Source organism: Streptomyces sp. NPDC018029, assembly GCF_044327655.1.
Lineage (GTDB): Bacteria > Actinomycetota > Actinomycetes > Streptomycetales > Streptomycetaceae > Streptomyces.
In genome coordinates, this window is sequence record NZ_JBIRFV010000010.1 from 114825 (window position 1) to 338665 (window position 223841).

Sequence of the window (223841 nt, forward strand, 5' to 3'; positions counted from 1 at the left end):
GCGGCGTCCCGGTGATCTACGTCAACGACAACTTCGGCCAGTGGCGCTCCCACCAGGGAGAGCTGATCGACGCCGCCATGGCCGGGCCGCACGCGGACCTGGTCGAGCCGATCCGGCCGGACGACGACTCGCTGTTCGTCGTGAAGGCCCGCCATTCGATCTTCTACGAGACCCCGCTCGCCTATCTCCTGTGGCAACTGGGCGTCCAGGACGTGACGCTGTGCGGTCAGGTGACCGAGCAGTGCGTGCTGTACTCCGCGCTTGACGCCCACATCCGGCATCTCGACGTGACGGTGGTGGTCGACGCGGTCGCCCACATCCACCCGCATCTCGCCGAGGCCGCCCTGGAGATGATGCGGATCAACCTCGGAGCCCGCCTCGCCCACGGCAGCGAGGTCACGTTCACCGAACGGCCCACGTAAGCAAAGGATCATGACGCGTTTCGTAACGGTGGGCCTTCTGACGGCCTGCGCGGCGGGCGGTGTGCTGCTCGCCCTCCTGATGTCCCCGTGGTGGTGGTTGGCCGCCGCGCCGCTGGCGGCCGTGGCGCTGACCGGTGTGTACGACCTCGTGCAGAGGCGGCACTCCGTGCTGCGGAACTACCCCGTCCTCGGCCATCTGCGGTTCCTCATGGAGGCAGTGCGCCCGGAGCTCCAGCAGTACTTCGTGGAGCGCAACTACGACGGCAGGCCCTACGACCGCGACACCCGCAGCATCGTCTACGAACGGGCCAAGGGCGTCGCCGCCGAGGAGCCCTTCGGCAGCGAGCGCGACATGGACGACCGCGGCTACGAGTTCCTCGTGCCGTCGATGGCGCCGGTGGACGTCCGGGACGAGCCGCCCCGGGTCCGGATCGGCGGCCCCGACTGCGCCGCGCCGTACGACATGGCTCTCCTCAACGTCTCGGCGATGAGTTTCGGCTCGCTGTCCGCCAACGCCATCGTGGCTCTGAACACCGGTGCCGCGCGGGGCGGGTTCGCGCACGACACCGGCGAGGGCGGCCTGTCCGGCTACCACCTGCGGCCCGGCGGCGACCTGATCTGGGAGATCGGGACCGGCTACTTCGGCTGCCGCACCCGCGACGGCGGCTTCGACGCGCAGCAGTTCGCCGAGAAGGCGGCCCACCCCGCCGTGCGATGTGTGTCGCTCAAGCTGTCGCAGGGGGCGAAACCGGGGATCGGCGGCGTCCTGCCCGGCGGCAAGGTCAACACGGAGATCGCCTCGGTCCGCGGCGTACCGCAGGGTGAGACCGTCATCTCACCGCCGTACCACCGCGTCTTCTCGACCCCGCGCGAACTCGTCCGTTTCCTGGCCCGGATGCGGGAGTTGACCCACGGCAAACCGGTCGGCTTCAAGCTGTGCCCCGGTTCCCGCGCGCAGTTCCTCGCCGTGTGCAAGGCCATGAAGGCGGAGGGGATCACTCCCGACTTCATCGTGGTGGACGGCGCCGAGGGCGGCACGGGCGCGGCGCCGCTGGAGTTCGCCGACCACCTCGGCATGCCCCTCACCGACGGGTTGATCACCGTGCACAACGCGCTCGTCGGCACCGGTCTGCGGGACCGGATCCGGGTCGGCGCCAGCGGCAAGGTGGCGACCGGCACCGACATCGTCAAGCGCCTCGCCATGGGCGCCGACTACACCAACGCGGCCCGCGCGATGATGTTCGCCGTCGGGTGCATCCAGGCCCAGCGCTGTCACACCAACCGCTGCCCGACCGGCGTCACCACCACCGATCCGCACCGCGCCCGCGCCCTCGACGTCGTGGACAAGGCCGCCCGTGTCACGCGGTTCCAGCAGGCCACGGTCCACAGCGCGCTGCAGATCATGGCCGCGATGGGCGTCCGCGACCCGTCGGAGCTGGGCCCGCACCACTTGCGGCGCCGCGAGGACCGCGGCAGATTCCGCTCCTACGCCGAGCTGTACGACTGGCTCTCCCCCGGCGAACTGCTCGCGGCGCCGCCGGAGAGCTGGGCCGCCGACTGGCACGCGGCGGATCCGGACAGCTTCACCTCCTGACCGTCCGGGTCCCTGGCAGCCGGGTGGCCCCCGCGGCGGCGAGCAGGCAGAAGCCGAGCACCCACCAGAAGGTGTCGCCGAACGCCGAGGAGATGTCCGGGCCCCGGGCGGACAGCCGGTTCTCCAGGACCACCGCGAGGGCGGCCGTGCCGACCGAACCGCCCACCGTGTTGAGGAGGTTGAGCGCGCCGGACGCGCGGGGCAGGTGTTCGGGCTCGATGCGGCTGTAGACGATGTTCATCACGGGTGCGCCGATCATCGCCATGCCGATGCCGCGGACCGCGAGCGCGGCGATGATCAGTGCGTCCGGGGGTTCGTGGCCGAGCTGGGTGAACGGGATGGTGCCCGCGAGGATCAGCACGATGCCGGTGACCACCAGGGTGCGTGGCGCGACCTTGTCGATGGTGCGGTTGACCAGGACGGAGCCGGCGGCCGCGCCGAGGCCTTGGGGTGCGAGCAGCAGCCCGGCCTCCCACGCCGAGAGGCCCCGGCCGGTCTGGAAGTACAGCGGCAGCAGGAACGTCGTGCCGAACACCGAGGCGCCGAGGACGAGCAGCGCGAGGGCGGCGGCCCCGAAGGGCGGCCGGGTGAACAGGCGCGGGTCGACCAGCGGAGTGCCGTGCGTGCGCAGTCCGTGCACCGTGAAGCCCACCAGCATCGCGACGCCCGCCGTCACACCGAGCACGGCCGGGACGGTGCGGCCGTGGGCGACCTCGGTCAGCCCGTACACCAGCACGGCGAGGCCGGGTGAGAGCAGCGCGGCCCCCCGCAGGTCGAACGCCGTCCGCCGGGTCGACGGCGGTACGTCGGGGACGTACCGGCGTGCGAGCAGGGCGGCGACCGCACCGATCGGCAGGTTGACCAGGAACAGCCACTGCCAGGACGCCACGCCGAGCAGCGAGCCGCCGACGAGCGGTCCGAACACCGGCGACAGGAGCGGGACGACCGCGACGACGCTGATCACACGGCCGGTGCGGCCGCGTCCCGCGATGCGGGCGAGCAGCGCCTGTCCTGTCGCGGGCAGGAGCCCGCCGCCGAGCCCCTGGACCACCCGGAACACGATGAGGCTGGTCGCCGACCAGGCCAGCGCGCACAGCACCGAGCCGAGCAGGAACACGCCCACGGCGGCGAGCCAGGTCCGCCGGCCGCCGAACCGGTCGGCGAGCCAGCCCGATGCGGGCACGGCGGCGACGACGGCGAGGAGGTAGGCGGTGCTGACCCACTGGATGTCGGCGACGGAGGCGTCGAACTCGTCGGTCAGCCGGTCGATGCCGACGCTGACGATGGTGGCGTCCAGCGTGGCCATGAAGGTGCCGAGCACCAGGATGAACGCGATGCGCAGCAGCTGCCCGTCCACCCGGTCGCGCTCGGCGGGTGGGGCGACGTCCTTGGTCATCGGCCCTCCAGGAGGTCGTGGACGTCGTGGTCGAGGTGCTTGTCCAGGGAGCGGAGCACGTCGAGGAGTTCGTCGGCGAGGCCGTCGACGGCCACGCCTGCCCGGTGAGCGAGGACGCCGGTCCAGCCGTCGCCGTCCGGCATGACGGTCAGGGTCACCGGGTGGTGCGTGGACTCGCGGAAGCGGGTGCCGACGAGGGTGAGCCCCGGGGCGGGTTCGCGCAGGCGGTCCGGGTCGACCGGATAGTTCTCGAACACCACCAGGCTGTCGAAGAGCCTGCGCCGCCCGGTCAGCCGTTCCAGGTCGGAGAGGGCGACATGGTGGTGCTCGACCAGAGCCCGCTGGCGGGCCTGCAGATCGGCGAGCGTGTCGGCGAGCGTGCCGGTGAGCCGGGCGCGCACCGGCACCGTGTTGGCGAGCAGGCCGACGATCTCCTCGACGCCCGCCAGCTCCGGCGGACGGCAGGCGACCATGGCGCCGAAGCAGACGTCGGCGCGGCCGGAGCGCCGGGCGAGCAGCACCGACCAGGCGCCCTGGACCAGGGTGTTGCGGGTCAGGCCGCGCCGCGCGGCGAGCTGGGTCAGCTCGGCCACCAGCGCCGCGTCGAAGGCGATGAGCGTGGGCTCCTGCCAGGCCGGGCCGGGCTCGCCGCCGCTGAGGTGGTCGCCCTCGGGCAGGCCGGCCAGCTCGGCGGCCCAAGTGTCGAGGTCGGGCTCGTGGTCGGCGCGCCAGCGCAGGTAGTCGCCGAACGGGACGGGGGCGGGCAGGTCCGCGGCGACACCGCGGACGCGGGCCGTGTAGAGGTCGAACAGTTCGGTGAGGATGCGCGGGGCCGACCAGCCGTCGGAGAGGACGTGGTGGCTGGTCATCACCAGGTGGGCGAGGTCCGCGCCGTCCCGGATCACGGTCAGGCGGAGCAGCGGGCCGCGGGCGAGGTCGAACGGTTCGGCCAGATCGGCCGCGAGGACGTCCTCGGCGGGCCCGTCGACCACGCGGAAGTCCGGCGCGGGCGACGCGGGGAGCACCGCCAGGTCGGCGGGGAACACGGCGGCCAGGTTCGGGTGCCGGGCCAGCAGGTCGCCGCCCGCGGCGCGCAGGGCGTCGGCGTCGAGCGGTCCCGCGAGGGAGAACGTCGACTGCACGGTGTACGGGTCGGGGCGTTCGGTGCGCGAGTGCCGCAGCATCACTTCCTGGAGCGGGGTGAGGGGCTGGACCCCGGCGATCGGCCACTCGTGGTCGAGTGCCCTGATCTCCGGTGCGGCGGCGAGCTCCTGGAGCGCGCTCCGCAGGCACTCGGCGAGGTCCGCCACCTCGGCGGCCGTGAACAGCGCGCCCGGCCAGGTGATCCGGACCCCGAGCGCGTCGTCGCGCACCAGGGCGTTGACCATGAGGCTGTGCGGCAGGGGCAGTGCGTCGGTGCCGCCCGAGCCGAGCGGGTCGGCGTCCGGCGGCGCCTGCCACGGCGTCTCGTCGGCCGGGGCGCCGGGGAACTGGCCGAGGTAGTTCCAGGCGATCTCCGGCGCCACGGGGTCGAGGAGCCCCGCCGTGGTCAGGATGCCGTGTCCGAGGCCGTCGCCCTGGGCGCGCAGCCGTTCCCTGACCGCCTTCACGTCGTCGTCGGCGTCGAGGCGCACGGGGTGGACGGCGGTGAACCAGCCGACGGTCTGGGACAGGTCGACGTGCTGCGGGCGGCCGTGGCTCTCCAGCGCGACCAGGACCTCCCGCGTGCCGCGCCAGGCCCGTACCGCCTTCGCGAGCGCCGTGAGGAGCACGGCGTCCGGGGTGCTGCGGTAGGCGGCGGGCAGGGTCGTGATCAGGGCGCGGGTGGCCGCGGCGTCGAGCCGGATCTCGTGGTGCCTGGCGGTGGCCACGGTGTCCCTTGCGGGGTCGAGCGGGCGGGTGAGCGCCGGGGTGGCGGTCATCCCCTGCCAGTGGGGCAGTTCGGACCGCCGGTCGGCGGCGCGCAGCGACTGCGCCCAGCCGACGAACGACTGGCCGTGCCGGGTCAGTTCGCCGCCGGAGTGGGCGTGCTCGACGTCGTCGAGGAGGACGCGCCAGGAGACTCCGTCGACGACCAAGTGGTGGGCGATCAGGACGAGCCTGCCGGGCCGATCGGGTCCTGCGTCCACCCACAGGGCGCGCAGCAGCGGGCCGGTGCGCGGATCCATCGCGTCGCGGACCCCGGCGATGTGGGCGTCGACGTATGCGCGCAGGTCGTCGTCGGTCGCGTGTACGCAGGTCAGGACGTCGGCGCCGGTCACCGCGCCGACCGGTGGGATGTGCAGGGCGTCGTCGGTCAGGCGGGCCCGCAGCACGTCGTGCCGGGCGAGGAGCGCGTCGAGCACGGCCTGCCAGGTCGCCGGGTCGCCGCCCGGCGGGACGCAGATCTCCACCCACTGGCAGAACCCGTCGGCCGCGGTGCCCGCGCGGCGCAGCAGGTCCCGCATGACCGGGGTCAGCGGCGCGTCGCCGGTCGCGGGTGCCGTGCCGCCGTCGAGAGCGCGGGCACGTGCCGCGATCCCCGCGACCGTCGCGCCTTCGAAGACGTCCCGAGCGGTCAGCCCGAGCCCTTGGCGGCGGGCGCGGGAGACCACTTGCAGGGACACGATGCTGTCGCCGCCGATGGCGAAGAAGTCGTCGTCGGGGCCGATGGCGTCGGTGCCGAGGACGTCCCGGAAGACGCCGAGCAGCACGGCTTCGGCCTCGGTGGCGGGTGCGCGCCGGGCCGCGGCGGCGGTCTCTGGGGCGGGCAGCGCGGTGGGGTCGAGCTTGCCGCTGGGGCTGAGCGGCAGCCGGTCGATGGGGACGAGCGCCGTCGGCACCATGTGGTCGGGCAGCTCCGCGGCCAGGAACTCGCGTACGCGGGCGGTGTCCAGGTCGGCGCCGTCCGTCGGGATGACGTAGCCGACGAGGCGTCCTTCGCGGACGATGACGGCGCAGGCGCGGACGTCGGGGTGGCTGGTGAGCGTGGACTCGATCTCGCCCAGCTCGACGCGGAAGCCGCGCACCTTGACCTGGTGGTCGACGCGGCCGAGGAACACCAGCTGCCCGTCGGGCCGCCAGCGGACCAGGTCGCCGGTGCGGTACATCCGCTCGCCGGGCATTCCGAACGGATCGGCGACGAACCGCTCCGCCGTCAGGCCGGGGCGGCCCAGGTAGCCGCGGGCCAGGCTCGGCCCGCCGAGGTACAGCTCGCCGGTGACGCCGACGCCGGCCGGCTGGAGCCCGCCGTCGAGGACGTAGGCGCGGACGTTGGGGTCGGGGCGGCCGATCGGCAGCGGTCCGGCGTCGTCCGGGTCGTAGTGACAGGTCACGGAGTTGATGGTGACCTCGGTCGGGCCGTAGGCGTTGAAGAGCGCCCGGCGGCCACTCCCCCAGCGCCGCGCCAGTTCGGGGTCGAGGCGCTCGGCGCCGACGACGAAGAACACGTCGGGGTCGACGGTGCGGTCGTCGGGCATCGCGGCCAGGAACGACGGCAGCAGGTTCACGCCCGTCACCCGGTGCTCGACGATGTAGTCGAGGAGTTCGTCGCCGGGGACGCGCACCTCCTCGGGGGCGATCACGGACGTGCCGCCGGACAGGAGCGGCACCATGGTCTGCCAGAACGCGACGTCGAAGCTGGTCGACGCGAAGTGCAGGTACCGGTCGTGCTCGGTGACGCCGACGACCTCCTCCTGCAGCGCGATCAGGTCGGGCACGCCCCGGTGGGTCACACCGACGCCCTTGGGCCGCCCGGTGGTGCCGGAGGTGTAGATGACGTACGCGAGCGCGTCCTCGGTCAGCCTGGCGCGGGCCTCGGCCGGGTCGGTGTCCGGCGCGGCGGCGAGGGTGGCAGGGTCGTCGAGGCGCAGGACCGGGAGGTCGCGGTCGACGGGGAGTTCCGCGCCGGTGGAGACGACGGCGGCCGGGGCGATGTCGTCGAACATGAACGCGAGCCGCTCGCGGGGGTAGCTCGCGTCCATCGGCACGTAGACCGCGCCCGCCTTGACCACGCCGAACAGCGCGACGGTCATCTCGATGTCGCGTCCGAGCAGCACCGCGACCGGGTCCTCGGGCCGTACGCCGCGCGCGATCAGCGCGTGGGCGAGCCGGTTGGCCTGCCGGTCCAACTCGGCGTAGGTGAGGCTGCGTTCGCGGCAGACGAGGGCCTCGGCGTCGGGCTTGCGCTCGACCCAGGCGGCGAACTCGTCGAGCCAGTGGCCGCGCTTCTTGGCGGGGACGATCTCGGTGCCGGTGCGCAGGATGCGCTCGCGCTCGTCGGGGTCGAGCGCGGGCAGCCGGAGCGCGGGGCGTGCCGGGTCGTCGACGATCTCGCGGAGGATGTTGTGCAGCCAGCGGCCGTAGTCGCGCACGGTGCCCGCGTCGAAGGCGCGCGGCTGGTAGCCGAGGCCGACGGTGATCTCGTCGTCGGGGATCACGATGACGGTCAGGGCGTAGTGCGTGGCGTCGGTGATGTCGACGCCGGCCAGGTCGAGCCCGGGTGCGAGCGGGGTGCGCTTCCGGCTGGACAGCGGGAAGTTCTCCATCACGAGCATCGTGTCGAAGAGTTCGCCGACGCCGACCGCCCGCTGGATCTCGGGCAGACCGACGTGGTGGTGCTCGGCGAGGGCGACGCTCTCGGCGTGCACGTGGGCCATGAGGTCGCTCGCGGTCTGGTCCTGGGTGTGCCGGACGCGGACCGGGATCGTGGTGCCGAGCTGGCCGATCATCGACTCGACGCCGTCGACCTCGGCGGGCCGCCCGGAGACGGGGCAGCCGAAGACGACGTCGCGGCGGCCGGTGAGCTTGCCGAGGAGCAGGCCCCAGGCGGTCTGGAGGACCGTGGTGAGGGTGACGCCCTGCTCGCGGGCGAAGGCGCGCAGCCGGTCGCTGAACTCGCGGCCCAGGGCGACGGTTTCGCGGCCCGGCCGCTCGACGCCGGTCGTGGTGCTCGCGGGCGCGAGGCGCGTCGCGTCGTCGACGCCGGCGAGCGCGTCGCGCCACGCGGCGAGCGAAGCCTCGCGGTCCCGTCCCGCGAGCCACCGGAAGTACTCCGAGAGCGGCGGGGCTGAGGGGGCGGCGGGGCCGCCGCTCAGCTCGGCGTAGAGGGCGAGGAGGGTGCGGCCGACGAGCGGCATCGACCAGCCGTCGAGCAGCGCGTGGTGGTTGGTGATGACCAGCTTGTGCTCGGCGGGGCCGACGCGGGACAGCAGGAAGCGGATCAGCGGCGGCCTGGCCGGGTCGAACGGACGCTCCAGGTCTTCCTTGGCGGCCTCGGGGAACCGGTCGTCCTCCCGCCAGTCGAGGGTCACGTCGGCGGGGATCACCTGCACGACGTCGTCCCCGGCGGTGCCGAGGTACACGCGCAGCGCCGGGTGGCGGCGAAGCAGTTCGCGGGCGGCCTCGGCCATCCGGTCGGGCCGCACCTCGCCGACCAGGGTCGTCACGGCCTGCACGACATAGACGTCGGCGTCGTGGTCGTCGCGTACCAGGGTATGGAAGGAGAGCCCGACCTGCAGCGGTGTGGCGGGCAGGACGTCGGTGATGCGGCCGGTGCGTTCGAGGGCGTCGATGGCCGACTGGTCGAGGGCGACGAGCGGCAGGTCCGAGGGGGTGAGTCCGCCCTCGGTGTGGCGCGCGTGCTCGGCGAGCGCGTCGAGCGCGGCGGCCCAGGCGTTCCGCAGCGCCAGGACGGCGTCGGCGCCGAGCACCTCGGTCGCGGCGGTCCACTCGACGGCGAGCCGTGGCGCGCCCTCCTCGTGGACGAAGCAGTTGAGGGCGAGGACCTGCTCAAGTGCCTTGGCGGCGGGCTCGGTCACCGAGAAGGCGTCGTGTTCCGGCAGCCGCCAGCCGGTGTCGGGCAGCGAGGCGAACCGGCCGAGGTAGTTGAGGAGGACGTCCGGCGGCGGCGTGGCCGCGAGCTCGGGGCCGGTCTCCGGGTCGAGGTGGCGCAGGACGCCGTAGCCGATCCCGTTGTCGGGGACGCCGCGTCTGGCCTCCTTGGCCGCGCGCAGCACCTCCCCCACGCCGTCGGCGAGGGGGACGCGGACCGGGTACTCGCTGGTGAACCAGCCGACCGTACGGGACAGGTCGAGGTGTTCGCGGCCGTGGCCCTCCATCGACACGGTCACCGCGTCGCCCGACAGGCCCCACTCGCGCAGGGCGAGCACGAGCGCGGCGAGCAGCACCTCGTCGACACCGGCGCGGTAGGCCGCGGGCAGCGTCGTCAGGACCGCCTCGGTGACCTCGGGCGAGGCCACGGTGACCGACCGGTGGGCGGTGGCCACGGTGTCCCGGGCGGGGTCGAGGGGCCGGACGCCGAGCCGGGAGGCGGCGGCGAGCGCGGCGCGCCAGTGGTCGAGTTCGTCGCGTCGCGCGCCGGACGCGCCCTGCTCGGCGAGGAGCGTGGCGTGCCTGCGCCATGACGCGCCGGCCGGTTCGAGGGTGCCGCCCGTGCAGGCCGCGTGGAGGTCGGGCAGCAGGATGCGCCAGGACACGCCGTCCATGGCGAGGTGGTGGACGACTAGGACGAGGCGGTCGGAGGTGCCGTCGCCGGTGCGGCCGTTGGCGATGTCGTCGCCGGTACGGAGCAGGGCCGCCCGCATCAAGTCGCCCGAGCGCGGGTCGAGTTGTCCGGCGAGGCGCTCGGCCAGGGCGGTCACGTCCTCGCCGTGGACCTCGTCGACGACGGCCCGTACGGCGCCGCGCGGCAGCACTTCGAGGCCGTCGCCCGCCCGGAGCCGCAGCGCGTCGTGGTGGTCGAGCACCGCCTGTACGCCCGCCGTCAGGTCGGCGAGACCGAGTCCGTCGACGTGCAGGGCCGTCCACTGCGCGTAGGAGGCGACGACGTCCACGTCCGGGTGCGGGTCGAGGAGGCCGCGCACGATCGGGGGCGCGGGCACGGGCCCTGTCGGGTCGTCCACCGGCTCGGCCACGTCCTCCGCCAGTCCCGCCGACGCGGCGAGGGCGGCGAAGGTGCGGCGCGCGAGAAGGTCCCGGGGCCGGAGTTCGAGGCCTCTGGCCCGCAGTCGGCTGCTGATGGTGATCGCGGTGATGCTGTCGCCGCCGAGGGAGAAGAAGTCGTCGTCCACGCTGACCCGGTCGACCTCGAACACCTCGGCGAGGACCGCGCAGAGCAAGCGTTCCCGCTCGGTCTGCGGTTCGCGGCCGCCGCCGGCGGAGACGGGTGCGGGCAGGGCGGCGCGGTCGAGCTTTCCGTTGGTCGTGACGGGCAGCTCGTCGAGTACGACCACGGCGGCAGGCACCATGTGCTCGGGCAGCGTCGAGGCCAGTCGGGCTCGTACGGCGTCCCCGGTGACCGTGGTCGACACGACGTAGCCGATCAGCCGGGACGACCGGACGGTGGCGGCCGCCGCAGTCACGCCCGGCACGGCGCCGAGCGCGGCCTCGACCTCGCCGGTCTCCACCCGGTGGCCGCGGATCTTGACCTGACCGTCGCCGCGGCCCAGGTAGTCCAGGCCCCGGCCCGGCACCCACCGGGCCAGGTCGCCGGTGCGGTACATGCGGGCGCCGGGCGGGCCGAAGGGGTCGGCGACGAACCGGTCGGCGGTCGCCCCCGGCCTGCCGAGGTAGCCGCGGGCCAGGTGCGGGCCTGCCAGATACAGCTCACCCGTGCGGCCGTGCGGGACGGGCTGCAGCGCGCTGTCGAGCACGTGGACGCGGGTGCCCGCGAGCGGGTGACCGATCGTCGGTTCGCCGCCGTCGATGCGGGCGGTGGTGGCGTCCACGGTGGCCTCGGTCGGCCCGTACATGTTGCGGGCGGTGACGCCGGAGTCGGCGATCCGCCGCCAGAGCGCGGGCGGGGTGGCCTCACCGCCGAGGACGAGCAGTGTCGGCCGGCGGTCGAGGAGGCCGCCGTCGATCAGCGGCGCGGCCATCGAGGGCGTGGTGTCGACGACGTCGATGCCGTCGCGGGCGTACGCGTCGAGCAGCGCGTCGGCGTCGCGGGCTGTCTCGGCGTCGTAGACATGCAGTTCGTGCCCGCACAGCAGCCACATCAGGTGGTCGAACGCGGAGTCGAAGGCGAAGGAGTAGGTGTGCGAGACGCGCAGTGTGCGCTTCGCGGCGCCCTCGGCCTCGGCGATGACCGTCGACCGCTGGTGGTGCAGGAGTGCGGCCAGGCCGCCGACGCGGCCGAGCACGCCCTTGGGGCGGCCGGTCGAGCCGGAGGTGTGGATCACGTAGGCGAGGTGGTCGGGGTGCCGGGGCGCGGCCAGTTCACCGGCTGTCAGAGGGGTGCCGGGCAGGGTGGCGGCCTCATCGACGAGGGTCTTCCAGGGCAGCCCCTCGACCGTGCCGACGGCGGTGAGGACCAGGGCGGGGCGGGTGTCGTCGATCAGTCCGCGCAGCCGCTCGGGCGGGTAGGCGGTGTCCAGGGGCAGGAAGGCGGCGCCCGCGTCGAGGACGGCGAGGAGGGCGGTCACCGAGTCGGCGGAGCGCGGCAGCGCCAGCGCCACGACGCCGTCCGTCCCGATGCCGCGGGCCCGCAGCGCGCGGGCGAGCCGGTGCACGCGCTCGGCGAGGTCCTGCGCGGACAGCCGCTCGTCGCCGCACACGAGGGCGGTGTGCCCGGGGTCGGCGGCGGCCATGGCGTCGAACGCGGTCGGTACGTCCACGGGGGTGCCGGGCAGCGCGGGCGGGCACCAGTCCGCGAGGACCCGGTCCACGTCACCGGCCAGGGCGATCCGGCCGACGGTCCGTCCGTCGATCAGCCCGGCGAGCAGGGCCCGCAGCCCGGCCAGCGAACTGTCCACGGACACCTGGTCGTTGGTCCTCGCGTCGACCTCGAAGCCGAGCAGCAGTCCGCCGTCGCGGGCGGGCAGGACGCTCAGGCCCATGTCCTCCGGCGGGCCGCCCGCGACGTTGCGCATGACGCCACTGGCCCCGGCGAAGTCGAGCGCCAGGTCGAACGCCTTGAGGTTGATGCCGCGTCCGTGGAGCAGCGCGCCCGCGCCGGGTACACCGAGGTCACGGGGCAGGTCCTCGCCCCGGTAGCGCTGGTGGTCGCGCATCTCCTTCATCGCGGCGGCGACGCGGCGGCTCAGCTCGCCGAACCCGTCGCCGGGCCGGACCGTCACCCGCAGCGGCAGGACGTTGACCGCCATGGCGGGGGTGCGCAGTTCGACGGATCCCGTCCGGCACATCAGCGGCAGCGCGAACACCACGTCGGTGCGGCCGAGCACGCGGTGCAGGAAGGCGGCGTAGCAGGCGATCAGCGCCTCGCCCCAGGTGACGCCCTCGGTGTCGGCGAAGGCGCGGAGGCGGGCCGTCTCCTCGGGCGAGAGGGCGGCGCGGGCGGTCAGGGTGCGGTCGGGCGCGCCGGTCGCGGCGTCGGCGTCGCCCAGGTCGGGCAGGGGGGTGAAGCGCTCGACCCAGTACGCGCGGTCCTCGGTGAACCGGTCGCTGTCCCGGTAGGCGCGGTCGGCGGCGACGAGGTCGGCGAAGGCGCCGAAGGTCGACTTGCGCGGCTCGGCGCCCTGGACCAGGGCGGTGTAGCGGGCGGCGGTGCGGCGGGCGAGCATCGCGGCGGTGTAGCCGTCGAAGACGAGGTGGTGGCCGAGCTGGGTGTACCAGACCTCGCGGTCGGAGAGCCTGATGACGGTGCGTGCGTACAGCGGCCGGTCCACCATGCCTCGGCAGGCCTCCCCCACCCGGGCCCGCTCGGCGTCGACAAGCGCGTGGGCGGCGGCGACGGGGTCGGCCTCGCCGCTGACGTCGACGAATCCAGGCGCCGCGACCGGTTCCTGACTGATCGTCTGGCGCGGCCCTTCGGGGGTGTCGTACACCCGCAGCCGCAGGGTCTCGGCTTCCTCGGTGGTCGCCCGGACCGCCTCGGTGAGTGCGGCGACGTCGACCGGCTCGCCGCCGGATATCTCCACGACGTCGCCGACCACGTAATACGGCGAGTCCGGTTCGAGGCGCTGCGCGTTCCAGATGCCCGTCTGGGCGCCGGTCAGGGGGAGCAGGCCGTCCGAGGAGACGCTTGCGGTGCTCAACTTACTCTCCTTGCAGTGTGGGGACGACCATCGGCGTATCGGTCACCGGGTCGGGGACGATGACGCTCGGCAGGTCGAACACGTCCTTGATCAGCGCGGCGTCCACGATGTCCCCGGGGTCGCCCTCGGCGACCACCCGGCCGTCCTTCATGGCGACCAGGTGGTCGGTGAAGCGGCACGCCTGGTTGATGTCGTGCAGGACGGCGATCACCGTGCGGCCCTCGTCGCGCAGCCTGGCGAGCAGGCCGAGCAGTTGGTACTGGTGCGTGATGTCCAGGAACGACGTCGGTTCGTCGAGCAGCAGGTAGGGCGTCCGCTGGGCGAGGACCATGGCCATCCACACGCGCTGGCGCTGTCCGCCGGACAGCTCCTGCACCGGCCGGTCGGCCAGGTCCGCGACGCCGGCGGCGGCCATCGCCTCGGTGACGGCCGCCTCGTCGTCGGGCGACCGGAGCGCGAGCAGTGACTGGTGCGCGAACCGGCCGCGGCCCACCAGGTGGCGGACCTTGATGTCGTCGGGGGCCAGCGGGTCCTGCGGCAGGAAGCCGAGTTGCCTGGCCAGTGCCTTGGCCGGGTAGCCGCCGACGTCGCGGTCGTCGAACCGCACGTGTCCGTCGGCGGGGCGCAGCAGGCGCACGAGCGCGCGCAACAGGGTGGACTTTCCACAGGCGTTGGGGCCCACGATGGCGGTGAACGCGCCGTCGGGGACGTCGAGGCTCAGCCGTGTGGACACCACCCGGTCTCCGTAGCGCAGGGTGATGTCCCGCGCGGTCAGGCGTGCGGTCACGCGCGCCCCACCTCCTTGGTCAGCAGCCAGATCAGGTAGCAGCCGCCGATCGCGGTGCTCACCACGCCGACCGGCAGGGCGACCGGCGCGAGGAGCATCTGGGCGATCAGGTCGGCGCCTTGGAGCAGTACCGCTCCGGTCAGCGCGGCCGGGAGCAGCGGCACTCCGGCGGCGCCCGCGAGCCTGCGCCCGATCTGCGGGGCGGCGAGGGCGATGAACGCGATGGGCCCCGCGACCGCGGTGACGGTGGCCGTGCAGCCGACGCCGACGAGGACCATCAGCAGGCGCAGCCGGTTGAGTGCGACGCCGGTGGTGACCGCGATCGCGTCGCCGAGCGACGCCTGGTGCATGGCGTGGGCCCGCGACGCCATGAGGGCGAGGAGTACGGCGATCACCGCGAAGGGGATGCCGAGGTCGTCCCAGCCCACGCCGGCGAGTGAGCCCGCGCTCCAGCCGACGGCGGCGATCGCCACCTCCAGGTCGGCGCGGAGCACGATCCACGAGTTGATCGCGGTCACCATCGCGTTGACGGCGATACCGATCACCACGAGGCGCAGTCCGGAGAAGCCCCGGTCGAACGAGAGCAGGTAGATCACGGCCGCGACGAGCAGTCCGCCGAGCACGGATCCTGTGGCCAGTTGGGCGGATGTGCCCGACAGGACGGTGAGGGCGACCAGGGCGCCGGTGTAGGCGCCGGCGTCGAGGCCGATCACGTCCGGGCTGCCGAGCGGGTTGCGCGTGAGGTTCTGGAAGATCGCCCCGGCCACGCCGAGCGCGGCGCCGAAGACCAGTCCGGCGAGGACGCGCGGCAGCCGCCAGTCGGAGATCACCACGGAGCGGTCGGTGCCGGTCAGCGAGGCGAACACCTCGCCGGGCGTGGACCATGACGCGCCGTAGCACAGCCCGAGCAGGCCGAGGCCGAGCATGAGGGCGACCAGAGCCGCGACGAGCAGCACGGTGCGGCGTTCGGCTTTCAGTACGAGTGTGCTCACAGTGCCCCCGCCCCGTAGCGGCGGACGGCCCAGATCAGCATGGGTCCGCCGAGGAACGCGGTCACGACGGCCACCGGCACCTCGCCGGTGGGGAGCAGCACCCGCGAGCCGATGTCGGCGACGAGGAGCAGGATCGGGCCGAGCACCATCGAGTGGAGGATGAGCCACGGCACCGAGCCTCCGGCGGGTCTGCGTACCAGGTGCGGCACAATCAGGCCGACGAAGAGGATCGGTCCCGCGACCGCTGTCGCCGCGCCGCTGAGCACGGTGATCAGCACGAGCGCGGCGACCCGCACCCGGCTGACGTTCGCGCCCAGGGTGTGCGCGACGGTCTCGCCGAGCGACAGGGCGTTGAGCGCCCGGCTCAGCAGCAGGGCGCCGATCAGGGCGGCCCCGATGACGGTCAACGGCAGGGCCAGCGGCGCCTGTTCGCGTGCCGCGAGGGAGCCGACCGACCAGAACCGGTACGCGTCGAAGGTGTCGGGGAGCATCAGCCGCAGACCCAGTGCGACGCCGCTCAGGACGGCGGTCAGGGCCACGCCGGCGAGCACCAGACGCAGCGGCGAGTGCCGTCCGACGGCGGCGACGAGGAGCGCCGCGCCGACGGAGCCGAGGACCGCGAAGCCCAGTTCGCCGGCCTGACCGGCCGTCAGGCCGAGTGCCGAGCCGATGGTGATGGAGAATCCGGCGCCCGCGGTGACCCCGAGGATGCCGGGCTCGGCCAGCGGGTTGCGGGCCAAGGTCTGGATGAGCGCGCCCGCCACCGCGAGGGCGGCGCCCACCGCGACGGCGAGCAGCGCCCGTGGTGCCCGGACGTCGCGCACGACCACGTGGTCGTCGGTGCCCCGGTAGTCGAAGAGGGCCCGCAGGACCTCGCCGGGTGCGACGGAGCGGGCTCCGACGCCGATGCTGAGCACGGCGACGACGGCCAGCAGCACGAGGCCGCCGATGAGCAGGCCGGTCTGCGGGACGGCCCGTCTGGTCACGGCCGCCTCGGAGGCGCGGCCCGCGACGGTCACCGCTTCAGGAGGGGCGCGAACGACGTGTCGATCGCGTCCAGGGTCTTCATGGCCTGCCCGTAGGTCGCGGCCTCGGTGTAGCGGATCGGGAAGGTCTTGCCGGCCTTGACGGCGGGCAGGTTCTTCCAGAGCTTCGAGTCCATGACGTACTTCACCGGCTTGGGGATGCTGCCGTCGGCGTTGACCGAGTAGGTGATGGCGTCGGCCTTGCCGAGCGCGGCCGGGAGCTCCTCGATGGACGGGTACTCACTGACCGCCTTCGAACCGGGTCCCGGCTTCTTGACCTTGCCGTAGTACTTGGCGCCGACGTCCTCGGCGATGTTGGTGCCCCACGAACCGCCGAACTCCCGCTGGAAGGTGCCCTTCGCGGTCTCGCCGTACGCGCCGACGTGCCCGAGCTTGAGCTTCGGGAGCACGTCCTTGTACTTCTTGGCCAGCTCGCCGGCCTTGGCCTCGTACGTGGCCTTTGCGACGTCGAACTTCTTGAGCGCGCCCGCCGCGTCGGACTGCTTGTGCGTCAGTTTGCGCCACGCGGACGGCACGGTCGGGCCGATCGCCACGACCGGGGCGATGCCCTCGAGCCGCTTGACGTCGATGTCACCGAGCACCGGGGCGGGGACGCCGATGACGATCAGGTCGGGCTCGGCCTCGGCGATGGCCTCGTAGTTGGTCTCGGTCGCCAGCTCGCCCGCCACCTTGGGCGTCTTCTTGTACGTGGCGAGGTCCTGCTTGCTCATCATCGGCTCGCCGCGCTTCCACGACGAGATGCCGACGAGCGGGGCGCCGCCCTCGATCATGGCCGGGACGGCGTAGCCGGTGGCCACCACACGCTTCGGGTCGGCCGGGATGGTGATCTTGCCGTTGTCGGCGGCGAAGACCCGGGTCTTCCCCTTGCCCGAGTCGTCCGAGCCACCGTCCGACGACCCGCATCCGGTCACCACCAGGGCCAGCGCCACGGCGCCGACCAGGGCCGACGATCTGCGTATGGACATGTTTTTACGCTCCTTGTTGCTTGGATGAGGCATCAGTGACAGTGGGTCAGTGGTCGTCTTCGTCGAAGTCGGCGACGCCGCGCTTCCAGTAGCCGGTGATGTCGTGATCGGCCTTGTCCAGCCCGAGCACGTCGCGGACCCAGCGGCGCAGCGGCTTGATCTGCCCGGCCTCGCCGGCGACCCACACGTAGACCCGCTCGCCCTCGGGCACGGTCACGGCGGTCACGGCCCGTTCCAGCGCGCCACCCGTGCCCGCCGGGACGCCGCCCCGGTGCAGCCAGCGCACCTCGACGCCCTCGGGCGCGGACAGCTCGATCTCCTCGCCGGCGTCGGCGACTTCGACGAACGCCCAGCCCCGCGCCGTCCGGGGCAGTTCCTCCAGCCAGCGCGCGATCGCGGGCAGCGCCGTGATGTCGCCCGCGAGGAGATAGCGGTCGTAGGTGTGCGGCACGATCAGCCCGCCGGGCGGTCCGGCGACGTGCACGACGGCTCCCGGCTCGACCGCGTGCGCCCAGTCCGACGCGAGCCCGCCGTCGTGCGGCACGATGTCGATGTCGAGCTCACCGGTCACCGGGTCGTACCGGCGCACGGTGTACTCCCGCGAGGTGGGGGCAGGTCGCGGCCAGCGCAGCATCGCCCCGTTCCGCTCGGGCAGCCGCAGCGAGCCGTCCGGCTCCGGGAACACGAGCTTCACGTGCTCATCCGGGGCGTGCGCCTCGAACCCCTCGGTGCCGGGCCCGCCCAGGGTCAGCCTCAGCAGACCGGTGCCGACCATGGCGGTGCGGACGACCTCGACCTCCCGGATGCCGATCGGGTAGCCCACCTTCTCGGCGTGCAGGCCCGCGCGGACCTCGGCGATCCGGTCCAGGTGCCGGTGCCGGTGGTCGACGCGGCTCACGCGGCACGCCCCGTCAGGAGCTCCGTCCAGTGGCCGAGTTCGGGCTGCTCGGCGAGGTCGGGGAACTCCAGCGTGGTCGCCCCCGCCGCACGCCAGCGCTGGACCAGCGTCATGATCCGCACCGAGTCGAGACCGAGGTCGAAGAGGTCGTCGCCGGGAGCGATCTCGGTGGGCTCGCAGTCGAGCAGCTCCGCGATGTCGGCGCGGACGCGCTCGGGCGACAGGGTCTGGCTCATCGGATGGCTCTCCTTCGAAAACGGGTGCCGACAGCACGGCAGGCCCGTCGACCCCTGCGTACTGAGGCAAGGCTAACCTAACTTAATCTTGGTCATGGCATGCAAACGGGAGGCCCTCCAAAGGGCCTCCCGTGGATCTGCCTCAGCTGTCGCCGCGTCACATGGACGGTGGTCGCCGCCGGTTGTCGGGCGCCACATCGAGGAGAGCGTTCTCGACGACCTCGGCGAGGGCCGGATGGATCCACAGCGGACGGGCGGCGACGTCCCGGGCCGAAAGACCGAAGGTCATGGCGAGGACCAGCGGCTGGATGAGCGTGGCGGCCTGCGGGCCGAGCACGTGCGCGCCGAGCAGACGGCCCGATCCCCGGTCGGCCAGCACCTTGCAGAAGCCCTGGCCGTCCTCGAGCGCCCAGCCGTACGCCACATCCTCGTACCGGCACGAACCGACCACGTAGTCCCGGCCCTGTTCACGGGCCTCCTGCTCGGTGAGCCCCACCTGGGCGATCTCGGGGCGCGCGAACACGGCGGCGGGCACGACGTCGTAGGACATCGTGCGCGGCTCGTCGGGGTGCAGCAGATTGTGGGCCACCACCTCGCCCTCGCGGTTGGCCACGTGCTTCAAGGGCGGCCCGGCGGCGATGTCGCCGAGCGCCCAGACCCCGGCGGCGCTGGTGCGCAGCTGCGCGTCGACCTCGATCAGGCCCTTGTCGTCGCAGGTGATGCCGGCCCGGTCCAGGTCGAGCCGGTCGCTGTTCGGCTTGCGGCCAGCGGCGACGAGCAACGTGTCCGCTTCGAGGACGGAACCGTCGTCGAGAGTCAGCCGCAGCTGTCCGGGGCTTCCCTCCACGCGCGTCAGCTCCCGGCCGAGACGCAGGTCGAAGCTGTCGCGCACGATGTCGGTGAAGGCCGCCGCGATCGACTCGTCCTGCTCGGAGAGCAGCCGGTCCTGCTGCTCGACGACGGTGACCGCGGTGCCCGCGGCGTGGAAGACGTGTGCCAGTTCGGCGGCGATGTAGCCGCCGCCGAGCACCACCATGCGCTCGGGAACCTCGTCGAGCCGCATCACGGTGTCGGACGTCTCGTAGGGCAGCCCGGACTCCGCGACCACCGGCGGGACCGCGGGGCGGCCGCCCGCGACGACGACGATCCGGTCCGCGCCGACCTGTTCCGTCCCGTCCGCCGTCTCCACCAGGAGCTCGCGCTCCCCGGTGAACCGGGCGCGCCCGCGGTACACGGTCACGAAGTCCGACGCACGGCGGCCTTCCTCGCCTTCGCGCGCGACGGCGTCGAGCCGCCCGAAGACGCGTTCCTGGACGCCCGCCCAAGAGACTCCGTCGGGTTTCGCCCGTACGTTGTGCCGTTCGGCCTCGCGGACGGTGTCGGCCACTTCCGCCGTCACGGCGAGCATCTTGCTGGGGATGCAGCCCACGTTCAGGCAGGTGCCGCCGAAGGGGCCCTCCGCGACGAGAGCCACGTCCAGATGCGAGAAGCGGTCGTCGATCAGCGCGTTGCCGGTGCCCGCGCCGAGGACAAGGAGATCATGATGTCTCATATGTGGAGCGTATCCGCGTATGCCCGTTACACACCTGGGGAGCGGCGCGGCCGTCCGTCATGGGTGCCGCCGCGGCCGCCCGTCACAGGTGCCCGGCCGTCCGTCACAGATGCCGCGGCGGGCTGTTGCGGACGGCCGAGCGGCGCGCCCACAGCGCGCACGCCAGCAGCACGAGTCCGGCGAAGCTGTACGCCCACGCGTTGGACGCGCCCGTCGCCGCGCCGACCCCCCAGGCCAGCGACCACACGGCGAACAGAACGCACAGGGCGCTCCACGCGAGCGTCCACATCCGGTGGCGTGCCTCGAGACGCTGCGCGGTACCGCGCTCCATCTCCCCCATGCCGGGCTCGCCGCCCGGCTCTTCACGTATCGTCATAAGCCCCCGGGTGCCCCGGAGTTGATGGGTGAATCACCCCCGGAACCCCCGGCACTCACAAGTGGCGCGTGACGGCCTGCTGGGCGCTCGCGGACGCCGAGCGGACCGCCCCGGCCGCGTTCCCCGCCACGCCGCTCAGCGTGTGCGCGGCCTCGCGCCGGGTGCGGCGGGCCGCCCGTCGGCCGCTGACCGCCGCGCTCCGGGTGCGGTACGCGACCGACGGCTTGCCGTGGGTGTCGGCCGCCGCCAGCAGCAGCCCTCCGAGCAGCGAGACGTTCTTGATGAACTGGGTGCGCTGGGCGGCCCGCTGCTCGGGGTCCTTCTCCTTCCACCAGGCGTGCCCGGCCAGGGTGGTCGGCACGAGGGTGCCCGCCAGCGCGAGGGCGGCCACGCGCGGCAGCCGCCCGGTGGCGAGCATCAGGCCGGCGCCCAGCTGTACGGCACCGTTGATGCGGACGAGGCGCTCCGGATCCTCCGTGAGCCAGGGGATGCGGGAGCTCACCGGAGCCGTGACGGGCTCGGCGGCCGGGGCCACGCGCTGCGGGTCCCTGAGCGTGTGCAGCCCGCCGGTGACGAAGACGGAGGCGAGCATCGGGCGTGCGCATTTCCTGAGAACAGCCATGCCTTCCGGCTGCCCCCAATGCACACACTCAGACACGGTTTCGAGGATCCGCTCGGGGTACGGGGAACAGGAATCCCGAGACAACCCGACGACACCCACCGCCTCGGCGGTGAGAGCCCCAGGAGGACCTCATGGCCGGACTGCTCGCACGCATCAGGGCGTACAGCCGCACCCCGCAGGGCCGACGGACCGTCAGTTCCGTGCGCCGGGCCGCCGCCGACCCGCGCAAGCGCGCGCAGGCCCGTTCGCTCCTCTCCCGGCTGCGCGGACGCCGCTGACCCGGCGCGCGCCCGACGAGGCGGGCGAAGATCGATGAGTTTCTCCACGTCCCGCGGTCATCAGTGATAATCGACGGCCCAGACCTTCAGGAGAACTCAGATGCGCACGCTGATCAGCACCGCCTTCGTCTCGCTCGACGGCGTCGTGGAGGCCCCCGGCGGCGAGCCCGGTTACCGGAACTCCGGGTGGACGTTCAAGGACATCGAGTTCGTCCCGGAGGCGTTCGAGATCAAGGGCCGGGAGCAGCAGGAGGCCACCGCGATGCTGCTGGGCCGGGTCAGCTACGAGGCGTTCAGCCAGGTCTGGCCCGACATGGCGGACTTCGCCGACTACAAGTCGATGCCCAAGTACGTCGTCTCCACCACCCTCGGCGAGGGCGACCTGGTGGCGGACTGGGGCGAGACGACGATCCTGCGCTCGCTCGACGAGGTCGCCGCGCTGAAGGAGACGGAGGGCGGCCCGATCATCGTGCACGGCAGCGCCGCCCTCAACCGGAGCCTCTCGGACGCCGGCCTCATCGACCGCTACCACCTGCTCGTGTTCCCCCTGCTGCTCGGCGCGGGGAAGCGGCTGTTCAGCGACACGGACAAGGACACCCAGAAGTTGAAGCTCGTCGAGCACGAGGCCTACGCCAACGGCCTGCAGAAGAACGTCTTCGACGTGATCCGCTGAGCCGACTGTGACTGTGCGGACTTTGATCTACGCCCCGGCGGCGCTGCTCTTCCTCGCCTTCTGCTGGCGCATGGTGCGCGAGCGCCGCCGGTTCGGCAACGCGGTGCTGCTCGGGCTCGCCGCGCTCTGCGGGCTTGCGGCCTGGATGTACGAACTGGTCTCGTCCGGCTCCACATCGGGGCTGGTCGTCGCCGTCTCGCTGCTCGCCCTGGGTGGCGTGGGCATCCTCGTGCTCGTGTGGCTGCTCTTCCTCAACGGCCTGCGGATGGTGCGCAAGGAGGGCAGAAGCCCCACCAACATGCTTTCCCTGATGGGTGCCCTGTGCATCGTCGCCGTCGTGGCCCTGGTGGTCACGGCCGCCGTCCTGCGGACGCCGGTGATGATCGGCGTGGGCGTGGCGGCACTCGGCCTCACCTGTTACATCTCGTTCCTGTTCCTGAGTTTCGTCGTGTACGCGTTCCTCTACGGCCGGCTGCGCATCCGCCGCAAGGCCGACTTCGTGGTCGTGCTGGGCTCCGGCCTCATCGGCGGGTCCACGGTGCCGCCGCTGCTGGCGAGCCGGCTCCTGCGGGCGCAGGAGGTGCACGCGCTGCTCAGCAAGCGCGGTGGCGCGCCCGTTCTCATCACGTCCGGAGGGCAGGGGCCGGACGAGGACGTGCCGGAGTCCCACGCGATGGCCGACTTCCTGACGGAGCGCGGCTTCCCCGCCGACCTGATCGAACGCGAGGACCGGTCGACGACGACCGAGGAGAACCTGCGGTTCAGCAAGGCGATCATGGAGAAGTCCGATCCGGGCTACCGGTGCGTCGTCGTGACGAACAACTACCACGCGTTCAGGGCCGCGCTCACGGCCCGGCGGCTCGGCGTCAGGGGCCAGGTCGTCGGCTCGACCACGGCGGCGTACTTCTGGCCCAACGCGACGATCCGCGAGTTCGCCGCCGTCCTCGTCGCCTACAAGCGGACCAACATCGCCATGTGCCTGCTGTTCGTCCTCGGTGGCGTGCTGGCCTGGGCCGCGCGCTGAGCCGAGCATGTGAGCGGCCGCGTCTCTGTCCCACCAAGGCGCGGCCGCTCTCGCGCGCCACCCGTTTCTCCGCATGTCATTTCAGTAGAAAAGCCCTTTTTCTCCCTACGGTGGGCGGGTCGTACACCGAACCCACCCTGGAGTGCTCATGCGTCCCGCCCTGTCCCGTACCGTCGCCCTCTCCGCCGGCCTGCTGCTCTGCGCCGCCCCGGTGACCGCGTCCCTGGCCGTCGCCGACCCGGCAGCCCCCGCCCACGGTCAGCACGCGGCACCCAAGAAAGCGACCCTGACGGCGAAGGCCACGGTCAGATCGATCAAGGCGTGGGAGCAGTTCCGGGTCTACGGCTCCAGCACCGGGATGCGGGCGGGGACGCAGGTGACGCTGCAGCAACTGCAGAAGAAGCGCTGGGTGTCGCTGCCGATCCGGATGAAGACCAACAGGGCCGGGGCCTACAACCTGCGGGTCAAGCTCGGCATCAAGGGCCTCAACAAGATCCGCATCGTCGGCGGGGGCGCCGTCTCGAACGTCGTGCAGGTCACCGTCCGCTGACGCGGGCCGCACGCGTCGAGGGCGGGCCGTTGCGGATGGCGTCGATCGTCTCGTCCAGAGACATCTCCGAGCTGTCGAACCACTCGCCCTCGCCCGCGAGTTCGTTCCGCATCGCCCGGTCCAGGAAGGACCAGTCGTCCGCGAGGACCTTGTCCCGTGCGGTGAGCCGCCGGGACACGACCTTCACCGAGGGCGCGAGCACGATCAGCCGCAGCGGCAGGCCCTTCAGGTGCTCCCGGTAGAACTCCAGGTGCGCGCGCCGGACGACGACGTCGTCGATGACGGGCACGACACCGGCCGCGTGGAAGCTGCGCGCCAAGGCCGCCGCGTTGCGTGCCCGCAGCAGCAGTTGGCGGTCCGCCTCCACGTCCTCCTCCGGCGTGGGCAGGCGGCCGCCCGAGACGATGAGGTCCTGGAGGTGGTCACCCTCGATGTGCGCTCCGAGGGGAAACCGCCGGGCCAGGCCGTCCGACACCGAACTCTTCCCGGATCCCGGAATGCCGACGACGAGAAACACGTGCGGAGCCGGTTCGGTGTCGACGGCCTGACCCTGGAACGAGGTTTCCGGCATGCCTTGTGCAACTCTCCTCTACGTGCCCGGCGGCGGTCCGTCGCAGCGGTGCGACTGCAATGCCGGGCGAACGGAATCGCTTCACATACCGCACACAACCTCCCCCACGATCTTTACCCAACGGTTGATTACTGGATCAATTCCCAGTTGAGGGGCGCTTATTACTCAACCTTTGGCAGGATTTTGCTCTGTCATCTCACCGTAATGCGATGGCAAAGTGGGTGACACGACAGCCGTACAGGCTGACCGGGGCGACAGCGACCCGCCGTCACGGCGGGCCCGTGCCGCCCCACCGTCACCATCGACCCGACCACACCGCGTCCCGGCACCGCCGAAGCGACGCAGGAGGCAGGCCACCTTGAAGTCACTGATAGCCAACGCCCGTTCGTTCGCCACGACGCACGTGGCAGACCCCCGGAACGCAGCGGCATTCCAGGCCCTCGGCGCCGGGCAGTCACCGGAAGCCCTGTTCGTCACGTGCTCGGACTCACGCGTCGTACCGGCCCTGATCACCGGAGCACGCCCGGGCGAACTCTTCGAGCTCCGCACGGCGGGCAACATCGTCCCGCCCTACCCCGCCGGCGGCACGCACCCCGACAGCGGCCCCATGAGCGAGGCAGCCACCATCGAGTACGCGGTGTGCGTCCTCGGCGTCCGCGACATCGTCGTCTGCGGACACTCCCACTGCGGCGCGGTGGGCGCGCTGGTGCGGCGCGAGGACCTGTCGGCCGTGCCGGCGGTGCGCGACTGGCTGGAGCACTCCGTCGCCCCCGACGACGCCCTGCGCTCCCTCACCCCCACCTCGGCGGACGTGGCGGAAGCCGTGCAGACACACGTGCTCGCCCAGGTGGAGCGGCTGCGGGCGTACCCCTGCGTCCAGGAGCGCCTCGCCGAAGGCTCACTCACGCTGCACGCCTGGTACTACGAAGTCCACACGGGCACCGTCACCGCCCACCGGCCGTCGGACACCGGCCGGCCGTCGTTCAGTCCTCTGTGAGTGCCGCCGCTCTCCCCTGACCGGCCCACCCACACGACAGGACCCCCACCCTCATGTCCTCGCTTCCTTCCCCTTCCTCCCCCCTCCGCTCGCCCTTCAGCGCCCTGCGCGAACCGGGCGTGCTGCGTCGGGACATACTCGCCTCACTCGTCGTCTTCCTGGTCGCCCTGCCGCTGTGCGTCGGCGTGGCGGTCGCCTCCGGTGTGCCGGCCGAGCTCGGCCTCGTCACCGGCATCGTCGGCGGAATCGTCGTCGGCTGCCTGCCGGGCAGCGCCCTGCAGGTGAGCGGACCCGCCGCCGGACTGACCGTGCTGGTCTTCGAAGCCGTACGCGAGTTCGGGCTCAGCATGCTGGGCGCCATCGTGCTCCTCACCGGAGCGCTCCAGATCGTCCTCGGCCTGCTCCGCTGCGGGCGCTGGTTCCGCGCGATATCCGTCTCCGTCGTCCAGGGCATGCTGGCGGGCATCGGCCTCGTGCTGATCTTCGGCCAGCTGTACACCATGGCCGGGGCCGAGCAGCCGCGCTCCGGTGTCGACAAGATCACCGGAGTGCCCGGGCTGCTCGCCGACACCGTGCAGGACACCACGGCACTGACCGCCGCCGCCCTCGGCATCGGCACCATCGCCGTCCTCGTCCTCTGGCCGAAACTGCCCGCCGCGGCGCGCGTGGTGCCCGCCCCGCTGGCCGCCGTCGCGCTCGCCACCGCCGTCACCGCCGGATTCGGCCTCGACGTGGCCAACGTGTCGGTGCGCGGCATGGTCGACGCCATCCAGCCGCCCGGCCTCGGCGACCTGGCGGACCTGGGCACCGTGGCCGTGCTCGGCACCGTCCTCGCGTTCACCCTGATCGCGTCGGCCGAGTCGCTGTTCAGCGCGGCGGCCGTGGACCGCATGCACGACGGGCCGCGCACGCAGTACGACAAGGAGCTCGTCGCCCAGGGCGTCGGCAACACGGTGTGCGGGGTGCTCGGCGCCCTGCCGATGACCGCGGTCATCGTCCGCAGCTCCGCCAACGTCCAGGCGGGCGCCCGCACCCCTCTCTCCCGGATCCTGCACGGCGTGTGGCTCCTGCTGTTCGCGGTGCTCCTGCCTGCCGCGCTCGGCATCATCCCGCTGGCGGCGCTCGCCGGCGTCCTGGTGCACGCGGGCTGCAAGCTGATCCCCTTCAAGGAGATCGTCCCGCTCGCCCGCGCCCACCGCGGCGAGGCCGTGGTCCTCTCCGTCACGGCGATCGCCATCGTGGTGACCAACATGTTCGAGGGCGTCGTGCTCGGCCTGGTCCTCGCCGTGGTCAAGGCCGCCTGGGAGACCTCCCACATCCACCTGGACGTACGGGAGTTGACCGACGGGCGGATGGTGGTGACCCTCACCGGGAACGCCACGTTCCTGCGGCTCCCCCGCATCCTGGAGACGCTGGAAGCCATGCCGCAGGACCGGCCCATCGAGCTGGACCTCACAGAGGTCCGGCACCTGGACCACGCCTGCCGCACGACGCTGGAGAACTGGGCCCTGCGGCACAACGACAGCGGTACGGAAGCCGTCCGGATGAAGACACGTCCGGTGGCCGAGGCCGGGGCCTGACGCCCCCCTCACACCACCTGCCGCTCTACGAATTCCCCCTGCTCCGGGTGGCGAGCGCGACATGCTCGCCACCCGGTGTCCCACCCCTCGGCACAGCGTGCCGGTCAACCATGGAGGTTTCACCGTGGAACAGCTCATCAAGCGCATGACGGAGGAGTCCGTGTGGCAGAAGTGGGTCGCCGCCAACTCCGCCCAGGGCGTGAAGGAAGGCTGCATCAGCGCGACGCCGAAGAGCGGCTGCATCAGCGCCACCGGCAAGACCGGCTGTATCTCCTGACGCAGTGACCCGGCGGGGGGGGGGGGGGCCCCGGCCCCCCCCCCCCCCCCCCCCCCCCGCCCGCCCCCTACGCGCGGCGCCACCCCCCCCCCGGCAAAGCCGGGTTGTACCGCGTCCCGCGTGCCCCGGGGGGGGGGGGGCCCCCGCCGCCCCCCCCCCCGCCCCTCACTCCCCACCCCCCCCCCGTACCCCCGGAGCCCCCTTGAACCGCCTGCCGAGCGCCGACGTCCTGGAGAAGGTCCGGGACATCCCCCTCTACCGCGCGTCCGTCGAGCGCCGCGACTTCCCGATCCTGGAGAAGCCGGAGATCGCCCGGGACTTCCCGGCCAACTGGATGACCCCCGGGCTCGAACGCGCCCTGGAATCCGGCGAGGCGGAGTTCGTGCTGTCCACCGGCACCAACCACGCCCGCATGCAGCTCATCCGGCCGCCGTACTTCCTGCTCCGCTCCTACTACCGGCTGTGGAGCGAACACCCCGACCTCGGTCCCCTCTGGCACGAGGGCGCCCGGCGGATCTCACTGACCACCGTCCTCGCCACCGAGCACGTGGCGCGCGTCAACGCCCGTAAGCCGGGGGCCACCCCGGGCGAACGCTGGCTCGACGACCGGACGTTGTACCTCAACCGCCGTCTGGACCCGGCGGACTGGGACCGTGCCGAGGTCGAGCGCATGCTCGCCGAGATCCGCGAGGTGAGCGCCGCGCACCCGCGGGGTTCGTACCTCCTGGACTGCTCCGGCTATCACCTCGCGCATCTGGTCCGGAAGGTCGACGAGTGGGACCTGTGGGACCGGTTCCCCCGGCCGGGCGGCATCGTCCACGCCTACGAGTACACGCCGCTGAACGTCCGCGCGTATCTGCGCGCCCACTTCGACTGTCCGATCGTCGACCTCTTCGGCAGCACGGAACTGGGCTACCTCTTCTACAGCGCCGAGGACGGCCGCTACCGCCCTTATCTGCACGACATGAGTGTGGAGCTGATCCCGGTGGAGCCGGGCAGCGGAATCCACAGCCTCATCGTCACCAGCATCCGCAATCCGTACATGCCGCTGGTCCGCTACCGGTCCGGCGACTGTGTCCGCACCCACGACGGAAGCACGGACCCCGAGCGGATCGTCTCCTTCTGCGGCCGCGAGAAGGAACTGCTGCCGACGCCCGGCGGCCCCGTCGCACAGGCCGACCTCGACACGCGGGTCACGGCCGCGTCGCCCCGGATCTTCCTGCACCAACTGCACCTGACGGGCGAGGACCGGTGCGTGCTGCGGTGCACGACCTTCGACGAGAAGCCTCTCTCCCCCGCCGAGGACACCGAACTCGGCTCGACCGTCAGCGAGTTGACGGGCCGCACCTGCCGTGTGGAGCACGTCACCCACGTCCCGATCGGGCGTTCCGGCAAGTACGCCTGGCTGACCACGTCCTAGCGCCGAACCGACAGGAAACCCCCATGCACGCACCCGCGCCGAACGCGCCCGCGCCCACCGCCGAGGAGCTGCTCGGCACCGCCCTGTACGACGAGGTGGTCCGGCACTTCGCGACGAAGCCCGACGCCCCGGACGCCTCGTACATCAGGCACCAGGTCCGCGAATGCCTCCGCTACCTCTACCTGGTCTCTCGCCACCCCGACCGGCTCGGCGGTCTCTTCCTCCCCGTCGAGCAGGACATCGACGAGATCTGGCACTACCTCATCCTGCAGACCCGTGAGTACCGGGAGCTGTGCGAGCAGCGCCTGCCCGGCGGCCACTTCATCCACCACCGGAGCGTGTCCTACGACGCCTACCAGCAGGCGCCGGGCCGCGAGACGGCCGCCGAGGAGGCGCTGCGGTGGATCCCCCTCTACACCGCCGCGTTCGGCCCGTACGACGAGGACGCCCTGCCGCACTGGACGGTCGTGCGCTTCCTCCACGACGAGCTGGGGCTCTCCCTCGCGGAGATCGCGTCGTCGGCGGAGGGCTCGGAGAGCTAGGGCGTGGGCGGCGCGATCTGCGAGTGTGGGGTGAACGGCCGAAGACCACGCTTCGAGAGGATCACCTGGTGCAGATCAACGCCCTCATCATCGACGCCGCCGACCCCGAGCGGCTCGCCGCGTTCTGGTCCGAGCTGCTGGACAGGCCGGTCGTGGGCCGCACGGGACCGTACGTATGGCTGCGCCGGGAGAACGGCCTGGGCGTGGGGATCCAGCGCAGCGACGACCCGAAGCCCGGCAAGAACCGTCTGCACTTCGACCTCTCCTCGCCCGACCCGGCCGCCGAACAGCGGCGGGTCGAGGCGCTCGGCGGACGCAGGCTGGAGGAGTACGCCGACGGCGGCTTCCTGGTGATGGCCGACCCCGAGGGCAATGAGTTCTGCATCATCCCCGACGGCCCCTTCGAGCTCGACGACGAAGGCCGCACGAACTATCTCGGCTGACCGGGTTCCAGTCCGGCCGTCCGGGTGCGCAGCCACGACGTCAGCAGGTGTACGCGGCGGTCCTGCTCGGGCGGTCGGAGGCTGAGCAGGTGGTAGCCGGTCCCGTCGGCCACGAAGCCGAAGGGGGCGGCGAGTTGACCCCGCTCCAGGTCGTCGCGGACGACGGCGTACGGCGCGATGGCGACGCCGACACCGGCCACGGCGGCCTGGACGGTCAGATAGAAGTGCTCCAGGGTCTGCGTCTGCTGCGCGGCCTCGGCCGCCGTCCTGCCGGTGAGGCGCCGCCAGTCGTCCCAGGCCCCCGGCCTCGTGGCGGCGTGCAGGAGAACGGTGTCCGTCATGCCGGTGCCGTCGGCGAGACGGGCCGCGAGGTCGGGCCGGCACACCGGGCCGATCCGCTCGCCGAACAGGCGGGTGCGGTGCACGTCGTCGGGGAACGGGAAGTCGTCGCGGCGGATCGCGAGGTCGACGCCGTCCCGTTCGAAGAAGACCGGGCCGCCCCCTGCGGACAGGTGGACGGTGACATCCGGCGCGCTCGCCGTCAGGTCGGGCAGGCGCGGGATGAGCCAGCGCATCAGGAGCGTCGGCTCGCACGACAGGGTGAGCGGTCCGGCCGGGGCGCGCCGTGAGATCTGCCGGGCGGTGGCGTCGATCTGGTCGAGCGCGTCCCTGACGACGGCGGCCAGTTGGCGTGCCTGCGGTGTCGGGCGCAGGACGCGCGTCCCGCGCTCGAAGAGGGAGACGCCGAGGGCCCGCTCCAGGTTCTGGATCTGCCGGCTCACCGCGCCGTGCGTCACGTGCAGTTCCTGTGCGGCCGCGGTCATGCTCGCGTGCCGGACGGTGGCCTCGAAAGGCAGCAGGGTGTTCGGGGGCGGCAGGTCCGGCCAGCGCATGCGTGAACTCTAGTCACAGCTCCCGTGACAAGGAATCGTTTGTCCTGGCCTTTCCGGCTGCACGACCATTGATTCCGTCACAGCGAGCCGACCGACGGAGAGGCATGGCATGACATCGCTCGACGGACCCGGGCCACGCGTCACCGTCCTTGCGGACGACCTCACCAGTGCCGGGGACGGCGCGGCGCCCTTCCGCCGCACGGGCCACGCCGCACGGATCCTGTTTTCCGCTCCCGCGGCGCCCGTCCCGGAACCCGGGGTGACCGCGATCGATCTCGGCAGCCGTCTCCTGGACGAGGCGGCCGCCGCCGCGCGCACCCGGTGGGCGGCACACCTGTGCGCCGGTTCTCAACTCCTCTTCAAGACAGTGGATTCCACGCTGCGCGGGCATGTCGGGGCGGAGGTCAGGGCCGCGTGGGAGGGGTCGCGGCGACGGGCCGTGGTGATCGCGCCCGCCTTTCCCGCGGAGGGCAGGGTGACGGTGGGCGGCGTGCAGTACGTGCGGGGTGTGCCGGTCCATGAGAGCGCGTACGCCCGCGACCCGGTGCACCCGGTGCGGTGCGCGGACCTGACGACGCTCTTCCCCGAGGCCGCTCCGGTCGGGGTGGACGAGGCGGACGCGCTGCCCGGGCTGATCCGGGACGGCCGGCTGATCGTCTGTTCCGCCCGGCAGGACAGTGACCTGGACCGGATCGTGGCGGCGGTGCCGCGCCTCGACGACGTGCTGTGGGTCGGCTCGCCCGGCCTCGCGGCGGCGCTGGCCCGACGGTGCGCGACCACCGGTGGCGCGAGCGCCGCACCGCCCCCTCCGGCGCGGCGCCCGCTCGTCGCCGTCGGCAGCGTCAGCCCCGCGACGCGGCGGCAGTTGGCGGTGTTGCGCGGCCGGGAGGAGGTGCGGGGCGTCACCGTGGGCGGTGACGCGGCCGCCGCGGCGGAGGCCCTGCGGAAGCTGACGGCGCCCGTCCTCACCCTCCAGACGCCCGACGTGCGGCACACTCCGGTGGCGGCACGGGCACTGGCCCGCTCGCTGGCCGCGGCCGTCCGCATCCTGACCGAGCAGGGTTTGGTGGACGCCCTCGTCGTCACCGGCGGGGAGACCGCCGTGACCGTACTCGAAGCTCTCGATGTCACCGGGCTCGACCTGACCGACGAGCCCGAACCCGGCGTCGCCCGCGGCACCCCGTTCGGCAGACCGTCCCTGCCCGTGCTCGTCAAGGCGGGCGGCTTCGGCGACGACGACCTGCTCGTGCGCCTGTGCCACCTCGTGCAGCACCCCTCGACCGAGGAGACCCCCGCATGATCCCGCTCGCGCTCAGCATGGGTGACCCCTGCGGCATCGGCCCCGAGATCACCCTGAAGGCGTGCGCCGACCCCCGGCGCACCGTGCCCGTCGTCGTCATCGGCGACCCGGGCGTCCTCACCCGCGCCGACCGGTTCGCCGGCACGGGGCTCGCGGTCCGCCCGGTCGCCTCGATCGCCCAGGCCGAGTACGCGTCCGGCACGGTGGACGTGCTCGCCGAGACCGACCTTCCCGACGGTCTGCCGTGGGGCGCGCTCGACGCACGCGCGGGCAGCGCGTCCTACCAGTACGTGCGCCGCGGAGCACGGCTCGCCATGGACGGTCATGTACGCGCCCTGGTGACCGCTCCGATCAACAAGGAGGCGCTGCGCCTGGGCGGTGTGCCCCATCCCGGGCACACCGAGATCCTGGCCGACCTGTCCGGCACCACCGACTACGCGATGATGATGGCCAACGAGGAGCTGCGGGTGGTCCTTGTGACCGTTCACGAGCCCCTGCGCACCGCGATCGACGCGATCGACACCGAGCGCGAACTCGCCGTCATCCGGCTCACCCACCGCGCGCTGGAGGGGAGCGGTCCGGCCGCTCCGCGCATCGCGGTCGCGGGCCTCAATCCGCACGCGGGCGAGAACGGGCTGTTCGGCCGCGAGGACACGGACATCATCGCCCCGGCGGTCCGGGCCGCCCGGAGCGAGGGCATCCGGGCCAGCGGTCCGTGGCCCGCCGACACCGTCTTCATGCGGGCCCGCGCCGGGGAGTTCGACGCGGTGGTCGCGCAGTACCACGACCAGGGCCTCATCCCCGTCAAATACCTCGGGCTCGAACACGGCGTGAACATCACGCTCGGCCTGCCGTTCGTCCGCACCAGCGTGGACCACGGCACGGCCTTCGACATCGCCGGCCGCGGCCGGGCCGACCACACCAGCCTGCTCACCGCGCTGCACCACGCCGACCGGCTCTCCGCGCGCTGATTCCCGGGCCCCACATCCGCCCTCAAGACCGCAGGAGCACCGTGAACTTCATCTTCATGCTCACTCGCGACGACCGCACCGTCACCGACTGCCTCGACGTCGTCGACGCCGTCAGGGGCCTCGGCATCACCCACATCGGGTTCAAGGACATCGGCGTCGACCGCGGCACACTCACCCGACTGCACGCCGCGCTCAGGGAGTTCGGGGCCACCACCTGCCTGGAGGTCGTCAGCACCGACCGGGACCAGGCCCTCGCCTCGGCACGAACGGCCGTCGAACTCGGCGTCGACCTCCTCATGGGCGGCACCTGGATCGAGGAGACCCTCGCTCTCCTGCGCGGCACGTCCACCGCCTACCTGCCCTTCGCCGGTGCGCCCTTCGGCCACCCCACCCGTCTCGCCGGAACCCCGGCCCGCATCGCCGAGGACTGCCGACGGGCCGAGGCCGCGGGCTGCGCGGGCGTCGACCTCCTCGCGTACCGCGCCACCGAAGCCGATCCCCTTGACCTCGTCCGTGCCGCCCGCGCCGCGACCACCGGACGGCTGGTCGTCGCCGGTTCCATCACCGGCGCCGACCGGATCCGGAAGCTCGCCGCGGCGGGGGCCGACGCGTTCACGATCGGTTCGGCCGCCTTCGACGGTTCCCTGCGGCCCCGCGCGGGCACCCTCGCGGCGCAGCTCGGTGCGGTGCTCGACGTCGTACGGGAGCCGGGCCTCTCCTGATGCCGAGCTGCCCGTCCTCGTACTCGTGCGGTGACAGGCGGCGTCGCTACCGGGCGCCGTCGAACGTCCACACGGCTTCGGCACCCGGTCCGACCGTGAGCGTCGACCGGCCGATCCGCTCCTCGTGGCGCTGTGTGGCGGGGTGGTTGAGCGAGAAGCGGACCTCCCGCAGGCCCGCCTCCGCGCGGCTCGTCGCGTCGAGCCGGATCGTGGTGCCGCCCCGCAGGGCGACGGCGCCGCCACCGGGCAGCGGACGGACGACGAACCCGCCGGACCGCAGCAACGGCACCGTGCTCGCGATGTCGCGCGGGGTGGCCGCGAGGCGCAGGGACGTCACGTCCCGCATGCGGTGCTTGCGGTAGTCGTCGTTCAGATAGCGCTCGCGGCCGACGTCGCCCGGGTGGTCCGGCGGCTCGGTCTTGCTGCGCGGGTCGGCGAAGTACTCCGGCCGGTACTCCATCGCCCAGGTGCCGAAGGAGTCGTACTGGTCGGCCTCGATGACGAAGAAGCCGTCGAACCACGGCACGGGGACGCCGTCCCCGAAGTCACGCGTCTGCAGGAAGTCGGCGGGGGTGATGCCCTGCTTCCGCACCCGTTCCCGCACCGTCGCCAGGTCGCCCGCGCGCTCGACCGAGACGGCCATGCCGGCCGCGCCGAACTCGCCGTCCTTGCCGGGCAGGTCACCGACCCCGAACAGTTCGAGGTAGGTTTCGCGGCCCAGGAGGTAGCGGCCGGTCCAGGTCTGTCCGCCGGAGCCGGTCGTGGTGCGGACCTGGAAGTTCGCGAACTCCCGCAGATAGGCGGAGTGCTCGATGGCGTCGGCGGTCTCCCGGTCCACGACTCCGTAGGCGTGGTTGTAGAAGAGCAGTTGCCGGCCGTGGGAGGGCTTGTCCTCGCCGGGCGGCGCCGCCCACGCGCTCCCCTCGGCCAACCAGACGAGAACGGCGGCGAGCGCCACGACGAGGGCCATGAACATCCGCGACTTCCGGCGCAGCAGCATGCGGACGATCGTAGGGGGAGCGGGACGAGTCGGACAGCGGTAGCGCGCCGCGATTTCACTCGCGCCCCTCCCGTGGGGTACAGTCGATCATGTGCTCGCCGCCGAACAGACGGTGCCGGGCCCGGCGTTGGTGGTCCAAGGAAAGGCGCCCCACTTCCTGTGGGGAGATGCAGGTGCAAGGCCTGCCCAGCGCTCGCGAGAGAAGGCCCCGGCCTCCGGTGACGGAGACCGGGGCCTTCTGCCGTTCCGCTCTGCTGTCGGTCGCAGGCGACACTGATGGCATGTTCTCCGACCGGCTTACGCCCCCGACCGGCTACGGACGTCTCCGCGTCGAGCGGCACGACCTCGCACCCGCCCGCTGGCTGGAGCGACGCCCTCTCGGCTCCTCCGCGTTCGGCACGGTCGCGGCGGTGTGCGCCCCCGGCTTCGAGGCGTACGCGCGGATCCTGCATCCGGCGCGGCTCGGCGCGGCGCCCGTGCGGTGGGACCGGGTCGCCGCCGCGTACGGCGCGACGGTCGACGCGGCGACGCGCTGGCACGAGCTGATCGGCGCCGACGACCGTCTCCTGTACCGCAATGACGACACCCCGGCCGTCCCTGGCGTCTGGGACGAGCACCCGCACGAGGGCCCGCCCCCCGCCGACGTGGCCCGCGCCCTGATCCCCGTCCTGGCCCGGCACACCCGCACCCCCGACCGCTGCTGGTACGGGCTGTGGGCCGGGTACGGGCACGTCGAGTGGGGTGACGTGCCCGTCTTTCACACGCCCGGCCGTGAGGAGGTCCTGCTCGCCGGCCCCCTCGACGACGCCGACTCCCCCGCGCCCGGCACCCACGAAGGCGTGCCGGACCTGCCCGACCTGTGGTGGCCCGAGGACCGGGCCTGGTGCGTGGGCGGGGACGTCGGTCTGGTGAGCACGTACGTCGGCGGCTCGGCGGAGTGCGTCGCGGACATCCTCGCGACCGCGGGCCTGGAGGCGTACGCGGTCGGCGAGACGTCAGCGGTGGACTGAGCGGCGCGGCGCTCAGCGCAGCAGGCCCGCGCGGGCGGACCGTGCCGTGGCGACGAGTTCGGCGACCGTGGCCAGCTTGACCCGGGGGCGGCCGGCGGTGCGGCCGCGCGTGATCTCGGCCCGTTCGATGGCGGCCAGACCCCGCGCGTCGACCACCTGACGGTTGCGGCGGCGGGCCAGCCGGTGGAAGGCCCTGGGGGTGTGCCGCGGGGTGGGCAGGGTGCCCGCGACCGCGTCGGCCAGGAGCGTGGAGACCGTCTCGGCGGCGCAGGTGCGGTTGGCGCCGATGCCGCCGGTGGGGCCGCGTTTGATCCAGCCCACGACGTAGGTGCCCGGCCGTCCGTCGACCCGGCCGCCCTCGTGGGGCACCGTGCCGTCGGTCTCGTCGAAGGGGAGCCCGGCGACGGGCACACCGCGGTAGCCGATCGCCCGCAGGAGCAGGCCCGCCGGAATCGTGCGCTCCCCCGCTGCGGCGGCGACGCGCACGGCGTCGACCCGGTCCGTGCCCAGCACTTCGACGGGTTCGCAGTGGAAGCGCAGCACGATCCTGCGGCCGGGCGCCGGGGGCCGCTCCCAGTCCTGCCGGGCGCGCGTGACGTCCCGCAGGACCGCCGCCTTGTCCTTCTCGCCCGCGGTGTCGACGGCGGCCGCGATGCGCGGGTCGTGGTCGTCGACGACCAGGGCCACGCCCGGCAGGTGCTTGAGGGCGAGCAGTTCGGACCTGGTGTACGCGGCGTCCTCGGGGCCGCGCCGGGCGAGCAGGACCACTTCGCGCACCTTGCTGTCGCGCAGGGCCCGCAGCGCGTGGTCGGCGATGTCGGTGCGGGCGAGGGTGTCGGGGTCGGCGAGCAGGATCCGCGCCACGTCCAGGGCCACGTTGCCGTTGCCGACGACGATCACGCGCTCCGCCGACAGGTCGATGCCGTCCGGCGCGGCGTCCGGGTAGGCGTTGTACCAGGCGACGAACGCCCTCGCGGAGAGGCTGCCGGGCAGTTCCTCGCCGGGGATCGCGAGGCGCCGGTCGGCCGAGGCGCCCACGGCGTAGATGACCGCGTCGTGGTGGTCGGCGATCTCCTCCGGAGTGACGTCGGTGCCGACGTCGAGGCCCAGGTGCATCCGGACCCTCGGGTGCGTGTGAAAGCGCGCGAAGGTGTCGCCGACCTTCTTGGTGGCGGGGTGGTCCGGTGCCACGCCGTGGCGCACGAGACCGCCGGCCACCGGCAGGCGGTCGATCAGGGTGATCTCGGCGCTGGTGTGGAGCAGCAGGTCCTGCACGGCGTACATTCCGGCGGGGCCGGTGCCGACGACGGCGACCTTCAGCGGTGCGAAGTCCGCGGGCAGGACGCGCGGGAAAGACGGCTCGCCCCAGGTGTGGAAGTTGGGCCCGTCGGGAGCGGGTTCAGTCCTTCCGCTCTCCCGGTCGTCCTCGTAGTAGGCCGCGTTGATCGCGGCGTACTCCTGCTGTGCGGCGGGCAGGCTGTCCACCGGGAAGATCGCGTCGACGGGGCACGCGTCGGCGCAGGCGCCGCAGGCTATGCATGTCTTCGGGTCGATGTGCAGCATCTCGGTGCTGCCGAACGCCCGCTCCTCCGGCGTGGGGTGGATGCAGTTGACCGGGCAGACGGCGACGCAGGTGGCGTCGCTGCAGCAGGTCTGGGTGATCGCGTAGGTCATGTTCGTCGGCTCGCTCGGCTCAGGTGGGTCGGGTCGGCTCAGATGAGGTGGGCGCGCTTGTAGAACACCAGGGCCGGCTTGGTGAGCAGGCCGCAGGAGGCCAGGAACTCCATGAGGCCCGAACAGCTGGAGCGCATCATGGACTTGTGGTGTTCGTTGGCCTTCGCCTCGGCGATCGCCCGCTCCTCGTCAAGCCCGGCGTTGGCGTACACCTCGCGGTTCACCATGCTGGTGACGATGACGTACGACGCGATGGCCACTACCAGGGCGTTGAACTCCCGGCGCACCCGGCCGGCGCCCGCGAGCCGCTTGCGGGTCTGGTCGCGGGCGAACTTCATGTGCCGCGACTCCTCTACGACGTGGATGTTGTTGATGGTGCGGACGAACGGCACGACCCGCTCGTCCCGCATCCAGTCGCGCTGCATGACGTCGAGGACCTCTTCGGCCACGAGGATCGCGGCGTACGCGGCCTCGCCGAAGGCGACCGACTTGAAGACCCTGCCGAGTTCGGTGGCCCAGCGGCGCGGCCGGTAGGCGGGGGCGCCGAGCTTCTCGGCGCCGCGGGCGAACATGATGGAGTGGCGGCACTCCTCGGCGATCTCCGTGAGCGCCCACTGGACCTCGGTGCTCGTCGGGTCCTTGGCGTAGACGTCGCGCAGCACCATCTGCTGCAGGATCATCTCGAACCAGATGCCCGTGCTGGCCACCGAGGCGGCCTCCTGCCGGGTCAGCTCCTTGCGCTGCTCCTCGGTCATCTCCCGCCAGTAGGCGGTGCCGTAGAGCGTGCTCCACTCCGGGCTCGCGCCGTGGCAGTTCCGGTCCAGCGGCGTCTCCCAGTCGACCTCCTCGGCCGGGTCGTACGCCAGCACGGCGGCCGAGTCCAGCAGCCGCCGGGCGACATCGCCCTCCGGGGAGTGGTCCTGTGTGCTCGGCCGAACAGTGCTGCTTGCCATGCTGCGGCTCCTTGACTCGGACGTCCGGGCAGTGGGCGCGGCGCCTCGTCGCACGGCAGGCCGCGACCCCCTTGTTAGACGGAATGTATAACAAGGGGGTCGGGTGCGCCTACCCTCGAGTAAGCACGAAATGGAACCGGACGGTCAGCCGCTCGTCGCGGGCCAGCGGATGCGCGTACTGCACGCGGACACGACCAGCGCGGACGCGGCGACGGCGGCGAAACCCCACACGAGACTGCTGGCGTTCGCGATGAATCCGATGAGCGGCGGCCCGGCGAGCAGACCCGTCGTACCCATCGCGGCGACCAGCGTCAGCGCGTCCGAACCCTGCCCCGCCGCGGCCACATAGACGCATGGGGTGACGGCCGCGATGCCGAGGCCTACACAGGCGAAGCCCAGCAGGGCGGGCACCAGGCCGCCGCTGAGCAGCGCGAGCGCGAGCCCGGCGCCGGCCAGCACGCTGCCGGTCAGGACGATGCGGCCGTCACCCCAGCGGCTGCGCCAGCCGTCGGCGAAGAGACGGGCGACGACCATCATTCCGGAGACGACGGCGATGCCGAGGGGGGCCAGTTCGGCGGAGGCCTCGGCGACGTCCTCCAGGTAGAGGGCCGACCAGTCGTTCATGGCACCCTCGGTCACGGTGCCGAACGCCATGGCGACGCACATCCACAGCGTCACCCGGGACGGCACGGTCCACTTGCCCTTCTTCTTCGCGGTCTCCTTCTCGGTCCCCTTCTCCGCCTCCTCCTTCACTTCCTCCTTGGCGGCCGCTCGGTCGTCCGACAGGAGCCCGGTCCGCGCCAGGGCGAGCAGCAGGAACAGGAGCAGCGCGGCCGCTCCGAAGTGCACGGCGACCGTCGAGGTCACCGCGTTCATGCCGGAGGCGAGCAGCGCGGCGAGCAGCGAACCGCCGCTGAACGTCGCGTGCAGCCGGGCCATGGCGTTGCGCTCGTACCGGGTCTCCAGCTCGGCGCCCTGGGCGTTCATGGCGACGTTGAGGCAGCCGACGAGGACACCGTCGACGCACATGACGAGCAGGGCGACGGGATAGTTGGGCGCCGCGGCCAGGGCGAGGAGCAGCAGGGCGAGGCAGAGCGCGGACAGGAGCGCGAGGCGCCGCGAGCCGAGGCGCCGCATCAGGACGGCCACGATCGGGAACGACACGGCCGCGCCGATGCCCGCGGCCATCAGGAGCACGCCGACCTCCGCCGCGGTCAGGTCGAGGTCCGCCCTGATGGCGGGGATCCGCGCCGCCCAGGTCGCGTACTGGAAGCCGAGCGAGCAGAACAGCGCCGCGATCGCCAACTGGCCTCGGTGGAAAGGATCACGCACGCGGAGCACCCGCCTCAGCCCACATTTCTGTTTCTTCCGGTGCCGGTACGCCGACCGGCACCGCCTTGGACATGTACACAGCTGTCGGGCCGTAGCCGGCCGGGGGCGGGCCCCCTCGGCGGGCGGTGAAGCCGCGGCCCGCCCAGAACGTCTCGCTGCCGCCGACGGCGACCAGGGAGATCTGCTCGTACCCGTGCGCGCGGGCCGTCGCGGTGAGGTGCCCCAGGAGGTGCCGGGCCAGTCCCCGGTGGCGCAGGTGCTCCGCGACGACGATGTCGTGCAGGTGCAGGTTCCGCGAGCGGAGCGTCATCGTCCGCTCGGTCCCGCGCAGCTCCGGGTAGGCGGACTCCGGATAGGGCAGGGCCAGCAGGTAGCCCGCGAGGCGCCGTTCCAGGTCCAGCGCGAAGCACGTTTCCGGCGACGCCCGCATCCGGGACTTCAGGGCGGCGCGGCCCTCCGACAGGCCGAGGGGTTCGTAGGCGCGGGACTCCAGCGCCACGATGCCGTCCCAGTCTCCGTCGGCGATGCGGCGTACCCGTATCTCGTCGGTCATGCGGCCTCGCCGTCGATCCAGGTGTACGGGAGCGGGCTGAAGCCGTTGAAGCCCCGCGTCATGTAGCTGGTGGCGTACGCGCCGCAGGAGAGCACCCAGACCGGGTCGCCGGAGGCGAGCTCCCTGGGCACCGGGACGAGGCCGTCCTCGTGGGAGTAGGCGTCGTCGCTGTCGCAGGTGGGGCCCGCGATCACGGCGGGGACGGACTCGGCGTCGCGATGCGTGGGGAAGACCATGCGGTACTGCAACTGGTCCATTTCGTAGAGGCCGTTGAACTTGCCGCAGCTCAGGTACAGCCAGTACTGGCGCTCTCCGTCGGGCGTGCGGCGCGCGGAGAGCCGGGAGACGTGGGCGCGGATGGCGCCGTGGTCGGCGGTGAGGTAGCGCCCCGGTTCGATGACGAAGCCGAGCCGGTGGCCGGGTATCGCGGCCAGGCGTGCCATGCCCTCGCGGATGACGGCGAAGATCTTGTCCAGCGGCGGGTCGAGGGGCCTGCCGTGCTTGTCGCGGTACCCGAGCGCGGGCAGCCCGCCGCCGAGGTTGACGTGGTCCAGGGAGATCCCGCGCCCGGCGAGGGCCGCGAGCACGTCGGCGATGCGGTCGAAGGCGCCGTGCCAGGCGTCGGCCGTCATCTGCTGCGAGCCGACGTGAACGGAGAGACCGGCGGGCGTGAGGCCCAGGTCGCGCGCCGCCCCGAGGATGGTGAGGGCGTCGTCGGGCGAGCAGCCGTACTTGTTGCTGAGCCCCCAGAGCGCGCCTTCGCCGGTGGTGGCGAGCCGGCAGAACACCCGGCTGCCCGGGGCGTGTTCGGCGATCGCCCGCACGTCCTCCAGGCTGTCGGTCGCGAAGTCCCTGATGCCCAGCCGGAACGCGTCGACGATGTTCCGGTCGGATTTGATGGTGTTGCCGTAGTGCATCCTGCCGATCGGCACGCCCGCCGCCAGCGCCTGCTCCACCTCCTTGGGCCCTGCCGCGTCGACGCCGGAGCCGCGCCGCGCCAGCCGGGCGAGGACCTCGTCCACCGGGCAGGCCTTCATCGCGAAGCGGACGGCCACGCCCGGGAGTTCGCGGCACAGGGTGTCGTAGCGTTCCTCGATGCCGGGCAGGTCGAAGACGATCTGGTCCTCGGCGGCGGCCGCGAGGGCGTCGAGGAGCGGGCCGCTGTCGTGCCCCGGCACCGCGCCGAACGCCTCCCGGGTCGGGTACGTCGTCGTCGGGTATGTCGTCGTCGCGCTCACGCCGGGTGTCCCGCCGTCAGGAGCGGCCCGGTGGCCTTGCTCACGCGCACGAGGGCTTCCCAGGCCTCGGTCAGCAGGGCGAAGTCCTCGATGTCGCTTCGCGCCTCGTCGAGGAGGCGTTCGCGGCGCGTGGCCAGGTGGTCGGCGAACTCCGCGTACCTGCCGCCGAGACTGCGGTAGGCGGTGTCCAGGCGGTCGAGCCGCCGGACGTTCCCGGCCTGGTCGAGCCCGGTGCTCTCCCGGGCGAACCCGGCGACGACGGAGGCACGGACGTGTCCGCGGTCGTCGAGCAGCGCCTCGCCGGCCGCGGCCATCCGGTCGTAGATGTGGTTGAAGTAGAGCATCGACAGGAAGAACTTGGCGAAGCGCGTCTGGTACGCGAGGAAGCCGGCGTCGGTCCTGCGTTCCGCGGTGTAGTAGTTGACGATGTTGCGGTTGTGCAGGACGCCGGGGAGAGCGGCGTCGTGGACCAGGTGGATGAGGAAGTAGTCGCTGCCGATGGTGTCGGTGGCGGGCGGCAGCGGCACGCGCTCGTGCACGTCGTGGAAGCTGATGTTGCACATGTCGACGCGCATCGGGTCGACCAGGGTGAGCAGCGCGTGGTCGCGCTCGAACGGGGCGGAGCCCGCGCCCCGGAAGGAGTCGTCGACCAGGTCCCGCTTCTCGGCCTCGGTCCAGTGGTCGGGCGCCCAGAGGCTGACCACGTCGTAGTACACCTCGGGGTCGAGGCGGTGGATCTCGCCGATGTCGACGGAGAGCTCCCCCACGAAGGAGCTGCCGACCATGGCCACCCGCCGCTCGGCGTGGCGGGGTTCGAGAGCGCTCTCGGTGACGCCGTGCGCCGCCTCCTTCGCGGGCCTGCCCAGCGACATGAGCTCGTGGTGGACGGGGAAGACGGGCTCGCCGTCGACGGTCTGGTAGCGGCTGTCGGAGTCCCTGCGGTGGACGGACTCGCAGCCCAGCGCGGCGGCGATGAGGAAGGCGCGGTTGGTGCAGGCGCCGTAGGAGAGGCGGTCCGGGAGCATGAGGTCGAGGACCAGCTCCGGCTTGGCGACGTCTGCCTTGTCGATCACCCGGCGCAGGAAGTCGCGCTGGGCCGGCTCGTCCAAGTGGTGCACGACGACGCGCGGCACGTCGGGCAGCGCGCGCACGGCCAGGGTGTGTTCGGCGAAGGTGGCCGGATCGGAGGAGTCCAGGATCAGCAGGTGCGCCTCGACGTCGAAGTGCGCGACCGCGTAGGCCGCTTCCTCGCCGATCGCCGCGATGGTCTGCGGGCAGGCCCGGTTGGTGGGGAGCGTCAGGCAGATTCGGCGCATGCTGCTTCCCCGTTCCAGGACTTGAGGCCGAGCAGCTTGGCGCCCAGGTCGTTGAGTGCGGCGGTGCCGTACCGCAGCGACTCGTGCTTGTGGGCGTCGCCGAGGAGCGTGGCGTTCCAGTCCGGTGTGGAGAGGTTGCTCCAGGAGTCGACGCGGGAGCGGCGGAGCTCGTCGTGGGTCTCCAGGGCGGGCATCATCGAGAGGTACTGGACCGCCCGGACGCCGTCCTTGGAGGTGTTGGGGGCCACGCCGTGGGCCAGCAGGCCGTTCCAGATCAGCAGGTCGCCGGCTTCGAGCTCCGGTCGTACGACGGGCATCTCGTCGCGGTCGATCGCGGGGCGTATGGGGTCGCGGTCGTCGGGCTGGAGGGCCTTCCACCGGTCGAACTGCCGGAACAGCTCGGGGCAGCACTGGAAGCCGCCGTGGTCCTCGCGGGTGTCGTCCAGGGCGATGATGCCCTGCACGCGCTGGGGCAGCACGCCGAGGGTGGTGTCGACGTCCCAGTGGAGGTTGATGTCGAAGCCGCGTTCGGTGGGCGCGATGAGGGAGCGGGAGCGGTTCTTGATGTTGGGCGGGTTGAGGTTGAGCCGGTCCAGGGTCACCCAGAGCTCTTCGCAGTCCCATACGTCGACGAACGCGTCGTAGACCCGCCGGGTCTGGCGGCTGTCCCAGATGAGCTGGTGGTGGTACGCCTCGACGAAGCCGTAGACGTGCAGCTCGCGGTCGAGGTCCGAGCGGAACTCGCGCTCCTCGTACCAGGTCTCCGGGCGGCCGCGGTCAAGGCCCTGGAACTCCCAGGCGAAGTCGAGGAGGTCCTTCGCGGCCTCGGCGGGGATCGCCTGCTTCACGATGACGTAGCCGTACGTCTGCCAGAACGCGAAGTCCTCCTCGGAGAGAACGCGCAGGGGCCGTGTCTTGCGGAGGTCGCGCAACTGGGTCTGCGCCAGGTACGTCTCACCGTCCGAGCTGAAGTACGGGACTTCGGAGGGGGCGCGATGGAGGTAGCGGTCGCTCGCTGGCATGTGGTGCTCCAAGGATCGGTTCTTCCGGCGGCAGGTCTCCACGCCGGATCACCAAAATGGACTAGACCAACTCTCCGTGTCAACAATTGAATTGGGTGCCTTGACCGTCAAAAGAGCGACATTTACCCCCAGTTCACGCGCCCGCCATATGAGGATTCGGCAAAGAACCGGCCGCTCAACTCGGTGCTACTGAGCGGTAGTTGGTCCGGACCAGGACGAAAACACGCGTCCACGCGCATTGACGCCGCACGGCACCCGGTTCAGGGTGTTGCACACCTCAGCGCGCGCCCCGAATCTCACGCACCGTGAACCCCTCCCAGCAGAGGAAGGCTCTTCTCATGCGAAGACGCGTCTTTGTCCGTGGTCTTGCCTGCGGTCTGGCGGCGACCGGCACGGGGGCCGCCCTGTCCGGGCCCCTGGCCGGCACCGCCACCGCCCGCCCCGCGTCGGCCTCCGGCAGCTGGCAGGAGGTCGCCGCGCCCGCCGGGCAGCCCGCCGCCACCCTCGTCTCCGTGGCCGCCGCCGGGCCCGGTCTCGCCTGGGCCGTGGGCGCCCAGGGCGTGTACGGCAGGGACGAGGGCACCCCGCTCTCCCTCAGCTGGAACGGCACCGCCTGGTCACTGGACGACGTGTCCCACCTGGCCTACACGGGCGGCCTGCGTGCCGTCGCCGTCGACCCCGCGGGCGGCGCGGCCTGGGCCGTCGGCACCGACAGCGCGGGCCACGACCAGCTCCTGACCTGGGACGGCACGACCTGGCGCGAGGCCGGCTTCCCCGGGCGTGGCGAGGCGGGGACCCGGCTGACGGACGTCGCGGCCGGACCGGACGGCCGGTTCTGGGTGTCGGGGCGGCACGGCGACCGCGCCGGACTGCTGCGCGGCGACGGCAGGACCTGGCGCTGGTGCAGGCCGCTGCCTGACCCGGCCGCGCCGACGCCGTACGGGGTCACCGTGGCACCCGGCGGCGACGTGTGGGTGTTCGGCGACATCATCGCCCGCTGGGACGGCACCTGGACGGTCGTGCCGCGCCTGCCCGGCCTGCGCGCGGCGGTGACGGGACTGCTGCCGGTCGCGCACGACGACGTCTGGCTGACCGGCTACGCGTACGGCCCCGGCGGTCCTCCCGGCAAGCCGCCCGGCATCAGGCTGGAGCACTGGGACGGCACGGAGTGGACGAGCCCCGGTGCTCCGTTCGGCGTCGGCCTGCTGAGCGGCATCTCGGGCGACGACCTGGGCCGCCCCGACCTGATCTCCGGCTGGAACTTCTGGGACCAGAAGCGCGCCCACTACCTGCGCTGGAACGGCACCGCCTGGGTCAGCGAACGCGGCCCGGAGACACCCACCGCCTACCTGCCGGAGGCCATCACCCGGATTCCGGGGACGGACGGCGGTTACTGGTCGGTGGGCACGACCTCCTTCTCGCCGTTCCCACCGGCCCAACTCCGCGTGGAGCGCTTCGGCTAGCCGGGGGCCCCGGCGCGCGGCACGTACCGCGTGCCGGGGCCATCGGTCACTCGTCGATCGCCGCGCCGAACGCCGCACCCGTGGCGGGCGCCCCGAGCGAGCCCGCGCCGTACGTCCAGGACCCGGCGCCGGTCACGCCGCCCGATCCCGCGGACAGGACCCACACCACGCCGTCCCCGGCGTTCTCGCCGGGCGCGGCCGCGAGGAGCCCGAAGCGACCGTCACGGTTGGGGTCGGAGAGCCGCACCTGCGCGCCCCACTTGTCGCCCTTCTCGGGTGCGCCGGGGATGTCGGCGGAGTCCTGGTCGAAGGACTTCGCGCCGCTCGCCGTCAGCCCGTTCCCCGAGCCGCGCAGCACCCAGACGGCGCCCGCGTCGGCGACCGTGCCGATGTCCTCGCCCGGCGCGCCGATCGCGACGTCCGCGTAGCCGTCGCCGTTCGTGTCCGCGACGGACAGGTCGGCGCCCCAGCCGTCACCGCGCTCGGCGACACCGGGCACGCCCTCGGCGTCCTGCGTCCACCACTTGGCCTCCTCCCCGAGGCCGTCCGCGGTTCCGTAGCGCACGCCGACCAGGCCGCCGGTCATCGTCTCGCCGCCGTCGTCCGGCGAGTTCGGTTCGCCGGTCACGAGGTCGTCGTAGCCGTCGTTGTTGATGTCGCCGGAGGCCGCCGCAGGACCGCCGCGCAGGTCGTTCTTGTACGTGAGGCCGTCGGCGCCGCCCGCGAACTGCACGGACCAGCCGTGGCCGGGTTCGTCCCCCTCGGTGGTGCCGGCGGCGACGAGGTCGGCGTAGCCGTTGTTGTCGTAGTCGCCGGTGGTCAGCGCCTTGGACACGATCGAACTTGCGTCGGCCGACCTGCCGAGCCGCTCGGTGGCCTGCCGGCGCAGCTGCGCCTCGCCCCCGGCCTGCGGCGCGGGCTCGTACACGAAGAGGTCCAGGTTGTCCCGGTCGAGGACGGCGAGGAGGTCGCCGGGCGTGTCCGCGGTGAAGTGCGCCGCGGCGAGACCGAGGCCGAACTGCTGGCCCGCGGCGGCCTGCTCGCTCTGCAGCCAGCTGCTGGCGGATCCGGTGAGTCCCGACTTCGAGCCCCAGAGGACGGCGACGCCACCGGCGTCCGTCCCCTCGTCGAGGTCCTCGCCGGGGATGCCGACGATCGCGTCGTCGTAGCCGTCGCCGTCCAGGTCGCCGGTGGCGACGGCCTTGCCGAAGCCGTCGCCGGCCTCGGCGGCGCCGGAGACACCGGCCGTCGACTGGCTGAACCGGGCGACGTTCGTGGTGCCGATGCCTCTGGTCGAGCCGTACTGGACCGTGACGAGGCCGGCTCCCTTGGCCCCGCTCACCGTGGCGCCCGGGGCGCCGACCAGGACGTCCTCGTATCCGTCGCCGTTGAAGTCGCTGTTGCGGTCGTCGGCGTGCGTACCCCCAGGGGTGCCGGCGAAGGCGGCGGGGGCGGCGGCGATACCGGCCCCGGTCAGCAGAAGGAACGAGGCCGCGGCGAGGGCGGCCGAACGGTTCTTGCGCACGAGCGGCTCCTGTGAAGGAAGGTGGCCGGGCAGGCGCGGGGGGTGTCCGGAAAGGGCCCGTTCCTTGTCCGGCGCCCTGTTCGACAGGGGATGCGGCGGAAGGGTTGTACGAGGTGACGATTCCGGTACGTTCGGGTGAACTCGCGGCGCCCCGCCGTCACTTCCAGCCGTAGGCGTACGCGGCCACCCAGGTGATCTCCAGCTGGGCGCTGCTGCCGGGCGCCGCCCCCGGCCCCTCCAGGGCGCTCTCGTTCTGCAGGACCCAGGAGAGCGGCCGGTCCGGAACGCCCCTCGTGTCGTGTCCCGTCTCGCGTCCGTCGACGAAGAACCGCACATGGCCGGGGGTCCACTCGGTGGAGACGGTGTGCCACTCGGTCCAGTCGTCCGCGCCCGGGTACGAGCCCTGTTCGCCTCCGCCGCAGGGGTGGTGGAAGGCGGTCAGGGAGCCGGTCCACTCGCCTTCGGGGTGGTCCATCTCGCAGCCGCCGCCGTAGTGCAGCCAGGCCGACTTGTAGCCGGGAGCCTGCTTGGTGACCTTGATCCGGGCGCTGTACTTGCCGTACTTCATCTGCATGACGGCGCGTGGTACCACCGCCGACGCGTGGACGGGCCCTCCGTCGGCGGGCCGCCACATGCGGATGCGCATACGGCCGTCGCCGTCGGCCGCAGGACCCACGCTGACGGTGTCCTCCGGGTGGTAGACGCCGACGACGTCGCGGTCCCGGTCGTTCGCCGTGTCGCGCCAGCCCGTGGGGTACGCCCACCAGTTGTCGCGGTAGGCGCCGTCGAGGCCGGAGCAGTACGCGGCGGAGGTGTCGGCATGGTGGTCGCAGTCGCTGAACGCGCCGAGCGGCACCCGGTCGCCGTTGAAGTCCTCGGCGAGGACCTGCCAGAACGGCCCGCAGTCGCCGCGCGGCAGGGTGCTGCCCGCGGTGCGGCAGGCGTCGGCCGACAGCGGTGCTCCCCCGGCACTCGGGACGCACAGCAGGGCGCCGAGCAGCAGCACGCCGAGCGCGCCGGACACGACCGGTCGCCTGCGCCGCCGTCCCGCCGCCGCGTGTCGTCCCATGGCGCTGCCTCCGCTCCGCGGACACCCCCGAGGAGGGGTCATCCTCGTGCAGCGCGCACCGCACCGCCAGAGTCCCGGCGCCCCTCAAGGGGTCGAGGCGGGCGGCGGGGTCCACCGACGGCCGGGCGGCACCGCGGTGGAGACGCCGTAGTCCTTCTTGAGCTCTTCCGGGATGGCGTAGTGCATCACGCGTCCGCGGGTGAGGGAGGACAGCTCGAAGACGCTGACGAGGTGGCCGATGCGGTCCAGCGCCCAGGCACCGTACGGGGAGCGGTCCTCGATGCTCTCCAGGACGCCGAGGAGGCGGGGCACCGCTTTGACCGCGGTGTCCCAGGGCGTGCGCGGCACCGCGAGCCAGTCGGCGCAGGTGTCGCCGATGAGGAAGCGGATGAGGGCGGAGACGACGGGGTCGAGCAGGGTGCCCGGCACCACTTCCTCGTAGAGGTCGATGAGCTGCCGGGTCAGGTGCGCGCCCTCCTCGGAGGGGCCCATGTGGCGGAGCATGTACAGATCGAGGAACCGGCGGGCCTCGTCGAGTGTCTTGGGGACCGCGTCCTGGTCGATGCCGAGCATCGCGCCGACCACGCGCCAGGCGTAGTAGTAGGCCTCCGCGCCCTCCGTCGACATGTGGATGCCGAGGCGGTGCAGGCTGTCCAGCACGAGCATCGAGAAGAACATCTGCCCGCCGATCATGTCCTCCTGACAGATCGGCGTGCCGAGGGCGGCGGTGTCCCACTGGTTCTCGCGTTTCAGGTGGTGGCGGATCGACGCGTGCAGGAGGCGCACCTTCTGGGCCGCGGGGATGAAGCGGCTGCCGCTCTCGAAGGCGTCGGGCTGCATGAGGTGGACGGTGAACTGGCCGGTCTCCGCCATCCGTTTGGAGGGGTACTTCAGTCCGTGCGTGGTCGACAGCAGCTTCGCCACGTGCGGGACGACGTAGCAGGCGGGCATGGAGGCGAAGGACAGGGCGGTGGAGATGTGCACGTTGTTGTCGATGAAGAACAGCCGGGCCTTCTCCATCTCCCCCCAGTCCACCCAGGACGGCGGGACGCGGGTGGCCTCCAGGTACTCCCGCGCCACGTCGGGCAGCCCGTCCGGCAGCGGGGCGCCGGCGGTGGACACGTACCGCATCAAGGTGTTGAAGGTGCCCACCTGCCCGCGTTCGAAGAGCGTGGCGACGGTGGCGTCGGCGAGTTCGTCCCCGGCCAGGCGCAGGCCGTCCATCGATGCCTCGGTGCAGGTCATGGCAGGGTTCCTCGTCTTCCGTTGCGGGTCAGGACGGGCGGAGCGCGGCCGAACGCGCCAGCGCGGTCAGCGCGGTGTCCGCATAGGGGGGCAGGGCCAGCTCGTGCAGCACGTCGAGGGCTTCCTCGACCCGCGCGCCGATCATGTCCTCGACGCGGGCGGGCGCCCCGAGCCGGCGCATCACCTCGCGCACCTCTTCGAGGCTCTCGCCGCCGGGGTCCGGTCGGCCGAGGAGAGCCCGCAGCCGCTCCCGCTCGTCGTCGTCCGCGAGGCGCCAGGTCTCCGCGAGGAGGGCCGTCGGCCGGTGGGCGCGCACGTCGTCGGCGTTGGCCTTGCCGGTGACCTCTGGGTCCCCGAACAGGCCGAGCAGGTCGTCCCGCAGCTGGAACGCCTCGCCCAGCGGCAGCCCGTACGCGCGAAAGCCGTCGCGCAGCCCTGTCCCGGCACCGGCCAGGGCCCCGCCGATGAGCAGGGGTTGCTCGACGGTGTACTTGGCGGTCTTGTAGCGGATCACCTTCAGCGACGCATCGGTGTCGGGCACGGCTCCGGTGCGCAGGATCTCCAGGCACTCGCCCGCGATCAGCTCCCGGGCCATCACCGTCCACAGCGGTCTGGCCCGGGCCAGATACGCGGCGGGCAGGCCGCTGGCGGCGAAGAGCTCCCCGGCCAGGGCCATCAGCAGATCTCCCACCAGCATCGCCAGTGACCTGGCGGCGGCGTCGCGGCGGGGCCTGCGCCGGACGGCGCCGCGCAGGGCCAGGTGCGCGGTGGGCCGCCCGTGCCGCAGCGGGCTGTCGTCGATGAGGTCGTCGTGCACGACCGCCGCGGCGTGCACCAGTTCCATGGCGGCCGCCGCCCGTACCAGCGCGTCGCTGTCCGGCTGCCCCACCGCGCGCCAGCCCCAGTAGCAGAACGCCGCCCGCAGCCGCTTGCCGTCCGCGACCGCCGCCTCCAACTGCCCGGCCACCGGGTCGAGGAGCGGGTCGACCGCCGCGAACCGGTCCGCCTCCTCGGCGACGAAGCGTTTCAGGACGTCGTCGACGCGGGTCTTGAAGCCGGTCGGCTCCCAGAGGTCATACGTCATCGGCGGCCCGTCGGGCCAGGGCGCGCCGGGCCAGGATCTCCAGGTGGGCCGGGGGCGCCGTCGCGTACCGGTCGAGCGCCAGACGCCCGCGGGCCGTGAGTTCGCGCTCGGCCTCCGTCGCCAGCTCGGCGGTGTCGGAGCGGCGCAGCAGCCCGCGTACCGCCCCCAGGGCCGAACTCGCCGTGCTCACCGCCAGGTCGGCCAGTCCGGCCGCCAGGAGCACCGCCCGGCCGTCCGGCCCTTCGTGCCGTTCCGCTTCCCGAGTCATGCCGTCTCCCCCCATCCCCTCGTGCGTCCGGGCGGAGTCGGCCGCCCGCCGTCCCGGTGAGCATCGCGTCCGGACCGGCCCGGGCGCGGCGGAACTCACGATCGGGTGATCACATCGCTCGGCCGTGCGGATCACGGTCACGGCGAGCGGGCCGTGGTCCCTGCACTCGGCCTTTGCGGTGCTCTTCGCAGGAAGGCACGGATCGGTTGATCGGCGACGGAGGGCAGTCGTGCAAGCCTCCTCCACGTCGTTCTGTCCTTGTGAGGAGCTGATGTGCACGTGACCGTTCCCTCCCTCTTCCGGTCCGGAATGAGGTATCTGTGTCTCCTCGCCGTCGTGGCGGGAAGCGGCCTGCCGGCCATGCCCGCCGCCGCGCACTCCGCCGCGGGCGCCGCGGCGAAGCCGCTGCCCGGCGGGCTCGGCCCGTGTGTGCCGGGCAACTGCCCCAGCGGCGGCTATCCGCCGGTCAACAACGATGGGATCCGGTACCGCGACAACGGCATCAACGTGTACGTGGGCGGCGACTTCCTCGTCCGCGGGCGCGCCGCGGAGGCCGAAGGGCGCGTCGTCGTCCTCGGCGACTTCGACCAGGACAAGGTCGCCGGCGCCAGCAGCGTCTACAACATCGGGGAGGCCGGCGTCGGCTCCCGGGTGGCGCCGCCCGTCGGCGCGGACTGGCTCACCACGGGCGGCGACGTCAGAGTCGCCGCCGGCGAGCGGCTGCTCGCCGAGGACGGTGTGGTGCGCCACGCCGGTGACGCCACCGGCAGGATTGTCGGCACCGTGCGCAAGGACGCCGACGCCGCCGAGCCCTACCGGCCGCTGCGGGACGAACTCACCGCCGCCAGCCAGTGTTACGCCCACCCCGAGGGCGGCACGCGCACGCCGACGGGAACGGCCACGCACGCGGGCGGCGAGACCCTGTTCCGGGGTGACAACACCTCCATGCTCCAGGTCTTCAACGTGGACTTCGACCTGATGGGCGGCAGCGGCGGCCAGGAGGGCATCCGCTTCGAGGGCATCCCGGACGGCGCCACGGTGCTGGTCAACGTCCTCGGGACCAAGCGCACCATCAACACGTACAGCGGGACGATCGACGACAGCAGCGGGTTCAACCAGCTGCGCAGCCGGCTGCTGTGGAACTTCCCCGACGCCACGTCGGTGGAGATCAAGGGCACCGGACACTTCCAGGGCAGTGTCCTGATCGGCGACCAGGGCTCGGCGTCCACGATCAGCGTGCCGGGCATGAACGGCCGCTTCTTCACCACGGGCTCGCTCACCCACACCAGCTCGGCGTCGGGCGGTGGCGGCCAGGAGTTCCACAATTACCCCTTCGACGGCGACCTGCCCGACTGCTCCGACGCGCCCACCTCGGGCGAGGTGAAGGTCGTCAAGACCGACGAGGACGACGGGGAGCCGCTCGCGGGCGCGGAGTTCGAGCTGTGGGAGGAGACCAACGGCGTCGACGGGCTGCAGACCCGCGGCGACGACCCGGACACGAAGGTCGGCGGCCCCTGCGTCACCGAGGCCCCGGGCGAGTGTGCCCGGACAGTGCCGCTCGGCACGTACTACTGGCGCGAGACCAAGGCCCCGCGCGACTACGACCTGCCATCGCCGAACGTCTTCGGACCGCTGGAGCTGACCGAGGCCAACGCCTCCGCGGGCGTGTCGGTCACGGCCGCGAACGAGAAGAAGCGCACCGTCGTGGAGGGCGAGGTCACCGTCGTCAAGAAGGACAAGGACACGGGCAGGCCGCTGCCGGGCGCGGTCTTCCAGCTGTGGCGCGAGACCAACGGCAGGCCGGGGCTCCAGCAGACCGGATCGGACCCCGACACCGCGACGGGCTCGCCCTGCACGACGGACGCCGTCGGCACCTGCGAGAAAGAGGTCTCCGTCGGCACGTACTACTGGGTCGAGACGAAGGCCCCCGACGGGTACGAACTGCCGGACCCGGCGGTCTTCGGGCCCCTCGTCCTCACCGCGGCCAACGCCGACGACGGGGTCTCCGTCGAGGCGCTGAACAGTGTGCGTGACGAACCGGAGGACGTCGGCTCGATCACGGTCGTCAAGAAGGACAAGAAGACGGGCAGGCCGCTGCCGGGCGCCGTCTTCCAGCTCTGGCGCGAGACCAACGGCAGGCCAGGGCTGCAGACCTCGGGCGCGGGCCGGGACACGCTCGCCGACGGGGGGTGCGCCACGGACGGCCGCGGCCGGTGCGAGTTCCAGGGGCTCGACCTCGGTTCGTACTACCTGCGCGAGACGGCCGTGCCCGACGGTTACGTCCTGCCGTCGAAGAGGGTCAGCGGCCCGCACAGGGTGACCGAGGGCAACGCGGCGAAGGGCGTCACGGTGACGCTCACCAACGAGCGCGGCGGGGGCAAGAAGAAGTAGCCCCCGGTGGCCCCGACGGGCGCGGGTGGCGTCAGCCGCCCGTGCCCGGCTTCGTGCCCCAGATGTAGAGGCGGTCACCCTTGACCAGCAGGTTGTAGAGCCGCTTCGCGTCCCCGATGGCCAGGTTCACGCAGCCGCCCGAGCCCGACGAGAAGAGGTCGGAACGGGTGCCGTGCAGAGCCTGTCCACCGTTGAAGAACTGCGCGTACGGCATGGGGACGCGGTAGATCGTCGAGAAGTGGTCGCGGTTCTTCAGGTAGATCCGCTGCCAGCCGCGGCGGGTCTCCAGACCGTCCCGGCCGCTGCGGATCGGCACCGGGGCGAAGACCAGCCTGCGGCCTGACCCTGACTGCGCCCACAGGACCTGTCGGGTCAGGTCCACGCACGTGACCCGGTACGGCTTCGCGGGGCAGGTCCGCCGTTGCGCGGGGTTCCGCCGGATGGAGTCGGCGACGACGAAGCGGTACGTCCGCAGGTTGGCGCTGCCGTCCGCCGGGCGGACGCCGAGCCGCTGCTGGAGCCGCCGGATGGCCGCGCAGTCGGCGGCGGACTGGCGCCCGTCGACCGGCAGCCGCAGCTCACGCTCCAGCTCCCGCTGGTAGGGGGCGGTGCCCGCGCGGCACGCCGGCTCGACGAGGGCGGCGGGAGCGGGAGCGGCGGCCGCCCCGTGCGACGCGGGGACGGCCAGCGACAGGGCGGCGATCGATGAGAGGAGCCAGCGCATCGCACCAGCTTCGGGCGGTCCGCCGCCGCTGCCCCCGCGACACGACCCGACCATCCGACAATTGCTCCGAACAGGCGCCCGGCGGCCGTTCCCCGCAACCCTGTTGCAACGTGCCGCGGGGCAGAGTCGCCCCATGGACCGCCAGGAGATGAAAGACACCGATGGCAGCACCCCTCGGGTCGAGCTCACCCCTGCCGCCGCACGGCTCGTACGGCGACTGCGGGAGCTGCACGGGCCGCTGATGTTCCACCAGTCGGGCGGCTGCTGCGACGGCAGCGCCCCCATGTGCTTCCCGGACGGCGACTTCCGCACCGGTGATTCCGACGTCTGCCTCGCGTCGTTGACGGTCGATGGGGTGGCCGAGCCCGTAGCGTTCTGGATGTCGAAGAGCCAGTACGAGGTGTGGAGCCACACCCGGCTGATCGTGGACGTGGTGCCGGGCAGAGGCAGCGGCTTCTCGCTGGAGGCACCGGAGGGCGTACGTTTCCTCATCCGTTCCCGCTTGGCCGGAACGTAGCCACCCACATCTGGTGAACTCCCCTGGCTGCTGCGACAGTTACTTCGCTCACTTCGCCGCCCGGCCGACACCAGGAACCAGGGGGATCTGTGGCACGCCAGAAGCAACGCGGTGGACGGTCCAGAACGGTCTGCACCCTCTTCACGACGCTCGGCATGCTGGCCGGTGCGGCTCTCGCGGGAGCGGCACCGGCCGGTGGTGCTTCCGGCGTCGCGGAGCGCGCCGGCGGCAGGATCGCGCCGGGCGTGGAGTACCGGCACTTCGACGTGGAGGGCTCCCGCGGCACGGCCCGCGCGCACGTCCTCGACGTAGATCTGCGCGACCCGCGCACGCGCGTCGGGCTGCTGTATCCGGGCAAGGTCGCGGCGCGTGCGCCCGTCTCCACGCTCGCGAACGGGGCCGGCGCAGTCGGCGGCATCAACGGAGACTTCTTCAACATCACCGAGACCCAGCACCCGGGTGTCGAGGCGACCGGCGCGCCCGTCGGGCCCGCGATCGCGAGCGGCCGCGCACTCAAGGCCGCCGTGCCGAACGGGCAGCGCTTCGGTCCCGCGATGCCGCCGGGCGTGACCACCGAGGCCGTCCTCGGCGTGGGCCAGGACCGCAGGGCCCGCCTGGACAGCCTCGCCCTGGACGGGCAGGTCCGCACCCGTGGCTCCCGCCTCCCGCTGGGCGGCCTCAACCAGTACGCGCTGCCGGTGGGTTCCGTCGGCGCCTTCACCGCCGACTGGGGCACCGTCTCGCGCGTGCGCGCGACCTGCGGCACCGACACGAGCCGCGGCGCGCCCTGCAGCACCGACACGCACGAGGTGACGGTGCGTGACGGGCGTGTCGTGGCCTCGGCCGACACGCCGGGCAGCGGCCCGATCGCCGCGGACGAGACGGTCCTGGTCGGCCGTGAGGCGGGCGCGCAGGAGCTGCGGAAGCTGTCGGCGGGCGACCGGGTGCACGTCAGGCACCGTCTTGTGGCGGCCGAGTCGCGCAAGCCGTTGCGCTTCGCGATCGGCGGCTATCCCGTGCTGCGGAACGGTGTGCCGCTGCCCGGCCTCGATGCCACGACGTCGGCGGTGCGGACGGCGGCGGGGATCTCCGACGACGGCCGTCGGCTGCTGCTGCTCTCGCTCGACGGCTCCCCGGAGTTCCGTGCGGGTCTGACGATCGCCGAGGTGGCCGAGACGCTGCGGGGTCTCGGCGCGCGGGACGGCTTCAGTCTGGACGGCGGTGGCTCATCGACCCTGGTCTCCGCGACGGCCACGCTGGTCGCGCGCGCCCCGGGCGCCGATGCCGTGACGGTGCGGAACAACCCGAGCGGCGGGATCGAGCGGCCCGTTCCGAACGGCATCGGCGTGTTCTCCGGGAAATGACGGCCCGTCACTCCGTGTCGCGTACCGCCACGAGCCCGTTGAAGACGCCCACATAGGCCGTCCCGTCGGGTCCGAGCGTCACGGGCGCCCAGTTGTTGTCATAGGCGACGCCCGTGCCGGCGAGCCGCTTCCAGCGGGTGTCGCCGGTGCGGAAGTCGACCGCGGTGAGGTACCAGGCGTCGACGCCGAGGCTGTTGGGCTCCTTCGTGTAGAAGTACAACAGGCCGTTGGCGGTGGAGAGTTTGGGCACGGTGGACGGGGCGCGCACCCCGCTCTCCCAGGCCGTGTCGCAGCCGCTGCCGTCCTCGCGCACGTCGATCCTGCTGACGCCGCCGACGACGCTGCGGCCGAAGGTGAGCGAGGTGATGTTCTCGTAGCCGTAGTTGTTCTCGACGACGAGGCTGTCGCCCCAGGTGATCAGCGAGTTGTCGGTGGTGGACGCGCCGGAGCGGAAGACGGGGACCTTGCAGACGAGCCGCTCGTCGGCGGGCACGTCGGCGCCGCGCCGGTAGACGAGGACGTTCATGCGGTCGTCGGCGTTGTCGGTGATGGCGACGTAGTCGTCGTGCTCGCCGAAGAGGTCGGGAGTGGTGCCCGAACCCTGGTTCACCGAGCCGGGCTTGGTGCCGGTGCCGCGGTCGTACGTCTGACGCCAGACGGCCTTCGGAGTGCCCTCCGCGGCGGCGCGGAAGCTGTAGAGGGCGTGGTCGGAGACGATGGAGACGCCGTCCTCCGCGACGGAGAACGAGTTCTGGATCTCCTCGCCGGAGAGGCGGATCGAGCGGATGTCGCCGGACTCCGGGTCGACGGTCCCGACCCGCCCCTGCCGCGTCACCCACCAGATGCGCCCGTCCCAGTCCGGCATCACCGACGTGACGGGGTCGCACTCACCGCTGGGGTACAGGTTGGTCCAGCTCACGCAGTCGTGCGGGACGTGTGCCGTGAGGTCCCACTCCTTGTCGACGACGAAGCGCCATCCGCCGTCGGCCGTGCGCTCGTGCGCGAGCCGGACGATGTGCTGGCGGGAGTCGGCGAGGACGAGCCTGTCCTCGTTGTCGAGGTACGAATAGGCGCCGCCCGATGTGTCCTTGAAGATCTTCGAGAAGTCGAGCCGGGTGATGGCCTCGACGGTCGAGGGCCGCTGCGGCAGCTTGTACTCGGCGAGCGTGTCCAGCGTCCTCGGGTCGAGCAGCTTGACCAGGAAGCCGGTGAACGTGCCGCACACGGTGACGATGCGTCCGTCGCGGTCGAAGGTGACGGTCGCGCACTCGCCGCCCAGCGCCGCCATCTTCTCGCTGTCGACCGCGGGCCGCTTCCCGAGCGGACCGCTCCAGGGGTACGTGCCGCTGCCCGCGGCGTCGGCGTGCATGCCGCTGCGGCCGTTGGCGGCGAGGTACGGGTGCTGGGGCGGCGGGGTGCCGGGCAGCGGGCGGGCGTCGGCGGGCGCGCCCTCGTACTGCTCGACGAGCCGGTGCCCGGGGGCTCTGGGTATGTCGTCGGCGTGGGCGGGGGCCGCGAGGGACACGGTCAGGGCCATGGCACCGGCGGGAACGAGGCGGCGCAGTCTGCTGGGCATGCGCCGAAGCTAGAGCGCTCCTCTTGAAGTGTCCATGAAACAGCGTCAGTTGTTCATGAACCCGAAAGGAACGGCCCGCGGGCCGGCGCACGAACCGGTCACGGCCGGATGCCGCTGACGATGTGGGCGGTGGCCGTCAGCCCGTCCTGGATGGTCGGCGCCATGCTCGTGCCGGCCAGGTAGAAGCCCAGCAGCAGACAGACGACGGCGTGCGACAGCTTCAGCGCTCCGTTGCGCAGAAAGACCGCAGCAAGGATCACGAGCAGCAGCACGACAGAGATCGAGACAGCCATGCGAAGTACCTCCTCCGCCACGCGGGACCGCGGCTTCCGGCCGTCAGTGTCGCGTAGCGGAGGAGGCGTTCGGGCCTCTGACCTGTGCTCCGAACGGGTGTTACTCGCGCGAAGGTTGATCCGGTCGGATCATCGGCCGTGCGCGTCGAGGAAGGCCTCGAGGCCCGCGAGGTCATCGGTGTTGAGGTGGTCGACACCGGCGGCGAGCAGCTCGCCCCAGACCGCGTCGCGCTGCGGGCCCGGCAGGTCGGGCGTCGCCCAGAAGCGGACGCGCTGCCCGCGCGCGTGGGCGGCGGAGACGATGCCGCGCAGCTTGTCGCGCTCGGCGGCGGGCATGGGGCCCGTGCCCTGCCAGCTGAAGTTGAGGAACCAGTTGTCGCTGATCAGCGGGATGAACGAGGCGGGCGCGGCGGTTCCCAGGTCGGCGAGGCGGCCGTCGTAGAAGGCGTGCCGGACGCGCTGCGCCTCCATGGGGGCGCGGGCCGCGCGGTCACCGGAGACGACAGCCGTGATCGCGCCGCGGCGCACCTTCCCGTGGGTGTACGACGTGAACAGGTGCCGATAGGGCCGCAGTTGGCGGTGGAGTGCGGCGTATGTCGACGCGCCCTCGGTCTTGATGTCGATGAGCAGCTGGAAGGGGGTGCGGTGGTGGCCCCGGTACACGGAGCCGTGGTTGGCGCGCACGCGGGCCGCCAGGGGCTTCAGGTAGAGCGACGCGAGGGTGCGGGTGGGATCGAGGTCGACCGGGTCGTGGGCGACGAGCAGCTCTCCGTCGACGAGGAAGATGTCGGCCTCGACGCTGCCGAAGCGGTGGTCGAGGGCGTCGAGGAGGGGCCGGGGGTGTTCGTAGTCGTTGTGGGCGTGGGCGCGGAACAGCGGCCGGGGGCGGGGGTGGCGCCCGCCGCTGCTCGCGTGCGCGTGGGCGGGTATCGCGATGCCGCCCGCGAGGGCCGCGCCGAGGGTGGTGAGGGCTCTGCGACGGGTGGTGAGGGCCATGTCTGCCTCCCGGAGGGACGAGTGGTGACGCGTCGGAACGCGACGCGCGGATACGACGGTGAGCGGAACCTCAGTGAGTATGAGGCCCAACCCGCGTCAGGCAACCCTGGCCTTACGGGAGTTGGCGTTATCGATGCCGGGCGTTCACGACGGGTGCCGTGACCTGCTCGGTCACCGTCCGGTTCCTCAGTTCCCGAAAAGTGCGTCCTTCCAGTTCAGTGGCTGCTCTCCTACGGTTCCCGAGTAACCACAGGAGAGCGAGAGCTCTCGCGACAGGAGAGCGGACGACAGCATGCCCACGAACGATGTCTTCAGCCACGACGTGCCGGCCGAGAGCGACTTCGGCTATGCGCAGGCGATCAGGTCCGGTGACCTGATCCATGTCTCCGGACAGCTCGCGCTCGACGACGTCGGCGAGTTCCGGCACGCGGACGACTTCGCCGCCCAACTCGACCTGACGTACGCCAACTTCGACAAGATCCTGAGCCACTACGGCGCGACCCGCGGTCAGATCGTCTCGCAGACCCTGTACGTGGTGGACCTGCGGCGGCACGCCGGGGCGGTGGCGGCGGGGAACCTGGCGTACTTCGGGGACCACCGCCCGGTCAGCACGGTCGTCGGCGTCACCGAACTGACCTTCCCCGGCCAGGTCGTCGAGATCAGCTGCGTCATCGACACCCGGCTGCCCGCCTGAGCGGACCCTTACTGTTCGGCGGGCGCCCTGTCCGTCAGTTCGTCCCAGTGCGTGGTGCGGTCGCACCACCGTTCCAGGAGGACGCGGTCGTGGCCGACGGCCAGCAGACCGGCGCCGCGTTCGGCCCGGTACTCCTCCACGACGTGGACCAGGGCCGCCGTCGTCGAGGCGTCCAGCATCGCCGTCATCTCGTCGCAGATCAGCCAGCGCGGGCGCAGCACCAGCGCGCGGGCCAGGCACGCGCGTTGCAGCTGGCCGTCGCTGACCTCGTGCGGGCGGCGGCCCAGCAGCTCCTTGCCGAGGCCGACGCGGGCCGCGAGCTCCGGGACGGCGGTGGCCGCTTCGGAGCCGCGGCCCACCGCCCGCAGCGGTTCCGCGATCAGGTCGGACAGGGCCAGCCTGGGGTCGGCGGAGAGCCGCGGCTGCTGGAAGACGACGCCGAAGGCCGTGCGCTGCTCGCGGGGGGCGCGGTGGCGCCAGCCGCGGGCGGGCTCGCCGTCGATGACGACCTGGCCCGCGTCGGGGCGGTGCAGCAGCGCGGCGACCCGCGCGAGGGTGGACTTGCCGCAGCCGCTGGGGCCGAGCAGGCCCACGGATGCGCCGGGGGCGATGGTGAGGTCGACGTCCCGGACGACGGGGGCACGCCGGTCGTATCCGGCGGTGATGGCGCGCAGTTCAAGCACGGGGGGCCTCCAGCACGTCCGCGTGGGGGTGGTGGCAGGCCGCACCGTCCGTGAGCGCGGGCAGCGCGCCGCACGCCTCGTCGGCCCGGTCGCAGCGCGCAGCGAACGCACATCCCGCGGGGAGCGCCGACAGCTCGGGCGGCATGCCGGGGACGGGCGTGAAGGCGCGCTCAGGCAGGGCGTTCAGGAGCCCGCGGGCGTAGGGGTGCCTGGGTCCTGGCGTGCCGAAGAAGTCGGTGGCGTCGGCGAGTTCGACGACGCGGCTGGCGTACATCACGGCGACGCGGTCGGCGATCCGTTCGGCGGCGGCCAGGTCGTGGGTGATCAGGAGCAGCGCGCGGTCGTCGCCGACGTGCCGGCGCAGTTCGTCGACGGTGCGGTCCACGAGGTCGCGGTCGAGGCCGGTCGTGGGTTCGTCGGCGAGCAGCAGCGGCGCGTCGCCGATGAGGGCGAGCGCGGTGGCGGCGCGCTGGGCGAGGCCGCCGGACAGCTCGTGGGGGTAGCGGTCGAGGTGGCCCGAGGGGAACGCGGCGCGCTGGGCCGCCGCTTCGGCGGCGGCCCGCAGCTGCGGCTTGCGCACCCCGGCGAGCTCCCGCAGGGTCTCCTCCAGCTGGGAGCGCACGGTGCGGACCGGCGTCAGATGGGCGGCGGGACTCTGCGGCACGAGGCCGACGCGCCGCCCCCGCACGGTGCGGGCGAGGGTGCGCTCGTCGGCGGTGAGAAGATCCAGGCCACCGATCAGCGCGCTCCCCGCGGTCTCGGCGTTCTCGGGGAGCAGGCCGAGCAGCGCGGAGGCGAGCACGGACTTGCCGCAGCCGCTCTCGCCGACTAGGGCGAGGCACTCCCCCGCCGCGAGGTCGAAGGTGGCGTCGGTGACGGCGGAGACATGGGCGCCGCCGCGCATGCGGAACCGTACGGAGAGACCCTGTACGGACAGGACGGGGACCGTCACAGCATGAGCTCCGATCGGCGCCGGGGATTGATCCGTTCCCGCCAGGCGCCCGCGAGGCCCGCGATCGCCAGGGTGGGCACGATGATGAACAGGCCGGGGAAGAGGGTCGGCCACCAGTCGCCCGCCAGGAGCGAACCGCGCGCGCTCTGCACGAGCGTGCCGAGGCTCGCCTGGTGGGAGGGGAGGCCGAGGCCGAGGAAGGACAGCGCGGACTCGTGCCAGATGGCGTGCGGCACCATCAGGACGGCGGCGAGTCCGGCCTGCGGCAGGACGCCGGGCAGCAGGTGCCGCACGGCGACGCGAAGGCGTGAGGCGCCGCCGGAGATCGCCGCGTCGACGTACGGCCGCGAGCGCAGGGACAGCACTTCGGCGCGCACGATGCGGGCGGTGGACAGCCAGTGCGTGAGCGCCACGGAGACGACGACCGGCCAGACGCCGGGCCGGAACATCGCGACGATGAAGATGCCGAGCAGCAGGTGCGGCACGGACGAGAAGACGTCCACGAGCCGCATGACGATCCGGTCGACCCAGCCTCCGGAGGCGGCCGCGAGGGCGCCGACGGCCGTGCCGATGACGGTGGCGACGACGGCCGCGACGACGCCCACGAGGAGCGAGACCCGCAGGCCGTAGACACAGCGCAGCAGCAGGTCGCGGCCGACGTCGTCGGTGCCGAAGGGGTGCGCCAGCGACGGCGGCTGCAGCTTCGACGCGAGGTCGACGGCCTGCTCGTCGAGGTTCACGAGCGGTGGTACGACGAGGACGGCGAGGACGACCGCGGCGACGATCACCGCGGACGTACGCACCCGCCACGCGCGCGTGGAGCGGCGCACGCCCCCATGGGCGCGCCAGACGATGTCAGCCATCGAATCCCACCCTCGGGTCGGCGAGGCCGTACAGGAGGTCGGCCACGAGGTTGCCCAGGAGGACCGCGGCGGTGGCAAGCGCGGTCAGGGCGGCGAGCAGCGGGAAGTCCACGGAGGTCGCCGCCTGCACGGTCGCGGCGGCGATGCCGGGCCAGCTGAAGACGGTCTCCACCAGGAGCGCCCCGGTGATCAGTTCGGGTACGCGGGAGCCGATGAGCGTGAGCACGGGCAGCATGCCGGAGCGCAGCGCGTGTCCGAGCAGCACGGTCCGTTCGGCGAGGCCACGCGCGCGTGCGCCGCGTACGGGGTCGTCGCCGAGCGCGTCGCCGACGCCTTGGCGCACGTACAGGACGAACCAGGGCAGCTGCGAGATCGCGAGGACGCCGGCCGGCAGCACCAAGTGGCTCGCGACCTGGCCTGCGGTCACAGTCGAGCTGGCCGTGTCGGTCAGGCCGCCCGAGGGCAGCACGCCGAGCTTCAGCGCGAACAGCCAGACGGCGAGCAGGCCGAGCCAGAACGGCGGCGCGGCTTCGAGGGTGTACGCGAGGGAGGTCACGGCGCGGTCCACCCAGCCGCCGGGGCGGCGGGCGGCGAGGACGCCGAGGGCGGTGCCGAGCAGGATGGCGACGAGGAACGCGGTCGCGGCGAGCAGCACGGACCAGCCGATGCGTTCGCCGATGGCGTCCGCGACGGGCTGCCGCAGGGTGCTGGAGTCGCCGAGGTCACCGGTGAGCGCCGAGGTCAGCCAGTCCCACCAGCGGGCGGTCAGCGGCCGGTCGACGCCGAGGTTGGCGCGCAGCTGGTCGAGGTTCTCCTGCGAGGCCGTGAGTCCGGCCGTGCCCGCGTACGCCTTGACGGGGTCGAAGGGCGAGGCGGCGGCGATGGCGAAGACGCCGAAGGAGACGACGAGCAGCACGGGCACGGCGAACAGCAGCCGCCGTGCCGCGAGGCGGGCCATCGGCCCCCAGGGAAGGCGACGCCGCGTCGCCTTCCCGTGGGCCTCGGATATCGCCGATGTCACTTCTTCGGCTGCCAGTCCTCGACGTTCCACCAGGGGCCGGAGGCCAGGCCGTGGTCGTGCGGCTCGACCTGGGTGGTGAGATCGCCGAACTTCTTGTCGACCACGTAGAGGTGGTCGATGTGGGTGAGGAAGGTGTAGCCCGGGTTCTTCACCAGCTCGCGCTGGATGGTGTCGTACGCGGCCTGGCGCTCGGCGTGGTCGCCGCTCTTGCGGGCGTCCTCCAGGGCCTTGTCGACCTTGGGGTTGTCGTAGTGCGCCATGTTGTTGAAGCCGTCGCCGGCGAGGGACGACTTCAGGAGCGTGTACTGGTCGAAGTCCGGGTCGGCCGGGGAGCCGCCGCCGGCGAGGACCGCGTCCTTGGGCATGCGGGGCTCGATGACCTCCCACGTGCCGGACTGCACCTCGACCTTGATGCCGAGCTTCTTGGCGTCGGAGGCGTAGGCGAGGGCGTGGTCCTGGCGGAGCTTGTCGCCGGAGAGGTACCAGAGCGGGAACTTCGCCTGGACGCCGTCCTTCTCGCGGATGCCGTCCTTGCCCGGCTTCCACCCGGCGTCGTCGAGGATCTTCTTCGCCTTGGCGGCGTCGAACTTGCGCTCGGTGCCCTTGGTGAACCAGGGGCTGTCCGTCGGGACGGGCCCGTAGGCCTCCTTGCCCTCGCCGTACAGGATCGAGTCGACCATGGCCTTGCGGTTCACGCCGACGTCCAGGGCGCGGCGGACGGCGGTGTCGCCCGCGACCTTGTTGCCGGTGGGCAGCGTCACGACGCGGTAGTCGAAGGTCTTGGCGGCGTACGTCTTCTTGCCGCTGTCGCTCTTGTACTTCTTCGCGAGGTTGGGCGGCAGGATCGCGCCGTCGAGCTCACCGGCGTCGAGCCGGGTGGCGCGGATGTCGTCGTCCTTGATGATCGCCATGGTGAAGTTCTTGACCTTCGGCGCGCCGCCCCAGTAGTCGGGGTTGGCCTTGAAGGTGAGCTTCTCGCCCTTGGACCACTTGACCAGCTCGTACGGGCCCGTGCCGACCGGCTTGGTGGTGAAGGCGCCGGTGTTCACGTCCTGCTTGGCCGCGATGTGCTCGGGCGCGATGGGCAGGACGGTCCGCTCGGCGAACGGCGCGTAGGGGTACTTGAGGTGGAAGACGACGGTGTCCTCGCCCTTGGCCTCGACGCTCTTGACGGCGTCCAGCTCGGTCTTGGACGCGTTGTTCGTCTTCTTGTCGAGGATCGTCTCGTACGTGAAGACGACGTCCTTGGCGGAGAAGGGCTTGCCGTCGCTGAACTTGACGCCCTTGCGGAGCTTGTACGTGTAGGTCTTGCCGTCGTCGGTGACCTTGGGCAGCTCGGCGGCGAGGGCGGGCTTGAGCTTCATGTCGGCGTCGTGCGTGAGCAGCCCGTCGAAGATCTTCGAGTTGCCGTCCTTGCCGTAGCCGAGGAGCGGGCTGAGGGTCTCGGGCTCGTACGCGATGCCGACGACCGCCGAGTCCTTCGTGCCGCCCGCGCCGCCGCTGTCGCCCGGCGCCGAGCAGGCGGAGGCGGCGACCGCTATCGCGGCCGCCGTCGCCACCGCGCCTGCGCCCCGTATCGATCGGGCCCTCATGCTCCACACCCCTACTGAAGATCAGCTGTTGTTGCGAACAGCTCGCAATTATGCACCACGTAATGGTGGCGTAAAACGCGCAGCCCGCACCTGGTAGGTGCGGGCTGCATCAAAATCGGTTCGACGGGTCAGGGTGCCTGGAGATCCACCAGCTCCGCGAGCGCCTCGCGGTGCCGTCCCGCCGTGCCGTAGGCCGCCGAGTCCGCCTTGGCGCGCTTCAGGTAGAGGTGGACGGGGTGCTCCCACGTCATGCCGATGCCGCCGTGCAGCTGCAGCGCCTCCTCGGCCGCGCGCACCGCCACGGGAGCGGCGTAGGCCTGGGCGAGGGCGGCCGCCACGTCGGCGTCGGCGCTGCCCGTGGCGAGGGCGTCGCAGGCGTGGCGGGCGGCGGCGCGGGTGTTGACGACCTCGGTCCACAGCTGGGCGAGCCGGTGCTTGAGCGCCTGGAAGGAGCCGACAGGACGGTTGAACTGGTGCCGCTCCTTCGTGTGGCGGACCGTCTCCGTCAGGCACCACTCGGCGATGCCCAGCTGTTCCGAGGCGAGCAGCGCGGCCCCGGCCCGCAGGCCTCGCCGTACGGCCGCTTCCGCGTCCGCGTCCCGGGACAGCTCACGCGCGCGTGCCCCGTCGAAGGTGACCGTGGCGAGCGGCCGGGTGAGGTCGAGAGAGGTCCGCGGGGTGACGGTGACGCCGTCCTGTGCCGTGTGGACCGCGTAGAGCCCGCCGTCGGCGGGGACGAGCAGCACATCGGCGCCGATCGCGTCCGCGATGCCGGTCACCTGCCCGTGCAGGGCGCCCTCCTCATGGCGTACGCCCTTGACGGGGCCACCGGGAGCGACGGCGAGACCCACGGCGAGCGCGCCCACGGTGCGCCCCGCGGCGAGCGCCCCGAGCAGCTCGGTGGCCTCGCTGCCCCCGCAGGCGAGCAGCGTCTCCGTGGCGACGACGGCGCTGGTGAGATACGGCACGGGCGCCACCGAGCGGCCCAGCTCCTCCAGCACGACGGCCGCTTCGCGGTGCGTGGCGCCCTGGCCGCCCAGCTCCTCGGGGATGAGGAGCCCGGCCAGGCCCATGCCGTCGGTGAGCGCCTTCCACAGCTCGCGGTCGAGCGGTTCGTCGCTCTCGGCGCGCGCGAGGACGGTCGCGGCGTCGCACCGGTCGGCGAGCAGGGCCCGCACGGCGGAGCGCAGCGCCTCTTCCTCTTCGGAGTACAGCAGGTCGCTCATCGCGCGAGGTCCTTCCAGGCGACGTCCTTGTCGGTGCGCGGCTCGGCGGGCAGGCCGAGGACGCGCTCGGCGACGATGTTCAGCAGGACCTCGCTGGTCCCGCCCTCGATGCTGTTGCCCTTGGAGCGCAGGTAGCGGTAGCCCGCGTCACGGCCGGTGAAGTCGACGATCTCGGGGCGGCGCATCGTCCAGTCCTCGTACAAGAGGCCTTCCTCGCCGAGGAGTTCGACCTCCAGGCCGCTGATCTCCTGGTTGAGGCGGGCGAATCCGAGCTTCATGCCGGAGCCCTCGGGTCCCGGCTGTCCCGCGACGAGCTGCTGGCGCAGCCGCTCCCCGGTGATCCTGGCCACCTCCGCGTCGACCCAGAGCTTGAGCAGGCGCTGGTGGAGGTCGTGCGTGCGCAGTTCGGGGCGCTCGCGCCAGGCCTTGGCGACCGGGCCGATCATGCCGCCCTCGCGCGGGATGCGCATGCCGCCGATGGAGACGCGCTCGTTCATGAGCGTGGTCTGGGCGACCTTCCAGCCGTCGCCGACCGCGCCGAGCCGGTGCGCGTCCGGGATGCGCACGTCGGTGAGGAACACTTCGTTGAACTCGGCCTCGCCGGTGATCTGGCGCAGCGGCCGCACCTCGACGCCGGGGTCCGTCATGTCGCACACGAAGTACGTGATGCCCCGGTGCTTGGGCACGTCCGGGTCGGTGCGGGCGATCAGGATGGCCCAGCGGGCGGTGTGGGCGCTGGAGGTCCACACCTTCTGGCCGTTGACCACCCAGTCGCCGGTCTCCTCGTCGCGGACGGCGCGGGTGCCGAGCGCGGCGAGGTCGGAGCCGGCACCCGGCTCGCTGAAGAGCTGGCACCACACCTCCTCGCCGGTCCACAGCGGGCGCAGGAAGCGGCGCTTCTGCTCCTCGGTGCCGAAGCCGAGCACGGTCGGCGCGGCCATGCCGAGGCCGATGCCGATGCGGCGCGGCTCATTGTCGGGCGCGCCCGCGGCCTCCAGCTCGGCGTCCACGACGGCCTGCAGGGAGCGCGGCGCCCCGAGCCCGCCGAGGCCCTCGGGGTAGTGCACCCAGGCGAGGCCGGCGTCGAAGCGGGCCTTGAGGAAGTCGGCGCGGTCCGTCGTGGCGGGCGGGTGCGCGGCCAGCAACTCCTGGGTACGGGTGCGCAGTTCGGCGGCGTCGGTCATGCGGCACCTCCGTGCGGCAGGACGACGACCCGGCCGGTCGTGACGCCGTCGGCGACGCGCTGCACGGCGGACGCGGCGCCGGCCATCGGCACGCGCTCGCTCACCAGCGGCTTGATGGCGCCCTTGGCGGCGAGCTCGGACAGCTCTTCGTGGCAGCGCTGGATCAGGCTCGGGTCCTTGGTCTTGTACAGGCCCCAGTGCAGGCCCACGATCGAGTAGTTCTTCACGAGCGCGTGGTTGAGCGCGGGCGTCGGGATGGAGCCGCTGGCGAAGCCGATCACGACGATCCGGCCCTCGAAGGCCACACACTTCGCCGACTTGGCGTAGGCGTCGCCGCCCACGGGGTCGTAGATCACGTCGGCGCCGCGGCCGCCGGTCGCCTCCTTGACGGCGCCGATCACGTCGTCCGTACGCCGGTCGAGGACGAGGTCGCAGCCGAGCTCGCGCGCGACCTCCGCCTTGTCCTCGCCGCCGACGACTCCGATGACCCTGGCGCCCGCGGCCTTGCCGAGCTGCACCGCGGCGCTGCCGACCCCGCCCGCCGCCGCGTGCACCAGGAGGGTCTCGCCCGCCTGGAGGTGCGCGCGGCGGTGCAGGGCGAACCAGCCGGTCTGGTAGCCGATGTGGAGCGCGGCGGCCTCCGCGTCGTCCAGCGCGTCCGGGGCGGAGAGCAGGGCGGCCGCGTCCGCGACGGCGTACTCGGCGAAGCCGCCGTACGGCAGCACGGAGTTGGCGATCACCCGCCGCCCGTCCTCGGTCTCGCCGCAGATCTCCATGCCCGGCGTGAACGGCATCGCCGGCCTGACCTGGTACTGGCCCCGGCAGAGCAGCGCGTCCGGGAAGTTGATGTTCGCGGCGCGGACCTTCAGCAGCACCTGCCCCTCATCGAGCGCGGGGCGGTCCACCTCGGCGAGGCGCATCACCTCGCCCGGCTCGCCGTTCTCGTGCACTTGCCATGCCTGCATGCGGGGCCTCCACGGGGCTGTCGTAGACCGTGCTCGACCGCATACTAAGCGGTCGCTTGCCCCCATGGGAACAGCTTGGGGGCAGTCGCGGGGACAGTCCGCGGAGGCGGCCCGGGTGCCGTCAGTCCGCGTCACTCTTACGGGTCGGCCTGGCCCGTACGTGCATGCGCTCCCCCTGCGGCCCGAAGAGGCTGATGAACTCGGCGCCCCCCTCGCTCGTGGCCCCGAACCAGTGCGGGACCCGGGTGTCGAACTCCGCGGCCTCGCCCGGGCCGAGCACCACGTCGTGGTCGCCGAGGATCAGGCGCAGCTTCCCGGACAGCACGTACAGCCACTCGTACCCCTCGTGGGTCTGCGGCTCGGGGGCGGCCGCGGTACGGGCGGGCTCGACCACCTTGTACGCCTGGAGCCCGCCGGGCTGCCGGGTCAGCGGCAGCATGGTGCGGCCGTGCCGGACGATCGGCTTGGCCCGCACACGCGGGTCGCCCACGGGCGGGGCGCCGACCAGCTCGTCCAGGGGGACCTGGTGGGCGCGGGCGATCGGCAGGAGCAGTTCGAGGCTGGGCTTGCGGTGGCCGGACTCCAGGCGGGACAGGGTGCTGACCGAGATGCCGGTGGCGGCGGACAGGCCCGCGAGGGTGGCGCCGCGCTCCTTGCGGATGCGGCGCAGCCGGGGGCCGACCTCGGTGAGGACCTGATCCATCGCTTCGGGCTCCGGGGTGTCTTCGCTCATGGACCCATCATGCCCCTTCTTGCCGAACCGGCAAAGAGACTTGTCGTTCTCGCACGCCTTGGGTGATGGTCTCCGTGGAGGTGGTCACCATGACCGGCACCTTGGACGAGAGGCGGAACGACATGCGGAACGAGAGCTACGACGTAGTGGTCGTCGGCGGCGGCACGGCGGGGCTGAGCGCGGCGCTCGTGCTCGGCCGGTCCCGGCGGCGGGTCCTGGTGGTCGACGCGGGCGAGCCGCGCAACGCGCCCGCCGCGCACATGCAGGGCTACCTGTCGCGGGACGGCATGCCGCCCGCCGAGTTCCTCGCCGAGGGGCGGCGGGAGCTGGAGCGCTACGGGGTGGAGGTCGTGCGGGGCCGCGTGTCGGCCGTGACGGCGGACGGTGCGGGCGAGTTCGGGGTCGCGCTGGCGGGCGGCGGGGCGGTGCACGCGCGCCGGGTCGTCATGGCGACGGGCCTCGTGGACGAACTGCCCGCCGTGCCGGGCGTCGCCGAGCGCTGGGGCCGCGACGTGCTGCACTGCCCGTACTGCCACGGCTGGGAGGTGCGGGACCAGCCCTTCGGCGTGCTCGCCGGGGATCCGTTCAACAGCCACCAGGCGCTGCTCGTCACCCAGTGGTCCAAGGACGTGACGCTGTTCCTGCACACCGTGCGGGACCTGCCGGACGCGGAGTGGGAGCGGCTCGCGGCCGCCGGGGTCCAGGTCGTGGAGGGCGAGGTCGCGGGTCTGGAGGTCGAGGACGACCGGCTGGCGGGCGTGCGGCTCGCCGACGGCCGGGTGTTCCCGCGCTCGGTGCTGTTCGTCGCGGCGAAGCCGGTGGCCCGGACGGGGCTCCTGAGCGCGCTCGGCGCGGAGTTCAAGGAGACCCCCTTCGGCCCGTACCCCACCGTGGACGAGACCTTCCGCACCACGGTCCCGGGCGTCTGGGCGGTCGGCAACGCCGCGGGCCCCATGGAGCAGGTGATCAACGCGGCGAGCGCCGGCTACCGCGCCGGGTCGATGATCAACGCCGACCTCGTCATGGCGGACATCGACGCGGCGGTGTCCCGCCGCCGGGCGGGGGTCTTCACTCCGGAGGGCGAAGCGGAGGTGGCGCGACTGGCGGCGGGAGCGCGCACGTACGAAGCCGCGGTGACTTCAGTGGACTCTACTGGCCGTACCACTGCTGGTAGTTGAGGCCGTTGCAGGGGTGTTCGCGCAGGCCGAAGGCGCCGCTGTCGTCGATGCACCGGCCGGTGTTCTCGTTCTTGAAGGTCGCCGTGCCATTGCTGTTGCGCCACAGCTCCCAGCGCTGGTAGTTGAGGTTGTTGCAGGGGTGCTCGCGGAGCCCGAAGGCACCGCTGTCGTCGATGCACCGGCCGGTGTTGGCGTTCCGCAGGACCCAGTTGCCGTTCTGTCCGTAGAGCTGCCAGTCCTGGTAGTTGAGACCGTTGCAGGCGTGCTCGCGCAGGCCGAAGGCGGCGCTGTCGTCGATGCAGCGGCCGGTGTTGACGTTGCGGATGGCACCTCCAGCCATGGCCTGTGCGTCCCCGGGCTGCACTCGTACGGCGCCCGGCCCCGGGAACGACGCGGTGGCCGTCTCGGCGGGAGCGGCGGGGGCGGCCGTCTCCGCGGGAGCGGCGGGGGGTGCGGCGGCCGCGCCGGTACCGGCGAACATCAGGGACGCGCTCGCGATGCCCGCCGCGAGGACGACGAGCGGACGGGGCGCGGTGAGTCTGCGTAAGGACACTTCTGCCTCCGGTTCATGCCAGTAAATGCTTATAAGTGCTGGATGTAGCGATGGATGTCAGATTTCAGGGGGATCTTGTAGCGAGCCCCGAGGCTAGAGCGCAGACCGTGAACATGACAGGGCTGGTCGGCGAGTTGTCCGCCCGCGCCGGTGGAATGGCCGAATGCCTGTGATGGCGGCCGAAGTGTGTGGAGCTTTCACGCCGTACGAGGTATCGATGCGCGCATGACGCATCGCGACGCGGACGACGGGGCGAGCCAGGAGAGCGACGGCGGAGCTGTGGCGCCGGACGGCAGGGGGGTCGCTCCGGGCGGCGCAGCAGTGGTGCAGGACGGAGCAGCAGTGGTGCCGCACGGTGCAGCCGTGGTGCCGGACGGTGCAGCCGTGGTGCCGGACGGTGCAGCCGTGGTGCCGGGCGGCGTGCTGCCCGGGCTCCCGCCTCCTCCCCCGCCCGGGGCGACCGCACTGCCGCCCGGCACCTACTCCGGGACCGTCGTCCTCGTCACCGGGGGCGGGACGGGCCTCGGCAAGGCCATCGCCGCGGAGTTCGCGCGACTCGGCGCCGACCTGGTCATCGCGAGCCGCAAGGAGGACCGACTCAAGGCGGCGAGGGACGAACTGGCGTCGCTGGGCGGGCGCGTGACGGCCGCGGTGTGCGACATCCGGGACGCCGAACGCGTCGCGGACGTCTTCGACGTGGCGCAGGAGGCGTACGGCCTGCCGGACGTCCTGGTGAACAACGCCGCCGCCAACTTCCCCGTCCCCGCGGAGGACATGTCGCCGAACGCGTGGCGCTCGGTCGTGGACATCACGCTCACCGGCACGTTCCTGATGACGCGCGAGTTCGGCCGCCGGCACCTGGCCGCGGGCACCCCCGGCTCGGTCATCGACGTGGGGGCGTCGTACGCCTGGACGGGCGGCCCCGGCTTCGCCCACAGCGCGGCGGCCAAGGCCGGGGTGAAGAGCCTGGTGGAGACCCTGGCCGTGGAGTGGGGTCCGTACGGCATCCAGGTCAACGGCCTGGTGCCGGGCCTGATGCCGCACGACGACATGACCGACGACATCCGCGGCAACCTCGACCGGGCCGGGGACACGGCCGCCGCCCGTCAGCCCGCCCTTCGCGTCGGCCTGCCCCGCGAACTGGGCTGGGCGGCCACCTTCCTCGCCTCCCCGTACGCCCGCTTCATCACGGGCCACACGCTGGTGGTCGACGGCGCGAACTGGCAGCGCAGGGGGCTGGTGAGCCCGCCGGTGGTGACGGTACGGGAACAGCTGGGCCTCCCTGCTTTCCCTGCATCCCACGCTGCCCGTACGCCCCACACTTCCTCTGCGCCCGGCACTCCCGCTGCACCCCGTGCTCCCTCTGCGCCCCACACTCCCGCCGCGCCCCGTACTCTCACTGCGCCCCATGCTCCCTCTGCGTCTCACACTTCCGCTGGGCCCCTTACTTCCCCCGCCTCCCCTGGCTCCCCCACTTCCCCCACTCCCCCTGGCTCTCGCCCTTCCCCTACTTCCCCTCGAACGACGCCGCCCGCCGCGCCGCCTTCGCCCCGTACCCCTCGCGCGAATCCTCCGACGTGAGCGTGATCGCCGCGTTCATCGCGACTCGGTCGAGCGCCCCCGCCATCCCCGTGTCGGCGTACGCGTCGATGCCGCGCTTGATGCCCTGGACGGCGAGCGGCGCGTTCGCGGCGATCTCGGCCGCCAGCGCATGGGCCGTCTCCGCCAACTCATCGGCCGGAACCACCTGTTGGAGCAGCCGGAGCCGCTCGGCCGTGGCAGCGTCGATCCGGCGGCCGGTGAGGGCAAGCAGCTTCGCCCAGCCGGCACCGGCCTCGCGGGCGATGCGCAGGTCACCGCCCGCGTCCACCGCGACGCCGAGCCGCGCCTCGGGCAGCGCGAAGACCGCGTCGTCGGCCGCAATCCGCACGTCCGCCATCAGCGCCAGTTCGAAGCCGAACCCGAGGCAGTACCCCTGGACGGCCGCGACGACCGGCTGCGGCAGCTGCGCGAAGACACGGAAGCGCTCGTGGACCCAGCGCATCGCCTCGTAGTAGTTGCGGGCGTGCTCGGCGCCGGAGCGGCCCGTGATGGCACCGCCCGGCGCCGTGATGTCGATGCCCGCGCAGAAGGCCCGGCCCTCGGCGCGCAGCAGCACCGCCCGGATGGAGTCGTCGAACCGGATGCGGTCGGCGAACAGGCCGAGTTGGCGCGTGGACTCCCAGCTCCACGCGTTGAGCTTGCGCGGGCGGCAGAGGGTGAGGATGCCGAGCCCGTCCTCGACGTCGAGGCGCAGCCGCTCCTCGCCCCGCGGGATGTCCGTTCCGATGGTGTCGATCATCCGCGCCCCCACTGGCCCAGCGTTTCGCTTCCTGATGGGCCGTCAGGCTAGGGGCGCGGGCTCACCGACTGAAGACCTCGAACCCCACCGCCGGTCTTCCGCCGAAGCGGGGCGCCAGCGCCTGGGCGTTGCCCGTGAGGAACGTACGGCAGTACTTCTCCGGGTCCTCGTCGGTCAACGCCTCGATGTAGGTGCGGTGTTCGAGGAGGGATGCCACCGACCGGTCGAGGCCCGCCGTCGCGTCCGCCGCGTGCGTGGGCGTCGACGAGCCGGCGACGGCGACCCACCGCACGCCGTCCCAGGGCTCCAGGCCCCGCTCCTCGATCAGTTCCGGGAAGATCCAGCGGTTGCCGGCGTCCGCCGCCGCGTCCAGCGTGGCGCGGCCGACCGCCACGTGGTCCGGCGTGTTCCAGGCGACGCCGCCCCACGTGTCTCGGTGGTTGAGCGTGATGACCAGCTCGGGGCGGTGCCTGCGGATCGCGGCGGCGATGTCGCGGCGCAGCGCGGTGCCGTACTCCACGACGCCGTCCTTGTGGTCGAGGAACTCCACAATGTCCACGCCGACGACGGCCGCGCTCGCCCGCTGTTCCCGCTCGCGCAGCGGGCCGCAGGTGGCCGGGTCGAGCGTGTCGATGCCGGCTTCGCCGCGGGTCGCCAAGAGGTACGTGACCTCGCGGCCGCCGTCCGTCCAGCCGGCGATCGCGGCCGCGCACCCGTACTCCAGATCGTCCGGGTGGGCGACGACGGCGAGCGCGCGCCGCCAGTCCTCGGGCATGGGAAGGAGCTGGTCGGCGGGGGTGGCTGAATGCTGCGGCTCGGTCATGATTCTCACCTTAACCCCGGGGTCCGACAACGAGTTGGGCGTCGGGAGCGGAAGACGCCGGGGGGCCTCAGACCTCGCCGCGCGTCAGCGCGAGCAGCCGGTCGAGCACGCGCGGGCCGCTCGCCCGCAGCCCGTCGTGCTCGAACTCGTCGGTGACCCAGGTGCGCAGGCCCCGGATGGCGCGGGCGGTGCGCAGGGAGTGCTCCGTGTCGACGTACAGGTCGTCGTGGTAGATCGCCGCCGCCACCGGCACCTCGTTCGCGGCGAGGCGCTCCGTGTCGTACAGGCGTGGCCAGCCGGTGCGCTCGGCGAGCAGGTCGGCGGTCTCGCGCAGCGGGCGCAGCGCGGGGTCGGTGTCGAACATCCAGCGCTGCACGGCCTCCCCGGTGAACAGCAGCGGCGCGTCGCCCGCCAGGGTCTTCTCCGCGTCGAACTGCGGGAATTCGGCGCGCGTCCGCTCGGCCGACCAGGCGGTGGGCCGCTCGCCCTGGCCGTAGATCGCCTCGTGCAGGACCGCGAAGAGGGGGTTGCCCGCGTACGAGAGGACGGCCTGGACGTTCTCCTGGAAGGCGTCGGAGAGCGCGAACCCGGCCGGTGTGCGCACGAAGGCGTCTTCGAGGAGGTAGTGCAGGCGGTGGCTGCCGTCGCCGGCGCCGAGCAGTATGCCGAGGGACTGGAAGGCCTGGACGGTCAGCTTGTAGCCGCCGTTCAGGACCGGCTCGTGCTCGGCGAGGTGGGCGGCGATGCGGCGGGCCCGCTCGACGTCCTGCGGGTACCGGGCGTAGTGCGCGGCGGTCTTGCGCTCCATGCGCGGGTAGGCGGCGCGGTACACGTCGTCGGCGTGGCCGTCGAGCGTGGGCAGGCCGCCGGTGATCAGCGCGGTGGACAGGCCCTCGGGCGCCGCCGACAGGTAGTGCGTCGTACAGAAGCCGCCGAAGCTCTGGCCGAGGACGGTCCAGGGGGCGCCGCCGGTCACCTCGGCGCGGATCGCCTCGCAGTCGCGGACGATGGAGTCGGCACGGAAGTGGGCGAGGTAGTCGGCCTGTTCGCGGGGGCCGCCGCGCAGGGGGAGCGTCTGGCGGTTGGCGGGCGTGGAGGCGCCGGTGCCGCGCTGGTCGAGGAGGAGGACGCGGAAGTCGTCGAGAGCGCGGTCGAGCCACGACTCCCTGCCGTGGAAACGGGTCGCCCCGAAGCCGGGGCCGCCCGTCAGGTACACCAGCCAGGGCAGGTCCGCGCCGCCCTTGGACGCCGACACGGCTTCGCGCGCGAAGACCTCGATCCGTTCCCCCGCCGGATCGTCGTGGTCGAGCGGCACGCTGAAGCGACGGTCGGTGAGGACGACGCCCGGCTGGCGGTACGTGAGGGTCAAGGCTGCTCCTGGACGACGTGGCGGGTACATGTGTTCGGTGCCCAGTCCAGCACATGGGCCGCGTCTACGGGCTTCGGGGCCGTTACCCGCGGACGCGCCCGGGCTGCGGGCGCGGCTGCCGCCGGTCAGCGGGGCGGCAGGCTGGAGCGGCGCACGACCAGCTCGGGCACGAGCACCACGCGCCGGTGCTCGTGCGCGCCCGCGGGCCCCTCGCCCTCCCCGGTCGCCGCCCTCTCCCCCGTCTCGCTCGGCTGCCTCATCTGCCTCGTCTGCTTCGTCTCGTCGAGGAGCAGCTCCGCAGCCATCGCGCCCATGGTGACGGCGGGCTGGCGCACCGAGGTCAGTGGCACCACGGCGGCGGCCGCGAACTCGATGTCGTCGTAGCCGACGATCGCGATGTCCTCGGGGACCCGCACGCCCGCCGCGTACATCGCCTGGAGCACCCCGAGCGCCAGCAGGTCGTTGGCGCAGAAGACGGCGGTCGGCCGCTCGGCGAGGCCGAGGATGCGGGCCCCCGCGTCGCGTCCCGCGGCCACGTCGAGGCGTTCGGTGGGCAGCTCCCGCAGCGCCGACGCATCCAGACCCGCCTCGGCGAGCGCCTGGAGCGCGCCTTCGCGCCGGTCCTTGACCTGGTTGAGTCCGGGCGGGCCGCTCACGTACGCGATGCCTCGGTGCCCCGCGTCCACGAGGTGGCGGACGGCGAGCGCGCCGCCCATCACGTCGTCCACGGAGACGGAGCACTCGGTGGCGCCCTCGGCGACCCGGTCCACGAGGACGAACGGAATGCCGTGCCTGCGGAAGGCCTCGATGTTGCGGCCGGTCGCGTCCGCGGGCGTCAGCAGGACGCCGTGCACGCGCTGCTCGGCGAAGAGCGCGAGGTACTCGGCCTCTTCGGAGGGGCTCTGTCCGCTGTTGCACACCATGACGCGGAGTCCCGCCTCGCGCGCGGCCCGTTCGGCACCGCGGGCGACGTCCACGAAGAAGGGGTTGCCCATGTCGAGGACGAGCAGCGCCATGATGCGGCTGCGGCCCGCGCGCAGCTGGCGTGCCGATTCGCTGCGCACATAGCCGAGCCTGTCGATGACCGCGAGCACCCGGTGCCGGGTCTCTTCGGAGACCATGTCCGGGCGGTTGATCACGTTCGACACGGTGCCCACCGACACTCCGGCGTGCTTCGCCACGTCTTTGATGCCGACCATGCGTTCCAGGTGCTCCATCCTGCCGTTCGACATCCTGCCGTTCGACCGTGGCCGGCCGTGCGGCCCAGCGTACTGAGATGCCTCGGCTCGAAGGCGCGTACGGCGCCGAAGGACCTGTTCAGGGCGTGCGCGGCCAGGGCGGGGGCTCTCTCACGGGCAGCACCGATCAGGGTGAAAGGTTTCAACCGGGTCCCAGGGAAGCTAGACCCGCGCCAACTGCACCGTCAATGGGCGGGACTTGAGAAGCGCGACGGCGGCAGAGACTTTTCCCTAAGAACGCAGCAGCCGACGCGAGGTGAGCGATGAGCCCTCCCTTACTCACCCCCTTGACAGCCGTCACCCCTGTGCCTAGCTTCGCCGTGCGTGAAACGATTCATCCGCGAGTCGTTACGGAGCTCCGTTGTGATCAGCAGAAGACGACTGCTCGGCACCATCGGCACCACCGGCACCATCTCCCTGGGCACGGCCGTCGCAGGTACCACCGCCGCCGCGACAGCCACGCCCGCCACCGCTCCGGACCGCCTCGACGAGCCCGACGTGTGGGACGGCGGCCCACAACTCAAAGCGCGCCCACGCCACTTATGGTCGGCCCGCGTCTGGGACGCCAGGAAGCGCCGCGTTGTATCGGCGCGCCCGCCGCGCTCGTCGGCACCCCCCGCCCTGGACGACGCCTCCTGGATCTGGTTCCCCGAAGGGGAACCAGTGAACAACGCCCCGCAGCCAAACGGTGGTTCCGCGGACGCTTCGAGGCACCGACGGGCATGCGGCGGGCGCGCCTCGCCCTCACGACTGACGACGGGCTCACCGCGTACGTGAACAGCACGCGCGTGGCGCACACCGAGGCCGACAGAGCCACCGACAACCGGCGCCGGCCCGTGCTCGCGAACCGGGCTTCCGCAAGGTCCTCGTCCGGCCGCGCCCGGACGGCAAGGCGACGGAGGCGGAAGGCCGCTTCGACTCGGTCCACGGGCCCGTCACTAAACGCCGTCTACACCGCGGCCTCCGGAACCCACCACTTCTCCACCGACGACTGCCCCACTCGAACCATCTTTCGGAAGGCTGCGCGATGACCGCCGGACCCAGCAAGGACGCCGTGAAAGCGGCACTCACCACCCAGGTCTTGGAGACACCGTCCTGGGCGTACGGCAACTCCGGCACGCGCTTCAAGGTCTTCGCGCAGCCAGGCGTCCCGCGCACGACACGCGAGAAGCTGGACGATGCCGCCCGCGTGCACGCGCACACCGGCGTGGCGCCCGCCGTCGCCCTGCACATCCCCTGGGACCGCGTCGACGACTACGGCGCGCTCGCCGAGTACGCCAGGGAGCGCGGCCTGCGCCTCGGCGCGATCAACGCCAACGTCTTCCAGGACGACGACTATCGGCTCGGCTCGGTCACCAACCCCGACCCGGCCGTCCGGCGCAAGGCCGTCGCCCACCTCCTGGAGTGCGTCGACGTCATGGACGCGACCGGCTCGAAGGACCTCAAGCTCTGGTTCTCCGACGGCACCAACTACCCCGGCCAGGACGACCTGCGCGACCGGCAGGAACGCCTGGCGGAGGCGCTTCGCACGGTCTACGACCGGCTCGGCGACGGCCAGCGGATGCTCCTGGAGTACAAGCTGTTCGAGCCGGCCTTCTACGCCACCGACGTCCCCGACTGGGGCACCGCGTACGCGCACTGCCTCAAGCTGGGCCCCAAGGCTCAGGTCGTCGTCGACACCGGCCACCACGCGCCGGGCACCAACATCGAGTTCATCGTGGCGACGCTGCTGCGCGAGGGCAGACTCGGCGGCTTCGACTTCAACTCGCGCTTCTACGCCGACGACGACCTGATGGTCGGCGCGGCCGATCCCTTCCAGCTCTTCCGGATCATGTACGAGGTGGTGCGCGGCGGCGCGTTCGCGGCGAGCACCCCCGACGGGCCGGGGGCGCGCATCTCCGAAGGGCCCGCGGCGAGCGCCTCCGAGGGGCCGGGTGTCGCGTTCATGCTCGACCAGTGCCACAACATCGAGGCGAAGATCCCCGCGATCATCCGCTCGGTGATGAACGTGCAGGAGGCCACGGCGAAGGCGCTGCTCGTGGACGTCGAGGCGCTGACGGCCGCGCAGCGCGCGGGCGACGTGCTCGCGGCGAACGGGGCGCTGATGGACGCGTACAACACCGACGTGCGCCCCCTACTGGCGGAAGTCAGGGAGGAGTCGGGGCTCGCCCCTGATCCGCTCGGGGCCTATGAGCGGTCAGGCTGGCAGGAGCAGATCGTCAAGGAGCGCGTCGGCGGCGTGCAGGCCGGATGGGGGGCATGAGCGGCATGGAGCGGCACACTTGCGTCACGGAACTGCTGGACCGCGCCCACACGCTGGGCGCGGACCCGCGCAACACGAATTATGCCGGGGGGAACGCGTCGGCGAAGGGCACCGCACCCGACCCGGTGACGGGCGACGCCGTCGACCTCATGTGGGTCAAGGGCTCCGGCGGCGATCTCGGCACGCTGCGGGAGTCGGGCCTCGCGGTGCTGCGGCTGGACCGACTCCGCGCCCTCACAGGGGTGTTCACGGGCGTGGAGCGCGAGGACGAGATGGTCGCGGCGTTCGACTACTGCCTGCACGGCAAGGGCGGTGCCGCGCCGTCCATCGACACGGCGATGCACGCCCTGGTCGAGGCGGCGCATGTCGACCACCTGCACCCCGACTCCGGTATCGCGCTCGCCTGCGCGGCCGACGGCGAGAAGCTGACCACCGAGTGCTTCGGCGACACGGTGGCGTGGGTGCCCTGGCGCCGCCCCGGGTTCCAGCTGGGCCTGGACATCGCGGCCGTGCGGGCGGAGCGCCCGGAAGCGATCGGCTGCGTCCTGGGCGGGCACGGCATCACCGCGTGGGGGGACACATCGGAGGAGTGCGCGCGCAACTCGCTGCACATGATCCGTACTGCGGAGCGCTTCCTCGCCGAGCGCGGCAGGCGGGACCCGTTCGGCGCGGAGCTCGCGGGGTTCGGTCCGCTCCCCACCGCCGAGCGCCACGCGCGCGCGGCCGCGCTGGCCCCCGTCATCCGGGGCCTGGCCTCCCAGGACCACCCACAGGTGGGCCACTTCACCGACACGGCACCGGTCCTTGACTTCCTCTCCCGCGCCGAACACCCGCGGCTCGCCGCCCTCGGCACCTCCTGCCCCGACCACTTCCTGCGCACGAAGGTCCGGCCACTGCTCCTCGACCTGCCGCCGACAGCACCCCTGGACGAGACGGCCGACCGCCTCCGGGAGCTCCACGCCGACTACCGCACGGAGTACGCGGCGTACTACGCCCGGCACGCCCAGCCCGGCTCTCCCGCGATGCGGGGCGCCGATCCGGCGATCGTCCTGGTGCCGGGCGTGGGCATGTTCAGCTTCGGCAAGGACAAGCAGACCGCGCGCGTGGCGGGCGAGTTCTATGTGAACGCGATCAACGTCATGCGGGGCGCGGAGGCCGTCTCCTCCTACACGCCGATCGAGGAGTCCGAGAAGTTCCGCATCGAGTACTGGGAGCTGGAGGAGGCGAAGCTGCGCCGTATGCCTGCACCGAAGCCCCTGGCGACCCGGGTGGCCCTCGTGACGGGCGCGGGCAGCGGCATCGGCAGGGCGATCGCGCACCGTCTCGCCGCCGAGGGTGCCTGCGTGGTCGTCGCCGACCTGGACACCCGGAGCGCGACCGCTGTGGCCGACGAACTGGGCGGGCGGGACACGGCGCTCGCCGTCACCATGGACGTGACCAGCGAGGCCCAGATCACCGCGGCATTCGAAGCGGCGGCCCTCGCCTTCGGCGGCGTGGACCTCGTCGTCAACAACGCGGGCATCTCCCTGTCCAAGCCACTCCTGGAGACCACGGCCCACGACTGGGACGTCCAGCACTCCGTGATGGCGCGCGGTTCCTTCCTGGTCTCGCGGGAGGCGGCCCGCGTGCTGCGGGCGCAGGGCATGGGCGGCGACATCGTGTACATCGCCTCGAAGAACGCGGTGTTCGCCGGCCCGAACAACATCGCCTATTCCGCGACCAAAGCCGACCAGGCCCATCAGGTCCGCCTGCTGGCAGCGGAGCTGGGTGCCGACGGGATCCGGGTCAACGGCGTGAACCCGGACGGCGTGGTGCGCGGTTCGGGCATCTTCGCCGGCGGCTGGGGCGCCCAGCGGGCGGCGGTGTACGGAGTGCCGGAGGACGAGCTCGGCGCGTTCTACGCACAGCGGACCCTCCTCAAGCGCGAGGTCCTGCCGGAGCACGTGGCGAACGCGGTGTTCGCCCTGACGGGCGGAGACCTCTCGCACACGACGGGTCTGCACATACCGGTGGACGCGGGTGTGGCGGCGGCTTTCCTGCGCTGAGCCCACCGATCGCCCGGCCCTTCCCCCCTCCCTCCCGTCCCGCCCACCGACCCTGTGAGCCCTCATGACCCCTAGCTCATCCCCCCGCTTCGCCGCGGTCGACCTGGGCGCGTCCAGTGGGCGCGTCATGGTCGGCCGGGTAGGGCCCGGCAGCCTCGATGTGGAGGAGGTGCACCGCTTCCCGAACACCCCCGTGCGCACGGGCCCCACCCTGCACTGGGACATCCTCGCGCTCTACGCAGGGGTGCTCGACGGACTGCGCGCCGCCGGACAGGTGGCATCCGTCGGCATCGACAGCTGGGCCGTCGACTACGGCCTGCTGGACGCCGACGGCGCCCTCCTCGGCAACCCGGTGCACTACCGCGACCGCCGCACGGAAGGCATCGCCGACCAGGTGTGGGCACGCGTCCCGGCCGCCGAGCTGTACGGAGCGACGGGGCTGCAGTACGCACCCTTCAACACCCTGTACCAGCTCACGGCCGCCCACGGCACACCCCAACTCGCCGCGGCCCGCCATGCGTTGCTCATCCCGGACCTGCTCGCGTACTGGCTGACCGGGCAGCTCGGCACCGAGCTCACCAACGCCTCCACCACGCAGCTCGTCGACCCGCGCACCCGCGACTGGTCGTACGAGGTGGCCGGCCGTCTCGGCATCGACGTCGGCCTGTTCCCACCCCTGAGGCAGCCAGGGGACCCGGCGGGCCTTCTGGAGCCCCACGTCCTGGCGGACACCGGTCTGGCGGGCGACATCCCCGTGACGGCCGTCGCCTCGCACGACACCGCGTCCGCCGTGGCCACCGTGCCCGCGGCCGACAGCGCCCGCTTCGCGTACCTCTGCACCGGCACCTGGTCGCTCGCCGGGCTCGAACTGGACGCGCCCGTCCTGACGGAGGAGAGCCGGAAGGCCAACTTCACCAATGAGCTGGGTATCGACGGCACCGTCCGGTATCTGCGCAACATCATGGGGCTCTGGCTGCTGCAGGAGTGCCTGCGTGCCTGGCGCATGACCGACCCTGGCGCGCTGCTCGCCGCGGCGGCCGAGGCCGAGCCGCTGCGTTCGGTGGTGGACGCGGGCTCCCCCGAGTTCCTGGCGCCCGGCCGGATGCCGGAACGGATGGCCGAGGCCTGCCGCGCCTCGGGGCAGCCGGTGCCCGCCTCCCCCGCCGAGACGGTCCGCTGCGTTCTGGACTCCCTGGCACTCGCGCACCGGCGGGCCCTGGCGGACGCCCAGCGGTTGACCGGGCGCACGGTCGACGTCATCCACCTGGTCGGCGGCGGCGTCCGCAACGCGCTGCTGTGCCAACTGACCGCGGACGCCTGCGGTCTGCCGCTCCTGGCAGGTCCCGCGGAAGCCTCCGCCCTGGGCAACATCCTCGTGCAGGCCCGCGCCCACGGCCTCATCTCGGACCGCGCCGAGGCACGCGCCCTGGTGGCCCACAGCATGCCCCCGACGCGCTACGAACCACGCGGCGGCACCGCACGGTGGCAGGCCGCCGAGGACCGTCTGCGGATATGCAGCCGGCCGAGCCCGCTCACCGGGTGACCGCCGATGATTCCCCCGCGGTCCCCGCCCGCGTACGCTGCACCCATCCGATGACCGACTAGGAGGAACCCGCGATGCGTGTCGCCCTGTTCCTGACCTGTGTCAACGACACGCTGTATCCGGACACGGGCCGCTCAGTGGTGAAACTGCTGACCAGGCTGGGAGTTGACGTCGACTTCCCGATGGCGCAGACCTGCTGTGGGCAGGCGCACTACAACACCGGCTACCGCCATCAGGCAGAGCCACTCGCCCGGCATTTCTCCGATGTATTCGGGTCCGACGCCTACGACGCGGTCGTGACACCGTCGGGATCGTGCGGGGCGATGGTGCGGGAGCTGTATCCGCGCATGGGCGAGCGGGCACGCGCCGAGGGCCGTGGCGAAGGGCTCGCGCACACGCTCGCCCCCGTCGTCCCCAAGACGTACGAGCTGACGGAATTTCTGGTGGACGTCCTCGGAGTCACCGACGTCGGCGCGTACTACCCGCACAAGGTCACGTACCACCCGACCTGCCACGGGCTGCGTTCCCTCGGTCTCGGCGACCGGCCCACGCGGCTTCTCCGAGCGGTCAAGGGACTCGAGCTGGTGGAGCTGCCCGGCGCCGAGGAGTGCTGCGGCTTCGGCGGCACCTTCGCCGTGAAGAACTCCGATGTCTCGGCGGCGATGGGCGCCGACAAGGTGCGCCACGCCGAGTCGACCGGCGCCGAGGTGCTGTGCGCGGCGGACAACTCGTGCCTGATGCACATCGGCGGCACGATGACCCGGCTGCGCACGGCCGTGCGCCCCGTCCACATCGCGGAGATCCTGGCGAGCACGGAAGAGGAGCCCCTGTCATGAGCGGCACGACCGGCACGTACCTCGGAATGCCGGCCTTCCCTGCGGCCGCGCGCGAGGCCGTCGGGAACACCACCCTGCGCGCCAATCTCCGGCACGCCACCCACACCATCCGCGACAAGCGGGCCCGCGCCGTCGCCGAGCTGGACGACTGGGCCGCGCTGCGCGAGGCGGGCCGGCAGATCAAGGACCACACGCTCCGTCACCTGGACCACTACCTGGTCCGGCTGGAGGAGTCGGTGACGGCGGCGGGCGGCACCGTCCACTGGGCGGCCGACGCAGACGAGGCCAACCGCATCGTGACCCGGCTCGTCCAGGAGACGGGCGAGTCCGAGGTCGTCAAGGTCAAGTCGATGGCCACGCAGGAGATCGGCCTCAACGAAGCCCTGGAGGCCGCGGGCATCCACGCCTACGAGACCGACCTGGCCGAACTCATCGTGCAGCTCGGCGACGACCGCCCCTCGCACATCCTGGTCCCCGCCATCCACCGCAACCGCGGCGAGATCCGTGACATCTTCGCGCGGGAGATGAGCCGTTGGGGCCGCCCGGCCCCGGAGGGGCTGAGCGACACCCCGGCCGAGCTCGCCGAGGCGGCCCGCCGCCACCTGCGCGAGAAGTTCCTGCGCGCCAAGGTCGGCATCTCCGGGGCGAACTTCATGGTCGCCGAGACCGGCACGATGGTCGTCGTGGAGTCGGAGGGCAACGGCCGGATGTGCCTGACCCTCCCCGAGACGCTGATCTCCGTCGTCGGCATCGAGAAGACCGTGCCGGCCTGGCGCGACCTGGAGGTCTTCCTGCAGACGCTCCCCCGTTCCTCGACGGCCGAACGCATGAACCCGTACACCTCGATGTGGACCGGAACCGCCGATCAGGACGGCCCCAGCACCTTCCACCTGGTCCTCCTCGACAACGGCCGCACCGACACCCTCGCCGACGAGGTGGGCCGCCAGGCCCTGCGCTGCATCCGCTGCTCGGCGTGTCTCAACGTGTGCCCGGTGTACGAGCGGGCGGGCGGGCACGCGTACGGCTCGGTCTACCCCGGCCCGATCGGCGCGATCCTCAGCCCCCAGCTCCGGGGCACCGGAAGCGAGATCGACGCCTCCTTGCCGTACGCCTCCTCGCTCTGCGGCGCCTGCTACGAGGTGTGTCCCGTCGCCATCGACATCCCCGAGGTCCTCGTGCACCTGAGGGAGCGGGTCGTGCAGGGCGGCGAGGTGACACGGCACGGCAACAAGGTGACGCTGCAACCCGCCAAGGGGCACGCGGCGGAGCGGGCGGCGATGCGCGCGGCGGGCCTGGCGTTCGCCCGCCCCGGTGCGCTGCGCGCGGGCCAGCGGCTCGCGTCGCGCACCCGGCGGCTCCATCCGCGCACGCTGCCGGGGCCCGGGCGGGCCTGGAGCGCGACCAGGGACCTGCCGAAGGTCCCGGCGGAGTCCTTCCGCGACTGGTGGCAGCGGACGAACGGAGGAGCGGCGAAGTGAGCAGCAGGGACCGGATCCTGGGCCGGGTGCGCCGCGCCCTGGCCGACGTGCCGAAGGACGCCCCCGTCGCGTACGGAGACGCGGTCGAGCGCGGCTACCTCCGCGAGCACGGCAGCCGCAGCACCGCAGAGACCGTCGACCTGCTCGCCGAGAACCTCGCGGAGTACCGCGCGATCGTGCACCGCACCACCCGCGCGGAGCTCCCGACGACGCTCATGCGGCTGCTCGCCGAGCGCGGCGCGCAGACCGTGCTGGTGCCGCCGGGGCTGCCGCCCGGCTGGCTGGCCGAAGCGGATCCGGTCCGGGTCCACGACCGGGCCGCGAGCACGCCCCAGGAGCTGGACCGGGTCGACAGCGTCGTGACCGGCTGCGCGGTGGCCGTCGCCGAGACCGGCACGATCGTGCTCGACGGCTCCCCGGACCAGGGCCGACGCCGCATCACCCTGGTGCCGGACCATCACATCTGTGTCGTACGGGTACCGGAGCAGGTAGTCGCCTCCGTGCCGCAGGCGCTCGAACGGCTCGACCCCGCCCGCCCGCTCACCTGGATCTCCGGGCCCTCCGCGACCAGCGACATCGAGCTGGACCGGGTCGAGGGAGTGCACGGTCCGCGCACCCTGGAGGTGGTGTTGATGAGCGGTGAGTGACGGGCGCGGCTAGCGTGAGGACATGATCCGGTTCGAGCAGGTGACCAAGCGTTACCCGGACGGCACGACGGCCGTGGACGACCTCTCCTTCGAGGTCGCCGAGGGCGAACTGGTCACCCTTGTCGGCCCCTCCGGCTGCGGCAAGACCACCACGATGATGATGGTGAACCGGCTCATCGAGCCGACGTCGGGTCGCATCTTCGTGAACGGGGAGAACATCGCCGACGTCGACCCGGTGCGCCTGCGCCGCCGCATCGGCTATGTCATCCAGCAGGTCGGCCTCTTCCCGCACCGCACGATCCTCGACAACACGGCGACCGTCCCGGCCCTGATCGGCTGGAAGAAGGCGAAGGCGCGGGCCCGTGCGGCGGAGCTGCTCGACCTGGTGGGCCTGGACCCGAAGACGTACGGCTCCCGCTATCCCGAGCAGCTCTCGGGCGGCCAGCGACAGCGCGTCGGCGTGGCCAGGGCGCTGGCCGCCGACCCGCCCGTGCTCCTGATGGACGAGCCGTTCGGCGCCGTCGACCCGGTGGTGCGCGAGCAGTTGCAGGACGAGTTCCTGCGGATGCAGGCGGCCGTCCGCAAGACGGTGCTGCTGGTCACGCACGACATCGAGGAGGCCGTCCGGCTCGGCGACCGCATCGCGGTGTACGGGCAGGGGCGCATCGAACAGTTCGACACGCCGGGGGCGGTGCTCGGGGCGCCCGAGACGCCGTACGTCGCCGAGTTCGTGGGCGCCGACCGGGGGCTGAAGCGGCTCTCCGTCACCGAGATCCAGACCGATGACCTGGAGGAGCCGCCGATCGCCCGCCTCGACGAGCCCGCCGCGCAGGCCGCCGCCCGGCTGCGCGCGGAGGAGGCACGCTGGGCCGTCGTCCTGGACGAGGCCGGCGATCTGCACGGCTGGGTCGGCCTCGACGAGGTCGCGCTGGCCGGCACCGGCGGCACGGTCGGCGACCTGGCACACCGGATGAACTCGTGGGTGCCGGTCGGTGCTCCGCTCAAGCAGGCGTTCGGCGTGATGCTGCAGCACGACGCGGGCTGGGTCGCCGTTCTGGACGGCGCCCGCTTCCTCGGCGTCCTGACCCCGGCGAAGCTGCACGAGGCGCTGCGGCGCTCGGTGGACGCGGACGCGCAGGGGGTGGCGCGGGACCAGGTGGAGTTCGACTCGGTCGCCGACGCGTAGGCGCTCCGCTGGGCGTTTCGCTGGTTGGACGGTTCTCTGGCTGCGGGGCCTTCTCTGCGGCGCCTTCTGCGGTTCTCTGGCTGCGGGCTGGTTGTGGCTGGGCGCGCAGTTCCCCGCGCCCCTATTAGGGCGCTCACAGGAGGCCCTTGTCCTCCAAGTAGGCGCGTGCCACGTCCTGTGGCAGGCGGCGCCAGCTGTCCACCTGCTCGTTCATGGAGGCGAGGTCCTCGGTCGTCAGGACGGGGTTGAGGCGGCCGAGCGCGGCCGCGACACCCTTGCTGCCCGCCCGGGAGCGGTTGACCACGGGCACGAGGTAGTCGGCGTTCTGGAGGTGCTTGTCGTCCTTGAGGAGCACCAGGCCGAAGTCGTCGAGGGTCGCGTCCGTCGACGTGGTGAGCACCATCTGGTCCTGGCCGCCCTGCACGGCCTTCTTGGCCTGGGTGGTGCCGACGCCCTTGGGGTCGACCCGGGTGATGTCGATGCCGTACACCTTCTTCAACCCTGGTGCGCAGTACGGGCGCTGCACGCATTCGTCGCCGGCGGCGAGGCGGACCTTCAGGCCGGACCTGCCCAGGTCGCTGAGCGTCTTGAGTTGGTGCTGCTCGGCGTAGGAGGAGGCGACGGCGAAGGCGTTCTGGTCGACAGCCCTGCCGGGGTCGAGGACGGTCAGGCCGCGCGGGGTGGCGAGGCGGCGCAGGGCCAGCATGGTCCTGTCGAGGTCGGGCGAGCCCACCGGCGGCGCGTCGGCTCCGTTCTTCTTGGCGTTGAGCCAGTCCGCGAAGGTCGCCGCGTATTCGGGGACGACGTCGATCTGGCCGGACTCGAGGGCGGGTTCGTAGAGCTCGCGGTTGGCGACGGACAGGATGCGGGTGCCGTATCCCGCCTTGTTCAGGAGCAGCGCGTACATCTGGGCGAGCAGGTCGGACTCGGTGAAGCCCGCGGAGCCGACGACGAGGTTCTTGCTGTCGCCCGGCGGCGCGGTGACCTCGCCCCGGTTCTCCAGCGAGGGGCCGGTCGCGCAGCCGCTCACGAGGACCACGAGAACGAGGAGGACCGCGGCGAGCCCTCTGCGCCGCTTCATCCGGCGCTCCCCCGTCCGCGTGTCCAGCCCGGCGCGAGCCGCTCGGCCACTTCGAAGACTCCTTCGACGAGCAGCGCGAAGACGGCCACGAGGACGGCGCCCGCCACGACCTGCGGGGTGCTCGCCAGGTTGAAGCCCGCCGTGATGATCCGGCCGAGCCCGCCGCCGCCCGCGAGAGCGGCGATGGTGGCGGTGGCCACGAGCTGCACGGCGGCGATGCGGACCCCGCTGAGCACCAGCGGAAGCGCGAGCGGCAGTTCGACGCGCCACAGCATCTGCCGCCCGGTCATCCCCATGCCGCGCGCCGCCTGCACGACGCTGCGGTCGACGCCGCGCATGCCCACGTACGCGTTGGTGAGCAGCGGCGGTACGGCGAACAGTACGAGTGCGACGACGGTCGGCCCGTCGCCCCACTTGCCGAGCGGGGTGAGGAGGAGCAGGACGAGGACCGCGAAGGTCGGCACGGCGCGTCCGACGTTGGAGATGTTGACGGCGAGCGCGCCGCCCTTGCCGAGGTGGCCGAGGACGAGTGCGATCGGCAGGGCGATGAGGCAGCTGAGCAGCAGACAGACGACGGTGAGGACGAGGTGCTGGGTGAGCCGGTGCCAGATGCCGTCGTCGCCGGTCCAGTGCGCGGAGTCGCCGAGCCACGCCCAGGCGTCGCCGAGTGTCTTCATGAGCGGGCCGCCCGTGCTCTCTCCCACGGGGTGAGGACGCGCTGCACGCCGAGCAGCAGCAGATCGGCGGCGACGGCGATGACGACGCACAGCACGGACGCGGCGAGGACCTGTGCCTTGAAGTACGTGTTCATGCCCGTGTAGATGAGGTTGCCGAGGCCTCCGAAGCCGACGATCGCGCCGATGGTGACCAGGGAGACCGCGGAGACGGTGGCGATGCGGAGTCCGGCCATGGCGGCGGGGAGTGCGAGTGGGAGTTCGACGGTGAGCAGGAGGCGGATCGGGCCGTACCCCATGCCTCGGGCGGCCTGCCGGGTGTCCTCGGGGACGGCGCGCAGGCCGGCGAGGATGTTTCGCACGAGCAGGGTGAGGGAGTAGAGGACGAGACCCGCGACGACGAGCGACGCGGAGAGGCCGTACACCGGGAGCAGCAGGGAGAACATCGCGAGCGAGGGGATGGTGTAGAGGACGGTGGTGAGCGCGAGGACCGGTCCCGCGGCCCACCCCCAGCGGCGGGCGAGCACGGCCAGCGGCACGGCGACGACGAGCGCGATCAGGACGGAGAGGCCGGTCAGCTGCAGGTGCTGGACGACCGCGTCGAGCAGGATCTGGCGGCGGGTGCTCAGGTATTCACCGCAGATCCACTCGTTGCGCGCGAGGCAGTCGTCGGGGGGCACGGTCACCTGTCCATTCAAGGCGGAGGTGGCGTGTGACGGCGCGTTCTGGTGACCCGAGTGGGTCAGGCGGCCCTTGGCGCTCTCCTGTCCGGCACGGGCCGAGCCGGACTCGCAGAGCGAATGTGAAACGTCAACTCCCTTACGTATAGGGCTAGTTGCCGACCGCGGACGGCCCGCGCCACGTGACAGCGGCGAGCTGACGCCGCATGATGGGTGAGTCATGGAGACTTCGGGACCGACGCCTCGCCCTCGGTCGCACGGCGGCCGTGGGCCGACCGCGCGGCTGGCGCGGGGTGCGCGTCCGAGGCAGGGCCCGGGTCTGAGGCAGGGCACGGGTCCGACGCCGGGCGCGGGTCCGACCCCGGGCACACGTCCTGCGGACGGTGCGCGTCCGGTGAGGGGCGCGGGTCCCACGGACGGTGCGCGACCGGCGCCGGGCGCGCGCCCGGTGGAACTGGCGCGGTCCGTGGTCTTCTCCGTGGCGAGCGCCCTCCTCGCCGTGGCCGGCTACCACTTCGCCTTCGGGTCGACGGCTTCCTGGGACGTACGGGCGGTGGCCGCAACCGTCCTGTTCTGCGCCGGTCAGGTCGCCGCCTCGTGGTGGTCCGAGCCGACGCACGGCGCGGATGCCCCGTTCGCCGGCATCCTGCGCGGTGCCTGGCGCGAGGGCCGAGACGAGGCTCCGTACGACACCCGGCGCGACAGCCGACGCGAGGCCCGGCGCGACACCCGGCGTGCCGACCGACGCGAGGCGCAACTCGACGTCCAGCGCAACAGCCCACGCGACGCCCAGCGCTACACGCGACACGACGCCCAGCACGACATCCCACGCAACATCCGCCACAGCGCCGAGCGCGAGCCCCAACACGAGGCCCGACGCGAGGCCATCCCGCGCAGCGCCCGACGCGAGCCCGCCCACCGCCGCAGCCGACACGGCCTCCAGCACGGCGCCCTCCACAAGGCCCAGCCCCGCGCCCCGCGCCGGCCGACCGCAGCCCCCGTCCGCCGCCTGGCGCAGATGCTGCGTCTCCTGTGGGCCTTCCTCGTCCGCCTCCTGCGCCCCTTCCGCGCACCGGTGCCCGCCGCGCTGCCGCTGCCGGCCCCGGTCCCCCGCGCGGGGCGGCCGGTTCGCGCGCCCTCCCTCCCCCTCCTCCTCGCGGACGCGGTCGTACGGCGAGGTCCGCCCGTCCGTCCGCCGCTCGCCGTCGTCTGACCGGTGCCGAAGCGCGTCACCCCGCGCCGGCCGGCACAGACGGGAGCGGCCCCGGGGCGCCCGCGCGCATGCGCGACCGCCCGACTCCGCACCTTCCACAGCTGATTCCGGTGCCGCCGCCCGAGCCCTGCCCGTAGAACACGCGCCGCGGCGGCCCCAGGAGGGACCTCCATGTCCAAGACCGTCGTCGTCATCGGCGCGGGCCCGTACGGCCTGTCCGCCGCCGCACATCTGCGGGCGCGCGGCCTGGCCGTCCGGACCTTCGGCGCCCCCGTGGCGAACTGGGCCCGGCGCATGCCCGCGGGCATGCAACTGAGGACGCCGCCCGCCGCATCCGCGCTCGCCACCCCGCGCGAGGGCTTCACCCTGCACGACTTCTGCCGCGAGGCCGGGGAACGCAGGCCGGGCGAGCACGACCCGGTGCCCGTCAGTCTGTTCATCCGGTACGCCGGGTGGTTCCGGGAGCGACTGGTGCCCCGCGTCGAGGACGAGCGGGTGGCGGCGGTCGACCGGGGCGCGGACGGCTTCCGCGTCAAGCTGTCGTCGGGTGAGGTGCTGCGGGCCTGCGCCGTGGTCGTCGCCACCGGCCTCACCGGGTTCGCCCAGCTGCCCGATCCCCTCGCGGCAGCCGTGTCCGGCGGGCCGTCGGCCCTCGGCCGGATCTCGCACAGCTCGCAGCAGACCGATCCGGGCACGTTCGCCGGGCGCAGCGTCACCGTGGTCGGGGCCGGGCAGTCCGCTCTGGAGAGCGCGACCCTGCTCCACGAGGCGGGCGCCGACGTCCAGCTGCTGGCCCCCGGCGCGCGCATACGGTTCGACGCGCCGCCGTCGTCCGGCCCGCGGTGGCAGCCGGACAGCCCGGCGGGCCGCTCCTGGGGGCGGTACGGCCTGACCCGCCGGCCGGCCGCGTTCCGCCTGCTGCCCGCGGGCGCCCGGCTCCGGCTGGCCGAGCGGGGGCTGCGGCCGGGCGGGGCGTGGTGGCTCAGGGAACGGTTCGAGGAAAGCCGCGTGCCCGTCCTCACGGAGCGGCGGATCACGGCGGCGGACGCGGACGCGAGAGGCGTCACCCTCCACACCACGACACCGGACGGCGGCACGCACACCGTCACGTCCGACCACGTCCTTGCCGCCACCGGCTACCGCGTCCACGTCGAGGCGCTGGACTTCCTCTCCCCCGAACTCCGCGCGGATCTCCGGCGGACCGGCGGATTTCCGGTCCTGGACAAGGGGTTCGCCTCCAGCGTGCCGGGCCTGCACTTCACCGGGCCGCCGGCGGCCGCGAGCTTCGGACCGGCGATGCGCTTCGTCAGCGGCACCTGGTTCGCGGGCCCCCGGCTCACGAAGTCCGTGGCGGCGTGCTGCGACGAGTGAGACGTGCGGCCCGAACAGCCCGAGCAGCCTCACTGCGGCACGAGCAGAGCGACTAGCCGTTCAATCTGCCCGCGGGGGTCAGGGGTGCCGGCCCAGCCGGACATCAGGAGGTGGTGGACGGTTCCGACGAGGGCGAGCGCCGTGGTGGCGGTGTCGGTGCCCACCGGGAGGCGGCCGAGCCGGAGTTCGGCGTCCAGATAGGCGGCGAGCGACTCCTGGATCGCGGCGAAGCCCGGTGCGCCCTCGGCCAGCGCGTCCCGGATCTGCTGGGAGGTGGTGTTGCTGGTCATGGCCAGGCCGACGACCCCGGGGTCGAGGGAGTCCAGGAGCGCGAGCGCGACTCCGTTGAGGTTCGCGGCCACGGTGTCCTGGCCCGCCCGCCCGGGAAGCCCCTGAGCCGCTGCCGCGGTGCGCGCGAACCGGTCGAGCACCAGCTCGGCGATGAAGGCATCCACCCCGCCGAAGTGCGTGTGCAGCACCCCCTTGGCGCAGCCCGCCTCAGTGGTGACGGCCCGGCTGGTGAGCCCCGCGGCCCCCTCGCGGGCGACGATCCGCTCGGCGGCGTCGAAGAGCCGCTCACGAAGGTCGGGGATCGCGACTCCACGCGGTGACATGGCTTCTCCTCAAGGCTCAAGGCTCCTGGCTACGTACTGCCCCATTGCCAGAATGGGCGCCCGCCCATACTGTTTGGGCGAGCGCCCATTCTAACGCGGACGGGTGCCCATCTCCCCATGCGGCCACCCACCGCCCCACACCGCCGATCACCGCCACATACCGACGACACCCACCAGGGGGCAGAGCATGCGGAACATCGTCAACACCGAACAGGCGCAAGCATGGAACGGTTACGAGGGGGACCACTGGGCCAGCAACCAGGACCGCTGGGACGCGGTGAACGAAGGCCTGAACTCCCCTCTCCTGGACGCCGCTTCCCTCGGCCGGGACGACCGCGTCCTGGACATCGGCTGCGGCGCCGGGCAGACGACCAGGCTGGCCGCGCGCCGGGCGAGCGGCGGCCATGCCCTGGGGCTCGACCTGTCGGCGCCCATGCTGGCGCGGGCCCGCGACACCGCCCGGCGGGAGGGCATCGCCAACGTCTCCTTCGAGCAGGGGGACGCCCAGGTCCACGCGCTGGCACCCGCCGCATACGACGTCGCGATCAGCCGCTACGGCGTGCTGTTCTTCGCGGATCCGGTGGCGGGCTTCGGCAACATCTGCGGGGCGCTGCGCCCCGGCGGGCGCGCGGCGTTCATCTGTGGCGCGTACCCGGAGGAGAACGAATGGCTCCAGGCCTTCGCCGAACTGCGCGACCTCCTCCCCATCGGAGGCTTCGGCAAGCCGGGCGGACCGGGGATGTTCTCCCTGGCGGACGTCGACAGAACCTGCGAGATCCTCTCCGCCGCCGGTTTCGAGGGTGTCGGAGCAACACGCGTGGAGGCGTACGGGACTTGGGGCCGCGACGCTGCCGACGCCGCGGGCTTCCTCCTCGGCTCCGGACCGGGACGCCACCTGGCGAGCCGGGCCACACCCGACACCCGGGCCCGCGCCCTCCACCGCCTGACGGAAATCCTGCGCCCCCACGAGAAGGACGGCGCCCTGCGCCTGCGCAGCACGGCGCTGCTGGTGACGGCGGTACGGGGACAGCAGTGAGCGACAGGGTGGGGTGCCCCTCGAGTCCCTGGTGCGGCATCGCTACGATGCGCTGCCATGAGGCAGACGCAGTGGACCGGCGCCGCCCGGCACACCTTGTGCCGCGTCGCGTCGCTCGCTGCGCTCGTCTCCCTCGTGGCCGCGTTGTTCATGTGCCTCGGTCCCGTCGCGCCCGACGGTGGCCACCGGGGGACCGGGCACACGACGGCCGTCGCCGGGGCGCCGTCTCTCGACGACCGCGAGCCGCGCGCGAAGGACGCCGACTGCCCGCCCGATGAACGGCGTTGCTCTCCCGCCGCCCACCACGTACGGGCGGTGCTCGGCCAAGGCGGCCCGTCGCTGCCGGCCTTCGACCGGCCGGCTCCCTATACCGAGGTGCTTTCGGTGCCCGGCCCCGCGGTCGAGCAGCCCTCGGACCGCGGCTCTCCCGATCTCCACATGCTCCAGGTGCAGCGGACCTAGACGGATCCCGGCAGGGCGGCCCGCGTCTTCGGCCTGCCCCGCACAGGCATCCCCCGACACCGCCACCACCGCCACCACCGCCGCCGCGCCTCCGTGCGGCGGCCACAAGGAGCACCCATGGCCAAGGTCAAGGCCCACAAGCCGAACAAGAAGGCAGCCGCAGCCGAGCGCAGAGCCCGCCTGGAGGAGATGCGCCGCGCGGAACAGGCGCGCGAGCGCCGGAACCGCATCATCACCGTCACCGTGAGCACGGTGATCGTGGCCTCGCTCATCGGCTTCGGCGCGTACGCCATCAACCGTGCCAACGACAAGGAGGAGCAGAACTCCGCCGCGGCCAAGAAGCCCGTGCGGGGCGAGAAGACCTGGGACGCGAAGAAGCTGGGCCGTGACCACGTCACCAAGGCCGTCACCTACCCGATGACGCCACCGGTCGGCGGCAACCACCACCAGGCCTGGATGACCTGCGACGCCTCGGTCTACGAAAAGGCGATACCGAACGAGAACGCCGTGCACTCGCTCGAACACGGCGCGGTCTGGGTCACGTACAACGACAAAGCCCCCGCCGCCGACGTCAAGAAGCTCGGCGACAAGGTCTCCAAGACGCCGTACAGCCTCATGAGTCCCGTCGCTAAGCAGCGGAGCCCGATCATGCTGTCGGCCTGGGGGCATCAGCTGACCGTCGACAGCGCAGCGGACCCGCGGGTCAAGGAGTTCTTCAGCAAGTACGTGCAGGGCCCGCAGACTCCGGAGCCGGGCGCCGCGTGCAGCGGAGGCGTCGACTCCGCGTAATCTGTTGACTGGCATATCTGTTGACCTGGGTCCGGTTGACCTGGATCCGGCCGGCGCGCCGATTTGATGCGGTGCGCCGGCCGGAAACCCGCTTGTGTCGATCAGGTCGCGGCGGGCTGCGCGTCAGCAGCCGTGCGGGTCAGCCGTCCCGCGCGGTGCAGCCCGTGGAGGGAGGCCGCGCAGCCGAGGCCGAGGACGAGCAGCGCGAGCCAGGGCAGCGCCGACATGCCCGCCTCGCGGGCGGCGTCGAGGACGGCCCCGGTCAGCAGGTTGCCCACGGTGATGCCGACACCGCAGATGGTGTTGTAGAGGCCGTAGTGGGTGGCGACGAGCCGGTCCCCCGACAGCCGGACGATGGTGTCCATCTCGAAGGGGTACGCGATCATCGTCCCGAGCGCGAGCAGCAGCGCGGCCAGCATCGGCGGTACGGCGGCGAGCAGCCACCGCCCGGCTCCCCCGCCGGGCACCGGCAGTGCCGTCGCGACGAGGAGCGGCACGAAGGCGAACCCCATGCACAACAGCCCCCGCACCAGGGCCTGTCCGGGCGACAGCCGCTCCCTGCACCAGGCCGTCACCCGCGTCTGTCCGAGGATGGTGGTGAGGCCGGACACCGCGAACAGCAGCGCGACGGCGACGGTGCCGGACCCGCCGTCGCCGCCGAGCCGCCGCACCTCCAGGGGCAGGGCCAGATAGACCTGGAAGGTCAGGACGTACGAACCGATCATCGCGGTCGAGAAGAGCAGGAAGGCACGGTTGCGGACGACGCCGCGCCACTGCGTGACGATCCCGTCCTCGGCGGCCGACCCGCGGTCCCCCGCGTCGTTGCCCCTGCGGGCGGGCAGCGCGCGGATCTGCACGATGCTCAGGAGCGCGAAGACCGCCGCCGAGACCAGGCAGGTGAGCCTGAAGTCGACGCCGGTCAGCAGCATTCCGACGAGCGGGCCCAGCAGGATGCCCGCCTGGTAGAAGACGTTGAACAGCGCGAAGGCCTCGACGCGGCGCTCCCCCGCGTCGGCGGCGAGATAGGCCCGCACCGCGGGGTTGAACAAGGCCCCGGCGAACCCGGTGGCCGCGGAAGCCACGAGCAGCGCGGGCACCGAGTCGACGAGGCCGAGCGTGGCGAAGCCGACCGTGCGCAGGACGCATCCGGCGACGATCAGCGGCTTGTAGCCGAACCGGTCGGCGAGGGTGCCGCCGACGAGGAACATGCCCTGTTGGCTGAAGTTGCGTACGCCCAGGACGAGTCCGACGAGCCAGCCGGCGAGGCCGAGCGTGCCGGACAGGTGTTGGGCGAGGTAGGGCATCAGCATGTAGAAGCCGAGGTTGATGGTGAACTGGTTGGCCAGGAGCAGCCGGACGCTCCGGTCGTAGGAGCGGAACTGCGTGAGGGTCGTCTTCACCGCGCCTCACCCTCCGCGGCCTTGCGCCCGGTCGGCGCGACGAGCGGATCGTGGACGGTGGCGCAGCGGGTCCAGCGGCTGACCTCCTTCTCGCCGGAGCTGCTCACGACGTCTGGTTCGGGTGCCGGAGGTCCGCCCAGGAGGCCGTGCTCGGCGCAGTACGCGTCGTCGTAGACGGTCTCCAGGTAGCGCTGCGGCCCATCGGGGAAGACGCCGACGACCCGGGCGTCGCGCGGGAGCGTCCGGGCGAGCCAGCCCGCCACCAGCGCGACCGCGCCGACGCTCCAGCCGCCGGTCGCGTAGTGGGACGTCGCCAGCTTCCGGCACGCCCAGACGGCTTCGGCCGGCGCCACCCAGTGCACTTCGCTGAAGTGCTCGTACGCGACGTTGCGCGGGTAGATGCTCGACCCGAGGCCACGCATCAGCCTGGGGCGGGCCGGCTGGCCGAAGATGGTCGAGCCGACGGTGTCCACGCCGACCAGGCGCAGTTCGGGGTAGAGCTGCCGCAGGACGCGGGAGATGCCCGCGGAGTGCCCGCCGGTGCCGACGCTGCACACCAGCACGTCGATGTGGCCGAGCTGCGCTGCGAGTTCGAGGGCCAGCGGGGTGTAGGCGGCGACGTTGTCGGGGTTGCCGTACTGGTCGGGGCACCACGAACCGGGGTCTTCCGCGAGGAGTTCGGCGACGCGGTCACGGCGGGCCTGCTGCCAGCCGCCCGCCGGGTGCGGCGCGGGCACCATGTCGACGGTGGCGCCGTGGGCGGCGAGCAGCCGGGTCATGGACGGTTCGAGGCCGGGGTCGGTGACCAGGGTGACGGGGTGCCCGTGGACCGTACCGGCCAGCGCGAGCCCGAGTCCGAGCGTGCCGCTCGTCGACTCGACGATACGGCGGCCGGGCTGCAACTCGCCGCGGACTCGAGCGCGTTCGACCATGTGCAGTCCGGGGCGGTCCTTGATGCCGCCTGGGTTGAACCCCTCCAGCTTGGCCCAGAAGCCGCGGCCGGGCGGGGTGAAGGGCTGGGAGACGTGCAGGACGGGGGTGTTCCCGACGAGGCCGGGGAGGGTGGAGCCGAGAGGGGCGGAGTTGAGAGGGGTGGGGGTGGGAGGGACAGGGGTAAGAGGGGCGGAGTTGTGTGCGACGGGAGAGTGCATCTCTTCGCTTCTTCGCTCTCATTCGAGGGGGGTGGACGCATACGGAGGGCGCGCGACGGCCCTATATGCGCCACCTGCACAGCGAGTTGAGAGCGGTACGGCCTCCGCCCGGCAGCGCCCGCGGGGCGGCTCTCCGGGTGCGGTGCACTGAGGCACGTACGGCCTCCGAGGCCCGTGTCACGCCGAGCGTGAGCGGAAGAAGGCGGGCGGACGACTGCGCGGCGGAACCCGGACCGGAGCCGGGCTCGTGGCAGTGGTCGGGGGAAGCGGGCGCCTCCAGCACGGCGGGCGCTCCGGCGACTTCGGCTTGGGCTTCGGCGACCGCGTGCGGTCCCGCGTGGGCATGGTGTTGCCCGCCGGCGCACGCGAGCACCGCGGCCAGCAGCAGGACGTACAACGCGTTCAACAGGACGTACGACGTGTTGCGGATGAGCGGCGTGTTGCGGGTGAACAGCCGATGCAGCACAGATCCTCCACGCGGCAGCTGCCCGGCCGGGGCACGAATACGGGTACGGATTCGGGTGCGGAACGCGTGCCGCCTACGGCCGGAACGAGGACAGACCGGTCAGGGAACCGGTCGGCCTAGGTGCGCAGAATCGTGGAATCGGCCGCGTGCGCTATCGGGAGTACGACGTCCCGGCCCGCGCCGCGCTGGGCACGCACGGACGCGGGAACGCCGTCCTGCCACTGCGGATCGAGCGGGGAGAGGCAGGGCAGCTCGACACCGGGCCCCTGCGGCGGCTGGCCCAGGGCGCACTCCTCGACGGTGTGCTGCTGGGGATGCTCGTGCCGGGGGCCGTCCGGCGCCCCGGCGAAGACCGCGTCGCCGCCCGAGACGGCCGCGGGGGACATCACCGACGCCGTCACGACACCGCGATCGGTGCCGAGGTGACGACTCGTGGCCTCCGGACTGGCCACGTGCGTGAACACCAGTCCGAACAGAAAGAGACCCAGCCCCACGGCCCGCCACAGAGCCACCGTCGAGCGGCTCCGCCGGGCGCTGGAAGGAGACCAGGCCGTCATCACGCCGTGATCCTAGCCCGCCACATCAGACCCGTCGAGCACACCGGCGCCCCCACACCCGGACCCACCGGTCCCATGGCGGTGTCAGCCGTACAGCGCCTCCGGTGGTCCGACGTCTCGTCCGTGGGCAACTCCCCGTCGGCACGCAAAAATCCTGTGGGCGGACCGCGGCGGCCGCTGCTACGTTGCCGGTGGCCGTGCGACGGAGCGAGGAGGTGGTACCCGTGAACGCAGTATCGACATGGGTGCTCCCCTCCGGGGTCACGGTCGGGCGACAGGTCGTCCGGGAGCGCCGACTCTGAGCGCTCCCGAAAGGCACGACCATGCACTTCACTTCTGAGCAGCGTCTCGACGACGGCGTCCTCGAACGGGAATTCACCCTCGGCGAGCTCGGCGAGATCCCCGGCACCCTGTGGACGCCTGCGTCCGCCGCACCGGTTCCGCTGATCCTCATGGCCCACAACAACGGTCTGCCCAAGCGCGAACCCCGGCTGGTGGCCCGGGCCCGGTACTCCGCCGTGCGCGGCTACGCGGTGGCCACCATCGACGCCTCCGGGTGCGGTGACCGGCCCCGCACCACCGCCGAAGAGCAGGCCCGCGCCGATCTGCGCCGGGCGATGCGGGCCGGCGAACCGGTCGACGACATCTTCGAGTCCATGGTCGGTCCGCTGGTCGAGAAGGCGGTGCCGGACTGGTGGACCACCCTGGACGCCCTGCTCTCGCTGCCCGGGATCGGCGGCCCGGTCGGGTACTCCGGGTGGACCGCCCTCGGCATCCGCCTCGCGGTGAACGAGCCACGCATCGCGGCCGCCGGACTCTTCGCCGGGGGTTACGTCCCCCAGGCCCAGCGCGAGGAGGCCCGGCGGGTCACCGTCCCGCTGCTGTTCCTGCTGCAGTGGGACGACGAAGGAAACCCCCGCCAACGGGCCCTGGACCTGTTCGACGCCTTCGGCAGCAAGGAGAAGACACTGCACGCCAACCTGGGCGGGCACACGGGCACTCCGTGGTTCGAGGCGGAGGACGGAAACCGGTTCTTCGACCGCCACCTGAAGTAAGACCCGAACCGGCACACCGCCTGCCGCAGCCGGCAGCTGGCAACTGGCAGGCGGTGTGCTCGGCTCCGGCCCGGCCGCGACTCCAGCGCGTTCCACACACGTGACCTTCGCTCAGCCCGGTGCGCTCCGACTTGTGTGTCAGTCGCCGGAGTTGACCTGCTGATCGATGCGCAGGGTCAACTGCAGGGCGTCCAGGGCGCTGGTCGGGGTGATCTGGTTGTCCGCCTCGCCGCGCAGGACCGCAAGGACGTGTTCGATCATCGCCGTGTACTGGTCGGCCGGGGGCAGTTCCACCTCTTGGGTGCCTTCGCCGGTGCAGGCGGTCAGGCTGGTGGTGGGTTTGCCGTCGTAGCCCATGGTGGAGACCGACTCGAGGACGCCGTCGCTGAAGGCGGCGGTGTAGCCGCCGCGGCCGCCCCACGGCATGGGCCGCAGTGAGGAGACGGAGCTGCGGGCTATCGCCCCGTCGAAGGCCATGACCGCCTCGACCGCTCCGGCGTCCGCGTTCCGTTCGACCGAGGTGACGTGGACCTGGTGGGGCGTGCCCAGAGCGCGGGTGATCAGGTCGAGGTCGCTGTGCATGGCCTCCATCGGCAGCACCTTCGCCCCCAGGCTCGCGCCGGGCCACAGCGGCGCCATCGCCGACCAGCAGGTCAGCTCCTCCAACTGCCCGTACGTACCGTTTCGTACGGCCTCGTCGAGTGCTTGGTTGGCCGGGATGAACCGCTCGAACATGTCCACGAACACCTGCCGGTCGCTCGACTCGGCAGCCGCCACGAGCCTGCGGCCCTCCTCCAGGGAACGGGCCATGGGCAGTTCGGTCAGTACGTGCTTGCCGGCCTCCAGGGCGCGCAGTGCCATCGGGGTGTGGAGCGCGATGGGCAGGCAGACGTCGACCAGGTCGAAGGAGTCGTCGGCGAAGGCGGCATCCAGGTCGGTGGCGGCGGTGAAGCCGAACTGGTCGGCCACCTGCGCGGTCTTGTCCGCGTCGCGGCCGAACATCACGACGTCCACGTCGTCGCGGGCCGCGTAGACGGCGGCGTGCGCCTGGCCGAAGTTGGTTCCCAGCAGTGCGATCTTCATGAGTCTTCCCTTCGAATGCGGAGAGGGGTGCAGCCCACGGCCGCGGCCGGTTGCCGCAGCTGCGGCAGTCGCGGCAACCAGCCGCGGCCGGGGGCTCGGTACGGGGTCTCGGGCGGGGTCAGGAGGGCTGGGCCTGGCTGATGCACAGCGGCTGGCCGGAGGGGTCCAGCAGGACCGTCCAGTGCTCGCCGCCGGGCTGGAAGTCGGGCTTGCTCGCCCCGAGTTCCAGCAGCCGCTTCTCCGCCGCGGCCACATCGGGAAACGCCAGGTCCATGTGGAAGGGCAGCTCCTGCTGGGGCCAGGCAGGCGCGGTGAAGGAGTCGGAGGTCCAGAAGACGTACATCGTGTTGCCGACGGTGACGGGGAAGGCGACCTCGTTGCCGTGCTCGTCGGGGTAGGGAGTGCCGACCTCGCTGCCCAGCGCGGCGGCGTAGAACTCGGCGAGCCGGCGCCCGTCGTCGGCCCAGATCGCGTACGAGACCACCGAACCGTTGAGGACGTCGGCGGAGGGGGAGGAGGGAGAGGTGCTCATGGTGGGGGGTTCCTTGTCTCGGTGTGCGGCTCCGCGTGCGCGGGCCGCTGTTCTGTGGGGTTGCTACCGGGGAGCCCGGTGGTGGTGGGACAGCGTCCGGGTGCTGCCCACCTGATTCATGGCCGTTCGGGCGGGGAGAACAGCCCGAAGCGATTGCCTCGTGGGTCGAGGAGCCGGGCGAAGCCCGGCCCGTCGGGGTTGGTCCGGGGCCCGTACTCGACTCGGCCACCCGACTGCTCTGCGGCGGCACTGGTGGCCGCGACGTCCGAGACCAGAAAGGACGGCATGACGTAGTCGGCGCCGTTCGGACTGCCGCTGTGGTCCCACAGGCCGCCGGAGGGCCACCGGGCGCCGGTGAAGACGTTGCAGTACGGCGTGCCGTCGGCCGACTCGCCCTTCTCGAACCGCCAGCCGAAGGCCGCAGCGTAGAAGCCCATGGTGGTCTTGGCGTCGGTGGTGCCGATCTCGAACCGGGCCATCGTGCCGGGCTGCGGCGCGGCCGCGGCCTGCTCCATGTCTCCCTCGGTCGCGCGGGCCCGCTCGGCGAGCTTCGCCGACTCCCCGCGGGAGAACAGGGACAGGACATTGCCGCGCGGGTCCGTCAGCCGGGCGAAGACCGTCACCTCGCCGACTGCCGTCGCCGGCACCAGAACCCGCGCGCCGAGCGCGGCGAGCCTGTCGACGTCGGCGTGGACGTCGGCGGAGAGGACGGAGAGGTTGAGGGTCTCGCCGCCGGTGTCGCCCTGCTGGATCGCGCCCATCGGCCAAGGTGCGCTCGGGGCGATGACGCGGGTGTAGGTCCGGCCGTCGACCGAGGAGTCCGGGTCGGCTTCGAAACTCCAGCCGAACAGGGGACCGTAGAAGCCGGTGACGGCCTCCGGGTCGGTGGTGCCGATCTCGAACCAGACCACCTGACCGGGAGACATGTAGCCCATGAGATGAATGCCTTTCGTGCGTGCTGTACCGGGCCGGAACGGGCTGTGGTGCGAAGCCTTGCCCGCCCCGCTGCGGGTGGCCCGTGGGACGGGCCGTAGGAGTGAGTGGGCGGGGCCGGTCTGTCAGCCGGTCGGAACCGGCTCGGCCTCCTGTTTCTGGTGCTGCTGCTTCTGCTTCTGCTTCGGGGTGGCCTTGTCGGCGGCCGGTGGCGTGGTGCCGACCGTGCGGGGCAGAGCGAACAGGACGGCGAACCCGGCCATGAAGACGCCAGCCACGTACCAGAGGGAGCCGGCGAAGGCGTGCGGCATCTGCTCCGCTTGTGCGCTGGGGCCGCCGGGCCCGAGCCGGTCGAAGAAGACGACCGAGGACAGGGCCACACCGATGGCCTGGCCGAGCTGCGCGGTGGTGTTGGTCAGGCCTGAGGCGGAGCCCGCGTGTGGCACCTCGGAGAGCCACAGGGCGATGTCGGTGCCGTAATGACTGGGGACCGATGAACAGAACCATGCCCGCGGCGGCCAGCAGTCCGCCGGCCTGCAGCACCAACCCGGCGGCCGAAGCGCGGCACCGGTATCTGCATGGACAGTCCGGCGCCGGCCATCATGGCCGCCGCCAGCGGCAGCAGGTTGACCAGGAAGATCGGCCGCCACCCGAGCCCGAACAGGTCACCCTCGACCAGCAGCGCACCGGCCAAGGGCCCGGCGAGCGTGCCGAGGGCCATGACCGAACCGTGGATCCCGAACACCTTGCCCCGCTCATGTCCGGGGAAGGTGACGTGGACGATCGACAGCACCTGTGGCACCATCAGCGCGGCCGTGGCGCCCTGCGCGACGCGCCAGGCCAGCAGGGTCTCCGGATTCCCGGCGACACCGCACATCAGCAAGGTGAGCGTGGAGCCGGCGACACCCGGCAGGAAGATCTTCTTGCGGCCGTACAGATCACCCAGGCGGCCGCCGGTGATCAGCCCGAGCGCGAACGTCAGCGCGTCCCCACCGGTGATCCACTGAAGCTGTGCCGTGGATGCGCCGGTATCGGCCTGGACATCGGGCACAGCGATATGCACCACGGTGACGTCGACCGCGTCCATGGAGGAGGCGCCCAGTACGACGATCAGCGCGGCCCACCGTCGCCGGGATGCCGCATCCGTAAGGGTTCGGTGGGGTTTGTTCTCGGGCATGCCACCACGCTAGGAGGCTTTTAGGACACCTCGCGTCCTCAGAGCGCGCCATCCTGGGAAACATGACGACCGACCTTCCCGCACGGATGCTCCGCCTGCTGTCCCTGCTGCAGACGCGCCGCGAGTGGTCCGGCGCCGAGCTCGCCGAGCGGCTCGGTGTCACCGGCCGCACCGTCCGCCGCGACATCGAGCGCCTGCGCGATCTCGGCTACCCCGTCGAGGGCACCACCGGCCGTGCCGGCGGCTACCGCCTGGCCTCCGGCGCCGCCATGCCGCCCCTCATCCTCGACGACGACGAAGCCACCGCCACCGCCGTCGCCCTGCGCACCGCGGCGGGGTACCTCACCGGCATGGAGGAGACCACCCTGCGCGCCCTCGCCAAGCTCGAACAGGTCCTCCCCGCCCGCCTCCGGACCCAGGTGGCCGCCCTGCAGCAGTCGACCGCCACCATCGATTGGGAGCACCGAGGACCACGAACCGACCCGGCGACCCTGACCGCGCTGGCAGCGGCCTGCCGGGACCGGGAGACCGTCACCTTCGCCTACACCACCCGCACCGGCCACAGTGCCGGCCGCCGTGCCGACCCACACCACCTCGTGGCGTCCGGCGGCCTGTGGTACCTCCTCGCCCACGACCACGCCCGCGACGACTGGCGCATCTACCGCCTCGACCGCGTCACCGACCTGGTCCCGACCCGCCACCGCTTCACCCCCCGGCTCGTGCCCGGCCACGACCCCGCCGCCTACGTGGCCGGAAAGATCGCTGCCGCGCCTGTGCGCCACCGGGCCATCGCCACGGTCCGGGAACCCGCCGACACCGTCCGCCGCCGCACCTGGGCCCTCGCCACCCGCATTCGGCCGGCCGGCCCCGACGCCTGCACGGTGGACTGCTCCGGCGACTACCTCCCCAGCATCGCCCAGCTCCTCGCCGGCCTCGACGCCGACTACACCCTGGACGCCGACGAACCCGTCCGCAGACACCTGCGCACTGCCGCACGCCGCGCCCTGGACGCCGCCGGATGAGCTGTGGGAACTGCGACTGGATCACGGAGGGCGCTGTGGCGGCGTACACCTGCCGGAAGGTGTGAGGCCGCCGCGCGCATCGCGGATAGCCCGGTTTGTGCACCGCTGCCCACCCGCCCCGGCGATCACACCTCGACAGCGCACGCCCCACCCCTTGATGTGCCCTCGTCAGCTGTGTCAAATAGGTCCGGACCAATAGGTCCGGACCTATGCCGTCGAGTGGAAGGCAGCACCGTGCGACGGATCCCCCGTCTGTCCGCCCCTCTGGCCCTGCTGACGGTGACGGCCGCGACCGCGGCCACGCTGAGCGGCTGCGCGTGGGGCGGCGGCGACACCAAGGACACCCGGCCCCCGACGGCGCCCCGCGGCCTCACCGTGCAGGCGGGCAGCTCCACCACCGCCCACGTCATGTGGAACCAGGCCACCGACGACACCGAAGTCACCCGGTACGAGGTGTACCGCGGGAGCGAGAAGGTCAAGGAGGTGCCCGGCCGGGAGCACATGGTGGACGTCGTCGGTCTGCGACCGTCCGCCACGTACACCTTCACCGTCCGGGCCCGCGACGCCGAGGGGAACGTCAGCGAGGACAGCAAGGAGCTCTCCGTCACGATGCCCGCCGCGGCCGCCGCCGACCACAAGCCCCCGACCAGGCCCGGGCGCCTGACGGGCGAGGCGGAGGGAAGCCGGGCGGTGATGCTCTCCTGGAGCAAGTCGTCGGACAACAAGAAGGTGGCCTCGTACGAGATCTTCCAGGGCGGCTCGAAGATCCACAGTGTGGGCGGGGGCCAGACCGCGACGCTGGTCACGGGGTTGCGGCCCGGCACCGATTACACCTTCACGGTCAAGGCGCGCGACGCCGCCGACAACTTCTCGCCCGCGAGCCCCGGGGTCCGTGTCACCACCGCGGCGGGCAAGGGCTCGGGGCGCGGCACCGCACCCACCGGCTTCCGCGCGGACACCCACCGTGCCGACGGGGCGTACTACATCGACCTGTCGTGGACACCGCCGCGCACCGGCGGCGCCGTGACGGAGTATCAGATCCAGCTGGACGGCCGCACCGCCACCTCCCTCGTCTTCGGCGGCACCGCGCCGCGCGACAAGGCCGAGCACAGCTTCTACATCGGCAGGGAGGCCGGGGAGCGGCACCGGGTGCGGGTCCGGCCCAAGCTGCCGGACGGGACGTGGGGCGGCTACTCCCCCGAGCGGACGGTCACCACCGGCTGAGCTCCCACCACCCCCGAACTCAGCCCCGACCGCGCGCGGCCGCTTCCCGCTCGCTCAGCAGCGCCGCCGCGCGCCGGCACCAGTCGCGGGACTCGCGCTCGAAGGCGAGCCCGCGCAGACAGGTCAGATAGGGGCCGACGCGCTCGCCGGCGCGCAGGAACTCGTCCTCGTCCGCGCCGCCCCGCAGCCGCACGAGGAACTTCTCCAGGACCTCGATCTTCGCGTCGGCGACCGCCGCCCGCTCCGCGAGCTGCTCGATCACCGGGGCGGCGGCGACGCCGTCGACGGCCTGCACCTTCACCAGCAGGTCGTCGCGGATGAAGGACGGCTTCGCGGCCCGCGCGGCGAACCGCTCCATCTCGGCGAGACCGTCGTCGGTGACCTTGAACAGCCGCTTGTTGGGCCGGCCCTCTTGGACGACCTCGCGCCCGGCGACCAGACCCTCTGCCTCCAGCTTGGCCAGCTCGGCGTAGAGCTGCTGGGGCAGTGCGTGCCAGAAGTTGGCCACGCCGATGTCGAAGCCCTTGGCCAGCTGGTATCCGCTGTACTCGCCGTCCAGCAGTGCCGCGAGCACCGCGTGCCGCAGAGCCATGTCCCGGATCCCCTTCCCTTCAGCCGCCTTTCACCCCATCATAGTCATCATTCTGACTAGTCAGAATGATGACTATGAACCTATGTACCTATAGGACTTAGCAACCCGGAGGAACCATGACGCATCCCACCGCCGCCCGCTTCCGTGCCCTCGTCGAGCAGCGCGATCTCGACGCCCTGGAGGAGCTGTTCACACCGGACATCCGCTTCTACAGCCCGGTGAAGTTCACGCCCTTCGAGGGCCGCCCCATGGTGCTCGGGCTCTTCGGCGTGCTGCTGCGGACGTTCGAGGACTTCCGGTACGTCGGTGCGTACTCGGGCGAGGCGCGGACCAGCTCCGACGGCGGCGAGGCGGAGTCGGACGTGCTGCTCTTCCGCACCACCGTGAACGGGAAGGAGATCCACGGCATCGACCTCCTGCACTTCGACGAGGAGGGGCGGATCAAGGAGTTCACCGTGATGGTGCGGCCGCAGTCCGCGGTGCAGGCGCTGGGGCAGGCGGTGTACGAGGGACTCGTCGCGGACGGCCTCGTGCCCACCCCCCACTGACACCTCCGCTCGACACCGCTGCCGCACACCCCTGCGCCGGACGAAGGATTCCGTCACCTGCCCGGCGGCCGTCCGCATGCGGTCGCCGCGCGCGGCACGTTGGCTCTTCGTCAGGTAGCACGGGCGTTCCCCGACTCTCGGCGGCGCATGGGTTGTACCGCCTCCCGTGTCACCGGAGGGCAGACTCATGCGTACTACTCAGATATGTGTCCGTACCGGCCTGACCGTCGCCGCCGCCGCGTTGCCGCTGATCATGGGTGCTCCTTCGGCGTCCGCGGCCGACGATCTCACCGTCACCGCCACCGGTTCCACGGTGCGGGCCACCACCGCCGCGTGTCCCGACGGCGGTACGGCCTCGCTCATGGGCGCCGCCAACGCCAGCTTCGCCGGCGGACAGCAGGCGGCGCTGGTGAACGGCAGCGCTTCCTGGCGGAACGTCAGCGCCGGTTCCTACACGGTGCTCGTCTCCTGCAAGGACGGCACGCAGGTCGGACCTCGGACCGTCACCGTCGGCACCACGCCGACGGCCTCCTCGACGACCGCGCCCGCGCGGGGCGTCCGCGGAGGACTCGGGGGCGGTTCCGAGGACCGCGGCACGATCACGCTCGTCACCGGCGGGGCCCTGGTGGCCGCGGCCACCCTCGGCGGCGTCTGGTACCTGCGTCGTCGCGGGGCCACGGGCCGCCTCTGACCGAGGGCCACGGCACGGCACCGACGACCGCCGCCCACCCGTCACGTTCCGGGTGGGCGGCGGTCGCACGTGAAGGCACCCTTGCCGGAGCACGCCGAGGCACCCTTGCCGACCCCACCGAACCGCCTTACCGTCCTCCCAGCCGACAGGGGAGGGCGCGTTCATGCCACGACCGCTCAGCGTTCAGCTCTACACCGTGCGCGACCAGCTCGTCGCCGACCGGGAGGGGACGCTGCGCCGCCTCGCCGGTCTGGGATACGGCGCGGTGGAGGCGTACGACGTGCTCGGTGACCCGAAGGGGCTGCGCCGTGTCGTGGAAGACCTCGGGCTCACCGTGTCCGGCACGCATGCCGTGCAGCTGCTCGGCCCGGAGCCGGAGCACGTCCTCGACGCGGTGCGGACGCTCGGGACGGATGTCGCGATCGTTCCCGCGGGCATCCCGCCCGAGGAGTTCACCTCCCGCGACGGGCTCGCGCGCACGGCCGACCGCCTCAACTCCCTTGCCGCTCTTGCCCGTCGGCACGGCGTACGCATCGGCTACCACAACCACTGGTGGGAGATCGAGCCCCGCTTCGGCGGTGACGAGGCCGAAGCCCCGCACGCCGTCGACGTCCTCGCCGGGCTGCTCGACCCGGACGTCTTCCTGGAGATCGACACCTACTGGGCGGCGGTCGGCGGCGCCGACGTCCCGGGCCTGCTGCGCCGCCTCGGCGACCGGGTGCGGGCCCTGCACCTCAAGGACGGCCCCGGCACCCGGGAGGATCCGAACGTGGCAGTCGGCGGCGGCACCATGCCGGTGCCGGAGATCCTCGCCGCCGCGCCCGACGCCTGGCGGATCGTCGAGTTCGACTCCTGTGCGGGCGACGCGGACGCCCTCTTCGGCGAGCTCGCGGCCAGCCACGCCTACCTCGCCACCCTGGAGGCGCTGTGACTCCCGCCCCCGTCGGCTCGGGCCCGGTCGGCGTCGCCGTCGTCGGCGCGGGCGTCATCAGCGCCGAGTACCTGCGTACGTTGAGCAGGTTCCCGGACGTCCGGGTCGTGGCCGCCGCCGATCTCGACGAGGAGCGGGCGGCCGCCGCGGCCGTCACCCACGGCATACCCGTGTCCGGCGGCGTCGCGACGGTGCTCGCGCTGCCCGAGGTCGAGCTCGTCGTCAATCTCACGGTCCCCGCCGCGCACGCGCAGGTGGCGACGGCCGCCCTGCGCGCCGGGAAGCACGTCTACGGCGAGAAACCCATCACGCTCGCCCCCGGCGAGGCGGAGAAGCTGCTCGCCGAGGCCTCGGAGCGCGGGCTGCTCGTGGGCAACGCGCCCGACACGTTCCTCGGCGCGGGTCTGCAGTCGGCGCTGCGGGCCGTGGCGGCCGGGCACATCGGCGCGCCCGTGGCGGCGACGACCGTGACGCAGAGCCTGGGGCCCGAGGGCTGGCATCCCGATCCGGCGTTCTTCTACCAGCCGGGCGCGGGGCCGCTCTTCGACCTGGGACCGTACTACCTGACCTCGCTCGTCGCCCTGTTCGGCGGCGTGGAGCAGGTGGCCGCGACGGCGGCACGCGCGCGTGTGGAGCGCGTCGTCGGGTCGGGGCCGAAGGCGGGACAGGCGTTCCCCGTCGACGTGCCGACGCATGTGTCGTCGCTCCTCCGGTTCGCCTCCGGGGTGCGGGCCGCCTCGACGTTCAGCTTCGACTCCGCGCTGCCCCGCATCCGTTTCGAGGTCACCGGGACCGAGGGCACCCTCGCCGTGCCCGACCCGAACACGTTCGGCGGCCCGCTGAGACTGCTGCCCAACGGCTCCGACGAGTGGCGCGAACTGCCCGTCAAGGGGCGGACCGACGGGCGGGGCCTCGGCGTGGTCGACATGGCGCGCGCCCTGCGGCACGGCACCGCGCACCGGGCGTCCGGCGCGCTCGCGCTGCACGTCCTGCAGACGATGACGGCGATCGCGGACTCCGCCGAGCACGAGCGGTTCGCCTCGCTGCCCACGCAGGTCGTGCCACCGCGGCCGCTGCCCGCGGACTGGGACCCTCGGGAGGCGACGCTCGGCTAGGGGCCTGTGCCGGAAGAAGCCCCTACGGCGTCTCCAGTTCCTCGATGGTGCGCGTGAGCCACTGCGTCCAGAACGTCTCCAGGTCGATGCCCGCCCGCAGCACCGCGTGGCGCAACCGGTCCTCGACGGCGTCCTTCCCCGGCGGGAAGTCGCGCCGTTCGATCTCCTCGTACTCGGCCAACTGCCGCCGGTGCAGGTCGAGATGGCGGTGCAGGTCCTCCTGTACGCCCGCGATGCCCGCCGTGCCGACGACCGCCGCGGCGCGCAGGCGCAGCAGGAGGGTGTCGCGGAGCGGCTTCGGGTCCTGGCTCGCGGCCGTCCAGCGGGCCAGTTCGGCGCGGCCCGCCGGCAGGACCTCATACTCCTTCTTCTGCCCCCGTGTCGCTCCCTGCCGCGGCAGCGCGCGGATGGCGCCCTCGCGCTCCAGCCTGCCCAGCTCGCGGTAGATCTGCTGGTGCGTGGCCGACCAGAAGTAGCCGATCGACTTGTCGAACCTGCGGGTCAGTTCGAGGCCCGACGACGGCTTCTCCAGGAGGGCGGTGAGGATCGCGTGCGGGAGTGACATGGGGGCAATCCTAGGGAGGCGATCCTGGGGACGGGCCGCGCGGGCGCGGGGTCAGAGCGCGGCGGCCAGTTCCGTGCCCTGCTTGATGGCGCGCTTGGCGTCCAGCTCGGCCGCGACGTCCGCGCCCCCGATGAGGTGCGCCGCGACGCCGGCCGCGACGAGCTCCTCGTACAGGTCGCGGCGCGGGTCCTGTCCGGAGCAGAGCACGACCGTGTCGACGGGGATCACGGACGGCTCTCCGTCGACGGTGATGTGCAGGCCCGCGTCGTCGATCAGGTCGTAACTGGCGCCCGCCACCATCGCGACGCCGCGATGGCGCAGCTCGGTGCGGTGGATCCAGCCCGTGGTCTTGCCGAGGCCCTTGCCGACCTTGGACGTCTTGCGCTGCAGCAGGTGGACGGTGCGCGGCGGCGTCGGCCGCTCGGGCTTCGTCAGACCGCCGCGCTCGCGGAAGTCCATGTCAACGCCCCACTGCCGGAAGTACGTGGCCGGGTCCAGGCTCGCCTTCTCGCCGCCGTCGGTGAGGAATTCGGCGACGTCGAAGCCGATGCCGCCCGCGCCGATGATCGCGACCCGCTCCCCCACGGGCGCGCCGTCGCGCAGCACGTCGAGGTAGCCGACGACGCTGGGGTGGTCGATGCCGGGGATCTCCGGGATACGGGGGGTGACGCCGGCGGCGACGACCACTTCGTCGTACGCCTCTCCCGCGAGCGTGTCCGCGGTGACGACGGTGTTCAGCCGGACGTCGACGCCGCGCAGGTCGAGCTGGGTGCGGAAGTAGCGGAGGGTCTCGTCGAACTCCTCCTTGCCGGGGACCTTGCGGGCGACGTTGAGCTGGCCGCCGATCTCGGCTGCCGCGTCGTACAGCGTGACGTCGTGGCCGCGTTCGGCGGCGGAGACGGCGAAGGCGAGTCCCGCGGGGCCCGCGCCGACGACGGCGATGCGCTTCTTGGTGCGGGTGGGCGAGAGCACGAGCTCGGTCTCGTGGCAGGCGCGCGGGTTCACCAGGCAGGAGGTGATCTGCAGGTTGAAGGTGTGGTCGAGGCAGGCCTGGTTGCAGCCGATGCAGGTGTTGATGGCCTCGGGCCTCTCGGCCCTCGCCTTGTTGACGAAGTCCGGGTCGGCGAGCAGCGGGCGGGCCAGCGACACCATGTCGGCGGCGCCGTCGGCGAGCAACTGCTCGGCGATCTCGGGGGTGTTGATGCGGTTGACGGTCACGAGCGGCACAGAGACCTCGCCCATGAGCTTCTTCGTGACGAAGCTGTACGCGCCGCGCGGCACCGACGTCGCGATGGTGGGGATGCGCGCCTCGTGCCAGCCGATGCCGGTGTTGATGATCGTGGCGCCCGCGGCCTCGATCTCCTTGGCGAGGTGGACGACCTCTTCGAGGGTCGAGCCGCCGGGCACGAGGTCCAGCATGGAGAGGCGGTAGATGATGATGAAGTCAGCGCCGACGCGTTCGCGGGTGCGGCGGACGATCTCGACGGGGAAGCGGATGCGGTTCTCGTAGGAGCCGCCCCAGCGGTCGGTGCGCTGGTTGGTGGGGGCAGCGATGAACTCGTTGATGAGGTAGCCCTCGGAGCCCATGACCTCGACGCCGTCGTAGCCCGCGAGCTTGGCGAGTTCGGCGGCGCGCACGAAGTCCTCGACGGTCTGCTCGACCTCGTCGTCGGTGAGCTCGCGGGGCACGAAGGGGCTGATGGGCGCCTGGATGGCGCTGGGCGCGACGAGCTTGTCGTGGTAGGCGTACCGGCCGAAGTGGAGGATCTGCATCGCGATCTTCCCGCCCTCGGCGTGCACGGCGGCGGTGATCGCCGCGTGCTCCTTCGCCTCCGCCTCGGTGGTGAGCTTGGCGCCGCCGTCCCAGGGCCTGCCGAGCTCGTTCGGGGCGATGCCGCCGGTGACGATGAGGCCGACGCCACCGCGCGCCCGGGTCGCGTAGAACTCCGCCATCCGCTCGAAGCCGTTGGGCGCCTCTTCGAGGCCCACGTGCATGGAGCCCATGAGGACCCGGTTGGGCAGGGTGGTGAAGCCCAGGTCGAGCGGGTTCAGCAGGTTCGGGTATCGGCTCATGGGCCCCTCCGTACGCGGTGTCTACAGGACAGTTGTAGACCAGGCGCGGGCGTTGTGCAACTAGTTGCATAACCTCGTCGGAGGGGACCGCCGCGGCCGACACGATGTCCGAATCCCGCCAGCCGCACCCCCGCGCACGCCCCAGACTGGAGGCAGCACCCGAACGCTTGAGGAGAGTCCGATGACCGTCCACACGACGATCGACAGTCCGCTGGGCGAGCTGCTGCTGGTGGGCGAGGAGTCGGCCACCGCCAAGGGCGGCACCGCGCTGGCCTCGCTGTCCATGCCGGGCCAGAAGGGCGGCGCCGTCGTCCTTGACGGCTGGGTGCGCGACGACGCGGCCTTCGACGTGATCACCGCGCAGCTGCGCTCGTACTTCGCCGGGAGCCTGACCCACTTCGACATCGAGTACGCCGCCGGGGCGGGCACCGAATTCCAGCGCAGGGTATGGACGGCGCTGGACACGGTCCCCTACGGCACCACGACCACGTACGGGCGGCTCGCCGAGCAGCTCGGCCTCTCCCGCGCCGCCGTCCGCGCCCTCGGCACCGCCGTCGGACGCAACCCGCTGCTGATCGTGCGCCCCTGCCACCGGGTGATCGGCGCCGACGGCTCCCTCACCGGTTACGCCGCGGGCCTCGACCGGAAGCGGCGGCTCCTCGACCTGGAGGCGGCCTGACCGCCACCGCACGGACGCCCCCGTCCGGTCATCGCCCGTCGCTGAAGCCGCTGACGCGCAGCGTGATGTTCAGCCGCCCGGCCAGCCCCAGCTCCGGCGGCCCGGTGCCGGGGATGATCCGCAGCACCCCGTGGTGGGCGAGGCGGGAGGCGCCGCCGAAGACGACCAGGTCGCCGCTGCGCAGCTCGACGTCCGTGTACGGCCTGGTGCGTGTCTCCGTGTTGCCGAAGCGGAACACACCCGTGTCACCGAGGCTGAGTGACACCACGGGCGCTCCCGACTTCTCGTCGCTGTCGCGGTGCATGCCCATGCGCGCGTCGGCGTCGTAGAAGTTGACGAGGGCGATGTCGTACGTCTCATCGACCTCGTGACCGGCGGCTTCGGCCGCCCGGCGGCCCAGCTCGGCGAGCCACGGCGGCATCGGCTTCACGGGGGCGCCGTCCCCGTCGACCACGGCCCGCGCGTACCCGTACGGATACCAGTGCCAGCCCAGACAGAACTGCCGAGCGGTCATCGCGCCGCCGCCGGGTGTCTTGACCTGCCGCAGCCCGGCGGGCGGCGCCGCCCACGCCCGGCAGGCCGCCACGAGACGCAGCTGTTCCTCCGGTGCCAGCCAGTCCGGCAGGTGCACCGCCCCCGGGCCGAGGACGGTGCGGCTCCGGGGGAACAGTTCGTCGTGGGCCACGTCGGTCAGTATGGCCACGTCCAGTCGGCGACCTCGGGCAGGTCCGTGCCGTGCTCGCGGATCCAGGCGTCGTGCCGGGTGCGGACGTCGGCCATCGCCTGGCGTACGGCCGTCGCCCGCACGGCCAGGCCGGGGACGCGGTCGATGACGTCCATGACGAGGCGGTACCGGTCGAGGTTGTTGCGGACGACCATGTCGAACGGCGTGGTGGTCGTGCCCGCCTCCGTATAGCCGCGCACGTGCAGGTGGTCGTGGCCGGTGCGGCGGTAGGCGAGGCGGTGGATCAGCCACGGGTAGCCGTGATAGGCGAAGATCACCGGCTTGTCGCGGGTGAAGAGCGCGTCGTACTCGGAGTCCGCCATCCCGTGCGGGTGCTCCTCGCGCGGCATCAGGCGGGCCATGTCGACGACGTTCACGACGCGCACGGTGAGCTCGGGCAGGTGCTCGCGCAGCAGCGCCGCGGCGGCGAGGACTTCCTGGGTGGGCACGTCACCCGCGCAGGCGAGCACGACGTCGGGTTCCCGCGAGCCGTCGTCCGTCCCCGCCCACTCCCAGACGCCCGCCCCGCGCGCGCAGTGGGCGCGGGCGTCGTCGAGGGAGAGCCAGTCGAAGCAGGGCTGCTTGCCCGCGACGACGACGTTGACGTAGTCCCGGCTGTGCAGGACGTGCTCGGTCACGGAGAGCAGGGTGTTGGCGTCCGGCGGGAGGTAGACGCGTACGACGTGGGGGCTCTTGTTGAGCACGTGGTCCACGAAGCCGGGATCCTGGTGCGAGAAGCCGTTGTGGTCCTGCCGCCACACGTGCGAGGTCAGCAGGTAGTTCAGGGACGGCACGGGCGCGCGCCACGGCAGGGTGCGGGAGGTCTTCAGCCACTTGATGTGCTGGTTGACCATCGAGTCGACGATGTGGACGAACGCCTCGTAGCAGGAGAACAGGCCGTGGCGGCCGGTGAGGGTGTAGCCCTCCAGCCAGCCCTGGCAGAGGTGTTCGGAGAGGACTTCCATGACGCGGCCGTCGCGGGCGAGGTGCTCGTCCGTGTCGAGGATCCGGGCCTGCCAGGCCTTGCCCGTCGCGTCGTAGAGCGCGCCGAGCCGGTTGGACTCGGTCTCGTCCGGGCCCACGACGCGGAAGTCGCGGCGCCCCGCGGTGTCCGCCATGACCTGCGCGAGCAGCTTGCCGGTGATCCGGGTCGGCTCGTGCAGGGTCGTGCCCGGCTTGTCCACGGGAACGGCGAACTTCTCCAGGGGCGGGACCGGCAGTCGGCGGGTCAGGCGGCCGCCGTTGGCGTGCGGGGTGGCGCCGAGCCGGCGCTCGCCGCCGGGGACGCAGGCCAGGACCTGCTCGGTGGGGCGGCCGTCCGCGTCGAAGAGCTCCTGGGGGCGGTAGGACTTCAGCCACTTCTCCAGCTGCCGCAGGTGTTCCGGGTTCTCGCGGACCCCGGAGAGCGGCACCTGATGCGCGCGCCAGGTGTTCTCGACGGGCTCCCCGTCGACGGCCTCCGGCCCTGTCCAGCCCTTGGGCGTGCGCAGCACGATCACCGGCCACCGCGGGCGGCCCTGCACTCCCCCGCCGCCGCGGGCGGCCCGCTGGACCGCGGCGATGCGGTCGAGCGCCTGGTCCATGGCCTTGGCCATCGCCTGGTGGACCTTGCGCGGCTCGTCACCGGCGACGTACAGCGGCTCGTGGCCGTAGCCCTTGAGGAGCGCGTCGAGTTCGGCCTCGGGGAGACGGGCGAGCACGGTCGGGTTGGCGATCTTGTAGCCGTTGAGGTGGAGGATCGGCAGGACCGCGCCATCGTGCGCCGGGTCGTGGAACTTGTTGCAGTGCCAGGAGGCGGCCAGCGGCCCGGTCTCGGCCTCGCCGTCACCGATGACGCAGGCGACCAGCAGGTCCGGGTTGTCGAGGGCGGCTCCGTAGGCGTGCGCGAGCGAGTAGCCGAGCTCACCGCCCTCGTGGATCGAACCGGGCGTCTCGGGCGCCACGTGGCTCGGCACACCCCCGGGGAACGAGAACTGGCGGAACAGCTTCGCCATGCCCTCCGCGTCCCGCGAGACGTCAGGATAGACCTCGCTGTACGAGCCTTCCAGCCAGGAGTTGGCGAGCACGGCGGGGCCGCCGTGGCCCGGCCCCCACACGCACAGGGCGTCCAGATCCCGCTCCTGGATCACGCGGTTGAGGTGGGTGTGGACGAAGTTGAGGCCGGGCGACGTGCCCCAGTGGCCCAGCAGGCGCGGCTTGATGTGCTCGGGCCGCAGCGGCTCGGTCAGCAGGGGATTGCTCATCAGATAGATCTGGCCGACGGCCAGGTAGTTGGCGGCGCGCCAGTGGGCGTCGAGCGCCGCCAGGTGGTCCTTCGCCACGGGTGCCACAGGTCCTCCTCGCGTGATTCGGGGCATACGGCGGGGTCAGGCGTGCCGATCGGGTTCCACGTGAGTGGCGGGTCAGTCGTGCGGGACGCTGTCGTCGGCGCTTTCGTGCGGTGGGCCGGCCATGCGGCACGGTTCCCTCCGCGTCCAGCACATCAGCCGTGCGGGACGACCGCCACCGGGCAGGCCGCATGGTGGAGCACCGCGTGGCTGACCGGCCCGAGCTGCATACCGGGCCGGCCCTCGCGGCGGTGGGCGCCGACCACGAGGAGGTCGGAGTCGCGGGCCGCGTCGAGCAGCGCGGTGCGGGCGTGTCCTTCCGGCACGTCGCGGCGCACCGTGAGGGTGCGGTGGGCGCACAGGGGTGCGCGCAGGGCCTCGTCCAGCTCCTCCTCGGCCCGCCGCTGGTGCGGGTCGGTGAGCTCGCCGGGCGTGGGCCGGGCCGGGGCCTCGTGGGCCGGGCAGCGCCAGGCGTGCACGGCGCGCAGGGTGGCGCCGCGCCGCTCCGCCGCGTCGCACGCGAAGGCCACGACGGCGGCCGAGTCGCCGGGCTCCCCCACGCCGACGGTGATCTGCGGTCCGGTGTCCGGATTCGGGCCGCGCCCGCCGCCGACCTGCGACCCGCTGTCCCGCTTCGGCGCACCGTCGCCGACGACCTGCGACCCGCTCCCCCGCTTCGACGCGCCGCCGACGACGACCTGCGGCCCGCTGCCCCGGTTCGCGGCGCCTTCGGCATCGCGTACGACGACGACCGGCGCCGTGGCGCGGGCGGCGACCGCCAGGCTCACCGAGCCGAGCAGCAGCCCGGCGAGCCGGCCCCTGCCCCGGCTGCCGACGACGACCATCGAGGCCTCGCCGCTCACACGGATCAGCGCGGCGGCCGGATCTTCGGGCAGGACCGCGCCGCTCACCTCGACGGCGGCCGTACGGCGGCGGGCGTGCTCCACGGCCCGCTCGACGACCTGGTCCGCCGAGGCCTGTACGGCGTCGCCGCCGCCGGTGCCGAAGGACGGCTCGTGACCCTCGTACCACTCCCAGCTCGACGCGTACACGACGCGCAGCGGTGTGTCCCGCCGGACGGCCTCGTCGACGGCCCAGTCCAGCGCCCGCAGGCCGGCCGGTGAACCGTCGACACCCACGATCAGGGGCAGTTCCACGGTCGATCGTCTCCCTCCGCCGCCGGGGGCCGCGGCTCGGCCCGGCCGTCGCCCTACGACGCTGCCATCACGCGCGCCCGCGCGGGAGTGCCGAACAGGCCCGGTGTCGGTGTCGGAGGTCGCCCTTCACCGCCCGTCCTCACCGCCCGCCTTTGACCGCCCGCAGCAGGACGAACTTCGGGTCGCTCGCCACGACCTCCGCGTTGCCGAAGAGCTTGCGGAGGCGCACGTGGTAGCCGAGGTGGCGGTTGCCGATGACCCACAGCTCGCCGCCGGGGCGCAGCGCGGCGCGGGCACCGGTGAACATGCGGCGGGCGGTCGCGTCGGTCGTCGCCTGGTGGCTGTGGAAGGGCGGGTTGTTCAGGACGAGGTCCACCGTCTCCGGCGGCACGGCGGTGAGGGCGTCACCGGCCACGAAGTGCGCCTTGGCGTCGTCGGCGGCGTTGGCGCGGAAGGTGGCCTCGGCGGAGGCGACGGCCTGGAACGACTCGTCGATGAAGGTGACCGTGGCGTCGGGGTCCGCGACGGAGGCGGCGGTGCCGAGCACGCCGTTGCCGCAGCCGAGGTCCACGACGTGGGCGGCGCCGCGGGCGCGCGGCAGATGCTTGAGGAAGAAGCGGGTGCCGATGTCGAGCCGGTCGGCGCAGAAGATGCCCGCGTGGTTGACGACGATCAGGCCCGCGCCCGCGCCGGAGTCGGCGGGCAGCACGTAACTGCGGGGCCAGGGGCCGGCTCCGGCTCCCGCCGCCTGCCCCGGACCGGGGGTGCTGAAGATGAGGCGTGCCTTCTGCCGGGCCAGCGACGTCCTGGTCGGGCCGATGATCCGCTCGAAGAGCTCCAGTGTCGACGTGTGGATCTCGGTGACCATGCCGGTGCCGACGACGACCGTGCCTTCGTGCAGGGCGGGCGCGAGCCGGTGCAGCTGGTCCTCCAGGAGCGCGAGGCTCTTGGGTACGCGGACCAGGAGTACGTCGACGCGGGCGGGCGGAGTGTCCCTGGTCGTCAGGAGCCGTGCCGCGTCCGGCGGGTGTCCGGCCCGCGCCAGGTTGGCCCGGGTGGCCTGTTGGGCGAGGAAGGAGTCGGTGATCTGCACCGGCACGCGCGCGTGCCCCGCGAGCGCGGTGGTCAGCGCGCCCCACCGGTCACCGACGACGGCCACTGTTCCGGAGAGGTCGACGGCCGCCGCCCCCTCCTCGCCCGCCAGGTGCCGCAGCAGATAGGCGTCTGCCGCCGACCAGGCGCGCAGCTGGTCGCGGGGGTCCTCCGGAAAGCGGGTGAGGTCGTACGCGCCCCATGACGTGCTCAAACGGTTCATCGTGCCCTCAGGCTAACGGAGGGCCCACAGCAGTCCGTACGCGCAGCCCGTACGCGCAGCCCGCGAGCCGCACCGGGCGCGGGCACGGACTCTCACTGTCCCGCCGGGGCCTCGAACCAGGTGGGGCCGTCGGCCATCGCGTGCTTGATCCGGGACAGCGCGAACTCGTTCAGCGGGGGCAGCGCGTCCACGTCGAACCACGCCACTTCCAGCGACTCGTCGTCGTTGACGCGCGCCTCGCCGCCGACGGCACGGCAGCGCAGCGTGATGTCCATGTACTGGCAGGTGTCACCGTTGTCGTAGGTGACCGGCTGGAGGGCCTGCACCAGGACCACGCGCTCCGGCACGCAGTGCACGGCCGTCTCCTCGTACACCTCGCGCACCGCGCACTCCGCGGGCTGCTCACCCGGGTCGGGGATGCCGCCGATCACAGCCCACTTGCCGTTGTCGGAGCGCCGCCCGAGCAGCACCCGGCCCTCCTCGTCGAAGACGACGGCGGTGACGCCGGGGAGCCAGAGCAGCTGCTGCCCGGCGGCGGCCCGGATGGTGCGGATGAAATCAGGAGTAGCCATGGCCCGACCCTATCGGCGCCGAACCGGCATCCCCGCCGAGGCCGGGACCTACTCCACTCCGGGGCGCCGGGTCCGCACAGCCGAGGTCACGGCCCAGCCGAGGCCGCCCGCGGCGAGCAGCACCAGGATGGCCTCGGGCAGCACGCCTAGGCGGGTTGCGGGGGTCCGCGAGGAGCGCAGCGGCACCTCCTCGACGAGCGAGTCGGCGGTGTACCACGTCGTCTTCGCCCGCACCTCGCCGTCCGGCATGATCACCGCGCTGACGCCGCTCGTCACCGGCACCGTGACGGCGCGGCTGTGCTCGACGGCGCGGATCCGGGACATCGCGAGCTGCTGGTAGGTCATCTCGCTGCGGTCGAAGGTGGCGTTGTTGCTGGGCACCGAGATGATCTGCGCGCCGTGGGTGACGGTGTCGCGCACCGCCCAGTCGAACGCCGCCTCGTAACAGGTCGCGATGCCCACCTTCGTACCGGCCATGGTGAAGACGCCGGGCTTTGTGCCGCGGCTGAAGTCCTGGCGCACCTTGTCGACGTCGCTGCTGAAGGCGCTGATGAGCGAGCGCAGCGGGATGTACTCGCCGAAGGGCTGGATCTGCCGCTTGTCGTAGGTGTCCGTGGGGCCCTTCTCCGGGTCCCAGAGGATCTGCTCGTTGTAGAGCCTGCCGTCCTTCTTCTCGACGACGCCGCCGACGGAGACGGGCGCCCCGATGGCCTTGACCGCGCCCTCGATCGCGAGGCGCGCGTCGGGGTTGGTGAACGGGTCGATGTCGGAGGAGTTCTCCGGCCACAGGACGAGGTCGGGGCGCTTCACCTTGCCCGCCTTCACCTCGGCGGCGAGGCGTTCGGTCTCGCGCACGTGGTGGTCGAGGACGGCGCGGCGCTGCGCGTTGAAGTCGAGTCCCGCGCGCGGGACGTTGCCTTGGATCGCGGCGACGGTAGCGGTGCCGTCCTCCGCCTCGTCGCTGACGAGCGCCCGCGCCGCGAAGGCACCGGCCACGGGCACGAGCACGCTGAGCGCAGCGACCGCCGCCGCGCCCCGGCGCACGACACGGGTACCGCGTACGTCGACGACCTGGCGCACGACCTCGTACAGACCGAACCCGCACAGGACGACCGCGAACCCGAGCACGGGGGTGCCGCCGAGCGCGGCGAGCGGCAGGAACACGCCGTCCGCCTGGCCGAAGGCGACCTTCCCCCAGGGGAAGCCGTTGAACGGCACACGCGCGCGTGCCGCTTCCCCCGCGATCCACAGGGCGGCCGCCCAGAGCGGATACGCGGGCAGCCGCGAGACGGCCGCGATGCCCGCGCCCACGAGAGCGACGAAGACCGCCTCGACCGCCGCGAGCGCCAGCCACGGGCCGGGGCCGACCTCGACGCCGGTCCACACGAGGAGCGGCAGCAGGAAGCCGAGGCCGAAGAGGTAGCCGAGGCCGAGGCCCGCCTTCCAGGTCCGGCCGCGCAGGCACCAGGCGAGGGCCGCGAAGGCCGGGAGCGCCAGCCACCACAGCGTGCGGGGCGGGAAGCTGACGTAGAGCAGCACTCCGGAGAGGGCCGCCACGGCGGCGGGCGCGAGCCGTCGCAGGACGCGCACGGCCCGGTGGGCCCGCGGGGGCTGCGGATCGAGCTGGTCCGGCTCGTCTACGGAGGTGGTGGTGGCGGTCACCCGGGGAGTGTACGGCGCGTCACCTGGGCGCCGACAGCTCGGTCGGCCGGGGCGACGGGGGGCCTCGCGCGGCACCACCGGCCGTATCGTTCCTGCACAACCGGTCCCGCGGTCCGGCGCCAGCCGTTAGCGTGTGGCCGAGTCCTCTGCCTCCGGCCGGTTCGCGTCACCGCGGACGCGGCCCGCGTCGGCGGGGGCCCGTCATACACCGGGGGGCGACGGGGTGGGGTCAACGGGGACGGCCATGCCGGCCGGTCCGGCGGCGGCGCGGGAGCGCCCTGCCGCGTCCGACGCGACGGGCGGCGCGCTGCTCGGGGCGTGCGCCGCCTGGGCGCTGATCACCGCGGGCGTGCACGGCGGAAGCCCCGAGGGCGTGCTCCTCGCGGTCCTCGCCGTGGCCGCCGGTTACGCGGGCGGCCGGATCTCCGGGGCGCTGCTGCCGGTCGCCGCGCCCTGCGCGAGCGCGCTCGCGGGGCTCGGACTCGCCGTGGCAGCGCCGCGCCTCACGCTCGGCCCGTCCTCCTCCCTGGGCCACACCGGTGCCACGGCCGCCCTGCTGATCCTCTCGACCGGTGCGGCCTGCTGTGCGGCGTGGGCGGCCCGGACTCCGGTGGCGCGCCTCGTGCTGCGGCTGCTCGCCGCGGGGATCGCCGGTGCCGCGGCGGCGCTCGGTTCCCCGGCCGGTTGTGCGGGGTCCGTCGTGGTGCTGCTCTGTTCGCTGGCGGTGGCCCGGCTGCGCGGCAGGACGCTCGGTCTCGCCGGGCTCGCGCTCGCGTCGGTGCTGATCAGCGGCGTTTCGCTGGCGGTGGCCGACGACGCGCTGCCGGGCGGTCTGACGGCGCCCGTGGAGAGCGGCCTCGGCCGGCACCGTGTGCTGCTGTGGCAGGACGCGCTGGCCCTGGCGGAGCGGGAGCCCGCGACGGGGGTGGGCCCCGGCCGGTTCGGTGAGGTCAGTCCGGTGGCCGCCGAATATCTCCTGGCGGACGGGAAGCCGCATTCGGCGCCGCTGCAGCAGGCGTCGGAGCAGGGTTTCGTCGGGGTGGGGCTCCTGGCGGCGGTGTTCTGCTGGCTGCTGTACGCGCTGTGGCGTTCACCCGGCTCCACCCAGGTCGTGCTCTCGGCGGGCGCCGCCCTGACGGCGCTGACGGCCGTGGCGGCGGTGGGCAACGCGCTGAGCGTGACGACGGTGACGACCGGGGCGGGCCTCCTCGCGGGCATCGCGACGGCCCGGCCCCTGCACGAGGACCCGTTGCGCGGCGACCGTCCGGTCAGCCCGCGTTCCCCATGAGCCGCAGCCGGGCCCTGATGGCGCGCACCGCCGACTCGGCGTTGTCCACCGTCACCGTGAACTTGTGGCCGTCGCCCAGGCTGAGCACTAGGCCCTCGCCGCGCCTGACCACGACGGCGGTGCCCTTCTCGGGCCGCCAGCGGTATCCCCAGCCGCCCCACTGCCGGGGTGTCACGGCGGGCGCGAACTCCGCGCCGACGACATGGGAGAGCGGGATGAGGCGGCGCGGCAGCCCCAGATGACCGCAGCGCACCTCAAGGAAGTCCTTGTCGACCTTGACGGCCACATGGACGAAGGCGAGCGTCCCGAAGAGCATCAGGAGGCCGACCGCGATGCAGCCCACGACGGACATGACCAGAGGTGCGATGCCGGAGGTCCACATGGAGCCGACCGCGAGCTCGATGCCGAGCGCCAGGCAGGCGGCGCCGGCACACGCGAGGAGCCACTGGACGCGGTTGGTCGCGCGTCCGGTCCAGACCTCGTGCGGGTTGTCGGATGCGGCCCGCTCGTCGTGGGCGTAGTCCTTCATGCCATCGAGACTACTCAGATTCCGCGGTGAAGCCACCGCGTAGCGGAACGTCACGGCCCGCTCACGCGGGAACCGCCGCGCGTCAGAGCGCCGGGCTGGTCTCCGCGAGCATGCGCCCCTCCGCGTAGGTGAGCGCTGTCGTCGGCAGCTGCTCCTCGCGGCCGCTGAGCAGGACGGTGAGGCCGGGGGCGGCCGCCGTGGGATCGGTGGCGACGGGGTCGGTGCCGGGGCGGGCGCCAATCCTGCGCAGCGCCTGGGCGGCCACCGCACCGGCCGAACCGTGCAGGACGAGGGGCGGCAGACCCGGCTGCTGGACGGCGGCGCGAATACGCTCAGCGACCAGTTCGTAATGGGTGCAGCCCAGGACGACGGCCCTTACATCGCGCGGGGTGAGGGCCGCGGCGGCGGCGATCGTCTCGTCGATGGCCTTCTCGTCCGCGTACTGCACGGCGTCGGCCAGGCCGGGGCAGGGCACCTCGGTGACGTCGATGCCGCGCGCGAACTCGTCGATGAGGCCGCGCTGGTAGGGGCTGCCGGTGGTCGCGGGCGTGGCCCAGATGGCGACGGGTCCGCCGCCCGCGGCCGCGGGCTTGATCGCCGGCACGGTCCCGATCACCGGGATCGCGGGCTCGAGACGGGCGCGCAGGGTGGGCAGCGCGTGCACGGACGCGGTGTTGCAGGCCACGATCAGGGCGTCGGGCCGGTGTGCGGCGGCGGCCTCGGCGACGGCGACGGCCCGCCCGGTGAGGTCCTCCGCGGTGCGTGGCCCCCAGGGCATTCCGTCCGGGTCCGAAGAGAGGACGAGATCGGCGTCGGGTCGCAGGCGACGCACCGCGGCCGCCGCGGCGAGCAGTCCGATGCCGGAGTCCATGAGCGCGATCTTCACCCGGTCACCATAGTCGATGGGCCCCACAGGCCCCTTCCCGTGGGGCAGACTTCGTCGGATGAGCGCCGTTGCGTGGATCGCCGCCGGATCGCTTGCCGCGTGGCTGTGGCTGCTGTTGGGGCAGGGCTTCTTCTGGCGTACGGACGTCCGTCTGCCACCGCGCCGGGACCCCGGGCAGTGGCCGTCGGTCTGTGTCGTCGTCCCCGCCCGGGACGAGGCGGCGGTGCTGCCGCGGAGCCTGCCGTCGCTGCTCGCGCAGGACTATCCGGGGCGGGCCGAGGTCTTCCTCGTCGACGACGGCAGTTCGGACGGCACGGGGGAGCTGGCCCGCGCGCTGGCCGAGCGCCACGGCGGCCTGCCGCTGACCGTCGGCTCCCCCGGCGAGCCGCCCGCGGGCTGGACGGGCAAGCTCTGGGCGGTACGCCATGGCATCGCCCTTGCCCGCGCGCGTGACCCCGAGTACCTCCTGCTCACCGACGCCGACATCGCCCATGAACCGGACAGCCTGCGCCAGTTGGTGGCCGCGGCGGACCACGGGGGCTTCGACCTCGTCTCCCAGATGGCCAGGCTGCGGGTGGAGAGCGGCTGGGAGCGCCTGGTGGTCCCGGCGTTCGTCTACTTCTTCGCGCAGCTCTACCCGTTCCGGTGGATCGCCCGGAAGGGCTCGCGGACGGCCGCCGCTGCGGGCGGCTGTGTCCTGTTGCGCACGGACGCCGCCGAGCGCGCCCGGATCCCGGACGCCATCCGGCACGCGGTGATCGACGACGTGGCACTCGCGCGGGCGGTGAAGCGCTCCGGCGGTCACATCTGGCTCGGCCTCGCGACACGCGTCGACAGCGTGCGCCCCTATCCGCGCCTCGGTGATCTGTGGCGGATGGTGTCGCGCAGCGCGTACGCACAGCTGCGGCACAACCCCCTGCTGCTCGTCGGGACGGTCGCGGGTCTCGCCGTGGTGTACCTCGCCCCGCCGGTGGCGCTGTTCGCGGGTCTCGCCATGGGAAGCGCGGCGGCGGCCGCGGCCGGTGGTCTCGCCTGGCTGGTGATGACGGTGACGTACCTGCCGATGCTGCGCTACTACGGACAGCCGCTGTTGCTCGCCCCGCTGCTGCCCGCCACCGCGTTCCTGTATCTCCTGATGACCGTGGACTCGGCGGTGCAGCACTACAGGGGGCGCGGTGCGGCGTGGAAGGGCCGTACGTACGCGCGTCCCGACACCGCCGCTCCGGGCCCTGCCTCCGACCCCGCCCCCGAGCAGCGCTGAGGCGTCACTTCCTGCCGGGCGTCCAGTTCATGCCCCACCCGTAGGTGTGGTCCATGGTGCGCTGCGGGCTCACGCCGCGCTCTGGCACCAGGTAGCGGGCCTCCCGCTGGACGACGAGGTCGCCGCCGTTGTTGGTAAGCAGTGCCAGCGCGCACACGGTCGAGGGGACGGTGCACTCGTCGAGCGAGAAGTCGACCGGCGCGCCGTGCTGGGGCTGGAGGGTGACCGTGGCGTTGAGGTCGGCGAAGCTCCGGGCGCCTTGGTAGATGGTCACGAAGATGACGATGCGCCGGAAGTCGTTGATGTGGTCGAGGTTGATGGTGAGGTTCTCGCCGGTGGCGACAGCTCCGGTGCGGTCGTCGCCGTCGAGCAGGATGTACGGGGGCTGGTGCAGCGCTCCGAAGGCGTTGCCCAGCGCTTGGACGACTCCCTTGCGGCCGTCGGCGAGTTCGTAGAGGGCGCAGAGGTCGAGATCGAGGTCGGCGTGCATGGCGACGGCCCGGCCCAGCTTGGCGCCCCACCCCTTGAACTGCTTGCGCACCTCCCAGTTGAGGTTCACGCGCATGCCGCCCGAGGTACCGCCCTGCTTGGTCAGGGAGACGGACGGCGCGTCCTTCGTGAGGGTGACCTTGGTCAGGCGGACGGGGGCGGGGGCGGGGGCGGCCGGTGGGGGTGCGGGGGCGGCCGGGGCTACGGGGGCGGGTGGGGCCACCGGGTCGGGCGCGGCTACGGGGGCAGGTGCGGCTACCGGGGCAGGTGCCGCCACCGGGGCGGGCGTCGCCTGCTGTGGCTCGTCCACCGAGATGCCGTAGTCCGTCGCGAGGCCTTCGAGCCCGCTGCCGTACCCCTGTCCGACGGCGCGGAACTTCCACGCGCCCTGGCGCCGGTAGAGCTCGCCGAGGACGAAGGCGGTCTCCACGGTCGCGTCCGCGCTGTCGTAGCGCGCGAGTTCGGCGCCGCTCGACGCGTCCAGGACGCGGATGTAGAGGCCGGGCACCTGTCCGAACGTGCCGCTGTCGGCCGAAGCGGCGAGCACCACGGTCTCGATGCCGGGCTCCACGCGCGCGAGGTCGACCGTCAGCACATCGGTCACACCGGCGCCGGAACGCTGCTTGCCCTCGTGGCGCACCGCTCCGGAGGAGTGCTCCGGCTGGTTGTAGAAGACGAAGTCCGCGTCCGAGCGCACCTTTCCGGAAGGCGACAACAACAGCGCGGACGCGTCGGCGTCCGGCACTCCGGCTCCGGAACCCCACCCCAATTCGATCCGTACCGCGGGTGCCGGTACGGGAACGTTCGATCCTTTAGGCATTGTCATGTCCGCCCCCATCGCAAGTCGCCGTCCGGCAGGGCCGCCGTTTCCGTTCCCGGCCAACCTATTACCCGGACCGCGAAGAGGCCCACGACGGCGCCCCGGGGGGCCTTCCCGGCCGACCGCGGGTAACCCGCCAGGAGCTCGGCCTTTACACGATCCGTACGCCGTTCGGCGACCGATTTTCCCAAGTTCGCTCGCATTGGGGATCCACGACCACTGTCGACACGTAAAACAACCCTCTTATCGGTCTCCCCAACCAGCACATCTAGGGCTTAACTTATGGAGCATGACCTCCCCCCGCTCCACCTATGGCGGCGGTTACTACTCCGCGCCGTCCTTCCCGGACACCCCGATCTATGACTCCCTCGTCGCAGAGCGGGGCACTCCTCAGATCGCCCCGATCCGGGTCCCTTCCGCGTACGACACGGGTAACCACCTGCCCGCACTGCCGGCCGCGCTGCCCGCGCTGCCGGCCGCCCCTTCCCACCCCAACCAGGGGTACGGCTATCCGCAGGCCCAGCAGCCCGCACCGCTGCAGCAGGCCCCGGCGCCGTACATCCCGCAGCAGGCCGCGGCCCCGCGGGGATACCCGGGCGCCCAGCCCCAGCGACCCGCGCCCGGTACGGGTTACGAGGCGATGCGCCCGGCGGCCCCCCGCCCCGCGCCCGCGACGTACGAGGATCCGTACAACCGCCCCTACCGCGGGTACTGACCTCCAGGCGGCCGGGGGCACGCTCTGCGTGACGCCGCCGTCGGGCCTCGGCCCGGCGGCGGCATCCGCATGCCCGCGCCCGGGTGGGGAACCCGGCGCCGGGGCATGGACGTTGAGACGGACGCGGAAGGGGGTGCGGAGCAGTGCGGGCAATCGTCGGCCTCTGGCGGTGGCGGCACAATCCGCTGTGCCGCGGCACCGACCTCGCCGAGGCCTGGCTGGCCCTGGTCGCGCTGGTGTCGATCGTCGTCGCCGTCCCGGTCGTCGGCGTGTGCACCACGAGCCTGGCGCGGGACGCCCTCCTCGCCTCGGTGCACCAGCAGCGCGCGGAGCGCCACGCGATCACCGGCACCGTCCTGCGGAAGGTCGAATCGCCACCGGTCGACCCCGACCCCGAGACCTCTTCGGCACGCGACGCGCGCAGTCGTGTCCTCGCGCGCTGGCAGGCACCGGACCACACCGACCGGCGCGGCGTCGTCCTGTCCGAGCTCGAGTCCCCGCGCCCGGGTGACCGTTTCAGGCTGTGGACCGACGAGCGGGGCCGGGTCGTCGGCCGCCCGCTGGACGACGCGACCGCGACGACGCACGCGGTGCTCGCCGGATTCGGCGCGGCCACGGCGAGCGTCGGCATCGTCGAGGGCACCCGCAGGCTGATCCTCTGGCGCATCGTGCGGGCGCGGCACGAGCGGCTGGACCGGGCATGGGAGAAGGCGGGCCCGGACTGGGGCCGCACCGGCGCCGGTTCCTGACCCGCCCGCCCCGGCCATCGGGTCAACTCCGCCTGCCCGCGCGCGCTACGGTGGACCGGCCGAACTCCTCGGCCCCTTGCGCACTGCCGGGACACGCAGTGACACGGCACATCCCGCAAGGTCCGGCGTACGAACAAGGTGGGGGCAGAGCAACTCCATGGCACAGGGCACGGTCCAGGTGACGCACACCGGCACGTCGCGGTGGCGGCGCCGCACCGGCGAATACGCATCGCTCGCCGCTGCCTTGGAGGCCGCGAGCGACGGGGACGTACTGACCGTCGCCGCGGGCACCTACCGCGAGAACCTCGTCGTCCAGCGCGCGGTGACGCTGCGCGGCCCCGAGAGCTCCCCCGGCTCGGTGCGCATCGCGCCGTCCGACGGAGTGCCGCTGACCGTCCGCTCCTCCGCGATCGTGCAGGACCTGCTCATCGAGGGCCAGGACTCCTCCGCGCCCGCGCTGCTCGTCGAGGACGGCGCCCCCGAGCTCATCGGCATCCGCGTGGTGACGCGGTCCGCGGCCGGCCTGGAGGTGCGCGGCGGCGCGCGTCCGACGGTGCGCCGCTGCACCGTCGACAACCCCGGCGGCATCGGCATCGCGGTGCTCGACGGCGGGGGCGGCGTCTTCGAGGAGTGCGAGATCGTCGCGGCGGGCCAGTCCGGTGTCTCGGTGCGCGGCGGCGCCCACCCGCGCCTGGAGCGCTGCAGGGTGCACCACACCTCGGGCGCGGGCCTCTCGGTGACCGGGGAGCACACCGGGCTCGAGGCCATCGGCTGTGAGGTGTACGAGGTCAAGGGTTCGGGAGTGCAGGTCACCGGGCGGGCCTCGGCGCACCTGACCGACTGCGACGTGCACCGCACCACCTCCGACGGCGTCACGCTCGACACGGACGCCGTGCTCACCCTCGCCGACTGCCGCATCCACGACATCCCGGAGAACGCGATCGACCTGCGGTCGCGCTCCGTGCTCACCCTCACCCGGTCCACGGTGAGCCGCTTCGGCCGCAACGGACTCTCGGTCTGGGACCCCGGCACGCGCGTGGACGCCAACCAGTGCGAGATCCACGACAGCACGGGCGACTACCCGGCGGTCTGGGTCAGCGACGGCGCGACCGCCGTCCTGGAGTCGTGCCGCGTGCACGACGTGCCGGACGCGCTGTTCGTCCTGGACCGCGGCTCGCGCACCGACGTCGTCGACAGCGACCTCTCACAAGTGCGCAACACCGCCGTGTCGGTGAGCGACGGCGCGACCGCGCAGCTCGACGACTGCCGGATCCGTGAGGCCGCCACGGGCGCCTGGTTCCGCGACCACGGCAGCGGCGGCACCCTCGCCAACTGCACCATCGACTCCGTGCAGACCGGCGTGATCGTCACCAAGGGCGCGGACCCCACCATCGAGCGCTGCACGGTCACTTCGCCCGCCGAGGCCGGTTTCTACGTCTCGGCGGGCGGCCGCGGCACCTTCCACGGCTGCCGGGTCAGCGGCAGCGACGGCTACGGCTTCCACGTCATAGACGGCTGCCGTACGACGCTGAAGAAGTGCCGCACGGAGCGGTGCGCCCGCGGCGGCTTCGAGTTCTCCGAGGAGGGGCCGCTCGTCGAGGAGTGCGCCAGCGACGAGAGCGGCGGCCTGCGCACCCCCGCGCCCGCCGCGCAGACGACACCCGCCGTGCAGACCGCCACGCAGACCGTCGGGCTGCTCGGCTCCCTGCCGGCCCAGCAGACCCCGCAGCCGGCCGCACCGGCGCCCGGGAAGGCCGCCCGCGCCTCCAAGGAGGTCCTCGGTGAACTGGACGCCCTGGTCGGCCTGGACAGCGTCAAGCGCGAGGTGCGCGCCCTCACCGACATGATCGAGGTGGGCCGCCGCAGGCAGCTGGCCGGACTGAAGGCCGCGTCGGTCCGCCGCCACCTGGTCTTCACTGGCTCCCCCGGCACGGGCAAGACGACCGTCGCACGGCTCTACGGCGAGATCCTCGCCTCGCTCGGCGTCCTGGAGAGCGGCCACCTCGTCGAGGTGTCGCGCGTCGATCTGGTCGGCGAGCACATCGGTTCGACGGCGATCCGCACCCAGGAGGCCTTCGACCGCGCGCGCGGGGGCGTGCTGTTCATCGACGAGGCGTACGCCCTGTCGCCCGAGGACTCGGGACGGGACTTCGGCCGCGAGGCCATCGACACGCTCGTGAAGCTGATGGAGGACCACCGCGAGGCCGTCGTGGTGATCGTCGCTGGTTACACCGCGGAGATGCAGCGGTTCCTGTCCGTCAACCCCGGTGTGGCGTCCCGCTTCTCACGGACCATCACCTTCAGCGACTACGCCCCCGAGGAGCTGCTGCGGATCGTGGAGCAGCAGGCCGACGAGCACGAGTACCGCCTCGGCACCGGTGCGTCCGAGGCGCTCCTGAAGTACTTCACGGCGCTCCCCAAGGGCCCCGCGTTCGGCAACGGACGCACCGCGCGGCAAACCTTCGAGGCGATGGTGGAGCGGCACGCGGGGCGGGTCGCCCAGCTCGACGAGCCGAGCACGGACGACCTCACCCTGCTGTATCCGGAGGATCTGCCGGAGCTGGTGTGACGCCTTCGGCCGTCGCGGGCCTCGGGGGCGGCACGCAGGGCTTGAGGCGGGCGAGGAGCCGCGCCCGTTCCTCGGCGAACGCGGGGTCGGCTTGGTAGTCGCTGTGGCCGAGGATGGGCGCGGGCAGCGGGTGCTCCTCCGTACGGCCGTAGGCGAGGGGGTCCTTGAGGGCCGCGCGGTCGACCTGTGGGCCGCAGTCGCCGTGCAGCTGGATGGGGCCGCCTATGGGGTCGGTGGTGCGGTAGAGGTTGCGCCAGCAGTCGACCTCGCGGTGCAGGGAGGACAGGGCGGCGGGGCCGAAGTGGGCGGGGAACCATCGGCCGTACAGGCGCTCCAGGGGTGAGCCGTAGGTGAGCAGGGCGACGCGCCTGCGGACCGACGGGCGCAGCTGCCAGGCGGCGGCCGCCGCGAGGACACTGCCCTGGGAGTGGCCGGAGAGGACGAGACGGCCTCCTGTGGCGTTGGTGGCGCGCGTCCAGCTGGCCATCCGCCAGGTCAGGTCGGGCACCGCGCGCTCGGCGTAGCACGGGGGTGCGAAGGGGTGGGCCGCGCGCGGCCAGAACGTGCCGACGTCCCAGAGGATGCCGATGGTGCGGCGGGCGGAGGGGTCCTTGTAGGCGCGGCGGCCCCAGGTGATGAAGAGTATGAAGCCGAAGCCGATGAGCCAGGATCCGAGGGCCTGGGAGGTCTCCGCGGCGCCCTCCAGGACGTTCGGCGCGCCGTGCGCCGCTTTCGCCGGCACCTCGTCCGTCACCCATGCGCCGGTGAGCGCGGCGGCGCCGAGCAGCAGCGTCACGGCGGAGATGATGCCGACGAGGAGGGGCGCGCGGTCGGTGAGGGCGGCACGCGCGCGGGTGCCCGCGATGCGGCGGGTGCGGGTGAGGTCGGTGCGCTCGTCGGGATAGTCCCGCGCCAGCTGTGCCATCTCGCGGCGCTTGCGCTGCATGGTGCGGATGCCGAACCAGCCGCACAGCACCGCCACGACCACCAGGAGCGGTGGGATCACGGACGCCTGCCAGGTGAGCACCACGGCCGGTCCCGCGATGGAGCCCTGGGTGCCGTCGAGCCAGTCGGAGACGCGCTGCGCGCCGCCGCCGGTCATGACGCCGCCGAGCGCGCAGGACAGCATGGCGACGGCGGGCCCTCCGAAGCCGCGGATGGCGGTGCGGGAGTCGGGCGAGGTGCGGTACAGGAGGTGGGCGGCCACCGCGAGGCACAGGACCAGGAGGCCCTGGACGAGCGCGATGCCGCCGAAGGTGGCGTCGCCGGGCAGCCGGCCCGTGGAGCGCCAGCCGGGGCGGGACCAGCCCGCGTACAGGAGGACGAGCCCGAGGAGGACGAGGGCGCTCAGCGGCAGCCAGCGCACCAGGGTCCGGTCCAGCTTGCGGTCGAGCCGGTTCTCGGTGCGTCCCCTGCGGCACACGACCCAGACGACGACTCCCCCGCTCAGGACGAGGGTTGCGTCGAGCGCCCAGCCGAGGACGTCGAGCAGGGCGGGGCCGCCGGGCCTCCTGTCGTGCCGGGCGGCGGACGTGCCGACCGCGGCGGCGACGGTGAGCAGGCCCGCGGCGGTGTGGGCGGCGCGCAGCCGGGCCACCAGCCGCCGTCCGTACCAGAACCCGGGCCTGCCGAGCGCGGTGCGGCTGGTCTCCTCCTCCGGGTCCGGCTGCTGGGGCAGCGGCTGCTGGGATTCGTACGCGCTCCAGGTGCGGTGGGACAGATACCAGAGCAGGCCGGTGAGGGCGGCGGGCAGCAGCGCGGCGACGGCGAGCCGGCGGCCGGGCTGGGACCACCAGCCGCCGTGTCCGTCGGCGTCGGTGGCGAGGAAGCCGAGCCAGGAGCGGTCGTCGGCGCACTCGGGGGTGCCCGCGCACTGCCACGCCGTGAGGTCGAGGGCGAGCTCGCAGGCGGCGGCGACGAGCAGCACGGTGAGGGTGAGGCCGATGAGGCGCACCAAGAGGCCGTAGGTGCGCACGAGCCGCTTGCGGTGGCGCGAGGTGGGGCGCATCCAGTGGGCGAGGTTGACGACCATGAAGGGCAGCAGCAGGAGCCACAGGGCGCGGGAGCCGTTGCCCGACGTCAGGTTGCACCAGACGTACGCCTCGGGCACCGGTTTGCCCCGGTAGTCGTCGGGGCGCCGCTCCGCGTCGGCGTCCTCGGTGCGGCGGAACATGGCCGCCGTGTCGTCGCCGGTGATCCGCACGGTGCGCGGGTCGTCCAGCATGCGTTCCGGTGTGGTTCCCCCGACTCCGTGGACCAGGAGTTCGAGGGCGGTCTCGTCCTGCGTGGCACGCTCCACTGTTCCGCTTCCCCCGAGATGCGCATGGTGAGAACCCAAGGATCTCGGCTCGTGGCCCTCCGCGCACCCCTCGTCACGCAATCTCCCCCTTCCTGGTGAGCTTCCCGGCTGTTTCCGGTCGTTCAGGGCCGTTACGGGCCGTGCGTGAGCCGCCGGTCGGTGGCACGGCTGTCGGTCGCGCGTGCGAGGATGAGGCAGCGCGCCGGGCGGGCGCGACGGACGTGACGAGGCAGAAGGGCCGGACCGGGCGTGAGTGACAATCAGAACCTCCTCGCCGAGCAGCGCCGCGCCCTGATCCTCGACGAGGTGCGCCGCCGCGGCGGTGTCCGTGTCAATGAACTCACCCGCAAGCTCGGCGTGTCCGACATGACGGTCCGCCGCGACCTCGACGCGCTGGCCCGCCAGGGCGTGCTGGAGAAGGTCCACGGCGGCGCGGTCCCGGTGGTCGAGGCGAGCACGCACGAGCCGGGGTTCGAGGCCAAGTCGGGCCTGGAGCCGACCGCCAAGGAGGACATCGCGCGGGCCGCGGCGTCCCTGGTGGCGCCCGGCACGGCGATCGCCCTGTCCGGTGGTACGACGACGTTCGCGCTGGCCCACCACCTCTTGGACGTCCCGGACCTGACGGTCGTGACGAACTCGGTGCGGGTAGCGGACGTCTTCCACTCCGCGCAGCGCACCTCCGGACAGCGGCAGGGCGCGGCGACGGTCGTGCTGACGGGCGGTGTGCGGACCCCGTCGGACTCGCTGGTCGGCCCGGTCGCGGACCAGGCGATCGGGGCGCTCCACTTCGACGTGCTCTTCCTCGGTGTGCACGGCATATCTCTGGAGGCCGGCCTGTCGACGCCGAATCTGGCGGAGGCCGAGACCAACCGGCGTCTGGTGCAGTCGGCGCGGCGCGTCGTGGTGGTCGCGGACCACACCAAGTGGGGGACGGTGGGCCTGAGTTCGTTCGCGACGCTCTCGCAGGTCGACACGCTGGTGACCGACGCGGGGCTGCCCGCCGAGGCGCGCACGGAGATCTCCGAGCATCTGAACCGGCTGGTGATCACGGGCGAGCGGGCGAAGGACGGAGAGACCGACGGAGAGACCGACGGTCCCGCCGCGGAGGGCGCCGACAACTCCGAGGACGGCGCAGACATCTGACGGCCCGCCAGCTAAGGTGACGGAACTCGGTCAACCATCCGTCCACTGGGGGCAGAGTTACATGGCACGCCGACTTCGCCCCGTGGGGCTCGAGTTCGTGGATTCCGCTCCGGTGCGTCTGGTCTTCGTACGCGAGGTGAGCGCGCCTCCCGAGGCGGTCTACCACGCCTTGGCCGAGGATGTGACGGGCTGGCCCCGGTGGTTCACCGCGGTCACCCTGTGCCGGCCGACCGGCGGGGGCACCGGCCGCGAGGTCCGGCTCAAGGGCGGGACGCGCTTCCAGGAGTCGATCCTCGCCGCCGACGGACCGGTGCGGTACACCTATCGCGTCGACGAGACGAACGCGCCCGGCCTGCGCGCCCTCGTCGAGGAGTGGCGGCTGGCCCCGGCCCGCGCCGAAACCACCGGCACGGCCGGAACCACCGGAGCCGAAGCCACCGGCCCGGCCGGAACCACCGGAGCCGATGCCACCGGCACCCGGGTGCAGTGGACCTTTGCCATGGACGGCACCGCGCCCCTGCGCGGCGCCATGAGGCTCGTGCGCCCGGGCCTCGGGCGGTCGTTCCGCGACGCCGTCACGGCTCTGGACCGGCAGCTCGCCGCAGCCGGGGCATAGGCTCCGAGCCGGGGAGGGCGGCTACTCGGGCCACGCCCCCGTGGTCAGCAGCGTGTCGATCGCGAGCGCGTACGGCGCGATGTCCAGGCCCTGTTCGGCCAGCCACGCGTCCGAGTAGTACTTGTCCAGATAGCGGTCACCGGGGTCGCAGATCAAGGTCACGACGCTGCCCGTGCGGCCCGCGGCGACCATCTCGGCGACGATCTTCAGGGCGCTCCACAGGCCCGTGCCGGTCGAGCCGCCCGCCTTGCGGCCGATGGCTTGTTCCAGGGCGCGCACCGCGGCGACGGACGCCGCGTCCGGCACCTTCATCATGCGGTCGATCGCGCCGGGCACGAAGCTCGGCTCCATGCGGGGCCTGCCGATGCCCTCGATGCGGGAGCCGCAGTCGCTCGTGGCGTCCGGGTCGCTCTTCGTCCAGCCGTCGAAGAAGCAGGAGTTCTCCGGGTCGGCGACGCAGATGCGGGTGTCGTGCTGCATGTAGTGGACGTAGCGCGCGATGGTGGCCGAGGTGCCGCCGGTGCCCGCCGTGGCGACGATCCACGCGGGCTCCGGGTAGCGCTCCAGCCTGAGCTGCTGGTAGATCGATTCGGCGATGTTGTTGTTGCCCCGCCAGTCGGTGGCCCGTTCCGCGTAGGTGAACTGGTCCATGTAGTGCCCGCCCGTCTCGACGGCGAGGGCCGCGGACTCCGCGTACATCGTGCGCGGGTCGTCCACGAAGTGGCACCGGCCGCCGTGGAACTCGATCAGGCGGATCTTCTCGGCGCTGGTCGTGCGCGGCATCACCGCGATGAAGGGCACCCCGATCAGCTTCGCGAAGTACGCCTCGGAGACGGCCGTGGACCCGCTGGACGCCTCGATCACCGGGCGGCCCGGGCGGATCCAGCCATTGCACAGGCCGTAGAGGAACAGCGAGCGGGCGAGGCGGTGCTTGAGGCTGCCCGTCGGGTGGGTCGACTCGTCCTTGAGGTACAGGTCGATGCCCCACTGCTCGGGCAGCGGGAAGCGCAGCAGGTGCGTGTCGGCCGAACGGTTCGCGTCCGCCTGGACCTTGCGGACGGCTTCTTTGAGCCAGGAACGGTACGTTTCGTCGCTGTGGTCGACGTCGAGCGTCGGCATCGGCTCGTCGGCTCGAATCTGCTGTGGGGTGCTCACGGCGGGGCTCCTTCGCGTCGTGCCGGACGCGATTCGACGCGGCCGTACACCTCGATCTTAAACACCCGCCACACGCTTCTCACCTGCATAAACACACCTTTGAGCACCTCAAAGGCACAGCTGGCGCAGCCTCGGGGGGAGCGCACGGAACACCGCTGTGGGCTGCTGCGAAGTGCCTGTCGGACACCCCCGTGCGCACTGGTGCTCCACGCCGGGTGCGTGCAGACTTCACCGCACGGGACGCCTGTCCCGGTCGGAGCGATCCACCGAAACGCACAAGGGGGCACAGAGCCATGGCGGAGCCGGAGTTCACGGCTACGGGCGTGCGGATCGGGCGGCGCTTGCGCTCCCTCACGCGTGCCGGCGAGGTCCGTATCACCAACGGCAGGCTGGAGTTGCTGACCAGTTACGGCACGGAGATCGACAGCGCGCCACTGCAGGCGGTGCGTACGGGAAAGCCGTGGTTCGCCCCGGAGGACAGGGCTCTCGCCGAAGTGAACGGCACCCGCTACCTGCTCACGCTCGGCGACCACGAACCACGTCCGGGTGAGACCGGGCCGCCGACGGTGCGCAGGTTCATCGAGGCGGTGCGCAGCGCCACGGAGCACCAGCGTCCACGGAGCTGAGCGGACCCGCCGCACCACGCGCGAGTTGCACGCCCCCACCCCCTGGGTCACTCTGGTCTCACATCACTCTGGGTTTACCGGCGATGACGCTGCGAACCAGCCCCGCCGGCCACACAGCAGGCGGCAGACCACGCGGCCCCTGCTGGATCCGATCGTCGTCTTCTTCCGGACTCAATTCGGGGAGTCGCAGCCGTGATCAGCCAGCCAAGCAGGCATTGCACGGTAGAGCTCCAGGCCCTGCCGTCGCGGATCCGCCAGGTCCGCAGAATCGTATCTGCGCAGTTGCGCTACTGGCATCTCGATCCCTTGATAGACCAGGCCGCCCTCGGTGTGACGGAGTTGCTGACCAACGTCCACCTGCACGCCGAGGACAAGCTGTGCACCGTGGAGATCGAGCTGCTGCTCGACCGGCTCACGGTCTCCGTCCACGACCACGATCCCCGGCTTCCCCAGGTCCATGACGTGGAGTCGCTCGCCACCTGTGGCAGAGGGCTCGCGATGGTCGCCGCGGTGAGCGAGAGCTGGGGCGTCCGTCCACAGGGCGACGCGGGGAAAGTCGTGTGGTTCACGCTGCCGGCCCCCTCCCCCGCGGTGTCCGTGTCCTCGTATCCGGTGTACGGGGTGGTCGAGAAGACTCCCGCCCGGTCGGCCGTTGTCGGCTGACCGGGCGGTGACGTCCCGTTCCGTGCGCGGCAGGCGCGTCATTCGGTGGCGATGGCCCTCAGCACGTCGAGCCGCGCCGCCCGCCGAGCCGGGCGCAGGCCCGCCAAGGCGCCCGCGGCCAGGCCCACCAGGGCGACCACCGCGAGCCGCCCCGGCGGCACGGCGAACGCGAAGGCGGTCTCGGTGGCGCCGTCGGACGCCTTGACGAGCACCCAGCCGAGGAAGCCGCCGAGCGCGAGCCCGCCGGCCGTGCCGAAGGCGGCGACGAGCACCGACTCCCAGCGGACCATGGCCCGCAGCTGGGCCCTGGTCTGGCCGACGGCACGCAGCAGCCCCAGTTCGCGGGTGCGCTCGTGGATCGCGAGGGTCAGCGTGTTGGCGATGCCGAGCAGTGCGATGAGCACCGCGAGGGCGAGCAGCGCGTAGACGAGGGTGAGCATCATGTCGATGCCGCCCGCGGAGGCCGCCGCGTACTCGGAGCGGGTCTGCACGTCCGGATCGCCGTGGTCCCGCACCGTCTTCGCGATGGCGGCCTTGCCTTCGGCGGTGCTCACGCCGTCCTTGAAGGTGACGGACACGACGCTGTCGGCGTCCTGCACGCGGTGCGGTGCCCAGGCCTCACGGGTGATGACGTAGTCACCGGCGAGTTCGGAGAGGCCGTAGACCGCGCGGACCGTGAAGGTCTCCTTCTCGCCGTCGGCGAAGGCCAGTTGGACCCGGGAGCCGACCTTCAGGTCCCGCTTCTCCGCCTCGGGCCGGGTGATCGCGATGCCGTCGTCGCCGAGCGCGCCCAGCGACCCTTCGACCTTGCCGAGGTCGAAGGAGTCCGCGAAGGGCTCCGGGTCGGTGACGGTGAGCGCGCGGCCCTCCCCGTCGACCTCCGCGGCTCCCCTGCCGAGACCCACGGCGGTCTCGACCTCCGGCCGCTCGGCGAGCGCGGGGGCCAGCTTCGGGCTCAGGCCGCTGCCGCCCCCGCCGAAGCCGGGGGCGCTGATCGCGACGTCACCGGCGAAGGACCGGTTCACGGTCTGGTCCATCGTGGCCTTCAGCGAGGCGCCGAAGACCGTGAAGAGGGAGACGACGGCGACGCCGATCATCAGCGCGCTCGCGGTGGCCGCGGTCCGCTTCGGGCTCCGCAGGGCGTTGCGCCGGGCGAGGCCGCCGGTGGCGCCGCGCAGCCGGTCGAGGGGCCCGCCGAGGATGCGTACGGCTCGCGAGGAGGCGACCGGGCCGAGCACCACGAAGGAGACGAGGGCCAGCGCCGCACCGGCCCCGGCGAGCCAGACCGAGGGGCTGACGAGGACGCCGGTGAGGGCGAGACCCACGGCGGTCAGCGCGAGAACCGTGCCCAGGACTGCGCGGCGGCGCGAGGCGCCCGAGTGGTCGACGGCGGTCTCGCGCAGCGCGGCGAGCGGGGCGGTGCGCCCGGCCCGCACCGCGGGCACCACCGCCGAGCCCAGGCAGACCACGACGCCGACGGCGAGCGGCAGCAGCATGGAGAGCGCGCTGATCACCAACTCCCCTTCGGGGAACGGGAATCCGATGGCGGGGAACAGCGCCTGCAGCCCGGCGGCGACCCCGATGCCGCCCGCGAGGCCCGCGGCCGACGCGACCACGGCGACGGCGCCCGCCTCGACGAGGGTGGCGGCGGTGACCTGGCGGCGCGAGGCGCCGAGCGCGCGCAGGAGGGCGTTCTCGCGGGTGCGCTGGGCGACGACGATGGCGAACGTGTTGTGGATGCTGAAGGTGGCGACCAGCAGCGCCACGCCGGAGAAGACCAGCAGGAAGCTGGTGAAGAGGTCGAGGAACTGACCCGAGATGTTGTCGGTGCTCTCCGCGGCCGACGCCTCGCCCGTGATGGCCTCGACTCCGCGCGGAAGCACGGGAGTCAGCGCGTCGACGAGCTCCTGTTCACTCACGCCAGGGCCGGCCCGCACCCGGATGGTCGAGGCCTCGCCGGGCTTCGGCATGAGGTACTTCTCGGCGTCGGCCCGCGTCATGCCGGTGAACGTGGTCTGCGCCATGCCGTCCTCGCCGCCGAAGGTCGCGAGGCCCACGATCTTCACCTCGACCGGGTCGGGGGTGCGCAGCGTCGTCGTGTCGCCGATCCTCAGGCCCCCGGTCTCGGCGGCGCCGCGGTTGACGACGACCTCGCCGGGGCGCGCCGGGGCCCGGCCTTCGGCGAGTCGGTACGCGTTCAGCTCCTCGTCGTCGATCCAGTTGCCCGCGAGGGTAGGCGGGCCCTGGCCGCCGATGGGCTCGCCGTCCTTGCCGAGGAGCTGGCCCGCGCCTTCGATGCTGGGCTCGGCGGCCGCCACCGGCCCCGTCTTCCCGGTCTTCTCAGCCTTCCCGATCTTCCCGATCTTCCCGACGAGGTCGGTCCTGACGGGCTGGCGGGTGCCCTGGCTGTCGTCGGGGGTGGTGATGGTGGCGGCGCTGCGGACGACGGCGTCGGTGCCGCTGGTCGCGTTGCCGAACATCGTGTCGAAGCCGGCGCGCAGGGTGTCGCCCATGACGAGCGTGCCCGCCAGGAAGGCGACGCCGAGCATGACGGCGAGGAACGTACCGGCGAAGCGGCGTTTGTGGCCGCGCAGTGAGGCCGTGCTGAGGCGCATGGAGGCGGCCAGGGCCCCTTGATGGCGGTGGGATTTCGGGGAGTTCATGACGCCGGGTCCTTCGTGCGGGTGCCCGGGGCGGGGCTCGTGGGCGGCTTCGTGTCGAACGCCTTCAGGCGGTCAAGGACCTTGTCCGCGGTCGGCCCCGCCATCCGGTCCACGAGCCGTCCGTCGGCGAGGAAGACGACCTCGTCGGCGTGGGCGGCGGCCACCGGGTCGTGAGTGACCATGACGACGGTGCGGCCCATCCGGCGCACCGCGTCGCCGAGCAGGTTCAGCACCTCTTCACCGGAGCACGAGTCGAGGTTGCCGGTCGGCTCGTCGGCGAAGACGACGTCGGGCCGGCCGGCGAACGCCCGCGCAACGGCGACTCGTTGCTGCTGTCCGCCGGAGAGTTCGGCGGGCCGGTGGTGCAGCCGGTCGCGCAGTCCGACGACGTCGACGAGGGCATCCGTCCACTCGCGGTCGCCGTCGATGCCCGCGAGGTCCATGGGCAGGGTGATGTTCTCGGCGACGGTGAGCGTCGGGACCAGGTTGAACGCCTGGAAGACGAAGCCGACGCGGTCCCGGCGCAGCAGCGTCAGGCGCCGGTCGTCCAGCTTCCCGAGCTCCGTGTCGCCGATGAAGGCGGCGCCCGAAGTGAGCGTGTCCAGGCCTGCCGCGCAGTGCATCAGGGTGGACTTGCCCGACCCGGAGGGCCCCATGATCGCGGTGAACCGCCCGGCCGGAAAGGCGACGCTCACCCCGTCCAGGGCCCGTACTGCGGTGTCTCCGCTGCCGTAGACCTTCACGGCGTCGGCGACGCGGGCGGCGCCGACGCCGACGTGGGTGTCGGCGCCGGTGTCGGTATCAACAGGGTGGGCGGGTCGGCCCGGCGTGGCGCTCATGCCGCACCGCCCTTGGACGTGCGGCCGAACTCCTCGTTGAGGACGGTCAGCCTGCGCCAGTACTCGTCCTCGTCGATCTCGCCCGCGGCGAAGCGGCGGCCGAGCACGGCGATGGGGGAGTTCTCGTCGATGCCGGTGGGAGCACCCGGCGCCCGGAGCGGGCCGCGACGGCCGCGCCACACGGTGCGGCGGAGCAGGGTGACGGCGCCGATGACGACGGCCGCCCAGATCAGCGGGAAGAAGAGGATCCACGGGCCGGGCCCGCCGTCCCAGTGCGCCAGGGTCTGCATCTGAAGTCATCTCCTACGAAGCAGGTTGTTCTGTGGGTGCTGCCTGATGCCTCCAAACTCGCCCCTGGGGTGCCCTCACGTCGTCGTACGGCCAGCGGCACCACGCGTACCACCCGGGGAGTACGTGCGGCGTCCGCGCCTGCTTCCACCACCTGTGGACCTCTGTACCTACTAGTATGTACAGTGAGCGCATGAGCACTCCGGAGCGTCTGATCGAGTCCACCCGCGAGCTGCTGTGGGAGCGGGGGTACGTCGGTACGAGCCCCAAGGCCATCCAGCAGCACGCGGGCGCCGGGCAGGGCAGCATGTACCACCATTTCGCCGGGAAGCCCGACCTCGCGCTCGCCGCGATCCGCCGCACCGCCGAGGAGATGCGGGCCACCGCCGAAGCCGTCCTGAGCGGCGACGGTTCTGCGTACACGCGCATCGAGGCCTATCTGCTGCGCGAGCGCGACGTGTTGAAGGGCTGCCCGGTCGGCCGACTCACGATGGACCCGGACGTCATCACGAGCGACAAGCTGCGCGCACCCGTCACCGAGACGCTCGACTGGCTGCGCGACCGGCTCGCCGGAATCGTCGAAGAGGGCCAGGGCCAGGGCGAGTTCACGGCCACGCTCGACGCGCGGGACACCGCGTCGGCGATCGTCGCGACCGTGCAGGGCGGCTATGTCCTGGCCCGCTCCTCGGGTTCACCGACCGCTTTCGACGCGGCGGTACGCGGCCTGCTCACGATGCTCGCGGCCTCGCGCACGAATCCCGCGCCCGCTGTCACTCCGTCCACTGCTCCCCCCTCCCCCACCACCACCGCGTAAGGATGCCCGCGTTGCACATCACCCGGAACCGACCCGACAGCGTGCGCGGGGCCGCCGAACACTTCACCGGAACCGTCTGGCTCGATGAGATCGCCGCGCCCGAACCCCCGTCCCGGCTGCGCATGTTCAGCGTCCACTTCGCGCCGGGCGCCCGCACCGCCTGGCACCGCCACCCTCACGGTCAAGTCCTGCACGTCACCGAGGGCGAGGGGCTCGTGCAGCGCGAGGGCGGCCCGGTCGAGTCGATCAGGGCAGGCGACACCGTCTGGATCGAGCCCGGCGAAACGCACTGGCACGGCGCGGGGCCGCGCACGTTCATGACGCATCTGGCCGTGGTCGAGGCGGCGGCGGACGGGACCACCGTCGACTGGGGCGCCCTGGTCGAAGCCGGCACCTACCCCAACTGAGCCCGCCACCAAGGGAGTGCACCACTGTGCATGCGATGCAGTACGAGATCACCCTGCCCGCCGACTACGACATGGACGTCATCCGTCACCGAGTCGCGTCGAAGGGCCACCTGCTCGACACGTTCCCCGGGCTCGGGTTCAAGGCGTACCTGATGCGCGAGCGCGGCAGGGACGGCTCGCCCGTGAACCAGTACGCGCCGTTCTATCTCTGGAACACCGCCGAGGGCATGAACTCCTTCCTCTGGGGGCCCGGGTTCCAAGGGCTCGTCGACGATTTCGGGCGACCGGTGGTGCAGAACTGGACCGTCCTCGCGTACGAGGAGGGCGACGCACCCGGAGCCGTACCGAGGGTGGCCGTCCGCCGGCACCAGCGGATCCCCGCGCCGGCCCGGCTGCCGGAACTCGCGGGCGAACTCGCCGCCGAGGCGCGGCGGCTGGTGCGTGAGGGCGGCGCGTCGAGCGCGCTGGCCGCCGTCGACCCGCGCACCTGGGAGGCCGTGCACTTCTCGCTCTGGGAGCACGAGGCGCCGGACGGCCTCGGCGATGTCTTCCAGGTGCTGCACCTCTCGTCGCCCGAGCGGGAGAAGCTGCCGCGCGGACGGCAGTGGTGACCGAGAAGCAGCCGGTACGCAGGGTCCGTACCGTCCTCGGGGACATCGACTCGACCGGCCTCGGTGTCTGCGACGCCCATGACCACCTCTTCCTGCGCAGCCCCCAACTGCCGGGCCAGGAGCTGGATTCGGCCGACGCCGCGGCCGCCGAGCTGGCGGCGTTCCGCGCGGTGGGCGGGCAGAGCGTCGTGCAGTGGACGCCCCACGGCATGGGGCGGTGCGCCGGACGGCTGCCCGAGTTGTCCAGGGCGACGGGCGTTCACCTCGTCGCCGCGACGGGACTGCACCAAGCAGTCCACTACACCCAGGAGTTCGTCAACGGGCTCCACGCGGACGGGCTCACGGATCTCTTCGTCCGTGAACTGACCGAGGGCATCGGGGAGTCCGGCGTGCGAGCCGGGCTGATCAAGGTCGCGGGCGGTTTCCACGGTCTTGACGGCCACGCGCGCCTGACGATGGCGTCGGCGGCCGAGGCACACCGGGCGACGGGTGCGCCGATCGCCGTCCACCTGGAGCTGGGCACCGGCGCCCTGGACGTACTCGACCTGCTCTGCGGCGAGTTCGCCGTGCCACCGCACCGGGTGATCCTCGGCCACCTCAACCGCGCCCCCGACCTCAGCGTCCATCTCCAGGCCGCCGAGACGGGCGCCTATCTGGCCTTCGACGGCCCGTCGCGCTCCCATCACGCCACGGACTGGCGCATGCCGGACGCCGTGCGCTCCCTGGCGGACGCGGGCTTCGGGGACCAGCTCCTCCTCGGCGGCGACACGACGACCGCGGCGGCACGGTCGGTCGACGGAGGACCCGGCATGCCGCATCTGCTGCGCAGGGTGCGGCCCCGGCTGGCACGGGCGGTGGGCGACGAGCTGGTGGAGCGGGTCCTGACGGTGAATCCGGGGCGCGCTTTCGGGGTGGAGTGGAGGTAGGACCGCGCCGTCAGCGACGTATTGCACTGCCATCACCCACCTATGGCGGTGCCGCAGAAGACGTATTGCACCGACCGTTCCAAAACCTGTACCGTACCGACATGGCCCGACCGAGGAGTTTCGACGAGGAGCGGGCCCTGGACGCGGCGATGCACGCTTTCTGGGCGAACGGCTACGAGGCCACCTCGACCCAGGACCTGTGCGAAGCCACCGGCCTGGGCCGCAGCAGCATCTACAACACGTTCACCAGTAAGCACGACCTGTTCCGGCGATCCCTGACCCGGTACATGGACATGATGAACACCGCGCAGATCGAGATCCTGGAGGACGTGGAGCGGTCGGCCACGGAGCGCGTCCGCGCGCTGCTCACCCGGGTCATCGACGGAGAGTTCGAGCACCGCGAGAACGGCCACAGCATCGGCTGCCTCACCGTCAACACCACGGTCGAACTGGCCGGGCGCGACCCCGAGGCCGCCGACCTGCTGGAGCACGACCTCGCGGCACGGCTCACCGCACTGCGCGCCACGATCCGGGCCGGGCAGCAGGCGGACGACATCACGTCCCGCCGGGACGCCGACGCGCTCGCCCGCTACGTCAACGCGGTCATCGCCGGCATGCGGGTCTCCGCGCAGGGCGGCGCCGACCGGGCGACGCTGCAGTCCATCGCCGAGACCGCGCTGGACGCGCTGGCGGTCCGGTAGCGACACCGGCCCCACCCCCCTTAGCGCCTATCCGCTTGGTGCCCATCCGCGCCCTTTCGCGCCTTCATTCTGTACTGAACCATCCAAAACTTGCCCGACACCCGACAGGAGCACTCCGCCATGCCCCGCGCCGTATACGTACTGGCCCTCGGCATCTTCGCCATGGTGACCAGTGAATTCGTGGTCGCAGGACTGATGCCGCAGATGGCCGATGGACTGGATGCCACGATTTCCGAGATCGGCTATCTCATCACCGCCTTCGCCGCCGCGATGGCCCTCGGCGGGCCTTTCCTCACCGTCGCCGTACTGAGGTTGCGTCAGAAGTCCGCCCTGATGCTGCTGTTCGGGGTCTTCCTGGCGGGCAACGTGCTCGCGGCCGTCGCGCCCGACTACCGCACCATGCTGGTCGCCCGCGTGCTCACGGGCATCGCCTCCCAGGCGTTCTTCGGCGTCTCGATCTCGCTCGCCTCCAGCCTCACCCGGCCCGAAGTGCGCGGTCGTGCCGTCGCGGTGGCCCTCAACGGGCTGATGCTGGGCACGCTGCTGGGGCTTCCGTTCGCCACCGTCGTCGGTGAACACCTGGGCTGGCGCGCCGCGTTCTGGGCGATCACCGTCCTGACCGTGCTCGCCGCAGCGGCCACTCTCGTCGGGGTGCCGAGCGGCGCCGACGGCGCGGGCGAGGAGAGCGGCAGTCTCCGGCAGGAGCTGGGCGCCTTCCGCAACCCCCGGCTGTGGCTCGTCCTCACCACGAGCACCTTCGTGATCGGCGCGACGTTCTCCGCCTTCAGTTACCTCAACCCGATCCTCACCGAGCTCACGGGCTTCTCCACCGGCACCGTGCCGCTGCTCCTCATCGCGTACGGAGCCGCCACCGTCATCGGCAACACCGTCGTCGGCCGGCTCGCCGACCGTCGCACCGTCCCCGTGCTCGTCGTCGGCTTGGCGCTGAACCTGGCCTTCCTCGTCGGGTTCGCGCTCTTCGCCCGGCTGAGCGTCCCCGCCGTCGTGTTCATGCTGGGCATCGGTCTGGTCGGCGTCACGATGAATCCCGCCCTGGTGACCCGTGTGCAGCGCGCCAGCAACGCCCGGTCGCTGGTCAACACCGTCCACTCGTCCTTCATCACGCTCGGCATCATCATCGCCACGTCCGTCGGCGGCCCCGCCATCGACACGTTCGGGCTGCGGGCGCCGCTGTGGATCGGCGCCGGTCTCGCCGCACTCGGCCTGCTCTCCCTGCTGCCGGACCTGCTGCGCGGCCGGGCCCCGGCCGCGGGGCGGACCGAGCCCGCCGCCACCGTGCGCGAAACCCCGGACGACGTGCCCCAGCCCGCGTGACCGTCCACGCACTCCGGGGGCGCCGAGTCGTCTGACCGTCCACGCGCTCCGGGAGCACCGGCTCGCCTGACCGTCCACCCGCTCCAGGGCGCCGGCTCGTCCAACCGTCCACGCGCCCCATGGCCGCGGCCCGGGCTGGCCACCCACCTGCCCCAGGCCCCCGGCCCGGCTACCCCTCCACCCGCCCCAAGGCCCCCAAGGGGTCGTCGAGCACCGGCTGCCAGGCCAGCTCGGCGGCCCCCACCAGGCTGTTGTGGTCCAGCGTGCAGGCCAGGATCGGGACGCCGCCGCTGCGTCCCCACAGGCTCCGGTCCGCGACGACGGCGCGCAGTCGCTCCGGGTCGGCTTCCAGGAGGGCGCGGTGCAGTCCGCCCAGGATGATCCGGTCGGGGTTGAGGATGTTGACCAGGCCGGCGAGCCCGAGGCCGAGCCGGTCGATCAGCGCCTCGGCCGCGGAGCGCACCGACGGGTCGCCGTATGCGTTCCGGAGCAGGTCGCGGGCCTGTACGAGCAGCCCCTCCGGCCCCGGCTCACGGCCCGCCTCCGTCAGGAAGGCGAGGGGGTCCGTCTCGACGTCCAGGCAGCCCCGGCTGCCGCAGTGGCAGGGGCGCCCCGCGGAGTTCACGGTCAGGTGCCCCACCTCCAGGGCGAGGCCCGAACTCCCGGTGTGCAGGCGCCCGTCGAGGACGAGGGCGCCACCGACACCCCGGTGTCCCGTCGCCACGCACAGTAGGTCCCGGGAGCCTCGGCCAGCGCCGTGGCGGTGCTCGGCGAGAGCGGCGAGGTTCACGTCGTTGCCCGCGAAGGCCGGCCCCGTGATGCCCGCGTCCCGTACGCGATCCGCGAAGATCTCGCTGACCTGCGCGCCCGCGGGCCATGCCACGTGCAGCGGGTTGAGCGCGGTGCCCTCCGGCTGCGCGACCGCGGACGGTACCGCGAGGCCCGCGCCCACACAGCGCCTGCCGGTCTCGCGCAGCAGCCGCGCGCCCGCGTCGACGACCGATCCGAGCACGTGCGCGGGGTCGGCGTCGACGGTCTCGCAGCCCGGCGCGGTCGCCACGATGCTCCCGCCGAGCCCGACAAGGGCGGCCCGGAAACCGTCGGCGTGCACCTGCGCGGCGAGCACCACGGGCCCCTCGTCGGCGACGGCGAGCCGGTGCGAGGGCCGGCCCTGCGAGCCCGCGGCCGCGCTGGGCTTCGCGTCGATCCGGATCAGCCCGAGCGCCTCCAACTCCGCGGCGACGGCGCCGGCCGTGGCACGGGTGACACCCAGCTCGGCGGTGAGCACGGCACGGGTGGGAGCGCGTCCGGTGTGGACCAGTTCGAGCGCGGGGCCCAGCGCGCCGCGCCCTCGCTCCAGGCGGGTACGCGTGGTCACTTCCCCCTCGGCACGGGGGTCAGCCTTGCCGTTCATGAGGGCGAGTCTCCCATGATCCGTACACGGCCTCGCCGTTCAGCCGTCATCTGTTGGTTCCTCCCCCGCACCGTCGCGCGAGACGCGGCACCCGTCTCGTACGCCGCCGCGCGACTGTCTTGTACACGCCCCGCGCGCACCCTACCCTGACTTTGTGCCGCTACTAAACAAACTCGGGTTCGCAGCACCGCGACCCTCCGGCCCCGCCCCCACCCCCACCCCCGCTCCCGACCTCCGCCGCCTACGCATCGCGCTGACCGTCTTCTTCGCCCTGGACGGCTTCGTCTTCGCCGGCTGGGTCGTCCGCATCCCCGCCATCAAGGACCAGACGGGGGCCTCGGCCGGCCAGCTGGGGCTCGCGCTGCTCGCGGTCTCCGCCGGGGCCGTGGTCACCATGACGCTCACCGGGCGGCTCTGCCGGCGCTTCGGCAGCATCCCCATGACGGTGGCGTGCGGAGTGGCGCTGCCGCTGAGCGTCGCGCTGCCGCCGCTGACGGGCTCGGTCCTCGTCCTCGGTCTCGTCCTGCTGTTCTTCGGGGCCGCGTACGGCGGCATCAGCGTGGCGATGAACAGCGCCGCCGTGGATCTCGTACGCGCGCTCCGGCGGCCCGTGATGCCCAGCTTCCACGCGGCGTTCAGCCTGGGCGGCATGCTCGGGGCGGGCCTCGGCGGACTGGTCGCCGGACACCTGTCCCCCACCCCGCACCTGCTCGGCATCACCGTCGTCGGCCTCGCGATCACCGCCGTGACGGCGCCCGCGCTGCTCCGGCACGGGGCGGCGGCCGGTCTCGGCGGAGCCGCCGAGGCGGCTGGGAGCACGGATACGAACACCCCTGCCGAGGCCTCCGCCACTCGCGGCGGTCCGTCCCGCATGGACCGCCGCACGCGCGGACTCGTCCTGGTCTTCGGGCTCATCGCGCTGTGCACCGCGTACGGCGAGGGCGCCATCGCGGACTGGGGCCCGCTGCACCTCGAGGAGGACCTGCACGCGCACCCGGGCGTCGCCGCCGCGGGCTACTCGTGCTTCGCCTTCGCCATGACGATCGGCCGGCTCTCCGGCACCGCGCTCCTGGAGCGGCTCGGCAGGACCCGCACGGTGGTCGGCGGCGGTGCGACGGCCTGTGCCGGAATGCTGCTCGGCGCGCTGGCCCCGTCGGCGGGCCTCACCCTCGCGGGATTCGCCGTCACCGGGCTCGGACTCGCCAACATCTTCCCGGTGGCGGTCGAACGCGCGGGCGCGCTCGCCGGGCCCGGCGGGGTCGCCGCCGCGTCGACACTCGGCTACGGCGGCATGCTGGTCGGGCCACCGCTGATCGGCTTCATGGCGGATTGGTACTCACTGCCCACCGCCCTGACGAGCGTCGCGCTGCTCGCCGCCGTCGCCTCGGTCATCGGCCTCGCGACACGACGTACGGAGACCAACGAGCGCTCCGGGACCGGCAGCAGGACCGACAGCAAGACGGGGGAGCGTACCGAATCGGTCTGACATCACCCGGAGGTTCCGGTTCCAGCGCGCTCCATCCGACACAATCCCCCCATGGATATTTTCGGACACATACAAGTCGTGGACAGGGAAGGCCGGTTGCTGGCCCGGGCCGCCTCGGAGGCGGGGACCGACGCGAAGGTTCCCACCTGCCCCGACTGGCAGGTGCGGGACCTGCTCCGGCACACGGGGATGGTGCACCGCTGGGCCGCCGCGTTCATCACCGAGCGGCGCACCTCGTACCGGCTCGGCGGTGAACTCCCCGCCCTTGACGGCGAAGAGCTCGTCGACTGGTTCCGCGAAGGGCACGCCGCGCTCGTCGAGACACTCACCGCGGCGCCGCCCGACATCGAGTGCTGGGCATTCCTGCCCGCTCCTTCGCCGCTGGCCTTCTGGGCCCGTCGGCAGGCGAACGAGACGACCATCCACCGGGTGGACGCCGAGTCCGCGCGCGGGGGCACCCCGTCGCCGATCGATGTCGACTTCGCCGTGGACGGGATCGAGGAGCTGCTGCTCGGCTTCCACGCCCGCGAGAAGAGCCGCGTACGCAGTGACGTGCCGCGTGTGCTGCGGGTGCGGGCCACGGACACGCCGGACGAGCGGAGTTGGACCGTACGACTCTCCGACGGGCCGCCCGTGACGGAGCGCGGGGCGACGGCGCCCGCGGACTGCGAGGTGTCGGGACCCGCGGCGCGGCTCTATCTGGCACTGTGGAACCGGCTGCCGTTCCCGCAGGTGACGGGCGACCGCGCATTGGCGGCGCTGTGGCGGGAGAGGTCAGCGATCGTGATGGGGTGACCGGCGACAGGGGTGGCCGTCAGTCGGCGGGGGCGTCGAGCATCCGTTTGAGGACCGCCCGCTGCAGGGGCCGCACCTCGTGGTGCAGGGCGCGCCCCTTGTCGGTGAGGGAGACGCGCACGCCCCGCCTGTCCTCGCTGCACATGCCGCGCTCCACGAGGCCGTCCTTCTCGAGACGCCCGATGAGACGGGAGAGCGCACTCTGGCTCAGGTGGACCTGCGCGGAGATCTCCTGCACCCGGAACGTACAGCCGCCGTCGTCCGAAGACCCCTCGGCCAGCACGTCAAGCACCTCGAAGTCGCTCGCACCGAGCCCATGAGGGTGCAGCTCCCGGTCGAGCTCACACAGAGTGCGCGCATGCACCGCGAGGATGCCCCGCCACTGATCCACGAGCCCGCGCTCGGCCGTTTTCGCCGCCATGACACGCACGGTAGCAGAAATCCCACCATTTGTTGCACTGGCATTTATTGCACGTGCATTCACATTGAGCCCCGCTGCCGCCTGATGCTTGTCCGCACGGTCCACGCACCGCACACTTCAAGGATGGGGCGACGGACGCAGGCCGAGCGCGACGCGAACACGGTCGAGATCGCCTACGCCCTGTTCGTCGCGACATTCTTCGCGGGCGGCACGCTCCTGGCCGTGGCGTCTCCGGCACTCTTCTTCGGTGTGCGGTCACCCGGCGAGGCCACTCTGGTCAGGGCCGGCCTGATCGCCGGGGCCTGCGTCTTCGTCGCCACCCTGGTGACGATCCTCGTACGACACCGGCGGGCGACGCGTCAGCCCAGCCAGCCGGGGCGGACGAGCCCCGACTCGTAGGCGAGGACGACGAGCTGGGCGCGGTCCCGGGCGTTCAGCTTCACCATGGCCCTGCTGACGTGCGTCTTGGCGGTGAGCGGGCTGACGACGAGGCGGCGGGCGATCTCCTCGTTCGAGAGGCCGATGCCGACCAAGGCCATGACCTCCCGTTCCCGTTCGGTCAGCGCGCCCAGGGCGTCGGCGGCCGCGGGCTCCTTGGAGCGGGCAGCGAACTCGGCGATGAGGCGGCGCGTCACCCCGGGTGAGAGCAGCGCGTCACCTCCGACCACCGCGCGCACCGCCCGCAGCAGTTCCTCCGGTTCGGTGTCCTTCACCAGGAACCCCGACGCTCCGGAGCGGATCGCCTCGAAGACGTACTCGTCGAGCTCGAAGGTGGTCAGCATGACCACCTTCACGTCCGCGAGGCCCGGCTCGTCGGTGATGCGGCGGGTGGCGGCGAGCCCGTCGAGCCGTGGCATGCGGATGTCCATCAGGACGACGTCGGGGCGCAGCTCCCGCACCAGCCGCACCGCTTCCTCGCCGTCCGCGGCCTCCCCGGCGACCCCGATGTCCGGCTGCGCGTCGAGGAGCGCCTTGAAGCCTGCCCTGACCAGGGACTGGTCGTCGGCGAGCAGTACGCGGATCACTGGTCCTCCCGGGGTGCGGTGCGGGCCTCGGGGGCGCGGCCCGCCGCCATCGGCAGTACGGCGGTCACGCGGAAGCCGCCGTCAGGGCGCGGGCCCGCCTCGATCGTGCCATCGAGGGCGGCGGCCCGCTCCCGCATTCCGGCGAGTCCGTTGCCGCTGCCGCCCGCGTCGGTGGCGGTGGCGGGCCCGTCGTCGTCGATCCGAAGGGTGAGCGACGCCGTCCCGCGGCGCACCAGCACGCGCGCGTGCCGTGAACCGGAGTGCCGTACGACGTTCGTCAGCGCCTCCTGGACGATGCGGAACGCGGCGAGGTCGGTGCCCGGCGGCACCTTCGTCCGCGCGCCTTCGGCCGTGACCTCGACGGTCAGCCCGGCGCTCTTCGCCTGCTCGACCAGTTCGGGCAGCCGGTCGAGGCCCGGCGCCGGGGTGCGCGGCGCCTCCCCCGGGGCGCGCAGGGTCCCCAGGACCTGCCGCACCTCCCCCAGCGCCTCCTTGCTCGCGGCCTTGATGGTGGTCAGCGCGGTGCGGGCCTGTTCCGGGTCGGAGTCGAGCAGCGCGAGACCGACGCCCGCCTGGACGTTGATGACGGAGATGCTGTGCGCGAGGACGTCGTGCAACTCCCGTGCCATCCGCAGCCGTTCCTCGTCCGCGCGCCGCTCGGCGGCCCGCGCGCGCTCGGCCCGCTCCTTGGCCCACTGCTCACGTCGTACGCGGCCGAGTTCGGACACGGCGACGATCGCGACCACCCAGACGGCGACCACGAGCTCCTCGCCCCAGGGCCGGGGGCCGTCGTCGCCGGGCGGCAGCCACGCGTAGAGCCAGTGCGCGATCAGCAGATGCCCCGCCCAGAGCCCGCCGACGGCGCCCCAGGCCGCGCGCCGGTGCCCCGCGACGATCGCGGCGAAGCAACCCACGGCGACGGCGAGGAAGACCGGCCCGTACGGGAACCCGGCACCGATGTAGACGAGGGTGAGCCCGGCGGTGGCGCAGACGACGGGCACGGGGTGGCGGTGGCGCAGCAGGAGGACCGCCGTGGCCAGGAACAGCAGCACCCGCGCGAAGGGGCCGAGGTCCGCGCGATCGGCTTGCCCGTGCCCGGCGAACCCGGAACCGACCTGCACGAACAGGGTGAGCGCGGCTGTCGTCAGCCACGGCAGGCGGGGGCGTGCCGGGTCCCCGTCGCGGGGTCCAGCGCCATCACCAGCCGCAGCACCGGCACCGGCACCGGAGTTCCACCAGGGTGGCCAGCCGCCGGGCCTGCGTTCGCGCTGCTCGTCCATGCCGGCCACGCTAGACCGGCGGGGGTCCCGCGGACGTCCGACGGGCGTGGCGATCACGCGTACTCCCGAGGGAGTAGACGTGCGACAGGGCACAGTGGCCCCAGAGTGTCAGCTCTGCCGCAGCAGCCCCACACCATGGGCCAGCTGCCTCACCGCGTGTGCGAAGAACGCCGACCGTTCCTCGACGAGGCGGTTGAACTGCCCGAACACCTCGAACCCCACGAGCCCGAAGAGCTGCGCCCACGCCGCGACCATCGCGGTGACCGCCGCGGGCGGCAGATCGGGCGCGAACTCCGCCGCGAGCCGCTCGCCCTCGGCGCTCAAGGTCTCCGGCAGGGGCTGGAGGGCGATGCCCCGCCCCTGGTGGGCGTCGCGCACGATGTCGATGAGCAGCTGGCCCACACGCGCGGCCGCCCGGATGGTCGAGTCCGGCGCGCTGTAGCCCGGCACCGGCGAACCGTAGATCAGCGCGTACTCGTGCGGATGCTCCAGCGCCCAGGAACGCACCGCTTCACACACCACCATCCACCGCCGTACGGGCTCCTCCGTGGCGACACCCGCGTGCGCGGCCTCGGCCGCGGCCCCGAGAGAGTCGTACGCATCGATGATGAGCGCGGTCAGCAGGTCGTCGCGGCTGGGGAAGTAGCGGTAGAGCGCGGACGACACCATGCCGAGCTCGCGGGCGACGGCACGCAGGGAGAGCTTCGCGGCACCGCCGGCGGCCAGCTGCCTGCGCGCTTCGTCCTTGATCGCCGCGGTGACTTCTTCGCGGGCGCGGGCCCGCGCTCCCTTGGTGGCGCTGGTGCTGCTCATGCGGGTCAGTGTGCCATGGCGCTGGAGCAGTGCACACGGTCGAGAGCGCAGGCCTCGTTCGAGAGCGGCGCACACATCGGAGAGCGCTGCTCTTGCTTCGGAACACCAAACTCGTACACACTGCTCTCAAGCGAGAGCACCGCTCTCGGAATCCGGCCAGGGCCGCGTCCTGCGCAGCCTCAAGGAGGACCCCCATGTCTGCGACGTCCGCCACCTCATCCCCCTACTACCTCAAGGGCAGCCGCCTCAACGTCCGTCTGAACAGCGTGATCGGCTGGCTGGCGCGGCACGGCGTCAGCCTCATGGGCAGCACCGAACTCTCCGTACGAGGCCGCAAGAGCGGCAAGATGCAGCGCGTCCCCGTGAACCCGTATACGCATGAGGGTGACGGCTGCCAGTACCTCGTATCGGCGCGCGGGCACTCGCAGTGGGTGCGGAACATGCGCGCGGCCGGCGGCGGGGAGCTGCGGGTGGGGCGCAAGGTGCGCGAGTTCACCGCGGCGGAGGTGCCCGACGCCGAGAAGGTACCGCTGCTGCGCGGCTATCTGGAGAAGTGGGGCTGGGAGGTCAACCAGTACTTCCAGGGCGTGACCGCCGCCTCCTCCGACGAGGAGATCCTGGCGGCCGCGCCCGACCACCCCGTCTTCCGGATCACCCCCAGTGCCGCGCAGCCACGGAAGGAGCAGGGGAAGGGGAAGGCGGCGGCGAGGGACGAAGGGGCCGTGGGCGGCTAGCGCTCGCGGGCCTGTAGGGCGCGGCCCACCATCGGATGGGTGCGGACCAGCTCGCCCAGCGTGGTCGAGCCGCGGGTGATCTTCGCGAAGGCGTTCCACGCGGGGCGGAAGCCCGTGATCGCCGTGTGCAGCATGCCGGGGCGGCGCTCGAAGGTCTGGAGCATGCGGCGCCCCACGCTCATCTCCACGCCGAGGCCCGCCTTGATGGCGAAGGCGTAGTTCAGGGCCTGGCGGCGGGCGTCCACCGCGTCGTGCGCCTCGGCGATCCGCACTGCCCACTCCCCCGCGAGCCGCCCGGAGCGCAGCGCGAAGGAGATGCCTTCACGGGTCCACGGCTCCAGGAGTCCCGCGGCGTCTCCGCAGACGAGCACCCGGCCGCGGGAGAGCGGCGAGTCGTCGCTGCGGCACCGGGTCAGGTGCCCGGAGGAGATGCTGGGCTCGAAGCCGGCGAGGCCGAGCCGGGCGATGAAGTCTTCCAAGTACCGCTTGGTGGCCGCGCCTTCGCCGCGTGCGGAGATCACGCCGACGGTGAGGGTGTCGCCCTTCGGGAACACCCAGCCGTAACTTCCCGGCATGGGGCCCCAGTCGATGAGGACCCGGCCCGCCCAGTCCTCGGCGACGGTCTCCGGAACCGGGATCTCGGCTTCCAGGCCGAGGTCGACCTGGTCGAGCTTCACGCCGACGTGCGCGCCTATGCGGCTGGCGCTGCCGTCGGCGCCGACCACCGCGCGGGCCAGGACGGTCTCGCCGCCCTGCAGCACGACGGCGACGGTGCGCCGGTCGGGCACCTCGGGTCCGTGCTGCTCGACGCGCGCGACGGTGACGCCGGTGCGAAGCTCGGCGCCCGCCTTCTGGGCGTGCTCGACGAGCTGCTGGTCGAACTCGGGGCGGTTGATCAGCCCGAAGAGCATCTGCCGGGAGCGGCGGGTGCGGGTGAACTTGCCGTCGAGGGTGAACGTCACCGCGTGCACCCGGTCCCGGAAGGGCAGCTCGAAGCCCGGCGGCAGGGAGTCGCGCGAGGGGCCGATGATGCCGCCGCCGCACGTCTTGTAGCGGGGGAGCTCGGCTTTTTCCAGGAGGAGGACGGTGCGTCCCGCGACCGCTGCCGCGTATGCCGCCGAGGCCCCGGCGGGACCGGCTCCGACCACGACGACGTCCCACACGTGCCGGGTGTCGTCCGCTGAGTTCTCGCTGCTCACGTTGGTCTACCGCTCCTGATCCCGCTGTTGGCCGCGCTTTCCCCAGGCATCCTACGGCGGAGGTCCGGCGGCGCCGCCTGTGGGAGGATCACATGTACCCACACATACAACGTCGCACCTACGAGGAGCGTGCCCATGTCGCCCGATCCGATCGCCGAGACCGTCGCCTCACTGATGCCGAAGGCGAAGGCTGAGCTCACCGAACTGGTGGCGTTCAAGTCGGTGGCGGACTTCGAGCAGTTCCCGAGGAGCGAGAGCGAGGCCGCCGCCAACTGGGTGGCCGACGCGCTGCGCGCCGAGGGCTTCCAGGACGTGGCGCTGCTCGACACCCCGGACGGCACACAGTCGGTGTACGGCTTCCTGCCGGGCCCGGCGGGCGCGCCGACGGTCCTCCTCTACGCGCACTACGACGTGCAGCCGCCGCTCGACGAGGCCGCGTGGGCCACTCCGCCGTTCGAGCTGACCGAGCGCGACGGCCGTTGGTACGGCCGGGGCAGCGCCGACTGCAAGGGCGGCGTGATCATGCACCTGCTCGCGCTGCGCGCCCTGAAGGCGAACGGCGGCGTCCCCGTGAACGTGAAGGTGATCGCGGAGGGCTCCGAGGAGCAGGGCACGGGCGGCCTGGAGCGGTACGCGGAAGCGCACCCCGAGCTGCTGGCGGCCGACACGATCGTCATCGGTGACGCGGGCAACTTCCGGGTCGGTCTGCCGACGGTGACGTCCACGCTCCGCGGCATGACGCTCGTCCGCGTCAGCGTCGACACCCTCGAAGGGAACCTCCACTCCGGGCAGTTCGGCGGCGCGGCCCCGGACGCCCTCGCCGCGCTGGTGCGCACCCTTGACTCGTTGCGCGCCGAGGACGGGACGACGACGGTCGACGGCCTCACGAGCGACGAGGCGTGGGACGGGCTGCAGTACGACGAGACCGTCTTCCGCAAGGACGCCAAGGTCCTCGACGGTGTCGAGCTGATCGGTCACGGCACGGTCGCCGACCGCATCTGGGCGCGGCCCGCCGTCACCGTCCTCGGCATCGACTGCCCGCCGGTGGTCGGCGCGACGCCGTCGGTGCAGGCGAGCGCACGGGCGCTGATCAGCCTGCGGGTGCCGCCGGGCGTGGACGCGGCCGAGGCGACGAAGCTGCTCCGCGCGCACCTGGAGGCGCACACGCCGTGGGGCGCGCGGGTGCGGACCGAGCAGATCGGGCAGGGCCAGCCGTTCCGTGCGGACACGAAGAGCCCGGCGTACGCGGCGATGGCCGAGGCGATGAGCGAGGCCTACCCGGGCGAGGAGATGCAGTACGCGGGGCAGGGCGGCTCCATCCCGCTGTGCAACACCCTCTCGTCGCTCTACCCGAGCGCGGAGATCCTGCTGATCGGGCTGAGCGAGCCGGAGGCGCAGATCCACGCGGTCAACGAAAGCGTGTCGCCCGAGGAACTGGAGCGGCTCTCGGTGGCCGAGGCGCTGTTCCTGCGGAAGTACGCGGCGAACTGACCGGTGCGGCCCGGAGGCCCGGCGAGGGGCTGGGCCTCCGAGGCGCCGCGCTCGGCTACCCGCCGATCGGAATACCCGCCTCCAGGTAGAGCATGGCGCCGCGCTCCCGGGCGCGCAGTGCCCAGCGCAGCCGTTCGTAGCGTACGGCGGGCAGCAGGTCGGCGGCTTCCTGTTCGGTGACGAAGCGCCAGCCGCGGAGTTCGGGTCCTGGCAGCAGCATCCGGACCCCACTGCTGTCGAGCCGTCCGCCGTCGAAGAGGAACCGGATCCCTCCATAGCCGGGCGGGTTCGGCGGTTCCCAGTCGGCGACCAGCAGGCGGGGGGTGCCGGCCAGTTGGATGCCGGTCTCCTCGGCGACCTCGCGCACGCCCGCGCACGCGGGGGCCTCGCCGGGCTCGACGACGCCGCCGGGGAACTCCCAGCCCGCTTTGTACGTGGGGTCGACGAGGAGCACCCGGTCCTGTTCGTCGAAGAGCAGCACCCCGGCGGCGAGGGTCTCCGCGGTGGGCTCCGGTGTCTGCACGATGTCACAGACGGGCGCGGCCCCGCTGCGGACGGCGTCAGCGACGTGTTCGGCGGTCTCATAGGGGGTGAGGGCGCTGGTGTCTACGAGGTGCGCGTCCATGTCGAGCCAGTCGGCGCGGGCGGCGCGGTACGGCTCGATGTGGTCGAACGACCACTGCCGTACGCGCAGGTCACCGTCGGGCAGGTCAGGTGGTACGGGCCGGCCGGCTATTCGCTCGCGCAGGATCGTTTCGTCCGGGGCGAGCAGGACGTGTCGTACGGGAATCCTGCGCGCGGCGAGACCGCCGAAGATCTCGTCGCGGTACGCCTGGCGCAGCAGCGTCATCGGCACCACGAGGACGCCGCCGACCTCGGCGTACAGAGCGGCGGCCGTGTCGATGACCATGCGGCGCCAGATCGGCAGGTCCTGATAGTCGCTCACCTCGTCGAGGCGCTTGGGCGGCAGCAGATAGGGCAGCGCGCCGCCGATGACCTCGGGGTCGAAGAGTGTGCTGTTCGGGATCAGCTCGATCAGTTCCCGTGCGGCGCTGGTCTTTCCCGCACCGAACGCGCCGTTGATCCAGACGATCACGGTTCCCCCTCTTCTGTTGGCCCCCTGTGGCTTGCCCGCAACACCCTGCCATGGAAACCCGGCGCTGTCGGGAGCGGAGTCTCCCGCGACGCAGCGGTGTGACGATGCCCCTGGAGTCTCCGCCACCCGCCCCCAGGAGACGCAAGGCGACACGTCAAGGGAATCGCCTCAGGTTCATCCCAATGTGTGGCGACGCCCTTCATGAATCGTTCCCTCACTCCGGAGCGCCCCGGTCCCCGCTAGCGTTCTGCGACAGACACCCCGGCCCCCGGTGTCCTCACGACTGGCACACCGGTTGCGCCACGCTCCCGCGGGAGCACCTCGGCGCCGGCGCTGGGGGGATGGATGCTCCAACACGAACTGCTCGACCACGCACGCGAAGACTGCGACCACGCTCCACGGGTGTACGGACTCGACCACGCGATCGTGATCGAGATGCACGGAGAGCTGGATCTCGTCACCTACCAGCGGATGGCTCCGCTGCTGGACGCCGTGACCGCGGGGCCCGAACCCCTCGTGATCGTCGACCTGACCCCCGTCACCTTCCTCGACTGCTCCGGGCTCTCCCTGCTCATGCGGGCCCACCGACGGGTGACCCGCAGAGGCGGTCGTCTCCGTCTGGTGTGCAGGCAGCCGATGACGCTGCGCATGTTGCGCGTCACGAAGCTCATGTCGGCCTTGTCGCCGGCACCGACGCTGGAGGCGGCGCTCTGCGAACCGCAGGGTCACGACGAGGTCTGACCGGTCCACGGCTTGGTCCGGAGTGTCGGCAGCCTGCCGTGGTCGAGGGCGAACCGGGGCAGCGAGGCGTCGAACGTCGCCGCTATCGCGTCCAGGGCACGGATCTCGTCCGAGCGGTCGGTGGCCGGCCCGGCGGGGTCCGGGAAGAGGTGGTCGGGAGAGAGCGCGGCCGGGAGGTCGCCCCACTCGCGCCGCTCGGCCCCGTGGACCGTGAAGCCGTACCGCTCCGCGCCGTCCTCGGCGCAGGCGAAGTGGAACAGGCCCTGCCGACACCGGACCGTGAGGGCACGGGTGCCGCGTGACAGCTCGGTGCCCGGGTGGGCCAGGCGGTCGGGGTCGAAGGTGAGCCGCGGGGCCGACTCGAAGGCGAAGCTCCAGCCGTCCCGGGCGCCGACCCGGGCCAGGGGGCCTCGGCGCCCCTGCTGTGGGGACAACTGCCCCTGCTGTGGTGAGAACTGGAGCTCCCAGAGCTCGGTCTCGCCCGCCACCGGTTCCAGCGGTCCGGTCCCGAACCGCTCCGCAAGCTCTTCGGGAGGCACGCCCTCCACCAGGACGAACCGGTATGTCTCCCGGCGCGGTCCGCCGCTCGCGCCCCGGGCCAGCCACCCGAGCCCGTCACGCGCCGCCTCCGTGTCAGCCGCAGGCACGGACGCCACTCCCCCGCCACCGACCGCCCGCGGCGTCGTCAGCAGTTGCCGGCCCCGCTCCGGCGTGACGACCGGCCCGAGCAAGGGATCGCCGAGGAGGCCGAAGGGCGCCACATGGTCCTCGCCGTACGGCTCCCACTGCGGGACTGCCGCCGCGATCGTCCGCCAGGCGCCGTCCGTGTCGCCCCAGCGCGCCAGTTCCCTGGCCTCCTGGACCGCGCGCCCGAAGGGGCCGGGTGAGGCGTACTCGTACGTACGCCGTCTGATCTGGTCCAGGACGGTCTTGGCCCGCTCTCTGTCGGTGGCGTAGTCATCGGTCACCGGGCCGAGGACGAAAGCGTCGTCCATGCGGTGTTCGCGCAGGTGGTCGCGTGCCTTCAGGGGCAGGGCCTCGCCCGCGTACAGCGGATCGTCCATGCGCGGGTCGACCGGCACCCAGCCCCGCCCGTGGAGCAGCACCCGGAGCTGTGCGGCCAGCAGGCCCGCCCGCGGTCTGCCGAACTCCCCCACCTCGTCGAAGATGGTGAGCGCCGCGTCCAACTCCCCTCGCAGACAGGCGAGTCGGGCCTGCTCCACCTTGTCGTCGAGCTCCTGCGTCACTCCGTTCCCGAAGTCGGCGTCGCCGCCGCCCAGGCGGTAGAACTCCTTGTACATCTCCTCCATGAACGCACGGAACGATCCGTACCGATCGGGGCCTTCGCCGCTCCACCCATGGCGTACATAGACGGCCCACTCACCGTCGGCGTCCACATCGCCGGGGTCGAGCAGCACATCCGTCATGTCGGAGTCGACCGCCAGCTGCAGGGCCCGCCCCCACATGCCGGTCTCCAGCAGCTGCTGCTCGGTGGCGTGCTCGTCCTGGTGCTTCTCGTACATCTTCTGCAAGTCGTACGGATCTCCGTACGGGGTGATGTCCTCCGCCCCCGCCAGCAGGTAGACGAAGCCGCCCGCGAAGCGCCAGCCGTCCGTCGTCTCCAGGAAGGAGCGGAGGGACGGCGGCAGCGGCACCTCGATGCCGAGGCCCCGGACCCGCTCCTCCAGGTCCGCGAGCCGTGCCGGATCGGCCGGCGCAAACCCGAGCCAGCGCTCCCGCACGATGTCCTCGTCGAGCTCGTCGATCTCCTCCGGCTCGCTCGCGGCCAGCGCGTCCAGCCATTCCTCGCTCCACCGCTTGAGCAGCGGCCCCCACTCGAAGATCTCCATGCACGCCATCGTGGCACCCACCACTGACAGTGACGGCGTCCCTGGCCGTCACCTGCGCGGATTCGCCGGGCAGGCGACATGCACCCGCACCGTCGCCCCGCCCGCCGACGCGCTGTGGATGTCGTGGGTGGTGTACGGCTGCCCCGGCAGGATCGGCCGGTCACATCGGGCGCAGAGCACGGCGAGCCTCCCGGACCTGCCGCTGGAGCAGCCTGCCGGCGGGGCAGTACTTGAAGCGTTGGCAGACCGCGCAGCGGTCGAGGTGATCGAGGAGCCGGCCCTGCCTCTCGACGGCCGACGCCCCCGTCATGCCGCTCCCCCTTCGACGTGTTCCCCGCTGTCTGGCCGACCCGTCCGTGGGCGCCGCACATTCATGGTGACTCCGCGTTGCTTGATCAGTTCTGACGTGACCGTAGAACCGCCGTAGGACAAAGTGCGGCACGTAATGTGCGTGTCTCGTGTCCTTCATGCCGCTGGCGTCGGGCGCCCGAACACCCGACGCCAGCGACGTCGCAAGGGCGTGCTCGGTGGGGGGGGTACCGAGTCGTTCCCCGCGTCGGATACTTCGCCTTCGGGGGCGGTTCTGGATGCAGTACGCGGCGACGGAGCAGTTTCAGCCGCTTTACGAGGCTGGTCATGTCGGGCGCTCTGTCATCAACACGGCGCCGGACGGGGCGTGATTCGGCCAAGTTCGACGATGAGGCGGAGTTCCGGATGGTTCGCGCCGTTCTCCGCATGGTGAAGGCCCCGACCGATGACGGTCGGAGCCTTCCACAAGGTGCTTAGGCGTCAGCCTGCTCCTCCTGCTCAAGCTGGGCAGCGAGCGTGTTGAACGCGGTCACGTACTGGTTGGCGGCCTTGAGGTATGACGCGTCTGGCTTCACTGTGTACGTCTGCGCCGCGCCGTTGCCGAAGGTCACGTTGATGACGGCTGCCCCCTTGTTCTTCCGGCCGGTCGTGGCTGCGGACATCCCCAAGGTGGCGGCGCCCGCGACCAGGCGTGTGGCCGTCCAGGCCTTGTGCGCGCCCGCATTGACGAACTCTGCGCTGCCGCCCTTCACCGGGCCGAGTTGGGTCACGCCCATCTTCGACGACGGCCACAGCTTCATCATGGCCGCCATGTTCATCGTCGCCTCGGCGGGGTGCGCCTGCCGCCACGCTTTGAGGGCGTCCTTCTCCGTCTTCCGCTGAGCTGCCGCCTCGGCTCTGCCCTGCTTCTTCGCCTCGCGCTGCGCGGCCTTCTCTGCCGCCTTCTGCGGGTCTCGGTTGAACATGGTTCCCCCTGCTCCTGGGCTGGAGGACGCCATCATGCAGCAGACGTCTACCGGGTGTAGGCGGTATGGCTATTCCGTGACAAACACGGTTACGCGTCATAGCGACAACGTTCTCCCCCGGCACGGACGACAGCTGGGGGTGGTTCCCGCACCGTCAGCCCGCGAGATAGGGGTCCGCGCCAAATTCGAAGGCCGCATGGTCACCTCTGCCGAATGGATCTCCCCAGATTCTCCCCGAGTCCCACTTCCAACATCGGCGAAGCGACTGCGCGCGAAGGGGCGGGCGTTGGAGACAGCCTCTCCGGCGGCCTTCACCCAACCCCTGGGTGGGGCGGTCTGGGATACGGAATCCCAGGCCGGTCAGCCCTTCCCCGTCCCCAGCGTCAGCCCCGCGATGAAGTGGCGTTGCAGGAGGAGGAAGACCAGGACCGTGGGGAGTGCCACCAGGACCGATCCTGCGGCCAGCAGGTTGTGGTCCGTGAAGAACTGGCCGCGCAGGTTGTTCAGTGAAGAGGTGATCGGGAGTTTGTCGGGGTTGGAGATGAAGATCAGGGCCCAGAGGAAGTCGTTGTAGATCCAGGTGAATTCCAGGGTGGCGAGGGCCGCAAGGGCCGGGCGGCACAGTGGCAGTGTGATGCGCCAGAACTGGGTCCAGACTCCCGCACCGTCGACGACCGCCGCCTCCAGGATCTCTTTCGGCAGCGTCCGCATGAAATTCGAGAGGACGAACACGCAGAAACCGATCTGGAAGCCGATGTTGACGACGATGAGCGCCCAGAAGGAGTCGTAGAGGGTGAGCGAGTCGGACATCCACCAGGGCAGCGGGATCTTCAGGAAGAGCGCGTAGAGCGGGGTGACGATGACCTGTGGGGGCAGGAGGTTTCCCGCCGTGAAGAGCATCAGGAGGGACATGCCGCCACGGATCCGCAGGCGCGCCACCGCGAACGCGACGAAGGACGCGAAGAAGAGCGTGACGAGCACCGCGGGGACGGCGATCAGAAGCGTATTGGTGAAGTACTTGCCCATACCGGATTCGGTGTAGGCCTCGCGGTAGTAGTCGAGGGACAGCCGGTCGGGCCAGGAGAAGTAGCCGTGCTCTGCCGTCTCTTCGTACGGCCGCAGTGACGCGTAGACGGCCAGCAGGAGCGGGGCCAGGAAGGCGAGGGACACGGCGGCGAGAAAGAGGGGGACGCCGAAAGCGCCGCGGCGGCGAGGGGGTGCGGTGCGTGGCTCTGCGGTCATCGGTCGCGCGCACCTCGCAGCTCTTGGACCAGGAACGTCACGATGAATCCCAGGGAGACGGTGAGCAGGACGACCGCGATGGCCGAGCCGAATCCGATGCGGCTCGCCTCGCCGATGATGTTGTCGGTGATGAGTACGGAGAGCAGTTCCAGGCCGTTGCGGCCCTTGTTCACCGCGTACACGATGTCGAAGGCACGCAGCGCTTCGATGACCGTGATCACGCCGACGACGACATTGACCGGACGCAGCGTCGGGAAGACGACGCGGAAGAAGGTCTGGCGGGTGTTCGCCCCGTCTATCTGGGCCGCTTCCTTGAGTGCGGGATCGACCGATTTGAGCCCGGCCAGATAGAGGATCATGACGTATCCCGTGTGCCGCCAGCTCGCGGCGAGCATCATCATCCAGAGGTTGAGGTCGGAGTCGCCGAGCCAGTCGATCGGATCGTTTTCGTCGCCGAGGGCGGTGTTGACCACGCCCTGGTCGGTGCCGAGGAGCAGTTGTGCCATGAAACCGACGACCGCGAGCGAGAGGACCACGGGCAGATAGAGCACGGACTGGTAGAAGCGGCTGAACCGGACGCCGCGGTCGATGAGGACCGCGAGGAGAAGTCCGAAGGGCGTGGCCACGAGGCCGAGGAAGGCGATCCAGAGAAGGTTGTGGCGTACGGCGGGCCAGAAGGCGGGATAGTTGTCGACGAGGCTTTCGTAGTTCTTTCCGCCCACCCATTCGACGTCGCCGATGCCGTCCCAGGACGTGAAGGACAGGCCTATGGAGGCGAGGGTGGGGCCCCAGATGATGACGGCTTCGATCAGGACGGGAATGCCCAGGAGCACGCCGAGGACGACCGTGTCACGGCGGGTGAATCGGGTCGGCCGGGCCATCGTCAGCCGACGTCCTGCGAGAAGATGTCCTTCTTCTGCCGTTCGATGCTGTTGACCAGGCCGTCGACGTCGTTCGGGTCGTCGATGAAGTCCTGGAGCGCCTTGATCATGACGGTCTGCGCGAAGTCGGGGCGTGTGTCGCGGTCCAGGAACTGTGAGATGTGCTCGGCGCCCGAGACCAGTTCGGCGGACTTCTTCTGGAGCGCGCTGTACTTGGAGGTGTCGGCGCCGTCGTTGACGGCGACGTTGTTCGGGTCGCCGGCCAGATAGATGTCCTCTGCCTCGGGGGTCCCCAGCCACCTCAGGAGGTCTTTGCCCGCTTCTTTGTTCTTCGCCTTCTCGGCCATCAGGAATCCGTCGATGGGTGCCTCCACCGCGTCCTGGCCGTGCGCGGGGTCGATCTCGGGAAAGGCGAAGAAGTCGATGTCGTCGCGCTCGTCGGCGGGGAACTGCTGGCCCGGGTGCGGCATTCCGAAGACGGCCATGCCGGTCTTGCGCCGCTGGAGTCCCTGGCCGGCCTCCTCCCAGGTGCGGCCCAGTGCGCCCTTCTGGTAGTACGGCATGAGTTCGCGCCACAGGTCGAAGACCTTCTTGACCTTGGTGTCCGTCCAGGCCTCTTCCCCCGCCATCAGGCCCTTGTGGAAGTCGTAGCCGTTGAGGCGGAGGTTGATGTAGTCGAAGGTGCCCATCGCGGGCCAGCCGTCCTTGTCGCAGAAGGCGACCGGAATCCCGTCCTTGTGCATCTTCTTGGCCAGGGCGATGAAGTCGTCCCAGTTCTTGGCCTGTTCGTACCCCTGTTTCTCGAAGAGGCTCTTGCGGTGGAAGACGGCCCACGGATAGTAGTAGTACGGCACGAAGTACTGCTTGCCCTCGTGCGTGGACTGCTCCTTGAGCGCCTCGGAGAAGCCGCTGAAGTCCTTCCACACATCGCTGATGTCGACCAGCAGATCCTTCTCGGCGAAGTACTGCATGCGGTATCCGGCGAACCACATGAAGACGTCGTCGGGTGTGGCGCGGAGATAGCGCGTGATGTTCTGCTGGAATTCGTTGTGCTCTGTGGTGTGGACCTCGACCGTCTTCCCGGTCTTCTTCTCGTACGCGTCGAAGGCGTCCTGGAACGCCTTCTTCGGCACGGCGTCCGAGGAGTTGGAGCCCATGGTGACTTCGTTCTTGTCGCTGCCCGGCTTCTCGCCACAGGCGCTGAGCAGTGCGGGGAGCGTGACCGCCCCGGCCCCGACGGCGGTGCCCCGCAGGAGAGTGCGCCGGGACATCCGATGTCCTGTCATGACCGCTGGAGCGCCGGGACCGCTGAACGATGACTGTGCCATGTCCCCCTCCTCGGGGTTCAACCGAACACAACCGCACGCGAGGGTTGGGATCTCACTCCCAAGAGGCACCGCCGTCAAGGGGTCCGGCACCGGCAGTCGAACCGGTAACGCTCCCCTTCCAACAGAGTCCAACAAGCCCTACCGTAAGCGCCCGCGTGACACGTGCACTAAAACCCCCCATCTTCCGCGAGTACGGAGGAACGTAACCATGCGTCAACTCCCCGCCCGCACCATCCGCCGAAGAGTGGTCGGATCGCTGACCGCCGCCCTGCTGTGCGCCGCCGGGCTCGCCACGCCCGCCGCGGCACGTGACACCGCCGCCCCGCCCGCCACCGGGCAGGCCGCCGACGCACCCCGCGTGAAACTCCCCGACGGGCTGGCGCTCACCCCGCCCATGGGATTCAACAACTGGAACTCCACCCACTGCAGAGCCGAGTTCAACGAGGCGATGATCAAAGGAATCGCGGACATATTCGTCGAGAAGGGCTTGAAGGACGCCGGATACGAGTACGTCAATCTCGACGACTGCTGGGCGCTGCCGGAGCGCGACGCGAACGGCAAACTGGTACCGGACCCGGTCCGCTTCCCGAACGGCATCAAGGCGGTCGCCGACTACGTGCACGCCAAGGGCCTCAAGCTCGGCATCTACACCAGCGCGGGCACCAAGACCTGCAACGCCGCGGGCTTTCCCGGCGCGCTCGGCCACGAGCGCAGTGACGCCCAGCAGTTCGCCGACTGGGGCGTCGACTATCTCAAGTACGACAACTGCAACAACCAGGGCGTCGACGCCAAGAAGCGGTACATCGCGATGCGTGACGCGCTGAAGGCCGCCTCCGAGACCACCGGCAGGCCCATCGTCTACAGCATCTGCGAATGGGGCGAGAACAAGCCGTGGGAGTGGGCGGCGGACGTCGGCCATCTCTGGCGCACCACGGGTGACATCAGTGACAACTGGGGATCCATGGTGTCGATCATGAAGCGGAACCTGCCGCTCGCGAAGTACGCGGGACCGGGCCACTGGAACGACCCCGACATGCTCGAGGTCGGCAACGGCGGCATGACGGACACCGAGTACCGCACGCACTTCTCGATGTGGTCGATCATGGCCGCGCCGCTGCTCATCGGCTCCGACCTGCGCAAGGCGTCCCCCGAGACCTTCGAGATCCTCGGCAACGAAGAAGTCATCGCGGTGGACCAGGACCCGCTCGGCAAGCAGGGCGAGGTCGTCTCGTCCCAGGGCGGGCGCTGGGTCGTCGCCAAGGAGATGGAGGACGGCAGCCGTGCCGTCGCCCTCTTCAACGAGACCGGCACCGCGCAGTCCGTCTCCACGACGGCGAAGGCGGTCGGCCTCCCCGACGCACACGCGTACACACTGCGCGATCTGTGGGAGCACAAGAGCTACAACACGGCGGGCCGGATCGCGGCGACCGTCCCGGCGCACGGCACCGTGCTGCTGCGCGTGTCCGCCGGCGGAAAGTGGGCGCACCTCCCGCCGGCCGCCGAACTCGGCGTCGACGGCGCCCTGTTCGTGGAGGCCGGCAAGCCCGCGAAGGTCACCTCCAAGGTCACCAACCTGGGCCGCACGCCCGCCCAGCGGGTCGCCGTGACGCTCGACGCGCCCTCCGGCTGGACCGTGCGGGCGACCTCGCCGAGCACGGCACGCTCGCTGCGGACCGGCAGGACGCTCGCCACGTCCTGGACGGTCACCGCGCCCGCGGGCACGAACCCGGGCTCGTACGACGTGACCCTCAAGGCCACCTACCGCTCGCCGCACGGCGCGCGGGCCACGAAGGTGCTGCCGCTCACGGCCCAGGTCGTCGTCGCGCCACCGGCGGGCGACTCCCTGCTGGGCGATCTGCCGTGGCTTTCGGCGACCAACGGCTGGGGGCCCGTGGAGCGCAACACCAGCAACGGCGACCGGGGCCTCGGCGACGGCAGGCCGATCACCATCGGCGGGAAGGTGTACGCGAAGGGCCTCGGCGTGCACGCGGAGAGCGCCGTCGAGTACTACACCGGTGCGGCCTGCGAGAAGGTCACCGCGCAGGTCGGCGTCGACGACGAGACGATCGTGAAGGGCACGATCGCCTTCGAGATCTGGGCGGACGGCCAGATAGCCGCGTCGACCGGAGTGCTCACCAACGCCATGCCCGCGCAGGAACTGTCCGCGGATGTGAGCGGCGCCCGGGTGGTCCGTCTCGTCGTGACGGACGGCGGGGACGGCATCGACTCGGACCACGGCGACTGGGCGGATGCGACGCTGAGTTGTTGAGGGGTGGAGGCGGAGGCGCCGCACGCGTGCGCCTCCGTGACCTCGCCGTCCGCACAGGGGGCAGCGCCGAGGTAAGCCCAAAAGCCGCCAATACTTGATCTTGGCGCCCTGCGCAGTAGTGGCCGTCACCCAGGACCCTGTCATGCTCGTTGAGCAGTACGGCCCTCGGCCTCGCTCGCGTGCGGGCGGAGCTGAGCGTCACACCGGCGGCAGGGCGAGTTTGGCGGCCACGGCGTCGAGGACCCAGTCAAGGCCGGTCGCGAAGGACGCCTCGGCGTCCACGTCCGTGCCCTCGTACACGGCCTTGGTCAACGCCGGGAAGCGGCCCGTGGCCAGCATTCTCGTCAGGTGCGGGCCGCGGGCGCGCTGCCAGTCGTGCTTGGACAGGCCCGTGGTGCGCTCGGCCCGCAGATTCGTGATCTCGCGGCGGATCGCGCCGTTGAAGTAGGCGCTGACGGTCTCGACGGCGCGCATGACGGTGTCGATGTCGGCGAGGCCGTCGAGGGCGGACAGAGTGGACTCGGCCACGGCGAGGCCGTTCGGGCCGAAGGCCGGGCGGCCGCCGAGCAGGTCGGCCAGCCATTCGTGACGGAGGGCGGCCTGCCTGGTGCGGTGGGCGAGGACGCGCAGCGCCTCCCGCCAGTCACCGGGCTGCTCCTCGGGGAGAATCTCGGCCTGGACCTCGTCCACCATGAGGTCGAACAGCTCCTCCTTCGTGGAGATGTATCTGTACAGCCGCATCGGACCCGCGTCCAGGCGAGCCGCGACCTTGCGCACCGACACCGCCTCCAGCCCAGCCTCGTCGGCCAGCGCGATGGCCGCGGTGACGATCCGCTCCCGGTCGAGCGGTACGGGGCGAGTCGGCGGCTCCGGCCGGTCCCACACGGTCATGGTCACTCCGAACTGTTGCGATGCATCGTAACGAGTAAATACAGTGTATCGACATGAGACACCGTATCGCTGTGGTCGGGAGCGGCCCCGCCGGCCTCACCTTCGCCCGCGTCCTGCACCGCCACGGCCATCCCGTCACCGTCCTCGAACGCGATCCCGCCCCCGACGCCCGCCCTCCGGGCGGCACCCTGGACCTGCACGAAGGGCTGGGCCAGCGCGCGCTGGACAAGGCGGGACTGCTGGCGGAGTTCCAGGCGCTGTCCCGTCCCGAGGGGCAGGCCATGCGCATCCTGGACACGGCCGGGACCGTCCTGCGCGACTGGCAACCCCGTCCGGACGACCGGGCCAACCCCGAGATCGACCGCGGACACCTCCGCGACCTGCTGCTCGGCCCTCTCGACGTCCAATGGGGTCGGGGCGTGACGCAGGTGGTGCCGGGGGCCCGGGATGGCGTACTGGTTCATTTCGCGGACGGGCGGCAGGAGGCGTTCGACCTCGTGGTCGGCGCGGACGGTGCCTGGTCCCGGACCCGCCCGGCGGTCTCGCCGGCGACACCGCACTACACCGGCGTCACCTACGTCGAGACCTTCCTCGACGATGTCGACACCCGCCACCCTGACCTCGCCCGGCTGATCGGCGACGGTTCCGTGGCCGTGTACGGCGTGAACCGGGCTCTCGTGGCCCAGCGCAACAGCGGCGGCCACGTCAAGGTGTACGCCCAGTTCCGCGCGCCGCTGGACTGGCACACGAACCTGGACCTGGCCGACGTCGAGGCCGTGCGATCGAGCCTGCTGGCTCTGTTCGACGGCTGGGCCGCTCCCGTCCTGGACCTCCTCCGCCGCGGCACCGCTTTCGTCCACCGCCCCCTCTACGTCCTGCCCGTGTCCCACACCTGGACCCACGTCCCCGGGGTGACGCTACTGGGCGACGCCGCCCACCTGATGCCCCCACTGGGGGCGGGCGCGAACCTCGCGATGCTGGAAGGCGCCGAACTCGCCGAGTCCATCGCCACCGGCCCTGCAGATCTGGACGAAGCCGTCCACGCCTTCGAGGAACAGATGTGGGCACGGGCCGGCAGGTGGGCGGAGATCACGACGGCCGGTCTGGAACGCCTCGTGAGCCCGGACCCTGCCGAAGCCCTCGCCCTCTTCGACCAAGTCCAGCCATCCTGACGGCCAAGCGCCAGAGCACCAGTATCAACAGCTCGCCACGGCTTCACGGGAACGATCGAATGGCGACAGGCGCCGCCCGGCTTAGTCCCTGGCCCGCTCCCCTCCTCAGCCCCCCACCGCCGACCGAAGATCCACAGCCGCGCTCGGCGCCCCGTCGAGCGCGGCCGCTGCCGCTCCCACCAGACCCGCGTCCGTGCCCGTCAGCGCGGGGGCCACGGTCAGCCGGCGTACGAAGGAGAGCGTGGCGTAGTCCCGAAGAGCGCGGCGCAGCGGCGTGAAGAGCACGTCGCCCGCCTTCGCCACTCCCCCGCCGATCACCGCGATGTCGATCTCGACGAGCGTGGCCGTGGCGGCGATCCCTGCGGCCAGCGCCTGGGCGGCCCGTTCGAAGGAGGCGAGTGCGACCGGGTCCCCGGCGCGGGCGGCCGCCGCCACCGCGGCCGCCGACGTGTCGCCGTCGGCGCCCGGGCGCCAGCCGTTCGCCACGGCGCGGCGCGCGATGTTCGGGCCGCTCGCTATCCGCTCGACGCAGCCGCGTGCCCCGCACGGGCAGGGGTCGCCGTCGAGGTCCACGCTGATGTGGCCGATGTGGCCCGCGTTCCCCGTGGGGCCCGGGTGCAGCTTGCCGCCGAGGACGAGGCCGCCGCCGACGCCGGTCGACACCACCATGCACAGCGCGTTGTCGTGGCCGCGGGCGGCGCCCTGCCAGTGCTCGGCGGCGGTCATCGCCACCCCGTCGCCGACCAGGACCACAGGGAGGCCGCCGGTGAGCGCGCGGACGCGGTCGACCAGCGGATAGCCGCGCCAGCCCGGGACGTTGACGGGGCTGACCGTGCCGGCCGACGCGTCGACGGGGCCTGCGCTGCCGATGCCCACGGCCGCCGCCCGGCCCCACAGCTCACTTCCGGTCAGCTCGGCGAGGACCTCCTCGACCGCCCGCATCACCGTGTCGCCGTCCTCACGCGCGGGCGTCGGCCGCTGTGCGCGCAGGAGGATCCGGCCGCGCCCGTCCACCAGGGCTCCGGCGATCTTGGTGCCGCCGATGTCGAGTGCGGCGACGAGGTCCATGTGCATCTGTGTCGGGTCTCCTGGTGTATCGGCAGGCCGGAGAGTGCGAAGGTCAGTCTCCCCTGCATCTGACAACGTTGTCCAGGCCCTATGCTCGACGCCGTATGCTCGACGACTCCGTGGACGACAGGACAGGACTGCGCACCGTGGCCGAGACCGCCGCTCGACGACCCGAGAACCGTTACGGCAACCGGCCGACCATGAAGGACGTGGCCGCGCGCGCGGGAGTCGGCCTGAAGACGGTCTCGCGCGTCGTGAACGGCGAGCCGGGCGTCACGCCCGACACCGAGCGCCGCGTCCAGGAGGCCATCGAGGCCCTGGGCTTCCGCCGCAACGACAGCGCGCGTGTGCTGCGCAAGGGCCGCACCGCCAGCATCGGCCTCGTCCTGGAGGATCTCGCCGACCCCTTCTACGGCCCGCTGAGCCGTGCCGTGGAGGAGGTCGCCCGGGCGCACGGCGCGCTGCTCATCAACGGATCGAGCGCCGAGGACCCGGACCGCGAGCAGGAGCTGGTGCTCGCCCTGTGCGCGCGGCGGGTCGACGGGCTCGTGGTGATCCCGGCCGGTGACGACCACCGCTATCTGGAGCCGGAGATCGCCGCGGGGGTCGCCACCGTCTTCGTCGACCGGCCCGCCGGGAGGATCGACGCCGACGTGGTGCTCTCCGACAGCTTCGGCGGCGCGCGGGACGGCGTCGCGCATCTCATCGCCCACGGTCACCGCCGTATCGGCTTCATCGGTGACCAGCCGCGCATCCACACCGCGATAGAACGGCTGCGCGGTTACCGCGCGGCGATGGAGGACGCGGACATTCCCGTCGACGAGGCGTGGGTGTCCCTCGGCGTCACCGATCCGGAGCGGGTCCGGACGGCGGCCGAGACGATGCTGAGCGGCCCCGAGCCGGTCACCGCGGTCTTCGCGGGCAACAACCGGGTGACGGTGACCGTCGTCCGCGTCCTTGCCGCCCTCGACCGTCCCGTGGCCCTGGTCGGCTTCGACGACATCGAGCTCGCGGACCTGCTGAGCCCGGGCGTGACGGTCGTGGCGCAGGACGCGGCGCAGCTGGGCAGGACGGCGGCGGAGCGGCTGTTCCGCAGGCTCGACGGTGTGTCGGAGGCGCCGGAGCGGATCGAGCTGCCGACGCGGCTCATCAAGCGCGGATCGGGTGAGCTGCCGCCCGCCGGCTGACGCGACCGGCTCGAACCGGCCCGGCCGGATGGGCCGGCTCGACTGACTCGGCCGACTCGGGGCAGGGAGCCTGTCATGACCACCGCATTGATTGTCGGCGACATCCAGCAGGGCATCGTGAACGGCTACCCCTTCGCCAGGCGTGTCGTGCCACCGCTCACCGAACTGATCCCACGTGCCCGCGCGGCCGGCGTCCTCGTCGTGTTCGTGCACTTCGCCGTCCGCGACAACGGATCCGACCTGCCGCCGGACAACGAACTGTTCAGGACGTTCCACGAAGCCGGGGACACCTTCCACGAGGGGTCGGCCGGGACGGGGATCGCTCTGCCGGTCGAGGACGAGGACGTCGTCGTGCTGAAACGCCGCGCCAGCGCGTTCGCCGGCACGGATCTCGAACTCGTGCTCCGCGCGCGAGGCGTCAGCGCGCTCGCGGTCGCCGGCGTCGCGACCAGCGCGATGGTGGCCGCGACGTGCTACGACGCGGCGGACCGCGACTACCGCGTGACCGTGCTGCGGGACGGGTGCGCCGACGGCGATGTGGCGATACACGACTTCTTCATGGACTCCGTCTTCCCCAGCAGGGGGTTCGAGGTCGTGTCCTGCGTCGACTGGCCGGGGCAACGGCTCTGACGGCGGGTCGGCTACAGCCAGAAGACGACGGCGAGGGAGATCAGCGTGCCGAGTGCCAGCGCTCCGCCGACGGCTCCGAAGACGAGGGCGGTCCGCTGGCCTGCGGGCCGGAGCTCCGTCCAGCCCAGTTCCTCGGCCGCGCCGCGGATCAGGCGGTGGCCGTCGGCGGACGAGAAGGAGGTCCGCTCACTGCCGTCCAGTGAGCGGCTCCACGTGCGGTAGCGGCTCCGGCCGATCTCCACTGTCCTCTGCGGCACTCCGAACGGGCCGCGCTCGTCGGTGCGGACGATGTCCGTGATGGTGAAGGTCTTCTCCCGCGGGCGCAGTTGGACGCGGTAGGTGTGCACCTGTGTGACGCGTCGGCTCACCTGCGGGACGTCCACGATCAGGTCGAACCCCGGCTCCGTCCGCCGCAACCGGTACGACGTGCCGGTCGCGGCGGCGGTGGCAGCGGCCACGCGGGCGTACAGCGCCTCGGTGTCGCCTGCGCCAGGGGTTCCGTTCATCGGCTCGCTTCCCGTCCTGTCCCGGCGGGGCAGCCGGGACGACGGAGGCCGATGTTACTTGCCCGACCCCGTGAGGTCGCCGCGGCGCGGGCCCGCGAAGCCCTGCAGGCGGGCCAGGGTGAGGCCGGTGAGCCGGGTGACCTCGCCGGCGTCGAGGGCGCCGCAGTCGAGGCCGCGCAGCAGGTAGCCGGCGAGGGCCTTGGCGGTGGCGGGCTCGTCGGCCACGCCGCCGCCCTCGTGGTGACCGGCGTAGGCGGCCAGGCGGGCGGCGGCCGCCTCGAAGCCCTCGCGGTAGAACGCGAACACCGCGGCGTAGCGCGTGGGGATGTGGCCGGGGTGCATGTCCCAGCCCTGGTAGTAGGCGCGGGCCAGGGCGCGCCGGGTGAGGCCGTAGTGCAGCCGCCAGGCGTCGTGGACCTGCTCGGTGGTGCCGACGGGCAGGACGTTGGTGGAGCCGTCCGAGACGCGCACCCCCGTGCCGGCGGCGGCGACCTGCATGACGGCCTTGGCGTGGTCGGCGGCCGGGTGGTCGCTGGCCTGGTAGGCGGCGCTGACGTGCAGGCAGGCGCTGTAGTCGAAGGTGCCGTAGTGCAGCCCCGTCGCGCGGCCCTCGGCGGCCTGGATCATGCGGGCGACGGCGGCGGTGCCGTCGGTGGCGAGGATGGACTGGCTGGTCTCGATCTGGATCTCGAAGCCGATGCGGCCCCGCTCCAGGCCGCGCGCCTTCTCGAACTCCTCCAGGAGGCGCACCATCGCGGTGACCTGCTCGGGGTACGTCACCTTGGGCAGGGTGAGGACGAGTCCGTCGGGCAGGCCGCCCGCCTCCATGAGGCCGGACAGGAAGACGTCGAGGGTGCGGATGCCGCGGTCGCGTACCGACTCCTCCATGCACTTCATGCGGATGCCCATGTACGGGGCCGCGGTGCCGTTCTTGTACGCCTCGGCGACCAGGCGGGCGGCGCGGGCGGCGTCCTGGTCCTCGTCGGCGCCCTTGTAGCCGTCCTCGAAGTCGATGCGCAGGTCTTCGATCGGCTCGCGCTGCAGCTTGGTGCGCACGCGCGTGTAGACGGCGTCGGCCAAGTCGTCGTCCAGGCCGAGGACGGCGGCGAAGGACGCGGCGTCCGGGGCGTGCTCGTCGAGCATCTCCAGGGCCTTGTCGCCCCAGGTGCGGACGGTGTCGGCGGCGAACTGCTGACCGGGGACGTACACGGTGTGGACGGGCTGGCGGGTGCCGGGGTCGCCGGGGTAGCGGCGGTCGAGCTCCGCGTCCACCGGGGCGAGGGAAGCGCTGATGCCTTCGCTGACCGCGCCGGCGAGGCTCGTCGCCACCTTCTCTTGCTGACCCATTCCTGCATCCTCCACACGCTCGGTGCCGCGCCCGGCATTTCCGCTTCACGGAATCAACAATCCGTATAGCGAAGTTATCCGTGACCTTCGTGCTGGTCAACACCTTCCCGTGTCCTGCATCCGTAGCGGACCGCGCGCGTTGACGCGTGTCCCATACCCCGGCGGGGACCGACGCGGCCAGTCTGTGGCCCACATCCTCCCGCGCCCCCGGTGCCGGCCGCGCGGACCGAACTCAAGGAGCTTGCGTGCCCATCGACTCCCCCTTCACGCGCCGTTCCGTCCTGCGGACGGCGCTCGCCGCCGCCGTGGCGGTCCCACTGTCGGGCAAGGCGCTGTCCGGCGGCCCGGCCCACGCCGCCGAAGCGCCGGAGGATCCGGAGGCGCGCCTGGAGGTCATGTCGTACAACGTCCGCTTCGCGAGCAACAGGCCACCGCACACCTGGGCCGAGCGCCGCCCGGTCATGAAGGAGATGCTCCTGCGCGCCCAGCCGCACGTCATCGGCACCCAGGAGGGCCTCTACTACCAGTTGCAGGACATCGAGACGGACCTCGGCTCGAACTACGACTGGGTCGGCACGGGTGTCGGGGGCGGCAGCCGCGACGAGTTCATGGCCGTCTTCTACGACAACCGCCGGCTGTTCCCGCTCGAGTACGAACACTTCTGGCTGTCGGACACCCCGTACACCATCGCTTCGAACACCTGGGGCGCCAACTCGCCCCGGATGGCCTCCTGGGTGCGCTTCCTCGACCTGGTCACGAACACCCAGCTCTACGTCCTCAACACGCACTTCGACCACGTCAGCCAGAACGCGCGCGAGCGTTCGGCGAGCCTCATGGTGGAGCGCATCGCCCTGATGAAGACGACCACGCCACTCATCGTGACGGGCGACTTCAACGCGACGGCGCACGACAACTCCGTCTACACCACGATGCTGGGCGCCGGTCTCGTCGACACCTGGGACGCCGCCAAGGAACGCGGCCCGGCGTACGGCACGTTCGGCGGTTACCGGCCGCCCGTCCTGGGCGGCGGGCGCATCGACTGGGTCCTGACGAGGCCGACGGCGACGGTGCACGCGGCGTCGGTGAACACCTTCTCGCTCGGCGGGCAGTACCCCAGCGACCACTGGGCCGTCCAGGTCACGATGACGCTGTGACGCGGCGAGGCCCCCGCTCCGCTGTGCGCGGGGGCGAGGGCCTCGTACCGACAGTGGGCTCAGCCCTTGCGGGACTTGACCTCTTCGGTGAGCTGCGGGACGACCTCGAACAGGTCGCCGACCACGCCGTAGTCGACGAGGTCGAAGATCGGGGCCTCGGCGTCCTTGTTGATGGCGACGATGGTCTTCGAGGTCTGCATGCCGGCGCGGTGCTGGATCGCGCCGGAGATGCCGGACGCGATGTACAGCTGCGGGGAGACCGACTTGCCGGTCTGGCCGACCTGGTTGGAGTGCGGGTACCAGCCGGCGTCGACCGCGGCGCGCGAGGCGCCGACAGCGGCACCGAGCGAGTCGGCGAGGGCCTCGATGATCGAGAAGTTCTCGGCGCCGTTGACGCCGCGGCCGCCGGAGACCACGATCGCGGCCTCGGTCAGCTCGGGGCGGCCCGTCGACTCGCGCGGGGTGCGCGCGACGACCTTGGTGCCGGTGGCCTTCTCGGAGAAGGAGACGGACAGGGCCTCGACGGTGCCCGCGGCCGGGGCGGCCTCCACGGCGGCCGAGTTCGGCTTGACCGTGATGACCGGGGTGCCCCGGGAGACCCGGGACTTGGTGGTGTACGAGGCGGCGAACACGGACTGCGTGGCCACCGGGCCCTCGTCGCCGGCCTCCAGGTCGACGGCGTCCGTGATGATGCCGGACTTGATGCGGACCGCGAGGCGGGCCGCGATCTCCTTGGCCTCGGCGGACGAGGGGAAGAGCACGGCGGCCGGGGACACGGCGTCGTACGCGGCCTGGAGCGCGTCCACCTTCGGTACGACGAGGTAGTCGGCGAACTCGGGGGCGTCGGCGGTGAGGACCTTCACCGCGCCGTGCTCGGCGAGCGTGGCGGCGGTGGCCTCGGCGCCGGCACCCAGGGCGACGGCGACGGGCTCGCCGACGCGGCGGGCCAGGGTCAGCAGCTCCAGGGTGGGCTTGCGGACGGCGCCGTCCACGTGGTCGACGTAGACGAGAACTTCAGCCATGGGACTTCAATCTCCTGCGGTTACGAAGAAGTTGGGCGGTTGAGGGGATGACTGAAGCTCAGATGAACTTCTGGCCGGCGAGGAACTCGGCCAGCTGCTTGCCGCCCTCGCCCTCGTCCTTGACGATCGTGCCGGCCGTGCGGGCCGGACGCTCGGCGGCGGAGTCGACCTTGGTCCAGGCACCCTCGAGGCCGACCTCTTCGGCGTCGATGTCCAGGTCGTCCAGGTCGAGCGACTCCACCGGCTTCTTCTTGGCGGCCATGATGCCCTTGAAGGACGGGTAGCGGGCCTCGCCCGACTGGTCCGTCACGGACACGACGGCCGGCAGGGACGCCTCCAGCTGCTCGCTGGCGGAGTCGCCGTCACGACGGCCCTTGACCACACCGTCCTCGACCGAGACCTCGGAGAGCAGCGTGACCTGCGGGACGCCGAGGCGCTCCGCGAGGATCGCCGGCAGCACGCCCATGGTGCCGTCGGTGGAGGCCATACCGGCGATGACCAGGTCGTAACCGGTCTTCTCGATGGCCTTGGCGAGCACCAGCGAGGTGCCCATCACGTCGGTGCCGTGCAGGTCGTCGTCCTCGACGTGGACGGCCTTGTCGGCGCCCATGGAGAGCGCCTTGCGCAGCGCGTCCTTGGCGTCCTCGGGGCCGACGGTCAGCACGGTGATCTCCGCGTCGTCCGCCTCGTCGGCGATCTGCAGCGCCTGCTCGACCGCGTACTCGTCGAGCTCCGACAGCAGGCCGTCGACGTCGTCGCGGTCGACGGTCAGGTCATCGGCGAAGTGCCGGTCGCCGGTGGCGTCGGGCACGTACTTCACACAGACAACGATCCTCAAGCTCACGCCGGCTCTCCTACTGCATCGTCTTTATTGGGCTGCTGCCTCGGCTATGGCTACTGCCTTCTTGCAGGCAGCATAGGCGCCTGAAGCGGCGGATCCCGGTCGGGGCGGCCCGCGCTCCGAACGAAATATTACTCATGAGTACACCCAGTTCATTCCCACTGAGCAAGCGCTTTGAACTGTGACCTTCCCAACGCTCCGTAATCACCCGGAGCGCCCCTTCTGCGGGAACTCTCAGTCGCGCAGCGCGTTGAAGCGCCCCTGGTGGTACAGGAGCGGGCGCCCCTCCTCCTCACGGTCGCCGACGACCGCCTCCGCGAGCACGATGCGGTGGTCGCCTGCGGGCACGCGCGCGACGATCCGGCACACCAGCCAGGCGAGCGCGCCGTCGAGCACGGGCACGCCCTCGGGCCCCGCGCGCCAGCTCGTGGGCGCGCCGAAGCGGTCGGCGCCGCTCCGCGCGAACGTCGCGGCGAGTTCCTGCTGCCGTTCGGCGAGCACGTGGACGCCGACGTGCGTGGCTTCGGAGAGCGCGGGCCAGCAGGAGGAGCCCGTGCCGATGCCGAAGGACAGCATCGGGGGCTCCGCGGAGACCGAGGCGAGCGAGGTGGCGGTGAAGCCGACGGGCCGGGCGCCGTGCGTGGCGGTGATCACGGCGACGCCCGCGGCGTGCTGCCGGAATACCGAGCGCAGCAGCTCGGGCGTGGCGAGCCGGGGGGTGGTGAGGGCTGACGATGCCGTCATGGAGTTGTCCTTCTGCCGGGGGTTGCCGGAGGTGCGAGCGGAGGCGTCGTTGCTCAGCACTGCGGACAGCGCGCGCTGGCGTGGCGGCCGAGGTCCACGTGGACGCGCTCGTACAGAAGGAGATCCCGGGGCATGGAGGCAGGCTCGCGATAGATGCCGCGTGCAGTCAAGTCCGTTCCGCAAGGTGAAAGAAGCGTCACGCTCCCGGGCCGCCCCTCGCGACCCGCGCGGCAGCCGGTCACACGGCCTCCCCCAGAGCGGCGATCACATCGGCTCTGCGGGGCTGTCCGGCGGCCCGGCGCACCACCTGCCCCGTCGCGTCCAGGACGAGCACGGTGGGGGTCTTGAGGACGCGCAGTTCCCGTACGAGATCGAGCCGTGCCTCGGCGTCGATCTCCACGTGGGTCACGCCGGGGACCATCTCCGCCACGTCCGCGAGCACTCTGCGGGTCGCCCGGCAGGGCTGGCAGAAGGCGCTGGAGAACTGCACGAGTGTGGCCCGCTCCCCGAGCCGCTCGCCGATGTCCGCCGCGCCGAGCGGTCGCCCGGTCCCGCCTGTCCGCACGCCTGCCTCCGCCCCGACGCGCTCTGCCGCACGCCTTTCCGATCGCTCTGGAGTACAGCATCCGCAGGCCGCGGATGATTCCTACGTGACGAGAATCTCGCGGATTGAAGGCACCAAGGCTGGTCACTCGTCCGTTATTGGGGCACGATCTGCGCAACGCCGAAAAACCTACGGCTGCGTAACTTCCCGCCGGGAACCCCCTCCCCAGGCAAAAACGAAGGGTCATCCCCACCCATGGCAGAGCTTGTCTACCGTCCGGTCATCGGTGCCGCGAAAACCCTTTTCAAGGCATGGGACCTGAAGATCGACTGCAAGGGGTCGGAGAACATCCCGCGCTCCGGCGGGGCGGTTCTGGTCAGCAACCACATCAGCTACCTCGACTTCATCTTCGACGGGCTCGCCGCGCTGCCGCAGAAGCGCGTGGTGCGGTTCATGGCGAAGGAGTCGGTGTTCCGGCACAAGATCTCCGGGCCGCTGATGCGCGGGATGAAGCACATCCCCGTCGACCGCGACAAGGGCGAGACGGCGTACGCGCACGCGCTGGACTCGCTGCGCTCCGGGGAGATCATCGGCGTCTTTCCCGAGGCGACGATCTCGCAGTCGTTCACGCTGAAGACGTTCAAGTCCGGTGCCGCGCGGCTGGCCCAGGAGGCCGGGGTGCCGCTGATCCCGATGGCCCTGTGGGGCACGCAGCGGCTGTGGACCAAGGGGCACCCCCGCAACTTCAAGCGCAGCCACCTGCCGATCACGATCCGGGTCGGCGAGCCGGTGGAGGCGCCGAAGGACCAGTACGCGGGTGCGATCACCCGGCGGCTGCGCGAGCGCTGCCAGGAGCTCCTGGAGGCCGCGCAGCGCGCCTATCCGGTGCGCCCCAAGGGTCCGGACGACACCTGGTGGATGCCGGCGCACCTGGGCGGCACCGCGCCGACCCCGGCCGAGGTGAAGGCCGCCGAGGCCGGCTGAACCGGCCGCGGCGCTAGCGCGGCGGGCGGACGGTGATCCGTGCGCCCGGGCTGGTCTTCGCCAGGAGTTCGGCCAGTTCGGCGGCCGCCGCTTCGAGGCCGGCGTCCTGTCCCATGCCTTCGAGCAGGAAGATCGCGTTCACCGACTCCTCGGTGAGGCGGGTGCGCGGGCCCTGGCGCCAGTTCCAGCGGCGGCAGGTGACGCCCTCGTCGTCGCACCACACGACCTCGCCCGCGTCGGGGTGCTCCACGACCCGCTCCCCCGCGGCCGCGGTCACGAACTCCTCGTCCCCGGTGGCCCGCACGAGCCGCATGCCGCCCTTGATCCGGTCCAGGTCCTCACCGCCGACCGGGATCAGGTGGGCCACGCTGATGGCGTTGTAGACGTCGACGAGCGTGTTGATCCGCGGCAGGCCGCCGTCGGCGAGCGCGCGCTTGGCCAGCGCCTCGGCGGAGTTGCGGGTACGCGAGGGCTTCGCGCCGAAGGCCGTGTACGCGGCGCGCCAGGCGATCATGTGCGGGTCCTCGTGCGGGGCGCGCCCGTCGAGGCGTACGGCCAGCCGGCGGGCGGCGTCGTCGAGGAGGGCGGAGGTGGCCTCCGTGCTGGGGCCGTTGACGAGCCCACGGGCGTCGACGGCGACGTGGGTGAAGCCGGGCGCGAGGGCGCGGACCTCGTCGGAGACGGTCAGGTCGATGGTCATGGTCCGTCGTGCCTCACAGTTCTGCGGGGTAGATCTGCCAGAGGTGGAGTCGGTCCCTGGCCTCTTTGAGCACGCGGAGCGCCACGGGACTCGGTTCAGCATAGAGGACCGGGTAGTCCACTTCATTGGACTCCGGGTCCACCGGCCAGGCCAGCTGTTCCTCGCCGAGGCGGAACTGCGCGTCGACGCCGGCCGGGATGTTGCCGCGCGGGTCCTGCCGGTGCCAGGCGCCGTCGAGCCGCACGGCGACCAGGCCGTGCAAGGAGTAGCCGCTGGTGTTGTCGTCCCGCAGGCGCTGGTAGCAGAACCCCGTCGGGATGTCCTCGGCTCGCAGCAGGGCGGCCAGCGCGTGGGACTTGGCGGTGCAGATGCCGGTCCGTTCGCGCAGCACGTCGGAGGCGCGCCAGGTGACCTCCATGCGGCCGGAGTCCTGCGAGTGCGGAATGGTGTCGCGCACGAACTCGAAGGCGGCGCGTGCGTAGGCGTACGTATCGGCGGATGTTTTTGCGAGAGCGGCCGCCGTCTCGCGGACCAGCGGATGATGGTGGTCGACGACCTCGTCCGCCGCCAAGTACGCAGACAGGTCGGGGTTTTCCTGGATCAGCTGCATGTCACGGGAGCATAGGAATACGGCCGCCCGTACGTCAATGACTTTACGGTCGACCGTATATCTATGCAGCTTTATGCAGTGGGAGAGGCAGCCGTCAGCGGGCCATCTCCTCCTTGAGTGCCGCCAGGAACCCGTCCACGTCCTCCTGACGGGTGTCGAACGCGCACATCCAGCGGACGTCGCCCGCCGCCTCGTCCCAGAAGTAGAAGCGGTACTTCTTCTGGAGGCGCTCGCTCACGTCGTGCGGCAGGCGGGCGAAGACGGCGTTGGCCTGCACGGGGTAGAGGATCTCCACGCCGGGCACGGAGCGGACACCCTCGGCGAGGCGCTGTGCCATCTCGTTGGCGTGCCGGGCGTTGCGCAGCCACAGGTCCTTGGCGAGCAGGGCCTCCAGCTGCACCGACACGAAGCGCATCTTCGAGGCGAGCTGCATCGACATCTTGCGCAGGTGCTTCATGTGGCGCACGGCGTCCTGGTTGATGACCACGACGGCCTCGCCGAACAGCGCGCCGTTCTTGGTGCCGCCGAGCGACAGGATGTCGACGCCGACCGCGTTCGTGAACGTCCGCATCGGGACGTCGAGCGCGGCGGCGGCGTTGGCTATCCGGGAGCCGTCGAGGTGCACCTTCATGCCGAGGCGGTGCGCGTGGTCGCAGATCGCGCGGATCTCGTCGGGCGTGTACAGCGTGCCCAGTTCGGTGTTCTGCGCGATCGAGACGACCTGCGGCATCGCGCGGTGCTCGTCGTCCCAGCCGAACGCCTGCTTGTCGATCAGCTCGGGGGTGAGCTTGCCGTCCGGCGTGGGCACGGTGAGCAGCTTGAGGCCTGCCATGCGCTCGGGGGCACCGCCCTCGTCCACGTTGATGTGCGCGGACTCGGCGCAGATCACCGCGCCCCAGCGGTCGGCGAGCGCCTGGAGCGCGACGACGTTGGCGCCCGTGCCGTTGAAGACGGGGAAGGCCTCGGCGGTCGGTCCGAAGTGGCCGCGGATCACCTGCTGGAGACTGGCCGTGTAGTCGTCCTCGCCGTACGCGATCTGGTGACCGCCGTTGGCGAGGGCGAGGGCGGCCATGACCTCCGGGTGCGCGCCCGCGTAGTTGTCGCTGGCGAAGCCGCGGACGTCCGGGTCGTGGTGGCGCCGGGCGTCCGTCCTCGGCGGGTTCACGGCTTCTCGGGCGGCAGCGGTCACGGCTTCTCGGTCAGCCACAGGCGGTTTCCGTTCACTTCCTTGGCAGGCTTCTCCCAGACACCGGCGATGGCCTCGGCCAGCTCCTTGACGTCCGTGAAGCCCGCGAACTTCGCGTCGGGCTTGGCCTCGCGCATCGCGTCGTGCACCAACGCCTTGACCACCAGGATGGCAGCCGCCGCGCGCGGTCCTTCGTCGCCCCCCGCCTTGCGGAAGGCGTCGGCGAGGGCGAGCGTCCAGGCCTCGGCCGCCGCCTTGGAGGCGGCGTACGCCGCGTTGCCCGCGGTCGGCTTCGACGCGCCCGCCGCACTGATCAGCAGGTAGCGGCCGCGGTCGCTGCGCCGCAGGCCCTCCTCGAAGGCGAGGGAGGTGTGCTGCACGGTGCGGATCAGGAGGTTTTCCAGGTGGTCCCAGTCCTCGAGCTTGGTCTCGGCGAAGCTCTTGCTGCCGCGCCAGCCGCCGACGAGGTGCACCAGGCCGTCGATCCGGCCGAACTCCTTCTCCGTGCGCGTCGCCCACTCGCGGGCGGCGCTCAGATCGAGGAGGTCGACCGTGTCGCCGACGACGGTCGCCCCGCCGTGCGCGTACCGCGCGGCGTCCACGGCCTCGGCGAGGCGGGCGGGATCGGCGTCGGAGGCCACGACCGTGGCACCGGCCTCCGCGAGCCTCAGCAGGGTGGCGCGTCCCGCGGGTCCGGCGGCTCCCGCCACCGCGACCACGGCTCCATCGAGTGCGGACATCTTCCTCGCCTCCTCCTGGCGGCCGCTCACGCGGCGGCCTTCTCGGCGCCCGTGGAAGCGGTGATCCCCTTGGTGGAGGCGATCACGTGCTTCAGCTTCTTGGAGAGCGCCTCATAAAACATGCTGAGCGGAAACTCGTCGGGAAGCACCTCGTCGACGAGTTTGCGCGGCGGCAGCGACGTGTCAAGGGCGTCCGGGCCCTTGGCCCAGCGCGAGCCGGGGTGCGGGGCGAGATAGGTGGACACCAGGTCGTACGCGGCGAACCAGTGGACCAGCTTGGGGCGGTCGATGCCCGCGCGGTAGAGGTCCTCGATCTCGCCGCAGAGCTGGTTGGTGACCTCCGGCGCGCGCTGCCAGTCGATCCTGAGCTGGTTGTCGGTCCAGCGGACCACGTCGTGCTTGTGGAGGTAGGCGAAGAGGAGCTGGCCTCCGAGCCCGTCGTAGTTCTTCACGCGGTCGCCGGTGACCGGGAAGCGGAACATCCGGTCGAAGAGGACGGCGTACTGCACGTCGCGTGCCTGCGGGACACCCTCGGCCTCCAGCTTCACGGCCTCCTTGAAGGCGGTGAGGTCGCAGCGCAGCTCCTCGAGGCCGTACATCCAGAACGGCTGGCGCTGCTTGATCATGAAGGGGTCGAACGGCAGGTCACCGTGGCTGTGGGTGCGGTCGTGGACCATGTCCCACAGGACGAACGCCTGCTGGCAGCGGTCCTGGTCGCCGACCATCGCGCGGATGTCGTCGGGCAGTTCGAGCCCGAGGAGGTCCACGGCGGCCTCGGTGACGCGGCGGAAGCGGGCCGCCTCGCGGTCGCAGAAGATGCCGCCCCAGGAGAAGCGCTCGGGGGCCTCGCGCACGGCGATGGTCTCGGGGAAGAGGACGGCGGAGTTGGTGTCGTACCCGGCGGTGAAGTCCTCGAAGGTGATGCCGCAGAACAGCGGGTTGTCGTAGCGCGTGCGCTCGAGCTCGGCCAGCCAGTCGGGCCAGACCATGCGCAGCACGACCGCTTCGAGGTTGCGGTCGGGGTTGCCGTTCTGCGTGTACATCGGGAAGACGACCAGGTGCTGGAGGCCGTCCCTGCGGTTCGCCGCGGGCTGGAAGGCGAGCAGCGAGTCGAGGAAGTCCGGCACGGCGAAGCCGCCCTCGGACCAGCGGCGCAGGTCCGCGACGAGCGCGCGGTGGTACGCGGCGTCGTGCGGAAGGAGCGGGGAGAGCTCCTCGACCGCTGATATCACGCGGTCCACGGCGAGCTCGGCGATGCTCTTCGCCGGGGCGCCGGCCGCCTCGAAGTCGATGGAGCCGTCGGGCGACTGCCAGGGCCGGATCTCCTCCACGGCACCCTTGAGCACCGGCCACGCCGGGTGGTCCACCACCCGCTCACCGGGCTCGGCGGCGGAAAGAACCGCGCCCTCCGTGCCCGACTGCACAAGAATTTCCGTCATGCCCCATCCTCCCCGGGAGAACCTCGCGTCAGGACACCGTATGCATGCGAGGTTCTCCGGGACAAGGGGGGTCTCCGTAAATTATCCTGCGCCACCCCCATCGACACCGCTGTTTTTCCTGCCGCCCGCCGCTGACTCAATCGCTTCTGCCGCTTCCTGCAGTGCCTTCGCCGCGTCGGGGAGTACGTCGGGGAAGCCGAGGAAGCCGTGGAACATGTGGGGGTAGTGGGCGGGGGTGACCTCCACTCCGGCTGCCCTCAGGCGCTCGGCGTACGCCAGCCCCTCGTCGCGCAGCGGGTCGCAGCCGGCCGTGAGGAGGTGCGCGGGCGGCAGCCCGGTGAGGTCGGCGGCCCGCAGCGGCGAGGCGAGGGGGTGCGTGCCGTCGCCGTCGGGCCCGAGGTACTGCTCCCAGAACCAGCGCATGTGCGCGGCGGTCAGGAAGTACCCGTCCGCGTTCTCCCGGTAGGAGACGGTGTCCTGGGCGGCATCCAGGACGGGATAGAGCAGGACCTGCAGCGCGACCGCGGGTCCGCCCGCGTCCCTCGCTCTGAGGGTCACGGCGGCCGCAAGCCCGCCTCCGCTGCTGTCCCCCGCCGTGACGAGGGCGCCCGGGTCACCGCCGAGGGCGGCGCTCTCACCGGCGGCCCAGCACAGCGCCGCGTACGCGTCGTCGACGGCGGCCGGGAACCGGTGTTCGGGGGCGAGGCGGTAGCCGACGGAGACGACGACGGCACCGGAACGGGCGGCCAGACCGCGGACCGTGGCGTCGTGGGAGTCGAGGCCGCAGAGGGTGTAGCCGCCGCCGTGGAAGAAGACGACGGTGGGGCGGGGGTGCGGGTGTTGATGTGCGTCCGGGTGCGGGAGGTAGACGCGTACGGGGATGTCGGGTGCGCCCGGCGGGCCCGGGATCGTCCTGTCCGTGACCGCTCCGACGGCTGGCGGCGTCTTTGTCGAGGCGGGCGAGGCAGGCGCGGCAGGCGCGGCAGGCGCGGCAGGCGCGGCAGGCGCGGCAGCCAGGATCCGCCGGGCCTCGACGGCGTCGGTGACGGTGCCGCCGAGGTCGGGGAAGGCTGCGGTCAGGGCGTCCACAAGGGGGCGGGCGAGGGGGTCGAGGCGGTCCGGGGGCCCGGCGGGCTCGGGCGGCATCAGGTCAGGGCCGTGCCGGCCGCCGCCGCTTCCCGTTCCCGGGCGCGGAAGTGCGGGATGACCTTCTCGCCCCACTGCCGCAAGGTTTCCAGGCAGGCTTCCTGCGGGACGGTGCCCATCTGGACGAGGCACATGATCTCGTCGGCCCCGGCGTCGCGGAGCCGCTCCACGTAGGCGATGGCGTCGTCGGCGGTGCCGTACGCGTGGTCGGCGTTGAACGTGGCGGTCGAGGCGGGCCGCACCGGAATGTTCTGCTCGTGCAGGCGTGCCACGACCTGCTCGGCGGCCTTGCGCATCTCGGCGGCCTCGTCGCTGCCCTCGACCACCGCCTCGTCGGGCAGGCCGGCGCCGCCGTACCAGTGCCCGATGGACTGCGCGAAGAACCGCTGGCCGCGGATGCCGATGCGCCGTGCCGCCTCCCGGTCGTCGAGCACGACCGTCGGACAGAGCACGGAGAAGTGGTCGTTGACGACGCTCGACACGAGGCGGGCGTCGGTGCGGGCCGCGACGGCGGCGTCGTACGCCTGCCGCATCCCGGCGATCGACTCGGGCCCCGCGAAGCCCATCACCAGGGCGCCGATGCCGAGTTCGGCCGCCTGCGTCAGCGTCTCGGTCCTGCTGCACGCGAGGAAGAGCGGCGGGTGCGGGGTCTGCTTCGGGCGCGGCAGGATCGGGTGCGGGGCGATGTCGAGGAGCTCGCCGTGGTGCTCCAACTCCTCCTTCTCCCACGCTTTCCCGATGATCCGCAGCGCTTCCTCGACCTCTTGGGCCGTACGCTCCCTGTCCACTCCGCAGAGCGACGTCTCCTGCTCCGTGCCGCCCCGCCCGGCGCCCAGGTCGAGCCGCCCTCCGGAGAGCAGGTCCAGCATGGCGGCGCGCTCGGCGACCCTCGCCGGGTGGTTGAAGTTGAACGGCATGCAGACGACGCCGTGGCCGATCCGGATGGTGCTGGTGCGTGCGGCGACCCAGGTCAGGAAGATTTCCGGCGCACTCATGTGTGCGTACCACTTGAGGGAGTGGTGCTCGACCGCCCAGACGCGGTCGAACCCCATCTCCTCCGCGAGCACGGCCTGTTCGACGCTGTCGTGGATGACCTGATGCTCGCGCTCGACGGCCGGATCGGCGAGCTGCGCCTCGAAGATGACGGAGAACTTCACGTGCCCTCCAGGGAGTTGTGCCGTTACGGCATGGCCCTTGGTGTTTCGATTAGTCATATGACTAGCCGTCAGGTCGTGAAGTGGCAAGGGCTATGGCGCGGTGTCCGCGAAGGGGGCGCCCGGGGTGAAGGCGCGGGTCGCGAAGCGTTCGCCTATGCGGCGGTGGGTGGCGGCGTCCGGGTGGAGGTCGTCGGGGAGGGGGAGCTCCTCGGCGTCGTCGGGGCCGTACAGGTCGCGGCCGTCGAGGTAGTGGAGGTTCGGGTCATCGGCGGAGCGCTGCTTCACGATGCGGGCCAGCTCGTCGCGGATGACGTTGAGAGTGAGCTTGCCGGTCGCGCGTTCCGCGGGGTCGCCCATGGCCTTGAAGCGGAGCCGCCCCTCGCCGAAGTTGCTGAAGTCGGGCGCGCTGGGCCCGGGGGTGTCCTCGTGGATGGGGCACAGGATCGGCGAGACGACCAGCAGGGGCACTTCCGGGTGCCCCTCGCGGATGGTGTCGAGGAAGCCGTGCACCGCGGGGGCGAACGCGCGCAGCCGCATCACGTCGGCGTTGACCACATTGATGCCGATCTTGACGCTGATCAGGTCGGCGGGGGTGTCCCGCAGGGTTCGCGCGGTGAACGGGTCGAGCAGGGCACTGCCGGCCAGACCGAGGTTGATCAGCTCCACACCGCCGAGCGACGCGGCGAGCGCGGGCCACGTGGTGGTGGGGCTCGCGGCGTCGGAACCGTGGCTGATCGAACTGCCGTGGTGCAGCCACACCTTGCGGCCCGGGTCGCGTGCGGGCTCGACGGGGGCGTCGGTGCGCAGGGCGATGAGCTCGGTGGTCTCGTTGTGCGGCAGCCAGATCTCGACGTCCTTCATGCCGTCGGGCAAGTCGGCGAAGCGCAGGGTGCCGGGCTCCCCGGCGGTGCGCTCGGCGGTTCCCGCGGTCATGTCGATGGTCAGGACGTGGCCGCCTGCCACGGTCGCGCTGCCGGCCGGGCGGCCGTCGACGAGCAGATCGTAGATGCCGTCGGGGCGGGGCGGTGCGCCCACGTAGGACCGCTTCGTGGGCAGCGTGTCGAGCTCGATTTCGGTGGCCCGGGTGCGGAACGCCAGGCGTACGCCGGAGGGCTGGGACTCGGCCATGGCGAGCTGGCCGTCGGTGTTCTGGGCGCGGGCCCAGGCGGGGAGCCGGTGCGGCAGTACGCCGTGCTCGGTCTGTTCCACGTCGAGCGCGCCGCGCAGCAGCTCGGCAGTGATGGGGGTGGTGGTCCAGTGGTGGTGTTCGGTATGCATTGCCTCAACCTGTTGATCAAGTGTGTGGACGGGGTGGCTAGGCGGACGGTGCGGGCCAGTTGCGCAACAGTGCGTCAAGGGCGTCAATGACGCGCGTCCATGTCTCCTGCGAATCGGGCGCGCTGTGGCTGAACCCGCCCGCGAGCTCCAGGCTCACGTAGCCGTGGAAGACGCTGCCGAGGAGGCGGACCGCGTGCGTCTGGTCGGGTTCCGTCAGGTCGTACCCGCGCAGGATGGCCCGGGTCATCTCCGCGTGCCGGCCACCGGCGCTGGCGGCGGCCGCCTCGGGGGTGAGCCGCAGCTGGGCGGCGGCGTAGCGGCCGGGGTGTTCCCGGGCGTAGTCGCGGTAGACGTTCGCCAGGGCGGCCAGCGCGTCCTTGCCCGCCCGGCCTGCCAGCGCGTCGGCACCCCGGTCGGCGAGCTCGGCGAGGGCGAGCAGGGCGATCCCGGTCTTGAGGTCCTGGGAGTTCTTGACGTGCGAGTACAGGCTCGCGACCTTGACGTCGAAGCGGCGGGCGAGCGCCGAGACGGTCACCTGGTCGAAGCCGACCTCGTCGGCCAGCTCGGCCCCTGCCCGGACCAGACGTTCCGTGGTCAGCCCCACGCGCACCATGACGTTCCCCTCTCTCGACATAAGCGATTATGCATTTGCCTAAGACCTTTAGGCAAATGGCCATGTCGATTAGGGGCTGCGTCGGCCGCGCCGAGCGGCTAGGTGCCCGTGATCCGCTTCTCGAACCAGTGGTGGGCGTAGGGCTCGTCGTTGAACGCAGGGACCTCCTGGAAGCCGCAGGAGTGGTACAGGCCGATCGCCGCGTCCAGCGCCTTGTTGGTGTCGAGTCGCAGGACGTCGCGGCCGTGGCGGGCGGCCAGCGCCTCCAGTTCGGTGAGGAAGCGCCGCCCCAGGCCGAGCCCGCGCGCCTCGGGCGCGACCCACATCCGTTTGATCTCGGCCGGGGCGTCGGCCGGCAGCTTGAGGCCGGCGCAGCCGACGGGCTCGCCGTGCGCCCTGGCGACCAGGAACAGGCCGTGCGGCGGCCGCAGCCCGCCCGCGTCGGGCAGCAGGCTCTGCGCGGGGTCGAAGCCGGTGTCGAAGCGCTCCTGCAGCTCGGTGAAGTAGGACCGCAGGCAGTACTGGGCGTCCGGATGGTCGGGGTCGACGGCGTCCAGGGTGACCGTTCCCGCGGTGAGCAGCCGGTCGACCTCGGCCATGGCGGCGACCAGCCGGGCGCGCTGCGCGGTGTTGAGCGGCCGCAGGAGGGAGTCCGCGAGTTCGTCGCTGCGCTCGTCGAGCAGGGCGCGCTCGGCGCGGCCCGCGTCGGTCAGCCGGACCGTGCGGACCCTGCGGTCGCCGTGGTGCGGCTCCACCGACACCAGACCGTCGGCCTCCAGGGCGCGCAGCAGGCGGCTGACGTAGCCGGAGTCGAGGCCGAGGCGCTCGCGCAGCCGGCGTACGTCCTGCCCCCGGTCCCCCACCTCCCAGAGCAGGCGGGCCTCGCCGATGGGGCGGTCGCGGCCCAGATAGTTGTCGTGGAGCACGCCCACGCGCTGGGTGACGGCGCGATTGAACCGCCGCACCTGATCGATTTCGGTCTGCCCGGCATCCATTCTCTGACCTTAGTCAGAGAATGGATGCCGAGGCGAGCGAAATGACTCCTCCGGATCAGGGCACCGTGATGTGGCCCGGGGCGGGCAGGCGCGGCGCGGTGGCGGGTTCGTGGATGTCCGCGAGGGCCATGAAGAGCAGGGCGACGGCGAGGGCGCCGGGGTCCGGCACGCCGAGGGCGTGGTCGCCCACGTAGCTGGCGCGGCCGCGCCGGGGGCGCAGGGACGCGGTGGCCAGGGCGCCGCGGATGGCCGCCTGGGCCGCGTCGGTGAGCGGAGCCTCGGCCTCGGTGGTGTTCCGTGCCGCAGCCAGGGATTCGGCGGCGGGTGCGAGCGCGTCGACCAGCGTGCAGTCGCCGGGGACCGCGCCGCCCACCCGGTGGATGGCGGCGTGGCCGGCCGCGGCGACCTCCGCGAGCGCGGTGACGGACGGCGCCCCGCCGTCCGCCGGCGACGCGGCGGCCAGGTGCTGGAAGAGGAGCCCGAACAGGGGGCCGCTGGTGCCCCCGACGTCGTTGAGGAAGGCATCGGCCAGCGCTGTCGTGCCGTCCACGCCGGTCTCGTCGGCCAGCTTCACCGCACGGCGTACGCCGCCCGCGAGGTTGTCGCCGAAGTCGCCGTCGCCGACGAGCTGATCGAGCTTGGTGAGGTTGTCGCGCACCTGCGTGACGGTGAGGGCGTAGCGGTCGAGCAGGGCACGGTCGCCGCCCTTGCCCTGCGCGGGAGCCGGGGAGCTGGCGGGCGTCCGCACCGGCGACGCGGGCTCGCCCGGGGCGAGCGAGGGGCGCGGCAGGACGAGCGGGGTCCGGGTAGGAGCGGTCCACAGGTCGGCCCACCCGTCCTCGAGCCGCGTGAGGGTGAGCGAGAAGCCGGCCATGTCCAGGGCCGCGGTGAAGGTGCCGGGGACGACGAGGACCGGCCGCAGGCCGCGGGCGGTGAGTTCGTCGCTCAGCAGCACGGCGATGGCGTTGAGCTCCAGCTCGGTGGTGGCGCCGAGGCCGTTGACGAGGGCGAGCACCTCGTCGGGGCCGTCGGGCAGCGCGTCGAGGAGGTCGTCCGTCATGCGCCGGACGAGGTCGCCGATCGCGGGCCGGGCGATGGTGCGGGTGCCGCGCTCGCCGTGGATGCCCACTCCGTAGTCGAGGGTTCCCTGCTCCAGCGCGAACGCGGGGCTCACCGTGGTGGGCGACGTCTGGGCGCGGGCCGCGACGGCGATGCTGCGGGACCGGGCCACGATCCGGCGGCCCAGATCGGCGAGCTCCTCCAGCGTCGCGCCCCGGTCGGCCGCCGCGCCCAGGAGCTTCTCGACGACGACGGTGGCGGCGGTGCCCCGGCGGCCGGTCGCGCTGTCCGCGCTGTCGGTGGCCAGGTCGTCGTCGACCAGCACCGTGGCGACGGGGATCCCGTCGTGGCGCAGGCGCTCCGCCGCGATCTGGAAGTTGATGACGTCGCCGGTGTAGTTCTTGACGATGTGCAGGACGCCGTCGCTCTTGGCGGCGGCCGCGCTCGCCTCGTAGATCTGCCGGTTGTGCGGGGAGGCGAAGATCTCGCCGGGACAGACGGCGTCCAGGCCGCCCCGCCCCAGGAGCCCGGTGTGCAGCGGCTCGTGCCCGGAGCCACCGCCGGAGACCAGAGCGACCGTGCGGGCCGGGTCGGCGTCGCGCGCCCGCAGATAGAGCGGGCTGCTGTTCACCTCGATCAACCCGGAATGCGCGAGGGCCAGCCCGCGGGCGGCGGTCAGCACGGCATCGTTCTCCGGCAGGAAGTGGCTCATCGGGCTCTCCGTAGGTGTGCGGTGGTGCGGGGCGTACGCGAGCGGCCGGGGTGCGTACGACGGGCGTGGAACGTACAACGTACGACTGCTCCTGCCACCCGGCACTGCAAGGTTCCGGCCACGCCGGGCGGCGTGGCGCTCACCATGGCCGTCCGCCCCGCCCCAAGGTCGGCACTCGGGGATACCGGCACTCTCGCGTTCCGGTCGCCGGGCCCCTGTGCGAGGCTGACACCGTGCACCGGCACGGGCGGCGATCCGTGGCGGGCGCGCGGACTCTTCGTACGACAGCCCCATCTTTGCGAGGTCTTTACAGTTGCTGGACGCGCGACGCGAGGATCTCGGACGGATGCTGCGCGCCTGGCGGATGGCGCGGGACCCCGCGCTGCTGCCCGGCCCCGTGCCCTTCCGCGGCCACCGGAGATACCTCACCCAGCTCGACATGGCCCTGCTCCTCGGGGTCTCCGAACGCTGGTACCGCGCCTTGGAGCGCGGCGAGGACCGTAAGTACGCGCCCGAGATGATCGCCGGTGTCGCGCGCATCCTGGACCTCTCGCCCCGGCAGGCGACGGCTCTCTATCGCGGCACCGGCCACCAGCCGCCGCGTCGGCGAGCCGAGGGCGCGCGGCCGGACGCCGCGCTCCTCGATCTGATGCACCAGCAGCGGCGGGTGAGCTGCATCTGTGACCAGGCCTGGGACGTGGTCGCCGCCAACGCCGTGGCGGCGCGCCACTGCCCCTGGCTGGCCCGCGCCGATGCCAACGCCATGACCTGGGCGTTCTCTCCGGAGGCGCGGTATCAGCTGCGCGACTGGGACACGAAGTGGGCCGCCCCGCTGCTCGGGCGGCTGCGCCTCGACTGGCAGCGTTGGCCGGACAACGAGCGCCTGGACGAGGTGGTGCGGACCGTACGGCGCGAGCCGGGCGTCGCCGAGCTGTGGGAGCGCACGGCCGACGTCCGGGGTCCTTCGGACGACGCGGCACTTCCCATGTACTTCCCGCTGGTGGCGCCCGACCCGGTCGACGTGCGCGTCGCGGCCTACGGCCGGTTCGGCGACACGTCGCTGCGCTGGCTGGTCCTCACCCCGGTGGACCCGGCCGTCACGTTTCCCTGAGTTCCGTGGGCGGGCTACGCCGCGCCCGGCGGCGGGCCCGCGAGACCAGCAGCACGATGCCGAGGACCGCCCCCGCCCCGGCATAGCCGACGACCATGTCCTGCTGGGCGGGGGACTCGCTGATGTGGGCGACGCCCTGCGCCGACACCCAGACGCGGTCGCCGGTGATGCTGCTCGTCCCCTCCCCCTCCTCGTCCCACTCGCCGTCCTCCGGGACGCCCCGGACGGCGCCGCGCACCGTGCGGCCCTGCGGGTCCTGCCACGCGAAGTGGTCCAGCTCGTCCCCTTCGGTGACCGTCGCCCAGTACCCGGAGAGGTAGGTGTCGGTGGCGACGAGCGCGTGGCGCAGCGGTACGGCGAAGGCCACCAGGACGGCCGCCCACACCACCACTGTGAGAACCCTGCGGATTCCGCTCCGGCTCCCCCTCCGCGTACGCCGACCACCGCTCACACCGTGTCTCCCGCCCCGTGTCCACCCGCAGCCCTCGCCGGGGTGTCACGATACGGCCGTCAGCCGGGCAGGCCGGCGAGCCAGTCGACCAGCAGCCGGTTGACCTGCTCGGGGCGTTCCTGCTGGAGCCAGTGGCCGCAGCCGTCGAGGATGTGCGAGGAGCGCAGGCCGGGCAGCGTCTCGGGGAAGGCCGCGATCGCGTCGGCGAGCCAGGTGGTCGAGGCGTCCAGTGCGCCGCCGACGAACAGGGACGGCTGGGTGAGCGGGGCGCCCGCGTAGCCGGGGGTGAGGTCCTCCCAGTCGCGGTCCATGTTCCGGTAGCGGTTGAGCGCGCCGGTCAGGCCGGTCCGCTCGAACTCCCCGGCGTAGACGTCGAGGTCGGGCCCGGTGAGCCAGCCGGGCAGCGGCCCGCCGGGGAACCGGTCCCGCAGCCGTCCGCCACGGGCCGCGAAGTGCGGGTCCGGCGCGTCGGGACCCGGCATGGTGTCGCCGGAGAACGCGGCGTAGAAGCCCGCGAGCCAGCCCCGGACGTCGGGTTCGATCTCGCCCTCGGCGCGGCCGGGCTCCTGGAAGTACGCGACGTAGAACTCCTCGTCGCCGCCCATTCCCGCGAACACGTCGCTGGGGCGCGGGCCGCCCGGCGGCGTGTAGGGGACGCTCAGCAGGCCGACCGCGCGGAAGACGTCCGGCCTGACGAGCGCGGCGTGCGCGGCGACGGTCGCGCCCCAGTCGTGCCCGACGACCACCGCGGTCTCCTCGCCGAGCGCGCGCACCACGGAGACGCTGTCCTCGACGAGGTCGAGCATCCGGTACGCGGAGATCTCCGCGGGCCTCGACGAGCGGCCGTAGCCGCGCACGTCGACGGCGACCGCGCGGTACCCGGCCGCGGCGAGGGCCGGCAGCTGGTGGCGCCAGGAGTACCAGGACTCGGGGAAGCCGTGCACCAGCAGGACGAGGGGGCCCGTGCCCTGTTCCACCAGGTGGATTCGGCCTGCCGGCGAGGGGACCAGCCGGTGGGTGCGGTCGGTGGCGGTCGGTGGCTGGGTCAGGGTCATGAATCCTCCTGGCGGCGTGGGCCCTTGGGGGGCTCCGGCGGCGGCTCCGGCCACGATCATGCGGGGCGCGCCGGCCGGGGGACGAGGGTCGTTGCCGTTCCGGCAAATTTCCGGCACGGCGGTACGGGCTGCGGTACGGGCCCGAGCCACCTCCCCACCGACTACGGAACGATCGAGTCCACGTATCCGCCGTCGACCCGCACCGCGCCGCCCGTCGTCGCCGACGCCAGCGGTGAGCTGAGGTAGACGACCATGTGCGCGATCTCCTCAGGCTCGATGAGCCGCTGGATCAGCGACTGGGGGCGGTGCTCGGTCATGAACTTCCGCTGCGCCTCGTCCCAGGGCAGGGCCCGGTCCACCAGTTCGTAGACGAAGTCCTCGACGCCGCCCGTGTGCGTCGGCCCCGCGATCACGGAGTTGACGGTGACACCCGAACCCGCCGCCTCCTTCGCGAAGCCCCGGGAGACCGCGAGCAGCGCGGTCTTCGACGTGCCGTAGTGGATCATCTCCGCGGGCGTGACGAGCGCCGAGTCGCTGGCGATGTTCTGGATCCGCCCCCAGGAACGGTCCTTCATGCCCGGCAGGTAGTGGCGGATCATCCGCACCGCCGTCAGGACGTTGACCTCGAAGTAGCGGCGCCATTCGGCGTCGGTGATGTCGAGGGCGGGCTCGGCGCCGAAGATTCCGAGGTTGTTGACGAGGATGTCGGTGTGCGGCACCGCTTCGAAGACCTGCCGGGCGCCGTCGTCGGTGGAGATGTCACCCGGCGCGGGGATGAACTCGGCGCCGCCGCACTCCCCTTTCAGCCGGTCGACGGCGGCGTCGACCGAGCCGCGGGAGCGGCCGTTGACCGCGACGCGGGCGCCGGCGCGGGCCAGGCCCACGGCGATCGCGGCGCCGATGCCCTGGGTGGAGCCGGTGACGAGCGCGGTCTTGCCGGAGAGATCGACGAGCACGGTGCGTACCTCCTGGAACGGTTGCCGGACGGGGCGCTTCACCCCGATGTCCACTCCCCCGCCCCAGTCATACGTCAAGTCCGGTCCCTGCGCCGGGGGTTGACACGCCCTGTGGCCGGAATACGTTACATGCAACATGGAACATGCCGTCGAACAACCGGGGGCTCTGTGCCACACACCAGTGATCAACGTCCGCGTCCGTGCGATCTCCTGCTGTCGCACGGCCATGTGGTCACCGTCGACGACCGCCGGGCGGTGTACGAGCCGGGGTCGGTCGCCGTCGTGGGCGGCCGTATCGCGGCCGTGGGGCCCGCCGCCGAGGTCGACGCGGTCTGGCGGGCGGCCCGGACCGTGGACTGCCGGGGCCGGGCCGTGCTGCCGGGCTTCACCGACGGGCACACCCATCTGTTCCAGTCCCTCGCCCGCGGCCTGGGCGAGGGGCTGCCCATCTGGCCGTGGCTGTGCGAATTCATGTGGCCGTACTCCATCGCCATGGGCCCGGACGACGCCCGGGTCGCGGCGACGCTCGGCGCGGTGGAGGCGCTGCGCTCGGGGATCACGAGGGTCGTCGACAACCATTACGCGCCCACGGACGCCGAGACGGTCCTCGCCGTGGCCGACGCGGTCGAGTCGGTGGGCCTGCGGGGCGCGGTCGCCCGCGGCATGCTGGGCGACCGGACAGCCGTGGCGGCGGCGCGGCGCCTGCCCGAGGAACTGTTCCGTCACTCCACCGCCGAGGAACTGGAGCTCACCCGCGAGTGCCTGACGAGGCGTCCGCCGGGGTCGAGGGTGAGCGTGTGGCCCGCCCCGCTGAACCTCAGCTATGTGGACCAGAAGCTGGTCACCGGCGCGGTGGCGCTGGCCGAGGAGTTCAACACGCGCTGGCACACGCACTGTTGTGAGGGCGCGAAGGATCCGGCGAGCTACCGGGAGGCGTACGGCCTGCGTCCCGTGGAGTGGCTCGAACGGGCGGGGCTGCTCGACGAGCGGGCGACGCTCGCCCACGCCGTGTGGCTGGACGACGACGAGATCTCCTGGCTGGGCGAGCGCGGGGCGGGGGTCGCCCACAATCCGGCGTCCAACGCGTACCTCGCCTCGGGGGTCATGCGGCTGCGGGCGCTGCGGGAGGCGGGGGCCGTGGTGTCGCTCGGCACGGACGGGCCCGCCGCGGGGCACCGGCAGGACATGTTCGAGGTGATGAAGCAGGCCCTGTTCGGTCAGCGCCAGCACACCTCGGACCCGGCGGCGCTGCGGGCCGAGGAAGCCCTGGAGCTGGCGACGCGCGAGGGCGGCAGGTACGCGGCGGTCGGCTCGGGGCCGATGCAGGTCGGCTCGGAGCCGATGGGCGTCGGCTCGGGGTCCGCGCACGTCGGCGCCGGGTCCACGCACGTCGGCGCGGGGTCGCTGTGCGTTGGTGCGCCTGCGGATCTCGTCGTTGTCGGCCTCGACCGGCCGCATCTGCGTCCGCTGCACCGCGTCGTGGCGACGCTCGTCTACGCGGCGCGCGGCGCGGACGTCGACATGACCATCGTCGACGGGCGGGTCGTCTTCGAAGACGGCCGCTGCCCGCTGGTCGACGAGGAAGCGCTGCTCGCCGAGGTCCAGGAGCGCGCCGACCACTTGGTGGAGCGGGCGTCCTTCGGCGGCCTGCGAACCCCCTGGCTGCGCTGAACTGCACTGAGCTGCGCTGAAGAGCCACTCCGTACGTCAGTCGACGCGTCTCCGGCTGCCCGTCCGCGGCCTCGTACGTGCGCCACAAGTCACGCCCCGTCGGGACGTCGGCTCACGCCCCATGGGCGGAGGGAGAACGCACATGCCGCACCGGAATCGAGCCCGAAACCGGGACCGTAACCGCGCAGCGCACCGGAAAGAGGCTCCGGACCCCGTCGAGGCCGTACCGTCCGTCTGGCGGCTCGGCGTCTACGGCCTGCAGCACGTCCTCGCCTTCTACGCCGGAGCCGTGGTCATGCCCCTGCTCGTCGCCGAGGGCATCGGCCTGTCGGGCGACGACATTGGCCTGCTCGTCAACGCCTCGCTTCTGACCTGCGGCATCGCCACCCTGCTGCAGTCCGTGGGGCTGCCGGGCATCGGCATCCGGCTGCCGGTCGTCCAGGGCACGTCGACGACCGCCGTCCCGTCGCTCGTCTCCGTGGGCCTCGCGGCGGGCGGTGCGCAGGCGGGGCTGCCGACGGTGTTCGGCGCGGTGATCGCCGCCGGGCTGGCGCTGTTCGTGATCGCGCCCGTCTTCAGCAGACTGGTGCGGTTCTTCCCGCCGCTGGTCACCGGCACCATCGTCACGATCGTGGGCATCACCCTGCTCGCGGTGGCCGCGCGGCAGGTCGGCGGCGGCGATCCGTCGGCCCGTTCCTTCGGTTCGCCCTCGCACCTGGGCCTTGCCGCGGTCACGTTGGCCGCGATCCTGCTCTTCAACAAGCTCTCGCGGGGGTTCCTCGCCACCGTCGCCGTCCTCGCGGGACTCGTCATCGGTACGGTGGTCGCCGCGCTCGCGGGCCGTACGGACTTCTCCGGGATCGGGGACTCCGCCTGGCTGGGGGTGGCGGCGCCCCTGCACTACGGCGCGCCACGGCTCGACGCGGTCGCCGTGCTCTCCATCTTCCTCGTGATGGTCATCATCGCGGTGGAGTCCATCGGGCAGTTCTTCGCCGTCGGGCGGATCGTGGGCCGGGAGGTGTCGGGCCGGCACGTCACGCGCGCCCTGCGGGCCGACGGCCTGGCCACGGCTGCGGCCGGCGCCCTCAACTCCTTTCCCAGCACGGTCTATTCGCAGAACATCGGGCTGATCCAGCTGACCCGGGTGAAGTCGCGCTGGATCGTCGCGGCGAGCGGCGTGATCATGATGCTGCTCGGTCTGGTGCCGAAGGTGGGGGCCGTGGTGGCGTCGATGCCGACGTCCGTGCTCGGCGGGGCGACGATCGTGCTGTTCTCGACGATCGCGGTGGTCGGTGTGCAGATACTCGGCCAGGCGGACCTGACGGACCAGCGCAACACCATCCTCGTCGCGGCCAGTGTCGGCGTCGGTTTCCTGCCGACCGCGTTCCCGCAGTTCGCCGAGCAGATGCCGGGGCGCCACCTGCATGCGCTCTTCGAGAGCGGCATCATCCTCGGCACCCTCACGGCGGTCCTGCTCAACCTCTTCTTCCACCATCTGAGGCTGCCGGGCCAGAAGAAGCCGCCGGGGCGGGAGGAGAAGGACGCGCGCTCCATTGACCGGTCAGAACATTACATGCAACATGAAGAACAGGTGGCCGGGTCCGGTGCACCGACCAAGGAGACGCCGTGACAAGGGAGTTGGGGATGTCCACGCAGAGGGCGGTGAATCCGGTGGCGGCGGGGAGCCTGCTGGCGGAGCGGGCGTACGAGGAGCTGAAGAGCGCCGTGCTCGCGGGCCGGCTGCGCCCCGGCGACGCCCTGTCGGTGCCCGCGCTGGCCGTGCAGATGGGCATCAGCCGCAGCCCCGTCCGCGAGGCCGTGCAGCGGCTCATCCACGACGGTCTCGCCACGCACGCCGCCCACCGGGGCGCCGTCGTCTCCACGGTCGACATCGAGGACGTGCGTCAGCTCTACGTCGTGCGTGAGGTGATGGAGGGCCTGGCGGCGCGGCTGGCGACGGAGCGTCTTGACGCCGCCACGGTCGACGAGCTGCGCCGCCTCCTGGAGCGCCACGAGGCCGTCGTCGCCTCGGAGTTCGACGAGCAGGCGCACGTCGAGATGGACATGGCGTACCACCGGCTGATCCGCGAGGTGGCGGGCAACGACCATCTGACCGCCGCCCTCGACACCATCCAGGGCAAGGCACATCTGGCCCTCCACTCGCTGTGGCGCAGCCCGCAGGCCCCGCGGCTCGCGGTCGACGAGCACCGGCGCATCTTCGAGGCGATGACGGCGGGCGACCCGGACGCCGCCGAGCAGGCCGCCCGGGACCACATCAGGCGCCTGCGGACCCGCCTCTCCCAGGCCGTGACGGCGGACCCGGCGCAGGACACGGACCGCAGGGCGGTACGCCCCATCGCGTAGCCGCGCGGCCCATCAGCCGTACCAGGGAAGGGATGTGACTGCCCGTGGACACCGCCACCGGTGTGCGTCGCGGCGTCGGCGAGAGCGTCCGCCGCCCCGACGGCAGGCTGAAGGTCCGTGGCGACTTCGCCTACGCGTCCGACCTGCGCTGGGACGGCATGGTGTGGGGCGCGACCCTGCGCAGCCCGCACCCCCACGCCCGCATCCTGCGCCTGGACGCCACCCGGGCGAGGCGGCTGCCGGGCGTGGTGGCGGTGCTCACCCACGAGGACGTGCCGGGGCGGCGGCGGTACGGGATGAAGGTCGCCGACCAGCCGGTGCTCGCCGAGGACCGCGTGCGCTATCACGGCGAGCCGGTCGCCCTGGTGGCCGCCGACCATCCAGAGACGGCCCGCCGGGCGCTGCGCCTCATCGAGGTGGAGTACGCGGAGCTGCCCGCGCTCACCGACCCCCGGCAGGCGCTCGACGGCACGGGTCCGCCGGTCCATGAGCGGCGGGTGGACGGCGGGCAGGGCAACGTCGTACGCCACGTCCGCATCCGGCACGGCGATCTGGCCGCCGCGCGGGCGTCGGCGGACGTGATGGTCTCGGGAACGTACGAGGTCGGGATGCAGGACCAGGCGTTCCTCGGCCCGGAGGCGGGGCTCGCGATACCGGGCGAGGACGGCGGCGTGGACGTGTACGTGTCCACGCAGTGGCTCCACGACGACCGGCACCAGGTGTGCGCGGCGCTCGGTCTGCCGCCCGAGAAGGTGCGGCTCACGCTGTCCGGCGTGGGCGGCGCCTTCGGTGGGCGCGAGGACGTGTCGGTGCAGATCCACGCGGCGCTCCTCGCGCTGAAGACGGGCCGCCCGGTGAAGATGAGCTACCACCGCGAGGAGTCCTTCTTCGGTCACGTGCACCGCCATCCGGCGCGGATGTGGTTCGAGCACGGTGCCACGCGCGAGGGCAGGCTCGTGTTCGTCAGGGCGCGGCTGCTCTTCGACGGCGGGGCGTACACCTCCACGTCGCAGGTCGTCATCGCGAACGGCTCGTACTTCGCGGCGGGCGCCTACGACGTGCCGCACGTCGAGATCGACGGCTACTCCGTCTTCACCAACAACCCTCCCTGCGGGGCGATGCGAGGCTTCGGGGCCGTCCAGTCGTGCTACGGCGTGGAGTCCAACCTCGACAAGCTGGCCCGTGAACTGCACGTAGATCCGGTCGAGTTACGCGTACGCAACGCCATGACGACCGGGACCGTGCTGCCGACCGGGCAGGCGGTGGACGGTCCCGCGCCCGCCGCGGAACTCCTCGAAAGGCTCCGCGCCCGCCCCCTCCCGGCCGCCGCCGATGGCCCCTTCGGGCTCCCCGGCGGCCTCAACAACACCTCGCACGGCGAGGGCGTCAGGCGTGGTGTCGGATACGCGATCGGGGTCAAGGCGATCGGCTTCTCCGGTGGCGTCGACGACCGCTCGGTGGCCCGCGTGCGGCTCTCCCTCGTGAACGGCGAACCCGTCGCCGAGGTCCACACGGCGGCGGCCGAGTGCGGGCAGGGCATCGTCACCGTCCAGGCACAGATCGTCCGCACCGAGCTCGGCGTGGACCGGGTCGTGGTCCTCCCCGCGGACACCCGGGTCGGCGACGCGGGCTCGGCATCCGCGTCGCGGATGACCTGGATGAGCGGGGGCGCGGTCCAGGGCGCCTGCGGGGAGCTGCGGGAACGGCTCGCCGGTCTCGGCGACCGTCCGCTCCCTGAGCTCCTCGCCGAGGCCGGTCCGCTGGAGGCGGAGTACGAGTTCGCGCACCGCCGCACGTACCCCGTCGACCCCGAGCGCGGGCAGGGCGACGCGCACATCGCGTTCGCGTTCGCGGCGCACCGGGCGGTCGTCGACGTGGACACCGACCTCGGCCTGGTGAAGGTGGTGGAGCTGGCCACCGCGCAGGATGTCGGCAAAGCGATGAATCCCCTGGCGGTGGAGGGGCAGATCGAGGGCGGCAGCGCGCAGGGGCTCGGCCTCGCCCTCATGGAGGAGCTGCGGATCTCCGACGGGCGGGTGCGCAATCCGTCCTTCACCGATTATCTGATCCCCACCATCGCGGACATGCCGCCCGTCCCCATCGACCTGCTCGAACTCCCGCACCCGGACGCGCCGTACGGCCTGAACGGCGTGGGCGAGCCGCCGACCCTGTCGTCGACCCCGGCGATCGTCAACGCGCTGCGCGACGCGACGGGCCTGGCTCTGCCCAGGGTGCCGGTGCGCTCCGAGGACATCATCGGGCCCGAGCACGCCCACGGCGCCGAGCGCTCCCACGCCCCCGAGCGCTCCCCCGACACGGAAGGGAGGTGAGGCGGGCCCTCCCCTGGGTCCCCGAACGGTCCACCACAGACACACGGTCGGCACCAGCCGGGAAGGAACGAGCACCTTGATCATCGACACCCATATGCACCCCACGAACATCGTGGACCAGGCGTGGCGGCACGACGGTTCCCCGTTCACGGGCGAGCGGACCATCGAGATGATGGACGGCCCGTACATGATCAACGGCAAGCCGCGCCGGATCGACTACGGCTGCATCATGCCGCCGCCCGGCAACAGCGTCTGGCAGGACGGGATGCGTACCGGCCGTGAAGGCATCCGTGACTACATGGCGTACATCACGGAACTGGTCCAGCGGTACCCGGACCGGTTCATCGGGAACTTCATGTACAACCCGCGCTTCGGGCCGGAGAACGGCGCGAAGGAGCTGGAGTTCCACGTCAAGGAGTACGGCTACAAGATGGTGAAGCTGCATGCCAACATGCATGCCTACCGTCCCGACCGGGCCCTGGACTGGCTCCGCCCCGTCCTGCGGGTCTGCGACAAGCTGGGGCTCGTCGTCCTGATCCACACCGGGGACGGGCCCTACTCCATTCCGACCCAGTTCTACCCGATCATCCGGGAGTTCAAGGACGTCAACTTCATCCTGGCGCACTTCGGGGTGCAGACGGGCGGGGTGTACTGCTTCGAGGCGCTGTACATGATCCTCGACTCGCCCAACGTGTACGGGGAGTCGGGCTGGCTGCTCCAGTCGCGGATCGTGGAGTTCGCCCAGCAGATGGAGCGCCACCAGCTGGTCTTCGGCACGGACTCACCGCCGAACGAACCGGGCATGTGGGCGCGGGAGTTGGAGGTGCTGTGCGGTCCGCCGCCGCAGGGCATGCACCTGTCCGAGGAGGACCTGGAGGGCTACCTCGGGAACAACATGGCCAAGCTGCTCGGCCTGAAGCCCACTCCCCCGCCGCGCGACCAGGCAGAGGCGCAGCTGCGGCTGAAGGACACGTACGCCTCGCCGGCCACGGTGTCGGGGCCGTAACCGCGCGTTCAGGGCCGCCCTCGGAACACCGGGGGCGGCCCGCCCTGCCCTCAGCCCGTCTGCACGGCGACGAGAAACGGACTTCCCCATGCGGCGCATCGGCCACCTCCTCCCCTCCACCTCACTCGGCGCCGAGCGCTGGGTGGCGCAGATCTGCGCGCCCCTCTCAGTGGAAGCCGTGCACCCCACAGCGCGGGCCACGCTGCCGGAGCAGCTGTGCGGTCCGGCGATCGCGGGCGCCCAGGCGGTCGAACTGGAGCGTGGTGCGGCGCAGTTGGCGCAGGCGGGCGCGGACGTCGTCGTGTGGAACGGCGGCTCGTGCGGGCTGCACGGCTTGGCGCACGCCCGGGCCGTCGTCCGCACGATCGAGGCCACGGCGGGCGTGCCGGCCTCCACGGTCACGCTCGGCCAGCTCGACCTCCTGGCCCGGCACGCCCTGCCCTCGCTGGCCCTGGTCACCGCGGGGTCACGGGAGAGCGCCGGGCGCGTCGCCGACACGTACGTCGCCGCGGGGCTGCGTGTCACCTCGGTCACCGCGCTCGGTCTGGGGACGCCTCGGGAGGCGGCGGAGCTGCCGGTGGCGCGGCTGCGGCGGCTGCTGCTCGACGCGCGGCACCGGCGACGCGCGGTGTCTGGTGGTGGCGGGCACGGAGCTGCCGGTGGCGCCGGTGGCGGCGCTCGTGGAGCGGGAGCTCGGCAAGCCGGTGTTCGACGGGGCGCGGGTCGCGGTGCACACGGGCATGGAGCTCCTCGGCCTGCATGTCAACTCCCCTGCTTGGGGCGGGCTGTTCGCCTCCGGCGTCCACGCGGGAGTGTGCTGTGACACGCACTGACGGGGCATCCGCCGAGGCGGCCACGTACACGAGCACGCAGGATCTGCGCGCGTTCCTGCGCGCCCACGGCCCCGAGCAGGCCGACGACGTACTGACCGTGGAGCGGGAGATCGAGGGCGAGGACGTGGCCGCGCTGGTCATGGAGCTCGCCGGTCGGGGCCGGGCCGACCTCCTTGTGTGCCCGCGGATCAAGGGGCTCGGCACGACGCTGATCACCAATGTCTTCGCCTCGCGGGACCGCATCGCCCGGCTGCTCGGCACCGACCGCGCGGGGCTGCACCGCGCCTACCAGGCGGCCGCCGCGCGCCGCCGGGAGCCGCGCGTGGTCGCCGACGGGCCGGTCATGGAGGTGGTGGAGGAGGGTGACGCGGTGGACCTCGGCACGCTGCCGCTCATCCGGCACTTCGCCTCCGACCGCGCCCCCTACATCACCAACGGCATCATCACGGCGGAGGCACCGCCCGCCACGCCCGGTCGCGCGGGCAACCTCAGCTACCACCGCTCCATGGTCCATTCCCGCACCGAACTCGCCACGAGCCTGCACTCGCGCGGCCATCTGTGGCAGCTCCTGAGGCTCGCCGAGGAGCGGGGCGAGGTGCTGCCGGTGGCGATGGTCATCGGCGCGCACCCGCTGTTCCTGCTCGCCGCGTCGGCCCGGGTCGGCCCCGACGTCGATGAACGCACCATCGCGGGCGGCCTGTTCGGAGCGCCTCTCGATGTCGTGCGGACCCCGCGCCGCGGCATCCGGGTGCCGGCCGGGGCCGAGATCGTGCTGGAGGGATTCATCGATCCGGGGCGGCGGGCGGCGGAAGGGCCGTTCGGGGAGTTCTCCGGCTACTCCTCCGACCGCTCCACCAACAACGTCCTCACCGTGGAGACGGTCCTGCGCCGCCGTGACGCCCTCCTCCTCGACGTCGTCGGCGGCAACACGGCCGAGCACCTCAACCTCGCCAGGCTGCCCCGCGAGGCGGAGATGGCCGACCAGCTCCGCCGCCGCTTTCCCGAGGTCACCGCCCTGCACTACCCCACCTCCGGGACGCACTTCCACGCGTACGTCGCCCTGCGCCAGGCCCGCCCCGGCCAGGCGCGGCAGATCATGCTGGCGCTGCTCGGCTGGGACCCGTATCTGAAGACCGTCGTCGCGGTCGACGAGGACGTGGACGTCACCCGTGACGCGGACGTGCTGTGGGCGATGGCGGCCCATCTGCAGCCGCACCGCGACCTGTTCGTCGTCGACGGCCTGCCCGGCAGCCCCCTCGATCCGTCGTCGACCACGAACGGCACGACATCCCGCATGGCCCTGGACGCGACGCGGGGCGCGGACTTCCACGGCGTACGCATCCGCGTGGAGCCGCGGCGCATGGAGACCGCGCGGCGCCTGCTCGACGGGGAGGCGCCGTGCGGCTGACCTCTCCGCGCCGGCTCACGGTGACTTCAGTACGTCGACCAGGACCCGCACATGTCCGTGCGGCAGGTCCTTGGTCGCCGTGAGCAGGGTCAGCCGCCCTGCGCGTGCGACGGCGCGCAGCCGGTCCAGCTCCGCCGCCCGGTCGTCGTCCGCCAGTTCCTGCCGGTAGCGCTCGGCGAACGCGTCGAACCGCTCGGGGTCGTGGTCGTACCAGCGGCGCAGTTCGGTGGAGGGCGCCAGCTCCTTGTCCCACGTGTCGAGAGCGGCCCGCTCCTTGGAGACGCCCCGCGGCCACAGCCGGTCGACGAGGACCCGGGCCCCGTCGTCCCGCTCCGCGGTGTCGTAGATCCGCTTGACCTGTACGTCGAGGGGGCGGCTCGTCATCATGTCGACATTGTCCGCCCGCCGGGCGGTGACCGCGCGCGTGACCCGTTCGGGCGAGCAGCGCGGGCCGTGGCCCTCGCGCCCTGTTCCAGTGAGGCCATGAGGCGACGGATCAGCAGCATCGACCGGCGGTGGTTCGCACGGGTGGCGTCCGCGCGGCTGCCCGGCGCGGACCAGGTGCTGCCGCCGCTCAGCGCGGCGGCCGACCACGGGCGGCTCTGGCTCGGTTCGGCGGCGGCCCTCGCGGCCGTCGGCGGCCCCGCGGCCCGGCGCGCCGCGCGGCGCGGAGCGGGCTCCCTCGCGCTGGCCTCGCTGACGACGAACGTGGTGGCGAAGTACGCGGTGCGCCGGCGCAGGCCAGGCCTCGACGCGGTGCCCGTGGTGCGGCGTCTTTCGAAGGCGCCGTGGACGTCGTCGTTCCCGTCCGGGCACTCTGCGTCGGCGGCGGCGTTCGCCGTGGGGGTGGCCCTGGAGGCGCCCCGGTACGGCGCGGTGATCGCGCCGGTCGCGGCGGCCGTGGCCTTCTCCAGGGTGTACGTGGGGGTCCACTATCCCGGCGACGTGCTCGCGGGCTGTGCGCTGGGGGCGGCGGCCGCCGCGGTCACCTGCTACTGGTGGCCGCCGCGCCCCTCGCCCGCGCGGCTGCGGCGGACCCGGGTGCGGGTGCCCGCCCTGCCGGAGGGCGAGGGCCTTGTCGTGGTCCTCAACTCCGGTTCCGGAAAGGGCGTGCCGGGACGGCTGCCCGCGCGCGAGCACGTGGAGCTGCTGCTGCCGAAGGCCGAGATCGTGGCGTGCGAGCCGGGGGACGACCTCCGTGAGGTGCTGGACAAGGCGGTGGCGCGGGCGACCGGGTCGGCCGGCGTGCTCGGCGTCTGCGGCGGCGACGGCACGGTGAACGCGGTCGCCCGGCGGGCCGCGGATGCCGGGCTCCCGCTTGCGGTGTTCCCCGGCGGCACCCTCAACCACTTCGCCCTCGACGTGGGTGTGCCCACCTTCGAGGACACCGCGCACGCCGTGCTGCGGGGCGAGGCCGTCCGCGTCGACCTGGCACGGGCGCGCGACGGCGAGGGCGCGGACGTGACCGGCTTCGTCAACACCTTCAGCATCGGGCTCTATCCGGAACTGGTGCGCAGGCGCGAGAAGTTGGAGGGCCGCATCGGCAAGTGGCCCGCGGCGGCGTGGTCGGTCGTGGAGGTGCTGCGGACGGCGACGCCGCTGCGGATCCGGCTCGACGGCCACGACCGTGTGCTGTGGCTGCTCTTCGCGGGCAACGGCCAGTACGTGCCGGACGGCCTCGCGCCCACACACCGGCCCCGCATGGACGACGGTCTGCTCGACATCCGTACCGTCGACGCCGAGGCTCCGCTCGCCCGCACCCGCGTCGCCCTCTCCGCCCTGGGCGGCGCGCTGCGGCGCTCCCGGGTCTTCCGCGCCGAGCGGGTCGAACAGCTCGGGCTCAGCGGCCTGGAGGACGTGGCCACCCTGGCGTACGACGGCGAGACCGCACCCGCACCGGACTCCCTGCTCCTCGACAAGCGGCACGCCGCGCTGACGGTCTACAGCCCGGCCGCACGCCTGGACGAGATCGCACAGCGGGCCCGCACCATGACACGGGCGGCCAACCGCCGTCCCCCGCGCCGCGATCCGGCCTGATCCCTGTCGCTCTCGCCCCTCGGCCAGGTACCGTACGGCCTCGGATGATCGATCATAGTTGATTTACGTCACCGGAGACCTCAGATGAACGCCGATGTACCGACCCGCATCCCTTCCGTCCCCGCCCCCGTGGCTCGCGTCCCCCTCAGCGAGCAGGTGCGCGACTTCGTTCTCGAAGGCCTGCTGAACGGCCGTTGGCAGCCCGGCGACCGGATCGTGGAGCGCCGCATCGGCATGGAGCTCGGCGTGAGTCAGACGCCCATCCGCGAGGCGCTGCGCGATCTGCAGGCCATGCAGCTGGTCGAGTCGATCCCCAACAAGGGCATGCGCGTCAAGGAGCTGACACCCGGACAGCTCACCGAGGTCTATCCGGTGCGGGCCGCCCTGGAGAAGCTCGCCGCCGAGCTGGCGGTGCACCGGATGGGCGGCGACGTGGCCGTACTGGAGCACCATCTGCGGCGGCTGCGGGAGTTGGCGGACGCGGCCGACATCGACGGGCAGATCCACCACGGCGTGGAGTTCCACCGCGAGATCGTCCGCGCCTCCGGCAATCAGGTGCTGCTGCGCAACTGGGAATCCCTCGCCATCGAGCTGTGGACCCGGCTCTCCCTGAAGTGGCTGCGCACCGAGCCGCACGAGAACGCGTGCGACCACGAGGCCATCGTCGAGGCCTTCCGTCGGCAGGATCCGTATGTGGGCCGGCTGGTGCAGCTCCACGTACTGAACTACGCGTCGCCGTCGGCCTCCCGCGACGCAGAATGATCGATCATCGCTCATTACTGACGAGTAAGCGTTGACCCCACATATCTACGACTCCTAGATTCGGATGCACGGAAACGATTTTCCACATCCTGGAATTCGTGGGTACGTGAAAGGGGATCACCCGTGTCCCAGCTCGACCAACTTCCCGACCAGGACCCGACCGAGGTCGCCGAATGGCGCGAATCTCTGGACGCGGCCGCCCGGTTCGGCGGTCCCGGCCGCGCCGCGCACCTGCTGCGCCGGCTCGCCGAGCACGCCCTGCAGACCGGGATCGACCTCCCGCCCCTGCTCGAGACGCCGTACGTCAACACCATCCCGACCGCCGCCGAGCCCGCCTTCCCCGGCGACGAGGCGATGGAGGCCCGGATCACGGCCTGGAACCGCTGGAACGCCGCCGCGATGGTCACCCGCGGCAACCAGCGCGGCGGGCTCGGCGGGCACATGGCCACCTTCGCCTCCGCCGCCTGGCTCTACGAAGTGGGCTTCCAGCACTTCTTCCGCGGCAAGGAAGCCGACCACTCCGGCGACCAGCTGTACGTCCAAGGGCACGCGTCGCCCGGCATCTACGCCCGTGCGTTCCTCGAAGGCCGCCTGACCGAGGGCCAGTTGGACCGCTTCCGGCAGGAGGCGGGCGGCGACGGACTGCCCTCCTACCCACACCCGCGGCGGCTGCCCTGGCTGTGGGAGTTCCCCACCGTGTCGATGGGCCTCGGCCCGCTCTCCGCGATCTATCAGGCGCGCTTCAACCGCTATCTGGAACACCGCGGCATCAAGGACACCTCCGGCTCGCACGTCTGGGCCTTCCTCGGCGACGGCGAGATGGACGAGCCCGAGGCGACCGCAGCCCTGGCGCTCGCCGCTCGCGAGGAGCTCGACAACCTCACCTTCGTCATCAACTGCAACCTGCAGCGCCTCGACGGTCCCGTGCGCGGCAACTTCAAGATCGTGCAGGAGCTGGAGCGGCAGTTCCGCGCCGCCGGCTGGAACGTCGTCAAGTCACTGTGGGGCTCGGCCTGGGACCGGCTCCTCGCCCAGGACACCGACGGGGCGCTCGTGCGACATCTGGGGCGGATCCCCGACGGCCAGTTCCAGACCTTCGCCGCCCGCGACGGCGCCTACATCCGCGAGCGCCTCCTCGGCGCCGACCCGGCGCTGCGCCCCCTGGCCGACCGGCTCACCGACGCACAGCTCGAAGAGGTCATCGGGACGTCGCGCGGCGGTCACGAGCCGCGCAAGGTGTACGCCGCGTACCGCGCCGCCGTCGAGCACCGAGGGGCACCGACCGTCGTCCTCGTCCAGACCGTCAAGGGCTGGACGCTCGGCCCCGGCTTCGAGTCGCGCAACGCCAACCACCAGATGAAGAAGCTCTCGGGCAAGGAGTTCCGCGCCATGCGCGACCTGCTCGAACTCCCCATCCCCGACAGCGCGTTGACCGACGATCTGGTGCCGTACGCGCATCCGGGCGAGAACTCCCCCGAGCTCGCCTACCTCCGTGAGCGGCGTGCCGCGCTCGGCGGCCCCGCCCCCGCCCGCACGGTCGTCGCCAAGCCGCTGCGGGTCACCGGCTCCGCCGTGGCCGACAAGGCCTTCGCCGCGCTGAAGAAGGGCTCGGGCACGCAGGAGATCGCCACCACCATGGCGTTCGTACGGCTGGTCAAGGAGCTGATGCGGGACAAGGAGACGGGCAGGCGCTGGGTGCCGATCGTGCCGGACGAGGCCCGTACGTTCGGCATGGAGTCGCTGTTCCCGTCGGCCGGGATCTACTCGCCGCTCGGTCAGACGTACGACCCGGTCGACCGCGACCAGCTCCTCTACTACAAGGAGGCGCGCGACGGTCAGATTCTCAACGAGGGCATCACGGAGGCCGGTTCGCTCGCGTCGCTGACCGCGGCGGCCACCTCGTACGCCACCCACGCCGAGCCGATGATCCCGTTCTACATCTTCTACTCGATGTTTGGCTGGCAGCGGACGGCCGATCAGTTCTGGGCGCTCGGCGACCAGTTGGGCCGCGGCTTCGTCATCGGCGCGACGGCGGGGCGGACCACGATGACCGGCGAGGGCCTGCAGCACGCCGACGGGCACTCGCACCTGATCGCCTCGACCAATCCGGCCGCGATCAGCTACGACCCCGCGTTCGCGTACGAGGTCGCGGTGATCGTCGAGGACGGCCTGCGCCGCATGTTCGGCCCCGACGCGGAGGACGTCTTCTACTACCTCACCGTCTACAACGAGACGAAGGTCCAGCCGCCGATGCCGCCCGGCGACGGCGTCGAGGAGGGCATCCGGCGCGGCCTGTACCGCTACAAGGAGGCCGCGTCCCCGGTCCCCGACGCCCCGCGCCTGCAGCTCCTGGCGTCCGGCACGGCCATCCACTGGGCCCTGGAGGCCCAGCGACTCCTCGATGAGGACTGGGGTGTCGCGGCCGATGTGTGGTCGGCGCCGTCCTGGACCGAGCTGCGCCGCGACGCACTGGCCTGCGACGCCGCGAACCTCGCGGCCGCGTCCCACGAGACGGGGGCGGGCGGCCGTGTCCCGTACGTCACGCGGGCCCTGGCGGGCGCCCCCGGCCCGGTGGTGGCGGTGAGCGACTGGATGCGGGCCGTGCCCGACCAGATCCGGCCGTGGGTCGAGCAGGACTGGACGTCCATCGGCACGGACGGGTACGGCCTCTCCGACAGCCGCGAGAACGCCCGCCGCCACTTCGGCGTGGACGCCCAGTCGATCGCGGTCGCCGCCCTGGCCGCCCTCGCGCGCCGCGGCGACGTCAAGCCGGAGACGGTGCGGGAGGCCGCCGCGCGTTACGGCCGGTAGGCGCCGGTCGGGCACGCCCTTGCGCCGGGAGCGTGCCGTTCACTTCAATGCGGCGTATGGCAGCCCGTCGAACGACCTCGCAGCAGCAGGTGGCCGCTGACTCCAACGGAACCCCTGATGGCGGGCTGCCGCCGACCGCGTGGGCCGTGCTCGGGCTGCTCTCCTTCCCCGGGGAGCGGACCGGGTACGAGCTCAAGAAGTGGGCCGACGCCTCGCTCCGCTTCTTCTACTGGTCGCCCGCCATCAGTCAGATCTACGCCGAGCTGCGCCGCCTCGAAGCGCTCGGGTACGCCACGTCACGGCGCTCGGGGCCGGAGGCGCCCCGCACCAAGCGCGCGTACGCCATCACGGATGCGGGCCGCGCCGCGCTGGCCGCCTGGGCGGGCGGCGGCGAGGACGTGGGCCCGCCCGTCCTCAAGCATCCACTGCTGCTGCGGATCTGGCTGGGGCACCTCACCGCCCCGGAGCAGTTGCGGGCGCTGGTCGCCGGGCACATCGCGCGGACCGAGGACGAGCTGCGGGAGGTCAGGGCCGCGCTCGCGCGGGCGGACGGCGCGCCGGCGTGGTCCCACCCCCTGGTCGCGCTGCGGTGGAGCGAGCGGCGCCTGGAGTCGGAGGTGGAGCTGGCGGAGGCGATGCTCGACGACCTCGACAACCTCGACAACCTCGTCGAGCCGGACGCGGAGACTGCCGCGCCGAACTGACCGCACCGAATCGACCGTGCCGAACCGACCGCGAGCCGACCGCGAAAGCGCGTCCGGTCAACCCGTGGAGGACTCGCCCACGCCCGGGTGAAGCGACTCGCCCCGGCGGCGCTCCCGGCGGTAGGACGGACGGGCCAGCCGTCCCCCGTCGTACGGAGCCGCGTACCCGTGAGCACCCGCGCCGTCCTTGTCGCCGCCCTGATCACCGGGCTCCTGCTCGGCATCTCGGGAACCAGAGCGGACAGCTCCACTCACTCGCGTCCACCCGGTTCTCACGCCGAGGCGGGCCATTAGGCTGCGACATTGCCGCACGGCTTCATCCGTCCTCGCCGCGCGGTAGCCGAGCCTCCGTCGACGGAAGCGAGTGGATCTTGAACTTCCTCACCATCGGTCATCGCGGGGTCATGGGTGTCGAACCCGAGAACACCCTCCGTTCGTTCGTCGCCGCGCAGGCGGCGGGCCTCGATCTCATCGAGCTCGATCTGCATCTGAGCAAGGACGGCGCCCTCGTCGTCATGCACGACGCCGACGTGGCCCGCACGACCGACGGCAAAGGGCCGATCGCCGAGAAGACCCTCGCCGAACTGCGCGAGCTCGACGCAGGCCGCGGCGAGCGCATCCCCGTCTTCGAAGAGGTCCTCGACGCGGTGAAGGCGCCGCTGCAGGCCGAGATCAAGGACGTCGCCGCCGCGCGCGCCCTCGCCGAGGTCATGCACCGCCGCGACCTGGTCTCCCGGGTGGAGGTGATCTCCTTCCACGACGAGGCGATCGCCGAGATCGCGCGCCTGGTCCCCGGGGTGCGCACCGCGCTCGTCGCCAGCCGCTACGGAACCGACGTCGTGCAGCGCGCCACCGCCGTCGGCGCCACCACGCTCGTCCTGAACATCCGGCGCCTGACCCTGGAGATCGTCGAGCACGCCAGGAAGGCCGACCTGCGGATCATCGGCTGGGTCGTGAACACGCAGGACGACCTGCGTCTCGTCCGGGCGCTGCAGCTGGACGGGGCGACCACCGACTACCCCGAGATCAAGCGGACCGGTCGCTTCACGGCCTAGCCGCGGCTCGGCGGGGCTCGGCGCGGCTCCGCGCGGACTCGGCCCCGGCCTCAGCCGATGTCCTTGACCAGCAGTTCGAACTGCAGGTCGTCGCGCTGCGGGATGCCGAAGCGCTCGTCGCCGTACGGGAAGGGGGTCATCTTTCCCGTACGGCGGTAGCCGCGCCGCTCGTACCAGGCGATGAGGTCCTCGCGGGCGGATATCACCGTCATGTGCATCTCGCGGACGCCCCACGTCTCGCGCGCCGTCCGCTCGGCCTCGGCGATGATCTCCTTGCCGAGTCCCGCGCCCTGCAGCGCCGGGCTCACCGCGAACATGCCGAAGTAGGCGTGGTCACCGCGGTGGGCGAGCTGGCAGCAGGCGACGAGGACGCCGTCCCGCTCGACGGCGAGCAGCCGGCTCGTGGGCGACTCGATGACCTCGACGACGCCCTGCGGGTCGGTGCGCTGCCCCTCCAGGAGGTCCGCCTCGGTGGTCCACCCGGCCCTGCTGGCGTCCCCTCGGTACGCCGACTCGATGAGCGCGACGAGCGCGTCGACGTCGGCGGTGTCGGCGTCGCGGTAGGTGAGTTCGCCGGAAGCGGGGCGCGGGGCGGTGTCCATGGAGCTGACTCTCCGAAACTCTTGGCGCGATATGGGGCGCCGTCGAGCCTAACGCCCGGCGGGGGCGGCTAGGGTGCGGCCGCATGGTGCACGTACTGAGCGGCAGGACGCTGCTGCGCCCCACGGATCCGGAGCGCTCCCGCGCCTTCTACGGCGAGGCGCTGGGACTCGCCGTTCACCGGGAGTTCGGCACCGGCCCCGAGCGCGGCACCGTCTACTTCCTCGGCGGTGGCTTCCTGGAGCTCTCCGGCCGCTCCGCCGCCCCGCCCGCCCCCGGGATGCAGCTGTGGCTCCAGGTGGCCGATGTCCGGGCGGCGCACGCGGAACTCGTGGAGCGCGGCGTCGAGGTGCTGCGCCCGCCCGTCCAGGAGCCGTGGGGGCTGATCGAGATGTGGATCGCGGACCCGGACGGCGTCCGGATCGTCCTCGTCGAGATCCCCCGCGACCATCCGCTGCGCTACCGCCCCGGGATCTGAGGCGGACCGTGGGTCCCCGTGGGCAGAACGGCGCACGCGTGTGAAGCACGTCACACGCGCAATCCATCCGGGATGCAGGGGTACATGGCCACGGGTACGGTCCGCAGAAGATCTTCCACAGCCCTGACAGGCCCGACGGCCCAGAACCCGACAGGCCCGACAGCCCTGAAGTCGATCTCCAACAGCCCAGGAGAGACATCACATGGCAGCTCCCCGGATCCTCATCGTCGGCGGCGGATTCGCCGGCATGGAGTGCGCTCACAAGCTGGAGAAGAAGCTCTCGCCACACGAGGCGGAGCTGCGGCTGATCAGCCCAATGGACCACCAGCTCTATCTGCCTCTGCTGCCGCACGTCGCCTCCGGAGTCCTCACTCCACAGTCGGTCGCGGTGCCGCTGCGCCGGATGCTGCGGCGCACCAGGATCGTGCCCGGCGGCGCCATCGGCGTCGATCCCAAGGCCAAGGCCGTGGTCGTACGGAAGATCAACGGCGAGGAGGTCGTGGAGCGCTACGACTACCTGGTCCTGACCCCCGGCAGCGTCACGCGGCAGTTCGACATCCCCGGCGTCGACAAGCACGCGGTGGGCGTCAAGACGCTCGCGGAGGCCGCCTGGATCCGCGACCACGTCATCTCCCAGCTGGACCTGGCGGCGGCGAGCACGAGCCGCGAGGAGCGCGAGCAGCGGCTGCAGTTCGTGGTGGTCGGCGGCGGGTACGCGGGCGTGGAGACGGCCGCGTACCTCCAGCGGCTGACGTGTGCCGCCGTCAAGCGCTATCCGGGCCTCGACGTGTCGCAGATCAAGTGGCACGTGGTGGACGTCGCGCCGAAGCTGATGCCCGAGCTGGGCGAGCGGCTCGGCGACAAGGCGATGGAGATCCTCCAGCGCCGGGGCGTGAACGTCTCGCTCGGCGTGTCCGTGGCGAAGGCGACCGAGGACACCGTCACGCTCACCGACGACCGGGTCCTGCCGTGCCGCACGCTGATCTGGACCGCGGGCGTCGCGCCCAGTCCGCTCATCGCGACGCTGGGCGCCGAGACGAACCGGGGGCGGCTCGTCGTCCGGCCCGACCTGACGGTTCCCGGGCTCGACGGCGTCTTCGCGCTCGGCGACGCGGCGGCCGTGCCGGACGTGGTCAAGGGCGGCGACGCGATCTGCCCGCCGACCGCGCAGCACGCCATGCGCCAGGGCTGGGCCGCGGCGAAGAACGTCCTCGCGGCGCTGCGCGGCTTCCCGCTCGCCGACTACCGGCACAAGGACATGGGCCTGGTCGTCGACCTCGGCGGCATCCAGGCGGTGTCCAAGCCCATGGGCGTGCAGCTGACGGGGCTGCCGGCCCAGGTCGTGGCGCGCGGCTACCACCTGGGCGCCCTGCGCACCGTGACCGCACGCTTCCGCACGGCCGCCAACTGGGGGCTCAACGCGCTCGCGGGCGACGACTACGTCCGCACCGGCTTCCAGGCCCAGCGTCCCGCCACGCTGAAGGACTTCGAGATGACCGACGCGTATCTGACGCCGGAGGAGATCAGCAAGCGGGTGGCGGCCTGAGCCCGAGGCCACCGGCTCTTGGCGGCTCGGCGCCCGGCGCCCGCGTCGCTCTCAGCCCCGGCGCACCCCGAGGCGGCCCTCCAGCTGGGCGAGCAGCTCCCCGAGGAGCCCGCTCAGTTGGCCCTGCCCGGCTCCGTCGAGGACGGACAGCACGACGGTCTCGTACGCGAGCTGTTCGGGCAGGATCGCGTCGACGAGGTCGCGCCCGGCCTCGGTCAGGCCGACGTGGGCGACCCGGCGGTCCCGCGCGTCGGCGCGCCGGTCGACCAGCTCCCTCTCCTGGAGGAGTTTGAGGCGCTTGGTGACGGCGGCGCCGGAGGAGAAGGTCTCGCGGGCCAGCTCGCCGGGCGTCAGTTCGTGCCCCGTGCGGCGCAACGCCCCGAGCAGGTCGAACTCGGCGCGGGTCAGGCCCGCGCGGCGCAGCGGAGCGTCCTCCGCCTGCTGAAGGAGGGCCGCGCAGCGGTTGATGCGGCCGATGACCTCCATGGGTCCGGTGTCGATGTCGGGCCGTACCGCTCGCCACTGCCGCACCACCGCGGCCACGGTGTCGCCACCGGGGCCGGCCACCGGGCCGTTCTCCGTCGTCATGCTCGTGCGCCCTCCCAGGCGTCGGCGGCTTCCTCGCGGGGCCGCGTCCCCTGACCGTTCTCACCGCGCTGACCAGTGGGTCGGCGGACTATCGCCGCGAGCGTACGGTGTCCGGCGCGCTCGGCGTCGAGCACCCGCTGTTCGGGCAGGGCGCGCTGCCACCATTCGCCGGCCGCGGCGTCGGCGGAGGCGCGCAGTTCGACGAGGGCGGCGGTGAGGCGGCGCCGCGCGGGTTCGACCGGACCCGCCCCGGCGAGCGCGGCCTCGGCCTGCTCCCTGGCCAAGTCGGTGGCTTCGATGGCCCGCTCTATGTGGTCGGCGGCGCGCCGGTTGGTGACGAGGACCGCGGCCGCGACGCCGAGCACGGCGCCGACGAGGGTGTCCACGACACGGTCGATGATCAGTTCGCCGGGCTGCTGGAGGCGTGCGAACTCGGTGACGAGCAGCGCCATCGGCGTCACGCACACGCTGCCGAGCCAGTAGTTGCGGGTGATCAGCGCCTCCGCCCCGAAGGCGAGGACCAGGCAGCTGACGATGAGCTCGGCGTGGCCCAGGTGGGCGAACGGCGCGATGGCGGCGAAGGCGCACACCCCGACGAGGTTGCCGACCACGCGCTGCACGCCGCGGTTCCAGGTGAGGGTGAGATTGGCCTGGTAGAGGGATGCCGCGGTGACCAGGGCCCAGTAGGGGCGGCCGATGCCGAGCGCGAGCGAGGCGTAGCCGGCGAGGGCGCAGCCGACGGCGGTGCGCAGCGCGATGGGCAGCAGCGGGGAGCCGGGGCCGAGCCGCCGCCACAGCGGAACCTTCGGAGCGGCGAGTTCGGCGTCGAGGCCGAGGAGTTCGTCCTCCTCCCCGGGGTGGAGGCCGCCGGGGCGCGGGACGGCGCCCGTGCCGCGCAGTCCTGCCGCCCAGGAGCGCAGCGCGGCGGGGTCCGCCCCGGCGGGCGCGGCGAGGGCTTCCTCGGCGCGGACGACGAGCCGGGACAGGGCGCGCCGGGCCGCCGTGGTGCGGGCGCCGGTGGCGAGCAGTGACTGCCAGGCGGCGTGCACGGCGCCGGCCGCGGCGGCGCGGGCCCGCTCGGTGCCGGGCGCGTCGGCGTCGGCGCGCGCGGCCTGTGCGTACGCGGCGGTGGCGTTGAGGGCGCGTGCGGTGGCGCGGCGCTCGGGTCCGTGCGGGCGGAGCAGGGCCGGTGCCATGCCGACGAGCCAGGCCAGGGCGCCGCCGGTGAGGGTCAGCGCGAGGTGGCCGGGGACCTGGCCCATGGTCTGCGGCGCGAAGAGGCTCGCGGAGCTGATGAAGGTGAAGATCAGGTGCCCGGGCGGCCCGACGCGGGTGGCGTCGCAGAGCGTCTTCTGCGCGGCGGCGAGCAGCGCGCCGACCGCGACGAGGACCGCGGCTGAGCTGGTCAGCGAGGCGGTGACCAGGGCGACGGCGACGCTCGCTGTCATCCCCGCGACGACGCCGGCCAGGACCCGGGCGCGGGCGGCGTAGGGGAGGTTGTGGGCGTACAGGGCGCAGAAGGACCCGGCCATCGTGTACATCACCAGGTCGAGCCGCCCGAGGGCGAGCAGCGTCAGGTTCGGTGCCGCGTTGGCCACGACGACGCTGGTCGCGGGCTTAAACCAGATGTCGGACGGCTTGCCTGGGCGCAGCACACCGGCGAGCGGGAGCCGGCGGATACGGGCGGGGCGGGGAGCGGGGTGCGGGGACGGGTTCAGGGACGGCGGCGTACTGCTCATACCCAAAAGGTTAGCAAGTGTTTTACCTGCAAACGATCTGGGTCGGGAGCGCCCCCGGGCCGCTCCCCCGCGCTCCCCTTGCACCCCTGTGCGCTCGCGTACGGCCCCGCGGACCCGGGCATCGACCCGACGACACCGTCTACAGGGGGAGGGTGCGGTGCACGGACCTGCACAGGCCGCCTGGCTGCTCGTCGCGCTGTGCGCGGCGACCGGGGCCTACTGTCTGCTGCGGATGCGCAGCCGGATCGAGGAACAGCGCCGCACGGCCGGCGGCGAGGCGCTCATGGGGTTCGGGATGGCGGTGATGGCGGTGCCCGCGGCCGTGGTCGCGCCGCCGCGCTGGGCGTGGCTTGTCTACGCCGCGGTGTTCGGTGCGGCCGCGCTGCACACCGCGCGGGCCGCCCGCACGAACCGCCACCACCTCCACCACCTGGTCGGCGCGTCCGCCATGGTCTACATGTCGGTGGCGATGGCCGCGGCACCCGGCGCGCACGCGGGGCACGGCGCCACCGGCGTCCCGCTGCTCACCGGCGCGCTCCTGCTCTACTTCGCCGGGTACGTCCTGTGGTCGGGCGCGCGCCTCGCGCCCCGGGCGGTCGCCGCGACGGCGGGCGGTGCCGCGGTGCCGGGGTGGGCGGACCGCCCCGAGGTGGCGTCGGCGTGCCGGGTGTCGATGGGGATAGGGATGGTGGCGATGCTGCTCACGCTGTAGGCGCCGCCCGCGCCCCGGCGCGGTTCAGTGGTCGATCAGCCCCGCCAGCGCGGTGAGGCTTTCGATGCGCCAGTCCACCGCGTCGGCGACGGCCGGGTCGTTCGCCCAGAAGTGCCCCCACGGGCCGCGCCTGATGTGGGCCGCGAGCAGCCCCGCCCGCTTGGCGGGGAACACGTCGTGCGCGGGGTGGTCGCCGACGTACAGGGTCTCCTGCGGTCCGGCCTGGGCCACTTCGAGCACCCTGGTGAAGAAGGCGGGATCCGGCTTGGCCACGCCCCAGTCGCCCGACGTGACGACGAGGTCGGCGGGCAGGTCGAGGTCGCGCAATAGCTCGGCCGCGCGCGGCGTCCCGTTCCCGGCGACGACGACGCGGACGCCCAGCTTCTGGAGACCGCCGAGGGCGGGCCGCACGTCGGCGTAGAGGTCGGCCTCGCTCAGGTGCTCGCCCCGGCCCGCGGTCTCGCGGGCGTGGTAGGCGGAGGCGATGTCCATGTCCGGGCTGACGAACCGCAGCGCGTCGGCGCCGTCGCCGCCCTGCGCGACGGCGGCGCCGACGAGCGCGGAGAGGGTGTGGCGCGGCACCTGCAGCCAGTCCGCCCAGGCCGCCCAGTAGCGGTCGTCTTTGGTGAGGGTCTCCCCCACGTCGAACACGATGGTCTCGATCACCGTCCGCACACTAACGCCGTCCCGGCCCGTGGGCCGCGGTCGTCACTCGTACGTGAGATACGCCCGTGTCGGCCGTGGCGTGCGTCACTTGGGACGGCAGCCCATACCCTCGGGTAGCCCGACCCTCATAGGCTGGGCCGCATGATGGTCCCCGTCGCGCTGTTGCTGCTGGGCGCCCTGACCGCTGTCGTCGCCCCCCGGATGCTCGCGCGGGCCGACTGGCCGGAGCGCGAACCCGTGGTCGCGCTGTGGGCTTGGCAGTGCGTCGTGGCGGGTGTCCTGCTCTGCTGCGCGCTCTCGATGACGCTGAGCGCCGCCGCCGCGTGGCAGGCCGTGCGCGGACACGTCTTCGCCCCCGCTCCGCACGGTGTGGTCGAGGCGTACGCCCTGCAGGCGCCCGGCCCTTGGGCCGCGGCGACCGCTGTGGCGCTGGCCTGCGGAGGCGTGTGGACGGCGGTCATGCTGACCCGGGAGATCGCCCGGGCGCGGGCCCGGCGGGCCGGCCGGCGGTCCGAACTGCTCGTACGGTCGCCTTTGTTGCCCGGCGAGGAGCCGGGGAGCAACCGTCTCGTGGTCCTGGAGGGTGAGCGCCCCGACGCCTGGTGGCTGCCGGGCCAGGCGCCTCAACTGGTCATCACCACCGCCGCGTTGCGGCGCCTGAAGGGCCGTCAGCTCGATGCCGTCCTCGCGCACGAGCAGGGGCACGCACAGGCCAGGCACGACTGGCTGCTGCACTGCTCGGGCGCGCTGGCCGTCGGATTTCCGCAGGTGCGGGTCTTCGCGGCGTTCCGTGCGGAGATGCACCGTCTGGTGGAGCTCGCCGCCGACGACGTGGCGTCGCGCCGCTTCGGCCGGCTGACGATCGCCCTCGCCCTGGTCGAACTCAACGAGGACCGCGGCGTGTTCGGCCCCTGCCCGGCCCATCAGGCGCACGTCCCGCAGCGCGTGCACCGGCTGCTCGCGGCCCGCCCGCGCCTCACCGCGGGACGCAGGCTGCGCCTGACGGCGACTGCGGCGCTCGTGCCGGTGATCCCCGTCCTGGTCACGTTCGTGCCGGGCCTGCGCGCACTGGGGTAGGAAGCTTTCCCGAAGCTACCCCGGGGCCGACACGCGCCCGACCCCGCCCCCGGGATGGCCTCCGCCCCGCCCCGTCGGCGAGGATCAACGCATGTACCCCGCGCCCCCCGACTCCCCGACCCGACCGCCCGGCTCCCGCGCCGCCGTCACCGCGGCGGCCCTCGCCGTGCCGTCGCTCCTGCTGCTCCTCCTCGTCGCACTGGAGTGGCGGCCCCTGCTCTCACTCGACGGCGACATCGCGCGCACCACGCACCGCTGGGCGGTGGACGATCCCGCCACCACGCGGGTCAGCCGGATCCTCACCGACTGGGTGTGGGACCCGTGGACGATGCGTGCGCTGACCGCGGTGGTGGTGATCTGGCTCGTGGTGCGCGGGGCGCGGTTGCTCGCGCTCTGGGTCGCCGGCGCCTGCCTGACCGGGTCGGTCGTGCAGCAGGGGCTCAAGGCGGCGGTCGACCGGCCGCGCCCGGTGTGGCCGGACCCGGTGGACTCCGCGCACTACGCGGCGTTCCCTTCCGGGCACGCGATGACGGCGGCGCTCGTCTGCGGACTGCTCCTGTGGCTGCTGCGCGTGCACGGCGCGGGCCCCGCCCTGTGGCGGACCGGCCTGGGTCTCGCCGCGGTCTCCGTCGCCGGGGTGGGCCTGACCCGGATCTGGCTCGGCGTGCACTGGCCTTCGGACGTCGTGGGCGGTTGGCTGCTCGGGGCCCTGACGGTGGCGCTGACGGTGGCGACGTACGCGTACGGCCCCGGCAGGCACACCACGGAGAACACACACGACACGCACGACACGGACGGCACGGGCTGACCGCTCTCCCCCTCGGCTCTCCCCCTCGACGACGCTTCGGAGGACTCCGCACATGACGATCAAGGGCGTGCTCTTCGACTTCTCCGGGACGCTGTTCCGGATCGAGTCGGCCGATTCCTGGCTGCGGGCCGTGCTCGGCGAGCTCGAAGTGGCGTTGCCCGACTGGGAGTCGGGGTCTGCCGCCGAGGCTCTGGAGAGGGCGGGCGCGCTGCCCGGCGGGGCCCACCCCGGCGAGGTGCCCGGGCACCTCGCCGGGCTGTGGGCCGTCCGCGACCGGAGCGCGGAGCTGCACCGCGCCGCGTACACCGGCCTCGCCCGCGAGGTGCCGCTGCCCGATCAGCGGCTGTACGACGCGCTGTACGACCGGCACATGACGCCTCCCGCGTGGCAGCCCTACGCCGACGCCGCGGAGGTCCTCGCGGGGCTGCGGGAGCGGGGCATCCGTGTCGCGGTGGTCAGCAACATCGGCTGGGACCTGCGGCCCGTCTTCCGCGCCCACGGGCTCGATCCGTACGTCGACGCGTACGTCCTGTCGTACGAACACGAGATCCAGAAGCCCGACACGCGCCTCTTCGCGCTGGCCTGTGACGCGCTCGGGGTCGACCCGCGGGACACCCTCATGGTCGGTGACGACCGGGGAGCCGACGGGGGCGCGGCCGGCCTCGGGTGCGCGGTGCACTTCGTCGACCACCTTCCGGTGGACCGGCGCCCGGACGCCCTGCGCCCCGTGCTCGGCCTCGTCGGATGACGGACGGCCTGACGGGCGCACGCCTGTGGGCAGGCAACACTCCCCCGCGGTGCTGCCTGCCCCAGGCTCCAGCGACCCGTGCGAGGTCTCTGTCGAGACGCCGCCTCGGGACGCACTGAGTATATTGGCTCGGAGCCAGTCAACGCAGGAGTTACAGGATGTCCCCGCGTAGCCCATCGGTCAATGAAGAATTGCGCAGACGTTCCCGGGAGCGGCTGCTGCAGGCGACGGTGGAGCTGGTGGGCGAGCGGGGTTACGAGGCCACGACGCTCGGCCACATCGCGGACCGGGCGGGCGCCGCCCGCGGACTGGTGTCGTACTACTTCCCCGGCAAGCGCCAGCTGCTGCAGTCCGCGGTGCACCGGCTGATGCACCGCACGCTGGAGGCGGCGCTGGAGCGGGAGCCGCGCACCGAGGACGGGCGCGAGCGGATGGCGCGGGCCATCGACGCGATCCTGGGGCTGGCCGTCGACGAGCCGCTGCTCATGCGGACGCACATGGCGGGCATCCTGCAGGCGGAGGGCTTCGTGCAGTGCCCGGAGCAGCAGCGGCTCGCGGAGCTGCTGCGCGACACCGTCGTGCGGTACGGCTCGCCCGATGTGGACCGGGACTACCCGCTGCTGCGGGCGCTTTTGATGGGCGCGGTCTTCGCGCTGCTCATCCCGGGGGCGCCGATGCCGCTGGTGACGCTGCGGGCCGAGCTGTTCCAGCGGTACGAGCTGGACTGGGGGCTCGGAGTCCCGCCGGGCGGCGCACCACCCGACGGGACCTCGGCGAACCGGCCGATGGGGCCTCTGCCCTCGGTCCGGCCCGGCTAGTCGAAGTAGTCCGGCTGCGTCTGGACGTTGAGCTCGTGCAGGCGGACCCGCTGTGCGGGGTCGGTCCGCTTGTCGTTGATCTTCAGGACGTCGAGGCCCTTGGCCATGTCGTTGGAGTAGACGCGGCCGTTGTAGTAGTACGCCGACCAGGAACCGCCGGTCGTGATCTTGTCGGTGGTGAGCGGTCCGCGCTCGAAGTAGCCGATCTCCTTGGGCTTCCTGGAGTCGGTGAAGTCCCAGACGGAGACGCCTCCCTGGTACCAGGCCTGCACCATGAGGTCCTTGCCCCTGACGGGGATCAGCGAGCCGTTGTGGGCCACGCAGTTCTCGGTGTCCGCCTGGTGGCGGGGGATCTTGAAGTAGCTCTTGAAGACCAGCTTGCGCTTGTCGCCCTTGCCCCGGATGTCGTAGATGCCGTTGGCGCCGCGCTCGGGGCCGGTGGCCGCGTTGCAGGTGGCGCCGGAGCCGCCGCCGAGCTCGTCGGTGAAGACGACCTTGTCCGCCTTCTGATTGAAGGTCGCCGAGTGCCAGAACGCGAAGTTGGTGTTGTCCTGGACCTGGTCGATGATCTTCGGGTTCTCCGGGTCCTCGATGGAGAAGAGGATGCCGTCGCCCATGCAGGCGCCCGCCGCGAGGTCCTCGGAGGGCAGCACGGTGATGTCGTGGCAGCCGCTGGTCTTGCGGACGCCCGGGTTGGTGGGCCCGCCCGGGTTGCCGCCGCCGTCGGGGCCCTCACCGGGGAAGAGCACGGGGAAGTTCACGACCGCCGCCCGCTCCGGGGCCTTGCGCGGCACCTTGATGACGGAGATGCCGTCGTGCGGCGGCTGGCAGTCGGGGAACGCGGCGTCCGGGGAGTACGAGGAGACGTACACGTAGACGTTCCTGCGCTCCGGCACCAGCGTGTGCGTGTGCGAGCCGCAGGCGGTCTCGACGGCGGAGACGTACTTGGGGTTCGCCTTGTCGCTGATGTCGAAGATCTTCATGCCCTCCCAGGAGGACTTCTCCGTCGCGGGCTGCGTGGTGCTGTTGCAGGAGTTGTCGCTGCGCGAGGAGTCCGTGGAGAGGAAGAGGAGGTCACCGGAGACGGAGACGTCGTTCTGCGAACCCGGGCACAGGACCTGAGACACCGTCCTTGGCGCCTTCGGGTTGCTGATGTCGAAGATCCGGAAGCCGTCGTAGTTGCCGGCGAAGGCGTACTTTCCCTGGAACGCGAGGTCCGTGTTGTTGCCGGGCAGTGCGTCCTTGGGGATGTTGGCCAGGTGCTCGATGTTGTCCGAGTGGGCGATCTCGTCGGGCGCGGGTATCTCCCCGCGTTCGACGGCCTGTCTGGTCCGGTCGGCGTCGCTCTTGGAGACGCTCTTGGGTGCGGCGGGAGTGTCACCGGGATCGGGGACGGCTCCCGCGGGCGCCGCGGTCAGCAGCGCGGCCAGCAGTCCGGCTGCCGCCGTGCCGACTGCCAGCCGTCTGCGCCGGGTTCGGGGGTTGCTCAACAGGGTCACTGCGTCCTCCCTTGTCGCCGTTCACAGGGGAACGGGTCACGGACACCCGCAGTATCGTGCTCATCATGCACATATCAATAGGGGGCGGCAGGCTCTTAAATAGGGGGCAGCAGACTCTTCACCGGAGTTGCGAACGGACTTGCAAACGGATGTGTGAACAGCCAGGAGGCCGCTGTGCTCAACCGTCGTACGCCCGCCGTCACCGCGCTCGTGGCCGCCGCGGCCCTCGTCCTCGCGGGGTGTGACTCCGGCACGGGCGGCGGAGGCGGGTCCGACGCCGGGCGCGAGGCGTCACCGGGGCCTTCGGTGATCGCGCCGGGCAAGCCGGGCGAGACCGCGGCGACGATGTCCGCGAAGGACGCCGCGCGGCAGAGATCCGAGGACGACTCCCCCAACACGGCCGACTTCACCTACACGCAGATGATGATCGTGCACCACGGCCAGGCCCTGCGGATGACCGAACTGGCCCCGAAGCGGGCCGGTTCGAGCCGGATCAAACGGCTCGCGTCACGCATCGGCGCGGCCCAGCGCCCGGAGATCGACGCGATGAAGGGCTGGCTCAAGAAGCACGGCGGCCCGCGCGGGCACGCGGGGCACGATCACGCGACGATGCCCCGCATGGCCCGCGAGGCGCAGCTGAAGCAGTTGCGCGCCGCGAGGGGCAAGGCGTTCGACCAGCTCTTCCTGAAGCTGATGATCACGCATCACAGCGGGGCGGTCACGATGGCCTCGGATGTGCTCTCCGAGGGCAACAACATCCAGGTCGAGGAGATGGCGAACGACGTCGTGGCACAGCAGTCGAGCGAGATCGGCAGGATGCGGGAGATGGGGTGACGTCATCCGCGCCCCCGGCACTCCCCCTGGCCGGCCGAGGCCTGTGACGGCGCGTGCACGGACAGGCGCACACCCCTGACATCGCGCGGCTCCCGGTGCGATCCTGAAACCGTCCCGAGCGCGTCTCGCGGAAGGAGCACCACAGTGCTGCAGGTCGCCGTCGTCGGTTCCGGCCCCAGCGGGGTGTACGCCGCACAGTCCCTCGTCCAGCAGGACCGCGTGCCGGACGTGCGGGTCGACGTGCTCGACCGGCTCCCCTGCCCGTACGGCCTGGTGCGCTACGGGGTCGCGCCGGACCACGAGAAGATCAAGTCGCTGCAGAACAATCTGCGCACGGTCCTCGAACACGAGCGCGTCCGCTTTCTCGGCTCCCTGGAGATCGGCTCCGGCGCCCTCACCCCCGCCCGGCTGCTCGACCTCTACCACGCGGTGGTCTACTGCGTCGGCGCGGCGGCGGACCGCAGGCTCGGGGTGCCCGGCGAGGATCTCCCGGGCAGCTATTCGGCGACCGAGTTCGTCTCCTGGTACAGCGCGCATCCGGACGCGCTCACGGACGGATACGCACAGGACGGGTTCGTGCGGGACGTCGAGTCAGCCGTCGTGATCGGCGTCGGCAATGTAGCGGTGGACGTGGCCCGCATGCTGGTCCGCGGCGCCGCCGAACTGCTCCCCACCGACATGCCGGACGCGCCGCTCGGCGTGCTCGCGGGCAGCGGGGTGCGCGAGGTGTCCATGGTGGGGCGGCGCGGGCCCTCGCAGGCCCGGTTCACCACCAAGGAGCTGCGGGAGCTCGGCTCGCTGCCGGACACCGAGGTCGTGGTGGATCCCGCGGAGCTGGCACTGGACCCCGCGTACACCGACCCTTCCGGGCTGCCCGCCGCCAGCCGCCGCAACGTGGAGGTGCTGCGCGGCTGGGCCGAGCGCCCGGTGCGGGGCCTGGCCCGGCGGATCAGGCTGCGCTTCTTCCTGCGGCCTGTCTCCCTCACGGCGGGGGCGGCGGGCCGCGTCGCCCTGACCCGGTTCGAGCGCACGCTGCCGGACGGCCGGGGCGGGGTGACGGGCTCCGGGCAGTACGAGGACATCCCCGCACAGCTGGTGCTCCGCTCGGTCGGCTACCGCGGAGTGCCCCTGGAGGGGCTGCCGTTCGACGCGGAGCGGGGCACGGTGCCGCACGCGGCGGGACGGGTGCTGCGCGACGGCGTGCCGTCGCCCGGCGAGTACGTGGCGGGGTGGATCAAACGCGGCCCGACCGGCGTGATCGGCACGAACCGTCCGTGTTCCAAGGAGACGGTCCAGTCCCTCCTGGACGACGCCCCCGCCCTCGCCCGGAGGCAGCTCCCGGAGGACCCCCTGACGGCGCTGCGGGCCGCGGGACTGTGTCCGGTCGAGTGGCCGGGCTGGCTGGCCATCGAACGCGCGGAGGCCCGCCTGGGCCACTCCCTCGGCCGGAGCGTGGTGAAGATCCCGGACTGGGAGGGGCTGCGGGAGGCGGCGCGGGAGGTGTCGGGGCCGCAGAGCTAGGGACGAACCCCCACGTGGGGGTGCCCGACGGCACACCGGCGGTCCCGGTGGCCCGGGCAGCCGCTGGAACCGGGCCGGTTCAGCTCTCTTCGCCGAGGCGGTCGGCCTGGCGGGCCGCCGCGGCCAGGACGCTGTCGAGCAGGCCGGGGAAGAGGGCGTCGAGGTCGTCGCGGCGCAGCACGTTCAGCTTGGCGGTGCCGCGGTAGATCTGCCGGATGACGCCGCTCTCGCGCAGCACCCGGAAGTGGTGCGTGCACGTGGACTTGGTGACGGGCAGCTCGAAGTAGGAACAGGAGAGTCCGGCCGCGCCCTCCTCCCGGGCCAGCGCCCGGACCACCCGCATCCGCATCGGATCGGCGAGGGCGTGCAGCACGGCTTCGAGGCGGATCTCCTCGGGCTCGGGGTGGGCGAGCGTTCTGCTGCTCGCGCTGCCGGTCGCGGCGGCGGTCGTCATGGCGGCTCCACTTCGTCCTGTGCGCCCCGAGCGCTTGGTCCCCGGGTCCCTGGGCGCCATTGTACGAGAGTCATCGTAGTTTGACATCCGCCGTACTACGAGGTCTATCGTACGAGGAGCACATCAGCCCCGACGAATGGGAGCCCGCCGTGAGCGCGCTGTTCGAGCCCTACACCCTGCGATCGCTGACCATCCCGAACCGGGTCTGGATGCCCCCGATGTGCCAGTACTCGGCGGCGCCCGAGGGCCCCGGGGCGGGAGTCCCGCAGGACTGGCACTTCGCGCACTACGCGGCGCGCGCCACCGGTGGCACCGGCCTGATCATCGTCGAGGCCACCGCGGTCAGCGCCGAGGGCCGCATCAGCCCGTACGACCTGGGCATCTGGAACGACACCCAGGCCGAGGCGTTCCGCCGCGTCACGGACTTCCTGCGGGGCCAGGGCACCGTCCCGGCGATCCAGCTCGCCCACGCGGGCCGCAAGGCGTCCACCGACCGGCCCTGGAAGGGCGGCGCCCCGGTCGGCGCGGACCAGTACGGCTGGCAGCCGGTCGCGCCCAGCGCGGTCGCCTTCGACGAGCGGCACCCCGTGCCGACGGAGCTCACCGTCGAGGAGATCCACGAGGTCGTGGAGCAGTTCGCCGACGCCGCGCGGCGCTCGCACGCCGCGGGCTTCGACATCGCCGAGATCCACGGCGCCCACGGCTATCTGATCGGCGAGTTCCTCTCCCCGCACAGCAACAAGCGCACCGACGCGTACGGCGGCTCGTACGAGAACCGCACGCGCTTCGCGCTCGAGGTCGTCGACGCCGTGCGGGCCGTGTGGCCCGAGGACAAGCCGCTGTTCTTCCGCATCTCCGCCACCGACTGGCTGGACGAGGCGGGCTGGACGGCGGACGACACGGTCCGCTTCGCCACCGACCTCAAGGAGCACGGCATCGACCTGCTCGACGTCTCCACGGGCGGCAACGCCGCGGGCGTCAGGATCCCTGTCGAGCCCGGCTACCAAGTCCCGTTCGCCGCGCGGGTGAAGGCCGAGACGGAGCTGCCGGTCGCCGCGGTCGGTCTGATCACCGAAGTCGCACAGGCCGAGAAGATCCTGGCCAACGGCGAGGCGGACGCCGTC

209 protein-coding genes and 1 pseudogene (2 of these 210 cut by a window edge) are annotated in these 223841 nt (G+C 72.3%); 94 read left to right on the plus strand and 116 right to left on the minus strand.

Annotated features, from left to right (window positions below; all coding sequences use genetic code 11):
• Both ACH4D5_RS28920 and ACH4D5_RS28925 read left to right on the plus strand, forming a co-directional pair.
• A protein-coding gene (locus ACH4D5_RS28920; RefSeq protein WP_398308019.1) for an isochorismatase family cysteine hydrolase crosses the window boundary here: on the plus strand, positions 1-422 show its 3' portion. Its footprint begins 145 nt before the window's first position; 422 of the gene's 567 nt are visible here — the last part of the coding sequence; its start codon lies beyond the left edge, outside the window; its stop codon occupies positions 420-422.
• Positions 423-432: 10 nt separating this feature from the next.
• Positions 433-2016, plus strand: a complete 1584-nt coding sequence (locus ACH4D5_RS28925) for an FMN-binding glutamate synthase family protein (RefSeq protein ID WP_398308021.1) — start codon at positions 433-435, stop codon at positions 2014-2016.
• On the opposite strand, the gene ACH4D5_RS28930 is transcribed toward ACH4D5_RS28925, so the two are convergent.
• The 11 genes from ACH4D5_RS28930 to ACH4D5_RS28980 form a co-directional block, all read right to left on the minus strand.
• A complete protein-coding gene (locus tag ACH4D5_RS28930) occupies positions 2006-3412 on the minus strand; it encodes an MDR family MFS transporter (RefSeq protein WP_398308023.1) in 1407 nt (468 codons plus the stop codon). The two genes, ACH4D5_RS28925 and ACH4D5_RS28930, sit on opposite strands and share 11 nt — an antisense overlap.
• Positions 3409-13407 carry an amino acid adenylation domain-containing protein gene (locus ACH4D5_RS28935; protein WP_398308024.1) on the minus strand — a complete coding sequence of 3333 codons (9999 nt, stop codon included), beginning with the start codon at positions 13405-13407 and terminating at the stop codon, positions 3409-3411. The genes ACH4D5_RS28930 and ACH4D5_RS28935 overlap by 4 nt, the downstream gene beginning before the upstream one ends.
• A gap of 1 nt (position 13408) precedes the next feature.
• Positions 13409-14194, minus strand: a complete 786-nt coding sequence (locus tag ACH4D5_RS28940; RefSeq protein ID WP_398308026.1) for an ABC transporter ATP-binding protein — start codon at positions 14192-14194, stop codon at positions 13409-13411.
• Positions 14191-15120 carry a FecCD family ABC transporter permease gene (locus ACH4D5_RS28945; RefSeq protein ID WP_398308455.1) on the minus strand — a complete coding sequence of 310 codons (930 nt, stop codon included), beginning with the start codon at positions 15118-15120 and terminating at the stop codon, positions 14191-14193. The genes ACH4D5_RS28940 and ACH4D5_RS28945 overlap by 4 nt, the downstream gene beginning before the upstream one ends.
• A gap of 62 nt (positions 15121-15182) precedes the next feature.
• Positions 15183-16205 carry a FecCD family ABC transporter permease gene (locus ACH4D5_RS28950; protein WP_398308028.1) on the minus strand — a complete coding sequence of 341 codons (1023 nt, stop codon included), beginning with the start codon at positions 16203-16205 and terminating at the stop codon, positions 15183-15185.
• Positions 16202-17197, minus strand: coding sequence for an ABC transporter substrate-binding protein (locus ACH4D5_RS28955; RefSeq protein ID WP_398308030.1), 996 nt, complete (start codon positions 17195-17197; stop codon positions 16202-16204). Before ACH4D5_RS28955 ends, ACH4D5_RS28950 begins: the two co-directional genes overlap by 4 nt.
• 46 nt (positions 17198-17243) lie before the next feature.
• On the minus strand, positions 17244-18095 hold the full coding sequence (locus tag ACH4D5_RS28960) for a siderophore-interacting protein (RefSeq protein ID WP_398308032.1): 852 nt from the start codon (positions 18093-18095) through the stop codon (positions 17244-17246).
• Entirely contained in the window at positions 18092-18331 is a 240-nt protein-coding gene (locus ACH4D5_RS28965; RefSeq protein WP_398308034.1) for a phosphopantetheine-binding protein, read from the minus strand. The genes ACH4D5_RS28960 and ACH4D5_RS28965 overlap by 4 nt, the downstream gene beginning before the upstream one ends.
• Positions 18332-18488: 157 nt before the next feature.
• Positions 18489-19883 carry a mycothione reductase gene (locus tag ACH4D5_RS28970; protein WP_398308036.1) on the minus strand — a complete coding sequence of 465 codons (1395 nt, stop codon included), beginning with the start codon at positions 19881-19883 and terminating at the stop codon, positions 18489-18491.
• A 103-nt stretch (positions 19884-19986) separates the two neighbouring features.
• Entirely contained in the window at positions 19987-20259 is a 273-nt protein-coding gene (locus tag ACH4D5_RS28975) for a hypothetical protein (RefSeq protein WP_398308038.1), read from the minus strand.
• A 55-nt stretch (positions 20260-20314) separates the two neighbouring features.
• Positions 20315-20881 (minus strand): DoxX family protein, encoded by a 567-nt coding sequence (locus tag ACH4D5_RS28980; protein ID WP_398308040.1) that lies wholly within the window; start codon positions 20879-20881, stop codon positions 20315-20317.
• Positions 20882-21012: 131 nt separating this feature from the next.
• Here ACH4D5_RS28980 and ACH4D5_RS28985 point away from each other — a divergent pair, with 131 nt between their 5' ends.
• The 4 genes from ACH4D5_RS28985 to ACH4D5_RS29000 all read left to right on the plus strand — a co-directional run bounded on the left by ACH4D5_RS28985 (position 21013) and on the right by ACH4D5_RS29000 (position 23406).
• Positions 21013-21159, plus strand: a complete 147-nt coding sequence (locus ACH4D5_RS28985) for a hypothetical protein (RefSeq protein ID WP_362989886.1) — start codon at positions 21013-21015, stop codon at positions 21157-21159.
• A 100-nt stretch (positions 21160-21259) separates the two neighbouring features.
• Positions 21260-21832, plus strand: coding sequence for a dihydrofolate reductase family protein (locus tag ACH4D5_RS28990; RefSeq protein WP_398308042.1), 573 nt, complete (start codon positions 21260-21262; stop codon positions 21830-21832).
• 70 nt (positions 21833-21902) lie between these two features.
• Entirely contained in the window at positions 21903-22856 is a 954-nt protein-coding gene (locus ACH4D5_RS28995) for a YdcF family protein (protein WP_398308457.1), read from the plus strand.
• A gap of 148 nt (positions 22857-23004) precedes the next feature.
• Positions 23005-23406: a hypothetical protein gene (locus ACH4D5_RS29000; RefSeq protein WP_398308044.1), complete on the plus strand. Its 402-nt coding sequence runs from the start codon at positions 23005-23007 to the stop codon at positions 23404-23406.
• On the opposite strand, the gene ACH4D5_RS29005 is transcribed toward ACH4D5_RS29000, so the two are convergent.
• Entirely contained in the window at positions 23393-23977 is a 585-nt protein-coding gene (locus ACH4D5_RS29005) for an AAA family ATPase (RefSeq protein WP_398308046.1), read from the minus strand. The genes ACH4D5_RS29000 and ACH4D5_RS29005 overlap by 14 nt on opposite strands.
• 358 nt (positions 23978-24335) lie before the next feature.
• On the opposite strand from ACH4D5_RS29005, the gene ACH4D5_RS29010 reads away from it, so the two are divergent.
• The 6 genes from ACH4D5_RS29010 to ACH4D5_RS29035 all read left to right on the plus strand — a co-directional run bounded on the left by ACH4D5_RS29010 (position 24336) and on the right by ACH4D5_RS29035 (position 29236).
• Positions 24336-24974 carry a carbonic anhydrase gene (locus ACH4D5_RS29010; protein WP_398308048.1) on the plus strand — a complete coding sequence of 213 codons (639 nt, stop codon included), beginning with the start codon at positions 24336-24338 and terminating at the stop codon, positions 24972-24974.
• A gap of 53 nt (positions 24975-25027) precedes the next feature.
• Entirely contained in the window at positions 25028-26554 is a 1527-nt protein-coding gene (locus ACH4D5_RS29015; RefSeq protein WP_398308050.1) for a SulP family inorganic anion transporter, read from the plus strand.
• Positions 26555-26678: 124 nt separating this feature from the next.
• On the plus strand, positions 26679-26831 hold the full coding sequence (locus ACH4D5_RS29020) for a hypothetical protein (RefSeq protein WP_398308052.1): 153 nt from the start codon (positions 26679-26681) through the stop codon (positions 26829-26831).
• A 202-nt stretch (positions 26832-27033) separates the two neighbouring features.
• On the plus strand, positions 27034-28251 hold the full coding sequence (locus ACH4D5_RS29025; protein WP_398308054.1) for a hypothetical protein: 1218 nt from the start codon (positions 27034-27036) through the stop codon (positions 28249-28251).
• A gap of 23 nt (positions 28252-28274) precedes the next feature.
• On the plus strand, positions 28275-28793 hold the full coding sequence (locus ACH4D5_RS29030) for a hypothetical protein (protein ID WP_398308056.1): 519 nt from the start codon (positions 28275-28277) through the stop codon (positions 28791-28793).
• 68 nt (positions 28794-28861) lie between these two features.
• A complete protein-coding gene (locus tag ACH4D5_RS29035; RefSeq protein ID WP_398308058.1) occupies positions 28862-29236 on the plus strand; it encodes a VOC family protein in 375 nt (124 codons plus the stop codon).
• Here ACH4D5_RS29035 and ACH4D5_RS29040 read toward each other — a convergent pair.
• Positions 29224-30129, minus strand: coding sequence for a LysR family transcriptional regulator (locus ACH4D5_RS29040; RefSeq protein ID WP_398308060.1), 906 nt, complete (start codon positions 30127-30129; stop codon positions 29224-29226). The two genes, ACH4D5_RS29035 and ACH4D5_RS29040, sit on opposite strands and share 13 nt — an antisense overlap.
• 109 nt (positions 30130-30238) lie before the next feature.
• Here ACH4D5_RS29040 and ACH4D5_RS29045 point away from each other — a divergent pair, with 109 nt between their 5' ends.
• Genes ACH4D5_RS29045 through ACH4D5_RS29055 form a run of 3 tightly spaced genes read left to right on the plus strand, consistent with a single transcriptional unit; the run spans position 30239 to position 33122 of the window.
• Positions 30239-31429 (plus strand): four-carbon acid sugar kinase family protein, encoded by a 1191-nt coding sequence (locus tag ACH4D5_RS29045; protein WP_398308062.1) that lies wholly within the window; start codon positions 30239-30241, stop codon positions 31427-31429.
• Positions 31426-32400: a 4-hydroxythreonine-4-phosphate dehydrogenase PdxA gene (gene pdxA, locus ACH4D5_RS29050; protein ID WP_398308064.1), complete on the plus strand. Its 975-nt coding sequence runs from the start codon at positions 31426-31428 to the stop codon at positions 32398-32400. The genes ACH4D5_RS29045 and pdxA overlap by 4 nt, the downstream gene beginning before the upstream one ends.
• Before the next feature lie 41 nt (positions 32401-32441).
• Positions 32442-33122, plus strand: a complete 681-nt coding sequence (locus tag ACH4D5_RS29055; RefSeq protein WP_398308066.1) for a HisA/HisF-related TIM barrel protein — start codon at positions 32442-32444, stop codon at positions 33120-33122.
• Between the two features lie 46 nt (positions 33123-33168).
• Here ACH4D5_RS29055 and ACH4D5_RS29060 read toward each other — a convergent pair whose 3' ends face one another.
• A complete protein-coding gene (locus ACH4D5_RS29060; protein ID WP_398308459.1) occupies positions 33169-34098 on the minus strand; it encodes a DUF5829 family protein in 930 nt (309 codons plus the stop codon).
• A 305-nt stretch (positions 34099-34403) separates the two neighbouring features.
• On the opposite strand from ACH4D5_RS29060, the gene ACH4D5_RS29065 reads away from it, so the two are divergent.
• Positions 34404-35132 (plus strand): hypothetical protein, encoded by a 729-nt coding sequence (locus tag ACH4D5_RS29065; RefSeq protein WP_398308068.1) that lies wholly within the window; start codon positions 34404-34406, stop codon positions 35130-35132.
• Between the two features lie 12 nt (positions 35133-35144).
• Here ACH4D5_RS29065 and ACH4D5_RS29070 read toward each other — a convergent pair whose 3' ends face one another.
• The 7 genes from ACH4D5_RS29070 to ACH4D5_RS29100 all read right to left on the minus strand — a co-directional run bounded on the left by ACH4D5_RS29070 (position 35145) and on the right by ACH4D5_RS29100 (position 43220).
• A complete protein-coding gene (locus tag ACH4D5_RS29070) occupies positions 35145-36806 on the minus strand; it encodes an FAD-dependent oxidoreductase (RefSeq protein ID WP_398308070.1) in 1662 nt (553 codons plus the stop codon).
• A 38-nt stretch (positions 36807-36844) separates the two neighbouring features.
• Positions 36845-37759: a diiron oxygenase gene (locus ACH4D5_RS29075; protein WP_398308072.1), complete on the minus strand. Its 915-nt coding sequence runs from the start codon at positions 37757-37759 to the stop codon at positions 36845-36847.
• A 144-nt stretch (positions 37760-37903) separates the two neighbouring features.
• The gene (locus ACH4D5_RS29080) at positions 37904-39100 is read right to left on the minus strand and encodes an MFS transporter (RefSeq protein ID WP_398308074.1); all 1197 of its coding nucleotides are present in this window, start codon (positions 39098-39100) and stop codon (positions 37904-37906) included.
• On the minus strand, positions 39084-39644 hold the full coding sequence (locus ACH4D5_RS29085) for a GNAT family N-acetyltransferase (RefSeq protein WP_398308076.1): 561 nt from the start codon (positions 39642-39644) through the stop codon (positions 39084-39086). The genes ACH4D5_RS29080 and ACH4D5_RS29085 overlap by 17 nt, the downstream gene beginning before the upstream one ends.
• Positions 39641-40822 carry a type III PLP-dependent enzyme gene (locus ACH4D5_RS29090; protein WP_398308461.1) on the minus strand — a complete coding sequence of 394 codons (1182 nt, stop codon included), beginning with the start codon at positions 40820-40822 and terminating at the stop codon, positions 39641-39643. The genes ACH4D5_RS29085 and ACH4D5_RS29090 overlap by 4 nt, the downstream gene beginning before the upstream one ends.
• A gap of 56 nt (positions 40823-40878) precedes the next feature.
• A complete protein-coding gene (locus ACH4D5_RS29095) occupies positions 40879-42198 on the minus strand; it encodes a DUF6271 family protein (protein WP_398308078.1) in 1320 nt (439 codons plus the stop codon).
• Positions 42180-43220: a phytanoyl-CoA dioxygenase family protein gene (locus ACH4D5_RS29100; RefSeq protein WP_398308080.1), complete on the minus strand. Its 1041-nt coding sequence runs from the start codon at positions 43218-43220 to the stop codon at positions 42180-42182. Before ACH4D5_RS29100 ends, ACH4D5_RS29095 begins: the two co-directional genes overlap by 19 nt.
• Positions 43221-43558: 338 nt before the next feature.
• On the opposite strand from ACH4D5_RS29100, the gene ACH4D5_RS29105 reads away from it, so the two are divergent.
• A complete protein-coding gene (locus ACH4D5_RS29105; protein WP_398308082.1) occupies positions 43559-44683 on the plus strand; it encodes a hypothetical protein in 1125 nt (374 codons plus the stop codon).
• A gap of 46 nt (positions 44684-44729) precedes the next feature.
• Here ACH4D5_RS29105 and ACH4D5_RS29110 read toward each other — a convergent pair whose 3' ends face one another.
• The 5 genes from ACH4D5_RS29110 to ACH4D5_RS29130 form a co-directional block, all read right to left on the minus strand.
• On the minus strand, positions 44730-46208 hold the full coding sequence (locus ACH4D5_RS29110; RefSeq protein WP_398308084.1) for an esterase: 1479 nt from the start codon (positions 46206-46208) through the stop codon (positions 44730-44732).
• 157 nt (positions 46209-46365) lie between these two features.
• Positions 46366-47277, minus strand: coding sequence for a glycoside hydrolase family 16 protein (locus ACH4D5_RS29115; RefSeq protein ID WP_398308086.1), 912 nt, complete (start codon positions 47275-47277; stop codon positions 46366-46368).
• An 84-nt stretch (positions 47278-47361) separates the two neighbouring features.
• Positions 47362-48522, minus strand: a complete 1161-nt coding sequence (locus ACH4D5_RS29120; RefSeq protein WP_398308088.1) for an oxygenase MpaB family protein — start codon at positions 48520-48522, stop codon at positions 47362-47364.
• A 28-nt stretch (positions 48523-48550) separates the two neighbouring features.
• The gene (locus tag ACH4D5_RS29125) at positions 48551-49606 is read right to left on the minus strand and encodes a polyprenyl synthetase family protein (RefSeq protein ID WP_398308090.1); all 1056 of its coding nucleotides are present in this window, start codon (positions 49604-49606) and stop codon (positions 48551-48553) included.
• Positions 49596-49874, minus strand: coding sequence for a polyprenyl synthetase (locus ACH4D5_RS29130; protein WP_398308092.1), 279 nt, complete (start codon positions 49872-49874; stop codon positions 49596-49598). Before ACH4D5_RS29130 ends, ACH4D5_RS29125 begins: the two co-directional genes overlap by 11 nt.
• A 279-nt stretch (positions 49875-50153) precedes the next feature.
• Here ACH4D5_RS29130 and ACH4D5_RS29135 point away from each other — a divergent pair, with 279 nt between their 5' ends.
• Entirely contained in the window at positions 50154-52265 is a 2112-nt protein-coding gene (locus ACH4D5_RS29135) for a choice-of-anchor A family protein (RefSeq protein ID WP_398308094.1), read from the plus strand.
• Between the two features lie 31 nt (positions 52266-52296).
• On the opposite strand, the gene ACH4D5_RS29140 is transcribed toward ACH4D5_RS29135, so the two are convergent.
• On the minus strand, positions 52297-52989 hold the full coding sequence (locus tag ACH4D5_RS29140) for a L,D-transpeptidase (protein ID WP_398308096.1): 693 nt from the start codon (positions 52987-52989) through the stop codon (positions 52297-52299).
• Between the two features lie 133 nt (positions 52990-53122).
• Between ACH4D5_RS29140 and ACH4D5_RS29145 the strand changes: the two genes are divergently transcribed.
• Both ACH4D5_RS29145 and ACH4D5_RS29150 read left to right on the plus strand, forming a co-directional pair.
• Complete coding sequence (locus ACH4D5_RS29145; RefSeq protein WP_398308098.1) at positions 53123-53506, plus strand: DUF779 domain-containing protein; 384 nt, start codon at positions 53123-53125, stop codon at positions 53504-53506.
• A gap of 155 nt (positions 53507-53661) precedes the next feature.
• Positions 53662-54870 carry a phosphodiester glycosidase family protein gene (locus ACH4D5_RS29150; RefSeq protein WP_398308463.1) on the plus strand — a complete coding sequence of 403 codons (1209 nt, stop codon included), beginning with the start codon at positions 53662-53664 and terminating at the stop codon, positions 54868-54870.
• A gap of 7 nt (positions 54871-54877) precedes the next feature.
• Here the strand turns inward: ACH4D5_RS29150 and ACH4D5_RS29155 are convergent, their stop codons facing one another.
• The 3 genes from ACH4D5_RS29155 to ACH4D5_RS29165 all read right to left on the minus strand — a co-directional run bounded on the left by ACH4D5_RS29155 (position 54878) and on the right by ACH4D5_RS29165 (position 57735).
• Positions 54878-56446, minus strand: a complete 1569-nt coding sequence (locus ACH4D5_RS29155) for a hypothetical protein (protein ID WP_398308100.1) — start codon at positions 56444-56446, stop codon at positions 54878-54880.
• Positions 56447-56544: 98 nt separating this feature from the next.
• On the minus strand, positions 56545-56739 hold the full coding sequence (locus tag ACH4D5_RS29160; RefSeq protein WP_362989947.1) for a hypothetical protein: 195 nt from the start codon (positions 56737-56739) through the stop codon (positions 56545-56547).
• A gap of 129 nt (positions 56740-56868) precedes the next feature.
• Positions 56869-57735 carry a phosphatidylinositol-specific phospholipase C/glycerophosphodiester phosphodiesterase family protein gene (locus ACH4D5_RS29165; protein WP_398308102.1) on the minus strand — a complete coding sequence of 289 codons (867 nt, stop codon included), beginning with the start codon at positions 57733-57735 and terminating at the stop codon, positions 56869-56871.
• A 292-nt stretch (positions 57736-58027) separates the two neighbouring features.
• On the opposite strand from ACH4D5_RS29165, the gene ACH4D5_RS29170 reads away from it, so the two are divergent.
• Positions 58028-58429: a RidA family protein gene (locus ACH4D5_RS29170; RefSeq protein ID WP_398308104.1), complete on the plus strand. Its 402-nt coding sequence runs from the start codon at positions 58028-58030 to the stop codon at positions 58427-58429.
• An 8-nt stretch (positions 58430-58437) separates the two neighbouring features.
• On the opposite strand, the gene ACH4D5_RS29175 is transcribed toward ACH4D5_RS29170, so the two are convergent.
• The 9 genes from ACH4D5_RS29175 to ACH4D5_RS29215 all read right to left on the minus strand — a co-directional run bounded on the left by ACH4D5_RS29175 (position 58438) and on the right by ACH4D5_RS29215 (position 67648).
• Complete coding sequence (locus ACH4D5_RS29175; protein ID WP_398308106.1) at positions 58438-59112, minus strand: ABC transporter ATP-binding protein; 675 nt, start codon at positions 59110-59112, stop codon at positions 58438-58440.
• On the minus strand, positions 59105-60016 hold the full coding sequence (locus ACH4D5_RS29180) for an ABC transporter ATP-binding protein (protein ID WP_398308465.1): 912 nt from the start codon (positions 60014-60016) through the stop codon (positions 59105-59107). Before ACH4D5_RS29180 ends, ACH4D5_RS29175 begins: the two co-directional genes overlap by 8 nt.
• A 44-nt stretch (positions 60017-60060) precedes the next feature.
• Entirely contained in the window at positions 60061-60927 is an 867-nt protein-coding gene (locus tag ACH4D5_RS29185; protein WP_398308108.1) for an ABC transporter permease, read from the minus strand.
• Positions 60920-61885, minus strand: a complete 966-nt coding sequence (locus ACH4D5_RS29190; protein WP_398308110.1) for an ABC transporter permease — start codon at positions 61883-61885, stop codon at positions 60920-60922. The genes ACH4D5_RS29185 and ACH4D5_RS29190 overlap by 8 nt, the downstream gene beginning before the upstream one ends.
• A gap of 59 nt (positions 61886-61944) precedes the next feature.
• Positions 61945-63540: an ABC transporter substrate-binding protein gene (locus tag ACH4D5_RS29195; RefSeq protein ID WP_398308112.1), complete on the minus strand. Its 1596-nt coding sequence runs from the start codon at positions 63538-63540 to the stop codon at positions 61945-61947.
• 128 nt (positions 63541-63668) lie between these two features.
• A complete protein-coding gene (locus ACH4D5_RS29200) occupies positions 63669-64766 on the minus strand; it encodes an acyl-CoA dehydrogenase family protein (RefSeq protein WP_398308114.1) in 1098 nt (365 codons plus the stop codon).
• Complete coding sequence (locus ACH4D5_RS29205) at positions 64763-65950, minus strand: acyl-CoA dehydrogenase family protein (RefSeq protein ID WP_398308116.1); 1188 nt, start codon at positions 65948-65950, stop codon at positions 64763-64765. Before ACH4D5_RS29205 ends, ACH4D5_RS29200 begins: the two co-directional genes overlap by 4 nt.
• On the minus strand, positions 65947-66915 hold the full coding sequence (locus ACH4D5_RS29210; protein WP_398308118.1) for an NADPH:quinone oxidoreductase family protein: 969 nt from the start codon (positions 66913-66915) through the stop codon (positions 65947-65949). The genes ACH4D5_RS29205 and ACH4D5_RS29210 overlap by 4 nt, the downstream gene beginning before the upstream one ends.
• 121 nt (positions 66916-67036) lie before the next feature.
• Complete coding sequence (locus ACH4D5_RS29215; RefSeq protein WP_398308120.1) at positions 67037-67648, minus strand: helix-turn-helix domain-containing protein; 612 nt, start codon at positions 67646-67648, stop codon at positions 67037-67039.
• 89 nt (positions 67649-67737) lie between these two features.
• Here ACH4D5_RS29215 and ACH4D5_RS29220 point away from each other — a divergent pair, with 89 nt between their 5' ends.
• Complete coding sequence (locus ACH4D5_RS29220) at positions 67738-68826, plus strand: NAD(P)/FAD-dependent oxidoreductase (RefSeq protein ID WP_398308122.1); 1089 nt, start codon at positions 67738-67740, stop codon at positions 68824-68826.
• Here the strand turns inward: ACH4D5_RS29220 and ACH4D5_RS29225 are convergent.
• Positions 68798-69379, minus strand: coding sequence for an RICIN domain-containing protein (locus tag ACH4D5_RS29225; protein WP_398308124.1), 582 nt, complete (start codon positions 69377-69379; stop codon positions 68798-68800). The genes ACH4D5_RS29220 and ACH4D5_RS29225 overlap by 29 nt on opposite strands.
• Positions 69380-69604: 225 nt before the next feature.
• On the opposite strand from ACH4D5_RS29225, the gene ACH4D5_RS29230 reads away from it, so the two are divergent.
• The gene (locus tag ACH4D5_RS29230) at positions 69605-70960 is read left to right on the plus strand and encodes an SDR family oxidoreductase (protein WP_398308126.1); all 1356 of its coding nucleotides are present in this window, start codon (positions 69605-69607) and stop codon (positions 70958-70960) included.
• On the opposite strand, the gene ACH4D5_RS29235 is transcribed toward ACH4D5_RS29230, so the two are convergent.
• From ACH4D5_RS29235 to ACH4D5_RS29250, 4 genes are all read right to left on the minus strand, one after another.
• Positions 70887-71720: an enoyl-CoA hydratase/isomerase family protein gene (locus tag ACH4D5_RS29235; protein WP_398308128.1), complete on the minus strand. Its 834-nt coding sequence runs from the start codon at positions 71718-71720 to the stop codon at positions 70887-70889. The two genes, ACH4D5_RS29230 and ACH4D5_RS29235, sit on opposite strands and share 74 nt — an antisense overlap.
• Before the next feature lie 61 nt (positions 71721-71781).
• Positions 71782-72543: a PIG-L deacetylase family protein gene (locus tag ACH4D5_RS29240; RefSeq protein ID WP_398308130.1), complete on the minus strand. Its 762-nt coding sequence runs from the start codon at positions 72541-72543 to the stop codon at positions 71782-71784.
• Positions 72544-72610: 67 nt separating this feature from the next.
• Positions 72611-73912, minus strand: a complete 1302-nt coding sequence (locus ACH4D5_RS29245; protein WP_398308132.1) for an alpha/beta fold hydrolase — start codon at positions 73910-73912, stop codon at positions 72611-72613.
• Positions 73913-74037: 125 nt separating this feature from the next.
• A complete protein-coding gene (locus tag ACH4D5_RS29250) occupies positions 74038-75120 on the minus strand; it encodes a LacI family DNA-binding transcriptional regulator (RefSeq protein ID WP_398308467.1) in 1083 nt (360 codons plus the stop codon).
• 883 nt (positions 75121-76003) lie between these two features.
• Here ACH4D5_RS29250 and ACH4D5_RS29255 point away from each other — a divergent pair.
• The 8 genes and pseudogenes from ACH4D5_RS29255 to ACH4D5_RS29290 form a co-directional block, all read left to right on the plus strand.
• Positions 76004-76078 (plus strand): annotated as a pseudogene (locus tag ACH4D5_RS29255) (hypothetical protein); the annotation flags it as partial.
• Positions 76079-76177: 99 nt separating this feature from the next.
• Complete coding sequence (gene rhaI, locus ACH4D5_RS29260) at positions 76178-77413, plus strand: L-rhamnose isomerase (RefSeq protein ID WP_398308134.1); 1236 nt, start codon at positions 76178-76180, stop codon at positions 77411-77413.
• Between the two features lie 5 nt (positions 77414-77418).
• Complete coding sequence (locus tag ACH4D5_RS29265) at positions 77419-79458, plus strand: bifunctional aldolase/short-chain dehydrogenase (protein ID WP_398308136.1); 2040 nt, start codon at positions 77419-77421, stop codon at positions 79456-79458.
• A gap of 64 nt (positions 79459-79522) precedes the next feature.
• A complete protein-coding gene (locus ACH4D5_RS29270; protein ID WP_398308138.1) occupies positions 79523-81001 on the plus strand; it encodes a rhamnulokinase family protein in 1479 nt (492 codons plus the stop codon).
• A gap of 74 nt (positions 81002-81075) precedes the next feature.
• Positions 81076-81837, plus strand: coding sequence for a (Fe-S)-binding protein (locus tag ACH4D5_RS29275; RefSeq protein ID WP_398308140.1), 762 nt, complete (start codon positions 81076-81078; stop codon positions 81835-81837).
• Positions 81834-83315, plus strand: coding sequence for a LutB/LldF family L-lactate oxidation iron-sulfur protein (locus tag ACH4D5_RS29280; RefSeq protein ID WP_398308142.1), 1482 nt, complete (start codon positions 81834-81836; stop codon positions 83313-83315). The genes ACH4D5_RS29275 and ACH4D5_RS29280 overlap by 4 nt, the downstream gene beginning before the upstream one ends.
• A complete protein-coding gene (locus ACH4D5_RS29285; RefSeq protein ID WP_398308144.1) occupies positions 83312-83962 on the plus strand; it encodes a lactate utilization protein C in 651 nt (216 codons plus the stop codon). The genes ACH4D5_RS29280 and ACH4D5_RS29285 overlap by 4 nt, the downstream gene beginning before the upstream one ends.
• Positions 83963-83984: 22 nt before the next feature.
• Complete coding sequence (locus tag ACH4D5_RS29290) at positions 83985-85148, plus strand: ABC transporter ATP-binding protein (protein WP_398308146.1); 1164 nt, start codon at positions 83985-83987, stop codon at positions 85146-85148.
• A gap of 133 nt (positions 85149-85281) precedes the next feature.
• On the opposite strand, the gene ACH4D5_RS29295 is transcribed toward ACH4D5_RS29290, so the two are convergent.
• From ACH4D5_RS29295 to ACH4D5_RS29305, 3 genes are read right to left on the minus strand one after another with little or no spacing between them, the layout of a single operon-like run.
• A complete protein-coding gene (locus ACH4D5_RS29295) occupies positions 85282-86229 on the minus strand; it encodes an ABC transporter substrate-binding protein (RefSeq protein WP_398308148.1) in 948 nt (315 codons plus the stop codon).
• Complete coding sequence (locus ACH4D5_RS29300; RefSeq protein ID WP_398308469.1) at positions 86226-86906, minus strand: ABC transporter permease; 681 nt, start codon at positions 86904-86906, stop codon at positions 86226-86228. The genes ACH4D5_RS29295 and ACH4D5_RS29300 overlap by 4 nt, the downstream gene beginning before the upstream one ends.
• Positions 86903-87589: an ABC transporter permease gene (locus ACH4D5_RS29305; RefSeq protein WP_398308150.1), complete on the minus strand. Its 687-nt coding sequence runs from the start codon at positions 87587-87589 to the stop codon at positions 86903-86905. Before ACH4D5_RS29305 ends, ACH4D5_RS29300 begins: the two co-directional genes overlap by 4 nt.
• Positions 87590-88031: 442 nt before the next feature.
• Between ACH4D5_RS29305 and ACH4D5_RS29310 the strand changes: the two genes are divergently transcribed.
• Positions 88032-88796 (plus strand): hypothetical protein, encoded by a 765-nt coding sequence (locus ACH4D5_RS29310; protein WP_398308152.1) that lies wholly within the window; start codon positions 88032-88034, stop codon positions 88794-88796.
• Positions 88797-88967: 171 nt separating this feature from the next.
• A complete protein-coding gene (locus ACH4D5_RS29315; RefSeq protein ID WP_398308154.1) occupies positions 88968-90167 on the plus strand; it encodes an NAD(P)-binding domain-containing protein in 1200 nt (399 codons plus the stop codon).
• 29 nt (positions 90168-90196) lie between these two features.
• Here ACH4D5_RS29315 and ACH4D5_RS29320 read toward each other — a convergent pair whose 3' ends face one another.
• On the minus strand, positions 90197-90781 hold the full coding sequence (locus ACH4D5_RS29320) for a TetR/AcrR family transcriptional regulator (protein WP_398308156.1): 585 nt from the start codon (positions 90779-90781) through the stop codon (positions 90197-90199).
• A 187-nt stretch (positions 90782-90968) separates the two neighbouring features.
• Here ACH4D5_RS29320 and ACH4D5_RS29325 point away from each other — a divergent pair, with 187 nt between their 5' ends.
• The 3 genes from ACH4D5_RS29325 (at position 90969) to ACH4D5_RS29335 (ending at position 93068) form a co-directional block, all read left to right on the plus strand.
• Entirely contained in the window at positions 90969-91817 is an 849-nt protein-coding gene (locus ACH4D5_RS29325) for a class I SAM-dependent methyltransferase (RefSeq protein WP_398308158.1), read from the plus strand.
• A gap of 57 nt (positions 91818-91874) precedes the next feature.
• Positions 91875-92279 carry a hypothetical protein gene (locus tag ACH4D5_RS29330; RefSeq protein ID WP_398308159.1) on the plus strand — a complete coding sequence of 135 codons (405 nt, stop codon included), beginning with the start codon at positions 91875-91877 and terminating at the stop codon, positions 92277-92279.
• Between the two features lie 117 nt (positions 92280-92396).
• The gene (locus ACH4D5_RS29335) at positions 92397-93068 is read left to right on the plus strand and encodes a DUF3105 domain-containing protein (protein ID WP_398308161.1); all 672 of its coding nucleotides are present in this window, start codon (positions 92397-92399) and stop codon (positions 93066-93068) included.
• Positions 93069-93169: 101 nt separating this feature from the next.
• Here ACH4D5_RS29335 and ACH4D5_RS29340 read toward each other — a convergent pair whose 3' ends face one another.
• The 4 genes from ACH4D5_RS29340 to ACH4D5_RS29355 all read right to left on the minus strand — a co-directional run bounded on the left by ACH4D5_RS29340 (position 93170) and on the right by ACH4D5_RS29355 (position 96645).
• Complete coding sequence (locus ACH4D5_RS29340) at positions 93170-94468, minus strand: MDR family MFS transporter (RefSeq protein WP_398308162.1); 1299 nt, start codon at positions 94466-94468, stop codon at positions 93170-93172.
• Positions 94465-95619, minus strand: coding sequence for a PLP-dependent cysteine synthase family protein (locus ACH4D5_RS29345; protein ID WP_398308164.1), 1155 nt, complete (start codon positions 95617-95619; stop codon positions 94465-94467). Before ACH4D5_RS29345 ends, ACH4D5_RS29340 begins: the two co-directional genes overlap by 4 nt.
• A gap of 61 nt (positions 95620-95680) precedes the next feature.
• Positions 95681-96085 carry a hypothetical protein gene (locus tag ACH4D5_RS29350; protein WP_398308166.1) on the minus strand — a complete coding sequence of 135 codons (405 nt, stop codon included), beginning with the start codon at positions 96083-96085 and terminating at the stop codon, positions 95681-95683.
• Positions 96086-96201: 116 nt separating this feature from the next.
• Entirely contained in the window at positions 96202-96645 is a 444-nt protein-coding gene (locus tag ACH4D5_RS29355) for a hypothetical protein (protein ID WP_398308168.1), read from the minus strand.
• Positions 96646-96965: 320 nt separating this feature from the next.
• Here ACH4D5_RS29355 and ACH4D5_RS29360 point away from each other — a divergent pair, with 320 nt between their 5' ends.
• The gene (locus ACH4D5_RS29360) at positions 96966-97697 is read left to right on the plus strand and encodes a dienelactone hydrolase family protein (protein ID WP_398308170.1); all 732 of its coding nucleotides are present in this window, start codon (positions 96966-96968) and stop codon (positions 97695-97697) included.
• A 138-nt stretch (positions 97698-97835) separates the two neighbouring features.
• Here ACH4D5_RS29360 and ACH4D5_RS29365 read toward each other — a convergent pair whose 3' ends face one another.
• The 5 genes from ACH4D5_RS29365 to ACH4D5_RS29385 all read right to left on the minus strand — a co-directional run bounded on the left by ACH4D5_RS29365 (position 97836) and on the right by ACH4D5_RS29385 (position 101422).
• The gene (locus ACH4D5_RS29365) at positions 97836-98780 is read right to left on the minus strand and encodes a Gfo/Idh/MocA family protein (RefSeq protein ID WP_398308172.1); all 945 of its coding nucleotides are present in this window, start codon (positions 98778-98780) and stop codon (positions 97836-97838) included.
• Between the two features lie 118 nt (positions 98781-98898).
• Positions 98899-99312, minus strand: a complete 414-nt coding sequence (locus ACH4D5_RS29370; RefSeq protein WP_398308174.1) for a VOC family protein — start codon at positions 99310-99312, stop codon at positions 98899-98901.
• A gap of 116 nt (positions 99313-99428) precedes the next feature.
• The gene (locus ACH4D5_RS29375) at positions 99429-100238 is read right to left on the minus strand and encodes a VOC family protein (protein WP_398308176.1); all 810 of its coding nucleotides are present in this window, start codon (positions 100236-100238) and stop codon (positions 99429-99431) included.
• Positions 100239-100370: 132 nt separating this feature from the next.
• Positions 100371-100691 carry a hypothetical protein gene (locus ACH4D5_RS29380; protein ID WP_398308178.1) on the minus strand — a complete coding sequence of 107 codons (321 nt, stop codon included), beginning with the start codon at positions 100689-100691 and terminating at the stop codon, positions 100371-100373.
• Positions 100661-101422 carry an MFS transporter gene (locus ACH4D5_RS29385; protein WP_398308180.1) on the minus strand — a complete coding sequence of 254 codons (762 nt, stop codon included), beginning with the start codon at positions 101420-101422 and terminating at the stop codon, positions 100661-100663. The genes ACH4D5_RS29380 and ACH4D5_RS29385 overlap by 31 nt, the downstream gene beginning before the upstream one ends.
• Positions 101423-101484: 62 nt before the next feature.
• Between ACH4D5_RS29385 and ACH4D5_RS29390 the strand changes: the two genes are divergently transcribed.
• Together ACH4D5_RS29390 and ACH4D5_RS29395 are read left to right on the plus strand one after the other, a co-directional pair.
• Positions 101485-102444, plus strand: coding sequence for a helix-turn-helix transcriptional regulator (locus tag ACH4D5_RS29390; protein ID WP_398308182.1), 960 nt, complete (start codon positions 101485-101487; stop codon positions 102442-102444).
• Positions 102445-102678: 234 nt separating this feature from the next.
• Positions 102679-103668: a fibronectin type III domain-containing protein gene (locus ACH4D5_RS29395; RefSeq protein WP_398308184.1), complete on the plus strand. Its 990-nt coding sequence runs from the start codon at positions 102679-102681 to the stop codon at positions 103666-103668.
• A gap of 19 nt (positions 103669-103687) precedes the next feature.
• On the opposite strand, the gene ACH4D5_RS29400 is transcribed toward ACH4D5_RS29395, so the two are convergent.
• Positions 103688-104260 carry a PadR family transcriptional regulator gene (locus ACH4D5_RS29400; RefSeq protein WP_398308186.1) on the minus strand — a complete coding sequence of 191 codons (573 nt, stop codon included), beginning with the start codon at positions 104258-104260 and terminating at the stop codon, positions 103688-103690.
• 116 nt (positions 104261-104376) lie between these two features.
• Between ACH4D5_RS29400 and ACH4D5_RS29405 the strand changes: the two genes are divergently transcribed.
• The 4 genes from ACH4D5_RS29405 (at position 104377) to ACH4D5_RS29420 (ending at position 107545) form a co-directional block, all read left to right on the plus strand.
• Positions 104377-104808, plus strand: a complete 432-nt coding sequence (locus tag ACH4D5_RS29405) for a nuclear transport factor 2 family protein (RefSeq protein WP_398308188.1) — start codon at positions 104377-104379, stop codon at positions 104806-104808.
• A 187-nt stretch (positions 104809-104995) separates the two neighbouring features.
• On the plus strand, positions 104996-105499 hold the full coding sequence (locus ACH4D5_RS29410) for a hypothetical protein (RefSeq protein ID WP_398308190.1): 504 nt from the start codon (positions 104996-104998) through the stop codon (positions 105497-105499).
• Between the two features lie 163 nt (positions 105500-105662).
• Complete coding sequence (locus tag ACH4D5_RS29415) at positions 105663-106430, plus strand: sugar phosphate isomerase/epimerase family protein (protein ID WP_398308192.1); 768 nt, start codon at positions 105663-105665, stop codon at positions 106428-106430.
• A complete protein-coding gene (locus ACH4D5_RS29420; protein WP_398308194.1) occupies positions 106427-107545 on the plus strand; it encodes a Gfo/Idh/MocA family protein in 1119 nt (372 codons plus the stop codon). The genes ACH4D5_RS29415 and ACH4D5_RS29420 overlap by 4 nt, the downstream gene beginning before the upstream one ends.
• Before the next feature lie 22 nt (positions 107546-107567).
• Here ACH4D5_RS29420 and ACH4D5_RS29425 read toward each other — a convergent pair whose 3' ends face one another.
• Complete coding sequence (locus ACH4D5_RS29425) at positions 107568-108110, minus strand: PadR family transcriptional regulator (RefSeq protein WP_398308196.1); 543 nt, start codon at positions 108108-108110, stop codon at positions 107568-107570.
• Between the two features lie 51 nt (positions 108111-108161).
• Positions 108162-110183: an FAD-dependent oxidoreductase gene (locus ACH4D5_RS29430; RefSeq protein WP_398308198.1), complete on the minus strand. Its 2022-nt coding sequence runs from the start codon at positions 110181-110183 to the stop codon at positions 108162-108164.
• 181 nt (positions 110184-110364) lie between these two features.
• On the opposite strand from ACH4D5_RS29430, the gene ACH4D5_RS29435 reads away from it, so the two are divergent.
• Complete coding sequence (locus ACH4D5_RS29435) at positions 110365-110862, plus strand: methylated-DNA--[protein]-cysteine S-methyltransferase (RefSeq protein WP_398308200.1); 498 nt, start codon at positions 110365-110367, stop codon at positions 110860-110862.
• Positions 110863-110890: 28 nt separating this feature from the next.
• On the opposite strand, the gene ACH4D5_RS29440 is transcribed toward ACH4D5_RS29435, so the two are convergent.
• The 6 genes from ACH4D5_RS29440 to lnt form a co-directional block, all read right to left on the minus strand.
• Positions 110891-111565: an alpha-ketoglutarate-dependent dioxygenase AlkB family protein gene (locus tag ACH4D5_RS29440; RefSeq protein WP_398308202.1), complete on the minus strand. Its 675-nt coding sequence runs from the start codon at positions 111563-111565 to the stop codon at positions 110891-110893.
• The gene (locus tag ACH4D5_RS29445; RefSeq protein WP_398308204.1) at positions 111553-113943 is read right to left on the minus strand and encodes a phosphoketolase; all 2391 of its coding nucleotides are present in this window, start codon (positions 113941-113943) and stop codon (positions 111553-111555) included. The genes ACH4D5_RS29440 and ACH4D5_RS29445 overlap by 13 nt, the downstream gene beginning before the upstream one ends.
• A gap of 125 nt (positions 113944-114068) precedes the next feature.
• Positions 114069-115070, minus strand: a complete 1002-nt coding sequence (locus ACH4D5_RS29450) for a universal stress protein (RefSeq protein WP_398308206.1) — start codon at positions 115068-115070, stop codon at positions 114069-114071.
• A gap of 139 nt (positions 115071-115209) precedes the next feature.
• Entirely contained in the window at positions 115210-116385 is a 1176-nt protein-coding gene (locus tag ACH4D5_RS29455) for a methyltransferase (protein ID WP_398308208.1), read from the minus strand.
• A 92-nt stretch (positions 116386-116477) separates the two neighbouring features.
• Positions 116478-116957 carry an NUDIX hydrolase gene (locus ACH4D5_RS29460; RefSeq protein ID WP_398308210.1) on the minus strand — a complete coding sequence of 160 codons (480 nt, stop codon included), beginning with the start codon at positions 116955-116957 and terminating at the stop codon, positions 116478-116480.
• 48 nt (positions 116958-117005) lie between these two features.
• Entirely contained in the window at positions 117006-118619 is a 1614-nt protein-coding gene (gene lnt, locus ACH4D5_RS29465; RefSeq protein WP_398308212.1) for an apolipoprotein N-acyltransferase, read from the minus strand.
• A 244-nt stretch (positions 118620-118863) separates the two neighbouring features.
• Here lnt and ACH4D5_RS29470 point away from each other — a divergent pair, with 244 nt between their 5' ends.
• Positions 118864-119907, plus strand: a complete 1044-nt coding sequence (locus ACH4D5_RS29470) for an O-antigen ligase family protein (protein ID WP_398308214.1) — start codon at positions 118864-118866, stop codon at positions 119905-119907.
• On the opposite strand, the gene ACH4D5_RS29475 is transcribed toward ACH4D5_RS29470, so the two are convergent.
• Positions 119888-120436, minus strand: a complete 549-nt coding sequence (locus ACH4D5_RS29475; protein WP_398308216.1) for a hypothetical protein — start codon at positions 120434-120436, stop codon at positions 119888-119890. The genes ACH4D5_RS29470 and ACH4D5_RS29475 overlap by 20 nt on opposite strands.
• Positions 120437-120518: 82 nt before the next feature.
• Positions 120519-121322, minus strand: coding sequence for a glutamate racemase (locus ACH4D5_RS29480; RefSeq protein WP_398308218.1), 804 nt, complete (start codon positions 121320-121322; stop codon positions 120519-120521).
• Positions 121323-121380: 58 nt separating this feature from the next.
• Here ACH4D5_RS29480 and ACH4D5_RS29485 point away from each other — a divergent pair, with 58 nt between their 5' ends.
• Positions 121381-122583, plus strand: coding sequence for a glycosyltransferase (locus ACH4D5_RS29485; protein ID WP_398308220.1), 1203 nt, complete (start codon positions 121381-121383; stop codon positions 122581-122583).
• Positions 122584-122587: 4 nt separating this feature from the next.
• Here the strand turns inward: ACH4D5_RS29485 and ACH4D5_RS29490 are convergent, their stop codons facing one another.
• The gene (locus ACH4D5_RS29490; RefSeq protein WP_398308222.1) at positions 122588-123898 is read right to left on the minus strand and encodes a TerD family protein; all 1311 of its coding nucleotides are present in this window, start codon (positions 123896-123898) and stop codon (positions 122588-122590) included.
• A gap of 283 nt (positions 123899-124181) precedes the next feature.
• Between ACH4D5_RS29490 and ACH4D5_RS29495 the strand changes: the two genes are divergently transcribed.
• The 3 genes from ACH4D5_RS29495 (at position 124182) to ACH4D5_RS29505 (ending at position 127925) form a co-directional block, all read left to right on the plus strand.
• Positions 124182-124607: a DUF6643 family protein gene (locus tag ACH4D5_RS29495; RefSeq protein ID WP_398308224.1), complete on the plus strand. Its 426-nt coding sequence runs from the start codon at positions 124182-124184 to the stop codon at positions 124605-124607.
• A gap of 143 nt (positions 124608-124750) precedes the next feature.
• Positions 124751-125356 carry a hypothetical protein gene (locus ACH4D5_RS29500; protein ID WP_398308226.1) on the plus strand — a complete coding sequence of 202 codons (606 nt, stop codon included), beginning with the start codon at positions 124751-124753 and terminating at the stop codon, positions 125354-125356.
• Positions 125357-125513: 157 nt separating this feature from the next.
• Complete coding sequence (locus ACH4D5_RS29505; protein ID WP_398308228.1) at positions 125514-127925, plus strand: right-handed parallel beta-helix repeat-containing protein; 2412 nt, start codon at positions 125514-125516, stop codon at positions 127923-127925.
• Here ACH4D5_RS29505 and ACH4D5_RS29510 read toward each other — a convergent pair.
• Positions 127885-130224 carry a hypothetical protein gene (locus tag ACH4D5_RS29510; protein ID WP_398308230.1) on the minus strand — a complete coding sequence of 780 codons (2340 nt, stop codon included), beginning with the start codon at positions 130222-130224 and terminating at the stop codon, positions 127885-127887. The two genes, ACH4D5_RS29505 and ACH4D5_RS29510, sit on opposite strands and share 41 nt — an antisense overlap.
• A gap of 249 nt (positions 130225-130473) precedes the next feature.
• On the opposite strand from ACH4D5_RS29510, the gene ACH4D5_RS29515 reads away from it, so the two are divergent.
• Positions 130474-131367: a DeoR/GlpR family DNA-binding transcription regulator gene (locus tag ACH4D5_RS29515; protein ID WP_398308232.1), complete on the plus strand. Its 894-nt coding sequence runs from the start codon at positions 130474-130476 to the stop codon at positions 131365-131367.
• 61 nt (positions 131368-131428) lie between these two features.
• Positions 131429-131983 (plus strand): SRPBCC family protein, encoded by a 555-nt coding sequence (locus ACH4D5_RS29520; protein WP_398308234.1) that lies wholly within the window; start codon positions 131429-131431, stop codon positions 131981-131983.
• A 21-nt stretch (positions 131984-132004) separates the two neighbouring features.
• Here ACH4D5_RS29520 and ACH4D5_RS29525 read toward each other — a convergent pair whose 3' ends face one another.
• Positions 132005-133102 (minus strand): PLP-dependent cysteine synthase family protein, encoded by a 1098-nt coding sequence (locus ACH4D5_RS29525; RefSeq protein ID WP_398308471.1) that lies wholly within the window; start codon positions 133100-133102, stop codon positions 132005-132007.
• A gap of 329 nt (positions 133103-133431) precedes the next feature.
• On the opposite strand from ACH4D5_RS29525, the gene ACH4D5_RS29530 reads away from it, so the two are divergent.
• The gene (locus tag ACH4D5_RS29530; RefSeq protein WP_398308236.1) at positions 133432-133764 is read left to right on the plus strand and encodes a hypothetical protein; all 333 of its coding nucleotides are present in this window, start codon (positions 133432-133434) and stop codon (positions 133762-133764) included.
• A gap of 192 nt (positions 133765-133956) precedes the next feature.
• Positions 133957-134427: an ATP-binding protein gene (locus ACH4D5_RS29535; RefSeq protein WP_398308238.1), complete on the plus strand. Its 471-nt coding sequence runs from the start codon at positions 133957-133959 to the stop codon at positions 134425-134427.
• 38 nt (positions 134428-134465) lie between these two features.
• On the opposite strand, the gene ACH4D5_RS29540 is transcribed toward ACH4D5_RS29535, so the two are convergent.
• From ACH4D5_RS29540 to ACH4D5_RS29550, 3 genes are read right to left on the minus strand one after another with little or no spacing between them, the layout of a single operon-like run.
• The gene (locus ACH4D5_RS29540; protein WP_398308473.1) at positions 134466-137054 is read right to left on the minus strand and encodes an ABC transporter permease; all 2589 of its coding nucleotides are present in this window, start codon (positions 137052-137054) and stop codon (positions 134466-134468) included.
• A gap of 32 nt (positions 137055-137086) precedes the next feature.
• The gene (locus ACH4D5_RS29545; RefSeq protein ID WP_398308240.1) at positions 137087-137929 is read right to left on the minus strand and encodes an ABC transporter ATP-binding protein; all 843 of its coding nucleotides are present in this window, start codon (positions 137927-137929) and stop codon (positions 137087-137089) included.
• The gene (locus ACH4D5_RS29550; RefSeq protein WP_398308242.1) at positions 137926-138219 is read right to left on the minus strand and encodes an SHOCT domain-containing protein; all 294 of its coding nucleotides are present in this window, start codon (positions 138217-138219) and stop codon (positions 137926-137928) included. The genes ACH4D5_RS29545 and ACH4D5_RS29550 overlap by 4 nt, the downstream gene beginning before the upstream one ends.
• 176 nt (positions 138220-138395) lie before the next feature.
• Here ACH4D5_RS29550 and ACH4D5_RS29555 point away from each other — a divergent pair, with 176 nt between their 5' ends.
• The 6 genes from ACH4D5_RS29555 to ACH4D5_RS29580 all read left to right on the plus strand — a co-directional run bounded on the left by ACH4D5_RS29555 (position 138396) and on the right by ACH4D5_RS29580 (position 143011).
• Positions 138396-139031 carry a TetR/AcrR family transcriptional regulator gene (locus ACH4D5_RS29555; protein ID WP_398308244.1) on the plus strand — a complete coding sequence of 212 codons (636 nt, stop codon included), beginning with the start codon at positions 138396-138398 and terminating at the stop codon, positions 139029-139031.
• 11 nt (positions 139032-139042) lie between these two features.
• Positions 139043-139438 (plus strand): cupin domain-containing protein, encoded by a 396-nt coding sequence (locus ACH4D5_RS29560; RefSeq protein WP_398308246.1) that lies wholly within the window; start codon positions 139043-139045, stop codon positions 139436-139438.
• A 26-nt stretch (positions 139439-139464) separates the two neighbouring features.
• Complete coding sequence (locus ACH4D5_RS29565; protein WP_398308248.1) at positions 139465-140049, plus strand: DUF4865 family protein; 585 nt, start codon at positions 139465-139467, stop codon at positions 140047-140049.
• Positions 140046-140975 carry a phosphotriesterase gene (locus ACH4D5_RS29570; RefSeq protein ID WP_398308249.1) on the plus strand — a complete coding sequence of 310 codons (930 nt, stop codon included), beginning with the start codon at positions 140046-140048 and terminating at the stop codon, positions 140973-140975. Before ACH4D5_RS29565 ends, ACH4D5_RS29570 begins: the two co-directional genes overlap by 4 nt.
• 101 nt (positions 140976-141076) lie before the next feature.
• Positions 141077-141676 carry a TetR/AcrR family transcriptional regulator gene (locus ACH4D5_RS29575; RefSeq protein WP_398308251.1) on the plus strand — a complete coding sequence of 200 codons (600 nt, stop codon included), beginning with the start codon at positions 141077-141079 and terminating at the stop codon, positions 141674-141676.
• A gap of 120 nt (positions 141677-141796) precedes the next feature.
• Positions 141797-143011 (plus strand): MFS transporter, encoded by a 1215-nt coding sequence (locus ACH4D5_RS29580; RefSeq protein ID WP_398308253.1) that lies wholly within the window; start codon positions 141797-141799, stop codon positions 143009-143011.
• 169 nt (positions 143012-143180) lie between these two features.
• Here ACH4D5_RS29580 and ACH4D5_RS29585 read toward each other — a convergent pair whose 3' ends face one another.
• On the minus strand, positions 143181-144425 hold the full coding sequence (locus tag ACH4D5_RS29585) for an ROK family protein (RefSeq protein ID WP_398308255.1): 1245 nt from the start codon (positions 144423-144425) through the stop codon (positions 143181-143183).
• Positions 144426-144579: 154 nt separating this feature from the next.
• On the opposite strand from ACH4D5_RS29585, the gene ACH4D5_RS29590 reads away from it, so the two are divergent.
• Both ACH4D5_RS29590 and ACH4D5_RS29595 read left to right on the plus strand, forming a co-directional pair.
• Entirely contained in the window at positions 144580-145911 is a 1332-nt protein-coding gene (locus ACH4D5_RS29590; protein WP_398308257.1) for an MFS transporter, read from the plus strand.
• A 51-nt stretch (positions 145912-145962) separates the two neighbouring features.
• Entirely contained in the window at positions 145963-146706 is a 744-nt protein-coding gene (locus ACH4D5_RS29595; RefSeq protein WP_398308259.1) for a maleylpyruvate isomerase family mycothiol-dependent enzyme, read from the plus strand.
• Positions 146707-146725: 19 nt separating this feature from the next.
• On the opposite strand, the gene ACH4D5_RS29600 is transcribed toward ACH4D5_RS29595, so the two are convergent.
• Complete coding sequence (locus ACH4D5_RS29600) at positions 146726-147127, minus strand: MarR family winged helix-turn-helix transcriptional regulator (RefSeq protein WP_398308261.1); 402 nt, start codon at positions 147125-147127, stop codon at positions 146726-146728.
• Positions 147128-147250: 123 nt separating this feature from the next.
• On the opposite strand from ACH4D5_RS29600, the gene ACH4D5_RS29605 reads away from it, so the two are divergent.
• Positions 147251-147526: a DUF6332 family protein gene (locus tag ACH4D5_RS29605; protein ID WP_398308263.1), complete on the plus strand. Its 276-nt coding sequence runs from the start codon at positions 147251-147253 to the stop codon at positions 147524-147526.
• Here the strand turns inward: ACH4D5_RS29605 and ACH4D5_RS29610 are convergent.
• The 3 genes from ACH4D5_RS29610 to ACH4D5_RS29620 form a co-directional block, all read right to left on the minus strand.
• Positions 147487-148152, minus strand: a complete 666-nt coding sequence (locus ACH4D5_RS29610; protein ID WP_398308265.1) for a response regulator — start codon at positions 148150-148152, stop codon at positions 147487-147489. The two genes, ACH4D5_RS29605 and ACH4D5_RS29610, sit on opposite strands and share 40 nt — an antisense overlap.
• Entirely contained in the window at positions 148149-149432 is a 1284-nt protein-coding gene (locus ACH4D5_RS29615; protein WP_398308267.1) for a sensor histidine kinase, read from the minus strand. Before ACH4D5_RS29615 ends, ACH4D5_RS29610 begins: the two co-directional genes overlap by 4 nt.
• A 108-nt stretch (positions 149433-149540) precedes the next feature.
• Entirely contained in the window at positions 149541-150245 is a 705-nt protein-coding gene (locus ACH4D5_RS29620; RefSeq protein WP_398308269.1) for a TetR/AcrR family transcriptional regulator, read from the minus strand.
• A 194-nt stretch (positions 150246-150439) separates the two neighbouring features.
• On the opposite strand from ACH4D5_RS29620, the gene ACH4D5_RS29625 reads away from it, so the two are divergent.
• Positions 150440-150979, plus strand: coding sequence for a nitroreductase family deazaflavin-dependent oxidoreductase (locus ACH4D5_RS29625; protein ID WP_398308271.1), 540 nt, complete (start codon positions 150440-150442; stop codon positions 150977-150979).
• Here the strand turns inward: ACH4D5_RS29625 and ACH4D5_RS29630 are convergent.
• Positions 150976-152178, minus strand: coding sequence for a geranylgeranyl reductase family protein (locus tag ACH4D5_RS29630; RefSeq protein WP_398308273.1), 1203 nt, complete (start codon positions 152176-152178; stop codon positions 150976-150978). The genes ACH4D5_RS29625 and ACH4D5_RS29630 overlap by 4 nt on opposite strands.
• Before the next feature lie 135 nt (positions 152179-152313).
• On the opposite strand from ACH4D5_RS29630, the gene ACH4D5_RS29635 reads away from it, so the two are divergent.
• Positions 152314-153669: a dipeptidase gene (locus tag ACH4D5_RS29635; protein ID WP_398308275.1), complete on the plus strand. Its 1356-nt coding sequence runs from the start codon at positions 152314-152316 to the stop codon at positions 153667-153669.
• Positions 153670-153724: 55 nt separating this feature from the next.
• On the opposite strand, the gene ACH4D5_RS29640 is transcribed toward ACH4D5_RS29635, so the two are convergent.
• Positions 153725-154765, minus strand: a complete 1041-nt coding sequence (locus tag ACH4D5_RS29640) for an NUDIX domain-containing protein (RefSeq protein ID WP_398308277.1) — start codon at positions 154763-154765, stop codon at positions 153725-153727.
• A gap of 345 nt (positions 154766-155110) precedes the next feature.
• Between ACH4D5_RS29640 and ACH4D5_RS29645 the strand changes: the two genes are divergently transcribed.
• Entirely contained in the window at positions 155111-155506 is a 396-nt protein-coding gene (locus ACH4D5_RS29645; RefSeq protein ID WP_398308279.1) for an STAS domain-containing protein, read from the plus strand.
• Here ACH4D5_RS29645 and ACH4D5_RS29650 read toward each other — a convergent pair.
• The 6 genes from ACH4D5_RS29650 to ACH4D5_RS29675 all read right to left on the minus strand — a co-directional run bounded on the left by ACH4D5_RS29650 (position 155491) and on the right by ACH4D5_RS29675 (position 162024).
• Positions 155491-157356 (minus strand): SMI1/KNR4 family protein, encoded by a 1866-nt coding sequence (locus tag ACH4D5_RS29650; RefSeq protein WP_398308281.1) that lies wholly within the window; start codon positions 157354-157356, stop codon positions 155491-155493. The two genes, ACH4D5_RS29645 and ACH4D5_RS29650, sit on opposite strands and share 16 nt — an antisense overlap.
• A gap of 160 nt (positions 157357-157516) precedes the next feature.
• Positions 157517-157666, minus strand: a complete 150-nt coding sequence (locus ACH4D5_RS29655) for a hypothetical protein (RefSeq protein WP_398308283.1) — start codon at positions 157664-157666, stop codon at positions 157517-157519.
• Between the two features lie 472 nt (positions 157667-158138).
• Positions 158139-158630: a hypothetical protein gene (locus ACH4D5_RS29660; protein WP_398308285.1), complete on the minus strand. Its 492-nt coding sequence runs from the start codon at positions 158628-158630 to the stop codon at positions 158139-158141.
• A 360-nt stretch (positions 158631-158990) separates the two neighbouring features.
• On the minus strand, positions 158991-159872 hold the full coding sequence (locus ACH4D5_RS29665; RefSeq protein WP_398308287.1) for a carbohydrate ABC transporter permease: 882 nt from the start codon (positions 159870-159872) through the stop codon (positions 158991-158993).
• A complete protein-coding gene (locus ACH4D5_RS29670) occupies positions 159869-160753 on the minus strand; it encodes a carbohydrate ABC transporter permease (RefSeq protein WP_398308288.1) in 885 nt (294 codons plus the stop codon). The genes ACH4D5_RS29665 and ACH4D5_RS29670 overlap by 4 nt, the downstream gene beginning before the upstream one ends.
• 2 nt (positions 160754-160755) lie before the next feature.
• Positions 160756-162024 carry an ABC transporter substrate-binding protein gene (locus ACH4D5_RS29675; RefSeq protein WP_398308474.1) on the minus strand — a complete coding sequence of 423 codons (1269 nt, stop codon included), beginning with the start codon at positions 162022-162024 and terminating at the stop codon, positions 160756-160758.
• A gap of 265 nt (positions 162025-162289) precedes the next feature.
• Between ACH4D5_RS29675 and ACH4D5_RS29680 the strand changes: the two genes are divergently transcribed.
• Entirely contained in the window at positions 162290-164350 is a 2061-nt protein-coding gene (locus ACH4D5_RS29680) for an NPCBM/NEW2 domain-containing protein (RefSeq protein WP_398308290.1), read from the plus strand.
• Positions 164351-164548: 198 nt separating this feature from the next.
• On the opposite strand, the gene ACH4D5_RS29685 is transcribed toward ACH4D5_RS29680, so the two are convergent.
• Positions 164549-165241 carry a TetR/AcrR family transcriptional regulator gene (locus ACH4D5_RS29685; RefSeq protein WP_398308292.1) on the minus strand — a complete coding sequence of 231 codons (693 nt, stop codon included), beginning with the start codon at positions 165239-165241 and terminating at the stop codon, positions 164549-164551.
• A 53-nt stretch (positions 165242-165294) separates the two neighbouring features.
• On the opposite strand from ACH4D5_RS29685, the gene ACH4D5_RS29690 reads away from it, so the two are divergent.
• Positions 165295-166413: an FAD-dependent oxidoreductase gene (locus ACH4D5_RS29690; RefSeq protein ID WP_398308294.1), complete on the plus strand. Its 1119-nt coding sequence runs from the start codon at positions 165295-165297 to the stop codon at positions 166411-166413.
• Positions 166414-166518: 105 nt separating this feature from the next.
• Here ACH4D5_RS29690 and ACH4D5_RS29695 read toward each other — a convergent pair whose 3' ends face one another.
• Complete coding sequence (locus ACH4D5_RS29695) at positions 166519-167487, minus strand: ROK family protein (RefSeq protein WP_398308296.1); 969 nt, start codon at positions 167485-167487, stop codon at positions 166519-166521.
• A gap of 98 nt (positions 167488-167585) precedes the next feature.
• Here ACH4D5_RS29695 and ACH4D5_RS29700 point away from each other — a divergent pair, with 98 nt between their 5' ends.
• Together ACH4D5_RS29700 and ACH4D5_RS29705 are read left to right on the plus strand one after the other, a co-directional pair.
• On the plus strand, positions 167586-168668 hold the full coding sequence (locus ACH4D5_RS29700; protein WP_398308298.1) for a LacI family DNA-binding transcriptional regulator: 1083 nt from the start codon (positions 167586-167588) through the stop codon (positions 168666-168668).
• 75 nt (positions 168669-168743) lie between these two features.
• Entirely contained in the window at positions 168744-169298 is a 555-nt protein-coding gene (locus ACH4D5_RS29705) for a cysteine hydrolase family protein (RefSeq protein ID WP_398308300.1), read from the plus strand.
• A gap of 11 nt (positions 169299-169309) precedes the next feature.
• Here the strand turns inward: ACH4D5_RS29705 and ACH4D5_RS29710 are convergent, their stop codons facing one another.
• A complete protein-coding gene (locus ACH4D5_RS29710; protein WP_398308302.1) occupies positions 169310-169804 on the minus strand; it encodes a hypothetical protein in 495 nt (164 codons plus the stop codon).
• Positions 169805-169858: 54 nt separating this feature from the next.
• Positions 169859-171151 (minus strand): DUF6986 family protein, encoded by a 1293-nt coding sequence (locus ACH4D5_RS29715; RefSeq protein WP_398308304.1) that lies wholly within the window; start codon positions 171149-171151, stop codon positions 169859-169861.
• Positions 171152-171396: 245 nt separating this feature from the next.
• Between ACH4D5_RS29715 and ACH4D5_RS29720 the strand changes: the two genes are divergently transcribed.
• Positions 171397-172305 (plus strand): endonuclease/exonuclease/phosphatase family protein, encoded by a 909-nt coding sequence (locus tag ACH4D5_RS29720; RefSeq protein WP_398308306.1) that lies wholly within the window; start codon positions 171397-171399, stop codon positions 172303-172305.
• A gap of 59 nt (positions 172306-172364) precedes the next feature.
• On the opposite strand, the gene ACH4D5_RS29725 is transcribed toward ACH4D5_RS29720, so the two are convergent.
• From ACH4D5_RS29725 to ACH4D5_RS29740, 4 genes are all read right to left on the minus strand, one after another.
• Positions 172365-173327, minus strand: coding sequence for an electron transfer flavoprotein subunit alpha/FixB family protein (locus tag ACH4D5_RS29725; protein ID WP_398308308.1), 963 nt, complete (start codon positions 173325-173327; stop codon positions 172365-172367).
• 58 nt (positions 173328-173385) lie between these two features.
• Positions 173386-174171 (minus strand): electron transfer flavoprotein subunit beta/FixA family protein, encoded by a 786-nt coding sequence (locus tag ACH4D5_RS29730; protein ID WP_365360227.1) that lies wholly within the window; start codon positions 174169-174171, stop codon positions 173386-173388.
• A 231-nt stretch (positions 174172-174402) separates the two neighbouring features.
• Positions 174403-174912 (minus strand): flavin reductase family protein, encoded by a 510-nt coding sequence (locus ACH4D5_RS29735; protein ID WP_398308310.1) that lies wholly within the window; start codon positions 174910-174912, stop codon positions 174403-174405.
• A gap of 238 nt (positions 174913-175150) precedes the next feature.
• Positions 175151-175477 carry a thioredoxin family protein gene (locus tag ACH4D5_RS29740; protein ID WP_398308312.1) on the minus strand — a complete coding sequence of 109 codons (327 nt, stop codon included), beginning with the start codon at positions 175475-175477 and terminating at the stop codon, positions 175151-175153.
• Between the two features lie 234 nt (positions 175478-175711).
• Between ACH4D5_RS29740 and ACH4D5_RS29745 the strand changes: the two genes are divergently transcribed.
• A complete protein-coding gene (locus tag ACH4D5_RS29745; protein ID WP_398308313.1) occupies positions 175712-176440 on the plus strand; it encodes a lysophospholipid acyltransferase family protein in 729 nt (242 codons plus the stop codon).
• Positions 176441-176453: 13 nt separating this feature from the next.
• Here the strand turns inward: ACH4D5_RS29745 and ACH4D5_RS29750 are convergent, their stop codons facing one another.
• From ACH4D5_RS29750 to ACH4D5_RS29800, 11 genes are all read right to left on the minus strand, one after another.
• On the minus strand, positions 176454-177140 hold the full coding sequence (locus ACH4D5_RS29750; protein ID WP_398308315.1) for a B3/4 domain-containing protein: 687 nt from the start codon (positions 177138-177140) through the stop codon (positions 176454-176456).
• Positions 177141-177153: 13 nt separating this feature from the next.
• Positions 177154-177750 (minus strand): transglutaminase family protein, encoded by a 597-nt coding sequence (locus ACH4D5_RS29755; protein WP_398308317.1) that lies wholly within the window; start codon positions 177748-177750, stop codon positions 177154-177156.
• A 94-nt stretch (positions 177751-177844) separates the two neighbouring features.
• Positions 177845-178915, minus strand: a complete 1071-nt coding sequence (locus ACH4D5_RS29760) for a threonine aldolase family protein (RefSeq protein WP_398308476.1) — start codon at positions 178913-178915, stop codon at positions 177845-177847.
• A gap of 20 nt (positions 178916-178935) precedes the next feature.
• Complete coding sequence (locus ACH4D5_RS29765) at positions 178936-179676, minus strand: SDR family NAD(P)-dependent oxidoreductase (RefSeq protein WP_398308319.1); 741 nt, start codon at positions 179674-179676, stop codon at positions 178936-178938.
• A 26-nt stretch (positions 179677-179702) separates the two neighbouring features.
• Positions 179703-181115 (minus strand): DUF6421 family protein, encoded by a 1413-nt coding sequence (locus ACH4D5_RS29770; protein ID WP_398308321.1) that lies wholly within the window; start codon positions 181113-181115, stop codon positions 179703-179705.
• An 81-nt stretch (positions 181116-181196) separates the two neighbouring features.
• Entirely contained in the window at positions 181197-182261 is a 1065-nt protein-coding gene (locus ACH4D5_RS29775; RefSeq protein ID WP_398308323.1) for an alpha/beta hydrolase fold domain-containing protein, read from the minus strand.
• Positions 182261-183418 (minus strand): LLM class flavin-dependent oxidoreductase, encoded by a 1158-nt coding sequence (locus ACH4D5_RS29780; RefSeq protein WP_398308325.1) that lies wholly within the window; start codon positions 183416-183418, stop codon positions 182261-182263. The genes ACH4D5_RS29775 and ACH4D5_RS29780 overlap by 1 nt, the downstream gene beginning before the upstream one ends.
• A gap of 90 nt (positions 183419-183508) precedes the next feature.
• The gene (locus ACH4D5_RS29785) at positions 183509-184696 is read right to left on the minus strand and encodes a GDSL-type esterase/lipase family protein (protein WP_398308327.1); all 1188 of its coding nucleotides are present in this window, start codon (positions 184694-184696) and stop codon (positions 183509-183511) included.
• 37 nt (positions 184697-184733) lie between these two features.
• Complete coding sequence (locus tag ACH4D5_RS29790; protein WP_398308329.1) at positions 184734-185309, minus strand: TetR/AcrR family transcriptional regulator; 576 nt, start codon at positions 185307-185309, stop codon at positions 184734-184736.
• A gap of 98 nt (positions 185310-185407) precedes the next feature.
• Complete coding sequence (locus tag ACH4D5_RS29795) at positions 185408-186304, minus strand: GNAT family N-acetyltransferase (protein ID WP_398308331.1); 897 nt, start codon at positions 186302-186304, stop codon at positions 185408-185410.
• 55 nt (positions 186305-186359) lie between these two features.
• Positions 186360-188075 (minus strand): dihydroxyacetone kinase subunit DhaK, encoded by a 1716-nt coding sequence (locus ACH4D5_RS29800; protein ID WP_398308333.1) that lies wholly within the window; start codon positions 188073-188075, stop codon positions 186360-186362.
• A gap of 313 nt (positions 188076-188388) precedes the next feature.
• On the opposite strand from ACH4D5_RS29800, the gene ACH4D5_RS29805 reads away from it, so the two are divergent.
• On the plus strand, positions 188389-189186 hold the full coding sequence (locus tag ACH4D5_RS29805; protein WP_398308335.1) for a hypothetical protein: 798 nt from the start codon (positions 188389-188391) through the stop codon (positions 189184-189186).
• Here ACH4D5_RS29805 and ACH4D5_RS29810 read toward each other — a convergent pair.
• The 3 genes from ACH4D5_RS29810 to ACH4D5_RS29820 form a co-directional block, all read right to left on the minus strand.
• Positions 189173-189577 carry a hypothetical protein gene (locus tag ACH4D5_RS29810; protein WP_398308337.1) on the minus strand — a complete coding sequence of 135 codons (405 nt, stop codon included), beginning with the start codon at positions 189575-189577 and terminating at the stop codon, positions 189173-189175. The genes ACH4D5_RS29805 and ACH4D5_RS29810 overlap by 14 nt on opposite strands.
• A 119-nt stretch (positions 189578-189696) precedes the next feature.
• Entirely contained in the window at positions 189697-190692 is a 996-nt protein-coding gene (locus ACH4D5_RS29815) for an alpha/beta fold hydrolase (protein WP_398308339.1), read from the minus strand.
• 161 nt (positions 190693-190853) lie between these two features.
• Positions 190854-191648 carry an SDR family NAD(P)-dependent oxidoreductase gene (locus tag ACH4D5_RS29820; protein WP_398308478.1) on the minus strand — a complete coding sequence of 265 codons (795 nt, stop codon included), beginning with the start codon at positions 191646-191648 and terminating at the stop codon, positions 190854-190856.
• Positions 191649-191876: 228 nt separating this feature from the next.
• On the opposite strand from ACH4D5_RS29820, the gene ACH4D5_RS29825 reads away from it, so the two are divergent.
• From ACH4D5_RS29825 to ACH4D5_RS29855, 7 genes are all read left to right on the plus strand, one after another.
• Positions 191877-193319: an amidohydrolase family protein gene (locus ACH4D5_RS29825; protein WP_398308341.1), complete on the plus strand. Its 1443-nt coding sequence runs from the start codon at positions 191877-191879 to the stop codon at positions 193317-193319.
• 142 nt (positions 193320-193461) lie between these two features.
• Positions 193462-194949: a nucleobase:cation symporter-2 family protein gene (locus ACH4D5_RS29830; RefSeq protein ID WP_398308343.1), complete on the plus strand. Its 1488-nt coding sequence runs from the start codon at positions 193462-193464 to the stop codon at positions 194947-194949.
• A 14-nt stretch (positions 194950-194963) separates the two neighbouring features.
• On the plus strand, positions 194964-195683 hold the full coding sequence (locus ACH4D5_RS29835; RefSeq protein ID WP_398308345.1) for a GntR family transcriptional regulator: 720 nt from the start codon (positions 194964-194966) through the stop codon (positions 195681-195683).
• 44 nt (positions 195684-195727) lie between these two features.
• Positions 195728-198013, plus strand: a complete 2286-nt coding sequence (locus ACH4D5_RS29840) for a molybdopterin cofactor-binding domain-containing protein (protein WP_398308347.1) — start codon at positions 195728-195730, stop codon at positions 198011-198013.
• Positions 198014-198089: 76 nt separating this feature from the next.
• Positions 198090-199019 carry an amidohydrolase family protein gene (locus ACH4D5_RS29845; RefSeq protein ID WP_398308349.1) on the plus strand — a complete coding sequence of 310 codons (930 nt, stop codon included), beginning with the start codon at positions 198090-198092 and terminating at the stop codon, positions 199017-199019.
• A gap of 88 nt (positions 199020-199107) precedes the next feature.
• A complete protein-coding gene (locus ACH4D5_RS29850) occupies positions 199108-199842 on the plus strand; it encodes a hypothetical protein (protein ID WP_398308351.1) in 735 nt (244 codons plus the stop codon).
• Positions 199839-201260: a UbiD family decarboxylase gene (locus ACH4D5_RS29855; RefSeq protein ID WP_398308353.1), complete on the plus strand. Its 1422-nt coding sequence runs from the start codon at positions 199839-199841 to the stop codon at positions 201258-201260. Before ACH4D5_RS29850 ends, ACH4D5_RS29855 begins: the two co-directional genes overlap by 4 nt.
• Before the next feature lie 15 nt (positions 201261-201275).
• Here the strand turns inward: ACH4D5_RS29855 and ACH4D5_RS29860 are convergent, their stop codons facing one another.
• Positions 201276-201647, minus strand: a complete 372-nt coding sequence (locus ACH4D5_RS29860; RefSeq protein ID WP_398308355.1) for a DUF488 domain-containing protein — start codon at positions 201645-201647, stop codon at positions 201276-201278.
• A 96-nt stretch (positions 201648-201743) separates the two neighbouring features.
• Here ACH4D5_RS29860 and ACH4D5_RS29865 point away from each other — a divergent pair, with 96 nt between their 5' ends.
• The 5 genes from ACH4D5_RS29865 to ACH4D5_RS29885 all read left to right on the plus strand — a co-directional run bounded on the left by ACH4D5_RS29865 (position 201744) and on the right by ACH4D5_RS29885 (position 208629).
• Positions 201744-203297, plus strand: coding sequence for a bifunctional phosphatase PAP2/diacylglycerol kinase family protein (locus ACH4D5_RS29865; RefSeq protein ID WP_398308357.1), 1554 nt, complete (start codon positions 201744-201746; stop codon positions 203295-203297).
• 84 nt (positions 203298-203381) lie between these two features.
• Positions 203382-204059 carry a GntR family transcriptional regulator gene (locus ACH4D5_RS29870; protein WP_398308359.1) on the plus strand — a complete coding sequence of 226 codons (678 nt, stop codon included), beginning with the start codon at positions 203382-203384 and terminating at the stop codon, positions 204057-204059.
• 123 nt (positions 204060-204182) lie between these two features.
• The gene (aceE, locus tag ACH4D5_RS29875) at positions 204183-206870 is read left to right on the plus strand and encodes a pyruvate dehydrogenase (acetyl-transferring), homodimeric type (RefSeq protein ID WP_398308361.1); all 2688 of its coding nucleotides are present in this window, start codon (positions 204183-204185) and stop codon (positions 206868-206870) included.
• A gap of 146 nt (positions 206871-207016) precedes the next feature.
• The gene (locus tag ACH4D5_RS29880; RefSeq protein WP_398308480.1) at positions 207017-207574 is read left to right on the plus strand and encodes a PadR family transcriptional regulator; all 558 of its coding nucleotides are present in this window, start codon (positions 207017-207019) and stop codon (positions 207572-207574) included.
• Between the two features lie 371 nt (positions 207575-207945).
• On the plus strand, positions 207946-208629 hold the full coding sequence (locus tag ACH4D5_RS29885) for a glycerophosphodiester phosphodiesterase (protein ID WP_398308363.1): 684 nt from the start codon (positions 207946-207948) through the stop codon (positions 208627-208629).
• A 50-nt stretch (positions 208630-208679) separates the two neighbouring features.
• Here the strand turns inward: ACH4D5_RS29885 and ACH4D5_RS29890 are convergent, their stop codons facing one another.
• Complete coding sequence (locus tag ACH4D5_RS29890; RefSeq protein WP_398308365.1) at positions 208680-209231, minus strand: GNAT family N-acetyltransferase; 552 nt, start codon at positions 209229-209231, stop codon at positions 208680-208682.
• An 83-nt stretch (positions 209232-209314) separates the two neighbouring features.
• Between ACH4D5_RS29890 and ACH4D5_RS29895 the strand changes: the two genes are divergently transcribed.
• Together ACH4D5_RS29895 and ACH4D5_RS29900 are read left to right on the plus strand one after the other, a co-directional pair.
• Entirely contained in the window at positions 209315-209707 is a 393-nt protein-coding gene (locus ACH4D5_RS29895; RefSeq protein WP_398308367.1) for a VOC family protein, read from the plus strand.
• A 202-nt stretch (positions 209708-209909) separates the two neighbouring features.
• Positions 209910-211253, plus strand: coding sequence for an NAD(P)/FAD-dependent oxidoreductase (locus ACH4D5_RS29900; protein ID WP_398308369.1), 1344 nt, complete (start codon positions 209910-209912; stop codon positions 211251-211253).
• A 51-nt stretch (positions 211254-211304) separates the two neighbouring features.
• Here the strand turns inward: ACH4D5_RS29900 and ACH4D5_RS29905 are convergent, their stop codons facing one another.
• Both ACH4D5_RS29905 and ACH4D5_RS29910 read right to left on the minus strand, forming a co-directional pair.
• Complete coding sequence (locus ACH4D5_RS29905; protein WP_362999416.1) at positions 211305-211841, minus strand: MarR family winged helix-turn-helix transcriptional regulator; 537 nt, start codon at positions 211839-211841, stop codon at positions 211305-211307.
• Entirely contained in the window at positions 211838-213580 is a 1743-nt protein-coding gene (locus ACH4D5_RS29910) for an FUSC family protein (protein WP_398308371.1), read from the minus strand. Before ACH4D5_RS29910 ends, ACH4D5_RS29905 begins: the two co-directional genes overlap by 4 nt.
• A gap of 157 nt (positions 213581-213737) precedes the next feature.
• Between ACH4D5_RS29910 and ACH4D5_RS29915 the strand changes: the two genes are divergently transcribed.
• Positions 213738-214292 (plus strand): DUF5134 domain-containing protein, encoded by a 555-nt coding sequence (locus ACH4D5_RS29915; protein ID WP_398308373.1) that lies wholly within the window; start codon positions 213738-213740, stop codon positions 214290-214292.
• Positions 214293-214316: 24 nt separating this feature from the next.
• On the opposite strand, the gene ACH4D5_RS29920 is transcribed toward ACH4D5_RS29915, so the two are convergent.
• On the minus strand, positions 214317-214955 hold the full coding sequence (locus tag ACH4D5_RS29920; protein WP_398308482.1) for an HAD family hydrolase: 639 nt from the start codon (positions 214953-214955) through the stop codon (positions 214317-214319).
• 144 nt (positions 214956-215099) lie between these two features.
• Between ACH4D5_RS29920 and ACH4D5_RS29925 the strand changes: the two genes are divergently transcribed.
• The 4 genes from ACH4D5_RS29925 to ACH4D5_RS29940 all read left to right on the plus strand — a co-directional run bounded on the left by ACH4D5_RS29925 (position 215100) and on the right by ACH4D5_RS29940 (position 218409).
• A complete protein-coding gene (locus ACH4D5_RS29925) occupies positions 215100-216035 on the plus strand; it encodes a M56 family metallopeptidase (RefSeq protein ID WP_398308375.1) in 936 nt (311 codons plus the stop codon).
• 91 nt (positions 216036-216126) lie between these two features.
• Entirely contained in the window at positions 216127-216843 is a 717-nt protein-coding gene (locus ACH4D5_RS29930) for a phosphatase PAP2 family protein (RefSeq protein WP_398308377.1), read from the plus strand.
• A 52-nt stretch (positions 216844-216895) separates the two neighbouring features.
• Entirely contained in the window at positions 216896-217591 is a 696-nt protein-coding gene (locus ACH4D5_RS29935) for an HAD family hydrolase (RefSeq protein WP_398308379.1), read from the plus strand.
• A gap of 158 nt (positions 217592-217749) precedes the next feature.
• Positions 217750-218409, plus strand: a complete 660-nt coding sequence (locus ACH4D5_RS29940) for a TetR/AcrR family transcriptional regulator (RefSeq protein ID WP_398308381.1) — start codon at positions 217750-217752, stop codon at positions 218407-218409.
• Here ACH4D5_RS29940 and ACH4D5_RS29945 read toward each other — a convergent pair.
• Positions 218406-219908 carry an LVIVD repeat-containing protein gene (locus tag ACH4D5_RS29945; protein WP_398308383.1) on the minus strand — a complete coding sequence of 501 codons (1503 nt, stop codon included), beginning with the start codon at positions 219906-219908 and terminating at the stop codon, positions 218406-218408. The genes ACH4D5_RS29940 and ACH4D5_RS29945 overlap by 4 nt on opposite strands.
• Positions 219909-220082: 174 nt before the next feature.
• Between ACH4D5_RS29945 and ACH4D5_RS29950 the strand changes: the two genes are divergently transcribed.
• Both ACH4D5_RS29950 and ACH4D5_RS29955 read left to right on the plus strand, forming a co-directional pair.
• On the plus strand, positions 220083-220742 hold the full coding sequence (locus ACH4D5_RS29950; protein WP_398308484.1) for a DUF305 domain-containing protein: 660 nt from the start codon (positions 220083-220085) through the stop codon (positions 220740-220742).
• Between the two features lie 144 nt (positions 220743-220886).
• The gene (locus ACH4D5_RS29955; protein ID WP_398308385.1) at positions 220887-222263 is read left to right on the plus strand and encodes an FAD-dependent oxidoreductase; all 1377 of its coding nucleotides are present in this window, start codon (positions 220887-220889) and stop codon (positions 222261-222263) included.
• A gap of 79 nt (positions 222264-222342) precedes the next feature.
• On the opposite strand, the gene ACH4D5_RS29960 is transcribed toward ACH4D5_RS29955, so the two are convergent.
• Positions 222343-222717 (minus strand): ArsR/SmtB family transcription factor, encoded by a 375-nt coding sequence (locus ACH4D5_RS29960; protein ID WP_398308387.1) that lies wholly within the window; start codon positions 222715-222717, stop codon positions 222343-222345.
• 149 nt (positions 222718-222866) lie between these two features.
• On the opposite strand from ACH4D5_RS29960, the gene ACH4D5_RS29965 reads away from it, so the two are divergent.
• On the plus strand, positions 222867-223841 hold the 5' portion of the coding sequence (locus ACH4D5_RS29965) for an NADH:flavin oxidoreductase/NADH oxidase (protein WP_398308389.1). It continues 105 nt past the right edge of the window; the window shows 975 of its 1080 coding nt (coding positions 1-975); it begins with the start codon at positions 222867-222869; its stop codon lies beyond the right edge, outside the window.

Excerpts from the sequence above, each read along its gene's own strand:
- ACH4D5_RS28925 (WP_398308021.1), top strand. The coding sequence starts at position 433 with ATGACGCGTTTCGTAACGGTGGGCCTTCTGACGGCCTGCGCGGCGGGC.
- ACH4D5_RS28930 (WP_398308023.1), bottom strand. The coding sequence starts at position 3,412 with ATGACCAAGGACGTCGCCCCACCCGCCGAGCGCGACCGGGTGGACGGG.
- ACH4D5_RS28945 (WP_398308455.1), bottom strand. The coding sequence starts at position 15,120 with ATGCTCGGCCTCGGCCTGCTCGGGCTGTGCTACGGCGCGTCATGGTCC.
- ACH4D5_RS28955 (WP_398308030.1), bottom strand. The coding sequence starts at position 17,197 with ATGTCCATACGCAGATCGTCGGCCCTGGTCGGCGCCGTGGCGCTGGCC.
- ACH4D5_RS28965 (WP_398308034.1), bottom strand. The coding sequence starts at position 18,331 with ATGAGCCAGACCCTGTCGCCCGAGCGCGTCCGCGCCGACATCGCGGAG.
- ACH4D5_RS28970 (WP_398308036.1), bottom strand. The coding sequence starts at position 19,883 with ATGAGACATCATGATCTCCTTGTCCTCGGCGCGGGCACCGGCAACGCG.
- ACH4D5_RS28975 (WP_398308038.1), bottom strand. The coding sequence starts at position 20,259 with ATGACGATACGTGAAGAGCCGGGCGGCGAGCCCGGCATGGGGGAGATG.
- ACH4D5_RS28980 (WP_398308040.1), bottom strand. The coding sequence starts at position 20,881 with ATGGCTGTTCTCAGGAAATGCGCACGCCCGATGCTCGCCTCCGTCTTC.
- ACH4D5_RS28985 (WP_362989886.1), top strand. The coding sequence starts at position 21,013 with ATGGCCGGACTGCTCGCACGCATCAGGGCGTACAGCCGCACCCCGCAG.
- ACH4D5_RS28990 (WP_398308042.1), top strand. The coding sequence starts at position 21,260 with ATGCGCACGCTGATCAGCACCGCCTTCGTCTCGCTCGACGGCGTCGTG.
- ACH4D5_RS28995 (WP_398308457.1), top strand. The coding sequence starts at position 21,903 with ATGGTGCGCGAGCGCCGCCGGTTCGGCAACGCGGTGCTGCTCGGGCTC.
- ACH4D5_RS29000 (WP_398308044.1), top strand. The coding sequence starts at position 23,005 with ATGCGTCCCGCCCTGTCCCGTACCGTCGCCCTCTCCGCCGGCCTGCTG.
- ACH4D5_RS29005 (WP_398308046.1), bottom strand. The coding sequence starts at position 23,977 with ATGCCGGAAACCTCGTTCCAGGGTCAGGCCGTCGACACCGAACCGGCT.
- ACH4D5_RS29015 (WP_398308050.1), top strand. The coding sequence starts at position 25,028 with ATGTCCTCGCTTCCTTCCCCTTCCTCCCCCCTCCGCTCGCCCTTCAGC.
- ACH4D5_RS29030 (WP_398308056.1), top strand. The coding sequence starts at position 28,275 with ATGCACGCACCCGCGCCGAACGCGCCCGCGCCCACCGCCGAGGAGCTG.
- ACH4D5_RS29040 (WP_398308060.1), bottom strand. The coding sequence starts at position 30,129 with ATGCGCTGGCCGGACCTGCCGCCCCCGAACACCCTGCTGCCTTTCGAG.
- ACH4D5_RS29045 (WP_398308062.1), top strand. The coding sequence starts at position 30,239 with ATGACATCGCTCGACGGACCCGGGCCACGCGTCACCGTCCTTGCGGAC.
- pdxA (WP_398308064.1), top strand. The coding sequence starts at position 31,426 with ATGATCCCGCTCGCGCTCAGCATGGGTGACCCCTGCGGCATCGGCCCC.
- ACH4D5_RS29060 (WP_398308459.1), bottom strand. The coding sequence starts at position 34,098 with ATGTTCATGGCCCTCGTCGTGGCGCTCGCCGCCGTTCTCGTCTGGTTG.
- ACH4D5_RS29065 (WP_398308068.1), top strand. The coding sequence starts at position 34,404 with ATGTTCTCCGACCGGCTTACGCCCCCGACCGGCTACGGACGTCTCCGC.
- ACH4D5_RS29070 (WP_398308070.1), bottom strand. The coding sequence starts at position 36,806 with ATGACCTACGCGATCACCCAGACCTGCTGCAGCGACGCCACCTGCGTC.
- ACH4D5_RS29075 (WP_398308072.1), bottom strand. The coding sequence starts at position 37,759 with ATGGCAAGCAGCACTGTTCGGCCGAGCACACAGGACCACTCCCCGGAG.
- ACH4D5_RS29085 (WP_398308076.1), bottom strand. The coding sequence starts at position 39,644 with ATGACCGACGAGATACGGGTACGCCGCATCGCCGACGGAGACTGGGAC.
- ACH4D5_RS29095 (WP_398308078.1), bottom strand. The coding sequence starts at position 42,198 with ATGCGCCGAATCTGCCTGACGCTCCCCACCAACCGGGCCTGCCCGCAG.
- ACH4D5_RS29100 (WP_398308080.1), bottom strand. The coding sequence starts at position 43,220 with ATGCCAGCGAGCGACCGCTACCTCCATCGCGCCCCCTCCGAAGTCCCG.
- ACH4D5_RS29105 (WP_398308082.1), top strand. The coding sequence starts at position 43,559 with ATGCGAAGACGCGTCTTTGTCCGTGGTCTTGCCTGCGGTCTGGCGGCG.
- ACH4D5_RS29115 (WP_398308086.1), bottom strand. The coding sequence starts at position 47,277 with ATGGGACGACACGCGGCGGCGGGACGGCGGCGCAGGCGACCGGTCGTG.
- ACH4D5_RS29120 (WP_398308088.1), bottom strand. The coding sequence starts at position 48,522 with ATGACCTGCACCGAGGCATCGATGGACGGCCTGCGCCTGGCCGGGGAC.
- ACH4D5_RS29125 (WP_398308090.1), bottom strand. The coding sequence starts at position 49,606 with ATGACGTATGACCTCTGGGAGCCGACCGGCTTCAAGACCCGCGTCGAC.
- ACH4D5_RS29130 (WP_398308092.1), bottom strand. The coding sequence starts at position 49,874 with ATGACTCGGGAAGCGGAACGGCACGAAGGGCCGGACGGCCGGGCGGTG.
- ACH4D5_RS29140 (WP_398308096.1), bottom strand. The coding sequence starts at position 52,989 with ATGCGCTGGCTCCTCTCATCGATCGCCGCCCTGTCGCTGGCCGTCCCC.
- ACH4D5_RS29145 (WP_398308098.1), top strand. The coding sequence starts at position 53,123 with ATGGACCGCCAGGAGATGAAAGACACCGATGGCAGCACCCCTCGGGTC.
- ACH4D5_RS29150 (WP_398308463.1), top strand. The coding sequence starts at position 53,662 with ATGCTGGCCGGTGCGGCTCTCGCGGGAGCGGCACCGGCCGGTGGTGCT.
- ACH4D5_RS29155 (WP_398308100.1), bottom strand. The coding sequence starts at position 56,446 with ATGCCCAGCAGACTGCGCCGCCTCGTTCCCGCCGGTGCCATGGCCCTG.
- ACH4D5_RS29160 (WP_362989947.1), bottom strand. The coding sequence starts at position 56,739 with ATGGCTGTCTCGATCTCTGTCGTGCTGCTGCTCGTGATCCTTGCTGCG.
- ACH4D5_RS29165 (WP_398308102.1), bottom strand. The coding sequence starts at position 57,735 with ATGGCCCTCACCACCCGTCGCAGAGCCCTCACCACCCTCGGCGCGGCC.
- ACH4D5_RS29170 (WP_398308104.1), top strand. The coding sequence starts at position 58,028 with ATGCCCACGAACGATGTCTTCAGCCACGACGTGCCGGCCGAGAGCGAC.
- ACH4D5_RS29180 (WP_398308465.1), bottom strand. The coding sequence starts at position 60,016 with ATGCGCGGCGGCGCCCATGTCTCCGCCGTCACCGACGCCACCTTCGAC.
- ACH4D5_RS29185 (WP_398308108.1), bottom strand. The coding sequence starts at position 60,927 with ATGGCTGACATCGTCTGGCGCGCCCATGGGGGCGTGCGCCGCTCCACG.
- ACH4D5_RS29190 (WP_398308110.1), bottom strand. The coding sequence starts at position 61,885 with ATGGCCCGCCTCGCGGCACGGCGGCTGCTGTTCGCCGTGCCCGTGCTG.
- ACH4D5_RS29195 (WP_398308112.1), bottom strand. The coding sequence starts at position 63,540 with ATGAGGGCCCGATCGATACGGGGCGCAGGCGCGGTGGCGACGGCGGCC.
- ACH4D5_RS29200 (WP_398308114.1), bottom strand. The coding sequence starts at position 64,766 with ATGAGCGACCTGCTGTACTCCGAAGAGGAAGAGGCGCTGCGCTCCGCC.
- ACH4D5_RS29205 (WP_398308116.1), bottom strand. The coding sequence starts at position 65,950 with ATGACCGACGCCGCCGAACTGCGCACCCGTACCCAGGAGTTGCTGGCC.
- ACH4D5_RS29210 (WP_398308118.1), bottom strand. The coding sequence starts at position 66,915 with ATGCAGGCATGGCAAGTGCACGAGAACGGCGAGCCGGGCGAGGTGATG.
- ACH4D5_RS29215 (WP_398308120.1), bottom strand. The coding sequence starts at position 67,648 with ATGAGCGAAGACACCCCGGAGCCCGAAGCGATGGATCAGGTCCTCACC.
- ACH4D5_RS29220 (WP_398308122.1), top strand. The coding sequence starts at position 67,738 with ATGACCGGCACCTTGGACGAGAGGCGGAACGACATGCGGAACGAGAGC.
- ACH4D5_RS29230 (WP_398308126.1), top strand. The coding sequence starts at position 69,605 with ATGACGCATCGCGACGCGGACGACGGGGCGAGCCAGGAGAGCGACGGC.
- ACH4D5_RS29235 (WP_398308128.1), bottom strand. The coding sequence starts at position 71,720 with ATGATCGACACCATCGGAACGGACATCCCGCGGGGCGAGGAGCGGCTG.
- ACH4D5_RS29240 (WP_398308130.1), bottom strand. The coding sequence starts at position 72,543 with ATGACCGAGCCGCAGCATTCAGCCACCCCCGCCGACCAGCTCCTTCCC.
- rhaI (WP_398308134.1), top strand. The coding sequence starts at position 76,178 with ATGACCGCCGGACCCAGCAAGGACGCCGTGAAAGCGGCACTCACCACC.
- ACH4D5_RS29265 (WP_398308136.1), top strand. The coding sequence starts at position 77,419 with ATGGAGCGGCACACTTGCGTCACGGAACTGCTGGACCGCGCCCACACG.
- ACH4D5_RS29270 (WP_398308138.1), top strand. The coding sequence starts at position 79,523 with ATGACCCCTAGCTCATCCCCCCGCTTCGCCGCGGTCGACCTGGGCGCG.
- ACH4D5_RS29275 (WP_398308140.1), top strand. The coding sequence starts at position 81,076 with ATGCGTGTCGCCCTGTTCCTGACCTGTGTCAACGACACGCTGTATCCG.
- ACH4D5_RS29280 (WP_398308142.1), top strand. The coding sequence starts at position 81,834 with ATGAGCGGCACGACCGGCACGTACCTCGGAATGCCGGCCTTCCCTGCG.
- ACH4D5_RS29290 (WP_398308146.1), top strand. The coding sequence starts at position 83,985 with ATGATCCGGTTCGAGCAGGTGACCAAGCGTTACCCGGACGGCACGACG.
- ACH4D5_RS29295 (WP_398308148.1), bottom strand. The coding sequence starts at position 86,229 with ATGAAGCGGCGCAGAGGGCTCGCCGCGGTCCTCCTCGTTCTCGTGGTC.
- ACH4D5_RS29300 (WP_398308469.1), bottom strand. The coding sequence starts at position 86,906 with ATGAAGACACTCGGCGACGCCTGGGCGTGGCTCGGCGACTCCGCGCAC.
- ACH4D5_RS29315 (WP_398308154.1), top strand. The coding sequence starts at position 88,968 with ATGTCCAAGACCGTCGTCGTCATCGGCGCGGGCCCGTACGGCCTGTCC.
- ACH4D5_RS29320 (WP_398308156.1), bottom strand. The coding sequence starts at position 90,781 with ATGTCACCGCGTGGAGTCGCGATCCCCGACCTTCGTGAGCGGCTCTTC.
- ACH4D5_RS29325 (WP_398308158.1), top strand. The coding sequence starts at position 90,969 with ATGCGGAACATCGTCAACACCGAACAGGCGCAAGCATGGAACGGTTAC.
- ACH4D5_RS29330 (WP_398308159.1), top strand. The coding sequence starts at position 91,875 with ATGAGGCAGACGCAGTGGACCGGCGCCGCCCGGCACACCTTGTGCCGC.
- ACH4D5_RS29335 (WP_398308161.1), top strand. The coding sequence starts at position 92,397 with ATGGCCAAGGTCAAGGCCCACAAGCCGAACAAGAAGGCAGCCGCAGCC.
- ACH4D5_RS29345 (WP_398308164.1), bottom strand. The coding sequence starts at position 95,619 with ATGCACTCTCCCGTCGCACACAACTCCGCCCCTCTTACCCCTGTCCCT.
- ACH4D5_RS29360 (WP_398308170.1), top strand. The coding sequence starts at position 96,966 with ATGCACTTCACTTCTGAGCAGCGTCTCGACGACGGCGTCCTCGAACGG.
- ACH4D5_RS29365 (WP_398308172.1), bottom strand. The coding sequence starts at position 98,780 with ATGAAGATCGCACTGCTGGGAACCAACTTCGGCCAGGCGCACGCCGCC.
- ACH4D5_RS29370 (WP_398308174.1), bottom strand. The coding sequence starts at position 99,312 with ATGAGCACCTCTCCCTCCTCCCCCTCCGCCGACGTCCTCAACGGTTCG.
- ACH4D5_RS29375 (WP_398308176.1), bottom strand. The coding sequence starts at position 100,238 with ATGTCTCCCGGTCAGGTGGTCTGGTTCGAGATCGGCACCACCGACCCG.
- ACH4D5_RS29385 (WP_398308180.1), bottom strand. The coding sequence starts at position 101,422 with ATGCCCGAGAACAAACCCCACCGAACCCTTACGGATGCGGCATCCCGG.
- ACH4D5_RS29390 (WP_398308182.1), top strand. The coding sequence starts at position 101,485 with ATGACGACCGACCTTCCCGCACGGATGCTCCGCCTGCTGTCCCTGCTG.
- ACH4D5_RS29400 (WP_398308186.1), bottom strand. The coding sequence starts at position 104,260 with ATGGCTCTGCGGCACGCGGTGCTCGCGGCACTGCTGGACGGCGAGTAC.
- ACH4D5_RS29405 (WP_398308188.1), top strand. The coding sequence starts at position 104,377 with ATGACGCATCCCACCGCCGCCCGCTTCCGTGCCCTCGTCGAGCAGCGC.
- ACH4D5_RS29410 (WP_398308190.1), top strand. The coding sequence starts at position 104,996 with ATGCGTACTACTCAGATATGTGTCCGTACCGGCCTGACCGTCGCCGCC.
- ACH4D5_RS29415 (WP_398308192.1), top strand. The coding sequence starts at position 105,663 with ATGCCACGACCGCTCAGCGTTCAGCTCTACACCGTGCGCGACCAGCTC.
- ACH4D5_RS29425 (WP_398308196.1), bottom strand. The coding sequence starts at position 108,110 with ATGTCACTCCCGCACGCGATCCTCACCGCCCTCCTGGAGAAGCCGTCG.
- ACH4D5_RS29430 (WP_398308198.1), bottom strand. The coding sequence starts at position 110,183 with ATGAGCCGATACCCGAACCTGCTGAACCCGCTCGACCTGGGCTTCACC.
- ACH4D5_RS29435 (WP_398308200.1), top strand. The coding sequence starts at position 110,365 with ATGACCGTCCACACGACGATCGACAGTCCGCTGGGCGAGCTGCTGCTG.
- ACH4D5_RS29445 (WP_398308204.1), bottom strand. The coding sequence starts at position 113,943 with ATGCCCCGAATCACGCGAGGAGGACCTGTGGCACCCGTGGCGAAGGAC.
- ACH4D5_RS29455 (WP_398308208.1), bottom strand. The coding sequence starts at position 116,385 with ATGAACCGTTTGAGCACGTCATGGGGCGCGTACGACCTCACCCGCTTT.
- ACH4D5_RS29460 (WP_398308210.1), bottom strand. The coding sequence starts at position 116,957 with ATGGCTACTCCTGATTTCATCCGCACCATCCGGGCCGCCGCCGGGCAG.
- ACH4D5_RS29470 (WP_398308214.1), top strand. The coding sequence starts at position 118,864 with ATGCCGGCCGGTCCGGCGGCGGCGCGGGAGCGCCCTGCCGCGTCCGAC.
- ACH4D5_RS29475 (WP_398308216.1), bottom strand. The coding sequence starts at position 120,436 with ATGAAGGACTACGCCCACGACGAGCGGGCCGCATCCGACAACCCGCAC.
- ACH4D5_RS29485 (WP_398308220.1), top strand. The coding sequence starts at position 121,381 with ATGAGCGCCGTTGCGTGGATCGCCGCCGGATCGCTTGCCGCGTGGCTG.
- ACH4D5_RS29490 (WP_398308222.1), bottom strand. The coding sequence starts at position 123,898 with ATGACAATGCCTAAAGGATCGAACGTTCCCGTACCGGCACCCGCGGTA.
- ACH4D5_RS29495 (WP_398308224.1), top strand. The coding sequence starts at position 124,182 with ATGACCTCCCCCCGCTCCACCTATGGCGGCGGTTACTACTCCGCGCCG.
- ACH4D5_RS29505 (WP_398308228.1), top strand. The coding sequence starts at position 125,514 with ATGGCACAGGGCACGGTCCAGGTGACGCACACCGGCACGTCGCGGTGG.
- ACH4D5_RS29520 (WP_398308234.1), top strand. The coding sequence starts at position 131,429 with ATGGCACGCCGACTTCGCCCCGTGGGGCTCGAGTTCGTGGATTCCGCT.
- ACH4D5_RS29525 (WP_398308471.1), bottom strand. The coding sequence starts at position 133,102 with ATGCCGACGCTCGACGTCGACCACAGCGACGAAACGTACCGTTCCTGG.
- ACH4D5_RS29530 (WP_398308236.1), top strand. The coding sequence starts at position 133,432 with ATGGCGGAGCCGGAGTTCACGGCTACGGGCGTGCGGATCGGGCGGCGC.
- ACH4D5_RS29545 (WP_398308240.1), bottom strand. The coding sequence starts at position 137,929 with ATGAGCGCCACGCCGGGCCGACCCGCCCACCCTGTTGATACCGACACC.
- ACH4D5_RS29550 (WP_398308242.1), bottom strand. The coding sequence starts at position 138,219 with ATGCAGACCCTGGCGCACTGGGACGGCGGGCCCGGCCCGTGGATCCTC.
- ACH4D5_RS29555 (WP_398308244.1), top strand. The coding sequence starts at position 138,396 with ATGTACAGTGAGCGCATGAGCACTCCGGAGCGTCTGATCGAGTCCACC.
- ACH4D5_RS29575 (WP_398308251.1), top strand. The coding sequence starts at position 141,077 with ATGGCCCGACCGAGGAGTTTCGACGAGGAGCGGGCCCTGGACGCGGCG.
- ACH4D5_RS29580 (WP_398308253.1), top strand. The coding sequence starts at position 141,797 with ATGCCCCGCGCCGTATACGTACTGGCCCTCGGCATCTTCGCCATGGTG.
- ACH4D5_RS29585 (WP_398308255.1), bottom strand. The coding sequence starts at position 144,425 with ATGAACGGCAAGGCTGACCCCCGTGCCGAGGGGGAAGTGACCACGCGT.
- ACH4D5_RS29595 (WP_398308259.1), top strand. The coding sequence starts at position 145,963 with ATGGATATTTTCGGACACATACAAGTCGTGGACAGGGAAGGCCGGTTG.
- ACH4D5_RS29600 (WP_398308261.1), bottom strand. The coding sequence starts at position 147,127 with ATGGCGGCGAAAACGGCCGAGCGCGGGCTCGTGGATCAGTGGCGGGGC.
- ACH4D5_RS29605 (WP_398308263.1), top strand. The coding sequence starts at position 147,251 with ATGGGGCGACGGACGCAGGCCGAGCGCGACGCGAACACGGTCGAGATC.
- ACH4D5_RS29615 (WP_398308267.1), bottom strand. The coding sequence starts at position 149,432 with ATGGACGAGCAGCGCGAACGCAGGCCCGGCGGCTGGCCACCCTGGTGG.
- ACH4D5_RS29620 (WP_398308269.1), bottom strand. The coding sequence starts at position 150,245 with ATGAGCAGCACCAGCGCCACCAAGGGAGCGCGGGCCCGCGCCCGCGAA.
- ACH4D5_RS29625 (WP_398308271.1), top strand. The coding sequence starts at position 150,440 with ATGTCTGCGACGTCCGCCACCTCATCCCCCTACTACCTCAAGGGCAGC.
- ACH4D5_RS29635 (WP_398308275.1), top strand. The coding sequence starts at position 152,314 with ATGTCGCCCGATCCGATCGCCGAGACCGTCGCCTCACTGATGCCGAAG.
- ACH4D5_RS29645 (WP_398308279.1), top strand. The coding sequence starts at position 155,111 with ATGCTCCAACACGAACTGCTCGACCACGCACGCGAAGACTGCGACCAC.
- ACH4D5_RS29650 (WP_398308281.1), bottom strand. The coding sequence starts at position 157,356 with ATGGAGATCTTCGAGTGGGGGCCGCTGCTCAAGCGGTGGAGCGAGGAA.
- ACH4D5_RS29655 (WP_398308283.1), bottom strand. The coding sequence starts at position 157,666 with ATGACGGGGGCGTCGGCCGTCGAGAGGCAGGGCCGGCTCCTCGATCAC.
- ACH4D5_RS29660 (WP_398308285.1), bottom strand. The coding sequence starts at position 158,630 with ATGTTCAACCGAGACCCGCAGAAGGCGGCAGAGAAGGCCGCGCAGCGC.
- ACH4D5_RS29665 (WP_398308287.1), bottom strand. The coding sequence starts at position 159,872 with ATGACCGCAGAGCCACGCACCGCACCCCCTCGCCGCCGCGGCGCTTTC.
- ACH4D5_RS29670 (WP_398308288.1), bottom strand. The coding sequence starts at position 160,753 with ATGGCCCGGCCGACCCGATTCACCCGCCGTGACACGGTCGTCCTCGGC.
- ACH4D5_RS29675 (WP_398308474.1), bottom strand. The coding sequence starts at position 162,024 with ATGTCCCGGCGCACTCTCCTGCGGGGCACCGCCGTCGGGGCCGGGGCG.
- ACH4D5_RS29680 (WP_398308290.1), top strand. The coding sequence starts at position 162,290 with ATGCGTCAACTCCCCGCCCGCACCATCCGCCGAAGAGTGGTCGGATCG.
- ACH4D5_RS29685 (WP_398308292.1), bottom strand. The coding sequence starts at position 165,241 with ATGACCGTGTGGGACCGGCCGGAGCCGCCGACTCGCCCCGTACCGCTC.
- ACH4D5_RS29690 (WP_398308294.1), top strand. The coding sequence starts at position 165,295 with ATGAGACACCGTATCGCTGTGGTCGGGAGCGGCCCCGCCGGCCTCACC.
- ACH4D5_RS29695 (WP_398308296.1), bottom strand. The coding sequence starts at position 167,487 with ATGCACATGGACCTCGTCGCCGCACTCGACATCGGCGGCACCAAGATC.
- ACH4D5_RS29700 (WP_398308298.1), top strand. The coding sequence starts at position 167,586 with ATGCTCGACGACTCCGTGGACGACAGGACAGGACTGCGCACCGTGGCC.
- ACH4D5_RS29705 (WP_398308300.1), top strand. The coding sequence starts at position 168,744 with ATGACCACCGCATTGATTGTCGGCGACATCCAGCAGGGCATCGTGAAC.
- ACH4D5_RS29710 (WP_398308302.1), bottom strand. The coding sequence starts at position 169,804 with ATGAACGGAACCCCTGGCGCAGGCGACACCGAGGCGCTGTACGCCCGC.
- ACH4D5_RS29715 (WP_398308304.1), bottom strand. The coding sequence starts at position 171,151 with ATGGGTCAGCAAGAGAAGGTGGCGACGAGCCTCGCCGGCGCGGTCAGC.
- ACH4D5_RS29725 (WP_398308308.1), bottom strand. The coding sequence starts at position 173,327 with ATGGCTGAAGTTCTCGTCTACGTCGACCACGTGGACGGCGCCGTCCGC.
- ACH4D5_RS29735 (WP_398308310.1), bottom strand. The coding sequence starts at position 174,912 with ATGACGGCATCGTCAGCCCTCACCACCCCCCGGCTCGCCACGCCCGAG.
- ACH4D5_RS29745 (WP_398308313.1), top strand. The coding sequence starts at position 175,712 with ATGGCAGAGCTTGTCTACCGTCCGGTCATCGGTGCCGCGAAAACCCTT.
- ACH4D5_RS29750 (WP_398308315.1), bottom strand. The coding sequence starts at position 177,140 with ATGACCATCGACCTGACCGTCTCCGACGAGGTCCGCGCCCTCGCGCCC.
- ACH4D5_RS29755 (WP_398308317.1), bottom strand. The coding sequence starts at position 177,750 with ATGCAGCTGATCCAGGAAAACCCCGACCTGTCTGCGTACTTGGCGGCG.
- ACH4D5_RS29765 (WP_398308319.1), bottom strand. The coding sequence starts at position 179,676 with ATGTCCGCACTCGATGGAGCCGTGGTCGCGGTGGCGGGAGCCGCCGGA.
- ACH4D5_RS29770 (WP_398308321.1), bottom strand. The coding sequence starts at position 181,115 with ATGACGGAAATTCTTGTGCAGTCGGGCACGGAGGGCGCGGTTCTTTCC.
- ACH4D5_RS29775 (WP_398308323.1), bottom strand. The coding sequence starts at position 182,261 with ATGCCGCCCGAGCCCGCCGGGCCCCCGGACCGCCTCGACCCCCTCGCC.
- ACH4D5_RS29785 (WP_398308327.1), bottom strand. The coding sequence starts at position 184,696 with ATGCATACCGAACACCACCACTGGACCACCACCCCCATCACTGCCGAG.
- ACH4D5_RS29790 (WP_398308329.1), bottom strand. The coding sequence starts at position 185,309 with ATGGTGCGCGTGGGGCTGACCACGGAACGTCTGGTCCGGGCAGGGGCC.
- ACH4D5_RS29795 (WP_398308331.1), bottom strand. The coding sequence starts at position 186,304 with ATGGATGCCGGGCAGACCGAAATCGATCAGGTGCGGCGGTTCAATCGC.
- ACH4D5_RS29800 (WP_398308333.1), bottom strand. The coding sequence starts at position 188,075 with ATGAGCCACTTCCTGCCGGAGAACGATGCCGTGCTGACCGCCGCCCGC.
- ACH4D5_RS29815 (WP_398308339.1), bottom strand. The coding sequence starts at position 190,692 with ATGACCCTGACCCAGCCACCGACCGCCACCGACCGCACCCACCGGCTG.
- ACH4D5_RS29830 (WP_398308343.1), top strand. The coding sequence starts at position 193,462 with ATGCCGCACCGGAATCGAGCCCGAAACCGGGACCGTAACCGCGCAGCG.
- ACH4D5_RS29835 (WP_398308345.1), top strand. The coding sequence starts at position 194,964 with ATGTCCACGCAGAGGGCGGTGAATCCGGTGGCGGCGGGGAGCCTGCTG.
- ACH4D5_RS29850 (WP_398308351.1), top strand. The coding sequence starts at position 199,108 with ATGCGGCGCATCGGCCACCTCCTCCCCTCCACCTCACTCGGCGCCGAG.
- ACH4D5_RS29860 (WP_398308355.1), bottom strand. The coding sequence starts at position 201,647 with ATGATGACGAGCCGCCCCCTCGACGTACAGGTCAAGCGGATCTACGAC.
- ACH4D5_RS29865 (WP_398308357.1), top strand. The coding sequence starts at position 201,744 with ATGAGGCGACGGATCAGCAGCATCGACCGGCGGTGGTTCGCACGGGTG.
- ACH4D5_RS29870 (WP_398308359.1), top strand. The coding sequence starts at position 203,382 with ATGAACGCCGATGTACCGACCCGCATCCCTTCCGTCCCCGCCCCCGTG.
- ACH4D5_RS29890 (WP_398308365.1), bottom strand. The coding sequence starts at position 209,231 with ATGGACACCGCCCCGCGCCCCGCTTCCGGCGAACTCACCTACCGCGAC.
- ACH4D5_RS29895 (WP_398308367.1), top strand. The coding sequence starts at position 209,315 with ATGGTGCACGTACTGAGCGGCAGGACGCTGCTGCGCCCCACGGATCCG.
- ACH4D5_RS29900 (WP_398308369.1), top strand. The coding sequence starts at position 209,910 with ATGGCAGCTCCCCGGATCCTCATCGTCGGCGGCGGATTCGCCGGCATG.
- ACH4D5_RS29905 (WP_362999416.1), bottom strand. The coding sequence starts at position 211,841 with ATGACGACGGAGAACGGCCCGGTGGCCGGCCCCGGTGGCGACACCGTG.
- ACH4D5_RS29910 (WP_398308371.1), bottom strand. The coding sequence starts at position 213,580 with ATGAGCAGTACGCCGCCGTCCCTGAACCCGTCCCCGCACCCCGCTCCC.
- ACH4D5_RS29925 (WP_398308375.1), top strand. The coding sequence starts at position 215,100 with ATGATGGTCCCCGTCGCGCTGTTGCTGCTGGGCGCCCTGACCGCTGTC.
- ACH4D5_RS29930 (WP_398308377.1), top strand. The coding sequence starts at position 216,127 with ATGTACCCCGCGCCCCCCGACTCCCCGACCCGACCGCCCGGCTCCCGC.
- ACH4D5_RS29935 (WP_398308379.1), top strand. The coding sequence starts at position 216,896 with ATGACGATCAAGGGCGTGCTCTTCGACTTCTCCGGGACGCTGTTCCGG.
- ACH4D5_RS29940 (WP_398308381.1), top strand. The coding sequence starts at position 217,750 with ATGTCCCCGCGTAGCCCATCGGTCAATGAAGAATTGCGCAGACGTTCC.
- ACH4D5_RS29960 (WP_398308387.1), bottom strand. The coding sequence starts at position 222,717 with ATGACGACCGCCGCCGCGACCGGCAGCGCGAGCAGCAGAACGCTCGCC.